We start from the raw sequence: 229,981 nt of genomic DNA on the forward strand, positions 1-229,981 counted from the left end.
AAAAAATGGTAAAGAATCTAAAAGCATCCATTCGATAAAAATTGGTTGATTATCTTCTGACCCTATGTTATAAACCAAACGCGTTGCGCCGAGCCTGTTAATATAACCGAAACTTCAGTGTATTGAGGTAGTTATGACCAAAGCTGACATTGTTGAAAAGATATATGAAAAAGTAGGATTTTCTAAAAAAGAATCGGCTGAACTGGTCGAGCTCGTGTTCGATATTCTGAAAGCGACCCTTGAACAGGGTGATAAGATTAAAATCGCTGGGTTTGGAAATTTTGTAGTAAAAGAGAAAGCCGACCGCCGGGGCAGGAATCCACAAACAGGCGAAGAGATAGTCATAACTGCCAGGAAAGTACTCACCTTCAAGCCAAGTCAGGTACTTAAAGCCTCTATTAACAGCTGAACAATCTTCATCTGAGGTTGCACAATGGCAATCGGTATTCCCGATAAGCTTTTTTTTAAAATCGGGGAGGTAGCCGAACTGGCTTCGTTGCGACCGTCGGTTCTTCGTTTCTGGGAATCCGAATTCCCAGCCTTGAAGCCGAACAAGAGCAGGACCGGGCAACGGCTTTACTCACGGAAGGATGTCGAAACTGTATTGGAAATCAAACGCCTTCTCTACGTGGAAAAGCTTACGATCGAAGGTGCCCGGAAGCATCTGATGTCAAAAAAGAAAGCAGAACCTCAGGACGCACATCGTGTGCATGCTATAATCAGTGAAGTCCGGCAAGATCTTCTGAGTTTTCGGGATCTGCTATAAACTATGAATAACGGGGCGTAGCGCAGCCTGGTAGCGCACTAGACTGGGGGTCTAGTGGTCGCTGGTTCGAATCCAGTCGCCCCGACCATCTTCAAAAAGGTTTACAGGTCCTCTGTAAACCTTTTTTTATAACTTCGCCCCTGTTTTCCTATCTGCTTGCATCTCCGATTCGACCATTATCCATTACTCCTCTATGCATATTACTATTATCCAGCGGGGGGATATGAAAATTCTGATTACCAACGATGACGGAATTCTTTCTCCTGGAATACAGACACTCGCCGCAGTTTTGCGTGAAATCGGTGACGTAGCGGTCGTTGCCCCTGACCGGGAGCGAAGTGCCGTAAGCCATGCACTCACACTGCATCAGCCATTGAGGGCGACACGTTTGGCCGAAAACACATTTGCCGTAGACGGGACTCCCACCGATTGTGTCAATCTCGGCATTCATCAGCTTCTCACTTTTCGCCCAGACATTATAGTTTCCGGCATAAATCGCGGCGCCAACTTGGGTGACGACATTTCCTATTCAGGTACAGTTTCAGCTGCCATGGAAGCGACTCTAATGGGAATTCCCGCCTTTGCCATTTCACTGGCCTCCATTGCCGAAGATGCAAATTATGATGCAGCTGCAGCAGTTGCATTGAAGCTTGTACATGTTATCCTTGATAAAGGCTTGCCTCCAGATACATTTCTCAATGTCAATGTCCCTGATCTGCCGGCTACTGCGCTTCTCCCTCCTGTCGTGACTACTCAGGGGAAGCGTCGCTACGAAGGGATGATCATCAATAAAGTTGACCCCAGGGGACGAAACTACTATTGGATAGGCAGTGTAGGGATGGACTTTCTCGACATCGACGGTAGCGATTACAGCGCCGTCTCCCGTGGCCACGTTTCCATTACGCCGCTTCATCTCGATTTGACAAATTACAAGGCCCTGAATGTGCTGAAGAAGTGGCAGTGGCTCTGAGACTGGACTTTTGTAGGCCTCTTTGTTATATTCCGGCGACTATTTTGTAAGGTCCCGGATACGACATGAATTACGATACTGCACGCAAGCGGATGATTGACTCTCAGATCATTGGCGGAGGCATCACTGATCAACGTGTGATCGAGGCGCTTGGCAAGGTACCCCGTCATCTTTTTGTAGAAGAGGCGATGGCTGCCAGGGCCTACGGTGATTCTTCCTTGCCGATAGGAGAAAAACAGACTATCTCGCAACCTTACATGGTTGCTTTAATGTCCCAGCTCCTCCTGCTCAAGGGGAAAGAGAAGGTGCTGGAATTAGGAACCGGCTCAGGATATCAGACAGCGGTTCTGGCAATGCTTTCAGCTCACGTTTACACCATAGAGCGGATACGTCCTCTGGCGCTGCGTGCTCGCAAGACGCTCGATCAACTCGGGCTGCTGAATGTTAACCTCAGAATAGGGGACGGTTCCATAGGATGGAATGACGAAGCCCCCTTTGATGCCATTCTCGTTACAGCGGGAGCCCCAGAAATTCCCACCACCCTGCTTGAGCAGCTTGACGTAGGAGGCAGGCTGGTAATTCCGATCGGTGAGCACCATTCCCAAATGCTTGTCAGAATCACCAAAGAGGGGGATGGCACGTTTCTGAGGGAAAACATCGGGGAGTGCAGGTTCGTGAAGCTGATCGGAAAACAGGGATGGAATGAAGAAGACCGAGGTACCCTCAATACTAACTGACTTCTCAAGGAGCCCTCATGGATACTGAGGAACTGATCGAAGTGTTTGAAGAAGAAGGAACTCACGGACAGGCTGAAGAATTTGTAGAGCCAGAGCCGGAAGCGCTCCAATGTGAAGAAGAAATAGAAGAGGAAGAAGTAAAGGTACCGGAAGAGCATTTTGACGATGCCATAAAACTCTATCTGCGGGAAATCCAGAAGACGAAACTGCTGACTGCGGAAGAAGAGAAGGAACTGGCACGCCGTATAGCCAAAGGAGATAAGGCGGCGCGGGACAAGATGGTTGAGTCAAACCTGCGACTCGTCGTCAAGATTGCCAAGCGTTACATAAACCGCGGTCTTCCCTTCCTCGACCTGATCGAAGAAGGGAATATGGGACTTATAAAGGCAGTAGAGCGGTTCAAGCTGTCAAAGGAATGCCGCTTCTCAACCTATGCAACCTGGTGGATCCGCCAGTCCATCGAACGCGCCCTTGTCAACCAGTCACGCACCATTCGCCTGCCTGTCCATGTCTCGGATGACATCAACAAGATGTTGCGCGTAACGAGAGAACTGATCCAGCGGATGAACAGGGAGCCTTCAGTTAAGGAAGTGGCTGCGGAAATGGATGCTACTCCCGTCTACGTGAGAAGGCTTATGGTTCTTTTAAAGAAGACCTACTCAATCGAGCGTCCCATGGGGGAGAACAACGATTACTTCCTGATAGACACCATCGAAGACACATCTACCGTATCGCCTGCTGTACTTCTCGAGGATGTAAACAAGCACGAAATGGTCACCAAATGGTTCGAGACCCTTTCCGACAGCGAAAAGAAGATTCTGACACTCCGGTTCGGCCTTGACGACAAGGAGCCTCAGACTCTCGATACAATAGGCCGCAGCTTCGGCGTAACAAGGGAGAGGATACGGCAGATCGAGGCGAAGTCGCTAGAAAAGCTTCGTAAACTTGTGGAAACAACGGATGCAGCAAATGTTATGAAATAGGAGGATCGATGGAAGAGCTGAAGAAAATAATAAGGGATATACCGGATTTTCCCAAGAAAGGAATCATATTTAAGGACATAACGACTCTGCTGTCTGACGCAAAGTCGTACCAGCGGATGGTGGACCTGATCGCACACCGCTACGTCGGCGACAAAATTGATAAAGTTGTCGGTGTCGAGGCAAGGGGCTTCATAATCGGAGCTGCGCTTGCCTATAAGCTCGGCGCAGGTATCGTCCTCGTGCGGAAACCGGGAAAACTTCCTGCCGAAACCTTCAAGAAGAGCTATGACCTTGAGTACGGCACTGACACGCTGGAAATCCATTGTGACTCCATAAAAAGAGGTGAGCGAGTCCTGATAGCGGACGATCTTTTGGCAACAGGGGGGACGATGTCGGCAGTAGTCGACATGGTGAAGAGCATGGGTGGAGAAGTCGTCGAGTGCTGCTTCATGGCAGAACTTGAATTCCTAGATGGCAGAAGCAGGCTCCCCGAGAAAAAGGTATTTTCGTTGCTGAAATTCTGAAATATGCTCTCGCAGGTGGAAACACTTGCAATGAATCACCAACTGGAGTATAAAAGCGATCTTGGTTTGTCCCCGTAGCTCAGCTGGATAGAGCACTTCCCTCCTAAGGAAGGGGTCGGACGTTCGAATCGTCTCGGGGACGCCATCAATAAATCCGGCAATGGGATAAGCGCTCGTAGCTCAGCTGGATAGAGTACCTGGCTTCGAACCAGGGTGTCGGGAGTTCGAATCTCTCCGAGCGCGCCAAGTCACGCATCTTCCGCGGGACATATCCATTGACAACCTTAGGGTAACATAGTATAAGAGTCACTCCGTGGGGCTGTAGTAGCACGGGTGCCTATACGGCGGCGTAGCCAAGTGGTAAGGCAGAGGTCTGCAAAACCTTTATTCAGCGGTTCAAATCCGCTCGCCGCCTCCACAAAATCAAGGGGTTAGCCAATCAAGGCTAACCCCTTTTGCTTTGCGCGTGGCCTCTCGCGTGGCCTCTTTTTCGTTGGGAATAAGTGCAACGAATAGAGACGAGGAGAGTTCCAGGGAGACCTACCCCCTACTCAGAACTTCTAAACCCATCCATGCGTATCCGCCGCAAGGGTTAGAAATTCTTGCTTCACGAAATGAGCGCGAGAAGAGTAGGAAATTCGAAAGACTGCGTTTTTTTCTGGGAGGTAAAATGGCGGCTGATATTAAGGAGCTCGTACAGCGATATAAGGAAGACCGTGAGTCGGTATACAACACGTGGTTTATCGACAACCAGACGAGGATTAAAGCCTTCCGCTCGATACGACGGGGGGTCATAGAAGTTATCGAGGCGATCAAGGCCGGCACATTTGGCAATGACTTCAAAGGGTCACCGCTGGAGTTCGTTCTTACCTGCATTACCGAGCAAAAACAGGTCTTCGAAGGTGCTGCACATCCCTTTTACTGGAAACCGAAGCTGCGCATTCCTGATATCTATGAAAATGATGAGAATAAAGCTGCCTTTGCGCGCTTCCTTGAGAGTTGTCTTTCCTGCTCAACGGCTGATCGAATTATACGGGAGATTCTCCTCCTGGATGACTGGCGCATAAAGGGGCTGGGCCCTGCTGTTGCCAACATTCTCTACTTTCTCCACCCGACCCACATGCCTCCCTTCAATACGGCGATGCTCAATGGCTTCAATACTGTCTTCGGCGACAACAAGAAACTCGGATCCTGGCCTGCATATTTGGAGATGCGCGAGACGATTATACGGACCAATGAAGAACTGCAACCGGCACTTTCGAAGGATCTGGGAGCCATGTCGGGGCTACTGTTCGATGTGGGTGTTGGAAAGATAGCGCTTCAGGGGAACTTCAAAATTGCACTGGAATTTGATAGGGCGAAGCTGGAGAAGGCACTCAATAAGCGTCACGATGAGGTGCGAAGGGAGCAGGAGGAAGAGAATTCCCACCTTGAGATGCAGTTCATGCTCACGAAAATGGGGCGCAATCTTGGCTATGATGTATGGGTTGCCGCCAATGACCGTACGAGAAGTCTGAGAGGAGTCAACCTTCAGTCCTTCACTCTTTCGGAACTTCCACCGCTGAAAATGCCTGCGGATGTCCTGAAGACGGTATCGCTGATCGACGTTATCTGGATCAACCGGGAGAACCGGCAGATCGAGTGCGCCTTTGAGATCGAGAAGAGCACATCGATTTACTCCGGTATGCTGCGGCTTTTGGATCTAGCTTCGTCGCTCGGAGACAAAAAATACAACTTCTTTCTTGTTGCACCTGACAACAGGGAGAAGGAGATCCTCGCACAGCTTCAGCGGCCAGCGTTCCGCAATATTGGCAACGTAGCCTTTAGATACTTGCTATTCTCGGACATTTCCTGCAACTGCGAAGCTCTCGTCAGATTTGGAGATGACTGGCGGGTGTTACTGAAGCTTTCAAAGGCCGCAAACTCTTCCCTCTGAAAGTAAAGTTAGGGGGGCGTAATTCCCCCCATCGGTTACTACTGACTAGCTGCCATGTGTCAGCACAAAGAGCAGATCTTCTGCCTTGCTACCTCCTTTCCTTTTGCAGCCTTGTAATTTCTCCTGAATCGTTTCCCCCTGCTGCGTTCGCTCCCGCACCCCTACATTCTTCGATGCCGGCTGTTCATTTGCGATCCCTGTTGACCGCATCGTCGCTGCTGATGTTTGCCTCGGATCACATCAATCTGCGAGAACCTCCGACGGACCTGGAGGACGCTTATTCGATCAAGTTCACAAACAGGGAGTTCCAGGGCGTCCTCCGTGACATCGAGGATGGGAAAGGAGCGAGCCGCTGGCTCTACCAGCCGATCTTCGAGTTGGGGTTGATCGGAAAAGGACCAGGTGTGCCAACAGGTAACCCCTCAACCCGGCAGGTCTCTCAGTTGCCCATCTGCGGGATTCAGAATAATCCTCTCCTTCTCGTCTGATTTGAATTTTTACTCGAATGGGTCAGACTTAATTTATGAGTCAAAAATCTTGAGGCAGTGAAATGAAAGGATCTGGTGTGCCGTGGAGAAGCCAAAAGAAAGTAAAGTGGGCAAGATCGATCCTGTCTGTGGCATGACAGTAACTCCGGAAGCATCCGCAGGTTTCTTCGAGTATTCCGGTGAGGTCCTTTACTTTTGCAGCAAGGGTTGCCTCGACAAGTTCGCTGCTACTCCGGAGAGCTTTCTTTGGAAAAATGAAGGCCCCCAGTCCCATCATGCCAGCGAGTTTACCTGCTCGATGCACCCGGAGGTGCGGAACCCTGGACCAAGTGCATGTCCGAAGTGCGGAATGGCGCTAGAACCTGCCCAACCCGTGGTTCAGCCGGGAGTGGAATACACGTGTCCTATGCATCCACAGGTTGTACAGGCACAGCCTGGTTCCTGCCCCATCTGTGGAATGGCCCTGGAGCCTAATACTGTTATGGCTGAGGAGCCTCCCAATCCGGAGCTGGAGGACATGACCCGGCGGTTCCGGGTTAGCCTGGTATTCGCTCTCCCAATCTTACTCATCACGATGGGAGAGATGGTTTTCGCTAGATCTCTGCATCCTGCAATAGATGGGCGCACAGCCGGTATCGTGCAGATGCTTCTGGCAACACCGGTGGTATTGTGGGGAGGCTGGCCTTTCTTCGCCCGCGGGTGGCAGTCCATTGTCAATCGCAGCCTCAACATGTTCACCTTGATAGCTATTGGTACCGGCACCGCTTACGTCTACAGTGTAATCGCCACTATAGTCCCTCAGGTGTTTCCATCTTCCTTCCGAGGCCACAATGGACAGATTGCGGTTTACTTTGAAGCCGCTGCGGTTATTACCGTTCTGGTGCTCCTGGGCCAGGTGCTCGAGCTGCGGGCGCGAAGCAGAACCGGTAGTGCCATCAGAGGCTTGTTGCAAATGGCTCCCCGGACGGCGAAGCGATTGGTCAACGGAAACGAAGAGGAGGTTCCCCTCGAAAGGATACTTCCGGGAGATGTCCTTAGGGTTCGTCCGGGAGAAAAGGTCCCGGTGGATGGTGTCGTGCAGGAAGGGTTCAGCTCGGTAGACGAATCGATGATTACAGGTGAACCGATGCCTGTTGAGAAACCTCCTGGGGCACGCATTACTGGAGGAACAGTAAACGGGAACGGCAGCTTCATCATGCAGGCCGACCGGGTCGGCAGCGAGACGCTGCTTGCACGTATAGTCAAAATGGTGTCCGAAGCGCAACGGAGCCGCGCCCCTATCCAGCGTCTGGCCGATGTCGTCGCTTCGTGGTTCGTTCCGGCAGTAATTGCCTGTGCCGTCATCACCTTCATTGTCTGGAGTATCGTTGGCCCCGAACCGGCGATGGCGTATGCACTGGTCAATGCAGTCGCTGTTCTGATTATAGCCTGTCCATGCGCCCTCGGCCTTGCAACCCCTATGTCCATCATGGTTGGTACGGGACGCGGGGCGCTTGCGGGAGTTCTGATCCGGGATGCGGAGGCGCTCGAAGTGCTGGAGAAGGTGGATACGCTTGTTGTGGACAAGACTGGCACGCTTACGGAGGGGAAACCGCGGCTAGTATCGGTGACGGTCGAGCCTGGGTTTAATGAAGCGGAAGTGCTGCGCCTGGCAGCAAGCCTTGAACGGGGGAGTGAACATCCATTGGCAACAGCAATCGTCAAAGGTGCTGGAGAGAGAAGACTCGCTCTCTCAGAGGCATCTGACTTCTCGACCATTCCTGGTAAAGGAGTCACTGGGATTGTAGATGGCCGTGACGTCGTCTTCGGCAATGCAGCCCTTCTCAGAGAGAAGGGAATCGGATTGGGATCAGTTTTCGGTCGAACAGAAGAGCTCAGACGTGATGGACAGACAGTGATGCTAGTCGCAATTGACGAAAGCGTTGCGGGAATAATCGGAGTCGCAGACCCGAACAAGGGATCGACACCCGAGGCTATTGCTCTTCTCCACCAGGAAGGTGTCCGGATTGTGATGCTCACCGGCGACAACAGAATCACAGCTCACGCCGTCGCCGCCGAACTAGGAATAGACGAAGTCGTCGCAGAGGTACTGCCCGACGAGAAGAGCAAGGAAGTGCAGCGCCTTCAGGAGACGGGACGAACGGTCGCAATGGCAGGAGACGGAATCAATGACGCACCGGCTCTGGCCAAGGCTCATGTCGGCATAGCAATGGGGACCGGCGCCGACGTCGCGATGGAAAGCGCCGGGATAACGCTCGTAAAGGGTGATCTCCGTGGCATAGCGCGAGCTCGTCGCTTAAGCATGGCCACGATGAGAAATATCCGCCAGAACCTTTTCTTTGCCTTCGTCTACAACGTGCTCGGAGTGCCGATCGCTGCCGGCGTGCTTTACCCTATCTTCGGTCTGCTGCTGAGCCCGATGATCGCGAGCGCTGCGATGACCTTCAGTTCGGTATCAGTCATTGGGAATGCTTTGCGGCTGAGAAGACTGAACCTTTGAAAGGAGTTACAATATTGGATCAAAGAGGATGATGAACGGGAGATCCTGGCGGCCGACTATAATGACAAGAAGTACTAGAGGCCGATAAAGGTGGTGGGTACGTTAGGACACTGTGGAATGTTGGGGGAGCAAGGTAATGCTTGCCTTCAGGAGCGAGAAGAGCGCTGATGACTTTGTGAAAGCTTTTGGCGGGAAGAGGTTCTCCTTCGACGAAGCCCTTAAAGCAAGCTACCTCGATATGGACATCAGGGAAAAGGCCGCCGGTAAAGCTGCCGGGCGCTGTGCAGCGCCTAAGCTATAGAATTGCGTGACCCTGCGGGTGAAGGCCACGCAATCTTCACATCACATCATCATTCCGGTGCTTCCAACCATGACAGTGGCCGTTGCTGATTTTGTCGGGTCGGAAGTGCTGGTCCCCTTGATTAGGTACATCCCTTGGCGAGCCGGAGCCGTATAGAGACCACCCTCTGAAATAGTTCCGCCGTTTGTGCTGACAACAGACCAGGTCACCGGAACGGTTGCGGTGAACTGCTGCGTGCCGCCTACCTGCACTTTCGCCGAGGCGGGGGTAATCGTTACACCGCTGGTTGCCGGAGCGCCTGGAGTCATGATGTTTCCGGACATCATGGTCCCGCCAGAGATGTTTACCATCGTACCTGAATAGACTTGGGTACCGTTGACATACATCATGGTTACGTTGCCATTCTGATCGATTCCCATTTTCACATCGTCAAACATCCTGTCCATCCCCTGGCCGATGGTGAACTGCCCTTTGACGGGATCGGCGCCGGCGACGCCGTAAGCGCTCATCAGGGGCTCCATCGTCTGGTGAAGCCGCGTCCTCGACGTGCTCATGTTGCCGAACATGGTGTTCATCCTGGTCCTGTCCGGGTTCCGGTAAAACGTGTTGAGGGAAGACATGTTGCTGAAGCCTCCCATGTCGGCCACGATGAGGTTCGTCAGCGGATTGATGTTGGCGGTGCCGGGACCTCCGCTCATGGAATAGAGGGAGCCTGCCCGGAGCAGGAACGGCGGGGTCTTCCCGCTGACGTCGAAGGAGAACACACCGTTCCGGGCATTTATGCTCGTGGTCATTTCCGGGCTGCCGGCTGCGTCCTTGAGAAATGCGGTGCCGCTCACGGGCGCACCGGTCGCCGCAACCCCGGAAACCGTGGGTCCAGAGCCGTCTCCCCCTCCGCAGCCGGTAAGTGAAATGCATAGAGCAATCGCGATACCTGCGTTCTTCAACCCTTGAAATCCCTTTCGCATAGCTGCCTCCCTTTGCTGAAGTTTCAAAGTACGACAAGTATACCCTTGAACTCTTCAGAACCAGATTCGGACCCCTGCCGCCAGGGAGAGCTCTTCCGGCTCTCCACCCTCCCGGCGGGTAATGTTCGCCGTTTCGCCCAAATCGCGGCGCCACGTGATGCCGATGTAGGGAGCGAACTCCCTCTCCATTTCGTAGCGCAGACGAAGGCCCATCTCGATGTTGCTCATTCCGCTCCCCACACCGAATTTCTCGACTTTCTGCACGGCAAGCTCCGTCTCCACCCGCGGCTGAAGGATCAGCCGCTGCGTCAGGAGCAGATCGTATTCGGCGGTGATCCGGGCGGAGATGTCCCCTTCCTCGCTTATGAACAGGGAGGGCTCGACCTCGAACCAGTAGGGGGCAACTCCCTGGAACCCAATGACGGCGAATGTCCGGGTCCGGTCGGGGCCGGGACCGTACTTCCACTCCTGTCTCGCGCCGACCTGAAAGTCCCAGAAGGGGGAGATGAGCCTGCCGTAGAGAACCTGCGCGTCTGTCTCTCCCGCCGGCCTGCCGCTAAGATCATGGGTCCCTTCGGTTTTGAGCCAGATGCGGTTATAGTCCCCGCCGACCCAGCCGAAGATGTCCCACCGGACCCTGTCCCCCCCATCGGAATCCCTCTGATACTCCAGGAGGTCGGTGAGAAGGTACCCGATGACGGGGCTGTCATGGACGGGGGAGGGCCACCCCTCACCGGCGCGGGCTTCTCCCCACGTCGTCGCTAGGACCAGGAGCGGCACCAGCCGAAGAAGCTGACGAAATGATTTCCGCCTCATTCCCCCACCCCCTGCGCCGGTTGCGATACCGAGACCACTCTGAACATTCCCGCTTCCATGTGGTAGAGGATATGGCAGTGGAAAGCCCAGTCACCGGGGGCGTCGGCTGTGACGAGGAAGGAGAGCCTCTCGGCTGCCTTTACGTTGATGGTGTGCTTGAGGGGGTTTAGCGGGCCGTTGCCGTTGTCCAGGATCATCCACATGCCGTGCAGATGCATGGGATGCTCCATCATCGTGTCGTTCACGAAGGTGACGCGCAGCCTCTCCCCGTACCGAAAGCGTATGGGGGTAGGGTCGTCGGAATACTTCTTCCCGTTGATCGACCAGATGAACCGCTCCATGTTCCCGGTAAGGTGGAGTTCGATTTCCCGTTCGGGCTCACGTGTGTCGTAGAATGGTTTGAGTGCCCGCAGGTCGCTGTACGTCAGGACCCGCCACTGCATGTTCTCCAGCCCCGTTCCCGGCTCGTCGAGGCGGCTTCTCGACATCATGGCGACCATGGCGTTGCCGGGACCGTGGCGATCAGGGCCGTGCATTACGGCGCCGGCCCTCCCCCCTTTGGGGGAAAAGCCGTGCGCGTCGTGAGCCGCGCCGTGGACGGCTTCTCCATCACCGGGCATCTTCATACCTCCACGGTCCATGCCGCCGTTGTGAACCATTCCCATGTCCGCCATCGTCAGAACCGGCCGTTTGCGGCGCTCCGGGATCGACACAGCCACCCCCTCCCGCGGCGCGAGAGTACCGCGGGCGTATCCGCTGCGGTCCATTGATTCGGCAAAGATGGTGTAGGCACGATCATCCTTCGGCTCGACGATCACGTCATAGGTTTCCGCAACCGCGATGCGGAACTCCTCCACCGTCACCGGCTCCACGTACTGGCCGTCCGCCAGCACGACCGTCAGGGGAAGGCCCGGTATGCGGATGTCCATGATGCTCGCTGCAGATGCGTTGATGAAGCGGAGCCGCACCTTTTCTCCCGGCCGGAATAACCCGGTCCAGTTGGCCCGTGAGGAAAGACCGTTTATCAGATACGTGTAGGTGGCGCCGGTCACATCCTGGAGGTCGGTGGGGTCCATCTGCATCTTTCCCCATTCGAGACGGTCCTTGACGGTATCCCAAAATCCGTTGCGGCCTGCGTCCCGGATGAAGTCTCCCATGGTCCTCTTCTGGTAGTTGTAGTAGCCGCCTTCCTTTTTGAGGTTCCTGTAGACCTCTTCCGGTTTTTCAAACGTCCAATCGGAGAGCATGACGACATATTCCCTGTCGAATTCGAACGGTTCCGGCTCGCGGGGATCGATGATCAAGGGCCCGTACTGCCCGGACTGTTCCTGGAAGGCGCTGTGGCTGTGGTACCAGTAGGTCCCGCTCTGCTTGAGGGTGAAGCGGTAAGTGAATGTTTCTCCCGGTGCGATGCCGGCGAAGCTGACGCCGGGAACGCCGTCCATTTCGTGGGGAAGGAGGATGCCGTGCCAGTGAACGGAGGTCGGCTGGTCAGGCATCATGTTGGTGACGCGGATCACCGCCTCCTCACCTTCGCGAAAGCGGAGAAGCGGCCCCGGAACCGATGCGTTCATCGCTACCGCGTTTCCCCATTCTCCGTCGACCCGGAGTTTGAACTGGTGAACCGAAATGTCGTATCGGCCGGGGCCGGACGCCGGTTTCGGAACCATGGAGGTGGTTGCGGCGAAGACAGGCGTCGGCGGCAACATCCTGCCGAAGGCCGTAACGGTCCCAATTGCAACGAACCCACGGAGAAATTTCCTTCTCGTAACATCCTGCACATTCTCGTTCACTGCTACACTCCTGTGTTGCCCGGCGAAATCTCCAGGTGCCGTCACAACCGGCCTCACGACATCCGTACTTATTTTAACCAGTTTTTCTCATTTTACTACGGACCCGAATTTCATTACTGACGATTCGGTGGTCATGGCGAAAGTGGCTGGACGCAACAAGACCTCGTGCGCAGCGTCTCACGAGGTCTTGTTTACCAGGGGCAGAACTGAATATGTAGCAGGGAGGAGTAGATGAGCAATAATAAAATTATGAGTGGCGAGGCGATATGCTTTTCGTCTTCTAATTAGTTATATTCATAGATTTCCATGTATATGAATCATGATCTACTTTCATTAAGGTGTCAGACTGGCTGCTCATCAAAGCTAGGGCCAGTACGCATTGAGAGAAATGTGCTCGTGATTAGGCAGGAAATGGAGAGAAGGGAAGGGCGACGAGAGGAGCCGTAAATGTGAAAAAGCTCCCAACGGTGCTGCGGGGAGCTTTAATGACAGGTTACCCTCCCTGTCCGTTTACGTTGCTGGTTGCGGAGTTGCTTATTTTCTTCAGTATGGAGTTCACTGTCTCTTCCAGCCTCTGCTCCTGCTGATATCTAAGATCAGCAGCGGCAAACTCGCGTTCGGCTCGTTTTTCAATGCTTGCAGTCGTCGCAACTTGGCCATAGGGCATTGTCTCGTAGTGGATGTGGGGGCCGGTCGACCTGCCGGAATTACCCGACAGGGCTATCACGGTGCCCGCTTCTACATGCTCTCCCAGCCGGACGTTGAAGGAAGAATTATGCCCGTAAAGGGTCCGGTTGCCGTTAGCATGTTCGAGAATGACGGTGGTTCCGTGGCCGCCGTGGGTGCCGGCGAAAACCACCCGCCCGCCCCTAGTGGCTCGGACGGGGGTTCCTGTCGGCACTGCGATGTCTATGCCGCGGTGGTAAACAGGTCTACCGCTGCCGAAGGGATCGATACGCCATCCTACCCTGGAGGTAACGACTCCTGTGGTAACCGGCAAATCGAGGTCGGCTCCGGCGGAGAGCGGCAGAGCCAAAAGCATCACGGCGATGAGGAAAATGAGCGTCCCTGACCGCAAGCGCTACAGCCCCTGAAAAAGAACCGTACTCAAATACCGCTCTCCCGTGTCGGGAAGGATAACCACGATCATCTTCCCGTGGTTCTCCCTCCTCACGGCTATTTCCATGGCTGCGAATGCTGCTGCGCCGGAGGATATGCCGACCAGCAACCCTTCCTCCCGCGCTAGTCTGCGGGCAGTGTCGATTGCTTCCTCGTTGGATACCTGAAAGATCTCGTCGATCACCTTACGGTTGAGGATCTCAGGCACGAAACCGGCACCTATGCCCTGGATTTTGTGGGCTCCCGGTTCACCACCGGAGAGAACCGGGGAATCCAGGGGTTCGACCGCAACAACCCTGACCGAGGGCTTCCTCTTTTTAAGAACCTCGCCTACGCCGGTTATGGTCCCGCCTGTTCCCACACCTGCCACGAGGATGTCCACTTTGCCGTCTGTGTCCTTCCAGATCTCTTCGGCTGTCGTAAACCGGTGGATATGGGGGTTTGCGGGGTTCTTGAACTGCTGTGGAATAAAAGACCCGGGCGTTTCCGCCGCCAGTTCTTCCGCTCTTCTTACGGCACCCTTCATCCCTTCTGTTCCAGGGGTCAGCACAAGTTCAGCACCGTAGGCTTTCAGTAGATTTCTCCGCTCCATGCTCATGGTCTCTGGCATGGTGAGGATAAGGCGGTATCCTTTGGCGGCGCATATATATGCGAGGGCAATTCCCGTGTTCCCGCTTGTCGGCTCGATGATTACCGTGTCCCGGTGGATGAGGCCACGTGCTTCCGCATCCTTGATCATGGAGAATCCGATGCGGTCCTTGACGCTGCCGCCCGGATTGAACGACTCCAACTTTCCGATAATGTCCGCTTCCAACCCCCGTGTTATCTCGGAAAGCTTCAACATCGGTGTCTTCCCGATGAGGTCAGTCATATTCTTGTAGATCTTCGACATTATTCGATCCTCGTATTCATTTAGTGCTGACTGACTGCACCTTAGCAATGCTTAAGGCACTCTTCAGAACTCATGATGATGGAGCAGATTTTTTCCGTTCCCTTATGGGCGGCAGATATTGTCGGCTTCCCCATCGTCAGGGTGAGCATTACTGCGGACAAGGCGAGAAATTTCCAAAACAGCATCTTCTGAAGGGAATTGATAATTCTTTCTTCCATGGCGCTACCTCCTGTTGTTCTCGTGCGTTAGTGTGAGTGTCCGCCGTTGCTGCCGGACCTGCCTTTGTACCCCGTGCTTGATCCGTTACCATAACGACGATACTCATCGTGTCTATCCGCTGGACCCGCGTATTTTCCGTCCAGAAAATCTAATACCACACAGCCCGACAGCAGGGAAACGATCCCTGCCAGTATGAGCATCCTGCAAACGTTTTTCATGGCCACTCCCTATTTGATAATAAGCCTTTGCATCAGCTCGTTACTTTATAAAAAACGGCGCACTCCAAGAAGGAGGGTAAAACAGAAGTGCGCCAAACTTCATGTTCCTAGAGCGGCGTAACGTGCAGGAGCAATCCGGAACTTCTCCAGGCATTCGTAACAGCAGAAGTAGTAGAAACTTCCACGGTATGAAAGGATCCCGTTCGCTTTCCGCCAGTCGATCAGTTCGCCGCAGACGGGGTCTCTGGCGATGTCCATCTCAGCCGTTCCTGTCGTGCTTTTTACAGAGCTATCAGCATCATCGGTATCATCATGAGGAGCATCAACCCTCCTCCCCACCAGCCCCATTTGCCGCCACCGAAATGATGGGAGAAGAAGCCGTGGCCCTCGTGTCCCGAGGGTTTTGCTTCTCCGACCGTAGCATTGACCTCGTAACGGATAGCTTCGGCATGCTGCTGTGGATCGGCGACGGTCGCTACAACCTTATAGTCACCGGTTTTTTCAAAGCTCCACGAATCGATGTATTCATCTTCCAGAACATCAACCTCTCGTTTCAGCACCGGTTCAGCTTTGTCCTTCTCGTACACTTCAAGGGTTACTTTTCTGTCGGTAACCGGCTGCCCGTCCTTTTCAAGCTTCAGTGCAAGGTTCACCTTGCTTTCTGCCGTCAGTTCGTCCGGCGATAGCTTGACCGTAGCTTTCAGATCGTTTTGCGTGAAGCTCTGTTCCATTGCCAGTGCCAAAGCAGGCATACCAAGAATAAGGCATAGAGTTGTGAGATAGAGAACCTTGTGTATCACTGTTACCTCCGGGATTGGTTTTGAATCAACTTGAGCAAACGTTGTGCCAGAATAAAACATAAGTAAAAACAGCTAGTTGTGTAGAATGTCGGATGCTGGTATGTGAAGAAAAAACTACATCAATAGCAGTATATTCTCCGCTACGATGAGCAAACACCGGCACCTTGCCGTTCAGGGGACGTTTCTGTGGCAGAGGCTTTTATACTCAGGCATCCTTGCGGGGGATTTAGAGAAATGCGTGAGTATTGAGGCGATAATCTGACACACCTGCTTAATATTCCTCAGGATATTAATCGCCGCTTCGATTGGCATCATGGCTATGCCTTGAATTTTAAAAGAGATCTGAAAAGTCCTGCTCTCGGCATGGAGATTGAAACGCTTGAGTAATGGAAGCTTCGAGCGGTGCAAAAATGACGAAAGCGAGGTCTAAGACATGGACTCATTCAACGCAATGGAAATTAGCGCTTCAGCTTTAACGGCAGAGAGAAGGAGAATGAACCTGATTTCCAACAACCTCGCCAATGCAAATTCAACTCGCACTGCCGAAGGAGGACCATATAAGCGCAAGGACGCGGTGTTTGCAGCCGTATCTGCGCCCGGTTCGTTCGCGGAAGCTATGGGGCGTGCAAGAGGAAGAGAGCCGCAGAAGGTTGAGGTAATGGAAATTGTCGAAGATCAAAACCCTCCGCGGATGCAGTACGATCCTACGCATCCCGATGCGGACCCGAAAGGGTATGTGGCATATCCCAATGTAAACGTTGTGGAGGAGATGGCTGACATGATGGCTGCAACGAGGGCTTACGAGGCAAACGTTACAGCCTCGAAGGCTGCGATGAGTATGGAAATGAAGGCGCTAGAGCTGCTGAAATAGCTCCAGCCGACAGTTGATGTACATTTTTCGGAGCGGCTCAACTTGTTCAGTAATAAAGCTCTTACACTATGAAAAAGCATGGCATGCGGTGCTGGTCGTTTGCTGCCTGGGGGCTCGGCAGATATTAAAAATGGCTGCCAGTTGCTGCTGGACTACTGACGGAGTAATCTCCAAATTCAGCAAATCCGCGGCAGTTGTTCACCTGCCAGCATCTCAACCGCCCGGATTCCTCCGATGGAGGTTTGCAGCTGTACTTTTCCGCCGCCGGTTCCGGTTACTTCACCGATAATCGCACTGTTCTTCCCGAGAGGGTGCTTACGCATGCGGGCCAGCACCCGGTCGACAGCATCCGGAGCTACAAAAAGTAAAAGCTTGCCTTCATTCGCCACGTAGAGCGGGTCCAGCCCCAGCAATGAACAGGCTCCCTTGACTGCTTTTCCCATCGGCAGAGCCGCTTCTTCAAGCATTACCGTTACCTCGGACTGAACGGCTATTTCCTTGATGGTTGTCGCAACTCCTCCTCGGGTCGGATCGCGTAACACATGGACAGCCTCCCCCCCTTCTTTCAGAAGCTCTTCAACCAGCCCGTTGAGAGGGGCGCAGTCACTGGTAATTTCCGTTTCCAGTTCCAGCCCCTCCCGTGAAGCCAGCACGGCAATCCCGTGGTCCCCGATGGTGCCGTTGATTATGATTCTGTCCCCCTGCTGGGCGCGGCTACCGTCGATCCGATAATCATAGTCGTAAACGCCTACGCCTGAAGTATTTATAAATATCTTATCCGCCTTGCCTCGGGGGACGACCTTGGTATCCCCGGTTACGATTGTTACCCCGGCTTGGTCTGCCGCTTGCCGCATTGCCTTCAGAATAATGGTTAGGTCGCCTCGGCTGAACCCCTCTTCGATTATCAGTCCCACGCTCAGGCATAGCGGGCGGGCGCCCACCATGGCCAGATCGTTGACAGTGCCATATACCGCCAGCTCGCCTATGTTGCCGCCCGGAAAGAAGATCGGGTCAACAACATAAGAGTCGGTGGTAAAGGCGAATCGCCTTCCTCCATGTGAGACAAGTGCGGCATCGTTCTGCTCGTCAGGTGACTTGCCCGATAGTACGGGAATGATCAGACCGGACAGCAACTGGTGGGAAAGTTTCCCGCCGCTGCCATGGCCAAGTAGGATGAGGTCTTTATCCAAGTGCAATCTCCTTGTTTATAGTAGATGTAATTGCGTGAGCGATGAAAGGTCGCTTCCGCTGCGTGCGTCTGTCTTTGCGGGCTTGACGGGTCGATCTCAGCGGCGGTTTACGCCGCAAGTGGGGGGACAGCCGTTCCGGCGACCGGCCCCGGTATCTCCGCTCCACCGAACCGCCATCTCTCATAAATTCAGGAAGAAAGCACAATAGGGGGTTCAGAGCAGAGAAACTCGATGTCAACAAAGCAGGCGGAATAGTCCGGGCTGTCAGCGTTGCCTCGCGTGGTTATAGTTCCGCCTAAAGCCCGTATTTGAAGACTGCCGCACAGGTCCCCTCCGAGGATACCATGCACGCTCCGACGGGAGATTCAGGTGTACACGCGGCACCAAAGAGCGGACACTGGGGAGGAGATGCCTTCCCTTTGAGAATTTCCCCGCATAAGCAGGCCAGCGGCTCCTGCGGCTCTTCGACCGTGACTGGTATAGAGACTTCCGCGTCAAAGGCTCTGTATCGTTCCGCAATTGCCAGCCCGCTTCCGGGAATGACGCCCAGCCCGCGCCATGCGGCGTCGCAGACGGTGAAAACCTGTGCCAGGACCTCCTGGGCTCTCCGGTTTCCTTCCCGCTTCACCACGCGGCTGTATTGGATTTCCACCTCGCAGCGCCCTTCCATTACTTGGCGCGCCAGCATTTCCACTCCCTGCATTATGTCCGTCGGCTCGAAACCGGTCACGACACACGGCACATGGTGTTCTTCCGCAAGGGCTCGGTACGCATCCGCACCGATAATGGCGCTGACATGGGCAGGGCATATATAACCGTCGATTCCAAGTTCCGGATCCGAAGTGAGAACTTCCATCGCATAGGGAATCGTCTTGTTGTTTGCGAGCACGAAGTAATTATCCAGCCCCAGCTGATCAGCTGCCAGAATGCTCCCCGCAATGGGAGATGCGGTTGTCTCGAAACCCACTCCGAGAAATACCACCCGGAGGTTTGGGTTGTGCTGCGCCAGCTTGACGGCATCGAGCGGAGAATAAACAATGCGGATGTCTGCACCACGGGCGCGCTCTTCTATCAGCGACGAACTGGAGCCGGGAACCCGAAGCATGTCGCCGAAGCTGGCTACTATGGTTCGCGGCAGACGGCTGTATGCAACAGCCTTGTCCACATACCCGATGGGAGTTACGCAGACGGGACAGCCCGGTCCGGAAATGAGGCGGACCTGGGCGGGGAGCAGGCTGCGAATCCCGTATTGATAGATGGACATGGTGTGGGTGCCGCAAACCTCCATGAAGGCCATCGGCTTCTCCCTTCCCGACACGGCCTCCCGGATCCTTGCCGCCAACCCAAGAACGGTGGCTTTGTCCCGAAACTGATCAAGATAGTTCATAGCATATCCTCCGGCCGGAAGAGCTCGCGCATCAGTTCCAGGGTCTGCAGGGCATCTTCTTCATCCAGGCGGGATATGGCAAACCCCGCATGGACGACTATAAAATCCCCCCCCCCGACCTCTTCATCCATGAGCATCAGGCTCGCTTCCCGTCTGACTCCATCTATTTCCGCCACTGCATTTGTGCCTTCAATGCCGATAATCCTCATGGGGACACCTACACACATTATCCTGTCTCCTTCTCGGGTTCGCTTAAACAGCCATGCGGCCGGCCACTACCGCTTGGCCGAGGGCAAGCCCTCCGTCATTGGGAGGAACAAGCCGGTGGACAAATACATCGTAGCCCCTTTGTTGAAGTGCATGGAACAAGCCTTCAGTAAGGAGCCTGTTCTGGAAGACACCTCCCGACAAGACAACTCGGTTTACCCCCGTATCCTCGCGGATCTTGCCGCACATATCGGCAGACGCGGCCACGATCGTATCGTGGAAAGAGCGGGCAAGCAAGGGGGGAGGTTGTCCCGCCAGCATGCCCTCGACAACGGCAGCCATGGTCGGTGTGCAGTCCGCTACCAGCATTTCATTTTTTCGCACGATCTGGAAGGGTAGGGCATCCTTTTTCTGACAGCGCTCCGCGAGCGCTTCCAGTTCCAAAGCGGCCTGCCCTTCATATGAGACCCTGTTCCTGAGGCCGATGATTGCCGCTACGGCATCGAACATTCTGCCGCAGCTGGACGTGGACGGTGAATTTATCCCGCTATCCATCATGCGAGCCAGTGTCTTCTTGTTACTCTGGCCGAGCGCCTCCAGGAAGGGCAGGGGCAGCTCAAAAGCTTTGTCACCGTAACAGGCACGGCAATAGGCGAGGGCCATGCGGTAAGGCTCCTTTACAGCGGCATCTCCACCGGGCATCGGGACTTGACTGAAGTGGCCGATGCGACGGTAGGAACGGCAGTCCCCGAGCAGGAATTCTCCCCCCCAGATGGTCCCGTCTGGCCCATAGCCGGTGCCGTCGAAAATGACGCCTATGGCTTGCTCCTCGACCCGGTTTTCCGCCAGACATGAAGCCAGATGGGCATGATGGTGCTGGACCCCCACGGTCGGAAGCCCCATCTGAGCTGCAAAGGTGGTTGAGTAATAATCAGGATGAAGATCATGTGCGACGATCTCCGGCTCCACATCCAGGACGTGCCGTAGGTGGGAAGCGGTTTCCTCTAGGAATCGTTGTACGGACACATTCTTCAAATCTCCGATATGCTGGCTCAGAAAGGCTGTATTGCCGCGGGTGATGCATGAAGTGGCCTTGAGTTCGGCACCTGTGGCTAAAACAGTTCGCTGAACTGCTGGGATTTGTATGCCGCGGGGAGCGAAGCCTCTGGAGCGCCGCAGGAAAAGCGGTCCTCCCTGAAATACCCGAATGACGGAATCGTCGGTAGCGGTATGGATCCGCCGGTCATTAGTCAGGAAAAAATCGGCGATTCCTGCCAAGCGAGCAACGGCATCTTCCTCGGCATAGGCAATCGGTTCATCGCTTACATTGCCGCTGGTCATGACGAGGGCTGTGAAGTTTTCCCGCAGAAGCAGGTGGTGTAGCGGTGTGGATGGCAGCATCACTCCGAAGTAATCGTTAGCCGGTGCAACCATTCGGGCGATAACGTTTGCTTCTCTTTTTTTCAGAAGAACGACAGGTCGTTCCGTTCCGGAAAGAAGCTGCTGCTCGATTTTTCCGCATACCGCGTAGCTGCTTACTTCCGCAAGGCCGGCTGACATCAGGGCGAAAGGTTTTTCATCACGTCTCTTTCGCCGCCGCAGCTCCAATACGGCTTCTTCGTTGCAGGCATCCACAGCCAGATGGTAGCCGCCAATCCCCTTGACCGCGACTATCTTCCCCTCACGTAGAAGACCTATAGTTGCCGTCACGGACGCATCACCACACCTTCCGGTTTCACGACCGGATGCGTCGAGCAGCCTCAACCGAGGTCCGCACGTCGGACACGCATTGGGTTGGGCATGAAATCTTCGATCAGCCGGATTGTAGTACTCGGCCAGGCAGTCATCGCACAAGTCGAAATCAGACATGGTGGTTAGTGCCCGGTCATAGGGCGTCCCGGTTATAATCGAGTAGCGCGGGCCGCAGTTGGTGCAGTTGATGAAGGGATAACGGTATCTGCGGTTCGCCGGATCGAACAATTCATGCAGGCAGTCGGGGCAGACATCGCAGTCCGGGCTGATGTGCGTGTTGCTCTCTCCTCCACCGCTGGAGAGAATAAGAAAGGAATCATCTCCATTCACAGGAAGCTCTGCTTTTTTAACGCGAGCTATGACTGCAAGGGGTGGAGCGTGCGGCTCCACCTCGAAGCAAAATTTATCGACGGCGGCACAGCTTCCTTCCGCTTCAAGTTCGACACCGCCTGGAGTGTTGCGGACCCAACCATTGATACCGTGGCGTGCGGCCAACTTGTAGATGAAAGGCCGAAACGACGCCTTGAACGATACCCTCTATTTCAATTCTTACCCGCTTCATGGAACGCCTGCGATTTATTTCCTGTTATCGTACATTTGACTTCCTGAACAATCTAACGGCTCAGCGGACTTTGCCGCCGCAACCCCTGCCGCGATCCACCGGTACCAGGCCTCGATCCCTGTGCCGGTTAGAGCCGAGACCTCGAAAATCAGTATCCGTGGATTTACACGCCACGCCATCTCACGGCATTTACGGATATCGAACATCACGTGTGGAGCCAGATCAACCTTGTTTATGAGCATCACGTCGGCGGCCCGGAACATATGAGGGTATTTGAGCGGCTTGTCCTCTCCCTCTGTTACGCTCAGAACCGCCACCTTGTGCTGCTCCCCCAGGTCGAATGAAGCAGGACAAACCAGATTTCCCACATTCTCGATAAAAAGCAGATCAAGACCGTCAATACTCAATTCATCTACTGCGTGGGAAACCATATGAGCGTCAAGGTGACAGCCGGCACCGGTGTTGATCTGTCGTACGGGCGCTCCAGTTGCTGCTATACGGACTGCATCGTGATCCGTCTGCTGATCCCCTTCGATGACAGCGGAGCGGAACCTCACGCGCAGGTCGTTTAGCGTTCTCTCCAGGAGAGTCGTCTTTCCCGATCCGGGCGAACTCACCAGATTCAGCACGAACATGCCGTGATCTGAGAACCTTCTGCGGTTTCTGCGGGCGAACAGGTCATTCTTCGCCAGAACATCGGTCTGGATCGAGAGGCGCTTCGTTTCATTCTTGCTGCCGTCATTGTGATGATGAAAATGGCTGTTGGGGCCATCATCATAATGATGATCACGGGAATGGTCATGATGGGAGTGATCGGCAGAACAGCCGCATGTGATGCACATTCAGGAAACCTCCAGTTCTTTCACCCTCAGCTCTTCGCCGACGGTCATCGTGACCAGATGACTGCCGCAAGCCGGGCACGGGTCGTAACAGGTATGCATAGAGAAGACAGTATTGCATTGGTAGCATGCCCCTGCGGCGGGAATCCGGTGAATCACTAGCTTAGCCCCTTCCAGCAGGGTTCCTTTAACGCAGGCATCAAAACAGAACTCAATCGCTTCCGGGATTACACCCGAAAGCTCGCCTATTTCCATTGTAACAGAGGTGACGGGGCACCCGCCGACGCTGTTTTCGCATATATCGACGACGCTCTGTACTATTGACAATTCATGCATGAGGATCTCGTGATGCTGGCTCTACTGTTTGTTAGTCTCGGCAGGATACCTACAGCATATTATTCTGGGGATGGTAGCATAAGCTGATGTAGACCTAAGTTTGTGTAACTGATCCGTTAGAAAAGATGCTCGATTCCGTCCGGTAAACCTACAGCAACTAAGGTGCCAAAGCTTCCAACCCCTGACTGGGGACGTGTGAGGTTTGTTGGGATCTGATTTGGCTGGAGAAAAAGCTACATCCTTTGCAGGATATTCGTCGCTGCTTTTACAGTCACGTGAGTGGTTTTAGTCTTTTCTTTGAAGGTGAATATTCTGCATAGGGTGGCTGTTATTCTTTAACTTTTTATTAATTGTCTCCTTCTGCGCAAGTAAAAACAGGTAATTCTGCCCTTAATTAGAACGGCATAAAAGATGTAGCATGTATACCTGACTTTGTCCCTTAGCCGCGAACTTGTTGGCTGTCGTTGATGTAGCTGCACCAAAATCAGGTAAAGGAGAGACTAATGATCATTTCCCGTCGCACATTCCTCAAACTGGCAACGGCAGCCGCTTCACTCGGCCTAACCGGCGTCGATCTTTTCAGGCTCCGGGAGGTGTTTGCAAGCGGCACCGCGCCTCCCGTTATCTGGCTCCAGGGGGCCGTTTGCACCGGGTGCAGTATTTCGCTGTTGAACTCGACGGCGCCGGCGATTGATGACATCCTCTTCAATACAATCAGTCTTGAATACCACCCCAATCTCATGACAGCAGCCGGTGAACCGGCCATTGCTACGCTGACCGGTGCAGCCGAAGCCCATGACGGGGAATTCATCCTATGCGTCGAGGGGGGCATTCCCACGAGCATCGATGGGCGTTATTCGATTATCGGCGAGAGGAACGGCGAGCCCTGGACGATGCTCGATGCCGTTATGGAGTTAGGGTGCAAGGCGAAATATGTGCTGGCGGTCGGTACCTGCGCATCATTCGGCGGAGTCGTGAAGCCGTCTGAATATACCGGAGTGCGGAGACTTGCAGAGGTGCTTCAGGGAAGCACAACCAGCCCGGTGATCAATCTGCCGGCCTGTCCCGTCAATCCGATCGTTCTTGTGGGAACGCTTGTCCGTCTGCTGACTTCCGGGATGCCGCCGCTGGACTCATGGGGACGACCTGCCGACTATTATGGAACCACGGTACACCATATCTGTCCGCGTCTTACCACTCCCATGGTTAGCCAGATCGGCGTCTTCGGCTGTTACGAGCATGTCGGCTGCAAAGGTCCCCACACCAGTTTCACCTGCCCCAATCTGAAGTGGAACAATGGCGTCAACTGGTGCATCGACAAGACCAACAGTCTCTGCATCGGCTGCTCGTCCCCGAATTTCCCCAGCACCCCTTTCTACGGCAAGCTTGAGGAAATCATGCCCTGCTGCGTTACCTGCGAGCAGTGCAGCACCTGCGTTGACTGCTCCAAGTGCGCCAATCTCGGGAGCTGTACCGACTGCGTGGATTGTTCCAACTGTTCCGTCTGCGCGGACTGCAGCAATGAGGAGAAGTGTCCGGACTGCGCAAACGCTGCGCTCTGTGCCGACTGCCCGTCAAACGAGCAGTGCGCCTGCTATGCAGGTGCCGGTGCCGCTGCCCCTCAAGTGATCAGTGAGCCGCCTGTTACGCCGGAACCTCAGCCTGAACACCAACACTAAAAATCTAAGGAGAATTCAATGGGCAGCATTATCACGATCGATCCCGTGACGAGGATAGAGGGCCATCTCAAGGTAAAGGTGGACCTCAACGACAACAAGAAAGTGCAAAAGTCGTACATGACGGGGAACCTGTATCGGGATTTCGAGAACATCCTTAAGGGAAGAAAGCCGTGGGACGCCGTACATATAACTCAGAGAATCTGCGGCGTCTGCCCCATTTCACACGCCATAACAGCCACCAAGGCAGCGGAGCGGATGGCAGGGTTCGTCCCAGACCATCAGGCACTCCTGATAAGGGCGATTATTCAAAGCGCATATTTCATCTCCGACCACATCCTGCACTTCTATCACCTGAACCTTCTCGACTACATTTGCCCCCCGGACATCGCTCCGCTGCGGCCTGCATACAATCGTGACATGCGATTCAGCGCGGACCAGACCGAAAAGCTCGTGAACAACTACGTCGAAGCGCTGAAAATACGTCGGCAAGCTCAGGAGGTAGTGGCAATCCTGGCCGGGCGGATGCCGCATGTCATGAGCATTGTTCCGGGAGGTGTGACTCAGGCGCCCTCACATGAGCAGATTCATGCTATCAAGGGATATCTTCCGGCCATTATGGACTTCGTCCTCAACAAGTATTATCCCGACGCACATCTCCTTTCCCAGGTCTATGCCGACTACTTCAGGATCGGAAAAGGAATCGGGAATCTTCTCTGCTTTTCCGCATTCGATCTGCCGCATGGAGAGGCGGTCTTCCGCCAGGGGTTGTTTACCGCCATGGAGAGGGAGTCGCTGAGCTTGCACGATATAAGGGAATTCGTGCGGTATGCATACTACTCAAGCCCTACCGGACTTCATCCCAGTCATGGTGAGACAACACCATCGTATGGAAGATCCCCCGGCTATACTTGGTTGAAGGCGCCGCGGCACCGCGGGAGGCCCTACGAAACGGGTCCCTTGGCCAGAATGACGGTCAATGGCTACTACCGGGGTGGCTGTTCCGCCATGGATCGGATCCTGGCAAGGGCGGAGGAGACGAAACTGCTTGCGGAACGCCTTCCGCTGTGGGTTCATGCTCTGGTTCCCGATGCGGTTTCCTACACGGATCTCGCGCTTCCTCCATCCGGAACCGGAGTCGGACTTACCGAGGCCCCACGGGGCGCATTGGGGCATTGGATGGAATGTTCTTCCGGAGGGATGATTTCCCGCTACCAGATAATTACTCCCACCTGCTGGAATGCGTCGCCCCGTGACGACAACGGTGTTCCGGGACCCATTGAGCAGGCACTGGTTGGCACCTATGTGGAAGATATGAACCAACCCATTGAGCTCTTGCGTATTATCCACTCTTTCGACCCATGTACAAGTTGCTCAGTCCACTAGCAATTTGGGTTGAACCAGCTTAACGCAAGGCCTCAAAGAGGCGCGTACATGGAAAATAAGACAGGGCTGAACGGAAAAACTTTCAGGATCGTTGGTCTGGGCATTTCGGTGGCTGTGATATCGGGGCTGCACTTCCTAGTTCCCACCGAACCGCACTGGAACCATCAGGTCCACATTGTCCTGCGCAAGCTGTATTTCCTCCCGCCTGTAATGGCTGGGGCTTGGTTCGGCCTGAGAGGAGCATTTGTCGTCACATCAGCGGTAAGCATTCTTTTCACTATCCATGCATTTCTCGACTGGCCGCAAAATTATATGGAGCAGGCGAACCAGCTAGGGGAACTTGCGAGTTTCTGGGTGGTAGGGCTTGTCCCGGGATACCTGTTCGAACGCCAGAAGAAACTTCTTGTTGGTATTGCACAAGCAAACGAAGAGACCCTCATGGCTCTCGTATCGGCTCTCGACCTGAGGGAGCGGAATACCAGGCTCCATTCTCAACGTGTCAAGGAATACACACTTCTTATGGCAGATCGATTCGGCGTTTCAGAAGCAGAAAAAAAAGTGATAGGGATCGGTGCACTTCTTCACGATGTGGGCAAGATCGCAGTTCCCGACCATATCCTGTTGAAGCCGTCCCAGCTTAGTAAAGAGGAGTGGAAAGAGATGCGCAGGCATCCGGAGGAAGGCTTCAAGCTGCTGCAGCGGATCGACTTTCTGCGACAGCCCGCAGAAATAGTATATACGCACCATGAACGTTTTGATGGCAGTGGCTATCCCAGAGGGCTCAAAGGTGAAGATATCCCATTGGGAGCAAGGCTATTCATGGTCGCCGATGTCTTTGACGCTCTGACCTCGGAACGGCCGTATCGTGTTCCTTTGCGGTATGGGGAGGCGGCAGCGGATATTGCCGCAAACAGCGGCAAACATTTTGACCCTGCGGTGGTCGATGTCTTCCAGCAGATAGATCCCGAAGAATGGGTGCGTCTTCGAGAGCGGCTTACAGATGCCGATGGTGAAATGCCGCCTGCGACGACTTCCACTCCGTAATGTTCCCTTTCTTTGAGAAGATGAAGAGGGGCGGCGAGACGCCCCTCCCGAGTTTACACGCGTCTTGAAACCGCTAGATGACTGTGTAATTGATCATCATCCCCTCATCTTCATGTTCCAGATTGTGGCAGTGGAAAACGTATTTCTGCTGTCCGGGGGCATTAGTGGAGAAATCGATGGCTATGCGAACGGTTTCGCCGGGCCAGATAAGGACAGTGTCCTTCCAGCCAATGTCGGTAGGAAGCCTCCCGTCGTCCACCGCCAGGCTTGCAGCCTGCTGTGGGCTGTTCAGCCTGTCAATGACCTGGAACTGGAAGCCGTGGATGTGCATCGGGTGCGGCATGCTCATCATCTCGTTCATGATCTCCCAGATCTCGACACTGTTGCGCTCAACGGAAAAAGAGATGTTGTTGAGGTCGAACATCTCGCCGTTGATGGCCCACTTCATTACGCCCATGCCCGCCTGAGCCAGCGTGATGGGTCGCATCATGGCGCCGGAGACATCGATGGGCTCCAGCACTGAGAGTTTCTTCGGGATCCGGCCCCCATGCCCTTGGTGCCAGCGTTTCACGTTCAATTTGAGGATGTAAAACTCTTCGCCGTTGGCGAGCCCGGTCATCGGCTCCGTTCCCATGCCGTCAGCCATTCCTTCGTTGTCCATCGGATCAAAGGAAAGGCTCTTCAGGAAAAGCGATTCGCCCGGGCTGAAATCGGATAGGTCGAGGAGCACGTCAGCCCGCTCCCCTGGAGCAAGGAAGAGCTCGTTGATTGCCTGAGGCCGGTCGAGGAGCCCCCCGTCGGTCCCTATCAGGTGGAACTCTTGTTTTCCTTCCATGGTGGTGAAGGCGAGGCGGTATATCCTCGAATTTGATCCGTTGAGCAACCGGAAACGGTATATACGGGAGGCTACGTCCAAGTACGGCTTTACCGTCAGGTTCGCGAGTATTGTGTCGCCGAGGAAGCCCATGAACCACTCGGACTCGCTGGGGTTGTAGACGATGTTCCCGTCAGCGTCGAAACGCTTGTCCTGGAGGACGAGCGGTATGTCCGTCACGCCGGGTTCCAGGTCGAGTGCGTGCCGCAGCCGCATCTCGTCCTTGTCCTCCACGATGAAGAAGCTTGCCATGCCGAGATACGCCTGGGCAGAGGTGAGCTGATAGGGATGCGGGTGGTACCAGTAGGTCCCGCCCCGGTTTTGGACGGTAAAGTCGTATTGGTAGCTCTCGCCCCCCTTGATCGCATCCGATGGGATACCGTCGTTCTTCGAGTCGACAATGAGTCCATGCCAGTGAATTATGGTATCTTCATTCAGATCATTCTTAAGAAGCGGAGCTATTCTGTCCCCTTTCCTGACTCTCAGGATCGGATTAACATAGTTGGTGCAGCCGTCGGTTACTCCATAAACGAGAAGATTGGAAGATTTTCCGGGGAGAACCGGCGCCTGTGCAGTCGTGGCGCGGATTGTGAATTTCTGGTGAGGCTGAAGGTACCCAAGGATGCCGCCCTGCTGCCCGGGAAGGCGCAACGGGTTTAAAAATCCTCCTGCAGTACGTGGATCGAGGTTTCCTCCGGTGGTGTCCCCCATGGCAAAAAGAGGCCGGGGAATCATCATGGAAGCTGCACCTAGTCCTGCCAATTTGATGAAGTCCCTTCGTTTCATCTGTTCCCTCCTGAGCTGAGTTAATTAATGACATAAGTAATAGCTTGTTAAATCTTCTTGTCAACGGGTTCAGTATAAAAAACTGAGTGAAGACAACCAGTTGCAGAATATTCTGCAAGTGGTCCTCTTGATGTACAGGCTAGCGAGACAAAATTCCAGGCACTGTTGCTGTCGTCGCAATGTGCAGTAAAATTCGGTTGCTGTACATTCGTGATGCATCTTTCAGTAAGAGACCTTCAGGGGCATGCAGTATGTGTGCTCGGCGCAATAAACCCGATACTGCATATCGGCATGAGGCAATACGGCCCGGGTAAGGAGGATGAATGAACGTGGTTAATGCAAGATCCATCTGCAGCATAATTGTCGCGGCCGCCTTGGGTCTGCCGGCGGCGAGTCTCCTCGTCATCTATTCCGGCTTCTACAATGTAGCCGCGACAAGCGAGCATTGGACAATCACAAAGGCAGTCATGCAGATTACTATGGAGCGTTCAGTAGTCTTTCATGCGAGAAACTTCAAAGCCCCCTCGTATCCACTCTCAAAAGCAGATGGATTTTCGGGTTACAATGAAATGTGCGCCGGATGCCACGGAGCGCCGGGTGTAGATCCCGGTGAAGTCGGAAAAGGGCTGAACCCAAGACCCCCTGATCTTGCAGTTGCCGCAAAAAAGTTAAAACCCTCGGAAATCTACTGGGTTGTCGAGAACGGGATAAGAATGACCGGTATGCCCGCGTTCGGTCCAACACATTCCGAAAAAGAGCTCTGGTCCGTCACAGCTTTCGTGAAGGGGCTTCCTGAGCTGTCTGCATCGGAATACAGAGGGCTGAAGCAATCGTTGAATGGGAGTCATCATCACATTCGTGGCGATATGAAGCACTGATCTGGCCCTGAATCGGGTTCGAAGATGATTGGCGGGAGATTGAGAATGAGTGACGAAAGCGGAAAGACAAAAGCTGCAATTCTCATCTTTTTGATATTCGTTATCACTTTTTTTCATTTCTCCATCCCCACCGAAGATCATACTTCCCACATGGTTCACATCATTCTGCGAAAGTTGTATTTTCTTCCGCCTGTGATGGCAGCGGCATGGTTTGGTCTGAAGGGAGCCACACTCGTCACATCGGTCATCAGTGTGGCGTTTCTGTCTCATGCCGTTCTGGATTGGCCCGGTGATTATATGGAGCAGGCAAATCAGTTCGGGGAATTGGCGACCTTCTGGGTAGTTGGACTTGTTCCGGGTGTTCTGTTTGACCGCCAGAAGGCTTTACTGCAAGACCTTGCAAAATCTCAGGAAGAGACGCTTCTGGCTCTGGTTTCAAGCCTCGACCTGAGGGGAAAAAATACTCCCCTCCATTCCCAGCGGGTAAGGGAATACACCGTGCTTTTAGCGGAACGAGCCGGCGTGTCTGAAAAGGAGAAGAAATCAATAAGCCTTGGTGCTCTCTTGCACGATGTAGGCAAGATTTCCGTTCCTGACACCCTATTTCTAAAGCATGCCGGCTATTCCCCGGAAGAGTTGAAAATATTTCGTGCACATCCGGAGAAGGGATACAGGCTATTGCAGAAGATCGGCTTTCTTCGCGATGCAGCGGAAATCGTCCTTACCCACCAGGAAAGATATGACGGCAGCGGATATCCCAGGGGCCTGAAAGGTGAAGAAATACCATGGGGAGCCAGGCTTTTCATGGTTGCGGAGATTTTTGATGAGTTGACCGGATATCATGCCGGCCTTGATTACGATCACGCCACCGAAATGATAAGAAAAAAAAGCGGTTCCTGGCTCGATCCCGCTGCCGTGGAGATTTTTATTAATATCACACCTGCTGAATGGGAAAGAGTTCGTAATCAATATCCTCCGACTTGACATGCCTTGTAGAATATCCCTCATGCGCTGCTCAATATTCCTCGTCTCAACCCTTGCCTAACAACTTTCTTTTTCAAAAGAAGGGCCAAGTAACAGACGCTTAGCGAGTTGGTACGGCTTTTGATAACTCTGGTTAGCGGAGGTAAGCCAGATGAAGCCGAATCTGAACAAAAAGACAATAATAAATTTCGTTCTTGTTGTGGCCGTTCTCGCGGTTCTTGGTGTGCTGGCTTTTCATGTTCGCATAAGGCCGGTAGCCGAATATGTTGCGGTTCTGCGAACTGTGGGCATGACATGCGGCAGTTGTGCGGGGAAAATAGAAAAAGCTCTCATGCGATTGCCTGGGACGGCTGGAGTTGAAGTGGATGTAAATGGCGGGTGGGTCCTTGTCGGCTATGACTCTAAAAGCGCCAAGCCGGAGACTTTTGCAGACGCGGTCAACAGAACCGGCTTCAGAAGCTGGCTTATGGAAAAGATGTATATCGAGGATTTTCGCAGGATCGCCGGTCGTGATTTCGGGATCAAGGTAGCCCAGAGCGGCTGCGGTGGCGGGTGCGGCGGCGGTAAGAATTAAAGGGGGGTAGCATCATGCATATTTCAAAGAAGGTGAGCTGGTTTGTGGTAACCGGGATGGCAGTACTTATGTTCTTTGCGGCCGTTTGTTTTGGGGCTGCACAGACGGCAGACACGGTAACGGTTCTGAAAGCCGAGAAACTCTCCTGCGGCAGCTGTGCAGCGAAAATCACAAAAGCCCTTGAGGCGCAGCAGGGCGTTGCATCTGTTGACGTCGACATTGAAGCGGGAAAGGTAACGGTATGGCATGCTTCAAAAGCAATCGATGCCGAACGATTGGCGTCGGTTGTCACTGACGCCGGTTATCCGAGTGGTGTTTATAAAACCGCCGATAAAGAAGCATTCGAGAAGGAAACGGGTAAGGCCGCAGCCGTGAAGCAGAGTTTCGGCAGCGGATGCGGCTGTTGCAATCAGGGCAGCAAGTAAAACAGCATAAAGGGGAGCATAATCATGGGAAAGGCAGCACGAAAAAGAAATCAGGTATGTGAAGAAACGACAGCAAAAAACAGCAAGCAACCCACTGCCAAGACTGGTCTGCGATGGAGTCTCTTGGCTGTGGCATTCCTCCTCGCCGGAGTAGCTACCGTCTTCGCCCTTAACATTCCGGGGTTATCGAAATCCCAGAAGGTAAAGCCGGTGAACGGATTGGTCACCGTTCCGGTTGCCAAAGTTTCTGACGGCAGCGCTCATTTTTACCGGATCAGTGACGGCGGCAAAGAAATTGGGTTCTTCATCGTGAAGGGGAGCGACGGACAGCTCCATACCGCCTTCGATTCCTGCGACGTCTGTTTCAGGGATAAGAAAGGGTATGTCCAAGATGGGGATTCGATGCTGTGCAAGAACTGCGGGAAGAAATTCCTGGTAAATCGGATCGGCCCGCATTCAGTCGGCGGCTGCAATCCTGCGTATCTTCCCGGCACCAATGATGGCCGCAATGTCACTTTTAAAATCGAAGACCTGAAGCAGGGTGCACGTTACTTCTAGAACCGCGGAGCCTAAGAGACATGAAACTTCACAATATTTCACTGAACAACCTGCGACGCAGAAAAGCCAAAATGGCGTTCCTCACTATCGGTCTCATGGTAGGCATTGCCACGATAGTTACCCTCATTACTCTGACCGAGTCGATGTCCCAGGACATAGGCCGAAAAATGGACGAATTCGGCGCCAATATCCTGATTACACCGAAAAGCGAAGATCTGGCGATGAGCTACGGCGGGATCAGTTTAGGCCAGGTCAGCTTCGATCAGCGGGAGATCAGGGAAGAGGATCTGGCAAAGATAAAGAGCATAAAGAACAGCCGGAACATTCTTTCTGTTTCACCAAAAGTGCTCGGCGCTGCGAAGCTAAAGGATAAAAACGTCCTTCTTGTCGGGGTCCGCTTCGAGGACGAGCTGAAGATGAAGCAGTGGTGGCAGATTTTCGGAGATGCTCCGAAAGCCGATGACGAGGTTCTTCTGGGCAGCACGACAGCCGATACGCTTCACCTCTCCTCGGGCGACACGATTGAGATTGGCGGCAACACGCTGAAGGTTGCAGGAATCCTGGAGCAGACGGGGTCCCAGGATGATTCACTGGTCTTCGCTCCCCTGGCGACGGCACAAAAGATCCTTGGCAAGCAAGGGAAGATTACACTTGTCGAAGTGGCCGCTCTGTGCGCCGGGTGCCCAATTGGCGATATGGTGGTGCAGATCGCTGAAAAGCTTCCCGATGCGAAAGTTAACGCGATCCAGCAGGTGGTGGAGTCACGACTAAAGACTCTCGATCAGTTCAAACGGTTTTCGTACGGAGTATCCGGTGTGGTGATATTCATCGGCTCGCTGATCGTGTTCGTGACCATGATGGGAAGTGTGAATGAGCGGACTACCGAAATAGGTGTCTTTCGAGCCATAGGTTTCCGCAAGAGCCACATCATGAGGATCATCCTATTGGAAGCTGCACTGGTAAGCCTCTTGGCCGGAATATTCGGGTACCTGTCTGGAATGGGGGCGGCTAAGCTGGCTCTGCCATTTATGGCCGAATCAAAGAATGCCGCACTGGTTTGGGATTCATTGGTGGCATCAGGCTCAATTAGTATTGCTGTAACTATTGGCTTGCTCGCAAGCCTGTATCCTGCGCTCCATGCAAGCCGCATGGATCCAACCGAAGCGCTTCGGGCGTTGTAAGAGAGGTTTCAATGGCACTGATAGAAATAAACAATCTAACAAAACAATATACCTGTGGTGGAGAGACAGTAGAAGCTTTGCGCGGGGTAGACATCGGCGTAGAGGATGGCGAGTTCATCACCATAATGGGGCAGTCGGGATCGGGTAAGAGCACACTGCTTTCAATTCTCGGCGGAATGAACCATCCAACCGCGGGAAGGGTCGAAGTGGGCGGTACTAATATTTACGCCCTTGGAGATGAACCACTGGCTGATTTTCGTGCCCGTAACTTCGGATTCGTCTTCCAGTCATTCCATTTGATCCCTTACCTTACAGCCCTGGAAAACGTAATGCTTCCCCTTACGGTAGCATCCCGGAAAACCAGCGAGAAACGGGAAACTTCGCGACGGGCCTTGGAACAGGTCGGGCTGGGCGGGAAGTGCGACCGGCTGCCGAATCAGCTTTCCGGCGGAGAGCAGGAGCGGGTAGCAATCGCAAGGGCCATCGTCAACCGTCCCCATATACTCTTTGCTGACGAGCCGACCGGGAACCTCGATTCCAAGAACAGCGAGGAAATCATGTCCCTATTCAGAGAGCTCAATAACGAGGGGCAGACGGTCATCATGGTTACCCACAACCCGGAAAACTGCGTATATGCCGACAGGACGATCCAGCTGAAGGATGGTCTTGTGGTGTAACCTATGCTTCACGTTGGACGGAAAGGGTCACGAGGAGGAGGTCTCATGGAAAACGCAACTGTTCTGGTTGTAGATGATGACCATGAAATCCTTCTGCTGCTGAAAAATGCCTTCGCCAGATATGGTGTGCCAGTGGACTGCCTATCCAGCGGAGAAGAGGCAATCGCGCTACTCGATACGGATGCAGGGTACTCTATTCTGCTTACGGACCTCAACATGGAGGAGATGGACGGTATTGAACTGGCCAGGCAAGCGAAAGCGATCGTCCCGGAAATACGCATCATGTTGATCACTGGTGCCCCGGTTGATGACAAAGCATCTCAAATTGCGGAGGCGGGCATTGAGCGGGTTTTTGAGAAGCCGGTTAGCGTGGAAGACCTTCTAGACGACTTGAACCTGCTTCCTCCAAAAGTGTGACGTCCTCCAATAAAGTGAGAGTGAGGCAATCAGTCAATCTCGACCGTGCAAGATATAGCAGGTCAGTGGTGACCACGGAACGGAGGCGGATGAACCTCATTTCGAGCAACATCGCCAACGCAAACACCAAAAGGCGGCCGAGATCCGCAAGGCTGTAGCATATCCAATGGCAACATTGAAAAAAATTGCAGTCATGATAGCTGCAAAAAGCTTACGAAGCCAACGCAATCAATGGAGGCAGGGATGGAAATGCAGATAAGACCCTGTTCGTCTCCAAGTGAAGCAGGACTGTGGATTTTCGAGAAAGAGATGACCGCAAGAAGCATTCGTCAAACCGGCATACGGTTACTGGTCCTTACCGCATTTATCGGCGGCATCAGTCTTTTCCATTACCTGACGCCGCTGAACAGGCCGATGCTGCACGACATATTCCAGAGACTATACCATCTGCCGATCATTCTTGCGGCTTTCTGGTTCGGGTTGCGCGGCGGCCTCGGCTGTGCTCTCTGCGTCAGTTTCCTGTACATCCCACACCTCATCTTTCAGTGGGGACCACATACCGCCATGGAGCTGGAACGTTATCTCGAAATTCTTCTCTATAACGTCGTTGGTGGAGTAACAGGGTTTTTGTCGGAGAGGGAAACAAATCAGCGGAAAATACTCGAGGAATCGAACCTTACGTTACAGTTCCAAGCCGAGACAATTGTACGTATCGAGGATGAGCTTCGCAGGGCCGAGAGACTTTCGACCCTTGGGGAATTGTCCGCAGTTCTTGCCCACGAAATCAGGAATCCTTTAGGGTCCATTCAGGGAACCGCTGAGATATTGAGGGATGACTACAGTCCTGGTGACAGGAAGTATGAGTTCATCCAGATACTTCTCAAGGAGTCTGAGCGGCTCAACCGGGTGGTCGAGGACTTCCTGAGGCTTGCCCGTCCACGGCCGGCAACCATGACTGCCTGTGACATAATTCAGGAATTGCGTGCCGTGGCAACGCTGGCAAGAATAGAGGCCCGGAAGCGCGGCATTGACCTGGAACTCAAGGATGTGCCACTCCCCCTGATCCAGGCTGACGGAGAGAAGCTGCGACAGGCATTCCTCAATATTCTGCTCAACGCCCTGCAAGCGACTCCATCCGGTGGAAAGGTGACGGTGACTGCCGCTCTCAGTGAACTGGATGGGGGGCGCTGGATTCTGCTCAGCTTCGATGATACCGGCGGCGGTATATCCGGTGATGTCATGGAGCAGATATTCGAACCGTTCTACACGACCAAGGAAAGCGGCACCGGTCTGGGCCTTGCGGTCACACGAAAGATCATCCAGGCGCACGGAGGCTCTGTCACCTTGCAGAGTGAGGTGGGGCGGGGCACATCGGTATGTGTGCGCCTGCCTTTGATGCGCAAGGAGCTGGAGGCGACATGAGTGCAAAAATCCTGATTATCGACGACGACGCGTCGTTCCGTAGAGTTCTCGAATACAACCTTCAGGAAGAAGGTTACGAAGTGCGTACTGCTGCCTCCGGCGAAGACGGCCTCGCGCTTTTTCACAAGATGAATCCGGAGCTTGTGATAACGGACGTTAAAATGCCAGGAATGGATGGTTACCAGGTGTTGAAGGCGGTCAAAAAGGCTTCTCCGCAAACGGAGGTGATCATTATCACGGCTTTCGGGGCAGTGGGGGCCGCGGTAGAGGCGATGAAGCACGGAGCTTTTGATTACATAGCGAAACCCTTTAATCGGGACGAGCTGAAGGTGACCGTGCGACGTGCGATTGAGGCGGGTTTACTGCAACAGGAAGGGGATCGTTTGTTTGCTCCCCTTACCCGGGGCATTATAGGTAACTCCCAGGTAATGTGGCATCTAATCGATATTATAAAACGCGTAGCAAATACCGAAGCGACTGTTCTCATCACCGGAGAGTCCGGAACCGGCAAAGAGCTTGTTGCCAGAGCACTCCACGAACAGAGTTCGCGCCGGAAAGGGAAGTTCCTTGCCATCAATTGTGCCGCCATTCCTCGAGAATTGATGGAAAGTGAACTGTTCGGACACGTCAAGGGGGCATTCACAGGCGCCGTTCGTGACAAGGAAGGTAAATTTCAACAGGCAAAGGGCGGCACTATCTTTCTAGATGAGATCGGAGAACTCCCGCTGGAACTTCAACCAAAGCTTCTGCGGGCTCTTCAGGAACGTGTAGTGGAACCTGTTGGAGGTGCAAAAGAGCAGCGCCTCGATGTTCGTGTCGTGGCAGCCACGAACCGTGATCTCGAAAAAGCAACTGTGGATGGCTCTTTTCGAGAGGATCTTTTCTACCGGTTGTCAGTCATTCCCATCTCTGTCCCTTCGCTAAGAGAGAGAAAGAAAGACATTCCCCTTCTCATAGACCACTTCCTGAAAAAGTCTGGCGGTGCCGGTGTTTCCCTTTCCGAGGACGCCATGGAAGCCATGCTCTTTTACTCATGGCCTGGCAACGTGCGGGAACTGGAGAACACCATCGAGCGGATGCTCATCATGCGGACGGGCAAGGTTATACCATTGTCCGATTTGCCAGAGAAAATCCGCACCGGACACGATAGCTCCGTCAAACTCGTTATTACCCTTCCCGATGAGGGCTACTCACTTGAGCAGCTTGAGCGGGAAGTGGTCGTCCAGGCCCTGGAGCGTAATAACTGGAATCAATCCGCTGCTGCTCGTTTCTTGAGAATCCCCCGGCATACACTTCTTTACCGGCTGGAGAAATACGGAATCGTGCCTCCAGAGCCAAAATAGTTGCAGACGATTAAACTACTATATCCTTGCTGCCGATAGATTTCATGTAACAATGGAAGAATATTATGAATTAGGTGCTGAATATTCTGCGATAATTTGCTTGCCGACCTGCTTAACCCACTGAAATTTCGACTGACACCCGTATGGCACGGCTTATGTAGTTAACAGGTCTGATCGAAAATACAGGAGCTGTAAGAATGAAACGTATAGTTCTCGCTTTGTTAGTCTGCGGTCTCTGGATTTCGCAAGGGGCGCGTGCCGAAGAGCCCGAAAATCTTCAACGGCTCGTGGAGACGGCTCTCTCCAACAACCCGGAGATCAAGGCTTCGTCGGCGCGATGGGAGATGTTCAGGAACCGGATCGCCCAGGCAAAATCGTTCGACGACCCGATGCTCATGCTCAAGATCCAGAATGGGCTCGTGAAGGACCCGCTGAGTTTCCGCCGCGATCCGATGACCCAGAAGGTGATTGGGATAAGCCAGCAACTCCCCTTCTGGGGGAAGCGGGCTCTCAGGTCGGAAGTGGCTGCGAAAGAGGCGGAATCGTACCAGTGGCAGATCGAGGAACGCAAGCTCGAACTTGCCCGGATGGTGAAGGAAAGCTGGTACCAACTGTGGTTCGTTGAGAAGGAACTCGACATCGTCGACAAGAACATCAAGATCCTCGATGATTTTATCGCACTTGCCGAAACCAAGTATTCCGTCGGCCAAGGTGTACAGCAGGACGTGCTGAAAGCCCAGGTGGAGCGGTCGAAGATGCTCGATATGAGGATAACCCTGGAGCAGCAGCGGAAATCGGTGCAGGCAGCCATGAATGCCCTGTTGTACCGCAGCGGAGAGAGCTCGTTCGGGAAAATCGAGGATTTCACCCCGCGCAAGGTGTCGTCCTCGGTCGATACTCTCAGGGCAACCGCAAAGGAAAACAGGCCGCTTTTGAAAAGCCTGAAAGCCGAGATCGACAAGGGATCTGCCGGGCACAAGCTCGCCGAGAAGGAATACTACCCCGATTTCAACATCTCGCTTGAATACATGCAGCGCGATCGAATCGATGAGATGGAAGTAGGAGACGACATGTACTCACTTGGAGTGACTTTCAATCTCCCGGTCCAGCGCGCACGGCGGCAGGCGATGATTGCGGAGTCTTCATCTGAAATCAGGATGGCGACGGAAGAGCTTAACAGCCAGAACAATACCATCAATCAAGGTATCACTGATCTTCTCGCCCAGCTCGAGCGGCGCGACAAGTTGATCGCTCTTTATCGTACTGGGATACTTCCGCAGGCGGAGCAGGCCCTTGAGTCGGCGGTGATCAGCTATCGCGTAGGGAAGGTCGACTTCCTCACGCTTCTCGACAGCCGGGTAACCCTCTTCAACTACGAAAGGGAATACTACGATTCCCTGGCGGATTACGAGATGAAGCGTGCGCAGCTTGAAGCGCTGGTGGGCAGGGAATTGCCGTAGTTTTCAATGATTTCGTTTTTTAATTTTCCGAGAGGTTATGATCATGCTCATGTCTAAGAAGATTATCATCCCCGTGCTCTTGATCGCCGTTGTTGCGGCAGGTGGCGGAGGCTACTACCTCTGGAATGCCAAAGCTCAGAAGGCCGGTGCACAGGGAACGACAAAAGCGGAAAACGCCAAGGAACTCTACACCTGTCCGATGCACCCCTTCATCATCAAAGACAAGCCGGGCTCCTGCCCCATCTGCGGGATGACGCTTGTCAAGAAGGTGGAGGGGGCACAGGCGGACGCAAAAACGATGGAGATGCTAGGCCACGTTTCCATGTCCCCGACCCAGATGGTCATCACTAACGTCGCTACGACGGCGGTGAAGGAAATCCCTCTCGATAAGGATATCAATGCAGTCGGTATAGTCCAGTACGATCAGCGCCGCCAAGCGAAGGTCACCGCCTGGGTTGCGGGCAGGATCGACCAGCTTCTTGTCAATGCCGTCGGTGATTACGTAAGCAAGAGCAAACCAGTCGCTCTGGTTTACTCGCCCGATCTGGTGGCGGCACAGCAGGAATACCTTCTCGCGTTGAGAAGCAGGGACCGGTTGAAGGATTCGCCCATAGCATCCATATCCCAGGGGGGCGCGGGACTCGTTTCCTCTGCTAAGCAGCGCCTGCTGCTTCTCGGAGTTAAAGAGCAGCAGCTTGCAGCTCTGGAAAAAGGGGGACAGCCCAACATCAGATTACCGATTTACACGCCCCTCTCCGGAATCGTGATCGAGAAAATGGCTCTGGAAGGGCAATATGTCAACATGGGAGAACCCCTCTTTGCTATAGCGGATCTCTCCACCGTGTGGGTCGAGGTAGAGGTTTATGAGAATGAATTTCCCTTTGTGAAGGTTGGACAGCGGGTGGAGGTGACTTCTCAGTCGTATCCGGAGAAGACGTTTTCTGGACGCGTCTCTTACATCTATCCGTTCCTTGATCCGAAGACGCGGACGGTAAAGGTGAGGGTCGAAATACCGAACCCCGGACTCAAGCTCAAGCCCGATATGTACGTGAACGCTAGGGTTAAGACGCCGCTGGGCCGTACCCTTGCTGTGCCGATTGCTGCTGTTATCGATACGGGCAAGCGGCAGGTGGCCTGGGTCGAAATGAAACCGGGAATGTTCGAGCCGCGTGAGGTTAAGGTAGGGGCGAGGACGGCCGATTACGTGCAGATCCTTGAAGGCCTGAAGCCGGGAGAGAAGGTCGCTTCCAGCGGCGGTTACCTGATCGACTCGGAGGCCCAGTTGAAAGGTGGGTCCGGAGGACACGCCGGCCACGGTGAGAAAAAGAAGGAAGATAAGGGAGCACAGGCTCCGGCGGGAGGGCATGAAGGTCACGGCGGCGCCGCTCCGGCTGAAAAGAAGAACGACATAAAGATGGATGATATGAAGATGTGATTACGCTGCGTGCCTGATGTCGGCCTAGCCGTAATACAATTGAACACTAGCACGTCGCGCTAACGAGGTTTTTCAATGATCGAAAGAGTTATCGAATATTCCGCGAAGAACCGGATCATCATCTTCATGATCTACGGGCTCATCATCGCTTGGGGAATCTGGGCTGTCTACAAGACTCCCGTCGATGCAATTCCCGACCTATCTGACAACCAGGTTATCGTCTTCACCGAGTATCCCGGGCGGTCTCCCCAGGTGGTGGAGGACCAGGTTACCTATCCGCTGGCGGTGAATCTCCAGGGGCTGCCGCAGGTGCGGGCGGTGCGTGCCTCCTCGGCTTTCGGCTTCTCGATGATTTATGTGATCTTCGAAGATAAGGCAGATATCTATTGGGCGAGAACACGGGTTCTGGAGCGGCTGAATTATGCAGCTTCGCTTCTGCCGCCTAACGTGCGGCCGACCCTCGGCCCCGACGGCACCGGCGTTGGGCATGTCTTCTGGTATACCCTTGAAGGAAAAGGGTACGACCTGGAACAACTGAGAACTCTTCAGGACTGGTTCGTCCGCTATCAGCTCAATACAGTCCAGGGGGTAGCGGAAGTCGCCTCCATTGGTGGCTTCGTAAGGGAATACCAGATCGACCTAGATCCCAACAGGCTCTTTTCATACAAAATAACCACTGGACAGGTGATGGAGGCGGTGCAGCGCTCCAATAAGGACGTCGGCGGTCGGCTCCTGGAGCAGTCGGATGCCGAGTATCTCATCCGTGGCAAAGGCTACGTCAAGTCCACCAAAGACCTTGAAGATATAGTCGTCGGCGCCGACATGCGCGGCACTCCCATCTACGTCAGGAACCTCGGTACTGTACAACTGGGAGGTGCCATTCGCCGCGGCCTGCTGGACATGAACGGCGAGGGGGAGGCAGTTGGCGGAATTGTCGTCATGCGCTACGGCGAGAATGCTCATGACGTCATCCATCGGGTGAAGGAAAAGATTGCTGCTCTGGAGAAGGGTCTTCCTCCAGGAGTCAAGATCATGGTCTCCTATGATCGCTCTGACCTTATCATGCGGGCAGTGGATACACTGAAGAAAGCTCTGTTGGAGGAGTCGGTCGTAGTTTCGCTCGTTATCCTCGTCTTCCTCTTGCACTTCACCAGTTCTCTCGTGGTGGTGATAACCCTCCCCATTGCAGTTCTCTTTTCATTCATAACGATGAAGTTGATGGGGGTCACTTCCAACATCATGTCTCTCGGCGGCATTGCAATCGCCATTGGCGTTCTGGTCGATGCCGGCGTAATCATGGTGGAAAACTGTTACCGGCATCTATCGGAGACGCCACCCGAAGAGCGGAAAGAGCGGCGGTTGGAAATTGTCATCTCCTCTGCCAAGCAGGTTGGAAGGGCTATTTTCTTCTCACTTGCCATAATAGTTCTTTCGTTCGTGCCTGTTTTCCTGCTTGAAGGCCAGGAAGGAAAACTTTTTCACCCTCTCGCGTTCACCAAGACTTTTTCCATGATGGGGTCGGCAATAATTGCCATCACCCTCGTGCCAGTACTGATGTATTACTTCATGCGCGGGAAGATGCCGAAGGAGGAGTCCAACCCGGTCTCGATGTTCTTCATCCGGCTCTACTCGCCTGTAATACGATGGTGCCTTAAGTTCAAAAAGAGCACTATAGCACTTAACATAGCCGCTCTTGCGCTCGCCATTCCCATGTTCATGTCGATCGGATCTGAATTCATGCCGCCACTCGATGAGGGCTCACTGCTCTACATGCCGGTGACGCTTCCCAATATCTCCATCAGCGAAGCTAAGCGTCTCATCCAGGTGCAGGACAAGATAATCAAAAGCGTACCGGAGGTGGAGCACGTGCTGGGCAAGGTGGGGCGCGCTGAGACTTCGACGGACCCAGCGCCTGTGTCCATGTTCGAGAGCATCATCATTCTGAAGGACAAGGACAAATGGCGGGCGGGAATGACAAAGGCGGACATCGTCGCCGAACTGGATGCGAAGCTTCAGCAGATCGGCGTCAGAAACGGCTGGACGCAACCAATCATCAACCGAATTAACATGCTCTCCACTGGGGTGCGGACAGACCTAGGAGTGAAGATTTTCGGTAACGACCTGAATGTTCTCAAGGATCTGGCAGTGCAGGCTGAGGGCATTCTGAAGACGGTTCCCGGGGCTGCGGATGTTGTAGCCGAACGCGTTACCGGTGGGAATTATCTCGACATCGACATCGACCGTGAAGCGGCAGCGCGTTACGGTATCAAGGTTGGGGATATCCAGGACGTGATCGAGACCGCGCTAGGCGGCGAGATGCTTACGACGTCAGTGGAAGGGCGCAATCGCTTTCCGATCAGGCTCCGCTACATGCGCGACTATCGGGACGACATCCCGTCCATTCAGCGGATCTTGGTCTCGGGAATGAGTGGTGAAACTCCGGTGCAGGTTCCTCTTTCCCAGGTGACGAAGCTTAACGTTTCTACGGGTGCTCCCGAGATCAACAGCGAAGGGGGACTGCTCCGCTCCATCGTCTTCCTCAATGTGCGCGGACGCGACATGGGAGGCTTTGTCGGTGAGGCCAAGCAGGTGCTGGAGAAGCAGCTGAAGCTGCCTGCCGGCTACTATGTCGCATGGTCGGGGCAGTGGGAGAATCAGATCAGGGCGAAGGAGCGCCTCCGCATCCTCGTTCCCGCCGGGATGCTGATCATATTCATCCTGCTTTACTTCACGTTCCACTCAGCCCTCGAAGCAAGCATGGTTATGCTGTCGGTGCCGTTTGCTCTGGTGGGAGGGGTCTATTTAGTCTGGCTCCTCGGCTATAATATGTCCGTAGCTGTATGGGTGGGCTTTATTGCGCTCTACGGGGTGGCGGTGGAGACGGGCGTGGTGATGGTCATCTACCTCCACGAGGCGTTAGACAAGAAGCTTATCAACGGTCCGTGTACAGAGCAGGACATTTATGACGCGACATTCGAAGGGGCGGTGCTGCGGCTTAGGCCGAAGCTGATGACGGTGGCGGTGGCACTGATCGGTCTCGTTCCTATCATGTGGTCGTCAGGTACCGGTGCGGACGTGATGAAGCCTATCGCCGCGCCGATGATCGGAGGGATGATCTCGTCAGCGATACATGTTCTCATCATGACGCCGGTCATCTTCGTGCTGATGAAAAAACATGACCTGAAGAAGGGGAGGCTGCACTATTCCGGGATGAAGCATTAGCAGGCTTCAATCTTCGCACTATCGGCGCCGGTTGCTAAGGTGGGAAATTACAAACAAAAGGAGAGAAGGAATGAAAAAACTCACAGCAGTCATCGCAGTAGCATCTCTGGCCCTGGGTGTTCCCGCAGTTCATGCAGCCATGGATCATGGCTCAATGAAGATGGATCACGGCAAGCATGGGGACGCAGCTCACGAGGAAGTGGTTGACGGAGTAAAGGTTACTTTCAAAGTAATGAGCATGGCGGAACACATGAAGGCCATGAAGATGGAGATGCCGAAGGGAATGAAGGAGACCCATCACGTCGCGGTGGAATTTAAGGACGCCAAAACCGGGAAGCCGATCACTGAGGGAGTCGTGACGGTAAAGGTGCAGGCTCCCGACAAGACCGAACAAACGAAAGACCTGATGGCGATGGAAGGTCACTTCGGAGCGGACTTCGTTATGGACAAGAAGGGGAAATATGGAGTCATGTCGAAATTCAAGGTCAAAGACGACAAGGTACGGAGTTCCAAGTTCTGGTACACCGTGAAATAAAGAAACGCTCTCTTGGCTGTTAACGGCGCACCGCAGATGTGACTGTTTGCGGTGCGCCGTACTCAAATAAGTGAATGATCTGTCACCCTGTGGACAAGTATGTCAATTTTCTTGACCAAATCCGTAAAGAATGGCGCGACGACGACCTGACAATATAACTTTAGAAGGATACACTCATAAACTTTACCCAAAACTGCCAATTAAGGGGCAAACATGCGAATGTTACCTGCGTTTCTGTTGGTACTGCTTTTCCAGGCCGGAACGGTTCAAGGCGATGAGCCAAAAAGAATAAATACTGACAATAACGCGCCCCCTCTTTCTTATTATGAAGATTTCAATCAGCAGCCTAACGTGTTCCTTATGGATATGGTTCGGGGAATGAAGCCTGGGAAGGCGCTTGATGTGGCCATGGGCACGGGGCGAAATGCCGTCTACTTGGGCACCCTTGGGTGGGATGTGACCGGGTTTGACATTTCCGAAATGGATATAAGGATAGCTGTTGAGAAAGCCAGAGAGGCCGGTACAAAGATAAATACCGTAGCCCAGGATGTTGCTACTTTTGATTTTGGAAAAAACCAATGGGATTTGGTCGTTCTTTCTTATGTGCCTTTCGCCCGTGTTATAGTTGATAAAGTCCATGAAAGCCTAAAACCCGGCGGTGTTGTCATGTTGGAGTTTTTTCACCGTGACAGCCTGAAAATGCGGTTATTAGCTCACGATTTAACCTTTGCAGATAACGAGTTGTTGCAGATATTTTCCAAATATCGAATTTTGCACTACGAAGATGTACTTGCGAAACAAGATTGGGGCCTTTCCCATGGCTCTAATAATCGTTTGGTCCGATTATGGGCGCAAAAAAAAGATCTACTATCACCCGCAGAATGTACCTTGGAAGACAGGCCGTATCCGGAGGAAGCGGAAGTATGCTGGCATGGAACGAAAGTCGTATGCTCCCGGGCGGGATGGGTTACAAAAGCCGGTAAATGTGGTTAATATAACTACAACACTTACTGGGAAGAAAAAGAGGAGAGTACGGTGTCCATTATGCATCGCCGATTTTTGTTTCCGATAATCATGCTTCTTGCTCTACAGACCGCTGCTTGCCGTAATCAGGATACTTCGCAGGGCGCAAGACCTGCCAAGATCTCAGCAACAAAAGCTTATGAAAAATATTTCGGCCCAACTCCCACTACTGACAAAGGGACCTGCTATGCCTTCGTCATTTATTTCCCTTCGGCCAAGGAGCCGGGGAAAATCGTGCCATTTCCGTTTTTCACCTTCGACGAGAAGACCATGAAGAAGGTGGCAGTGGAGCGGCTGTTGGGCGGAATGGACGAGGGAAGCTACAAGGGGGAGATCCTTCAGCCGCTCAACCCGGGCACCCACCTGCTGGACCTTATCGAAGAGAGGGGGACGGTTACCGTCAACTTCAGCAAGGAAATCCTTGATTCCCCAGGAGACAAGGCTGCGGAACGTGCGCTCCTGAATGCCCTGGCTCTGTCCGTTCTTCAATTTCCAGGTATCAAGGATATCCGGGTGCAGGTAGATGGAAAAGAGAAAGGAACCGTGGGTGGCAAAGATGTGGCACGTTTTCTCGGGAACGGCGGGCTGACGACGCAACCACTCGTTCCCGACGAAGATGCGGTGGCGCAACTTCCTCCACCAAGGCTCCTGAGCATTACCGCAGTCAAGGACAAGGGAGCGAAGGATGTGGAAGAGGTTAACGCCTATTTCGACCGGCCGGTGGACATCAAAGAGATAAAGATCGCCGGCAGGAACGACGTTCCCTTTGAAGGTGAAGTCTACCACTCGGTATTTGATATGGCTGCGGTTCTCAAGCCCAAGGATGCTACCCTGTTCAAGGCGGGGATGCCGGTGAAGGTACGGTGGAAGGCGGTGGACAAGCTCGGACGGAGCGGGGAAGGAGATCAGGAGTTTCTCCTGGAGGTGAAGGAGCATTGAGTTATGATGATCCGAGTGATTTATAACGACCAAAGTGCGGGGATGGTTGCAGATTACCAACTGGACGACCTCATAAATGCTGGCAAAATTGTAGCATTTCACCGGACCGACGGATGGGTTTCGGTTGAGCAGGGTCCCCTGCGGGGCAGGGGGGAGGCCCCGGGTTCTTACGAAGGACCTGAACGCAGAAGAAAGAACACAAAATCCTGTAAAGTAAAGATAGCGGAGAAGCAATGAATAGATTCCATATTTATGTTACTTGTCTGGTTGGAACATTGATGTTTATTCAGACTGGGGCATACGCTCATGAAGGCAGTGTTCATGAAATGAGTCATGCCAAAGATGCCGCAATGGAGAAACTGCACCGGATGATGCCGGTGTACATGCAGGCCCAGGCGCAGATCGATCAAGCGCTGACAAGCGGAGAATCTGCAACCGTTGTTGAGGAAATCGGAAAAATAGCAGCCACAATCCCCGATTTAAAGAATGCAAGACCCCACAAAAATCTAAAAAGAGTCAGCAACTTCAGAAAAATTGCCTCGGACTTTGAAGGAGATGTACAAAAAACTGCTATGCTGGTCAATAAAGGAGATCTGGCAGGGGCCAGAGACGCTTTTGAATCCGCGAAAATGCGTTGTAACCAGTGCCATGCAACGTTCAGGGACTGAAGCCCCTGCTAACCACACCCAGGAGGTGACGGTTATGGCTGAGACCCATCGGTTATCGAGCAGAATAGCCGACAGACTCGCGCGGCATCAACGCGATCTTTCGGAGCAGCAGAAACGGATCGACGGTTCAATGAAGGAACTGCTGGAGCAACGGGACCGGCTTTCAGCCGTTGCCCGTCGCATGATGGAGTCGGTGGTGCATCCCCGCATGGAAGAGCTGATCCGACACTTCGACAATGCCGCCATCATGGACTGTCATGGTGATGTTGACTTCCACTGCGTCTGCAAGTTCGCTCACACTCCCCGGTTCCCAGCGACTGTTTCGCTGGACCTGGCTCTACTTCCCGGTGAAAGGCATGCGGAACTGACTGCTCGCTACGAACTCGAGATACTCCCGGTTCTGATGGAATACAAGCGGGATGAAGAAGCGACCTTTCCGTTTGACGGCTCGGATGAGGCGGTCGGCTTGTGGGTGGAAGGCAAGATCGAGCAGTTCCTCGACGCCTATCTGCGTCTCGAGACTCATCCTCTCTACCAGAAGGACAACCTGGTGACCGACCCGGTATGTGGAATGCGAATATCTTCGATTGCGGCTACCAGTAAGGTTGAGTGGCCAGGACATACGATCTATTTCTGCTCCGACGTCTGCAGGGATGCATTTTTGAAGGAGCAAAAATGATTAGGTTTTCCCACACCAGGAACGTGGTCATGGCAAGAATCTTCACGGCCTTTCCGTCCCTTGCAGCACGATGGGGACAGCGGCTCCAGATGAATACATCCCTTGTCCCGTGGGCCGAACCTGGCAAACCGTTAAGAGAAGCGGTCGTGGCACTTGTCACTACTGGCGGTGTACACCTGAAGAGCCAGAAGCCGTTCGACATGAGCGACTCAAACGGCGACGCCTCTTTTCGAGAAATCCCTGTGTCCACCCCACGAGAAGCTCTCACCATAACCCACGATTACTACGACCACCGCGATGCGGACACAGACGTGAACCTCGTTCTGCCGGTCGAGAGGCTCCAGGAACTGGTTGAGAGAGGCGTGGTAGGAGCGTTGCATCCTGTGGCCTATGCGTTCATGGGACATATCGATGACCCACATCTCAATACCTTGGTCAGGATTTCAGGTCCTGAAGTAGCCGGTAAGCTCGCCGATGCCAAAGTTGACTACGTATTGCTGGTGCCGGCCTGAGGGAGCTGCAACCGGTCCGTGGGGCTGGTAGCTCGTGCAATCGAATCGGTAGGCATTTCTACAGTGTGCCTCTCAATCGTCAGGGAGGTTACAGAAAAGACGCCTCCTCCAAGGGCGCTTTATCTTCGCTTCCCGTTTGGCCATGCGCTTGGGGAGCCGGGCAACATCGAGCAGCAGCTCACAGTTCTCTCCTTAGCATTCCGTCTTATCTTTGAGGCTGAACGGCCTGGGGTGATTAGGAATGCCGGCCTGCACTGGAAGAGAGAGATGTATCCTCCTCCCGATTGGGAGGCGTTCGGGCAACTTGGCCCGGTAACAAAACGAGCTGGCTAGGGATCCAAGAGATCATAAAAAAGGGAGCAAGAAATGAGGACCCTCTCGTTAGTAGGACTGGTAGCGGTCATTTTATCACTTGCCGGGTGCATGTGCCTTCTGCCGAGAACCCATCCCAATCATTCCAGCAATGGGAAGCAGAAGCCGGTCGAAGAGGAAAAAGTTGAAAGTCACAATTCGCATTGAGGGTGCGGGAATAAGTGCCTCTCTACAGTGTGAAGAGTAAGCCTGAGACGGCAATGGGGTCCTTTTCCCGATTCAAGATTTTCGGCATATGGCTGGCCGTCTTTGCGGGGCTTATCCTCTCCATTCTGTCAGCCCTTAAGGTCTGCACCGGCCCGTGCAGTGAGGCCGCGGTTTATACGATATTCGGGGTGGATTTCGGCTGGTTCGGAATGGGCTTCTTCGCAATTCTTGTTTTTCTGCTAGTTGTCAGGCGCTATTTTGCTGCTGCCGGGACAATCGTGCTCTTCTTCACCCTGGCGGCGGTGGGGGCGGAACTTCACCTGATCTGGCTTCAGAAATTTGTCATTGGCCGCTGGTGCCCCGTATGCCTGTGGATTGCACTCGCCGTATTCGTGGCAGCAGTGTTGCTTGCGCGGGAAAAGAAGATTACCCGGTACTTCTATGGAGACATCATGAAAACGCGACTCACCCGTGTCTTTCTGGGACTTCTTGCGGTCACTTCAGGGTTTGCTGTAGCAGTGATGGGAGTCACAAAGGAGGCTGCCGGCGAAAGCCTGGACATCTATCTAGGCAACACCCGGAGCGATACCACCGTTTACTATATAAGCGACTGGTTCTGCCCTAGTTGCCGCAAGATAGAGCCGGAGATCAAGCGGATGTTTCCTGAAGTGGCCAAAAACGCCCGTGTTGCCTTCATCGATTTGCCGATTCACAAGGAAACGGTGAACTTCACCCCTTATCATCTTCAGTTTTTGCTCTACGAGAAACCGAAATACATTTCCCTGCGCCATGCGCTGGATGAACTCTCCCGCAAAACCAAAAGTCCGGAACCGGAGCAGGTTCAGGCTGCCGTAGCCCCGCTCGGCGTGACCGTGAGGCAGCTCAACTTCATGGAGTTCATGAACGGCGCAAAGCTTTTCGAGTCAATTTATAAGGGCTTCGGTGTCACTGCCACGCCTACTGTTGTGGTGGAGAATCAGAAGACGAAGAAGAGGAAGAAACTCGTCGGAGATCGTCAGATCTCGACGCAGGCAGTTCTTTCAACAATAAAAGAACTCGAAAAGTAGGGCAGGGATGAAAGTAGCCACCAGCAATTTAAGGAAAGGAGGTGAGAAAAGTTATCTGTATCAAAGGCAACTGATTTATCACTCAAAAAGGAGGAAAAGATGAGAATTATTATGTTGGCAGCAGGAATCGTGGCGCTTGGTATTTCCTTGGCCGCTCCCGTAAAGTCTGATGCGGCCGAAAAGAAGGTAAAGAGCGAAGTGGTTATGAAAATGGGCAGCAAGGTTCATCTGTTTCATAGCGGATCAGTAGAAGCCAGTAAGGAGATTTCCATCGGCGATGTACTCACCGTATCCCGTCAGGCAACACGGACCGGTCAGGCCAAGGAGATCGGACAAGTCAAGGTGCTGAGTTTCATCGGCGAGCATTATTTTGAGGCAGAGGTCGTAAAAGGCGACATTGAGGTTGGAGATATTGCAAAGGGCAGTGCCGGCGCATATCTTGTTCAACCCGCCAAATAGTTTCCCCCTTGCAGTAGGTCCGGGTCAATGGCGCTCCGGACTCTAATATTCAATTAAGTTCGCTTCCTGGAATAACCAATACGTAAGCAGCTCATGTGGTTTACTTGAGAATTTCTTCAAGTACACTCATACACTTACCTTGTGCCGGGCCTGAGGACAATTCAGTGCCACTCTTCGCAGGATGGCCGAAGGCGTCGGGTTTTTCATCAATGGCGCAGGCACAATTATGATTCGGCTTTCGGCATATCATCAGGTTGATCACCTGTGTCCCTTTTTCTGATTGCAGAAAAAATTTGAGAGCCTCGTTCGTAAACGCAGCTAACTTCCGGCTTTTGCGCAACTGCTCCAATACATCAATGGTGGCAGGATCATAGGGATTCAGTTTGATTATATACTGTGGCATCGAAGGTTCACTTCCCGCAGGCAAGAGACAGAAATCCTTTCGCATTTGCGAATTCAGGCTCAGGCAAAATAACTACCTCGATATTCTTCGCAGGAAACCCTTCTTTGAAGAAAGCTGCTCCACCACCAAATAATAGCACGCGCTCAAAATCCGCGTGCATGCCGACATGGGCTTGCAACTCCCCCTCGATGTCCCGGATAATATGCTCAACATACGCGATGCCCGCTTCTCTGATTTCCCTCGTGACATCATAACGTTCGAAGCCGTATTGCAGGTAGCCCTTTTCGATCAGGAAGGCAATCTCGACCGGCGTGAAGGTTCCTGATGGGGCAAGGCTCTTGATTCGGGGGAGAAGGAAACCTGTCGCCATCTGATAGACGCCGCGCTTGTTGAGGGTCTTGCCGTGAATGATCTGCTTTCGCTCGGGCGAGAACAGCGTGAAGATAATTGTATTGAACCCAATATCAATGCCGAGCACGTTCCCCGATGGACGCTCATTCAATGAATCCAGATACGCCCTGAGTCCACCAAGACCCTGAGGGAAAATGCAGACGTCCCTGACAGCATCGCAGGTCAACGATTTTGCCAGGGCTGGTACCGTTCCACCGGGTTTATGCTGCTCCTGCCAGTACGAGTACGGCAGCCCGACGGCAAGGTTTATATCTCCCTCGGCCGCAGCAGCTCTCCGGCAATGTTCGACAAACACCGGGTAAAACCTTACCAATTCCTCCATTGTTTTCAGGTAGGAGGACCCTGACGATAAAAGCGCCTGTTCGCCGATGATCAAATTCTCTCCATTGTAGCTGAAGGCGGAGATTATCCTCCCCTTGCGCTCTCCGTAGATCCACTTCGCCGAAGAAAAACCAAGATCACAAACCAGCACCCCCATTATTGCCTCCTCCGCATTTGGATGGGACATGACTCCCTCACTTATTACTCTATGAAGGGGGAAGGTGAATGGTTCCTGAAATGGTTACTATTAGGGTAACGGAGGGTTCAGGGGTCGTGAAGGCACCCTGTTTGGTACCAAAACGGTATCCATCGATGATACCGTGGAAAGCCGGTTACCATAAAAGGCACAGAATATGGCGCCGACACTGGTGGCCTATTCCGTAGCCTTCAACCGAATCGCCTTATTCAGCTTGGTAATCCTTTCGAAAAGACCGTACGCTGTCCTGATCCTTTCCACAGCGTGCTCCCAATCAACACCTATCTCCTCAACAGTCGGATGTTCCACGATCTTTGCCACATAGCCGTCCCGTGTCATGTCCCACGCTATCATTACCGTAGGCGGAGATGAAAATTCACCTGCCCTCGGTCTCCTTTTGGGAGACGGTCCCCCGAAGATCCTGAAGTGCACCTCCGGAAAATCCCGCCTTAATGCCTCGTGGGCAGCAGTTATCTCTCCATTTTTAGGCTGAGTTTTCAAATCCACCGCAGCGGAAGACGGATCCATTTTCCACCCCAGGCACCAGCGACCAAATGAGTACCCCATTTTGCGAAGAACTGAACTGAAACGAAAATCGATGTCGTAGGTCCTCCGATATTCACTTCTGGCCATTGGCTGGATATATCCGGTGTCCCGGAGCAAGCCATGAACGAATTCGACCCGGCTCCTTCCCAGTGCCCTGTTGATTTCGACGACACTCATGCCGCCCGAATATGCCGCTATGATGCGGCTGTTGAGTAACTCCTCGAGATCTTCGATTCGCATTTGTTCTCCTGTTCACTGCCGGCTTGCCGGGTTTTGCCGTAATACAAACTTTCTATATCTCCTTATTAAGAGAAAGTTTGTTACTTGGAAAATTTGACAGATGTTTTCCCTCCTTGTCCTCATAAGCTTCCTGCAGCATGGCAAACTGGAGAATGAGCTGTTTCCTTGCACTCCCTCGGGATTTGCGACGCAGGTTGTAGGCGATCTGACGGATTCGCTTGATCTCGTCCTCGGAATACTCCAAGTGGAAATATTTTCGGATTCGCTCGGCTACCTTCCGAACCGAAAGCTTCTCGTGAGGCTTCAGATTCAGGTATGAGCTGAGGACATAGCGATCGATCTTTCCGAACTCAGGGAAAGCCAGCATCACTGCTCTCTTGTCCAGCCGGAATGCCTTGTTCATCTGGGATACGTACCATTCACTTGTCCAGATGCGACAGAGAGCCGACATTAGGCACTGATCTGCCTCGGAGAGGGGAAATGCTATGAGGCCATCATAAGCCAGCCTCCTGAGCACCTTTCGTGAAATCGGCCGGTACGTCTGAAACGCTGATTCAAGGTTCATGGTGTTATCTGTTAGAAGCTTCTGGTTTACCGCAGCGATTTCGGATCTATCTTCCCTTCGTCGATGAGGCGCCTGATCCGTCTGAAGGCCCTGTCGAGGGTGTCGCGAACGTTCATGTCCGAGCATCCCAGGCGCCTGGCGATTTCCTTGTTGGAAAGAGTACCTTCGTCAGCTATTCCGAGTGACATGTAGAGGATTTCCCGTTCCCTCTTGGTGAGGAAATCGCAGATGGAGGCATAGATCACCTCGACGTCCGGCCTCCGCTTCCTGCCTCTTTTGGTCCTGACGGTGATGGTTTCGATATCTACTGAACAGCGATGCGAAGGGACAGAATTGGAACCATGAGTCTTGCTGTTGTTCGGTGTAACGACGCTTATCTGATTGCGGAAGGTGACCCAGAAGGCTGCTTCGAACCGTATATTCTTCGTTCGGCATTTTGTTGCGGCTATGATTGCCGCTTCGAAAGCCTCCTGCATGTAATCGCTCTCTTCGTATGGAGAGAATCTGCGGTATTTCGAAATCTTGTTTCTGATGATCGCTTCGTTGTTTCTGACCCACTCCGTTGCTTCAAGAAAATCCATCCGTACTCCAAAAAAAAAGCCGGTCAACGGAGGTGTTCTCCGATGACCGGCTTTGCCTGTGCTCAAAGTTTCTGAGCCTGGCCGTGCCAGGTTGTGTTATCTCCTACTGCAATTCATTTTGCTGAACCGGAAAATGGGGCAGCTACCGTCCTGGTTCAGTGCTTATGGAAGGGGCTATATCTCCTATTTTTCTGAATGCAGAGATTGTTGCTGTGATTAGGCTCACGTAACCTACTTTAATTTTATGCCCAGACATGCTGCGATACGTACAATATCTTGATTTGATGCCGATTTACGGAGATGGTCTTCAATCCTTCGGCGGACTCTTGTCCTGTCCAAGTCGAAGTCGATTCTTGTACCGCATACGTTAATAAATCCATTATCAGTCATGTAAATGCCTCCATTCAAGCAAGCTTCCCTAATTGTGTTGTGATTAGGACTCCCATCGATGAGCATGGTCGTGCCTCCAACGCATGCCACAGTCTTTCCTATGCGGCGTAAGTACGAAATCACCGCTTTCGTCATTTCATACGGTAAAGGGCAGTTCATCTTCCTGATAGTCTCCGTTCCTTCTTATTGGTTAAAAGAAGGTTAAATAGGGTTAGTGGGGTGTGGAAAAGTTCGTAATTTCATGAATCATTTGGCGAATCCGGCAGGTGCCGGTCGGTCATAGGTCAACAGTCCAGTCGGTCAAAAGTCAGTAATCGGGTCGGTCATAAGTCAGTACCGGTAAGTCAAAGGTCAATACCCGGTCGGTCATGGGTCAGTAGTCGGTCGGTCAAAGGTCAACACCTCCTCTTGACCACCACCAAGTCTTCCCTGAACTCCCATGTTTCCAGGAAACCTATTTGCACCAACAGGCCGAGAGACTTCTTCAACTCCACCTTGAAGTGCTTCTGCGACATCCCTGAACCGCAAAGCTGGAGCAGGGTGGCGATCTTTACCGGAAAGGGCTGGCGGTGACTTGCCCAGTAGCCGAAAAGCTTGGAGGTGATTCCGTCAGGCAGAGACCTCCTGACCTCCCAGTTCACCCTCGTCAGGAATTCCTCGTCGAACAAGAGCCTCATCTCCTCTCCGACCCACACCTCCCACCGTGGCAGCGTCTCGTCCCGGTCGTTCCTGGACCTGAACTTCTGAATCAGCGACACACTTATGAAGCAGCCGAGCCTCTTCGACTGGATCCTGATGGCGGTTGCCTGCATCCTGCTCAGGCAGGTGCGAAGCCGTTCGTAGTTCTGCCCCTTGATTCCCCATCCAAGTGCTTTGATGAAGGAATAGGGGGTAAAGTCGACGCAAGCGCCCAAGTGGACTTTCTTGGCGAGGTGCATGAGGTGGAGCCAGACCAGTTCGTCGTCCTGGCGCAACTCCTCCCCGCGGTACATGACCTGGCCGTCGCCGATCACGGCGATTTCCGCATCCTTCATGAACATTCTTGCCTGCTTTCGGTTGCGGCAGTTGAAGAGGGCGGAGCGAAGAATCTCGTTCGGCATTGCCCTCTGACCTTCGGGCCATTCGGGAAGGTATTTCGGCTTCGAAGCGAAGCTCGCCAGGATCTGCTCAAAGGAGTCCGATATGCTGGGAGTCTCTGTAGCGAAAAGAAGAGGTTGGGTATTCCGTCGGGTTTTGTCATGCAACAGAGGCCTCCCCGGAGGTCGTTTGCTTCTTCGCATCCAGCCACAAATTAATTTCTTCCCGGCGCCAGCGTTTGGCACCGTTCATAAGCATTACCGGCTTCGGGAAATCCGCTTTTTTCTGCATTCTCCAGAGGGTTGCCCTCGATATCTTCATGAATTCCATCAGATCCCGCTGATTCATAAGTGCTTCCATTGTCTTTCCTCCATTCCGGATGTTTCCTCCTGTTTTAAATCTCTATGAGGGGGGAAGGCGAAACGTCCTATGAGTCAGAGGAAGTGGATGTATCTCACCGAAAGAACAGAATATTATTTTTGATTAACGGCATGTTTGCGGCTCACAAAGCTCCACGTAAAACGAAAAATGCCGAGGGATCAATGTCCCCGGCATCCGCGTATCTCGCTGAATCAATTTCTTCGGTTAATCACTCTGCTTCGCTACCCCCCCCGCCGTCTACTTCATCAAATCCAAACCATTCAGCTGCCTCTACCTTCCCCCCTCATAGATTATCCATATGAGCACGATTTTCAGGAGGACACATGCCCGGGAAGCCAATCGCTGCCGTACTCATGCTTCTACTTCCGGCGACCGTCAATGCGGCTGAGATCAGGCAAAGACCCTTCGAGTATTCATTCGAAGTAGCAAAAGCGCAGACCGATGATGTTTTTGCCATTTGTTCCAACTGTCCTGACGATCACATTTCCGCACTGCCTGCGCCTCCTCAACTGGCACTCCGTTTCGGGCAGAAGGCAGAGCCAACGGAAACACCAATCAGAACCGCAGCAGTGCGTGAAGTCAGCAAACCCGGGGCTACACTGCTGGGAACCATACATTTTCAATTGGACAGCGCGGTGTTGCCGGGGACTGAACGCTCAAAGCTCGAGGAGGTTATCAGCAGTATTCCGGCAGGGACGGCAGTGAACATCGATGGCTACACATGCAACCTCGGCAGTGCTGCTCATAACCTGCGCTTGTCGTTCAGCAGGGCACGAAGGGTTGCCGGGTATCTGGAATCGAAGGGCGTTCGGGTTCGGAAAGTCAGAGGGTTGGGCAAGTGCTGCGCGGTGTCCGACGACAGGCGGCTCAACCGTCGGGTTGAGATAACCGCTCGTGAAAAGGAGGGTGAGTGAGGCGAGCGAAGTACAGGAATCTCGGAACGAAGGTCGGTGGCCTGGTCTTGATCGTAGTAACGACAGCAGGAATCTCCATAGCCAATGACAATTTCCAAACCGAAAGGGATGCCCTTCTGAAGACTTTCCCCAATCTGAGAGTGGACAGGGTGAGTGAATCGCCAGTCAAGGGGTTGTACGAGATTGTTGCGGGCAACCAGGTTTTCTATTTCAGCCCGGATGGCTATCTGATGTTCGGCGAGCTGTGGAGCAGGGAGGGAAAGAACCTCACTGCCGAGGTGCGAGAACAGGTCCTTGCAGAAAAGGTGAAGAGCATTCCTCTCGACAAGGCGCTGAGGATCGGCTCCGGACCTCACCGCGTCATCGAGTTCACCGATCCCGACTGCCGTTACTGCAGAAAGGTTGACGAGTTCCTTTCAAAGCGTACGGACGTTTCCCGGTACATCTTCTTTTTCCCGCTCAGGAAGCTTCACCCCGACTCGGAGAAAAAGTCGCGCTACATCCTGTCGCACAAGGAGAAGGAGCATGCATTTCGTGAGGTTTTCAGCGGTTCGCTGGATGGTAAGACGATTCCGCAGGGTGAAGGGGCAGGTGGGCAACTGGAGGAAATGGAGAGTATCGCCCGGAGTATCGGCGTGCAGGGAACGCCTGCCATCTGGATAGACGGTAACTCTGTCAACGGCGCGGACATCCCCCGTATCGCGGCACTTCTCGAAGGGAAGGGGGGGAAGGGGAAAGACGGACTTCACCAACAGGAGCAAAGGCAGGAAATCAAACAATAAAAGGAGCAGCAAAAAATGAAGAATCACAGGTTCAAGAAGCTTGTAGCAGCGTCCGTCGTCGCTTCAATTTCGACCTTCCTGGCGACTCAGGCCATGGCCATCACGGCTCCTGCAGCCGGTTCCTTCGGTTACGAGGCATACAACTTCCTTGTCACAACTATTCTGAAGGGCCCCTTTGGTGCTATCGCGGCCATTCTCCTTTTCCTGATAACCATCATGCTCCTCGTGAAGCAGCAGATGGTTCCGGGGCTCATTTGTCTTACCGCGGCGATAGTGCTGATCAACGTATCCAATATGGTGACCGCACTGGGCGCAATTTACTGATCCAAAGTATCCGAGAGACGTCATGAACGAAGTCAGGTTTCCCCAGTATCTCAATAAGCCGTTTCAGATTCTCATGTTCGAGTCGGACGAACTGGCTTTCATGGTCCTCGGCTATGTCCTTGCCCAAAGGTTCGGCGGGTTCTTCTGGATAATCATGTTCCTCCTGCCATGGGGGTACAGCCGCCTGAAGAAAAGCTATCCGAGGGGATTTCTGAGACACACCCTCTACTTCATCGGGATTACTCCGCTGAAAGGATACCCGCATTTCTTCCAGAACAAGTTTATCGATTGAAACGGAGGCACCAGGTGCAGTTACAGCTGTTCACCAGCAAAGCCGCAAACACATTTGCCGAGAACCGGATGCTCAAGTTCACCGTCCTGGTGCTTCTGGCGGCGGTTATCGTTCTCTCGCTCTGTGTAGTGACGGTAATGAACAAGGAGCGGGTGATCCTTGTCCCGCCGGTCATCAACTCCAAGATAATGATCAGCGGTGATAAGGCATCGGAAGATTACCTGCGGGAGTTTACCCGGTACATCATCAGCCTTGCTCTCACCTACAACCCTGCCAATGCCAGGAACCAGTTCAGCGAGCTGCTTGCAGTGTATGACCCGGCGGGGTTTCCGAACGCACGGAAGGAACTCTACGAGCTTGCCGACAGAGTCGAGAACACCAGGGCTTCCAGCGCCTTCCACATCCAGACCATGACATGCCATCCGGATAAGAACCTGATTGAGGTCGAGGGCTCGAAGATGACCTACATCGGGGAGATGAAGGCAGACATCATTCAGACCGTCTACCTCGTCGAGTACCGCTTCGATAACGGAAGGTTCATTCTGACCCGGCTCTACGAGAAGCCGACCGGCAACAACACAAGCACGAAGTAGAGGGATTGTGATGTACAGGATTCTGATAATTGCCGCTTTGATGCTGCCTGCGATTGCAGTTGCAGCGGATCATGTCGTGATGCCGTTCGAACCCGGCGCTACCGACCGCAAGGCCGCTTTGGATGTCAAGAGTGACGAGACGGGGGCCGAAGGTGAGTGGCCAATGGTGGTCTCTCCTGAAGTTACTACTAAAATCCGCCTTTCAAGCTCCGACGTGAACCGTATCTCCTGTTCCACAGTAATCCGGGATGCGCTTACCTCCACGGAAAAAGGGGTGGTCATAAAGATCACCGGAAGAGATGCATTCGTCAAATTCAAGGTCACGAAGCGCCCCGACAAGATGGTTTACTCCACCACCCCGACCGAACTCTACGTCGTCTGTGGTGACGAAACTTACTCCATGGTCGCCGTTCCGCAGCGGATTCCCTCCCAGACGATCAGGCTCTCCTCCGGCAAAATCAGAAAGATGAAGGACAATGCCGCGCTCTACGCCGGGCTTCCCTTCGAGAAGATGATGCTGAAGGCGATCCAGGATGTCTATACCGAGCAGATTCCCGACTCTTACACCGTCACCGGAAAGGATCAGCGCTTCGATTCTTACCGTGAGCTCCGCCTGGTCCTGAAGAGGGTTGTTGATGTGGAAGGGGAGGGGCTACGGATCAAGGAGTACCTGGTGTCACTGAAAGAAGGCACCAAGGAATTCAGGATGAACGAGAAGATGTTCATCAGGACGGAACTCGTGGAGAATCCGGTGGCCATTTCCATTGAGCGGCATGTGCTTCGTCCGGGCGATACGACAAGGGCCTTTGTCGTTGAGCAACGGGGTGAACGGCAGGGGCTTTCCCGGAAGCTCGAATCCGATCTCCCGGTAGTTGAGGACACGGGAAAGAGACAGAAGACGCCTGCAAAAGGGGGGGAGGAGGCAGCAGATAGGCGGGAGGCTGAGGATGAAGAATAGGATCAAAGTTTTCTGGAGCGGGCTTAGCTCTAAGAGGCGAAAGGAACTCGCCATAGCCGGGGTAGGCTGTGGACTCCTCTTTCTGAGTTTACTGGGGTACCTCGTAACCCGTGACAGAACGGCCTCTCCTGCTGAGGCTAAAAAGCCGTCAGTTCTCGCTCTTGAGCCTAAACTGCTTGAGAAGAGCCAGATGCTCGAGACCCAGAAAGAGCTCTCTCAAAAGGATGAGGAGCTGAAAAAGTACAAGGAACAGATAGAAGCCATAAAGGCAGGTGCAGCAATTCTTCCCGGACAGCCGCCTGTCCCGGCGCAGCCCGCAGTCGCACAGGGAGAAACAGCCCAGGTCAAACATGGAGATGCTTCTATGGGCAACAAAGGAATAAAGAACCATCCTGTCATTCCCCCACCGCCTCCGGCCCTTCCGAATACACCACTTCCTCCACCACCGCCACCGCCTGTGCCTGTGCACGGGGCCGATCACGCAGGGCTGAATGCGCCTCCTGCGGAGACGGAAATCGGCGACATTGCTTTTGTCTCCAGTGGCGTCTCACCGAAAACCGCTCAGTCTGAGGATAAAAAAAAAGAGCCGGCCGCCTTGTATTTACCCCCTTCTTTCATGGAGGCGATTCTCCTGAGTGGCTTGGACGCGCCTACCTCGTCGGAGGCCAAAGGTAACCCGGTGCCGGCACTCCTGAAGGTAAAGACGCCTGCCTTTCTCCCAAACTCGGTACGTGCCGACCTCAAAGGCTGTTACGTGATAGCTGATGGAAAAGGGAACCTCGCTACGGAGCGTGCGGAACTTCTGCTCGTTTCCCTGTCGTGCCTCGACAGGAAGGGGAGGGCGGTTATCGACCAGAAGGTGAAGGGATTCGTGGTGGACCAGGATTCCAAGATCGGCCTTCGCGGGCGCGTCGTCGCCAAGATGGGGAGCATGATCGCCAGGTCGATGATCGCCGGCTTTTTCGGGGGAGTGGGCGATGTTCTCAAATCCTCTGCAACCACAACTGCGATCAGTCCTCTGGGAACGACCCAGACAATCAGTCCCACTGATCTGGCTAAAGCCGGAGTAGGGAACGGTCTCGCCGCGGGTTTCAAGGACATCGAGAAGTTCTACATGGAGCTGGCCCATCAGACCATGCCGGTGATCGAGGTCTCCGCGGCCAAGCCGGTGACGCTCGTGATCAGTGAAGGTGTGAACCTGGAGATAAAGAAGATACGCAAGGGAGGCGTAAAGTGAAAAAGGCTCTCTTTCTGATCGTCATACCGGCGCTCCTCAGCGGCTGTGCCCTGTTCAACCCCTATGAAAGCGACTTCAACTGTCCGGATACCTTCAAAGGGAAATGCGCTTCGGTGCGCCAGGTATACATGGAGGATGCAGCCGGGCCGCAGCCCGCCAAGCCGGCGCCGAAAACGGACTGCACCACCGTTTACAGCGGGATAGAGGGAGAAGGTCCGGTTACTGCCTGCACCGATGCTGCCACCGCCGATACTGGCAAGACAGCGTCTGAAATTTCATCAACAGCTCCCGCCCCAGGAAATGCCGAAGAGACGAACTTCAACCAGTATCGTTCCGCTCTCTACGACAAGTTCAACGGACTTCTCAAGGAACCCCGGACGCCGATTGTCGCTCCACCCAAGGTCATGCGTGTGCTGCTTCTGCCGTACACGGGCCAGGACAACGAGTTCTACATGCTCCGCTACGTCTACTTCTTCGTGGACAAGCCGCGATGGATCCTGGGGGATTCTGTCACTGCCGAAGGGGAGGATGAATAGCCATGGGCCTGTTTGCACGAGCAGCCGGAGGCCCGGAGGTCGGCCCGGCAGTTGATGAAGTCGTTGGGCTATCTGAACGGGACAGGCTTGGCAGTTTCTTTCCGTGGATCGCCTACGATGAAAAGGAGAGCTTCTACTTCAACGCCGACGACACTGTCGGGATGTTGTGGGAGTGCTCGCCCATGTGCTTTGCGGGGGAGACGACAATCACGACCCTGCAGGCGCTCTTCCGGCTGAACGTTCCGGAAAGGACTGTCGTACAGTTCATCCTTTTCGCCGACCCTCACGTGGAGCCAATCCTTGAAGACTTCCGTGCAATGAAGACACGGAGTTCAACTCTCGTGCGGGAGGTGAGTGACAATCTCGCCCGTTTCTACGAAGGGGGCAAAGAAGGGCTCGCCAGTCTCAACGGCATTCCCGTCCGCAATTTCCGCTCCTTCCTGGCGGTAAAATTCCCCGTTTCAGAGATGGAGAAGCTCAATCTCGGCGAGATCCGCGGGACGATACACGAGACGCTGCAGGGTGCGGGTCTACATCCCGGGAATGTCGATCCTGCCATCCTGCTGGATTGGCTTCGCAGGCTTCTGAACGACGAGGTTTCACTCAACAATTTCAATTACGACGAGGGAAAGGAAATCCGCAGGCAGGTATTCTTTTCCACCCCCGTCGAGACGAAGTTCGCCCGCATCGACATCGGCAGGAAGCATTTCCGCTGCATCACTCCCCGTGTCTACCCCAAAAGGGGGAGCATCATCCAGACCAACAAGCTCTTTGGCGGGATCATGGGGCAGCTCACCGACGGAGATCAGATACGGACGCCGTTTCTCTTCAGCATCAACATCCTGATGAAGAACCAGAAAAGGAAGCTTCACACGAAATGTAACGTGATCCTGCAGCAGAAAGGTGTTGGCTCCTTCGCTCCCTCCCTTGCGAGGAAACAGGAAGAGCACATGTGGGCCGCCGACGAACTTGAACGCGGGACGCTTTTTCTGAAGGTAATTCCGACACTCTGGGTCTACGGCAGCGATGAACGGCTGGTGAACGAGTCCGTCAGCCGGGCAAAGCGGGTGTGGGAGGGGCAGAACTTCGTGATGCAGGAGGACAGGGGAATTCTCATGCCCCTTTTCCTTCTGTCGCTGCCGTTCGGCCTCTACGACGTGAAGGGGAATGTGGAGACCCTCGACCGGGACCATGTGATGCCGGTGGATTCCATTGCCGTGACCCTTCCCGTCCAGGGGGACTTCGCGGGACTGGGACGCCCGGCAATGCTGTTCACGGCCAGGAAAGGGCAGCTCTTCGGGCTCGACATCTTCCACAAGAAGGGGGTGAACAACCATAACGCCCTCATCTGCGGGACTTCCGGGGGCGGCAAGAGCTTCTTTCTCAACTATCTCCTCTTCAACTACTACGCCATGAACGCCAAGATCCGGGTGATCGACATCGGCGGAAGCTACAAGAAGATGACCACCCTCTGCGGCGCCCGCTACCTCGACTTCTCCGAGGAGTCACAGGTCTGTCTGAACCCGTTTTCCAACATCGTCGACGTCGAGCACGACATCCCCACCATCGCCCCGATCGTGGCGCAGATGATCTTCTCTTCCGGAAACAACAGCCCCAGCGAGACGGAGATGACCCTCATCACCCAGGCCGTGCGCTGGGCCTGGAACCAGGAGGGAACAGACGCCTGCATCGACACCGTGCATGCATACCTGTCCAACTTCGACAGGTATTCGGCTGCCGGCGGCGAGATCAGGGAGGCAGCGACCAGGCTGGCCTTCAACATGGACGACTTCAGGAGCTCCGGCGCCTTCGGCAGGTTCTTCAACGGCAGGAGCACCTTCGACATCTCCAATGACGACTTCGTGGTCCTGGAACTGGAGCATCTCCTGCCGAAGAAGTCCCTCTTCCGTGTAGTCACGCTCCAGGTGATCAACGCGGTCACCATGGACCTCTACCTCTCCGACCGCTCGGACCGGCGTCTGGTCTGCTTCGACGAGGCATGGCAGTTCCTTGGGGAGAGCTCGACCCTCAAGCAGGTGATCGAAGAGGGATACCGGCGAGCGAGGAAGTACCACGGCTCGTTCACCATCTGCCTCCAATCGATCCTCGATACGCTGCGGTTCGGGGCGGTGGGGAACGTCATCCGGGAGAACTCCGCCTTCAAGTTCTTCCTGGAGTCCCCGGCGTTCGAGGAGGCAAGAAACCAGGGTGTCCTGGACTATGACGAATTCACCATGCAGATCCTGAAATCAACGAAGAGTCTTCGGCCGAAATACTCCGAGATCTTCATGGACACCCCGCTGGGTATAGGCGTGGGCAGGCTTACCGTGGATCCATTTTCCTACTATGCCTTCACCTCGGACGGTGAAGAGATCGCTGAAATCGACAGAATGGTGCTCGCAGGGATGAGCTATGAGGATGCAATTGGCGAAATGGTCCGCAAATACCGTGGCATCTAGCCTCTGTCTCACGTTCATAACAGGGGCCGTCCTTGCCGGTGGCTATGAGGATGGAAAGTCGGGCGGAACTGCGTCGGCGCGGAATGTTCTGTCCCGATTTGGCAGCAAGGATACCTCCAACCTCAACATTTCCCAGCCGATGACGAGTCCGACGAAGCTGATGCAGACCATGGATGGTTCCCGGAGCTTCCAGGCAAACATCACTTCGCCGGCATCGGCGAAATTCCTGGAAGTGTTCATCCAGCCGGGAGGGACCGGAGATCTGCAGAGGATAGTGGTCAGCCAGGATCTCGATACGAATGGGGCGTTCGACAACGTCCACACCATTCCCCGTCCCGTGTCCGGGGTGTGCGGTAACGGTTACATCGCCTGTGATCCCGGAACCTGGAACCACTGCCGGTATTTCAAATGGGCGGCCGGTCCGGATGGAAAGCTGGCGGAGGCATCCGCCTCCATCACAGACCTCGGCGGCTGTTACTGCATCAATCAGAGCTGCGGCAGCAACCTCGTCTGGTCGAACAGCTCAGTCATCCTCCAGGATCTGGGAGGGGGGATCGTCAACGCCATCCATAATGGGAACACTGCCTTCACCATAACCAACGTGAGCTACGATCTCACGACCATCGATTACTTCGGGCGTGTGACCGGAAGCACGACCACGGCGGCCGGGTCTATCAGTTCACTCACCTCCTCCCCCACGATCGGCACGCTCACCGGGTATTACAGCAACTGGGGCGGACTCACATCGGCGCGGGACAATGCCGCAATGGCTCAGTCCACCGATCCTCAAAGCCTTTATTACCTCATATCCAACTCCGGCGCCGCTGCCCAGGCAAGCGGCAAGAGGAGTTCCTGCACCATAACCCGTAACAGCACGGTTGAGACAACCACCAGGACTATCAACGATTCCGGCACCGGACAGGCTTGTACGGACCATCTGATATTCATCCAGGTGCACAAGGTGAGCGACTACGATTACCAGCTCCAGTACATCGACTCCGGCCCCGGCGGGTTGGGTGCTGCACATCATAATTGTGGAGACAACCCTGGCGGCAACGGGTGGCATGTGCTCAAAGATGTTGTGCTTCCACCGCCGGATCCGAACCGGCTGGAAAAGCTGATGCAGGCGAACCTTACACTCTCCAGCATCACGGGCCCAGGCTGCAATTCCGGTTCAGGGTCGGTGGACGGGATAGTCAACGGCTTCGATAGTCCCGTCCAGACAAGCACGGCGTGCCCTGCTTCCGGAGCCCAGTCCCCCACCTTCAACTGGGGGTATTACTTCCAGTTGAAGACGGACCAGTACAACGAAGGGGTGGATGACCAGTGTGCGACCCTTGAAAGCGACTCTTCATGCCGCCTGCAGAGCGAGACTGTTGACGGAGTCCAGACGTTTACCAACTTCAATTCCACCGGTCTTTCGCCCCTTCCCAGTTGCAGGAACTTTACGGGAGAAGTCGCTACCAATACGATCTGCCGCGCCTGGTGGCAGAAAAAACGCACCTACGTCTGCGGGAGCCAGGCGTACGACTTCTCTGCAATCGGGACCAGGTTCGGCACTGTCATTCCATCCGTCACGGACAATATCACCAGTCTCAACTTCGACGACAACACGCTCACGACTACGGGATGGAGTGCGTCCAACGGCAGCATAACCCTCCCTGGCCGTGACCCGTCATTGACGTGCGAGCAGGCCTGCAAGACCAGGCTTCCGAAGACGGATACCCAAGTGACGGTCACAGGTGACGTGACGGATATGAGGAATCCGGCGACCTCCTACGATTTCTTTTACAGGGTATGCGACCAGGACAATCACTGCCCTGCAGGCCCCGGCGAGGAGATCGTCAAGGACTGCCAGTGCATCAACGAGTTTGCCGAGGCGGCGACGATCATCCAGACGCTCCGGGTTGCGGGAAAAGACACCATCTGCACCACCGGCAACAGGAAGCCCTTGTGAGGTCGGGGTAAGACAGATGATCTTCAGGCTTCTCCATTCCGTCATATATTCGGTTCTCGTGCTGACCCTGACGGGTATTCCGCAGGCGGCCCTGGCCGTCGTGAGCTGCCAGGACACGATCAACACGAACACGAGCATCCGCTACAGCGATGCCCTTGTCTCGTTCAAGTCATACAACGGGAAGACATACGCTATTGCCAGATCGGCGGCGACGGGAGGGACTTCCGCCGCAGAGACGTTCTTCGACTTTACTGCCAACATCACCCGCGCGTATGCGCTGACCGGCGACTCTACCGGCTCCCTCAAAAATCTCCTTTCACTTGGCCAGTACGGAGCCGCAACCCCCGTCAGGATAACCAGCACAGAGATCCAGCAGTTCATCCTTACCCAGTACGGCAAATATCTCGGAAGCTCAGCCACTGCCAAGAGCAGTTACATAGACGCCTGGAAAGAGTACGGCTCAGGCGGGTTCACCGCCATCGATGGATCGATCCTCCCCTATACGAACTGGCCCTCACCGGTTTACACGGGGCAGAACCCGCAGGCCGTCGTCATGGGAGCGGACGGCACATGGACAAGCGGGCTCGATGGGCTGAGAACAGCCCAGATAGTACAGTTCGACGGAGTCCTCGACTGTGCCACCGATTTTTCCCAACCACAGTCGGGTACCGGTACAACCACGACCCCGCCGCCGACCGGTTCAGGCGATCCCGACCTGGCGAAGCCCGTATGCGGCCAGGATGTGAATGGTAACGGCTATGCTGCCGACCCGGGAGAGATCGCAAACTGCCTCCAGACGGCACAGGGACTTCTCTGCCCGATCAGCGCCGTCAACTGCGTTGAAAGCTACTCCTCCCCTGTGTGTCCCGCCGGATCAGCGTTGGACACCTCACGTGACATGTGCCAGGCCCCGGCCGGAGTCACATGCGGAGCAGGCTATACCTATGATGCTTCCATCGACCGATGCGTCCAGCCAGTCACCTGCCCGGATGGCGGCACATTCAACGCGGTGACCGATCAGTGCGAAAAGCTGGTCCTGAACGAGTGTCCAACCGGCTACACCTATGACAGCACGTTGGACGCCTGCCGCATGAGCGCGAACTGTTCAGGGACTCTCAACCCGGCTAAGGACCGCTGTGAGACTCCACCCGCCTGGAAATGCCCGACCGGTTTTACCTACAACGCATCCAGCGCCAAATGCGAGGCAACGCCATACTGTCCGACCGGAACGGCATACGATGCCGGCAGAGATCGTTGCGAGGTTTCCATCGGCAGTTGCCCGACCGGATACACCTACAACCTCGTCTTCGACAAATGTACCGCACCGGTCAGCTGTTCGTCCGGGGGAAGCCTCAACGGCACTACCGATACATGCGAGACAACCAGTTCAATCTCATGCCCGGCAGGCACGACGTACAACGCTGCTAGTGGCAAATGCGAAGCCCAACCGACATGCTCCTCGCCTGGCAATTACAGTAAGACCTATGATCTCTGCCTCACTCCTTCAACAGGAACGGTCTGTCCGGCCGGGTACGCATACAGCTCGACTTATGGAACCTGTATCTCCAGCCCCTCCTGCGTTGGCGGGACATATAGCGCCGTCAATGACCGGTGCGAAACCCCCGTAAGCTACTCCTGCTCAAATGCTGGTTACTCCTACAACTCGGCAATGGGGCGCTGCGAGAAAACACCGGTCTGCTCCCAGGGTGCCTACAATGCGACCTACAATGTCTGCCTGCAGAGTCACACCCCCACCTGTTCCGCAGGTTATACTTACAACGCCGGGACAGGCCGGTGCGAACTCGTCCCGCAATGCGGCCAGGGAGCCTATAACCCTGTCACCAACAAATGTGAAAGCGGATCCAGCTATACTTATCCAGCTACTCCAGTCGTGACGGGCGGCGTAGTTTTCAATAAGCCTATCTATACTTCCAGCACCGGATTTCTTGACTATGTCTATAGCAGTTCCGGAAGCGGGCACACCATCATTTATGGATACACGGCAGCATCGTCATTCAGTGGCGGAATTCCTGTTTATGTCTATCCACCCTCGGGAAATCTCGCTTTCGTCTCGTCAGGATACCCTCTTCACAGCTACGTAAGCCCTGTGAATTACGGGGGTATGAAAAAAATCTATTATTCGAGCACCAGCGCCAGAATGCTGGTAATCAACTCGCAATATTTTTTCAATGGCTACGTCGCTCCTTCGCCAGGTACTTATGGTGGGACTACCACATATACCTGCCCGAGTGGCGGAACCCTCAGCGGTACAACCTGCATCGTCAACACCCTTGTCCAGACCAGTCCCACTTGCCCCGGCGGGAACTTCCAGGACAGCGGCGTCTCGGGGGATGTTTGCTGGACAAGCTATACTCCCTCCTGCCCGGGTGGTATGACGTATGACAGCTCCATAGGCTATTGCACCGTTGCCCCGACTTGCACGAACGGCGTCCTCGACGGCTCGCGCGACGTCTGTTATCAGTCTGCGAATGCCGGCTGCCTAAGCGGATATTCCGTTTCCGGCAACATTTGCATTGCTTCCACTTCGTGCGGAGGCGGCGGGTCTTTGAATGGCTCGATTGATTACTGCACGTACCCCGTCTCATACTCATGCCCCAGCGGATACAGTTACAGCGCCACCTACGGCCAATGCTATCAGACCGCCAACTGTGGCGTCGGCTCCCTGAGCGGTTCGCTCGATATCTGCCAGCAGTCATACTCGCTCACATGCCCATCCGGTTACACCCTGAACGGTTCCACCTGCCAGGCGTCACCCTCGTGTACCACCGGGGGGAGCTACAGCGCTTCCCTCGATCTCTGCGATGGCGGCTCGAACGTCTGCAGTTCCCCCCTCGTTCTCGATTCCGGCGTCGGCAAATGCTATCAGCCTGCCAGCTGTTCCGGTGGAACACTCAACGTCGGAACCGACAAGTGTGAAGCTGCCGCGACCGTGAATTGCGGATCGTGGACATGGGACGGCTCCGCTGAGGTATGTTTCTCTCCTCCTGTCTGCAACCTTGGTGTTTACGATGCCACTGCCAACGAGTGCCGTGCGACCATCACCAGGAATTGCGGCACCTACGGCTGGTCGTCGACACAAGAGAAATGCATCTACGAGATAGTCTGCCCGAAAGATGGTAGCTATTCACTCAGCAGCACGGTTGCCTACTCCCCAACCCTCGACAAATGCGTCTCCGACACGCAGCATAGCTGCCCGGCCGGCACAGCGTATAACGGGCTCCCCATCGGCAAATGCGAGGCGGTCCCCACCTGCACCGGCGACGGGATTTACAACCCGAGGTTTCATACCTGCTATCTGGGCATGAACACCTGTCCCCTTGGTATCCAGTACACCTGCATGAACAACAGCGGCACCATGCAGTGCTCGCCAAATCACTGCTTCACTGCCGGTACGAGTGGTACGGAAGAGACGACCACCATGGATGAGTCGATGATGCAGAATGACGGCCAGCGCGACCAGGACGGCAACTGTCTCGACCAGCTCTTCGTCTTCAACGGCAAGGCATCCCGCTGCCGCCCGCCTGGTCTAACGGTGGGGATGATCAACGACTGCTGCCAGAGCGACAGTGTCGGCTCCGACGACATGGGGAGCAATATCTCCATGGTGGCAAATGGGGTTCAGACAGCCTACGAGATCGGCCAGGTCGCCTATTACTCATACATGGTAGGAACCGGAGCGGCAACGGTCACACCGATTGTCGGGACGGCATCAGTTGGAATTGTTACTGCCACCGGAACCACTACGGTGAGCGGCGCCGTTGCCACCGGGGTCTCGGCAGCGGCTGCCGGCGGAAGCACCGGGGCCGCAGCGGTTGGTACCGCAATGCAGGCCTATGTCGGCGCTCTTCTGAATCCCGCCACCATCGCAGTTGCCGTGGTCGTCATGGTCGTGATGAAGGTCCTGATGGGGAACGGATGCGATCAGGGGGACATACAGACCGGGATGCAGGCGGCTGCGAAAGACTGCCACTACATCGGTGACTACTGTGAGAAGAAGTGGCCTCTCGTCGGCTGCGTCCAGAAGGCGAAGGGGTACTGCTGCTTCAACACGAAGATGGCCCGGATCATCCACGAACAGGGCAGGCCGCAACTGCAGGCGTTCGGCACCGATGGCGGCTGGGGAACTGCCGTTTCTCCGAACTGCCGCGGTTTCACGCCGGATGAGTTCCAGTCGCTCGACTTCTCCCGCATCGATCTCTCCGAGTATTTCGGTGACATTCAGAAGGATCTCGACACGAAGATCCAGGGAGCGCAGACGACGATTCGGAACAAGGTGCAGCAGCAATTCGGGAAAACGACGGGAGCCCACTGATGAAATTTCTGCTCGTGGTATTGGCCGTCTTAGCCGCTTCCGTTGTCCATGCAGGAAATCTGGGGACTGTCGGGGCGATGTACGAAATTGCCGAGAAAGATGCTCTTGCGGAGATCGAAGATCGAGCGAGGAACATCGACTGGAGCAAGGTCATCAAAAGGAAACAGATCGAGGATTACGACGGCCCGCGGGATCGTGTAACCCTGCCTCGTGCCGCAAGGGACAGAAGCTTTGCCGTGGACATGACTTGGACGCTGCAGATGGACGTGCCGGATGGCAAAGGAGGGATTCTCTATCCGAAGGGTTACCGATTCAACCCGCTCGAGTACGTGACATTCGCCAAGACTCTTGTCGTGATCAACGGCAATGACCCGGAGCAGGTGAAATGGTTTGCCGGATCGGAATACAAAGGACGGATGGATGTGACGGTTCTCCTCACGGAGGGGCAGTACGGAAAGCTCGGAAAGAAGCTCGATGTTCCTCTGTTTTACGCAAACAGCAACATCATTGAGCGGTTGCAGCTATCGGCCGTCCCCTCGGTCGTAAGGCAGGAAGGAAACGTTATGGTCGTCCATGAATTCCCTTTACCGTCTAAGCGGAGCCGGGACGTTTCAGGGAAGCGGAGAGGGTCACGATGATGAAGCTTCGAATCCACCTTGCTCTGTTTGCGGTGGCCTCGATGATGTGGCTGACGGTATACACTGCCCATGCTGCTTCAGTCTGCAAGGGTACTCCCATAAATCCGGTTACCGACATCTGCTGGCAGTGCATGTTCCCTGCGCAGATCGGCAGCGTTTCCTTCGGCATGGGACAGGAGGCCGCACCTGGAAATATCACTACGCCTACCTGTGTCTGTCCCGACAGCAAGCAGGGTGTCATCGCAGGCGTCTCGGTTGCATTCTGGGAGCACGCCCGGATGATCGAGACAGTGAAGGACCCGTACTGCTTCCCGATCCTGGGAACGGGGATGGAGAATCCGAAACCCGGGTTCTCCTCCGGCACGTCCAAGGGGCCCGGGCACAGCGACAATGAGTATTCCTTCCAGCAGGTGCACTACTACACGTTCCCGGCGTGGTCGATCCTGAAACTCTTCATGGACTTCCCCTGTGCAGAACAGGGTGGGTTCGACCTTGCCTACATGACGGAAGTAGATCCCATGTGGAACGACGACAGCCTCTCGTTCATCATCAATCCGGAGGCGCTCCTGTTCGCCAACCCCGTTTCGCAGGTTGCCTGCGTCGCGGACAGCGTGGCTGCTACGGTCACGACACCCATCGATCCTCTTTTCTGGTGCATGGGCTCGTGGGGATCGTTCTATCCGCTCACCGGGAGCGTGAACTCCAGCGATCCTCTGAGTGTGAATGCGGGCCTTGCGGCGAGGATGCTTTTCAAGCTGGGACGGGAATCGCTCATGTTCGATACCGGGATCAACCAGTGCTCTTCCGCCGGTGTCATCACACCTATCCTCGTGAAGAGCAACTATCGGCTCCAGATCGCCAGACCTGTCCGGGGCACCGCCTGCAACCCGATAGGCAGGCCAGCCATGATCTGGGGTTCCGGTAAGAACCCTGCATGGGGGGCCGGGGCGAATTCCCCTGACAATTTCTTGTGGTCGCTGACAAGGAGGAGGGTATGTTGCGTAGGTTATGGGCTCAATTGACTGCCTGTGCGGCGCTGTTGGCGCCCCTGTTTGGTGTTGCCTCAGGGGAGGAGGGGTCTATCTCCACACACGATCTCTCGGAAACCCTGAATAAGGCCGGCCAGGTGGCGGGGAGGCTCACGCTCCCGAAGAACCCCGCCGAGGATGCAATGAAGGAAGCAGCAGGAAAGCTCGATTCCTTCTATCGGTCCGAGGAATTCCAGGGACGGGTAAAGGGGGAGGCCGACAGGATAAAGGCCCAGGTTTTCGGGGAAAGCTTCGCCAGGTTCTACCCCGACAGTGCGGCAGGGGAAGGGAAGGGGAGGCTTGCCGACTCGGAGAGGGTTTATCTCTTTGTATCGTCCTCTATGCCGATCACGACGCTGCGAAATTATGCCTCATCGATAGCTGTGATGAAGGATGCACGGGTCATGATGGTGATGAGGGGATTCGTGGGAGGAATGAGCAAGATCCAGCCTACCCTCGACTTCGTAAGTAATGTCCTTCAGGAAGATGTTTCGTGCACGTTCTCTAACGGGGAATGCCGGATGCGGCAGGTGAATCTTGTTGTTGATCCACTTCTTTTTCGGAGGTACGCAATCGATCGAGTGCCGGCGGTAGTCTTTGCGCAAGGTGTCAAATCCGGGGATGCTGCGTTGAGCGAGGGGGACACTAATGTCTCAGCTGCTTACACTGTCTATGGTGATGCTTCACTTGAATATATTTTGGAAATGATCAGCCGCGAGGCAGGAGCTTCTTCACTCCATGCGGTAATCAAGCATGCGCAGCAATAAACAGGTACATATCGGCTTATGTCCGGGCAGTCAGCCGGAAGTCATATTCAAATGGAGATGTGTCGGCAATGGTTACGGAAGGAAATTCGGCATGAAGGGGATTGATCAGGTAATTCCATCCTTCGCCACGAACCACGGCAGAGGGGACTTTGAGGAGCAGGGAACTTTTCCCATGCGCCCAGCTCCTGCCTACCTCTATCAGCTGGGGGTTGGGATGGGGGAGGAGCCAGGTCGGGGGAAGCTCTGCAACGGTCACTGTCTCAATGCTTGCGGTGTCGGGTATTTCATAGATCACGCGGCAGTAATGCTTAGGGGTGGAGAGACGGACCAAGACTTCAAGTGCTGCCAGGGCTACGGATTCCGCAGCGTAGATCATCGGAATCCCCTTGGGGTTCCAGCGGCCACCATACAGTCTGGCGCCTTCACCCGACAGGTCTGCGGCGAACTGCTGTTCAGCGATCCGGTACAGGAACATCAGACAAAAATCCCGTGCTGAAGCCGACCGAGTTCATCAAGGACCTCCTGTGCACCGGTGAACGAGGAGAGATAGTCCAGGGGGCGCTTGAAGCGGAAGGTGTAGTTAGGGGTCTTAAGCCAATGGATAGCGTTTTCCTGGGACTCCAGGACTTCGGCAGCACGTTCGTAAACCTTGCCTACCATCAGGACGTGGTCGGAAAGATGGGAATCGAGAGAGCCGCCCCGGTACCGGGCAAGGGTACGGCGAGACACGGGAACTATGTGGCAGAAATCCTCAAGAGTCAGATCCAGAGCCTCAATAAGGCGCTCAACTGCATCATACGGGAGGCCTCGCTCGATAATCTCGACAGGAGTCCGGTTCTCTTCCTCGTATCCAAGTATTTCAGCAAGAGCGGGGTTACCCATATAACCTCCTTTGATCTTTGTGGGTAAATTGTCTCATATAAAGTGACATTTGGCAAGATAAACAAAATAAGAGGTGTCGTTTTGGAAAATACGGAAGAAGAACTTTCACCTGGTGCTTCGGCACATTGTCCATCAAGGCAGATTGCTAGGCAGAGCTTTCTGTCTGTGGTCGAAATATCTATTTTTGTGTCTCTTGCCATTTCCGCTGCCGCTCTATTGGCCTATGACCGGTGGGGGGCTCAGAAGGTGGCGGCGGTGGACATGAAGGGCTACATTACCCTGCAGCGCTACAAATACAAGGACGGAAAGATCAATGACGAGGATCTGCGCAAGGCCTTCGATAGGCTCGAACTGTTGATGAACAGTATCCCCAGGAACAGAGTGGTCATCATGGGGGACACGGCCATACGCAACGCCGAAGTCTTCAAGCTTGGCCACGAGGAAGAGCTGAAACAGTATGAAGAACTACTTCGCAGATCTTTGCAGGAAAATCCTGCAGCTCAGGAAGAATAGGTGGCTTTGCATCGCCGTAGTTGCGGCAGTTACTACCGAAACCATAATTCCACGCCATCTCGGCATTATCCTCACTCCGTCTCTCGATCATCGACTGTTCTGGGTGAACCGGGACCCTCAGCATGTGAAGCGGGGAGAGTACGTCTATTTCGTGGACGAGGAATTGGCAAGGAAGGTTGGGAAACCCGAAGTACCCAACGTCTTCAAGATCATCCGGTGTGACGAGGGGGATATCCTGAACGTGGACGCCGCGAAGTGCTTTTTCTGCAACGGTGAGTATATCGGCATGGCAAAGGATTATTCCCGGAAAGGGGAGAAGATGCCGCATTTTGAATTCAACGGCAGAATCCCGCCGGGCTTCATGTTCGTCATGGGCGAGCACAAGGACAGTTACGATTCACGGTACTTCGGCCTGGTGGAGAAGAGTCGGGTCGTCGCAAGACTCTACCCGATATTGTGAGGAGAAGGGCAATGCCTATCGAGAGATTCAATCCGCTTCACTACATGAACCCCTCCGAGTACACCGGATTCTGGCAGAAGCTCTTCGCCACCTTCCTTTACGGCTTCTGGGGCAGGTTCTTCTTCATTTCGCTCATCGCCCTCGCTTTCTGGGTCGGGGTACGACAGAGAAATCCGACCTTGGCGGCGCTATGCCTGTTTCTTGCGGCTCTCGTTGCCTACGGCGGCGGTGTCTTGAACCTGATCACGTCCCTGATCTGAGAGGAGAATAAAGATGTCACGCAGCAGCAATAACACTCAGGATATCATGCCTATCCCTCAGGGGAGCGAGATCCACCCCCGTGGACTTCTGGAGGCGATCTCGTACATCGACCAGAATTTCGCGAACGAACTGGGTGGGTGCATCATCCACGCACGCTTTCTGACGACCAAACAGCGGCTGGAGTTCATGGAAGTCGGTTTCCGGAGCGCCTTCGCCTCTGGATTGGTCTCGGCGCTCCTGACACCGGTGGCCATAGGAGTGATTGAGCGATACATCCCCATGTTCGGTAATGCCGATCCCTCCCTTTTCGACAAGTTCAGCGCATTCATGCTCGCCCTCGGGTTCTCCCTCGGCTACGCCATCTTCATGGCGAAAACGGCCACCTGCTACATCGGCAAGTACACCAGGGCGATGATAACGAACCTCCTAGGAGGAATGGCCTTCGGGGCTATCCTCAAGGCGGTGGTAGCCTTCATTGCCTTTCACTTCGTCTACTTCAAGGTCCTCTCCGACGGCAACGTGTCGTGGGCCGTCTCCAAGCTCTACCACGCAAGCCTTTCGGAGAAGACGGTAGCGGCAATCTTTAACTGGGTGCAGGGCTTCAAGAATGTCTTCCTGACATCGGCCTATTTCATCCTGGTCTCTACCGCGATCTTCATTCTGATTCCGCTAATCGCCATGATCTACGCCTATTTCCGGAACAGGAAACTGATTGCGGCCGGGTTAATAAACGTTGAAGCATACAAAGGGTAAGCAGTTTCCCGCATGAAACGAAGAACCATTATCTCAGCAACGATCCTCCTGATCGTCATTGTTCCCTCTGCCGCTCTGGCCGTCGATTTCGACTACTACGTCTATGGCGGGTTCGATGCGGTAGTCAATGCCTTCAACAAACTGGCCCTGGTATTCGGGGACAACGGGTACATGTCGTTTTATGCGTTCTCCATCGCTGCGGGAATATTCTTCGGTTGCGTCACCATTGCCGCCAGAATCCTCGGGGGTGGAAACGGCTCCCCAATGTCGTGGATTGTTCCCTCTCTGGTTGGGATAGGTGTGTACCTGTCTCTTGCCGTCCCGAAGGGAAACCTCCATATCTACGACCCGGTGTACAACAAGAACCAGACCATAGGAGGCATACCGAATGGTGTGGTGGCGATTGCCGGAGTACTTAATGCCGTGGAAAGAGGCTTGGTTGATATCGTCACGACCTCGGGCGATCCGTTGAGTTACGAGAACCAGGCAGGAGGCAAGGGGTTTCTTGGTCTCTACCAGATTTCGAGCCTCCCACTGTCGGCGGTCAACAGCAACATCGATACCTCGATGCGGAACTACATCAAGGACTGTGTCAGCTACGAGATCATGCGCCCCGGTACGACCCTTACCGTGGATGCCCTGCGTAAGACCTCAACCGACTTTGCGCCCCTCCTTGCACAGGCTCAAAATCCCTCAGTCTATACGGTCTACTACGACTCGACCACATCGAACGGCCAGTCCCTGACCTGTACCGATGCCTGGGCCAACATAAGCGGACAGCTTACGCCGGACAACCTGAAGAACAACATCACCGCTGTCTGCTCAGCTCTCGGTTACGACCCCAGTAACGCTGCATCCTTGACCCAATGCAAAACTGTCCTGAACAACGTCAACACGGGCGTCGGCCTGGGCGCGGCATCCGTTGATGATTTCGTGAAGCAGGCTTACATCTCCCAGCGCCTTGATGACATCTTCCGCAGCGGGAATTCCGCTGGTGCTACGAACTACCAGTTTCTTCTCAATGCTTCAGGCTCCATGAAGGCGGCAAACGAATGGCTGCCCGTTTTGCGGGCGATTCTCACAGCCATAGCGGTCGGGCTGGTGCCGTTCCTGGCCCTCTTTATCCCGACTCCGATTATCGGCAAGGCTGTCGGTGCCATCTTCGGATTCTTTGTCTGGCTCGCCGCATGGGGCGTCACCGATGCAATCATCCATCAGTTTGCCATCGATTATGCGAACCGGACATACCAGTTGGTGCGCCAGAACAATTTGGGGATGGATGCCTTTTACTTTTTCCCGGATCAGACAACCAAGATCCTCGGGATGTTCGGGACACTTCGGATGAGCGGCATGATGCTCGCGACAGCTCTGACCGGCATGCTCGTCAAATTCGGCGGGCACGCCATGGCGATGATGGCCGGTTCCCTCTCGAAGCAGATCCAGTCCGCAGGCAGCCGGGCAGCCCATGAGGTGGAGGACCCTGCCGGCAGGGCTTCATCGATTCAAAGAAATTCCTCCGCTGTGCCGACTCAGGCTTGGGGCAACGAGCACAGTTTCTGGGCCAGGGGGAACCAGTCCTACCTCGACATGACATCCAAAACCACGGCTTCTAGTGATCTCGTAGACAGTTTCGGGCTTGGCGGGGCGTCACGGATGATGGCCGATGGCGGAATCGGGAAAACTGTCGGCTTTGGCGGCAAGGGGGCTGCCATGCGGCAGGCGGGGCTGGACAACTCTTACGGCCTCAGCATCTTCGACGGAAAAGCCGGGTTGGCACAGTCTGGGGCACTACGTGACGTGATTGACAAGAATTATGGCGGCAATCTGGATTCCCATGCACAGATGAAAGTGGCGAATGATGCCGCTTTGGGAAAGGTCTTTGGGACTGCCGAAAATTACAAAGGCTTCCTGGAGAAGAACCTCGACAGGAACGTCGGCCAACTTGATGGTGAAGTGAAAGCCTACGAAGGAGCCCAGGCGCTGGGGTTCCAGGGGAACTGGCGACAGTTCAATGCATTCCGCTCCGAGATGCAGGGGCTTGGGGATTACACGAATGCCGCAGCGGTAAACCAGGTGGCCTCGAAATACGGGCTCACGTCAGGCCAGGCGCTACAGATGAAAGCACAGTTCCAGAATGCAAGGCATCTGTCTGAATCAGCTGAGATGTCGGCTAAGCTTGGTGGAGCGATCAATGCCGGCGCCGAAATGGGAAATGTTGTCGCTGCCGAAAGTGCAGGGAAGGTTCACGGTGTCTACATGTCCGGTGGCTATGAACACTTCCAGACAATGGCTTCACATGATGTAACTGGCAAAGGCGCACGGTATGACCTGGTGAGGGGTGCTGCGGACCAGATGGTTGATCGAATAGCGCCTCAGCTGAAGAGCGACCCGGAAATGTACCAGGGAGAGAAGCTGACCGACAAGGGCTTTGCGCAGATGCAGAAAGCGATGGAGGGGCAGAACATCAATTTCACCACCTCGGACGGCAGGCACACCATGAACGTCGGGATGGATGGTAATGTCGTGAACTCGAACAGCCAGGGAGTGGTAGCCTCGGGCGACAAGGCCGCTGCCGAGACCCTGAAGCAGGATCTTCGGAAGGCAGGTTTCGGGAAGAATGCAGTGTCCGAGGTGGATCGTATGATGAAGGCTGGGAAAGGCTTCGCCTATGACATTACCCGGGATCGTGCCGGCAACATCGAATCCTTCTCAATTAACAGGGGAGGGGAGGTCAACCGGAGAGATATGGCGACATTCCGGGTCGGGCGGGATGCCGAGAGCGTTGATAGGGATGTTCGGACCGTTGATAGGGGACTCCGTGAGACAGTAGGGAGTTTTATCAAGACGGGATATGAGCATACGGACCTGAATCTTTCTCGGAAAACCGGTGCATACAATGTTTCGGTCGGCGGAAAGGAAATGAAGGTCAACGGCGACTGGTATTACGGCCGGAATGAGAAAACAGGCAAGATGGAACTCGTCGGAGGATCTTTCTCGAGCGGTCTTGATAGTTCGGTGCTGATGTACAGCAAGGACAGGGATGGAGATCTTCATTTTGCGAAGGTTGAAGGAAAGATGGATGCGAGAGGAAACCTGGTTGCAGGGAAAACAACGGACATTACAGAACAGGAATTTGTGCAGTTTTCGCAGCATGGCGCTGCAGTTGTGAGTTCACGCGGTGGTGGCGGTGTGATAGCGAGCGTTCGTGCTGATGGGGGAGTAAAGGCTGACTTCTCGTCAAGGCAGGTAACTGGAACAAGAGTCACGTCAGATCAAAATCTTGCTGGTAGTGCTGCTACCAAAGATTTCACCGAAGGGCGAAGTATTGATGCCGGCACAGCTGCCACAATGATTGCGATCGGCAGGGATGGATTGCACGAAACTGCTGGGATGGTTGGAGATGTTACAAAGGTGATTGGTCCATATAAGGCAGCTGTAACACGGCAAGAAGAGACGGTGATGCAGCAAAGCCGAGAGGCAACGGCGGTAGCACGAGAGGCTGAAGCGCGAGTTCAGCGAGGGCTCCAAAAGACCGGAAAGATTCTGCAGCATCAGAGCAAAAACTCGCCCCTCCCAAAAAGTGGTGTGCCTGCTCCATCTCGGGGGCCTAAGAGGTAATCAAATTGATCGAAAAAATGATTTTTGTGTCAGATGGAGTAATCGCCCTTGTCGCTGAAGGGGAGGAAGTGCCGGTGCAAATTGACGAAGGCGACATCGTATTTGCTCTCAAGGAATACGGAGCAGAGATTTCCATAGGTGAGATCTCTTTGAAATTGCCAATTGCAGTTCTGAGCCATTTAGAAAAAGCGGAGGATACATTTCTGTACTTCTACAGTTCTGATCCGTTTAGCATAATTGCTGATTATAAAGGGAGTATCGTTCTTCAACGGGACGATATTTTGAAACTCAAAGGAGCTTGGGAATACTCAAAGCCGCCATAATTTTCACCAATGGTGGAAGGTTGAGGGATCTTTTTTTCTACGGCGATCACGGAAAATGCGCAGGGGAACACCGAATACAACCCAATTCATATACCATTCATACTCTGCGGCCGACATTGCCGGCCTTAGCACAGGCTTCGCATACCCGTATTTCAACATGTGCCACATTCCTGATCGATCAAGGCACCCGCGGTACAGCCGCAGGTGGACTCTGTCCAGTAGACACCATATGAAAGCGAGTGAGGCAATACCGATTGCCCAGTACCAGAAAGACTTGATGAAGAAGAGCCCAACCACACCTCCTGCAAGAAAGCAGGGGAGAACGGTCCAAAAAGCAGATGTGATGAAGGCATAAATTTTTCTGGTCATGGCGTCACCCGCCCTTTCAATAATGATGGATTTACTTTGGGGCATCTTCAGGATTTTTGTCAATGAAAAACCGGCGGGAACAACAGGTGAAACTTCTTTATTTCAAATGGTTGGGTCCTCTGTCCTGCTGAAACAGAGTGAGTCAATTTCCAGGGACTGCTTTCAACATGGTAGCAAACGGAAGGAAAAGTTGGAGTTGACTGTCGGGAATGGGGACAAAGCCGAATTTCTTGTAGAAATCAGATGCATTCTGATCTTTGGCATCGACAAACAGACCGATGAGACCCGTCTGCTCGGCGACCAGCACTGTACGATGAACAGCCTCGGCAAGCAAGAGCCCACCGTAACCCTTCCCTTTATACTGCTGTGAAACGGCAAGCCGAGCGAGCCGAAGGGCGGGGAGAGGATGTTTCGGATATTTTCGGACAAAACGAGCCGGGAGTTTATCTGCCGTGACTTCACAGAGAGTGATGGTGAAGAAGCCCATAATTGTTGAGGGGGTGTCCTGATCAATGAGGACAAAAGTGCGAGAAATCCCCTTTTGGATGTGCTGCCGAGCCGTGGTTTTAAGGAATGCATTCAGTTCAGGAACGCCGCAATCGAAACTGGACCGATCATGGTCGTTAGAGAGAGGTACTATTTCCGGCACAGGATTTCCTCTCTGTGTTGCATTGCCTTTTTCAGCCGTTCGTTCGGTTCCGGCGGATTCTCGATGAGGTCTAAAACGGTCTTGGCGGCTTTGGCGGACAGGGTTATAACGCGTTCCCTTTCGACAATATGGTGCGCCTTCTCAACGGCAGATTGTACGAGGAACTGGTTGATTGTAGCCCCGATTGAGCTGGCAGCTTCTGAGAGCAGCTCATAGACGTCGTGGGGGACTCTTGCGCAGATCCGGTCCTCGGTTTTTGCATGTGCCATGTGACACCTCCAGGTTTTTCTTTATCATATTGACGCCATTTTGGCAACACTATTCAGCATGGTACGACGTCCAGCTGTACCGGAGGATCAAGTAAATAATGCGGTGGAAGAGCCATAAACTCACTACCGGAGCTGTGGTATACGCAGTAACGGGAAGCTGCCTGCCAACGTTAATGGCAATCCTTGGTTCACTCGTTCCTGATCTCCTGGAAATGGGCATTGTCCGGCACCGGACTTTCACGCACTGGCCGCCACCATGGATTGGGTTCGTTGTTGTTTCTTACGGAGCATGCTGGCTTTCCCCCAAGATCTGGCTTTACCTTTGTTTCTATATCTGCATCGGGGCGCTTCTGCACCTGGGGGAAGACTACCTCAGTATTACCGGAATCCCTTTCAGATCGCCAGGCGGTCCGCCGCGGGGGGCGAAGCTGTATAGCACAGGAACAACGACTGAGACCATTCTTGTTCTGTCCATAACGGCGCCATTGATGGGTTTCATATGGATGCGCGGGTTCTTGAGCCTCCGGCATCTCACGGAGGAAATGAAGAAGATGTATTCCCTGATAGCTCTTTTTTGGAGGTAGCTCTATATGCATATGATCGCAGAAAACGCGCTGAATATCGCGTTGGAACACAACTCGCTGGTTCTCGTTCAGAAGTGCCTTTATGCACGAAATCTCGATCTGTATCGGCATTCGGTGCTGACGGCCGAGATAGCATGGGAAATTGTAGTGGGCACAAAAAAAGACTTCGGCTTGTCCGCTACACAGGCGTACCTGGCGGGAATGCTTCACGATGTCGGCAAGCTCTTCATCCAGGACCGGATACTGGACAAGCGGCATTCGTTGACGGAGAGGGAATGGGAAGTAATGGAGAAACACCCCGTTTGGGGACATGAATATGTTCAGGGGACGATCTTCCAGTCTCTCGGCGACATTATTCTCCACCATCACAGGCTTCCTGACGGTTCCGGATATCCAATAGGCTTGCCACCCGAGGCGTTGGATGACCGGGTTCGTCTCATCGGCTCTGCCGATAAAATAGCCGCGTTTCTGGAGGACCGTCCTTATCGCAGACGCATTTCCAACTTCGATCTTATTTCGCAGGAGGTGAAGGCGGTGGTAGAGATGTATTTCCAGGGGGAGAAGGCTGAAGCAGTTATTGCTGCCGTTCTGGAAGCGGTTTCCAGGGAACATTCCACGATCGTTAACACTGAAAAGCTGGATCGGATGGTTGGAGGATGCCGGTGAAGGTTACAGAGCGAACACTGGTGGAGTTGTGTCGCAGGGTCAATGGCGATCAGCTCAAATGTTGGAATTCAGGCCTGAAGGTGGAGCGCTGCGGTAACGAATACATCCTGATTCGCCTTATCCGAAAGCCAAAGGAGGGACAACCGCGTTACCTCGACATTTATTCCGGATCGCCACGGGAGGTAAAAGCTTTCATCGACGGCTATGTCCATGCTGCTGAATTGACGAATCGTGGTGATTGAGATTTTGATGTAATAACCTGATAGTAAGGTTTTTGTTGGTTTAGGCGCGGATATCTGGTAAAAGCCGGGAATTAAATAATAATAATGCACCATCCGGGAGGGTCACAAATGTCAACGCTGCTCGAATTAGCATCATCCATTGTCTCGTCACATGCTGCAACCACCCCGATGTCTACCGAAGAACTCCTCCAGGAGATCCAGAAAGTCCATGCGGCACTTCAGACGCTCGAGACAGGCAAAGATGTGGCTGCTCCCGAGGAGGCTAAGCCTGCTCTTACGGTGAAGCAGGCCTTCAAGGCCAATGAGGTGATCTGCATGGTGTGCGGCAAGGGTAAGATGAAGACCCTGACCCGCCACCTGAAGAAGGCCCATAACATGAAGCCCGGGGAATACCGGAAGCAGTTCGGGATTCCCAGGGATCAGTCCCTGTCGGCCAAGAGCCTCACGGAATCGAGGCGGAAGACGGCACAGGAGCGGGGATTGGCTGCCAATCTGGCAAAGGCGCGGGAAGTAAGAGCGGCCAAACTGAAGGTCCAGAAAGCTCCCGTCAAAGAAGCCGCGGCTGCAAAACCGGCGAAGACGGCGGCAGCGCCGAAGGTGAAGAAAGCTGCACCGGCAAAACCGGCAAAAACAAAAGCAGCTCCGAAGGCAGCACCAAAGCCCAAAAAATAATCGGCCCCTTTCAATAAAGAACCAGCCGCTCAGAGATGGGCGGCTAAATTTCCCCCCACCCGTTCAAGTCTCTCCTTCTGCACCTCATTTTTTTGCATAGTAAGTCCATTCACACTGGACATACTATGCTGAAAAATGTGATTTTCTTGCCGTGCCCCGGGTTATTAACCATGTGACTGCCAGGACATTGGAGAAAATCGTTGCGTTTTTCCGTGCTTGGCGGATTTCATTGACTTTGGAGGCGAAATAGTGTATTAAACCGGCGTAATTTCATGTATTTATGGAGGATAGGGAGATGGCTGCATCCCCCACTATATCGCTGGGACCTTAAGCCGCCTTTGTCAGCAAGTATTGACGGGCGGCTTTTCTTATTAAGATCTCTCCTCGAGTCCAACTTATCGAAGAGGTGTCTTTCGCGCATGTATAAAGAACACTGGAAATGACCGGGTGGTAGATGAACCACGCACCTGCTTGGTGCCCCAATCTAGTCTTGATATCGCCTCATCGGGATTCCCGCTTTTCGCTTTTACAGAAGTCGTCAGGTTCGGGGCGTGCTCGACGTTCTAATATCGTGGGAGAAAACAATGAGTGACCTTCGTACCTGCTTTAAGCGGGTGGATTATGATCTTGCTGGGCTGTTGCATTATATCGATATCGGCGATATCGGTCTGCCTGATATTCAGCGGCCATTTGTTTGGTCCGCCACCAAGGTCCGTGATCTGTTTGACTCCATGTACCGGGGCTTCCCGGTCGGTTATCTGCTTTTCTGGGCGAATGCTAATGTTGGTGGGGCCAAGGCGATTGGTGTCAGCGAGAAGCCTCATAAGGTGCCCAATCTGCTGATAGTCGATGGCCAGCAACGGCTGACCTCCCTCTATGCTGTCTTTCGCGGCAGAAAAGTGCTGAACGAGGATTACGCAGAAGCCAGGATCGAAATTGCTTTCCGGCCTAGGGACGGCAAATTCGAGGTGGCCGACGCCGCTATTAGGAAGGACCCTGAATTTATAGCCAACATCTCCGACATCTGGTCTTCTGGCAAATCTAGCTACACTCTGGTCAAAGATTTTCTTAAGGGATTGCGGGAGAAACGGGGCGAGCTGAATGACGAAGAGGAAGAGATGATCAGCCATAACCTGGATCGTCTCTTCGACCTGCAGAAGTATCCCTTTACTGCCCTGGAGATTGCCCCCACCGTTGGCGAAGAGCAGGTAGCCGATATTTTTGTCCGGATTAACAGCGAAGGGGTCAAGCTCAACCAGGCAGATTTTATCCTGACCCTCATGTCTGTCTTCTGGGACGAAGGGCGCATGGAACTTGAGTCGTTCTGCCGTGCGGCCAAATTACCCACAATTGGCGCCCCATCACCCTTCAACCACTTTATCACTCCCAAACCGGATCAACTGTTGCGTGTCGCGGTCGGATTGGCGTTCCGCCGTGCCCGGCTGCAGTATGTCTATTCCATACTGCGGGGCAAAGACCTGACCACAGAGCAGTTCAGCCCAGAGCGTCGAGATGCCCAGTTTGAAATCCTCAAGCAAGCACAGGCCCGGGTGCTCAACCTGCAGAACTGGCAGGATTTTCTGAAGGTACTTATGCAGGCTGGCTATCGCAGTAGTGCGATGATCAGTTCCGGCACCAACCTGCTCTACACCTATGTCTTCTATCTGCTAGGCCGGCTCGAATACGGCGTGGATGAGTACAAGCTGCGACGGGTGATTGCCCAGTGGTACTATATGGTGAACCTGACCGGTCGCTACACCAATTCATCCGAATCGCGGATGGAGACCGATCTGGGCAGTTTGCGCACAGTTAAGACGGCGGACGAGTTTGTCGCTACATTGCGCCGTAGTTGTGATTCCCTACTAACTGGTGATTTCTGGGCCATCACCCTACCCAACGAACTGGCCACCTCGGTGGCACGCAGCCCCTCGCTCTATGCCTATTTCGCCGCGCAAAACCTGCTCGATGCCAAGGTGCTCTTTTCCCAGCATAAGGTCTCTGAACTGCTAGATCCCTACACCAATGCCAACCGCTCTTCTCTAGAGCGGCACCATTTGTTCCCCAAGGCGTATCTAAAGCATCATGGGATAACCGACAGCCGCGACACGAACCAGGTTGCAAATTTCACCATGGTTGAGTGGGGCGATAACGCCAAGATCTCGGATAAGCCGCCCGTCGAATACGTGCCGGAATTGAGCCAGCGCTTTTCTGTCCACGAGATGGAGAAGATGCGTTACTGGCACGCCCTGCCTGATAGATGGGAGACCATGGAGTACTGGGACTTCCTTAAGCAGCGGCGGGAATTGATGGCCAAAGTTATTGCCGACGCCTATCAGCAACTGGCCAAGGATGAACCGGCGAAAGACGAGAGTGCCAACGCAGCTGCCGATTTGGTGGTGCACGAGGAGAGTATCCCCGTCGAGTTCAAGGGGACCCCGTACTAATCTGCATACCGTTGAGAAAGACCCTCGCAGGGAAACGGCAGTGTTGAAGACAATTGCTGACTTTCTGACACCTATGGCGGCTCACTAATTGTCGGTGTGACGTTTTTTCTGCGAGCTGAGGCTTCAACCATCGAGTTTACTGGTAGCCATACACATCAGTAAATAAAAATGGTTTGCGTGAATTTATTGCTACCAGTCAGTTCTTGAAAATATGAGGATAATACATGCCTTTTCTCGATTGGGTTAACAAAACCCAGGCCGTGGGTACGTCGGTCGAAACTCCCTATCATTTACTGCAATTTCAGGCCGCCTTTGGAGATGCAGCTGCTGACAATTTGCTGATTCAAGGCGACAACCTCAAGGCGCTGAAAGCTCTGCTGCCGTTTTACCGCTCGCAGGTAAAGTGTATCTACATCGACCCCCCATACAACACCCAGTCGGCTTTCACCCACTACGACGACAAGCTGGAACATTCACAGTGGCTGTCTATGATGTATCCCCGGCTTGTGCTACTCCGGGATCTTCTGGCAGAAGACGGAAGCATCTGGGTTTCTATTGATGACCGCGAAGCCCATTATCTGAAGGTTATGATGGATGAGATTTTTGGGCGTGGGGCTTTCATCGCTTCGAATGTCTGGCAAAAGCGATATTCTCGCGAAAACAGAGAATCTATCGGTGATGTCCACGAATATATAATGGTCTATGCAAAATCACCAGATAGGTTCAAGTCAGCTCGGAATCGAGTCCCGTTAGATGAGGCACAAGCTAAGATTTATCGCAATCCTGATAACCCTAAAGAGACTGATCCAACAAAAAGGTGGCGTGGTCTCCCAATGACAGCGCAAGGATATCGGCCAAATCAAATGTACACAATTACTGCCCCCAACGGGAAAACCCACGTTCCTCCTGAAGGGCGTTGTTGGTCGACCATTGAATCTGAATTCTTGAAACTTAAAGACGCAGGCCGAATTTATTGGGGTAAAGACGGTAACGCTCAACCTAGCGTCATAAGATATTTATCGGAAGTTGAAGGTTTGGTTCCTTGGACGTGGTGGCCTCATGATGATGTCGGGCACACTGACGAGTCAAAAAAAGAATGTAATCTTCTTTTTGGAGCTGACGTTAGTTTCGGTACTCCTAAGCCAGAAAGACTTCTTCAAAGAATTCTCCATATTGCACCGAACCCCGGCGACCTCGTCCTCGATTCATTCCTCGGTTCCGGCACTACGGCAGCGGTTGCCCATAAAATGGGGCGACGCTGGATTGGTGTCGAAATGGGGGAACATGCGGTATCCCACTGTATGCCCCGGCTGGAAAAAGTGATTGCCGGCGAGCAGGGAGGAATCTCCAAGGCCATCGATTGGCAAGGGGGCGGTGGCTTCGGCTTCCACACGTTGGGAGAACCGGTTTTTGATGCCGATGGCGGCATTCATCCGAATGTCCGTTTTGGGCCTTTGGCAGCTTATCTCTGGCATTTTGAAACAGGAGACGCCGCCAGGCAGGAGTTCACCACACCTTTTCTCGGTGTCCATAACAATACTGCCTATTACCTGCTGTACAACGGCATTCTCGGTGACCGCCGCCCGCAGGGAGGCAATGTGCTGACCTCTACTGTGCTGGCATACCTTAACGAGACCTTTCCCCATGATGGCCCCCGGGTGATCTATGGCGAGACTACCCGCCTGGGAGAGGCCCGGCTGCGAGAAGCCAACATTGTTTTCAAACAAATTCCCTATGACATAAAGGTCCGGTGAGTATGTTCAAACTGAAAGATTATCAGGAACAATCGCTGGCAGCCCTCGACAACTTTTTCCGGCAACTGCGCATAGGCGGGCTGAATGCTGCGTGGCAAAAATGCGCTCCGTTGCAAGAGAAGCAGGGGCAATCCTGGCAGGTGCCGTACAATTCCGAGGCGCTTGGTGATGTACCGGCAGTCTGTGTGCGGATACCGACCGGCGGCGGTAAAACCTTTCTGGCTGCCCATGCGGTGGCGCATACCGGCAAGACCCTGCTCGACACCGATGCCCCGGTTGCATTATGGCTGGTTCCATCCGACGCCATTCGTTCCCAGACCTTGGCGGCCCTGTCAGTCCCGCGCCATCCCTGCCGCATGGCGCTGGCGGAATATTTCGGCGAGCGGATTCGGGTCTGCGCTCTGGATGATCTGGTAACCGTCGGGCCGCAGGATGTGGGCCAATCGGCTATCGTCGTCGTGGCGACAATCCAGTCGTTCAACGTGAAGGAGAAAACCCAGCGCAACGTCTATTCATTTGATGAAAACTTTGCCCGTCATTTCCAGGGGCTCACCCCGCAACAGGAAGAACGGTTGGACAAGGTGACTGAAGCTGATCTTGCCGCGCAACCGTACCTGACCGCGTCCGATCTGGGGCGGGTCAAATCATCCCTTGCCAACTGGCTGACCCTGCACAAACCAATAGTGGTTGTCGATGAAGCTCACAATAACCGGACCGATCAGGCGTTCCGCACCTTGAAAAGCCTGCATCCTGCTTGTGTGATCGAGCTAACGGCAACTCCTGCGGACAATAGCAATGTCCTGTACCACGTCGGCGCCGGAGCCTTGCAGCGTGAGGACATGATCAAGCTGCCGATTGTCTTGATGGAGCACCCGACCGGCTGGAAGGATGCGGTTCGAGACGCAATCCTCACCAGAGACCGTCTGGAAATCCTTGCTGCAAAGGAGTCGGATTACATCCGACCGGTGTTGCTGTTTCAGGCTGAACCGAAGAATGGCGAAGTCAACGTTGAGAAGCTTTTGGAGCATCTTGTCAGTCCGGATGGGGAGAAACTGGAGAGAAAGCAGATTGCAGTTGCGACCGGAGACCAGAAGGAACTGGATGGTATTGTGCTTGCCGATCCTCTCTGCCCGATCCGCTATGTCATCACGGTGGAGGCGTTGAAAGAAGGGTGGGATTGCCCTTTTGCCTACGTGCTCTGCGGTCTGCAGGATATGAAGAGTTCGAAAGACGTTGAACAGATTCTGGGGCGGGTATTGAGGATGCCGTATGCCCGGCCTCGCCGGCAGATTGAACTGTCAAAAGCCTATGCCCACATGGTTTCAAGCGTTACGGCGCGGGTTGCCGATCAGTTGGCCGACCGTCTGGTGAACAACATGGGATTCGAGCCCTATGAAGCTGCCCAGGCTATTGCTCCCGCTCAAACAGCATTGCCGCTGCCGCAGGGTGGCGAACAGGCTCGCCCCAAGCCTGCCGAAGCTGTTATTACACTTCCGGCAGCACCGACTCAGTCCGTTCCTGAAGACCTGAAACAGACAATTGAGATTCGGCCAACTACCGGCGGGGCCACGGCAATCGTTCGCGGAGAGCTTACCGAGCAGGTTGAAGAGTTCCTGCTGACTGCTTGCAATGCCAAGCATCAGCAGACTATTAAGGATTCCATCGAGCGTGAACGGACCCGTCAGGCAGCACTACTGGCTCCGTCGGCAAGAGGCGTTCGTTTTGCGCCACTGCCGCAACTCTGCCTTGATTGGGATGGAGAACTGCAGCCGGTCGAAAAGCGTATTCTCTCCGAACTGGGAGAGTTCGATCTTTTCAGTTCGCCCATTGCCCTGGCCGGATTTACGATCAGGGAGCGTGGCACCGCATTCGAAATCGATCTCGATGGTGGCAAGGTTGTTTACGAGCTGGCAAGCGCAGAACAATTGCATCTGAATGAAATTGCCACCCATGCCACTGAAAATGATCTTATCCGTTGGCTTGATCGGGAATGCCGCCAGAAGGATGTTGGCCAGGCGGAGTTGCTCAAGTGGTTATTGGCAGTTGTTCGTCACTTGCAAGCCGATCGTGGATTCAGCCTGACGGCCCTGGTTCGCGCCAAGTATCCGCTTGCTGAAGCGATCCGCCGCGAGATTGACCGCCGCAGAGATAATGCTGTTGCTTCGGGCTTTCAGAAGTCCTTGCCAGGATTCCTGGCAGCTCCCCAATTGGAAGACAGTTTCAGCTATGCATTCAGCTTTCACCCTACCCATTACCCAGCCCGGCCGCCGTACTATTCCGGACGCTACCGCTTCAAAAAGCACTATTACCCGGTAATCCATGATCTTCGTGAAAAGCGGGCCGATGGTACTCCGGCAGAAGAGTTTGTGTGTGCCCGGGCGCTGGACATGCATCCGGCTGTCAAGCATTGGGTGCGCAACGTGGAGAAGGAAGACCGATTCTCCTTCTGGCTACCGACCTCCACGGATTACTTCTATCCCGATTTTGTCTGTGAACTGACTGACGGGCGTGTTCTGGTTGTCGAATACAAGGGGGAGCCCTACAAGACCAATGACGATTCACGGGAGAAATCCCAGGTTGGACATCAATGGGAAAGTTCCAGCAACGGGAAATGCGTATTCCTGTTTGCTGTTCAGCAGGATGAGCAAGGCCGAAATGTCGAGCAGCAGATAGAATGTGCAATTCGGAAGCGGTAATTTAAGGAGATAACTTATGATAGCTCATGATCCTCTTCGTGTTGCACTTGAGATTCGAGAGCAATTAGCTTCCGAAAAAAGGAAATTTGCTTTCTTTTTTGGAGCAGGAACATCTATGTCAATTGGTGTTCCTGGTATTACTGCTTTAACACAACAAATATCAAATGAACTAGATGAACCTTATAAAACTCTGTTCAACTCAATTAAAGAAGAACTAGGTAACAACGCAACTGTAGAATTGGTTCTTGATAGGATTAGAGCAATCAGAGAACTAATGAATAATTCTGAAACAAAAGCATATGACGGTTTAGTTGGTGCAACAGCAGCTATAAATTTAGATATTTCTGTTTGTCAGCTTATATCGAAAAAAGTGCGAAGTATTGATTACTCAAAAATTCAACCACAATATAAACTTTCTCAATGGATTCATTCATTACATACCAGTAGGTATTGGCCAGTCGAGATATTTACTACTAACTACGATTTACTTTTTGAAGAGGCTATGGAGCAGGCTAGTGTCCCATTTTTTGATGGATTTATCGGATCAGTTAATCCTTTCTTCTCACCTGAGTCGGTGGAGGCAGACGATTTAAAATCTGAGTGTTATGCATACCCACCAAAATCTTGGACGAGAATCTGGAAGATACACGGCTCAATTAATTGGATAATGACAACTAATCCACTAGATAAAAAGAAACGGATTAGCCGACTTTCTTCTTGTGAGCCAAATCCTGGTGATGAGTTGATGATTTTCCCTTCGAGAGACAAATATACCGAGTCTAGAAAATTGCCATTTCTTACATATCAGGACCGGCTCAGAAGATTTGTATCAACGGGAGAAGCCTTGCTGGTCGTATCTGGATATAGTTTTTTCGATGAACACCTCAATGAAATATTATTCCAAGGCCTAAGGTCTAACCCTAGGCTTTCAATAATAGCATTAATGTTTGGTGATCCTGTCGAAGTAGAAGGTGAAACGAAACTGAAATTGTCGGAAACTCTTTGTGGTTTCGGTAAATTATACAAAAACTTATCTGTACTGGGGCCTGATAAAGCATGTATAGGGGGGATTGTTGCGCCATGGGGCGAACCATCCAGAAAAAAGAAAGACACAGAGCTGTGGCCATTCTGGGATAGTGAGAATACATATTTCACTCTCGGGAATTTCTCTTCTTTTGCTGATTACTTGGAATTGTTCATAGGATTTAGAGTTAAGCACGGGTTTGAACCTTCTGTTCAATTACTATCAGAAGCAGAATCACAAGGACAATCCAATGCAAACTGATGTCACTTTTCTTGGTGTAGTGCGAAGAGTAGTCGGGGCAAAGGTTTTTGTTGAAATTTCTCAAAATATTCCTTCTGCCAATCCTATAATACACGGAAGAGTTTATCGAATAGGTCAGATTGGCTCATTTGTTAGAATTCCTCTGGGTTTTTTAAATCTCTTTGGTGTTGTCTCAATGGTAGGTGCTTCGGAATTATCCCACCCTGAAGAAAATGATGTGCCAGTGCCTATAGGTCAGCGGTGGATAGAAGTACAGCTTGTCGGCGAGTCCTACGGACATGAAGGGTTTCAGCGAGGGGTCAGTGTATTCCCTACACTTGATGATGAAGTTCATATTGTTGCAGAAGATGATTTGTCAATAATATACGGGAATACAGGCCCTTCTATGATTGAAATTGGCACTCTAGCAGCTTCAGAGAGCCTGCCTGCATTTGTAGATTTAAATAAAATTGTTACAAGGCACGCAGCAATAGTAGGCTCAACTGGCAGTGGAAAATCAAACACAGTTGCTGCACTACTAAGGGCATTAACTTCAAGTTCCTATCCAAGTGCACGTATTGTTGTAATTGATCCGCATGGTGAATATGCATCTGCCTTAGAGGGTAAATCTAAGGTGTATTCAATAGGAAATGAGACTAACCCACTGTTTATACCTTATTGGGCTATGTCATTTGATGAACTTGGATGGTTTTTAATTGATAGAAAATCAGCTAGTGAATCTGTCCAAGATTCAGCCCTACGTGATGTTGTTTTCGATATGAAAAAAGCATTCTGTGCAATAACAGGCCAAGTTGACGCTGATGAAATTACAGTGGATTCACCAGTGCCGTTTTCTATCAAAAAGCTATGGTATCACTTTGATCGCAAGGATAAAGTTACTTATCTTGATATGGCAAGAACTCAAGAGGCTCTTATACAAGAAGGTGATCCTGAAACGTTAACCTCAGCATCTTTTCAAGCTCCTGGGGCTGGTAGCAGTGCGCCTTTTAAGCCAACAATGAGCTTGGGGATGGGGAGTTATCTCAATAAGATTTTAGGTCGCTTAAAGGATAGAAGATTTGACTTTTTACTCTCGCCAGGTGACTTTGATGGATATACCCATGATCTTGATGTCTTGGTAAAGGAATGGGTTGATCATGAGCATGCGATTACTGTTCTTGATCTTGGTGGGGTGCCATTCGAAATAATGGATCTAGTTGTTGGGTTGCTGACGCGCATCCTGTACGAAAATATGTTCTGGGGAAGAGACTTGCCGGGAGTAGGTCGAGACCGGCCATTATTGATGTTTTACGAAGAAGCTCACGCCTATTTGCCTAAAGGTGGCACTGCGCAGTTCGTTGCTGGTTATGCAAGTAGAGCTGTCAGAAGGATATTTAAAGAGGGAAGAAAATACGGGATTGGTGCAATTGTAGTAAGTCAAAGACCATCAGAATTGGATGAAACTGCTCTTTCACAATGTGGGACATTTATTGCTTTGCGCCTATCCAATAGTGATGATCAAGGCAGAATCAAATCTATTGTCCCTGATTCACTTGGTGGACTTGTTGATTTGCTGCCGGCACTAAGGACCGGAGAGGCACTTGTTCTTGGTGAATCTGTCAAAATCCCTAGTCGAGTTCGTTTGCCGCTTATTGAACCACGTCCTAAGAGCGACGATCCTGATGTTTCGGAGTGCTGGGCAAAAGCACGGGATGCTATGCCGCATTATAAACTAACAATTAATGGCTGGCGACGGCAAAAGATGCCGAAATTAGATCAAGGAGGAAGTGACAATGATTAGAGAACCTGTTCAATCATCAAATTTGGCGAGTGTGGGCTACGAGATTGAAACATCTACGTTGGAAATTGAGTTTCTTAACGGAGGTATTTATCAGTACTTCCAGGTACCACAAGAAATTTTTGAGAGTTTAATGACTGCTGGTTCAAAAGGCACATTTTTCCATCAGTTTATCCGAAGTGCCGGATACCCCTACTCGAAAGCAGGGTAAGCCGTTGATAGATTTGCGCTTCATCCACACTGCCGACATTCACCTTGGCAAAACCTACCGCACCTCAGTCGGTGAAGCCGCACGCTACGAAGACTTTTTTCGTATGCTCGGCAGTATTGTGTCTGATGCCATTGCCGAGAAAGTAGATTTTGTCCTCATCGCTGGCGATCTATTCCACACCGGCCAGATTCTCCCCCGCACCTTTGCTCGTACAATCGAATCTCTCCAACCTCTGAAGGATGGCGGTATCCCATGCATCGCCGTGGAAGGAAACCACGACTGGATTCACCGTCGTGACAGCATTTCATGGATGGAGGCGCTGTCACAGATGGGCTATATCCATCTCCTCCGTCCTACTCGAACTGAGAACGGTGGCTACCGTTTCGATCCGTTCGATCCCGAAACCGGGATGGGCGGACATATCGAGATCAAAGGACTGAACATCTATGGACTCGGCTACATCGGTGCCCAAGCAGGCGTGCATGTGCCGCGCATCTGTGAAGCGGTGGAGTCGAAAAACAACATTCTCCTTTTCCATGTCGGGATTTGGACATACTCGCCCGTTGAGATTGGTAACATGCAGCCGACAGAGGCTCTGCCGCTCGCCGATGTCTTTGACTACGTGGCCCTGGGCCATGGCCACAAACCATATGTCATCGAGACTCCGGAAGGTCGTCCCTACGCTTTCAACCCTGGCTCACCGGAACGGGTGAATTTCGGCGAAGAAGGGTACGACAAAGGGTACTGGCTTGTCACTGTTGATGACGGTAACTATGCAACGGAATTCCGGCAGACTGACCCTCGTCCGATGAAGTCTATCTCAATGAGTCTGGACGGAGCAGAAAGTGTTGATCAGGCCTTGAACCATTTGAGGGATCAACTGGCAGAAAAGCTGAACGGGGTGGGTGAGCGGCCACTGCTCGAGATGAAAGTCACCGGCCGCGTCCGGTTCCATCCTTTCGAGCTGGGGCGCGAACGGCTTCGGTCTCTTGTCGAAGAGCTGGCCGATCCACTACACGTCGAGATCAAGAACCACCTGTCCCTGGTGACAGGACGAGGGCTGGAAGAAACTGAACGACGGAACCTGGAAGAGATTGAGCGTGATGTATTGCATGAACTGATCGGTGCCAACAGTGCGTGGAAAGGGAAAGAGGATGAACTCGTATCGCTGGCAACTGCCATCCGCGACCAGGTGCTGAAAGGCGACACTGAGGGAGAAGAGCTCTTTGCTCTCTTGAAATGATGCAGATACTTTCGATCCATCTTAAGAATATCAAGTCCCATCGTGACACTGAACTCGTATTCTCTCGTGGTATCAATGTTCTCTCCGGGCCGAACGGTGTTGGGAAGAGCACCGTTTTCGAGGCCATCGGGTATGCCCTCTTTGGTGTCGATGCGCGGGATTTCGTTTCCAATGTTGATCGCTTTCTCACAATTGGCGCCAAACGGGGAGAAATATCCGTCACCTTCGCCGCCAGTGATGGCGACAGTTACCGCGTAACACGGACTGTGGGGACACCGGCGACATGGCGGCTGGCAAAGGACATGGGCGGCATTTTCGAGGTCGAGGACCATGCCGGGGGCGAGGAGACTGAAGAACGGATTCGGGAGCTTCTCGGGCTCTCCAAGGGAAGATCCCTGGCCGAGCAGTTCAAGCTGGTGATCGGGCCTTTCCAGAGCGAATTCCTCGGGCCATTTGTCAAGAAACAGACCACGAAGCGAAAGGAAGATTTTGACGAGATCCTCGGGATCGACTCCTGGCGCAAGACTTTTGACGGCACGAAGCGTAAGCTTCCCTGTCAAGTAGACAGTTGGAAAGTAGAGTTTCCGGTGTAGTTTTCCATGTATTCGGCTGGCGTCATGTCACCGAGCGAGTCGTGAGGACGCAGCTCGTTGTAATCGTTCATCCACCAGTACGTGATCTCCCGGACCTCCTTGAGGTTGCGGAAGAGATATAGCGATAGGACCTCCTCGCGGTAGGTGCGGTTGAAGCGTTCGATGTAAGCGTTCTGGTTCGGTTCGCCCGGCTGAATGTACTGGATAATTATTCCTGCTGAGTCGGCCCACGCAACGAACTCGCCAGATAAGAATTCAGGGCCGTTGTCGGTTCGCAGCACTTCTGGTAAGCCGCGCTCAACGCGCAGCCGCTCGAACACGCGTATCAGGCGTTTGCCGGTAATTGAAGTGTCGATCTCGACGGCAAGACACTCCCGGTTGAAGTCATCAATGACGTTGAACGTTCTGAAGCGGTTACCGGCATACAGCGTATCGCTCATAAAATCTGCCGACCATACTTGGTTCGGCTGCTGTGGCACCAGTAGAGGCTGTTTCACCCTTTTTGGCAGCCTTCTCTTCGCCCGACGCTTCTGGTTCAGCCGAAGGTTGCAGTAGATCCGGTAGACACGCTTGTGGTTCCAGAGGTGACCCATACGGCGCAATGCCCGGAAACATTTCCAGAACCCCCACCTGGGGTGGCGATCAATCAGGGTGTTGAGCGCCGAAATCACTTCCTGGTCGGCTTCTGAGGCACAGACTGTGGGTCGGTAGTAGGCCGCACGAGCAAGGCCGACACAGCGGCAACTGCGCTGGATCGAGAGCCTGTGCTGAGCGATGAGATAAAAGACGGCTTCTCTTTTCTCGGACGGCCTCAGAGCTTTTTTTCGATCAGGTCTTTCAGCGCACGGTTCTCAAGCGCAAGATCGGCGTACATCCGCTTGAGACGGCTCATTTCCGCTTCCATCTCCTTCATGCGCTTGAGATCGGAGGCATCCATGCCGCCGTACTTCGATTTCCAGTTGTAGTAGGTGGTGTCGCTGATCCCGTGCTTGCGGCAGACGTCCTTTACCAGCATTCCGGACTCAGCTTCCTTGAGAATCGTGATGATCTGGGTTTCAGTGAAACGGGCTTTCTTCATTCGAACCTCCTGGCGCTTTAGAATGCCAGAAAGCTCTACTTTTTTCATGTCTCATTATTGGGGAAGCTTACGGAAGGAGCTGGGAAACATTATCAAGGCGAAGCTCACAAACCTGGAGACAGATATTGCCGGCAAAGAGGATCGTATCGCCTGTCTCCCGCAGCGACAGGAAGAACTCAAAACCCTGGTGCTGGATGAGGAAAAGAAGGGAAGCGAGCTGAAAGGGGTTACCGCGGATCTCGTCGTCGTAGTCGAACTGCTTCAAACCCTTGAGGAAAAGAAAAATGGAGTCGAGCGACTTCGCAGCGAAATTGTCCAGGTGAAACAAAGTATCGTTTCTGGGAGCGAGCACATAACCTCTCAAAAGGCGTTGGTCGAACAGGCTGAGACGGCTGCCCGAACCGCTGAACAGGCCCGGCCCGGCAAAGAACGCTACGAGTCCGTCGAAAAGAGGCTTCAGGAGCTCCGTGAGCGTGAGAAGACGAAACAGGCACTGGATAAGGAAATCAATGATCTAAACCTTCAGGCAACTTCGGCACGTCAGTCCGCCGACCACGAAGAAAGCGAAGCCGCTCTCCAGGAGGAGAAGCTCCAGGAGGATCGAAAAACGGCCTTAGCCGAAGAGAACGATCTGCGGCAGAACCTGACCAAACTGATTGAGGAAGAAACGCGCTGTCAGTCCGCAGTCGATCAGGTGAAGAGAATCGAAGAGCAGTTCCGGAATCTTCCGCTGGTGAAGATCGATACCCACATGCCATACCTCCGGGTAACTCTCGGGAGACTGGTGGAACTCGATAGTGGTATTCATGAAAAGGAAAGCCAACTCCTGGCCGAGCCGGAATGGAAGGCTGCCGCCGCGACACTGGAGCCTCTTCGCAAAGAACGTGAGATCCTGCTCGCAGAGAAAGCCCGGTTCTTGGGGAGAGTGGCCGGCTTGACAGAGGGGGAAGAGAAACTGCTTGAAGGCAGTTGTCCGTTCTTCGGTGAACAATGTCGGAACATGGATGGCAAACAGTCTCTGGAGGTCTTTCCGGAGCGAAGACTGCAGATCAAAAGTGAGATCGCGACTATCGAGGCAGCCATTTCCGCAATGGAAATCAAGATTGCTGTAGCAGAGGCTGCAGGAAAAGAGATGGAAAAATTCCGGTTGCTTCGTGCCGAGATTGCCAGTCTGGAAAAGGAGCGGAACGCGAAAGATAAAGAGCGGGAAGAATACCTCCGACAACTAGACCCTGCCGGCATCGCCGCAACCTTTAGTGTCTGGGTTGAAGAGCACCAACTTGACGATTGTCGGAAGACGGGTGAAACGCTTAAGGCCGGCGTCTTCTCGGGAGAACCATCCGCACAGCTTGTCACCCTCGAAGGATGGGAAACCTGCTGTCATGATGTGGCGTCTGCGGTAACGACTATCATCGGCAACATGATGACCACTGCGGAGACGCCACTTGCAGCTGTCAGGACAGACAGGGCGAAGGCTGATGCCAGAATCCATGAGCTTGAGCGTCGCTTACAGGAGTTCTCTGAAGCGGGTAAGCGTAACGAGCAAAGAAAGAATGCCGCTAAACTCCAACGCGAGACGGCCGAGAAGACGGAACGCGAGAAACAGCAGAAAGTGGAATTGCTGGCTGCGTATCAAGACGTTGAGACCGGTATTCGCGAAGCCGAGGAGGAACGTCGTCTTTCACAGCCCGACCACGAACGTTACCTTCAGGCCGAGCCGATAGCGAAAGACCTGCCGAAGCGGCAGGAAACGCTGGAGAAGTACAAGAAGCGTCTTGCAGATCTGGAGCGGGATCAGGCTGCAAAAGAGAGTAGTTTGCAAGAAGTAGAGAAGGATTACTCACCCGAGAGCCATGCCGAACAGCAACAGAAGAAGGAGACGCTGCAGGCATCCGAAGCGACTCTGAAGGAGAGCCTGAAAAACCTTAACCAGTACCGGCAACGTCTGGCGGCAGGAATTGCTGAACTGGAGAAGGTTCAGGAGGAGATTCGCAAGAAGCAAGAAGAGGCGCGGGATCTCCGAAAAAAGGAAGAGCTGGTCAAGTTCCTCCGCAACAAGGTCTTCAAGAACGTTTCGGCTCAGCTTTCCGAGCGATTCCGGGAAGAGATCACCCTCCGTGCCGACCGCATCTACCGAACAATTTCAGAAGCAGACGAGGAACTGATCTGGGGTGACGACTACAGGATCATCCTTCGTGACATGGTTAACGGCGAAGTGCGTGAGCGCTCAGATGACCAGCTTTCCGGTGGGCAGACCATGAGCGCCGTGGTTGCACTACGCTTGGCCCTGTTGCAAACCATCGGCGCCCGGGTAGCTTTTTTCGATGAGCCTACCTCCAATCTCGACGTATCACGGCGCGAGAACCTCGCCCAAGCTTTCCGTGCCATAGATCATGGGAAGGAGGAGGTGACCGATCACTGGTACGACCAGCTCTTCCTCATCAGCCATGATGTGGCCTTCACCGAGATTACCGATCAGATGATACAGTTGGGGGAGCAGTAAGGCTGGGTAAACTTTTGCACTGGAGTGGTTATGGGGGAAAATCAAAAACTGGTGCAGTATCAATGGTTTGACCAGCAGGTGAAGGCAGGTAGATACCCAAATGCAACAACGCTAGCCCAACAATTTGAAGTAGTGACGAAGACAGCTCAACGAGCGATAGATTATATGCGCGATCAGTTAAACGCGCCCCTCCAATACAATTCGACTCGAAAAGGCTATTTCTACACCGACAATACATTTGTTTTGCCAGCATCTGAACCAACCCAAGAGGAGATGCTAGCAATCCTTCTTGCCCAAAACATCTTAGCCAACAGTGCCCAAGGCGTCATCAGCCAACAGATAAAGTCATTCGGCCGTAAACTCTTCGGGAAGAATGGACTCTTCGGCGTTACAGAAAAGAGATTTCGTGAGGCTTTTTCCTCTTCATGGAATGAATATGCTCCTGCGCAAGGCCAAGTATTCAAGACCGTCATGAAAGCACTCATCGAAAATCGACTTCTCACCTTTATTTATACCTCACCTCGCGACCAACAACCTAAAGAACGGACTGTGGAACCGCACCATTTGCAGCATTACATGGGAAGCTGGGGCGTCATTGCATTCTGTCATCTTAGGGGTGAATGGCGATCGTTCATGTTGTCACGAATGCGAGATGTTGAAATGAAATCCGATACCTTCGTCCCAAAACCGAGGTCGCAGTGGAAAAATCAGATGGAAGGGGGATTTGGGATATTTCAAGGAGGACAGCTGATCCTCGTCAGATTGCACTTCAACCCATTTCGGGCACCGTGGATCCGGGAGCAAATATGGCATAAGGATCAGCAGATCGAAGAGTTAAATGACGGAAGCCTCATTCTTTCATTTCCAGTTTGCCAGTTTCATGAGGTGAAGATGCGAATCTTGCAGTACGGAGGGGATGTTGTAGTTCTTGAACCGGAGAAGCTGAAACAGGAGGTTCTGGAAGGAGCAAGGGTAATATGCCGGAATTATGATGAAAATATTTTTTAACGTAGGACACTTTTAGGGGGAGGTCGTCATTTATTATGGCACCTGAGAATATTTCAACACAAAGGGGCTATGAACATGGCGGACATCCACCAGATCAAGTGCATTAACAAGAGTGATCGCATGAATGCGCATGAACGCATTCGTTCCGTCGGCGGTACCAACGCAGATGGTACTCGTTGGAAGCTGTCCCAACAAGATGCGATTGTCGGCATCGAGAGCGGAAAATGGAAGTTCTATGTCAGCGTCGGAGGGAAATCAGTTTGGGTCATTGTCGCTAGCAGAAATGGCAACAAGTATCTGAAAACTGAAAACGATGGAGAACATCCCAATAACCTGCTTAGCCTACCAGAATGCCCGTAATTTCCTTTCTCAATAATAAGGGAGGCTCAGATGCCAAGATTCAAGGTAGCACATATCCGGGAACAAGGTGTAGACCTTGTCATTATCCCTCTGGATAAGTCATTCGGATATAAAACTGAAGATGAAAAAGACTCGATAGTTTCAGAACTACAAATCAGGGCTTCATCTGCGGGATTAGCTGGCACAGTAGTGCCGGTTTGGGATAATGGTGGTGGACGTATGGCATTTATTGCTCCTCATAATTGGCACCTGTTTTTCAAGAGCTTAAGTCTTCCATTCATTGCCGCAAATATTAACCGTGAATTGTACTGGTAGTGCGGAGAGCTCTATCAGTACAACTACAGGATAACAAAAGCTCAGTTGTGGATGAAGGAGGAGTTTATGGATCTCGAAGCAGATATTAACTGTCCTGGGTGCAAGCGTAAGATAAAAATCAAAATTAAAGAAATGGTTCCTGGCCGCAAGAAAACGTGCTCGTATTGCAGAGCAGAAATTCAATTCAGCGGTGATGACGGTCGGAAAGCACAGAAGGCAATGGATGAGCTTGAGAAATCCCTAAAAAGCCTCTTCAAATAGAGGGTTGCATCACAAAAAGTGACACCCTAATCTTGTCTCTAAATAAGAGAACCTCTTGTTTTTAAAGGAGAGGAATATGCTGATACCATTTTTCGGCTTGCCCCGTTGTTTATGCAAATTCATTCTTTTGGTAGCGGTAGTGGCTCCTTTAACATCTGGATGTGTAAGTATCCCGACTCGAAATTTTGATGCTTACAGGAGCAGCTTTGCAGCGGCAAAGACAGCGACAGAAGATATAGTACTTCGTGGGAAAATTGCGGCAAAAGCTCTTGCTGAAGACCCTGCGAACCCACAACCTGCAGCAGAACGCCTGGCCAAGTTAAAGGAAAGGGACCAGGCAGCAAATGAACGACTTCTGGCGTTGGAAACAATCGACCGTTACAACACGGTACTTGTTCAACTCGCTGAGGGCAAAAACCCTAAAAACGTCAAATCTAGCCTAGAGTCGTTCAGCAACAGTCTCCTGCAGATTGGGTCAAGTAGAATTACGGAAGCAGTCCAGAAGGCTGTCCCTTATGCCGGCATTGCAGCCGAAATTATTGCGATGGCTGACGAGGCTACAAATAGGAGGGAATTCCTGAACCTTGTTACGAAGGGAGGGGAACCAGTCCGCGAGATCATCGGAATATTGATTGCCGATGCAGATGACATCGACAAAATCGTTTCTGAGCAAATGGCAGTACCTCGGGACTTATCCGATAATCGGCTTTCAGGCCTTCGATTTCAATTCCTTAATGTTGCGGACGAACTACAGGTCGCAACAGAGATCACCGGTGTTATTAAACAAATGAATGATGCAAGGGCTACACTTGTTCACCAGAAACTGCCTGAGGTTAAACCTCGTGTTGGAGTTCGGACTCCCGGGCATACAGACCTGGCGATGCTAAAGATGCTGGTGGATTCAACAAAGAACGAAATTGCAATCGCAAATGCGATAACCAGCAGGATCAAATCTCAGCACGAAGTGATTGTCGAATACAAGAAGCTTCTTAATCAAACCAGAATGTCATTACTACAGTTAGAAAAAACGATAAAATACAATCGGCCAGTTGCCACTGCTGATTTTATAAATAGGGCTTTGGGGTTAAGGGAAGCAACTTTGAAATTACGGGAGGGAGTCTGAAATGGCGAGTACAACAGAAATATATGAAGCTACAATCGCTAAATTGCAGAACTACGTGAATGACGAGCCTGACCAAGAGAAGAGGGATGTAGCGACAAAACAAATACGACAGCTTCGAATTGCCATACAAGAGGCGCGTTTCGATGATTTTTGTCAGCGGACTTCACGTCTCACAGAATTAAAGGAGGCACTTGAAATTATTGTAAATTATGGGAGTGACGGCTCGGGAGCATCTGGGGCTATTGCGGAACTTGATGAATACGTGAAGGCCATTATACCTTAGCTCGATCCACGCTGGAAGAAGGGGCCGGTGTGCGGAGCTTTACTTTCCATTGACGCGGGATCTCAATATCGTGCTCGGCTTGAAGGTCAACACACTCCGCGATGAGATGGTAATAGCTTCTCCGGTCTGAGGGTTCCTTCCGGTCCGATCCGCCTTCTTCCGAACCACAAAGTTCCCAAAGCCGCTGATCTTCACATGCCCTTCCTTGACTATCGCCTCTTTGAGCGCTTCCAAGGCAAGTTCCACTAGTTCAATTGAATCGTTCTTCGTGCATGACAGCCTTTCTTGAATTCTTTCCGCTATATCAGCTTTCGTCATCCCAGGACCTCTTCGTTTAATATGAGTGCTGTAAATATCACAAATGATTAATAACATCCATCAGATTTGAAGAGACCGGAACACATTGGGGAGTGCAGGCGGTAATCCCGTACATCCTGGCAAGAGATTCAAGTTTTCAAGGTCAGTAAGTGCTGCGACACCAGAAGTTCCTTGTCTGCCCGATTCATGGCCTTGATCTGTGATTCCCTTTTGGCTGCAGAAGAGCGGTTGTGGGCATTTTCGGAATACACAACCTGTAATGGATGTCGTCCCCGGAAATATTTGGCGCCACTTCCATTTGCGTGCTGCCGGAGGCGCCTATCAATATCCGTGATCATCCCAGTATAGAGTTGTCGGAATAGAGAATTATGTAGACGAGCCAGTTTATTGCCTAAACCTTCATCGATCTGGCGACGAATTCCGCAAAAGGCTTTATTTCTCCCCGCGAACTCGCCGATTCAAGGCATGCCATATAATCAGATCGTTGTTCAATCCGGATTACCGTCCACGGGTAACCGCCGGACGCCAGCATGGCATTCATCAGGAACCGGCCCAATCTGCCATTGCCATCAAAATACGGATGGATGTACACAAACAGAAAATGTCCCAGAACAGCGCGAACGGCTGCGCTCTGTTCAGCCTCCAACAGGTCGCACAGTTCCGGCATCATGTCACGGACTGCATCCTGAGAAGGGGGAACGTGCGTTGCACCCCTGATAAAAACCTTGTCAGTCCGGTATCCGGCCAGGTCCGCCGGCTTGAGGAAACCGGCATCGACATTTGGTGAGAAAAGGTTGCGATACCATGAAGCGTGGTCATGGCGGAAAGCGGCGCCGGGATTTGCTCCGGTCAGAATGCTTCTGATCGTGGTCTTGACCTCGTTATGAGCGAGCCAGTAACCGTGTGCCGCCATGGCATTTTTCATTTCCGCGTCAGAGCCATTACTTTCCGGATTCCAGTCCCCGGTGGCGACCTTTTGAATAAGATCCGGAGTGACACGATACCCTTCAATGGAGAGGGAATGATAGGCATCGGTTTTATAGTTTTCTTCAACTGCATCCATGAACTTCTCTATGTCGCACGGGATGCCTGGTTCAGCGGGGAAAGAGCTCAAGACGATCTCTCGCATGGTTTGCCACATGAGACGCATTCGCAGGACATAGGGCGATTGCGCTCTGGTGAATGCCAGGGCCGGCGGTGCGATGCTGAAAGGATTCGACTCGTTGACCACAAATCCAGCTGCTCTCATGGTCGCCAATACATCAGCCGCCAATTCTTCTCGCCCCGATGCCCGTAGCGCGCCGGCGAGACGCCCGGCTACACTGCTATGGCCCCCTTCCAGGAGTTCCCGGTTGAGATCCGACGCATCCCGCAACTGATGAAGAGCGATATGGGCATCCTGGACATAGGTAGTGAAAAATGCCTCCGGCACCCGGATGAGTGCCACCGGCAGTGTTAGAACGCGGATTCGTTCCACCACCTGGATTTTCCCGGCAGGAATAAAATCCTTTACCTTGTAGTCCAGGATCGAGCAATTGTCAGGCAGCTTCAGCAGACCGTTCTGGCCAAGCGGCGAATGGATCACAACCTGCTGCGGTGTAATAGTCTTTCCCGTATGCAGAAACAATGAGTATTCTGCTGATACGTGCCATTGATCACCAAACCGCTCGGTGCAATAGCCTTGGATGAAGTCACGCATCGCCGCATACCAGGGCGTGCTGTCGCCGGTCTCTTCGCCCGGCCGGCAGGGCATATACCACCCCTTGACAATAGGTCGCAGGAAGCCGTTCTTAACAAGACTCTCCCGCTGCATTCGAGTCAGGTCACCCGACTTTATGGCGGTTTTACCGTCATCCTGCAATATCTTCAGGGCACTTAGAGCATCGGCAAGCCTGCGTTGTACCGGAGTTGTTGCCATTGCAATCCCTTTCCCACTTCTAGACTATTGTGCATTACAATAACTAGTTTATTCTGTATTGTCAACGCTAGATTATTGTGCATGGCGGTAGCAAGATTATTCTGTCGAAGCGCCTGCCGGTTTGAAGGTTGGAGCAACCTTCGCTCATCTAGTATCCTCCGTTAATTATCTAGAATCGGCTATATTCATTCTTTCATGGCGTTGTGGTGAATAACATCAATGATCATGTATATAATGGTGGCCTTGTGGCATTAATGCTGATATATATACGAGCGTATATGTGGGGTCATGGAGGTAACATGAAGATTGCCAGTGCGGAAGACATCGGGCGCATCATCAAACAGAAGCGGAAAAACGATCGCCTCACGTTGGAAGAGGCTGCTGCTGTTTGCGGAGTGAGCTATGCCTTTATGTCTGCCCTGGAGAACGGCAAGGAAACGGTTCGACTGAACAAGGTGCTCCAGGTAATCAAGTGCCTGGGTATCGAGTTGGAAGCGAAACCACGGACGTGGGCGACTCCGGGGGCCGAATCATGACTGCAGCTCTCTCGGTGAGAATTGATGATGCAGTAGTCGGGCGGCTCTGGTTGGACGAGAAGAAGCGGTTCTGCTTCCAGTACGACCAGGACTGGCTGGAGCGTTCGAAAATCCCCCTGTCGCTCTCGCTGCCGCTCAGGACCGACCCCTATCTTGACGACGAGTCGCATCCCTTCTTCGCGAACCTCCTTCCTGAAGACAAAATCAGGGCAGTGATCGTCCGCAATCTCGGAATCTCGCTGAATAATGATTTCGGCCTGCTGGAGCGGATCGGTGGCGACTGCGCCGGTGCTGTTTCTTTTTATCCCGAGACCGGAGAACTGAAACACGAACCTGGTCGATATCGCCAGCTCTCGGCGGATGAGCTCGCCGCCATCATCAGAGAACTGCCGCGTCGACCGCTTCTTGCCGGCGAGAAGGGGGTACGGCTCTGCCTTGCCGGCGCGCAGAAGAAGCTGCCCGTCTTCTACGATGACGACCACTTCCATCTCGGATATGGCGCATTCACTTCCAACTACATTATCAAACCGGCAATCGAGGACCTTGACGGCTCGGTAGAGAACGAAGCATTCTGCATGGCGCTAGCGGGCGAGATCGGCCTGGATGTGCCGCGCTCGTTCATCCATCAGCATGAGGATACAAGGGTCTTTGTCGTCAAACGGTATGATCGCATTACAACCGTGGATGGCACAAAGAGGCTGCACCAGGAGGATTTCTGCCAGGCGCTCGGGGTTCCACCAGAGTTCAAATACGAATCCGAAGGGGGCCCATCACTGGCGGCATGCTTCGATCTGGTACGGAAGACAAGCGTCAGATCGGGAAAGGATGTGCTGTCACTGCTGAACTGGGTAATCTTCAACTACCTGATCGGCAACTCCGACGCCCACGGTAAGAACATTTCCCTGCTATTACTGCCTGAAGGGCCAATGCTGGCCCCTTTCTACGATCTCCTTTCCACCCGGATCTACGCCCAGTATGGCCTGGCAGAAGGGCTGGCCATGAAGATCGGCGGAGAGAACGATCCTGGCGACATCCAGAAGAAGCATTGGGAGCTGTTTGCCGAGGAGGTCGGCATCAAGCCGCGGCTGGTGCTGACCCGTGTCGCCGATCTCGCGCAGAAGATCGAGGTTGCCCGTCTGCAGCTCTTCAAGGGCGCCTTCGCACCCTACAAGTGTGATGCCCTCTACCGCTTGATGGATTTCATGGGGGAGCAGGCAGAGAAAACCATGCATAAGCTTGCATAGGTATCCTGCTAGTTTCGCATCTCCTATCCCCTCTCACCGGCACCCAGTTGCCGCAAACTTGTAATATCCCGCAAAGGTGGGGCTCCAAACATGCGGTTGTACTCGCGGCTGAACTGCGAAGGACTTTCATATCCAACCTGAAATGCTGCGTTTGCAGCATCCATCCGCTCCGCCAGCATGAGACGCCTGGCCTCCTGCAAACGTAGCTGTTTCTGGTACTGTAACGGGCTCAATGCCGTCATTGACCGGAAGTGTTGATGAAAGGTCGAGGTACTCATGCGCGCCTGCTCTGCGAGTTCTTCGATGCGCAACGGCCGCATGAAATTCACCTTCAGCCATTCGATTGTCCGAGCTATCTGATGACTCTGGCTACCCGCCGATGCAATCTGGCGCAGTCGCGCCCCCTGATCCCCTACCAGCAGCCTGTAGATAATCTCCCGCTGGATAATCGGCGCCAGGATCGGAATATCCTGTGGCTCGCCAAGCAGATCGATCAGCCGATGAAAGGCAGTAAGCAACGGAAGGTTGACCTCCCCAGTCGCCATACCACGGCCCGATTGCTGCGTACGCGGTGCAGGAAGGCTGCTGTCGGCCATGAGTTGTGAAATCTCGCGCTGATCGAGCTTCAGCCTGAGCCCCAGGTAAGGCTTTCCCGGACTCGCTTCGATTATCTGCACGACAGTGGGTAGATGTACGGACGTGATCAGGTAGTGGTGCGCGTCATATACGTAGGTATCTTCCCCCAGGATTACGCGTTTCGCCCCCTGTGCTATGAGACAGATGCTCGGTTCGTACATGCCGCTAACCGGCTCCGTTGGTTGCTCACGTCGGAAAAGGGCCAAGCCGCGAATAGCCGTTTCGTTTGGCTCTATCTGTTCGGTCCATCGGGCAACTCGCTTTCCCAAAGATTCTATCGCTGTTTCCATTTGTTCCACCCGCAGGTTCCTGCATGACAATTAGGTTTTTTCCCGCACTCTACATATAGAGCGTACCTTATCATCTCTTCGGCTTTCAACGAAAATTTACCGTTCCGTAGGATTAGGCAAAAAACACGGAGGATCAATCTACCGCTTTTGCCACTTAATCGGTACGATACAATTAATAATTGATCAGCTGCTACGGATCAGTTGGGCCGTAAGTGATGAAAGGAGAAAACAATGCAAAAGCGATTATTGGGGAAAAGTGGTCTTGAGGTATCAGCACTCGGTTTCGGCTGTATGGGTATGAGTTTCGGATACGGACCCCCAAAGGATAAGCTAGAAATGATCGCCATACTCAGGGCCGCTGTCGAGCGTGGAATTACCTTTTTCGATACGGCAGAAGTCTACGGCCCTTTCACCAACGAAGAGCTTGTCGGAGAAGCGCTTGCGCCATTCCGCAACCGGTTGACTATAGCCACCAAGTTCGGTTTTGACACCAGTGTTGATCCCCGTTCGACTAAGGGAGGTGGGCCGGTACTGAACAGCCGACCGGAGCACATCAAGGAAGTGGCCGAAGCCTCGCTAAAGCGACTCAGGACAGATGTCATCGATCTCTTTTACCAGCACCGGGTCGATCCGGACGTGCCGATCGAAGAGGTGGCAGGAGCAGTAAAGGATTTAATCCGGGAGGGGAAGGTCAAGCACTTCGGCCTCTCGGAAGCAGGAATACAGACTGTTCGGCGTGCCCATGCTGTCCAGCCGGTGGCAGCGGTTCAGAATGAGTACTCGCTCTGGTTCAGACGCCCTGAAGAAGGACTGTTGCAGACCCTTGAAGAACTGGGGATCGGCCTCGTCCCCTACAGCCCTCTTGGCAAGGGATTCCTCACCGGCAAAATCGACCAGGCGACAACGTTCGACAGCACCGACTTCCGTAGCACCCTACCGCGCTTCGCACCGGAGGCATTAAAAGCGAACCAGGCTCTGGTCGATTTGCTCGACCGCATCGCAACACAGAAGAATGCAACAACTGCCCAGATTGCGCTGGCATGGCTCTTGGCCCAGAAGCCATGGATCGTGCCGATTCCGGGAACCACAAAGCTGAATCGCCTGGATGAAAACATCGGCGCTGCTTCAATAGAACTCACGGCTGACGATCTTGCCACTATCGAACAGGCCGCCGCAAAAATCACTGTACACGGAAACCGCTACCCCGAAAAAATTGAAGAGTTGACGGGACGATGAGCAAACGAAGGTACTCAGAAAGAAGATACCAAGTATGCAGAAACTAACTTTAATAATGGCGTGGAGATGCCCGTTCTCGGATTCGGCGTCTTCCAGGTCAGCGACCTCAACGAATGTGAACGCAGCGTCAGTGATGCCTTGCAAACGGGCTATCGACTGATTGATACGGCTGCCTCTTACATGAATGAAAGAGCCGTCGGCGACGCGATAAGGAGTAGTGGCGTGGCCAGGCATGAGCTGTTCGTGACCACTCACTCAGTATGCTGGTGTAGATGCTAATCGGTTAGGCTTGCTAGGCATTTGTGGGGGTGGTGGCTATTCACTGAAAGCGGCCCAAACCGACAAGCGATTCAAAGCCGTTTCCACTCTGAGCATGTTTAATTCCGGATTAGTTCGGCGCAATGGCTATATGGATTCGCAAGTAGCCACAATCCAGGAACGGTTGCAGCAGGCTTCTGACGCCCGGGCGCAAGAAGCGGCCGGAGGCAAGATTATCTATGCAGGTGATACCAAACTGACTGATGAACAAATTGCCAAATTGCCGTTTGAATTGTATCGCCAGGGGTTTGAATACTACGGCAAGACTCACGCCCACCCAAACTCCACTTCCAAATACACCATGAGTAGCCTCATCGATTTGATGAGTTTCGATGCCGCCAGCAATATGGATCTGATCAATCAACCGTTGCTGATGATAGCGGGCAGCAAGGCCGACTCACTGTATATGACCCAAAGTGCCTTTGCAGGTGCGACTGGCACGAGAAACAAAGAGCTGTTCCTGATTGATGGCGCAACCCATATCGAAACATATTGGAAACCGGAATATGTGAATCAGGCCATGGCTAAATTGACCTCGTTCTTCGGCACGACACTGAGATAAGAAGCCGCTATGCAGGCAATATTGTATGAGCTACGGAGTGTATACCATGAAAAACAGTGACAGTTCTAGTGGAGGGACAAACCTCACCCGCCGGGAATTCATCAAAGGGGTTGGGCTGGGTGGTGGGGCTGTGGTCCTACTTGGTCAGTTCGGGGTCCAGGGTTTGGCCTGGGCTCTCTCTGGTGACCCTGAATTGAAGATGGTGCTGGTTGATTATACCAAGTGCACCGGTTGTCGGACCTGCGAAACTGCCTGTTCGGCGCAAAACTGGCCGGTGTCAATCGCCGGGCGGAAACTGCCGGGACTGGGAAATCCACGGTTCGCCAATATCCGGGTGCACAGTTTTAACCCCGACGTGGATGTGCCGAGTGTCTGCGCCATGTGCAATGATACTCCCTGCGTGAAGGCGTGTCCGGTTGCCCCTGATGCGAAGACTGGGAGGCGAGCCCTTTATCGGGATCAGGTGACGCGCACCATACACAATGATCCCGAGAGGTGTATTGGCTGCCAAAGTTGCGCCAAAGCCTGCGCGACGCAAAGAACCGGGGTCATAACCCCCAACTCCCTAACCGGCAAGCCTGAACGAATGTGCACCCTTTGTGGCGGTGAACCGCAGTGCGTCAAGCGGTGCCCCTTTGGGGCGATCTCCTATGTCGAGGTTCGGAGTGACCGGAAGTTTTACGGCCTCGGCCCGGAAAAAATTGCCGCTGAACTGGCTAAAGGCTGGTATGGGACGGCTGAGTTTGGAGGGATGAAATGAGTAGGAAACCTGGGTACCATGGCGTAATTCTGCACATAGACCTTTCCACTGGCAAAAGTGAAAAAGTGGCCATCCCTGCCGAAGACCTGGACAAGTTCGTCGGTGGCCAGGGGCTCGGTATGAAGATTCTCTGGGATCGGCTGAAAAAACCGGGCATCGACCCACTTTCGCCCGAAAACCCGCTCATCTTCATGCCGGGTCCGTTTTCCGGGTTGCCGGTTCCCTCATCGTCCCGGACCTGCGTGGTGACGAAATCCCCCATTACCTCGCCGCTGAAGTCCGAGTATGACCATGCCTCGACTGTTTCCTACTCGAATATGGGTGGTTTTTTCGGTCCGGAGATCAGGTTTGCTGGCTATGACGGTCTCGTCATTACCGGCAAAGCGCCTGAACTCAGCTATGTCGTTATTGATGACGACAAGGTGGAGATTCGCGAGGGGAAGAGATTCAAGGGTATGCGCACGGATGCCTTCGACAAGGTATTCCTGGATGCGCTTGGCGACCGGCGATTCAAGACTGTCTATATCGGTCCGGCTGGGGAGAATCTCGTTCAGTATGCCAGCATCCTGCATACGGCGGGGCGGGCAGCTGGCCGGGGGGGCATGGGCTGCGTCATGGGTTCCAAGAACCTAAAGGCCATCGCGGTGAAGGGTTCGGGGCAACCGGGCGTTGCCGATCATCAGCGGTTCCTGGCCGCTCTGGAAAAGGCGCGATCGGCCTTGTACGGTACCGCTTATGCCAAGTCCTGGGCGGAGCAGGGAACGGCCCGGGCCATCGTTGGCAACAGTAATGCGGGGACTGAGGCGGTTCGGAACTATCGCGAAGGAACCTTTCCGGATGCCGACAAAATCGGCGGCGACGCTGCCAGGCGCGATGTCTGGGTGAAAGACATCGCCTGTTATTGCTGCCCGCTTGCCTGCAAGAAGAGTGGCATAACGAAAGGCAAATACGGCGGCATTGTTCACGACGGCCCCGAGTACGAAACCGGTGTCATGCTTGGCTCGAACCTTCTGATCTCGGACATGCCCGGGCTGTTGAAGGCAATCACCACCCTCGACGACCTGGGCCTGGATCAAATCTCCACAGGCAATGTCATCGGCTTTCTCATGGAGGCCTACGAGAAGGGTTTGATCAATAGGACTTTTCTGGACGGCATCGATCTCAAATGGGGGAGCGTCGATGCGACGCTGGCGATGATCGAGAAAATCGCTGCGAAGGAAGGCGTGGGAGCTCTGGCCGCCGAAGGGGTGAGGGCGCTTTCCTGGCATATCGGCAAGGGGAGTGAGAAGTTTGCCATACAGGTAAAGGGACTGGAACTGGCCGCGCACAACATCCAGGCAAACCAGCCTCGGGGGCTTTCCTACGTCACCGCCTCCCGTGGGGCCTGTCACATGAGCGGCGACAATATCGCCATGCAGAACCGGCGGGCCATGCTCGACTCGACCGGCATGTGCTTTTTTCCCACCTTCGAGCCGGCGCTGGAAGAACCAATGCTCGCTATGCTCAGCGCCATCACCGGACATGAATACGACAAAGCCGAGTTCGAGAAGGCTGGTGAACGGATCTTCAACCTGGAGAAGTTGTTTAATTACCGCGAGGGGTTCCGCCGGGCAGATGACCGACTCCCCGACCGCTTTTTCGAGGATGCTTTCACTATCGGCTCCAAGAAAGGGTCAGTACTTGACCGGGGTCAGTTCGAGGCCATGCTCACCCAGTACTACAAGGATCGAGGTTGGGATCCAGAGAGCACCAAACCCGGGAAGGCAAAGTTACAAGAGCTCGGACTTGATGCTGCTTAAACCAACTTCGTAACCGCTATATGAAATACACGGTATTGAACACAAGAAAGTAGGAGGCTCGGACATGGATAATACACAAAACGACCACACCCAAAAAACTGGCGCTGCCATGCTGGATCGCCGCAAGTTTCTCATCGCAGGAGCAGGAGTGGTCGCAGCCTCGTTGCTGCCACATGTTTCCGCCGCTGCACAAGTTCAGGAAGGACAGAAATCCCACCGGGGAGCAGGTCACCAGTCCTCAAGCCTGGGAAATCGCAGACTCGGCACACTGGAGGTATCGAGCATTGGCCTCGGCGTGCAGAACATGAGCCGCAAGTATGATACTACTGTGCCATACCGTCCGGAAATGATTAACGTCATCCGCGACGCCTTCGATCGTGGCGTCACCTTTTTCGATGCGGCGGAGGCATACGGGCCGTTTGAAGTAGAACGCATTCTCGGAGAAGGGGTGGCTCCTTTCCGCAATAAGGTCGTGATAGCAACTAAATTTGGCTGGAACATCGATCAGGAAACCGGCAAGCGGCTTCCGGGACTCAACAGTAAACCTGAGCATATTAAGCGGGTAGTTGAGGCTATGCTTAAACGTCTTCGAACCGATCGAATTGATCTCCTCTATCAGCACCGCGTTGACCCCGAGGTTCCGATTGAGGATGTAGCAGGAGCGGTTAAAGCCCTGATGGATCAAGGTAAGATTTTGCACTGGGGGCTCTCGGAGATGGGACTTAAGACGCTGCGACGTGCTCATGCAGAATTACCCATCACTGCTGTCCAGAGCGAATACTCGATGTTATGGCGCGGACCCGAGAAAGAAGTAATTCCTACTTGTGAGAAGCTTGGAATTGGTTTTGTTCCATGGAGCCCACTCGGCGTACAGTTCCTGACGGGCTGGATCGACGCCAATACCCGCTTTGCTCCCGGTGACTTTAGAAGTACGGAGTCCCGATTCTCGCCGGAGAACCTGCCGCATAATCTGGCGCTTGTCGACTTGGTAAAGAAGTGGGCGGAACGAAAATCTGCCACGCCTGCGCAAATAGCCCTGGCGTGGCTGATGGCACAGAAACCCTGGATCGTGCCAATCCCCGGGACAACCCATAAAGAGCATATGCTCCAGAATATCGGCGCGAGCGATGTTCGCCTGACAGCATCCGAACTATCCGAGCTGAATGCGTCCGTCGCAGCGATCAAGATCAGGGGACAGCGCCTCCCGGATGCAGTACAGGCTTTCTCAGATGCAGAGGCAACACCAAAAAGATGATTCAGATGATCATCACAGTTGACACTACCCAAGATTCCGTTAACAAAGTATCAAATTCGAGGTATATCTTTACGTGATATTTCCCTCAGCAGATAAAATCAGTGGCGTGCTGCCGCAGGCAATTAAATCAGTTCCTTGCTCCAGAACGACATAGTGTGATCACGTTTTGCACCGTCGGTCTCCAGCCACGTGAAGTGTACCGTTGCTCCTGGAACTCGGGCAAAACCTGTGTGGGCAAGGAATCGTGTAATGGGGACGTAGTCACGAGGTCGTGAGGGGTGATCTTCAGGTCGCTCAACCGTGGCGCAGGTAATCATGTGGTAGCTGCAGAGAGACCGGATGTGGTTTTCCAACTGGGCAAGCAGTTTCCGACCGAAACCGCAATTGCGGTATGCCGGGCGAAAGAGCAATTCTCCGACGTAATACACCTCGTTGAGTGGTAACGCTGTCCCGGCGAAAGCGCCACGCAGTTTGGCATCTTCGTGGATAAGCGGCATGCCTGTAGCAGCCCCAATCACTGTAGATCCGTCATAGGCGAGAATGACGCAAGCATCAGGTGCCTCGGCATAGGTGCCCAGGTATGTGAGCTCGTCTTCTCGCAGCCCCCGATACAGATAGGGATACTCCTGGAAAATTTCGAGACGGAGCGTCGCCAGATCATCCAGAGCATCTGCTATTGCAGCACCGGTCAGCAATTGCTCGGTTATTTCCTTAACGCTTTTCATACCGGTCTGTTTGATCCTCTCAGTTATCCTTTAGCAGTCATCATACGAAGCTTCGTAATGTCCCGTAACGGCGGCGCACCGAACATGCGGCTGTATTCCCGGCTGAACTGTGAAGGGCTTTCGTAACCGACCTGGAACGCGGCATTTGCAGCATCCAGTGACTCCGACAGCATTAAACGCCTGGCTTCGTACATGCGAAGGTGCTTTTGGTATTGCAGTGGACTGAGCGCGGTCATGGACCGAAAATGGTTATGAAATGATGAAGTGCTCATGCGGGCCTGGGCAGCCAGATCATCAATACGCAGCGGCTGTGAGAAGTTGTTTTTTAGCCATTCGATCGCACGTGCTATCTGTTGACTCTGACTTCCCGCCGACGCAATCTGGCGCAAACGCGCCCCCTGTTCACCCACAAGTAAACGGTAAATGATCTCCTTCCGGATGATCGGTGCCAGGATCGGTATCTCCTGCTCTTCATCAAGCAGGTCGATCAGGCGCTGAAAGGCAGTGAGCAGTGGCAGTGTTACTTCACTCGTCGCCATACCATGACCGGATTGTTGCGAACGGTGATGGGGGAAATTACTGTCAACCAGCAACTGAGAAACTTCTTGTATGTCAAACGTCAATTTGAGCCCCAGTAACGGCCTTTCTTTGCTTGCTTCGAGGGCATGGACGAACGTGGGCAGGTTCACGGATGTAATCAGATAATGATTCTCGTCATACACATATGGTTCAGTCCCCAGCAGCACGCGCTTGGAACCCTGCACGACCATACAGATACTTGGTTCATAGACGACGCTCATCGGTTCGGTCATTTCGTCCTGTCTGAAAAAAAATAACCCCTGAATTGCGCTTGCATACAGATCACTGTTATTCGTCCATCGGGCAATACTCTCCCGCAAAGCTTCTCGCGACGATTTTATTTTGTCGTCCATAAAATATCCTAATTTATTGTTTATGCAGTGTTTTGTCGAAGCAATCCTGATTGAATCATAGCAAGACGTTTTTTCTATTACAATGTTTTTGGAGCACTTTGTAGGATCAGGCAATAAATGTGTAGGATCGTTCTACCGACTTATACCGTTAAGCGCTACGATCAAATCATCAGGATTAAGAATTTCAACCAAAAGACTTATTTCAGGGAGAATCACATGGAATTCGAGTACTACAACCCAACCCGCCTGATCTTTGCTGCCGGAGCACTCTCACGTCTGGGGGAGGTTGCCAGCCAGCATGGCAAACGCGCTCTGTTGGTTACCGGCGGCGGCAGTGTCAAGCGCAGTGGTGTTTATGATCGCGCAGTCGCCAGCCTGAAGCGTGCCGGCGTCTCAACGGTGGAATGCTCCGGCGTCGAGCCCAACCCGAGAATCACCACCGTCAGACGAGGTGCCAAGATCGCTCGGGACGAAGGCTGCGATGTGATCATCGCCCTGGGCGGCGGCAGCACCATGGATGCAGCGAAGGTGATGGCAGCCGCGTTTTACTATGACGGTGATCCTTGGGATATGATCTTCCACGGTCAGACCGTGCCGTATGTCCCGACCCGTGCGCTTCCTGTCATAACCGTGCCGACCCTGGCGGCTACCGGTTCCGAGATGAACATGGGTGCGGTTATATCCAACGAAGAGACGAAGGAAAAGTCATTTGTCCAGGCCCAATGTCTGTATCCCGTTGTCGCCTTGGTGGACCCCGAACTCACGATGAGTGTGCCGCAGGATCAGACCGCGTACGGCATCTGTGACATAATAACCCATGTGACCGAAGGATGTTTTAACGGCGTTGCTGGCACCCCCATTCAGGACCGCTTTGCAGAAAGTGTCATCATCACCGCCATGGAATACGGTCTGAAAGCGCTTGAAGATGGAAACAACCTGGAAGCTCGCGCCCAGGTGCAGTGGGCTTCGATCGTTGCCCTCAACGGCTGGGTTAATGCAGGCACCAACGGGGGGTTCCCCGTGCACATGATCGAGCATACCTTGTCCGCCTATCACGACATCACCCACGGGGCAGGTCTGGCTGTGGTCAATCCGGCCTGGATGCGCTTTGCCGCCAGCCACAGACAGGAAAAGTTCGTACAGTTTGCCGAACGCATTTTCGGTCTCGATGCAAAGAACAGCAGCGATCTGGACTGTGCCCTTGAAGGCATTGACCGCTTTGAAGCATTCCTCAAATCCATCGGTTGCCCCACCCGCCTGTCTGAACTCGGCATCGGTGACACGTTGCTGACAGAGTATGCCAAGGAAACGGTCCGTATCATCCATGATGACAAGGGGCTTTTGCCAGGTCAGCCGCCGATGAGCGAGGCGGATATTGTCTCTGTGCTGCGGTCGGCGCTGTGATCTACTGATATACATTCATTGCGAAAGAGATAGGTTTTACATGAGTTTTACTTGTGATGATACAGTTGGAATTATTACTGATACAGGTTTTGCAGCGGTGCTAACAGGCACTTATGAGAATGCTGCACACGTTGTTTTAGATGAATTGATGCCAGACGGCTATCAGGATGCTGAATCCGCGTCAAAAACGACACAGGCAGCTTTTACCGGGTGGCAGCTCTGGAGCGCGGTCGGTTCAATGACACTGTGTGTGGCGATGCTGATCGCTTCGGAATTCATGCCGGTCAGCCTGTTGACACCGATAGCAGAAGACTTGCGGGCGACCAGCGGCATGGCAGGCCAGGCGATCTCTATTTCCGGTCTCTTTGCGGTGGTAACCAGTCTGTTCATAGCAACCATCGCCGGGCGCATCGACCGCCGCCATGTGCTGATGGGGCTGACTGGGCTGATGCTGTCCTCGCTGATCCTGATTGCCGAGGCATCCAACTTTGCCATGTTAATGTTTGCCCGGGCGCTTCTGGGGGTAACGATAGGTGGATTTTGGGCTCTGGCCACGGCGACGATCATGCGCCTGGTTCCGGAGGAATCCGTTCCAAAGGCGCTGGGGGTCATGTACACCGGCAACGCTTTAGCTACAACCTTTGCCGCGCCCATCGGCAGCTATCTTGGGGCGATAATCGGCTGGCGTGGTGTTTTCTGGGCACTTACCCCCATCGTCGTAGTCAATCTGATCTGGCAATGGATCAGTCTGCCGGCCATGCCCCCACAGGCCGCTCAACCTGTCGCCAAGGTTTTTGGCCTGCTGAAACGACGTAATGTTGCCTTCGCCATGCTGGGTGTGATGCTCACTTTTGCCGGCGCCTTTGCCACCTTCACCTATCTGCGTCCTTTCCTTGAAACCTACGCCCTAGTGAGTGTGCCCCAGCTGTCCATGCTCCTGCTTGGGCTGGGAGGGGCTGGATTTGCCGGCACATACGGAGCCGGTATGCTGCTTGGTCGCCACATGTATTCTCTGCTCAGGTGGCTGCCAATGGCATTAAGTGTGGTGACACTTGGACTTTTGGCGGCTGGTCATATCCTCTGGGGAGTGGCAGTTGTGATGATTGCCTGGGGTGCTTTGAACTCGGCTATTCCGGTTTGCTGGTCCACCTGGCTGAGCAAAGGCATCAGCGATGAACCTGAAAGCGGTGGCGGGCTGATTGTAGCGGCAATCCAGCTTTCTATCATGCTGGGGGCCGCATTCGGTGGTTTACTCCTGGATCATGTTTCTATCGCCGCAACATTCATCGGTGGTGCGATTCTTCTGGCACTTGCATCCTTGATGATCGGCAATGGCGATCGCATCAAACCGCGCGGATGACGGGCGTTAGGCGCATTCACACTGAGAGGAAATATTGAAAGGAAGAAAAACCATGAAGAAAAAACTCCAGATAATTTTGGCTTGTTTCTTTATTTCAATACTCAGTGTTGCAACCATTGCGGGAGCGCAGACCATGAAAAATGAGAGTGTAAAAAAGTCAGACAGTATAAAAATACGCTTGAGAGTCAATGACAAGATCATCACGGCCACGATGATCGACAGCAAAACTACCCGGGATTTCATTTCCCTGCTGCCGCTAACACTGGCCATGAACGATCTGTTCCGCAGGGAAAAATACGGCCATCTGCCCAAAGCAATCTCGACTGACGGGGGGCGAGCGTACAGGTACGAAGTCGGGGAAATTGTTTACTGGTCTCCTGGTCCTGACGTAGCCATCTACTATCGCCAGGACGGTGAGAGGATACCCACCCCTGGCATCATCGTCATCGGTAAAATTGATTCCGGTGTGGAGTCTCTAAATGTAGCTGGCTCAGTAAAGGTGACAATTGAGCTCGTCAAGTAAAGACATGGTAACTAAACAAAAACGATCACAACAACCTGGCAGGCTAACCTGCTAATTGAAAGGAGTTCGAAATGAACAAAACAGGCTTTATCACTCGTTGTTTCCGCGTCCTCACCATGATGATACTGGGTATGACAGGCGTTGGCGCTGCATTTGCGGCAGACAAGTCCAATGGAGCAGACAATTTTTACAAGAGCGACAAGGTAACCATGCAAAAGGTTGAGTTTAAAAATCAATACAACATGAAGGTTGCAGGGAATCTGTTTATTCCCAAAGGCTTGAAGCAGAACAGCAAAAATCCCGCGATCATTGTCGGGCATCCAATGGGCGCCGTGAAGGAGCAGAGCTCGAATCTGTATGCCACGAAAATCGCTGAACAGGGGTTCGTAACGTTGTCTCTGGATTTGTCTTTCTGGGGGGAGAGTGAGGGGCAGCCTCGCAACGCTGTCTCGCCGGATATCTATGCCGAGGATTTCAGTGCTGCGGTGGACTTCCTGGGCACCCGGCCGTATGTTGACAGGGATCGGATTGGCGCTATCGGGATTTGTGGCAGCGGGAGCTTTGTCATCAGTGCGGCCAAGATCGACCCGCGCATGAAAGCCATTGCGACCGTCAGCATGTACGATATGGGCACTGCCGTCCGTAGCGGACTTGGGCACTCGCAGACTGTCGAGCAGCGGAAGCAAATCATTTCGGCAGCAGCCGAGCAGCGCTATGTCGAATTCACGGGCGGTGAAACCAAATACGTCGGCGGGACGGCACATCAACTAACTGCGGACACCGACCCAATTCAGCGTGAGTTTTACGATTTCTACCGCACTCCAAGGGGCGAATTCACTCCCAAGAGCTCGTCGCCCATGCTGACGACTCACCCGACATTGACCAGCAGCGTCAGATTCATGAACTTCTACCCGTTCAATGACATCGAGACGATCTCTCCGCGACCGATGCTGTTCATCACCGGTGAGAACGCTCATTCCAGAGAGTTTAGCGAAGATGCCTACAAACTGGCTGCCGAACCGAAGGAACTCTACATTATACCGGGCGCAGGGCATGTGGATCTGTACGACCGGGTGAATCTTATTCCCTTTGACAAGCTCACATCCTTTTTCACAAAAAATCTGAAATAAAGCGATGCCCAAGAGAATCTGGAACCACTGATCTGCGTTGAGGAGAAACAATGAAAATTACATCGATCCTGTTATCGCTATCCCTGCTTGTTTCAATGGGTGCTTTTGCCAGTCAGGCGCTTGCCGCCGAAGAAATCAAACTATCGCAAACCATAACCCGGGCCGGCACTCAGGCTTCCTACAAGGTGCCTGCCGAATACTTTACCGGCACTGTTTGGGTCGATCCCCTGTTTGCTGCCAACGACGCGGCACAATACTCCGGTGCTTATGTCACCTTTGAACCGGGCGCCAGATCTGCCTGGCACATTCACCCGACCGGACAACGCCTGCTCGTTACCGCCGGTGTCGGTCGAACCGGGGAATGGGGTGGCCCGGTCGAAGAGATCAAGGCTGGTGACGTGATCTGGTGCCCGCCGAAGATAAAGCATTGGCATGGTGCCTCACCCACCACCGCCATGACACATATCGCCCTCACCGGGACCATCAACGGTAAGAATGTGGAGTGGCTGGAAAAGGTCAGCGACGAGCAGTACAACGGTAAACCGGGTGGCAAGCATGAATAGACTGGTAACCGAGTTCCTGGCAATCATTTTTGCCATGATGTTTATCCTTGCAGCCATAGCGGAGGCGCGACCCATGGAGAAAAAATTGGTACTAAGTTCAAAACAGCAAGGCATTATCCCCATTGCCGCATTTACCGCCACGGGTGATCTGGAAAAGCTGAAAGTCTCCCTGAATGAAGGGCTGGATGCCGGTCTGACCGTCAACGAGGTCAAGGAAATCCTGGTGCAACTGTATGCATATACCGGTTTTCCGCGCAGTCTAAATGGTATCGGTACCTTCATGGGTGTCATGGAAGAGCGACAGAAGAAGGGAATCAAGGATGAGGTTGGCAGAGAGGCAAGCCCCTTGCCTGCCAATAAAAGCAGCGTCGAACTTGGCACGAACGTTCAGACGAAACTTGTAGGCAAGCCGGTCAGCGGGCCGATATATACCTTCACTCCCGCCATCGAACAGTTTTTGAAAGGCCACCTGTTCGGCGACATCTTCGGGCGTGACAATCTTGACTTCCAGAGCAGGGAGATTGCCACCATATCGGCGTTGGCTAGCATGGATGGCGTTAATCCCCAACTGCAGGGCCATTTCAACGTCGGACTCAATACCGGTCTGACGGAGGCGCAGCTGAAGACCCTGATTTCTGTTCTCAGTGCCAAAGTTGGCAAGAAAGAAGCAGATAATGCCAGTGAAGTATTCGGCAAAGTTTTGAGCGGTAGAAAATCTCAGTGAGATACATTGAAAGGATATTTTTATGTCAAAGAAGATAGTGGTATTGTCCGGAAGCCCCAGGAAAGGCGGCAATTCTGAACTGTTATGTGACCAGTTCATTCGTGGTGCAACAGAATCAGGAAATCAGGTAGAAAAGATCTTCGTATGCGACAAGACAATCAATTATTGTACCGCCTGTGACGCCTGTCAGGGTAATGGCGGCAAATGCGTCCAGAAAGACGATATGGCCGAGATACTCGATAAGATGATCAGCGCTGATGTGATCGTTATGGCCACTCCAGTCTATTTCTATACCATGAACGCCCAGATGAAGACATTGATCGACCGAACTTATGCTCGGTACACCGAGATCAGCAATAAAGAGATGTATTTCATCATGACAGCCGCGGTAGGTAACAAAGACCTGCTAGAAAGGACTCTTGAATCATTCAGGGGGTTCACTGCCTGTCTGACTGGAGCCAGGGAGAAGGGTGTCATTTGCGGGACCGGGGCCTGGAACAAAGGGGACATCAAGAAAAGCCCCGCAATGAATCATGCGTATGAAATGGGGAAGAATGCCTGATGGCACTTACCTGGTATTCATCGCTGTAGGTGAATCTGTGCGCATAATTAACGCAAAAAAGAAAAGGCGGCCACAAGGGCCGCCTCTATCCAGGCCGGACGGGGCTTCATCCAACCTGAAGACTGTAGCAGGGTCTTCCTCCCGAGAGAATGTAGATCACCTCGATCTCGCCGTCTGAAAAATTGTTCCTCAGTACAGCCTTCTCGAATTCCTCCCACGAAAGCGAAAACTCCCTGCCGTTTATTCGTGCTCGTACTGTCATGGCTCTATCCCCCTGTGCTGTTGTGATTGGCGCCCAAAAGGGCTCCCCGCAACCACCGTGATTACGGAAGCTCCGGGGAACCCTCCTGGGCGAGGGGAGAGAGCAGGGGAGGGCGCACTAAGCGCCGCTCCCCGCATGAAAAGAGCCAGGCTAACCCGCTCTTTTTACCGTTACTTCGTCTCGGTCTGTGGTGGACCCGGCTGCGACTTTTCCGGTGACGACTCCTTTTTCCGTTCCTCTTCCCGTTGCTGCACTTTATCCCGCAACTCGTCCTGAGGATCGGTCAGGGCCCTGCCGGCGCTGGCGGTCATATGAACCACCGTGGCTACAGGGTTCAACCAGGAAGCTCCCTGCGTCGCAAGTTCCACCTTTGCCCATTGGCTGTGACTGCAGCCGGCTACAAAAAGCGTCGCAGCCACCATCGAACCCATCTTTATAACGTTCATCTTGATGCTCCCCTCTATCGTGTTCATGGTGGAACCTCCATCGTATTTGCTTCCGCGAAATCCTCATCCTCGATCAGACTGTTGATGTCTTTCCCAGTCGCCAAGTGATTCATCACCAGTCGCATGGCTGACGCCACCTCATGGAGGCAGGTCTTCGGCCCATGATGACAGGAAATCCCGTACAGTGCCTTCACCGCATCCTTTGCCTCCAGTCCGGACCGAAGTCCGTAGGAGACGAGCCGTGCAATGCCGTCGGCCATGGCGGAGCCGCAGCCCCCGGCCTTGCCGAAGCGGATGAAGACCTCGAAAGGTTTTCCGTCCATGGTGGTCACAGTCACAAAGAGCTTGCCGCAATGTGACCGCCGTTGAATGGTAAATCCCGGTGCGGCGACGGGACGTGGGTTTTTGGGGCTCATAGTTTCCTCCGCTCATTCTTGCCTACCATCCTCTCTGATCCAGCTGATCCATGACAGCGGCAAGCCCGATCCCGGCAGACTCGAAACCCGCATAATGGCCGGTGGCTGTCGAACCTTGGTGTCCGTCGAGGCACTTTCGGACATCGGGCATGAACTCGGAGAGGAAGTTGACCGCTTCACAGCCGTTGATTTCCTCGCCGTAGAATCCGCTGTCCGGATCGGCCTGCGGGAAAGTCTCTATCAGTTCCTGCAAAAGTTTAATTGCCATGTTCTTTCTCCTCTCCCGCGTAATGGGAATACTCCCTTTCGTTTTCGTAATTGTTCCGGGCGACGCGGAGATTGTCCTCGAAGTCGATCTCCATCCGCTCACAGAAGTGCATCAGGTCGGTGAGCAGATCCTTGACGTCATCTTCGTCGCCATCGAAATCGCATCCTTCAAGGGTGAGGCAGTACGCCTGCATCACCGTATCAATTCGTCCGGCGCGTTCCTCGTTGGTGGGCTCACCGGACATTGCTCTAAACGTGCTCATTTCACACCCCCATCGCAATCTGCTCATCGTCCGGATACTCCTCACGCTGGTCGTAATCGCCGACGTCATCAAGAGTGGTAAGGAGGACCGTGTCGGTAGACCACCGAACCTCGGTGTTCTTGTAAAGGCCGGACCAGTAGAAGCCGGTATCGGTGACGTTGAGAAGGTTGCATTCCGCCGGTTTCGGGTATTCCTTCAGAGGTACCTTCCCGCATTCCCATTGCTCATAGTCAGCGTTCCTGAAATCACAGGCATAGTTGAACTCGGAAATCCTGTAGACGTCCAAGTTGCGGACGGCTTCGGCGAGCTTCCTGATCCGCTCGATCATACCGGCGGAAAGTTCAACTATTGCGTAATCTGCTCCCTCAAAGAAATCGTTGTTGTCGAATACGGGCAGGATGAGTTTTTTCGTGAAAGGCTTGATGTCTTCATGTTCCTTTTTCATGTTGGTCCTCTCTGTTGTGGTCGGACAGGGCTTTAGATAAGGCCCTGTTCCGCGAAGCTTGTATAGCTGTCCCCGATGATGATGTGATCCAGCACCTTGATTCCAAGGAGTTCGCCCGCTTCAGTGAGACGGCGGGTGATCTCCATGTCCTCGCGTGATGGTGTCGGGTCGCCGGAAGGGTGGTTGTGGATGAGGAGGATCGCGGCGGCATTGGAAAGACAGGCGGTCTTGAAGACCTCCCGTGGGTGAACGACGCATTGGTTCAAGGAACCTATCGACACCCTGTCGAGGCAGGCGATTCTGTTCTTGCCGTCCAGATGCAGGGCGATGAAGTGCTCCTTGGCCTCGTGACGGAGATTCATGAACATCTCGAAGACCTGTCTTGCAGACGTGAACCGCATCGAGAGCCAATCCGGGGCGTCTTCGCGCACCACCTCTTTCCTGAACCTGGCTTCGATTGCGCGGATAGTTATTTTCTTTGTCTCCGGGAGGACTTCCTCTCCGAAGAGATTTTTGGGGTAGCGGGACATTCGATTGCTCCTTTCCGGAAGGCACGAATGCCCCCGAGGGGACTGTGCCCCCCGAAGGGTAATGGATGGTAGTGGATGACGATCTTTCAGAACACTCTGACCGACCTGAATGGAGCGCCTGTTACGGCCGGTCCACCCGATGATCTCCTGGTGTCTATCTCCAGATGACACGGAATCCACCCGGTCGATCTGCCGACCCAGAAGCGCCTCTTCCCGCCGTAGCAGTCCACCACTTCGACCCTCTTTCCTTCAAGGCCGATGAGCTGGGGCGTGAGTTCAGCCTTCGAGCGGTAGCCGGTCTGCTGATGTTTCAAGATCCGACAGCAGCCGGTATTTCTCGTAAGCTGCCATCGTCCCCCGTTCTTTCGGCAGCGGAGTCAGGTCCCAGCGGTCAAGCTCTGCGGCAAGCAGGTTGCCCAGTTCCATCACCCGATCGAAACCGAGGGTGCTGCATCCTTCCTCGAAATGGATGACGTACAGACCGTTGCCGGGTCCGAAGTAGTCGGTATTTATGGTTACTTTGTTCTTTTTCACTCTGAACCTCCTTGAAGACACTCCTCCCCATACGGGAGTGTCGGTTGGGACTCCCGGTATGGGCGGGGTGAAGAGGTGTCAGACTGACTTGCGTTTAGTGATGAGTGCCTCTTTGAGCAGACCGATCAGTGCGGCAGGCAGCTCTTCTATCTGCTTGATGACCGATGATTCTTTGAGCCAGCCCGTGATCGAGCCGTCGAGGATGCCGATTCCGTACACCTCGATGCCGCACGACACGAGCCTTTTCACCGCTCTTTTTGTGTTGTCGATGCTGTCGGGTTGGCCGTCGGTCATGGCGATGACGATCTTCCGGCGTTCCGGACGATGGGTGAGAAGCATTCCTGCCCATAGAAGGGCCTCCGCCATCGGTGTTCCTCCGCTGGAGCCGATGCTGAAGCATCCGGCCTTCGGCTTTGAGCCAAAGTCCTTCAGCATCAGCACGTTTCTCCCCCAGGGGAAGGCACCGGCGGCGCAGGTTACTCCCGGCAGAAGTTCAAGCGCCTCCGCAGTAACGAAGGTTGCCTGCAGCGCCACACTCATCTTCTCAGGATTCATGGAGCCGGAACGGTCGGTGAGCAGCACAATGGCCGTGTTGTCGTCCTGCCTCTCCCGGCGGGCCTGAAATACCCGAGTGTCGGGAGTCCGGCAGGCGACGCGATGTACCGACCGGCTGTCGATGCGGTAGCCTCCTCTTTTTGCGTTGTACTGTTGCAGTCGGACGGCCTGAAGGAGTCCGGCTAGCTGGCTTCGCATTCTGCTTGTCTTGCGGCGGGCATAGTCGAAACCCATCTCACCCTCGATCCTTTGCCTGTCTCCGGGACCGCTGCCCCCCTTGTCCCCCGCTGGGGAGGTGTCGGGGACTTCTTCCAGCGTCCCGAAACAGGCTGCCTTCTGGTGTTCCTTGCCGAGCATGTCGGCCACCATCTGGCCCAAGTTCACTTTCTGCGTTGCCTTGCCGGCGTCTGCATCCTTGAGTTTCTCGATGCCGTGTTTTCTGTTTCTGATCAGGGCTTCGATCTCTTTGCCGAGATCGACACAGTCGGAAAGGGAATCGCAGGAGCCGATTCTTGCGAGGCATCCTGCGAACTGATCGCAGAAGGGATCGCCGAAGCTTTCCCTGCTCCATTTCTCCATTTCCTTTGCTATGTCCGCGAGCGGCTGTCCGAGGACATCCGCGCGGCCCCGGCAAATGAGCCAGCTGGTGAGAAGCGACATGGGCTGGCTTTTGGTGCCCCTGAAGTTGTCGTTCTGGTTTCTCAGGATGGCGACCAGTTCACGGAGATTCACCGCACACCCGGGAAACTCTTCGCACTGCTTCTTCTCGATGTAGACTTCCTCGATGAGTTCCCCCCACGTTCCCATGTCTCTTCCGAAGTCGGAATGGCGAACGTGAGCAGCCTCGTGGTCGACGTAACCGCGGGCAAGTGTTGCGGCCCTGAGATCGTCGGGAGGAAGTGTTGGAATGATGATTTCCTGTCCGTTGGTGTAGGCCTGATCTCCCTCGATACGCAGGGTAACGCCCATTCTTGATCCGAGGGCCTGCAAAGCGATCCGTAGTCCTCCGATGACGGTGGATAGTTTTGATGGCATAGTCTTTCCCTCAGAACCATTCCGTAGGCGCCTCTTCAAACTGGGGCACATAGGGAAGGTCAGGTATTATCTCGATCTCTGTAGACTCCTCCGAGGTTTCCAGTTCTTCCGCCGGCACTTCCTCAGGTGCTTCCTCGACGGGGAGATGTTCCGCAATATCGCGGGCCTCCGGGATGTTGCCGAGGAGATGGATTGCCCCGCATAATGCGGCGAAATCCGCCCCTTTTATTGGTCCGGCCTTCGGAAGGGTGGCGAGGGTTGACCTGATGCCGGTGACCAGCTCGTTCAGGCCGGGCTCGAGAAAGACCAGACCTTCGATCTTGTCGAGCATCGCCCTGACCGGCCGCACCGTTTTCTGGCCGACCTCCAGTTTCCCACGGAAGGAGTCGTCCCAGGTCCTTTGGGCCTGCTGCCGGACCTCGTGACGGAGCTGATCGGCCAGGCCGTTTATCTCAGTCTCAAGACCGGTTTCATGACCTTCGACCGGGTTGATGTTGAAAGTCTGAACCTTGAAGGCAAGCTGCCCACCGACGTACTCAGCGGGTTCCACCGCCCGGGCGATCACTTCTTCCCAGCCGGGGTTCTGTTCTTTCCAATCCTGAACCGTCTTGTCGTACTCAGACAGGAATTCAGTCTTGGCTGCTTCGTATTCCTTCTTGATCAGATCCAGTTCCGCCATGAGGCCGTCGAGCTTCTCCACGGGTACCGCGTACCCGCTGAGAAACCGGGTGCCTACGGACAGAACAGCCCGTTCCGCCCGCCTCTTGAATGTCGCAAAAGGCGCAAGCGCTGCCGGGTCCATGACCCGTTTGCTTCCGAGTGAAGCGAGTTTCTGGGGTGGGAGTTCGCTGCCGTCAGCCAGTTTCAGATCCTCCTGACGGAGCTTCTTGCGCCCCGTCCAGAGCGAAACCGACAGTACGAGGATGGATATGTTGTCGAGTATGTTCATTTCGTCTCCTTGAAGTAGAAGAGGGAGACGCACCACCCCAGGGGGATGTTTTGTCTCCCCCGTTGATGGGTGTTAGAACCATTGATCGCTGTTCCGGTCGGACAGCCACTCCGTTATTACCTGTCGGCTCAAAGGGGGAGTGGTGTCTGACGGACGAGTGTTCGGTGGTGGATCAGGCGGCGGTGCATTGCGAATCAGATGTGACCAGCCGGTGCCGGGGAACCATTCCCCGAGCACCCTATAGCCCTTTGCCTTCTTTTCCTCGATTTTTTGATCGAGAAACGTTCGGGAGGGTGCCGGTCCGATAACCTTGCTCTGGTTCACCTGACCGGTCTTTCCCCACTGACTGATGACTTCTCTGTCGGTGAGGAATCCGAGCCAGTCCTTGCCGCCGCTGGAGGAGGGAGCCCTCATCCAGATGCCGTAGTGTGCGTTGCCGGGAACGAACATGACCGCCTCCTATGCGATGATGCGCTGCACCAGCTCGTGTAGAGCCTGGCGGGACTGAGGTTCGGCCCGAAAGCCGAGCGCCCGGTCGAGAGCATAGACGATGGGGTTTACTCCCGGTTTGGCTTTGAAAAATGTGGCCAGCTGCGCCCACCTTATGAGGGTCCGGGTGCAGAAGGTGACCTCGATCTCGCCGCTTACGAAGAGGTCGCGGACCTTGTTGGCCACTTCCACCATTTTCTGCCGGATAGGGGAGGGGACTTCCGGGACCGCTTTTTCAAGGGCGAGGTTCTCCTCCGCAGGATCGGCATAACCGACCTCCAGCATCATGAACCTTCCCATTGAGGCGAGGTTCTGGCGTTTCGTCGATTGATAGAGCCCGGTCGCATCGCCGTGGCCGGCGGTGTTACCGGCAAAGATTATTCTCGCGCCGTAGCGCAAGGGATCGATGCTTTCCCCAGTTTCCGGGACCATGATTGTTCGGCCTTCGTTGACGGCGTTGAGCCCGACGAAGGTGCCGGGATCGAGAGTGTCCGCCTCGTCCAGCAGTATCCACGCTCCGGCCGGGTCCTTGAGGCCTTGGATGAAGGGGCCGTCTACCCACTCCATGGTGCCGCTGCGGACGACGAAGCGTCCGAACAGTTCCGGCATCTCCATCCTTTCGTGGCACGAGACCACATAGAGGGGGATGTTGAGCCGGGCGGCGATCTGGGTGATGATCGACGATTTTCCTGATCCGGTTGGACCGACGACGTAGAGAGGATCTGTGCCCGCAGCTCCCCGTATCCACGCCAGGATGTCCGAAAGAATGTCCCTTCGGAATACGTAGTCCTGGTTTGTCCGGGGGATCATCGGGTGTTTTCCGTTGTCGCGGATATCGACGGTTATCGTGGCGGGTGCCTGGATGTCGAATATTTCGGTTATGGGTTTCTTCATTGTGGCCTGTCTCCTTTTTAGAGGCGGACCACTCCCCCGGGGGAGAAGGTCCGCCCCCTGAGAGCTGTTGATCTCCTGGTATGGTTTTCTGTCAGTGCTATGGCTTTTTCTGTTTCTCGTTGAGAAACAGGGTGTTCATGCCATACCATTCGTGCGCCTGCCTTGCGATATTTTCAAGCAGGGTGCGTATGCCTTCGAGCGCCTCCAGATCCAGGGAACTGTTCTTCCCTTCGCTCACAAGAAGCAGGGTCAGCAGTGTCCGCTGGTTTTTCAGTGCTACCGGGTCGATGCGCAGCACAAATACCTTCTCGTCGCTTGCATTGATACGGTAATGCTTGAGGAGTGCCGCCATAACATCCTTAATTATCTGAGATGACACCATTCCATGCCTCCTCGCTCATTACCGGTGCCACGAACTTCGGCGCCGTCAGGATCTCGGCCATGACCAAGCCGAAAGCAATGATTATCACCAGGGCAACCGCAGCTGCGATGGTAGCAATCAGTTCTCCAGTGTCGTCCGTGGCCTTTACTGTTGAAGCAACAGGTGCTCTTTGATCTCTGAGTTGTTCGGTTTGCTGTCTCATAGTATTGTCCTTTCCGGGAGCGGATATACGTCTCCCGTGAAAGGAGCAGTCCCCTTGTCGGGAGCGTATACGCCCCCTGTGGGGTGAGTTTTCAGGCCGCTTTGGCAAGCGGCGCCGGTGGCAGTTTTTTCACTTCCAGTTTCGTGTAGGCAGCTTTTGTTTTCTTGCAGGCCTCGAACACGTCCGGATAATCTTTCTTCACTTTCTTCGAGTCGGCATATTCGGATGCGGCTACCGTGGTGGTCGCCACCGCGATGCCGTCATCCGTGATCCCATGGAAGGACCTGCCGAAGAATGCAATCAGCTCGTTCTTCATCGGGTCCATCCGCTTTTCGAGGTCCTTTTTCTGGCGGTCGAGGTTTTCATACTCGACAACCCGTTCAGTGATCTCCACCGGGACCTGCTCGTCCTTGTGGGATGAGCAACCGCCACGATAGGGACAATAGCCGCAAAGAATCCCCGGCATGGTTGCAGCCGGTATCCTCCCCGCCTTTGCCTCGACCAGCTCCAGCCCCTTCTCGACATAGAATTCGAAAAGGGTCATGTCCGGAGAAAAGGAGTTGAACTCCTGTTCCTCGCCGACGCTGAGGTCCGCGGCCAGAATGCTACCCCTGATTTCGACACCAGGGAATCCGACCGCCATGAGTCCAAGCTGGATATGGAGCTGGCCGATCCAGTTGCCGTATGGTTCAACGGGTATCCCGTCGGTCGTCTTGCATTCGACGATATGGAGAGAGCCGTCTTTGTGCTTGATTGCAAAGTCGAGATGCGCGCCTATCGGGTGATCAGGATGCTCAAGAACAAGCTGGCGCGTGAAACAGGGCCCCGCGGCGGTCGGGAATTCCTCCGGAGATACTTCCCGGAATCCCATTACTGAAAACCGCTCGGCCTGATCGATCTCGAATATGTGGCCCCTGCGTTTCTGGCGAAGCTCCCTGGCTGTCGGCCTTGTGGGTGTCGTCATCCTCAACGTCACCTTGCGGAAACAGCTGCAAATCTCAGAGGCGGTGGCCATCTGGTTGCGGGGGCGGGAAAAGTCGTCAAGGCTCCTGGTGTTGCTCTCTTCGAGCAGCAGAAGAGCCTGGGTGTTGAATGCTACGAGTTTACTCATGGTCGTCTCCTTGTGGAATGTCCCGAAGGAGACAAACGCCCCCTGGAGGGAGAGTTCGTCTCCTTGTCGGGGAATGGGTGATGGTTGTCTATATGCAGGCGTAAGCGATGAATGCAGAGGCCAGAAGGGATGTCCCAACCATGATCCCGGCGATGATGTTCTTGCACGAGATCTCGATGGATGCCTTCTCAGCTTTCACATAGGTTCTTTTGTTGGCGTATCTGATAGGAACGGTTGCTGTTCTCATGGTGTGTCTCCTTTTAGGTTACCCTGAGAGGAGACACGTACCCCCTGGAAGGGAGACGTAATCTCCCCGTTGGGGTCGTTGAGTGTGGATAAGGTTAAGCCCGCCTGCGCCTGTTGGGCCTCCCGGTAACGACGTAGGTGCCGAAAAGGGTTACTTCCAGCATCCCTTCGGTCAGGTACTCGTGGTACATGTCAGCCGGGATATGCCTTTCGACTTCGCGGCCATTTTCCAACATGATGACCTGAAAGGTTTCGGGAGCAGGGGAGGGTGATGGTTCGGGCTGCGGAAAAGGTATGACCTTGGCCGATGCCGGTGCGGGTGAAACAGCCTTGTTCTCGTCTCTCACTCTGGCGTTGTCGGAGCGGGTCATCTTCTTGAGCAGAGCGCTCGGGTCCTGGTAGTCGATGTTCCCTTCCTTGAGCGCCTTGGTGATGAGCGCGGAAAAAGACTGATTGCCGCTGGTGCATTCTGCGGGATCGATATCCGGTGTTTCCCCTTCCGCGAGCTTGGCGATCATTCTCTTTTCCAGGGTATAGGCCAACTGCGCCTCCTGGATTGGCGAAGAGGTGAGATACCAGTAACGGCAGGGACGGACTTCCCCATAGATCATTCTGTGTATGTCGGCGGTGTTGACGCGCCGGATTCTTCCTTCTCCCTGTTCGGCCATCCTGGTGTTGTCGGAATAGTCGTACCAGCATAGGTTGTTGAACTGGGAAAGGTTGAGTCCGGTCGCCACCCGGTGATATGAGGCGATGACGATCTGGGCGGTGGTCTTTTCGAACCACGCGACCAGGCGGTTTGGTGCAACCGAATCGGGGAGAACGTCGATGGATACGCCGGGGATGCTGGTGGCAATGATTCTTTCCAGCGGCCCGCGCATATCTATCTTCTGCGTATTGCCGGTATATACCAGCAACCGCTCTCCCCAGTTCTCGACCATCCGGACGATATTGACCAGCTCGAGTTCCTTCTCGAGCAGTTCATCGACCGGCCGTCTCGATAGCGTGCCGAGTAGTTCCCCACGCAGGCGGAGTTCGTCGTCAGCATGCCTGAAGGTGTCGGACACCCGCAGGAAAGCCGCCGTTCTGACGCTTGCGGAAGGCATCTTGTCCTCGATCGGCAGATCAGCGTCGTCGATTATCTTGTCTATTGTCCTCATGCAATCTTCGACTTCCGCATGAGGCGTGCATTTGATCATTTCCCGCTCGACCGGAGGGAGATCGTCGAAATCCTCCGAATCGACATTGATGAAGTTCGGCAAGGTATAGACCAGGGCGGCCGGTGAGATCCCCGCCGTGTCGTAGGTGGCAACCTTCTCCGACTCACGGTGGCGGTTTCTCTCATCGGTTTTCCTGACCTCCTTGAACGCGCCGTACTTTGCCTGGAAGTCGGTGGCGGATTTCATGTCCCATCCCGCTTCCCTCATCTGCACCGGGTTGATCCCCCAGAGCAGATTGTAGAGGCTCTTCGCCATGCCGTTTGTGACGGTTGCGGTAAGACAGAGCACCTTTCTGGCGGAAGCCGCCAGGCGGATGAACGCGGCCCCCTGGTTACTCATCAGGTTGGCCGCGTTATGAGCCTCATCGAATATGGCGAGGTCGAAGGGTATCCGCTTGAGAAAGCGGATGTACGGGAGCTGCTTGTTGTGTGATTTCACCTCAAGTGACGTGCCGTTCCGTTCGATGTCGGCGATCCAGCGTTTGTAGCGCATGTAGGGCCGCTTGTTCTCCGGAATATAGGTGTAGAGGACATCTCCGCAGACGGGGCAGTGCTCCTTGCTTCCTCTGGAGATCCTCTTCACCTCGGCTGAGCAGTTGAGGCAGGCTTCTGTATATTTGATACCTTCCTTTGTTTTCACCCGGGTGGTGTGAGTTACGGGCACGAAGTCCGGGTGCATGCGCAGTCGGGTGTAGGCGATCAGGTAGAGCCCTTTCGGGCGGGTACGGGCAAGCTCCCGCAGCCGTTCCCAAGAGTCGATAACAAAGACATCGAAGCCCTCGTTCTCGTACTCCTTGACCATCTGGGAAACCAGGTGCGGTTCGGTCACCATGATCGACCTTTTCGCGCCGGTGATGTATTTCACCGCCTTCGCGATCCAGGTCTTGCCGGTGCCGGTGTTCGCCCGTATGCCTATTCCTTTCCTCCCGGAAGCATAGGCCTTCATGACGGCCTTCACCGCCTCCCGCTGGGGGGCCTTCAGGCCGATTTCCATCAGTTGGTCCGCCAGGTACTCTTCATCCCGGCCGATCTCGTGAAGGGGGTTGTAAAGGGTGGTGAGCTTCCTGAGGAGGATGGTGGACAGCTGTGAGTTGAGCTCGACATAGTCAAAACCCAGTTCACGTGCCGGCTTCACTTCGCCCGTCCTGTCCATGAGGAACGTTTCTACGGTCGGTTTGTGAATGACGGTGGTCGTCTTCGTGCCGTCGCTGTAATCTTCGAAGGTCTCAGGCTTTTCGACGAGCATGTATTTGGCCAGGTAGAAGACGCCGTTTATGGTGACGCTTTCGATCTGGGAGTTCATGGCGGCCAACTGGACCGCATGGGCCGTGCGGAGGGTGGAGGCAGGCTGAATGCTGGTGTCGTAGCTGGCAGGATATTCCTTGTCCAGCATCACTGTTATCGCCTTGTCCAGCCGCTCTTCGCATTCTCCATAGAAGCCGGAGAGGTCCCTGCTCTGGAGCATCGGCCTGGTCTTCGGCCTGCCGGCTTCGACCTCAATGTTTACGGTCGGGTTCTCGGCGTAGGTCAGGATCAGGTCCTTGTCTTTGTTGTCCAGGTTGTCGTAGTTGCGAAAGTAGGGGGAGCGGTAAGAAGTGGCTTCATTGCTGTCGCTCTTCCGCAGGAAGATAACTACCTGCCTGAATGCCGTGTACTCCTCCGATTTGTAGGCATACCGGTAGGTGAAGCTTCCGCGCAGGAATTCGATCATCTTCCCCTTGAGCTCGTATTCCGGAATGATCAGAACCATGACCCCACGTTTGGAAACCATGGGGGCGGCCTTTTCGACCCAGGAGACGAGTTCTTTGCCGCTTCGGTTGTAAGGCGGATTGAGGAGAAGGATGTCGAAGGAACCGGTGTTGGTGGTGTCGAAAAATGATGAGTATATTTTGTGGTCGGTGCCACGGATCTTTTTGAAGCGATCCGCGTCCAGTTCCACGGCGAATGAGGCAACGGTTGTGTTCTTGGCGTTTGAGCTGCGGGCGGCCTGCTTTGCATGGCGGACCATGCCGGACAGGAATGCCCCTTCGCCGGCGCATGGATCGAAGAGTGTTACCATCTTCTCGTGAACGCTTTTCTGGTCCCAGCCGAAGCTGATCTTTACGACCTTCTTGACCAGATCCACGTCACGCGGGAAGGTGGGATAGAACCCCTTCGCCAGTTCGTTGCCTTTCACGCGGGAATGGTTGTTGACCCTGTCAATGAATTCCATGTCTGCTCCTCGTGAAAGGGAGCAGGCGGAGAGAGGACTCCCCGGCCGGGGAGGTGGTGTGTTCCGCCTGCCCCGTGGGGTGGATGGTGATGCTTTGGTTATCGCTGTTCCTGTTTTACCTCGACCGTAAGACTGGCTGTCGGCTTAGGGAAGGCGAACCCGCCGTGCTTGATGCGGTTTCTTACCTCCTCGGGAACATTGGCGATATACCGGTAGCACTTCTTGTTGCCGATCGCCGGGGAAAGTTCTTCTGCCATTTCAAACAGAGGCAGGTACCAGTCCCGGTGAACGAACTGTTGCTGGTCCAGGATCCGGGAGTAAATCCCGAGGCATTCCTCCCGGCTGTTCCCGACTATGAGGCGACGCTTGCGGTCCGGAAGGATATACAGACCCGTGTAGCCGTTATCCATCTTGCCGATAAGGCTCACGTTGCCTCCTGCCGCTACGCGTTTACTCTTTTTGTCGGGGAGTGTCAGAAGAGGAGCCTCCCTGTCGTAGAGGATCTGGGCGAACGCCCGTACCTCCTGGGAGGGTCCGAATGCCGACAACAGAACGATGAGCCTGTCGTCATCCAGGATGAGGTTATTGCAGAAGATGGTTGCCGAGGCGCGCAGCCCCAGCAGGGAGATGGTTGGTTGCATCGTGGAATCCTCCTTCGGATGGGTCTGAACGAACTGCTCAGGCAGCCTGTTTGAAGACCCACGCCTTGTCGGAGGGATTCCACTTGAAGCCTTTCGCCTTCAGGAACTCCTTGGAAGAAGAATCCTGGTACGAAGGCTTGGCATGTACCTCGCCGGCTTCCTCGTTCAACTGGAAAGGAATGCGACGGGCAGCCAGTGCGGTGGTGATGTCGGTGACGTTAGATGATGTGCCCTCTTTTTTGGTTTTCGCTTCGAGGGCCTTTACTGCAGCGGCCATCCGTTCGGTGGGAATCTCTTCAAGTCTTTTGACTCCCATGAAACCGAGGAATTTCTTCCGGTCGGCTCCCACCTCGCTGATCTTCGCTTCCAGTTCCAGCACCTGATCGGGGCTGATGAACTGCAGTCCGGCAGGCTGGCCTTGTTCGGGTTTCGGGGCAGGTTGCTGCACGGGTTCTCCCGAGTCCAGCCATTCCCGGATCGATCTTCCGTGCTCCTCGGAGAGTTTTCCGAAGAAGCCGTCGAAGATCTCAGTCCGGTCCTTGCTGGAGGTGGCGATGTGCCGTTCCTGGTCGACATCGAACACGAGCGAAAACTCGTAGTCCATGCCTTCCCTTTGAACCGGCGCCATGCCTACTTTTTTCGGGACCTTCTTCCCTTTTTCATCCTCGACGAGGATGTACTCAGTCTTGCTGCGCATCGTGGCGATGATATGCATCGGTGACTGCAGCATGGCATCGACCAGGGAGTTGTGCTTCGGAGTCGCCTCGCGCCATCCGGCAAACTTGTTTCCTTTGCCTTCGGCCTTGGCGTCCACGAACTCCAGGATTCCACCGGTCCCTGCCCACGCATGGGAGAGGGAGTCGATGATGAGGAGGTCGTAGCCGAGTCTTTCCGCCTCCCTGATGCCGCCTATGTACTTCTCCACGGTGAAGGGGGGCTTGATTACGTCAACATCATAGTCGCCCAGGTGAGCATACAGCGAGGCGCTTTCGTTTTCCGTATCTAGTAATGCGATTCGTCCGCCCGGTCCGACGATCCCGAATGCCAGCTTGAGGGCTGACATCGTTTTGCCGGAACCTGCGGGGCCGCAGATGCCGATACGTGCTTTTGCTCTCTGTCTGACTGCTTTCTTGAATGCCATGGTCTATCTCCTTTCTGTCGGTGCTGCCCGGACAGAGGAGACGGACCACCCCGCAGGGGTTGGTGTCTCCCCTGTCGGGCACATTGTCTTTTGCGGTTACGAATGGTCAGGGCTCAGAAGGGTATGTCGTCTCCCCCTGGCGAATGATAGAAGCTGTCCGGTTCTGGGTCGCCTTCGCGCCCTGAATCCTTCTTCGACAGCATCTGCATCTTTTCCCCGATGATCTCGGTGGTGAGACGGTCCTTTCCGTCCCTGTCCTGCCATTTTCTGGTCTGGAGCCTTCCTTCGAGGTACACCGTCCTTCCCTTTGCCAGGTATTCGCCGGCGATTTCCGCCAAGCGTCCCCAGAGGGTGACGTTGTGCCACTCGGTCCGCTCTTCCCAGTCTCCTCCTTTGTTCTTGAAGCGTTCCGATGTCGCCAGAGAAAAACTTGCGACCGCGGTTCCTGATGCCGTGTAACGGATCTCCGGGTCTTTTCCGAGGTTCCCTATGAGGAGAACCTTGTTCAGGCTGGCCATAACTGCCTCCTTGTGTTGTTTTCCCGATACGGAAGACAGTTCACCGTCCCGTTAGGGAAGATGTCGTCTCCCTGATCGGGATGCGATGAGTTGTCCGCCGCTTATAAGGCTTGTCGCGGGTTGAGTACAAAAAAACCCGTTCCGGCAGATGCCGAAACAGGTTCTATAATGTTCCGAGAATAAAAAAGGCGCAGTCCCGATTCAGGACGCACCTCTGGTGGTGTATTTTATGTCGCCTCTGCCCGAGGTTACGACAACTGTTGCTCGACCATATGCTGCGTCGAGCGATCGAGAGGATGTGCCATCTCGATGGTCACCGGGAAAGAGGCGAAAAGCGCGCCTGTCTCTCCCTGAATTTTCATCCCTGCCGGGGCGTTAAGATCAGGGGCTATCCCTGAAATGCGCTCCGTGAGCAACGAGGCTCAAGCGGAGTCTCTTTCGGTGAAAGAGTGTAAATATTGGCAATTTTTAGCATCTTCTCTGAACTATGTCAAGATGTAAACTAACTTAACAAGGCGAAATTGCAGATGTTTCCTGTTGTTTCACTTCGATTCCGGAACGTGTGTCTGCAAATGTAGCTTGAACTGCTCAACAAAAAATCTTGACAAAAAAATTTTTCCACTTTACAAATGAAATACATTTTCAAATTCGTTTTCGATATATGAACAGGAGGGTGTGGTTCTACCTCAACTATCTCCTGCCTACTTAGCCTCCAATTAGTCTTCGAGGAACATACTGGCAATCGCTGCCAGCAATAAACGGATGGTGCCAATGCATTCAAAGCCGGCGGGACTAAAAGCTCCTCCTCCGGCAAAGGCCGGAGTGGCAGGACATCTCGCCACTCTTCCCTGATGAGCAGGACTGTCTGCTCTCATTCCTCGTACTGGAGGCTGCGGAGGTTCTGGAAGGCGCGAAGCCTGCAAACCTGGTGAATGTTGTAAGCAGGCGGCGTCCGTGTGGACGAAATCTTTACGAGCTATGGAAGAAACATGGCAGCAATATTTTACAGCAAAGCGGCTTGGAGGTCGGGGAACTGGTAGATCGCGGAGACTCTGTCCTCCTTTTCCTCTATCGCTCAGATGCATTAAGGTCGTTGCTTGCCCTGAAAAGTGTCGGCACAATCCTGCTGAAAGCCGGGTATGCATCCTACTAACTTGGAGAAAACACTTTCAGATCTCAAATCTCACCTTACAGGGAAGAGCTTTCCTCACGAGATCGGGATTTTCCTGGGTTATTCGCTTAAGGATGTGATTGGGTTCATGGGGTGGGCACCTCTGCCATTCACCTGCCAGGGTCCTTGGAAGATATTCGGTGACCCTTATCAGGTCTCAGGCTAGCAGAGATCCACCGGCGGTGTCGATGCAGGATTTCGCTGCAACTGGCTTTGGGCGACAACCCTCGTGAATGTCTCCTGGAAAATTTGCGAGGAAGTGTACCTGCAATACCGCAGCACCTTTTTCACCGTTGAATGAAAAAGAAAATCAATATCCGGGTGCTGCGCATTTTGCCTGAAGTAATTCGATTAGAGCTTGGCGGAAGATTGCCGCCACTTTATGCCACATCCCATTTAAAGAAACAACTGACTTGCGGTGAGGAGGAATCCATGGCGCCTTTGAGTGTCCTGCCGGGAAGGGTACGATTCGAAACAAAATGCCTGATAGGGTGCAGAATGAAATGTCTCCACCTTGAAGAGGTTATGGGCTCCAAACAAGGGGTTATCGCGGTTTCGGCCAGTCATAGGACCGGTAGTGTCTTGGTGAAGTATGACGAAAGCCTCGTCTCTCGCAGTAATATCGAAGTATACGTTGGAGAGGCATTGGTAACAGTGTCTGCCGAGGGTAATACGGAGATGGTTCATCTTCCTGCCCTACGGAAACCTTCATTCGGAAGAGATTCAACCATTAATGCCGGACACATTGTTATGGAGTTTGCTCTCCACACTCTTCTCCCTGCTCCGCTGGACTTCCTGCTTCCCGCTGCAGCAAGCGTTCTGCGGAGATAACAGCCTGGAAATCCTGAACTTGCGCATTCCATGCTGTTTGTTACAGTTTCATTGAAAGTTACATTGACCAAAGGAGGGGACGATGGGACATGAAGAATCGCACGAGCATCATGGGCGTGAAAAGAAGGGGGACGGCAGCATTGGAGGGATTCATATCGGCCAGAGGGATCTCTGGTTGTTGGCCGGTGGAGCTCTGGGGGCTCTGGCGGCGCTGGGCCTCGGAAAGGCGTCGAAGAAGGTTCGCCCGGCGGCGGTAAGCGCAGTTCGTGAAGGGTATGCCTTCAAGGAATGGGTTGCAGGAAAGGCGGAAAAGTTGAAGGAAGACGTTGAGGATATCGTTGCCGAAGGGGTGCACCAGTACCAGGAAGGCTTGACCGCAACTGCCGACACGGTGAAGCGCGAGAAAGAGATCCTCGAGAAGATCGAGAAGGTGGTCGAGGAAAAACTTGCCAAGATGAAGTCCGGGCAGGGGGAGGGGTAGCCATGGAAAGAGAAAGGATGCGCAAGGGAATGAGTTATTTCAGCAACGCCCTGAAAGTCACTCTTGGCGCCGGGGCTGCCCTCGGTGGTGCGTATATCTTCTCCAGAATCGGAGAGAGGCAGGACACTGAGGCGAGTCTTTCCCGACTCGAACAGATGCTCGCGGAGCTGACCGAATCCGAGGGAAAAGGAAAGAGCCAGGGCAACAGCAAATAAACAGGACTGCTTGGAGGAAGTCATGGTTATCGCAAGCCATTTCGGCGGAAGGGTCCGGATCAGGGACGATAGCCTGAAGCGGGAGCCGATGATCGCCAGGGCTAGTGAAGCGCTCATGAATATGCCGGGAGTCACCGGCGTGGAAGGAAATCCGCGGGTCGGAAGCCTTCTGGTGCTGTACTCGGCGGCTGTGACAGGGGTAGATAGGATAATCGAGGCCGCGGCCGACCTCTTGAGTTCTGGTGAGGTCGAAGGGGAGAGCACTGAGGCCGGCAGAGTTTCCTCCTGTGCCCTGTTTCGCATCCCCGCCAGGGTGAAGAGAAATATTGCGAATTTGGGGATGCTAGCCTCGCTTGTTCTCAGTGTTGCCGCTGCAATATTCGACCTGAAGAAGCTTCACATCCTCGCAGGAATTATTTTCCTAGCCCTCTTCGGGGTCCATGTTTTCGAGAGAAAAGAGTATGTATACGTATAGGGCTAGTAAGGGGTAGGGGTGGATTTCCATATCGTGCAAGATATCCCGGGAAGGCTGAGGATCGCTCTCACTTTCCCCCGTTTTCCGGTTGTAGACTTTTGCGGGGTAGAGGCGCACTTCCGGGATGTCGCCGGGGTGGAGAAGGTCTCCTTTTCCGCGAGGACGGGAACTTGAAAGCGCGGCTGCGGCGGCGATCCCTCCGGTGCGCAGGCGCCGCCCCGAGACTGATCTGGAGCGTAAAAAGAAAACGGCGGTGCGGTCCGGTACGCTGTTGCTTGCCCGTCCCCTTATTCCTCCTCCGATCCGCCCCCTGGTGGCGATATATGGAGCGTTCCCCGTATTCAGGAAAGGGATAGCATCCCTGCGAAGGCGGGAACTTAACGTGGACACGCTGGATGCATCGGCGATCGCTGCCGCGATGGCGACTCGCGATTTTCTCACCGCTTCCGTCATCACCTTTCTTCTGAAACTCGGCGAATACCTGGAGGAGTGGACGCGGGGATATTCCCGCCGTCTATTGGCCGGGATGTTCCACACCGGGGAGGAGTGGGCCTGGGTTGAACGTGAAGGGGAAGAACTCCGGCTCCCGCTGGAGGAGGTGGTGGTCGGGGATGCGGTGATCGTGCGCACCGGGAGCCTTATCCCGGTGGACGGCGTGGTGCTCGACGGAGAAGCGCTCGTCAACCAGTCGAGCCTTAACGGAGAGAGCCTGCCGGTCTTGAAGGGGAAAGGGAGGACAGTCTATGCAGGAACTGCGGTGGAGGAGGGGCTCCTTCGGGTTCGGGCCAAGCTGGTTGGTGACGAGACCAAGGCCGCCCGTGTGGTGCGGGTTATAGAGGAGGCGGAAGCCCTCAAGGCTGAGAGCCAGAGCCATAGCGAGGCGATGGCGGAGCGGATTGTTCCGTATTCCTTTCTCGCCAGTGCCCTTACTTTCGCCGTGACCCGCAGCCCGGCGCGTGCCGCGTCCGTCCTGCTGGTGGACTTCTCGTGCGCCATCAAGCTCTCCACCCCACTTGCGATCCTCTCCTCACTTGCACGGGCTGCCCGGCACCGGGTACTCATCAAGGGAGGAAAGTACCTGGAGCGGCTGGCTGTTGCCGACACGTTTGTCCTCGACAAGACAGGGACCCTGACCGAAGCGACGCCAAAGGTTTCCGAGGTGGTCGCCTTCAACGGCATCAGCCGCGATTACGTACTGCGGCAGACAGCCTGTGTGGAGGAGCACTTCCCGCACCCGGTTGCCTCTGCCGTTGTTCGACAGGCTGCGAGCGAGGGGCTTCGCCATGCAGAGGAGCACTCCGAAGTGGAGTACGTCGTGGCCCACGGAATTGCTTCCCGGATTCATGGAGACCGAATCGTGGTTGGCAGCCGTCACTTCGTTCATGAGGACGAGGGAGTCGATGTGGGACGGGGTGAGAAGTACGTCGACGCCTTTGCACGAAGAGGGGATTCGGTTCTCTACATGGCAGTCGGTGGCAAACTCGCAGGCCTGATTGCGATCCATGATCCCGTGCGTGCTGAGGCGCGTGCCTTTGTCGAGGCGTTGAAGCAAAGCGGTATCAGGCGGATCGTCATGCTGACCGGAGACAACCGGGCGACCGCCGCGACCATTGCAGCGCAGCTCGGAATCGATGAATTCCACGCTCAAGTCCTCCCTGACCAGAAAGTGGAACTGATCAAGGCGCTCCAGCGGGAGGGATGCACGGTTGCTATGGTAGGGGATGGGATAAACGATTCTCCGGCCTTGGCCTGTGCCGACGTGGGGATATCAATGCGGCACGGCGCCGATATAGCCAGGGAGGCGTGCGACATCCTCCTTATGGAGGGGACCCTGGCGGATATCCTTACGGCAAGGGAGGTTAGCAGGGAAGCGATGGAACTGATTCACCACAACTTCCGAACCATCGTTGCGGTCAATTCCGCTGCGCTCCTTCTTTCAGTCACCGGCGCCATGCCCCCCGTATTTTCCGCAACGCTGCACAACCTGAGCACCATCCTCGTGGGGCTGCGGGCATTGCAGCCGCTCAGACGATCAGGCTGACGATCTAACAATGCCGCAAACCTTAAATAAACATTAAGTATCTAAAATGCAATTAGTGTTGACAAGAGTCTTTGTTTGCATTAAAACGAAAACAACTTTCAAAATCAGCAGGTCCAAATGAAATCTATTGTACGTACGCATTTTCATAACAGGAGGGACTCGTTGAACCGATCCACCAAGAGAACCTTCCACGGTTATATTTCCTTCAAGGGACTCAAATCAACCCGCCAGCGTGACATCATTCTGGATGCTTTTCTATCTGCTGAACAGCACATAAGCAACGAAGAGCTTTATCAGAAGCTGCGTGCAAAGCATCCGAATATCGGCTACTCGACCGTTTATCGAGCTTTGAGACTGTTCGTCGAATCGGGTATTGCTCGTGAAATCTGGTTTGGCGACGGTCAGACCCGGTATGAGCACGTGGTCGACGGGGCACATCATGACCATTTGGTCTGCACCCGTTGCCGAGCCGTAACGGATTTCGAAAGCGAGGCGATTGAAACGCTTCAGAGCCAGATCGCTTCCTGCTACGGCTTTTTTGTCGAAACTCACAAGTTGGAGTTGTACGGGTTATGTTCCGGATGCCGTCAATAATTCTTCAATCGCCTTAAATCAACATTGTAAATTTTTTGCTCATTCGATGAAAGTGAATGTCATTATATGTGGGATACTATGTGTGTTGCACTGATCGGAAAATTGGATGGTAACGAATGGAGCTGCCGAGAGGCTGCATGTCGTGCCGGTTTCGAAGTGTGGTTGCTTAGCGGGCAGGAAATCAACATCGCATCCAAGATAAGGGGCCTTGATGCCATGGTTATTTTCACGGATAAGATCTCGCCCGAGGAATTAGATGAGGCCGTGAATATAGCCAAGGAGAAGAATATTCCGGCAATCTGCACAGGTTGTGAAGGAGGCCCTCTTTTTGGAATCACAAAGGATTCTTCACGGCTGACGAGTGATAGTGATACCCATAATTAACGGGAAGGCGGCAACGCGGCACCACCGCCGGGGTCCCGCGCGCAGAAGATGCCTTGTTAAGGCACCAAACGAGGAGGAAACAGGCGATGATACCTTTAGGATTGTTAAATTCAGAAAAAGGGGGAAGGGGTACGGAGATGAAGGAGAGCATGGCCGGTTGTTCGTGTGCCGGACGTTGTTGCGGAGCGTCGCACCCAGGGTGCGGATGCCGGACTGGTGGAACGATGGCCGGGAATGCACGCAGCAGAAAACCCTCATCGGTCCCTCCCATGACGAGAAGTGGTCATCCGTCACCCGACGGGCAAAACGTGTCCAGACACGATCACCATACGAATTTTATCGGGGGGTAGGCATGCAAACGGAACAGCAGATGCGAAATCTCCTGCCTTCAGATGAGAAAGCCACCTGCCGCATGGTTACCAGTCGGCAGCTCATGGAGTGCTGCCGTGAACTCATTATCGTCCATGCCGGTGAACAGTACCGTCTGCGCATTACCGCAAATAACAAGCTGATTCTTACTAAATAAACCCACAATATCTTATATTTCATCCAAGCCAGCCACGCGTACCCCTCACCACCACTGACGCCGCCAGCCAGGATATTCACAAAAAGGAGAAACCTGGCTATGAGGCGTACTATCAGATTACCCCGAACTCTCTGGAAAGCAGCAACAACCCTGGCACTTATGGCCCTGACCGCTGGCACCGCCCTGGCTGCTCCGGCCGTGTACAGCCAGAATTCCGCGCTGGGAGATCCCTCGAATGTAACCGGCAGCGACGGGGGAATTGTTCCCGATAGTGTTACCAAGGATCACTGGGCCTGCAAGGACGTTGCAGAACTTGGAGAGAAATACGGGGCTGGAACGAAGCTTAACGAGGAACAGCCCGTTCCGAAGAATAAACTTGTGGATAATTTCATCGCTGCGCTGACCAAAATCGCTGAAACCTATGACAGGGAAGGTGGACAGGCGATTTCGCGGGATGACATGGAGGCCGCCCGTAGACTGATCGTGGCGCTGGAGGATGAACTCTTCGGCCAGTCGGCCTACCGAAACATTCGGGCTACCATCGAGCAACTCCTGACCCTGGTCGAGCCACCGGTTCCCTTCTTCAAATACAGAGTGGGCGTGAACGGCTTTCTGCGCGGTGAAGGAGCCGGAAACTTCCGGCTGGCCGACCTGAGCTATGCGCCGGAAAAGGACGCGGGGCGCCTGCTCTACAGGGCCAAGCCCTTCGCCTACTGGCACCCGAACAACTACCTGGATGTGCATGTTGAAGGCCAGGGCTACGGGTTTACCGGCCCAGGATCCAAAGACGCCACTGAGTTCAACCTCTATCAGGGGTTCATTGAGGCCAAGCTCCCTTCTAGCGATGCCCCCGGTAAAAATCTGCTGGCCCTCAAGGCCGGACGGCAGGAATTCAGTTACGGCAGCACCTTTATTCTCGGTTCTGACACCTTCTTCAATGGTCTGACCTTTGACGCGGTCAGACTCAGGGTGCAGCCCTCCTCGAACTGGTTCAACAATCTGACTGTGGACCTGCTGGGGGGTAGCTACGCCAAGCCCTTCTCGGACGGCCTGAAGGGGGACTTGCTGGGGGCCTATGCCAGCTACCAGCCAGCCGACGACAGTTCCATCGACGCCTACGCCTTCCGCGACACCGGCTACGAAAACAGGGGGTCGGGCGAGCACCGGAATACCTTCGGCTACCGCAGCACCAGCTCGGCGGGCATATTCAGTCTGGAACACGAATTCGCCTATCAGACCGGCAAGATTTTCAACGAAGGAAACGGCATCAACGACAACATCGCAGCATATGGCGCCCATGTAGACCTGACCGGCGAGATTCCGATTAGATTAGACGGTAATATCTACAACAGTGCTGTATTTCTCAGTTTTGCCCTGGGATCGGGCGATCGCGATTTGGCCAACGGCAACGGCTCCGGCGCCAGGGAGTTCCGCAACGGCAACAACGATACCCCTCTCGTGGGCGATATGAGCGTGATCGGCGACCTGTCCGGCTTCGACGTCGGCGATCAGCACGCCAGCGGCATCCAGGCCTACACCATCGGCTGGGGCATCGATCTCTCCAGGAAGCTGAACATCTCCGCCACCGGCCGCAAGTTCATGGCCGACAAGGTTGCCGACGGCATCAGCAGGGATATCGGGATCGAAACCGACTTCACCATCACCTATATCCACAACAAGGACTACACGCTGCTTGTCGGCTACGACCATTTCTTCCCCGGCAAGTTCTTCCGCGACGCCGGAGCCGGGGACAAGGATATCAACTACGCCTATGCCATGCTCCAGTTCAATTACGACTGGACCAAGCGCAGGCGGTAACCGGGCCTACATGGCCACAATCCATCTATTCGGAGAAAAGCGTTTATGAAGAGGACCGATCAATTTATTAAAGCGCTGTGCATTGCGGTTGTTGCGGCGGTAATGGTCCTTGGTGCCATTTCTGATGTGCATGCCAGGCCCGACTACAAGGGCATGGTCGAGGAAATCGGTACTTTTCTGAACGAAGCGCTCGTTCAGTACAAAAAGGGCAATGTTCAGGAGGCAAAGCAAAAGGCCCAGGGAGCATATTTCCAGGTTTACGAAAACCTGGAGGGGCCGATCCGGATCAACATTTCCGCCAAGTTGAACACCGAGATGGAGGGGGAATTCATAGATATACGGAAGATGATCGTGGCCAAGGAACCGGCTGCCGCCATTGAGAAGAGGATCAATGACTTCATGGCGAAACTCAGGGCGCTGGTACCCCAGCTTGAAGGCGGAGTAGTGATAGTCGCCGAATCCGGCGATGCCACCACGCAGAACCCGCCGGCAGAGGTGATGGAAGGTGGGGCAAATGTCGAACCGGTCTGGCTCCAGGCGGTCGACAACATCCAGTCGGGCCTGAAAAGCGCCCTGGAGACCCAAAAAAAGGGGGATGCCAAGGGTGCCGCAGAACAGGTGCAGCAGACCCAGTTCGATCATTATAAGAACAGCCTGCTAGAGACTGCGGTCCGGCGGTTCGTCTCCCAGAAGAAGGATTTTGAAAACAATTTCGGCTTTACCGAAATCATTGACATGATTAAGGGAGGAGCTGCGCCGGACAAGGTAGAGACGCGGACAACCACTTTGCTGGCCAGCCTGAAAAAGGACCTGCCCGGCCTGCCCCTTATTGAGGGGGCTGTTTCAAAAAGGGAGGCGGGGAAACTCGCCGAGGGGGGCGCGCCGGCTAAGGATTGGAGCAAAGTCACCGCCGAGCTGTTCGACGGCATCGACAGGGCGCTGGTGATCTATGAAAACGGTGATGTCAAGAGCGCGATCGTGGCCGTTCAGGATTCTTATTTCGATTTTTTCGAAGGGAGCGGGATGGAGTCCAAGCTGGGGGCGCGGGATGTGAATTTCAAGGCCCGCCTGGAGGGACACTTCAGCATGATCGTCGGCAAAATGAAAAGCGGCGCTGCCGGCGATGATATCCGAGCCACACTGGTGCCCATGCGGGCCGACTTCGACAAAGCGGCGGCCATGCTGGGCAAGGGGAAGGAGTCGGCCGCCACGCTGTTCTTCTATTCCCTGATGATAATCCTGCGCGAGGGGATCGAGGCGATCCTGATCATCTCCGCCATCATTGCCTATCTCGCCAAGACCGGCAACCGGGACAAGCTCAAGGTGATCTACAACGGCTGCATTTCGGCCCTTGCCCTGAGCGCGATAACAGCGGTCCTAGTGAAATGGGTTTTCAAAACCTCCGCAGCCAGCCAGGAAATTCTTGAAGGGGCAACCATGCTGCTGGCGGCGGCGGTGCTGTTCAGCGTCAGCTACTGGCTGGTCTCCAAGGCCAATGCGCAGAAATGGAGCGCCTATATCAAGGAGAAGGTCGGTAGTTCCATCTCGGCCAACTCGTTGCGGGCGCTCTGGGTGGCGGCCTTTCTGGCCGTATACCGCGAAGGAGCAGAAACTGTGCTGTTCTATCAGGCCCTAGCAGCAGATTCATCAAGCTCGTCCAGCCTGACCGCCATCACCGGCGGCTTCCTGGTTGGCTCCATCCTGCTGGTTGCCGTGTATTTGGCCATGAGCCGCGGCGCCATGCAGCTTCCGATCAAGCCGTTTTTCCTTTTCACCGGGGCGCTGCTCTACTACATGGCGTTTGTTTTCACCGGCAAAGGTATGGCCGAGCTGATATCCGGCAAGGTGTTCGAGCCGGTCCTGATCCCCTGGATGCCAACAGTTGAACTCGTCGGGGTTTACCCCTATCTGCAGACCCTGGTCCCGCAGTTAGCCATCGTTCTGGCCGCCGCTGCCGGCATGTTGGTCATGGGTAAAAGAAAATGCGTCACAAGGGCGGAAACAACAAAAGTATAAAGACGGAAACAAACCGGCATTGCCGGAACCTGAACCAAAAACGCAAACGGAGGAAGTCAGAATGAAGAAGCTGATCGTATTTTGCGCAATTCTGGGCCTTTTGATGGCCAACGGGGCCATGGCTTATGAGGAAAAAATCAAAGAGTATCCGATAGATGTTGAAAAGATCGTCAACCGGATGAAGATCGCCGCCGTCTACCTGAAACCGATAGACATGGAACCAAGGGGTTCGGACCTGGCCGCATCCCAGGCCGATATCCATCTGGAGGCGGATATCCATGCCGCGCCTGGCAACCTGAACGGGTTCGGCGCCGGTGAGTGGATCCCCTACCTGACGGTCAGCTATAAGGTGGAAAACCTGGACACCGGCGCCAAGAAGGAAGGCAAGTTCATGACGATGGTGGCCAAGGACGGCCCCCATTACGGCAGCAACATCAAGATGATGGGGCCCGGGAACTACAAAGTTTCCTATACAATTGAACCACCAATCAAGCAGGGCTTTGGTCGCCATACCGATACCGCCACCGGCGTCGGCAAGTGGTTCCAGCCCTTTACCGTGGACTTCAAATTCAAGTATGTACCACTCAAGTAGTGCGTAAGGAAATCCCTCTCGATCCCCCTTTCCATAAGGGGGACTTTATGCCGTTTTAACGGAGAAAAAGATGCTTGCGTACCTTGTGAATTTCACCCACAACTTTATCCCGTTGTCGCTGATAACAGGGATGCTGATCGTCCTTGTCACCCCTGAAGGCGGAAAAAGGGCTTATCGCTCCTTTTTTATCGCCATTACCTGCGGACTTCTGGCCGGTTTCATCTGCCAGCCGATCGCCCTACGTTATGAGATGGCTACGGCAGTCCACACCGCCCTCCACGGCGTCGCGCTCATCGCAGCCTTACTCAGCGCGTCGCTGGTCGTGCTTTCTGGGGGGCGACCGCGGAAATGGCAAGGTTTGACACTAGGAGCAGCGCTGTTCTTCACCGCATCGCTGGCCGCCACGTCGGCTTGGGCCTTTTCAGTCTTCGTCACCGAACAATCTTTCACCAGCAGTTCAGTTCTGAACACGGAAGTCATCCTGAACGTGGGTGGGATTCTGGCCGGATTGAGCTTCATTTCGTTCCTGGCCCCCCTGACGGTCTACATGTGCGCCCGGAACCGGAGCCGGACTGTAATCGCAGTCCTGCTGTTCGTGACCGCGCTTTTCGTTTCGCGCTGGTCCTCTGACCTTCTGCTGGGAATGATGCGCCTGGAGATGATCGAGCTGACCAGCACCAGAGTGTCGATCGTCGCCAAGAGTGGCAAGTATTCCGCCCTTTTCTCCTACATTCACCTGCTCTTGATCGCGCTTATGTCCCTGGCTTGTTTTTTGAAGCGGTCGCGGATCTCCGCTGCCGAACTATCGGAAATGGAGCCGGCCGTGCGGAGGAAGAAGTGCAGCGTGGTGATGCTGGAGATGCGCTGGTTTCGGGGGGCTTTTGCCTCGCTTCTGCTTTTTCCGACCCTGCTTTTGTATCAAGACCTCTACGCATCGCGTCCACCCAAGATAACCAAGCCGCTCCATCTGCAGCCAGACGCCCAGGGACTAATCAAGGTAAAGCTCGAAGAGCTTTCCGACGGCAACCTGCATCGCTATGCCTACGTAACCGACGACGGCCATGTTGTGCGCTTCTTTATGATCAACCACTCCGGCGGAAAAAAAATCGGCGTTGTCTACGATGCCTGCATGCTCTGTGGAGATATGGGCTATCTCCAAGACAAGAATGAGGTCATCTGCATCGCATGCAACGTGCGGATCTTCATCCCCTCCATTGGCAAGGCCGGCGGATGCAACCCGATTCCTCTCACCCACGTGATCGAAGGGGGACAAGTATCGGTGAGCATGGCTGAACTGGACAAGGGGGCTAGGTACTTCTCCGAGGTTGTAAGCGTTAAGGTCAAGGACCCGGTGACCGGCAAGGAGATGATCAGCCGCGATGCACCCCAGCGGGACGACTACAAGGGGCGGACTTATTTCTTTGAGTCGACGGAGTCGCTTGAGAAATTCAGGGCCAACCCGGAGAAGTACATCGGCGCCAAGGAATCGCGCTACAACAGAACACAAGGCTTCCAGGGGGCATAAGACCATGTTTTTTCGCATGTTGAGACAATCATTTTTCCGTGGCTGGCGGAGAAAAGCACTGGCAACCGCCACTATAGTCCTCTCGGCCAGCCTGATCACCGCACTGATGAACATCTCCATCGATGTGGGAGACAAGATGTCACGGGAGATGAAGTCCTACGGGGCCAACATAAACGTTGTACCCAAAAGCGAGGCCATTCCACTGGAAATCGGCGGAGTGGATTACAACCCGCTCAAGGACCGGGTCTTCATCAACGAGGCGGACCTGCCGAAAATCAAGGAGATCTTCTGGCACAACAATATAGTAGGCTTCGCCCCCTTCCTGAAGACAGGAGTGATGATCGTCGGGCAGGAAAAAAAGCGGGTCAACATGATCGGCACCTGGTTCGACCGCCAGGTCCCCATCAACGGGGATAATGAGTACCGGACCGGCATAAAGCTGGTTTCCCCTTATTGGCAGGTACAGGGGGAATGGCCGGATGAACAGAGGGCACAAGAGAATCAAGTTCTGGTCGGCGCGCTCCTGGCCCGAGACCTGAACCTGAAGGTCGGCGACCGGATGACTGCCAGGACCAGCGACACCTCTGGAGAAGAGAAATTCACCGTCACAGGAATACTTACTACCGGCGGAGCCGAAGAGAACGCTCTGGTAGCGCCCCTGGCGACGGTTCAGCGCCTGGCCGGACTGGCCGGTAAGGTGCAGTCCGTAAGCGTCAGCGCACTGACCGTCCCCGAGGACCGGCTGTCGCGCAAGGCCCGGTACAGTTCCGACAGCCTGGATTCTGCGGAATACGACATCTGGTACTGCACCGCCTATGTCAGCTCTATATCCCTGCAGATCGAGGAGGCGATCCCGAACGTCACCTCCCGCCCGATATGGCAGGTGGCAGCCGGTGAAGGAGCGGTGGTCAACAAGATCCAGCTGTTGATGATCGTGGTGACGATCGCCGCCTTCATCGCCTCCGGCCTGGGGATCTCGTCCCTGATGGTTACTACCATAATGGAACGGGCACGGGAAATCGGCCTGATGAAGGCGCTCGGGGCGGCAAACTGGGAAGTGTACCTGCTGTTTTTAAGCGAATCGGCGGTGGTCGGCGTCGTGGGGGGGCTGCTGGGATGCATTGCCGGGGCCGGTTTGTCACAGCTCATTGGTCTGTCCATATTCAGCTCCACCGTGGCCTTCAGCCCGATCGTCGTCCCGGTTAACATCGTCATTTCTGTACTGATCGCTCTTTCCGGCTCGCTCATGCCCTCCCGGCTGATAACGAAACTCTATCCAGCGGAGGTGCTCCATGGCAGGAGATAAACGACCCGATACTACCCAGACCACTATGTTCCTGCGTATCCTGTTCAAGTCTCTCAAGGTCCGCAAGAACCGGGTGTTCATAACCTTTTTTTCGATCATGATCGGCGCGTCGATCATTACCGCCTTGGCCAGCGTCTACTTCGACATTTCCGCAAAGATGAGCCGGGAACTGCGGGCCTATGGGGCGAACTTCTTCGTTGGACCCTCCGCCGCCAGTGGGGAGCGGAGCGTTGAAAGCGCGGTCATCGACAAGGCTATTGCCATGGTGCCAACCGATAAGCTGACCGGCGCTACCCCTTACAGCTACGGGGTGGTGCGGCTGGACCTGGGCAATGCAGTGCTGGCCGGGGTGGATTTCGTTGGCCTGAAAAGGCTCTCCCCATACTGGCAGGTGGAGGGAAAATGGATAACGGTTGATTTCGACGAGGACTCCTGCATGATCGGCAAAACCCTGGCCAAGAAAATGGAGCTGAAGGTCGACGACTCGGTTAACGTGATCAGGAACGAGACCGGCTTCCAGAAGTCCCTCACTGTCAAGGGGATTGCCGAGACAGGGCAGGCCGAGGACGAGCAGATATTCGTCAACCTGTCCCTGGCCGACAGGATTCTGGGAAGCAACGGGCGGGTCAACCACGCCATGCTGAGCATCGTCACCGAGGGTACTGACATCGACGGCCTTGCATCACGGATGCAGCAGGACCTGCCGGGGCTGGACGCCAAGCCGATCCGCAAGCTTTCCTATTCAGAGGGCCGGATCCTTGACAAGATCAAGGGACTGATGGCGATCATCGCGGTGATAATCCTCACTGTCACCACTCTGTGTGTCATGACGACTTTAATTACCGTGGTCTCGGAGCGGACCCGGGAGATAGGCCTGATGAAAGCCATCGGCGCCGAGGACCGGGAAATTGTTACCCAGTTCCTGGCAGAAACACTGATCATCGGTCTGGCAGGAGTGGCAGCGGGTCTTGTTGCCGGGTTCGCACTCGCCCAGGTGTTGGGACACGCAGTCTTCGGGTCGGCAATTGCATTCCGCATGATCGTGCTACCGATGACGCTGGTCCCCTCGATCCTGGCTTCCTTGCTGGCGGCGGCCCTGCCGGTAAGGATGGCGGTGGGGATCGTGCCTGCCAAGGTGCTGAAGGAAGAATAATTAAGCTTGAGTTTATCAATAGGCTAAGGAGAAGAATAATGTCAAAGATAGTTCTAGAAACAAAAGGGCTGACCAAACGCTACGGCAGCGTCATCCCATTGGACAGCATCGACATGCAGGTACGCGAGGGGGAGTGGGTGTCAATCATGGGGCCGTCCGGTTCGGGAAAGACAACGATGCTGAACCTCCTTTCCTGTCTGGATGCCCCCAGCGAAGGGGAGTACATCCTGGATGGGGTCGCAACCGCCACGCTGTCCGAGAAGCAGCGCGTGGCGGTGCGGCGCGAAAAGATTGGCCTGATCTTCCAGCAGTTTCACCTGGTCCCGTACCTGACGGCGCTGGAAAACGTCATGCTGGCCCAGTACTACCACAGCATGATCGACAGCAAGGATGCGGAACAGGCCCTGGTCCACGTGGGTCTCGGCCACCGGATCGGGCATCTCCCCTCCCAGCTTTCCGGCGGCGAGCAGCAACGGGTCTGCATCGCCAGGGCGTTGATCAATCAGCCCGCCATCATCCTGGCAGACGAACCCACCGGCAACCTGGACGAGGCGAATGAGGGGGTTGTTCTCGAACTCTTCAAGGAGCTTCACCGGGAAGGTAGGACGATCATCATGGTGACCCATAACCCGGAGCTTGCCGAGTTCGCGGATCGGGTGGTGCTGCTCCACCACGGGAGGCTCGCGTGAGACGGCCGGTCCCGGCAATTTTTGCACTCCTCCTCTGCGGGGCGCTCTTTTCCGGCTGCGCAAAGGAAGAGTCGTGGAAGATCGGTGCAAAGGCCCCCGAAATGAGCGTCCTCGACCTGAACGACAGGACGGTTAAACTTTCAGATTACCGGGGAAAGCCGGTGGTCGTAAGGTTCTGGGCTACCGGCTGCCAGGCGTGCGTTGCCGCCATGCCGAAGCTGGACGAGCTCAGTAAAAAGTACCGGGACAAGGGCGCTGCGGTGCTCGCAGTCAACATGGGAAATCCGAAGGCGCTCGTGGAGGTCTTTGCGAAGGGGCTTAAGCTATCTTATCCTGTCTTTCTCGATCCTGCCTTGATAGCTGCGAATAAATACCGCGTAAAGTCTGTGCCGACTACCTTTTTTATCGACAGGAAGGGGATTGCAATAAAGGTTGTCGTAGGTGACGTTTCGAAGGAGGTGTTCGAGCAAACGGTGTCAGAACTGCTATAGCGATACCAGGTGAGATGACTGTTAGATCAAAACAACCCTATAGGAGGTTCAAGTGAAAAAGTTATATGCAATATTGGGTATTACAATGTTGATGTCAGTTGCTGCAAATGCGCAGGAAACAACTTGGAGCGGCAACATCAGGGATATCGTAGAGAGAAAGTGCAATTCCTGCCACGGTGCTGAGTCTGCGCCCGAGTACCAGTTGTTCAAGAGGGAGAAGGACACGTGGCTGGCCAAAGGACAGGGAATGCGCATGGACAGCTATAGCCACCTGGTGTCCTTTGTCGGCTGGCCGAATACCGGAGCGCTTATGAGGAGACTCGACGACGGGAAGAGCTCAAAGGAGGGTAAAGCCGGCAATATGCACCAGTACCTCGGGGCGACAGAAGAGGAGCGACAAAAGAACCTGACCATCTTCAAGGCGTGGGTCGGCAATTGGTCGCTCAAGCGCTGGCCCGATTCGACGAAGGAAGAGCTCAACGGCATCAAGGTCAAGTACTGAAATGTTCCATCTGTACCTAGCTCCCTGCAGAAGAAAATCCATCTTCTGTCGTCCTCAATAAACCGTAGTGAAACTGCTTGCTGCCTGGCCTGCTACACCTCAGGCCAACATGCTTGGGACTACGAATGGCTTGTATAACAACCTGAGTTTTCCCGTGTGGAGCTGTCATGTTGAAATCTGCAATTTCTGTTGTTGGCTTTGTAGTGCTGGCTGTTGCCGTCACATGTGCTTTTGGCCTGGCGACTCCCAGGGACCTGAAGATTCATCCCCAGTGCCTGCATTGCGGCATGAGCCGCAAAGAGTGTGCTCACACCCGTATTTCGGTTGAATACAGGGACGGGACAAAAGGGGGGGAGTGCAGCCTGCGCTGCCTTGTCGCTACTTTCATGGAGCAGCCTGGGAGGGAGCCGAAAAAAATTCTGGCCTCCGATTATAATGATAAAACCCTTGCTCAGGCGGAAAAGAGCTGGTGGGTCCGCTACGACAATGCCGTTGAATGCCGGGGAAGCAAGGTGATGCTCGCCTTCCGGTCCGAGGAGGGAGCAGATAAGTTCATCGCTTCCTTTGGCGGAAGGAAGCTTAGTTTTGATGAGGCGCTTAAAATAACCTACTTCGAGATTGAAGAAGGGCGGCTTTCCGGTAAGGAATGATGCCCGGCACTCCCTCTTGGCTTTTGGCAGTCGACCGGCAGACGGCATTAGGACAGACCATTGGATAGAGACAAATAAATTCAAGTCTTTTTTCAAATTGTCGAAACCAGTTTTATTATCTCTATTTCGGGGGCAAAATGTTTTTTTTTCGATTATTGCCTGTCTTTCTGGCCATGTTCTTCATATGGAAACCGGTGCTTGCTGAGGAGACGAAGAAGATCCAGGACAACTCTTTCCTGCTGGAAGAGGCGTATAACCAGGAGGACGGAGTAATACAGCACATTCAGGCTTTTCAGTACATGAAGGGGGCTAAATGGGCATATACCTTCACTCAGGAATGGCCGGTCCCCAAGCAGACGCACCAGCTTTCCTATACTATCCCGATCTCGCGGATGGAAGCGCCTGACCGTAAATCAGGGCTGGGTGATATCCTCATCAACTACCGCTATCAAGCTGTCATGAAAGGTAATATCGCCGCAAGTCCCCGGTTCTCCATTGTTCTTCCGACTGGCAATTACAAAAAGGGACTCGGTACCGGCACCGTTGGTTATCAGGTCAATGTGCCGGTAAGCGTAGAATTGAGTGACAAGTTCGTGACTCACTGGAACCTGGGATGGACGTTTACGCCTCAGGCAAAAAACGAGGCAGGAGAAAAAGCCGACACCCTCGCCACCAACTACGGCGCAAGCCTGATCTACCTTGCGACGGAGAACGTCAACCTGATGCTTGAGGCGGCGGGCAGCGCCGGCCAAGCCGTAGCGGGGCAGGGAGTCACGGAACCGGAAAACAGCTTTTTTATCAATCCCGGAATGAGGTTTGCCATCAATTGCGCCTCAGGCCTGCAAATTGTACCTGGGGTTTCCTTTCCGATCGGTATTGGACCATCGAAAGGTGAATACGGGGTGCTCACGTACCTCTCTTTTGAACATCCGTTTTTTTGATGGTTGCAGGCTGTTCTCGTGGCCTATGTAAATCAGGTGCACGGGCTGCCTGGTAACAAGACAACTGCTTGACTTTTTCCTAGCCTTCCTGATAGAGTTGTTGCAACTATCCTGTTAATGAAATTGGGCATGAGACAAACATTTTTCTGTAAATTCATATCTTTTGTCATGGCGGTCGTGCTCTTCGCGATTTCCGTGACCGGTTTTTGCCGAAGTGCCGACTCTTTTGAATTATCCGCCGACTCCCACAACGCCCAGACCGGCAGTTATCTCAGTGCTATCGAGAAATCCTGCCCCTGCAGTTCTACTGACGAAAATGCCGTGCCTGATCATTGCGATTCCTCCTGCAACTGCCCCTGCCATGCTCCACTGTCTGGGCAGCCTGTCCAACTGATTAGCTCACAACTTGTTGCCCCACTTGAGTTCCACGAGAATTTCCAGTACCTACCCGAAGTCTTTCTTTCCAGATTCATTCCCCCGCAAAATCACGCCTGAATTGCATCGACGGGAGTAGTCTGTCCACACCTATGGACAACTTTATTTTCTCCTCGTCGTGTTGCGTCCAGAACAGTTTCAATCTCGAATCAAACAACTGAATATAGGAGGTAATCCCTTTGGCAACAACTGCATTTGCACGAGGAGCCTTGCTCCTTGTGCCGGGAATCGTATGTATTTTAACGTCAGCCCCCGTGCGGGCAGAGGAGCAAACGCTGCCACTGCCCCAGGTGATTGAGTATTCGCTGCAGAATAACGGCGATCTCAAGGCCTTTCGTGATGAAAAAGGCATCCGTGATGCCGGTAAGGTGAGAGCGGGACTTCTGCCGAATCCAACTCTTGATTTTGAAGCTGCTACGGGTGCCTTGACAGGCAGCAGCTCCGAGAGCGCCCTGTCCCTCGGGATATCTCAGGAATTCCTGCTGGCCGGGAAACGAGACAAGCGATTGGCCATCGCAGAACGTGAACTGGAGATCTACAGATGGCAGTTGGCGGACAGGGAGCGGGTGATTCGTGAAGAGGTGAAGAGCGCATTCTACGATGTACTTCTGGCCGAACAGCGGATAGCTTTGACAGACCGTTCCATCGCACTCAGCCGACAGCTCCTCGATATCACGAGGGAGCGGCTGGCGGCAGGGGACATTCCGGAGCTGGAGATGAATCTGGCAAAAGTCGAACTGGCACGGAGTGAGGGCGCCAGAATTGAAAATGCGAAGGCTCTTAACCAGAATCAGTCCAAGCTCCTGAACCTAATGAGCCTTCCGACCGAAAAGCAGTTCGCCATCTCGGGAAACCTCGACTCTGCGACCAATTTGACGAAAACTCTGGCAGACCTGAAACAGCTTGCGCATGGTGAGCGCCCCGACGTGAAGGCGCTGGAGGCCGAGAAACGTAGGGGGGAAGCCGATAGCATCCTGGCTGAGGCCGAGGGGGTACCCAACCTGACGGCCGGGCTGGCAGTCAACCGCGAGGCGACCTCCATTGAAGTCGGTGGAATAGAGGCCAAGGATAAGGATTACATTATAGGCTTAAGGCTTTCAATGCCCATTCCTGTGTTCGACAGAAACCAGGCAGGCGTCCAGGAGGCCCGGGCTAAACGAAGCAGCGCCGAAAGCCGCTTGCTGGCTACCCGCAGGAATGTTAACCGGGAAGTCGAAACGGCCTACGCCAGCTACCTGAACAGTGAAAAAATCCTGTCCATGTACAAGGCAGATATAATCCCCCAGCTTGAAGAAAATCTGAAACTTACCCAGGATGCCTACAGCCTTGGAGAGGTCGGCATTCTGGCAGTCATTCAGGAACAGAAGAAATTCTTCGAGGTCAGCGACGGCTACCTGACGGCGCTCCATGCCCGGCAGCTGGCACTCGTAAAACTCGAATCAGCAGTGGCGACAGAACTTACCGGAGGTGCGCAGTGAACAAGAAAGCAATCATCATCGGACTCATCCTGGCCCTGGCTCTCGGGGGCGGCGTTGCCTACCGGCTGACCCACTCCACCACCGGGGGCGGAGAAAAAGCCGAACATAACGAAGCCGGACATAAGGACGAAAAAGAGGGTCACGACGAGGGCAAGGAAAAGAAGGAAGGGCATGAAGGGCATGACGAGCACGGCGAGGAGAAACTCGTCAAGATGTCTGCCGAAGTTCAGAAGCAGAGCGGCGTGGTTGTTGCCCCGGCCAAAAAGCAGCGCCTTGCCGGCGTCATCAGCGCCACCGGCAAAGTGGAGGCAAATGCCGACCGAATCGCGCATGTTTCGCCCCGGATTTCCGGCAAGATCGTCAGCGTCAAGGCTTCCCTCGGCGACGCCGTCTCCGCCGGACAGCAGCTGGCGACCCTCGACAGCGTCGAACTCGGCGAGGCTCTGAGCCGCTACCACCAGTCGAAGACGAAGCTGGCCCTGGCCCAGTCCAACATGGACAGGATCAAGACCCTTGTGGAGAAGAAGATCGCGCCGCGCAAGGAGATCCTCCAGGCCGAGACCGATTACAAGACCGCACAGACGGAACTGCATACAGACGAAGAGCGTTTATTGTTGTATGGGGTTTCTGCCTCTGACCTTAAAGCAGACAGAAAACCACTCCTGCCCGTGCGCTCCCCCATCGGTGGTATCATCACCGAGAAACACGCCATTGTCGGTGAACTCTCAGATCCTTCCAAGAGCCTCTACACTGTGGCCGATCTCTCGTCGGTCTGGGTGCTGGTGGACATTCACGAAAAGGACCTGGCAAAAGTCCGGCGGGGCCAGCCTGCTACGGTTGTCGTTGGCGCATTTCCCGATCAGAAATTCCGTGGCCGGATTACCTATCTAGCCGATCTGGTTGACGAGGCTACCCGAACGGTCAAAGCACGGGTAGAGGTTGCCAATCCTGGACGCAAGCTGAAACCCGAGATGTTTGCCACCGTCGAGCTTGCAATAGCGTCAGATTCGCCGCCCGTCCTGGCAGTACCCGAAGATGCCGTGCAGGAACTGGACGGCAAGAAGCTGATCTTTGTCGCCGAGAAGGAGACCGAGTTCGAGCCGAGGGCCGTAGAGCTGGGGCGTGCTTCGGGCGGCATGGTGGAAGTGGTTTCCGGACTCAAGGAAGGTGAACGCTTCGCCGTCAAGGGCGCGTTCACACTGAAGTCGGAACTGAAGAAGGGTGAACTTGAGGGGCACGAACACTGAGGAGATAACCACCCATGCTAGAAAAACTCATTGCATACACATTGAAGCAGAAAGGGATGGTCATCTTCTTCGCGCTGGTGATCGTTGTTTTCGGCTTTTACTCTTACATCAAGCTGCCAATTGACGCCTTCCCGGATGTGACAAACATCCAGGTGGAGGTGGTCAGCCATGCCGACGGCCTGTCGGCGGTGGAAATCGAACGGAACGTCACGTACCCCATAGAAATGGCAATGCGCGGCCTGCCGGATATCGAGCAACTCCGGTCGGTGACCAAGTTCGGTCTCTCTATCGTCACCGTAGTCTTCAAGGACAACGTGGACATCTACTTCGCCCGCCAGCTGGTTTTCGAACGCCTGGCCGAGGCACGGGAAAAGGTGCCGAATGGTGTTCAGGTTTCGATGGGCCCCATTGGCACTGCTATGGGGGAAATCTACCAGTACACCCTGGAAGGGAAAGTCCCCCAGGACCCGGAGCAGAAACGCGCCTACCTGACCAACCTGCGCACCATGCAGGAATGGATCATCACCCCCCAGCTGAAGAGCGTCGCCGGGGTGAACGAAATCAACTCCTTCGGTGGCTATTTTAAGCAGTACCAGGTTCTGGTGTCACCGGAGAAACTGGTGAAATTCGGTGTTACCGTGGATGACGTCTATAATGCCATTGGTAGCAACAACAGTAACGTCGGCGGCAATGTGCTGGAACGGGGGACGGACCAATACATTGTGCGTAGCGTCGGCCTGATCCAGTCGATCAGCGATATCGAATCAATTGTCCTCAAGTCTCAGGGGGGTACTCCGACCTACCTGCGGGATGTAGCCCAGGTTAAGGTAGGCGAGGCGGTGCGTATGGGGGCTGCCACCAAGAACTCGGAAGAGGCGGTCGGCGGCATCGTCATGATGCTGCGGGGCGAAAACAGCCGCGAGGTGGTAAAGCGGGTCGCTGCGAAGGTCAAGGAGATCAACGAGAGCAATATGCTGCCGGATGGGGTCAAGATGGTCCCCTATTACGATCGGAGCGATATAGTCAAGGCCAGCGTCGGCACAGTCAACAAGGCGCTCATCGAAGGCTCGATACTGGTGCTGATCGTATTGTACCTGCTCCTGAACAGCATCCGCGGGAGTATTGTGGTGCTCCTGGCGCTGCCTCTGTCGCTGCTGACAACCTTCATCGTCATGAAGCTGACCGGCATCACCGCCAACCTTATGTCTCTCGGCGGCCTTGCCATCTCCATCGGCATGATCATTGACACCACCATAATCCAGGTGGAGAACGTCCAGCGCCACCTGAGCGAAGAGGGGCATCTGCACCCCAAGCTCACCACGGTGCTCAGGGCGGTCATGGAGGTGCGCAAGCCGAGCATCTTCGGCGAGTTGATCATTGCCCTCACCTTTATCCCGATCCTGACCCTGGAGGGGATCGAAGGAAAAATGTTCGGCCCGCTGGCGATTACGGTGGCCATCGCGCTGCTCTCCTCTCTGCTCCTTTCCATCTTCATAATTCCGGTTCTTTGCAGTCTGTTTCTCAAGCCGGAGCAGGAAAAAGACAGCAGAATCATGGCATATGCGAAAAGCCAGTATTTGCCGATGCTGGAGTACGCGCTGAATAGAAAAAAAGCGGTTCTCGGCGTTGCCGGGGGATTGCTGGTCGTCTCGCTGTTCCTGGTGACGAGGCTGGGGTCGGAGTTTATCCCGATCATGGATGAAGGGTCGTTCGACATGGATATCGCCATGCTCCCCGGCGTCTCCCTGGCCAAGGCCATGGAAGTCAACCAGCAGGCTGCCGCGAAGCTGAAGAAGTTCGACGAACTGGATGTTGTCGTCGGCCGCACCGGACAGACCGGTGTCGCGCTTGATACCCGCGGCGTGGACAAAACCGGCTATGTGGGAGTCTTTAAACCGAAGGACGAATGGAAACGGGATATCTCCAAGGAAGAGCTGACAAACGAAATGCGCGAGGCGCTGGAGACCATCCCTGGGATCAGCTTCGGCTTCAGCCAGCCGATCCAGTGCCGCATCGACGAGTTGGTGGCGGGAACCCGGGCGCAGTTGATCGTCAAGCTGTTCGGCGATGATCTGGATGTTTTGCGTGATAAGTCAGCGGAAATTGCCAAGGTTCTCTCCACAGTCAGGGGTGGGACAGATTTGAATACGGAAAAAGTTTCGGGGCAACCCTATCTTACTGTCACCATCGACCGGGCAAAAATCGCACGCTATGGTCTGAATATCAGTGACGTGCAGAATGTCATCGAAGTAGCGGTGGCCGGCAAGGCGGCCTCTACCTTCTATGAAGTCAACCGTGGCTTCGATATTACTGTCCGGCTGCCGGAGGAAAAAAGAAACTCTCTCGAAACCATTAGGAACCTGCTGATTACCACAAAATCGGGGATGAACATCCCGCTCGAACAATTGGCCGAGGTGAAGATGGTGGAAGGCCCGGTGCAAATCAGCCGTCAGGACGGCGTGAGAAGGATCGGCATTGAGATGAACGTAACTGGCCGGGACATGGGAAGTTTTGTGGCGGAAGCAAAACAGAAGATCAAGGAGCAGGTCCAACTGCCAGCGGGGTATTATCTCACCTGGGGCGGCCAATTCGAAAACCAGCAGCGGGCCATGAACAAACTGATGATCATCGGCCCGATAGCCATCGGCATGATCCTGCTGCTGCTCTACGTGACCTTCCGGTCGATCCGGCTGGCCCTGCTGGTCATATCCAACCTGCCGTTCGCCCTGATTGGAGGTATTTTCTCCCTTTTTCTCTCTGGGCAGTATCTCTCTGTCCCGGCGTCGGTCGGCTTTATCGTTCTGTTCGGTGTAGCGGTCCTCAACGGCCTGGTGCTGGTCTCCCGCATCTCCCAGCTGCGGGATGAGGGGCTTGAACTCGGGGAGGCAATCCGGAAGGGGGCCGTCGACCGGTTGCGGCCGGTGCTGATGACTGCGTCTATCGCCATCTTCAGCCTGATGCCGATGCTTCTTGCCTCAGGCACAGGTTCTGAGATCCAGAAGCCGCTGGCAACGGTCGTTGTGGGCGGTTTGATTACCTCGACACTGCTTACCCTGCTGCTGATTCCGGCGGTGTACGGCTGGTTTGAGAAGAGGAAGGTTGAAGCGGAAATGTAGGTGCCTGTCAGACTAAATAAAGGAGAAAATATATGAAAGAAATAAAGGCGATAATAAGACCATTTAAGTTGTTGGAAGTGACGGAGGAGCTTCAACGAATTGCAGGATTGCCCGGCGTGACCATATCAGAAATTAAGGGATTCGGCAAAGGCAGGGCAAAGAACGCCGAGGATAAGGTAACTTATGAGATGGTTGAATTCATCCCGCGGATTCAACTCGAAGTCGTTGTCGATGACGAGATGGTAGCTGAAGTCGTCAACGTAATTCAGAAATATGCTCATACCGGGAATACCGGTGACGGAAAGATCTTCGTGTCGACTATTGATGACGTAATAAAGATCAGAACCAATGAAAGAGGAAGCACTGCGATTTAGCGTTTCAATAATTGGCTAGCTGTCCGACAGCGGAATCGAGAATTTTGGGCGAAACGACAGTATGAATTAAGGAGAAAATCAATGAAGTTAATAAACAACCTGTTGTTGATTATTGTAGCTGTCTCACTGACAATAAGCGGCTGCGCAGAAAGTTCGGCATTGATCAGGAAATCGAGTGCCAGCATTCGTAACGATATCTTTCAGGAATTGGCAAACGGGGGACAGGTTCCGGCAGGTTATGCTGATTTGCGCATCACCTCTTCTCTTAAAACCCATAAGCCCGGAATCTATTCCGCAAACGATATCCACGGGACGCCTGACTACAAGTTGCTGCTGAACATCGGCGGGCAGGCAATTCAGTTGCAGGGCAAACTGCGTGAGGAAAACAGCGAATCCCAGGGGCTTCGTGATCCCGAGGCTGGCGACGGGGTCAGATACGAATTCACGTCCAATCTGCGCCTGAAGGCTGGAACCTATAAAGTTGTCATTGCCGTTCCTGCCGATGACATTGCTATGGAGCAAGAAATTACTTTACGTGAAGGGAGCAACAATCTTGTGCTTGAACCGGTTTACAGGGCAACCTTAGGAAAGCGGCGGCTGGGCTTCTACGGATCGACAAGCTTTACTGAAGGCATTAAATGGTTCCGCGCGGTTCTGAACGGACAACCCTTGTAACGACCATTGAGATAAGGTCCTGAGTATGACGTTAAAAGGCTCAAACAGCAGATGATTTGCACTAAGGAACGATGATAATGTCAAGAGATGCCCGAGTTGTGAAAAGAGGCGGTGGGGAGATAGGATTGGCAACAAAATCGCTTATAAGGAAGCGGCCTGCAGATAGTAACTTTAGGCTGGGACGTCCTGCGCCGAGTTTTCTAACCTAACAAAGCTATGAATTCAGCAGTTATCAAATATGTAATACTATTGATGATGGTGAGCTATTGTCTGCTAATCTCCATGCAAGCCTTTGCCCAAGTGCGTTTGCATGGTAATTCATCAGAAAATAGTCAAATACATTGTAAAACGGTAGAAAGCGAAGGAGAGGATTGTCCCTGTAACAATGATCAACACGAGGAATGTGATGCTGTTTGTACATGCTGTCACATTTCTACATCACTGCCGGAAAATGTAAATTTCAATTCCTCGCGAATCGCGGCCATTTTTTTGCCTGTTGAGCCGTTGTTTGTGATGCCCCAAGTCTATATCCCGATCTTTGTCCCTCCTCAGAACCGCTCCTGAACGTAAACGTCATGCTTGTAGTCTGTTGTCTCACTGTGACAGTATTTACAGCCAAGGAGCGTTATCATGACAATAAATGAAAAAACAGTGTCCCGAGCACTATGGGACTTCTTCTGTTCACTTAAACTGACAATGTTTCTCCTTATTACGCTGGCAGGCATCTCCATAATAGGGACAGTAATTCCTCAAGGAGCGCCGCCCCCGGAATATCTGCAGACAATCAGTCAGAATAAACTGAAGCTCTACGAGGCTCTTGGCTTTTTCGACATGTACCACTCATGGTGGTTCATTCTGCTTCTTTGCATGCTATCGGTCAATCTGACCGCGTGCTCTGTAAAACGGCTCCCTCATATCTGGAAGACGATTACCGAGCCAGTTTTGGTCATGGACGAAAAGTTCGAAAAAACTTTGTCTAACGTCACGGCCATCCCAATAAATGGTGATGCAAGAAAGCTCATGGAGGGTCTTGGTGCGGTTCTGAAGAATGAATTCGCTCAGCCTGTAATTACCGAAGTGGGTGAAACTTTCCATCTCTTTGCCGAAAAGGCCCCCTGGTCAAGGCTCGCCGTCTATGTCGTTCACCTGAGCGTGCTTGTCACATTCGTTGGTGCCATCATAGGCTCTCTGTTCGGCTATAAAGGATTTGTCAACATCCCTGAGGGGGAGAGTGCTGGCAAAGTCATGTCCCGCGCCGACAAAGAGATCGACCTCGGCTTTGCCGTCCGCTGCGAGAAGTTCAGTGTTGCACATTATCCCAACGGTGCTCCGAAAGAGTTCAAGAGTATCCTGACTGTACTGGAGAACGGCCAGCCTGTTCCAGGATTTGACCGTGTGCCGGTTATCGTTAACGATCCTCTGACGTACAAGGGGATAACTTTCTACCAGTCCAGCTATGGCAAACTGGGAGAGCACTTTTTCACCATCAGCGAGCCCGACGGCAGCAAAACTCAGACACTGACGATAAAAAGTGGGGGCTCGGCAAAACTTCCTGGTGGCAATATCATCTGCCTGCAGGAGGCAACTGAGGATATCTCCCAATTTATGCCTGCGTTAACGGGGCCTGCAGCCCAAGTGGAAGTCCATCTACCAAATGGTGAGACTCAATCGTTCATCGTTTTTGGCAACAATCCTGCCATGAACAGGATGAACCTGTCCTATACCGGCGGCAAGCTCCTGCAGTACAGAGGAGGAGAGGAGTTCATGTACACCGGCTTGCAGGTGGCGAAAGATCCTGGCGTCTGGGTGGTCTGGCTCGGATGTACCCTGATGATTGCGGGGGTCTATTCTGCTTTCTTCATGTCGCACCGGAGGATCTGGGTGCGAATCGAGAATGGAATAGTCACCGTCGGTGGCAATGCCAGTAAAAATCAGGGAGGTTTTCAGATTTTCATGGAGCGGCTGGTGACAAAGATCAAGAAACAACTTACCTCGGAGGATGGCAAATGACCAGCTCCCTTCTGTTTAACATAACCACCCTCGCTTATCTCGTTTCAATGCTCTGTTTCTTTGCCTTTGCCGCCAGCAGCCGTACGAAGATGCTCGGTGCAGCCGGCAGCTGCATTGCTTTCAGCGGCCTGGTACTGCAAACTATCGCGATCGGCCTGCGCTGGAAGGAATCTTATGCGCTCGGTATCGGCCATGCCCCGCTCTCAAATCTCTACGAGTCGGTCGTCTTCTTCTCCTGGACGATCGTTCTCATCTATGGACTGCTTGACCTGAAGTACAGGTACAAGATCATCGGCGCATTTGTCATGCCTTTTGCTCTACTGGGGATGGCTTGGGCTCAGCTCGGTCTTGACAGTGGCATCCAGCCTCTGGTGCCCGCCTTGCAGAGCAACTGGCTCCTCTACCATGTCATCACCTGCTTCCTGGGATATGCTGCATTTGCCATTGCGTGTGGCATCTCGATCATGTTTCTGATCCGCGAGATCCATGAACGCTCCATCCCTATCAACGAACAGAGCATTGTTGCCACATTCCCAAGCGGCAGAGTCCTTGATGACCTGAACTACAAGTCGATTATGATCGGCTTTCCCCTGTTAACCCTGGGGATCGTCACTGGCGCTGCCTGGGCCAACTATGCCTGGGGAACTTACTGGAGCTGGGACCCGAAGGAGACGTGGTCGCTGATTGTCTGGTTCATCTACGCGGCCTTTCTTCACGCCCGGATTACCCGTGGCTGGGCAGGGCGCCGGGCAGCATGGCTTTCCATTGTCGGCTTTGCGGCTACCATATTTTGCTACCTGGGAGTTAATCTGCTTCTGTCTGGACTTCACAGTTACGGCGGATAAAATTAACTGGTGGCATGTGGAAGTATCTCTAGCCTTTGTCCTGAGCACGACGAGATAAAAGGCTCGGTCTATCCTAGAAGAGGAAACACCTCGGGGAGATTGTGCAATAACATGGGTTCTTGCATTGATGCCAGCAATAAGGAGTTCTTTATATGTGGATGCATGATCACTACATGTGGGGGTTCTGGTGGATATTTCCATTATTTGTGATAACGTTTTTTGTGGTGCTTATTATCCTGCTGGTAAAGGTTTTCAGCGGCGGTGCTATTTCCGGTTCCCGGAACGAGGTAGAAGAGTTGCGGAAAGAGATACGGAACTTGAAAGAAGAAATCGAAACGCTGAAGAAACAGAGGAACTGAGAAAGGACCGCCAATGGAACTGAAAACAGCATATGCTTTCGGGAAAACAGTGGACATGCCATTTGCCCAAGCACAGCAGCGGGCACGTGAGGAACTGGCAAAGGAAGGATTTGGGGTGTTGACCGAAATCGACGTCAGGAAGAAGTTCGTCGAAAAGCTTCAGAAGGAGTTCCGTGATTACATCATCCTTGGCGCCTGCAATCCACAGCTAGCCTATGAAGCACTGAACCGGGAAATAAACCTTGGGACGCTTCTTCCCTGCAATGTCGTGGTCTATACGAGAGATGACGGCAAAACGGCCGTCATGGTGATGGACCCAGTTGCGGCGCTGTCCATGATCGGCAACCCGGAGATCACGGAAATTGCGAAGCAGGTCGCTGAGAAGATGTGGCGTGTACTGGCGGCATTGTAAAAATAATATGAAAAATTGTAAAACAATGGTTGACAATTGTTCTGACTATTTATATTGTGGACGCATGCGATCAAGAACCCTTCGCACAATTTCTTTAGTAGTCCTCTTTGCAATGATTTCGATGGTTACTGGCCTCGGAAGCACTTATGCGGCAAGTGTCTCACAGTCTGAACAATGTTCCTGTGACTCTGCCGGACAGAAGGACGACGGGAAGCAGTGTCCTGATGAAGAAGGCCAATGCCCCACTCCCTGCAACAGTTCTTTCTGTCCCCTTTTCACCTGCATGGTCGCCGTTATCCCATCATCGCTAGCTGTAGCTTCTCCCTTCCACGCAGTCTCTTTTTCTTCATTCACTCCTTCGTATGTCCCTGACCCCCCTGCAGGATCCATTTTTCACCCACCCTCACTCGTCTGAAGCACCACAAATCCCCTTAATATTGTCGCGTAGCATCTGGGATTGACATCATGGCTGCTGTTTGGGAGCTGGTGTCGTTTTCCTCCTGAGCGTGTCGTTTTCATCCTCGAATGAACAAATGACCAGAGCATAGGTTTGCTTGCGGTAGTGTATCTAAACCAAAAAGGAGACAATTCCATGAATTTTAAAACCATAACTGTTGCAGTAGCCGTATCACTGAGTGTCAGTAGCGTAGTCTATGCCGGTGGTACACATGTTGATCCATGTGTTGCAGCCAGCGCGGAAACAGTGAAGCAGTTCAGGCAAAACACCTCTGAATTAAGGGGGCAGCTTTCCGTAAAAGAGCTGGAGTTGCGCCAGGAGTACGGTTACGAAGGCATAGATATGAGACGCGTTGAAGCTATTGAAGGTGAAATACGCGAAATCAAGGAGAAGATCAAGACAGTAGCAAAAAAATTAAACCTCGAGCCTGGGTCATGTTACCAGCTGTAGTTCCTCTGTATCAAATAGGAAAAGTAAGTACTTTGTATTAACACACTTTCACAGGCAGGAGAGGAGCTATGTGCTCCTCTCCTGTGATTCAGAATCTGAACTTACTTTCATTGCTGCTGGAGGAATCGTCATGGGTAACTGGAGGTTAGCAGTTTTTTTGCCGTTTCTTTTTCTGCTCTCTGCCTGTGCAGGCGGCAAGACCGGTACTATTTCGCCGACAGATTACGTTGAGATAGATAATCCCGCTTTCACCATGTCAAAGGATGCCCCTGCCACAATCCTGGTTCCGAAAAGATATGTTGAAACCGGGGTACCCCGTGGGGGGGAGTTACTGAAGAAGGGATATGAAGTCGTAAAACAGGAAACTGCCGGCAGTGAATCTGCTCATGCTGTTACAGTCGGGGTTCCAGCAGATGCAACTACCTTCACTGTCAAAAACACAATCATCGCGCTTGAAGTCGGACGTAACGGACTTCTGCCATTGTTTCAGCAAAAACTTAAAAACCTGTCCACTGGGATTCTTCTGGATTTCAACTTGGAGAGCTTTGCCCGCTACGGTTCAGCTTCCAGCCAGGTGGAAAGGCTTGCACTGTCCAAACGTCTATACCAGGACATCGGCAGCAACCTTGTCCTGTTTATCATAGCCGCTGAACAGTCTTCTCCTGCGGAAAGGATAATGGTCGAAATATACGACGGGATGGGGGGAGGGCTGCTCCGCCAATTTGCTGCAACGATTCCGGCTTACGATGTTGCAGACCCGTCTGCTCGTAACAAGGCGATTGCATCCGTTCTCGGCAGTGTAGCTGGAATGGTCAAGGAGGTTTCTACCCTTGTTCCGTGGTACGGCAGGATCATATCTGTTGATGGAGAGAAGGTTTATATCAACGCTGGCAAAGAAGCTGGCGTGAGACTCGGGCAGCAAATGAAAATTTACCGGGAGGGCAAGTTTGTCGCATCGCTTGGGTTCGCTCCTGGAGAAGCTGCCGGCAGACTTGAGATAAAGGGCTTTGTAGGTCCCAACGGCGCCTATGGCACCGTTACCGACGGTCTAGAAGTTCGTCTAACAGATGTTGTAGGCATCGAATGAAGTAGCGGCATGTATCCATAGGATACAAACAGCAGCAGCAAAGGCACAAAAAGCTTTGTGCCTCCTTCATATGGGGGGCTTTGATCCCCCAATTTTTCCAACAACAGACCTGCTCTGTAGGTCTTTTGATGTAAAGCAAGGATATGGTGGATGAAAGGAGGGTGAACCGAACAAAGGAAGAGAGACTGGTTTTGGGGTTTGTGTGTGTTTGTAGCTGAATTATCCATCAAGGAGGAACGCATGAAAAAAACGGCCTTAGGATTAATTGCTGTAAGTCTGACAATGGGAATCCCTGCTGCTATGGCTCAGGAGGTACCACAAGCTACTGCGCCGGCCTATAACTGTGACTTCGAGCCGTCCTGTGAGGTCGCTCCCGGCATCTATGGCAAGCTGGCGTCTCCTGTTACGAGCAAGTTCAATCTATCCATTGGTGGGTTCGTCAAGCTCGACTACGCCTACAACTCGGTCGACTTTGGTCCCAGCGGAGGACTTGCACCCGCAAGCGGAGCAATCCCCAAATCCTCATCAGCTGAAGGCCAGCGGGACCAGTCGATTCTGACCGCGCGCCAGTCACGCTTCTGGCTTAAGGTCGCCGGTCCGCCCCTGCTCGGAGCAAAGACAAATGGCCTTATTGAAGTTGATTTCTATGGCGATCCGGCAGCTGCAAGCGAAAGTCCGCAACTGCGTATGCGCCAGGCTTGGGGCTCAATGGACTGGGCAAACACCCAGGTTCTTTTCGGCCAGGCTTATGACATCTTCGGGCCGATGATTGCCTCCACGGTTGACTTCCGGTCGGGCGCTCCGTTCGGCACTCCCAACAACCCGCGTGTTCCCCAGATCAGGCTTACCCAGAAGGTGAACCTGAACGCGGATAACTCCCTGAAATTGGTATTTGGGGTCCAGGACCCGAATCAGAACGGCAACAACAATAACGCCTCAGGTGCCACCTTCGGCAACATGGTGAACACGGCAGGACAGGCAATGTTCGTCAGCAAGGCCCTTGGCGTCGCTCCCGGTTACTTCGGAATGTCGATGAACTCTCTGACCGCCGGTTTCTTTGGCTTGTACGGTTATGAGAAAGTCAGGACCAGTGGCCGGACGGTCGACTCTTACGGCTATGGCTTTTATACTTTTGTTCCGATCCTCAAATCCAAAGACGGTAAGAATCGAGCAATGACTCTTTCCTTCGAAGGACAGGCTTACCAAGCGGCGAACATGGCATTCAATGCCGCAACCGCGGGCACCACGGTTGGGACGGCTGGGAATGAAACAGCTGCCAAGGGATACGGTCTGGCAGGACAGGCGATCTATTATCCGACTCAGAACCTTGGGATAACAGCCGGCTACGGCAGGCGAAATGCCTATAACTACGCTAGCTACAGCGGTATAAGCAATTTTCAGAAATCCAGTTCCGAGCTTTACGCAAACGTAGCATATGATTTGAACGCTGCTATCAGGGTGGCGGTTGAGTACCAGAACCTTAACACCAAGTATGGAAATGTAACGAGTGCGACGACAGCTGGCCTGGGCGGCACAGCCGGCACCGGCTCAGCAAATGTTGCACGTCTGGCAGCTTTCTACTTTTTCTAGAACTGTCTCACTTAGCAGGCCAATGGCGGCGCACCTCCGAATTCCGGGGGTGCGCCATCTTGTAGGCATTCAACGGGCCAGAAAGATTTACACATCTTTTTCTCAAATGTGACCCTGATGCAATATTGCATGTCTACCTTGTGGTGGAAACATCGATTGCACCCGGAGCCAACATCACCACAAGGAGGAGGAACAAGTTGAAAATCCAATTGGCAGCAGCAGTTGCTCTGGCCGCCACACTTGCCGGACACAATGCGTTTGCGAAGACTCTTGAGGACATTCTGAGGGAAAAAGGAGTTATCACCGAGGAAGACTACAGGTCTGTGACGAAGAGCAGGCCGCTCGATTACAAGCTCGGCAAAGGGTTTACCTTTACCGCTCCAGACGAGAAGTTCCAGCTATCTCTTGGAGCCCGTCTCCAGAGCAGGTATACCTTTACCGACAACGAAACCGGTCAGGACGCCTCGGAATTCCGTGTGCGTAGGATGAAACTCTTTCTGAGCGGCTATGCCTACACGAAAGACCTGACGTACAAGCTCCAGGTGAATTTTGCCGATTCCTCAAGGACCTTTGAGGATGCATGGCTGAACTACCGGCTGAGGGACGAGGCCCAAGTCCTGTTCGGGCAGGAGAAGGTCCAGTTCGCCAGGCAGGAGATTACCTCCTCCGGCGCACTGCAGTTCGTAGACCGAGCTAACGCAACTGATACCTTCAAGGTGGGACGCGATACAGGCCTGATGCTCCATGGCAAGGTTGCCAAAGGTCTGCTGAACTACAACATGGGAGTTTACGGCGGTGTTGGGCAGAATACGCTGCGCAGCACCAATAACAACGCTCTTGGCGCCAGGGTCGCTTTCAATCCCTTGGGTGAGATGCCTTATTCCGAGGCGGATCTGGAGCACAGCGAGAAGCCGCTTGTTTCCATCGGCGCCAACTATTTCATGGATACCCTGAGGAAAACGAGCGCCACGACATTCGAGACCAATAACCTGACCTTCGCCGGCTCCAACGGGTGGCTCGGAAGAGGGCTGTCCAGTTTCGGCGCAACGGAAAAAGTGGACATAGATACATTCGGCTTTGACGCCGCTTTTAAATGGAGGGGGTTTTCAGCCCAAGGCGAGTATTTCGCAGGTCAGGCTGATGGACAAACATCCAATAATACACTGCGTGCCCACGGCTTCTATGCCCAGGCGGGCTATTTCGTCATTCCGAAGCAGTTGGAGGTCGCTACCCGCTATTCCTATGTCGATCCCAACCGTGACAGCGCCAATGACCTTCGGACGGAGACTTCAGGGGCTGTTTCCTATTACTTCAACAAACACAACCTGAAGCTCCAAGCTGACGCGACAAACATCCATCGGCAGCCTGCCCGTTCGGACGACATGCAGTATCGCGTGCAGGCTCAGATCATCTTCTGATTATGTCGGGGCAAAGATGCTACACCTGCGTTTCATTTGCGCCCTGCTGTTTCTTCAGCAGGGCGCAGTTTTCACATGATGAGAATTCTCTTTGAAAATAGTTTATCCTGAAAAGGTTGCAGTTCACTTGATTGGACGAGTCAATTGAGGGGTCAAATTATGAATGAAAGAGATCTCCAATTTGAACGAGTTGAGGTTAGCGTCACTGGTCTGGACTGCGCCGATTGTGCACGGCATGTCAAGGATGCAATCGAAGCGATCCCCGGTGTATTGGAGGTGGAGATTCTCTTTTCTGCCCAGAAGGCCGCTGTCATCCTTGATCCCGCGAAAGCTGGACTGGAGGATATACGGAGGGCCGTGAAAGATGCGGGTTATTCCATTAGGAAGCCCGAAGAAGGGATTGCAGCAAAAGCAACCTTTGGCGGTAAATTCACCCGGCAAATCCTGACCCTCTTTGGAATGGTGTTTGGCGTCGTCCTCTTTGCTGCCATGGTCGGAGAATGGCTCGGCCTTTTCGAGGTTGCCACGAAACTGGTGCCGTGGCCTGCCTGGCTTGCCGTCATCCTTGCAGGCGGCTGGCCGGTATTCTGGAATGTCGTCAGGGCGACCGCCAAGGGAAGGATCACCTCCCATACCCTTATGACCATAGGAATGCTTGCCGCAGTTGCCGTCGGCGAATGGGCCGCCGCCATACTGGTCGTCTTCTTCATGCGGATTGGGGACTACGTGGAGACTTTCACCGCCGAGCGTGCCCGCCGAGCTTTGAAAGACCTCACCGCCATGGCTCCCCAAACCGCACGTGTGGAGCGTGATGGCGCGGAGGTCGAGGTTTCTGTCACAGAGGTGATGGTGGGTGAAACGGTGATCGTCCGTCCGGGAGAAAAAATACCGGTGGACGGCGAGGTTGTCGCAGGGCAAGCCACTGTAGACCAGGCAACGATCACCGGCGAGTCCATGCCGGTCGAGGCGGGAACAGGAGCTAAAGTTTTTGCGGCGACAATCGCACGTTTTGGCAGCATCCGCATCCGTACGCTCAAGGTCGGGGCGGACACCACTTTCGGAAAAGTAATAAAACTTGTAGAGCAAGCCGAAGCAAGCCAGGGGGAAGTGCAGCGTCTGGCTGACAAATTCTCGGGTTATTACCTCCCCGTTGTCGCCGTCATTGCCATACTCACCTTTCTCATAGGACGAAATCCGCTCGCCACAGCGGCTGTTCTCGTCGTCGTCTGCTCCTGCTCATTCGCCCTTGCCACCCCGCTTGCCATGATAGCCTCCATAGGCGCCGGAGCAAAAAGGGGGCTCCTCATCAAGGGAGGAAAATACCTGGAAGCGCTCAACCGCGCCGATATCCTCCTTCTTGACAAGACTGGCACTCTTACACTTGGTCAACCGAAGATTACCGATATAGTCGTCTATGGATCCTTTTCAGAAACTGAGGTGATAGCACTGGCGGCCTCGGTGGAACGTTACTCTGAACACCCATTGGCAGAAGCGGTGCGTTCCAGAGCCAAAGAGGACAATATACCTCTCCTGGACCCGGAGGAGTTCAAGGCTATTCCGGGTCAGGGGGTAAGGGCTGTCGTGAATGGCCGTGTGATAGCAGTCGGGAGCCGCAGGATGCTTTCCGACACTAATTTCGTACAATCAGCTGATCAGCTTGAGGCTCAAGGCAAATCCATCCTTTATGTTGTCTGTGACGGAAAAGTCGCCGGCGTTCTCGCGGCAGCCGATACCTTGCGGCCGGAGGTGCCGTCTGCCCTTGCGGAGATAAGAAATCTCGGTATACAAACCATTGAACTCCTCACTGGGGATAACGAACGCGTTGCCGCTCCTCTCGCGAAAAAACTTGACCTGCAATACCGCGCCGATCTTCTGCCGGAAGACAAGATCGCCATAGTCAGAGATTACCAGTCAAAGGGGAATGTGGTTGTCATGGTGGGGGATGGTGTTAACGACGCGCCGGCCCTTGCCCAGGCGGACGTCGGCATCGCCATGGGGGCGGCTGGCAGCGACATCGCCATCGAAGCGGCGCATGTTGCGCTGATGCGGGAGGACTGGGCTCTTGTTCCAGAGATTTTTCAAATTGCCCGGCGCACCATGGGAGTGGTGAAACTGAATCTTGTTTTTACGGCGCTCTACAATGTTGCCGGGATGTCGCTGGCCGCTCTGGGCCTATTGCCCCTGACTCTGGCCGCAGCACTTCAGTCATTACCTGACATTGGAATTCTTGCCAATTCGTCCCGATTGCTGCGGCGGAAAATTTAAATCGGCTTGCCCACTTATGTTGTATTTTATTTAGCTTACGTTGATTGAAAAGAACCTCCTGTATTTAGGATAGTTACAGGAAATTTTTTCTAGGCCAGCTTTCTGCGGAGAGATAACAGGAAGGGCGCAAGTCTGACAGAACGGAGCAATGTGTGAAAAATATCCTGGTTGTAGACGATAATGAAGATTGCCTGTCTCTCGTAAAGATTTTGCTGGAAAGTGAAGGAATGACTGCTGAGTGTGCTGAGAGTGGTGAAGACGCTCTCCGTGAATTAAGTGCAAAGGCCTTTCACCTCATGGTAACCGACCTCAATTTGCCAGGTATTGACGGATTTGCCATCGTCCAGCAGGCCATGGAAATTGCGCCAGGTATGCCTATTATCATGATGACAGGTGAAACATCTCCGGACATCACACGACTGGCAGTGGAATTGGGAATCGTTAAGGTGATTTTCAAGCCCTTCACCTCGCATGAAATGGTGACTACAATCCGGGATGTGCTGAAAACCTGGACAAAATTGTGAGCACAATGGCAAAGTAGCTCTATCATTGAAGATGTCGAACGGTTATTGAAACGGTGCAGGAAAAATGCACCTGCCCACGAAGGCAGGTGATCTCCCGCTACAACCAACTTCTGAAACCCAAAAATCCATTTGAACAACGCTCTCTACATACATAAGCGGGAACAGAAACGGCCAAGGACCGGGGGGGGCGAGCTCCTGTCCCTGATTGATTGCCTCAAACTGTCGAAATCGCAGTTTCCGGTTTTTCTGCTTTGGTTGCCTTGCCTTCAGTGTTGCTCTTTTTGTCCTTTCCCTCCGCTTCCCCCAACGGATTGGAGAAACCTCTGGGCGGATTGTAATCCCACCCCATCAACAGGCACATCTCTGCGTTCAGTAGATTAATCTCCTCTTTAATGCTCTGACTCCGCTCGATAAATTCCTGTGCCTTTTCAAAGTTGATGTTTTTGCTGCGTCCCATGTTCATCCTAAGCTGATACAGGGCGTTGTCGAGGGTGTTTAGCATACCGATGAAATCACCTTGATCCATTGTGCGTCGGGAGATAACATCGTAGTCATCCCGATTGACCTTCTCAAGCTTCCGTTCCTGCCACGTTTTTCCAGAACGCTTCTTGCTTCCCTGCTCTTCGCTGTCTTTCTTAGTTTTGTCTGCCATATTCGCTCCTTTTCTGGTCAACTTCTTCCGGTGACCCTGCGTGCCAGGCCTGTACCGAATCGTCCCGACAGTTCTGAAAAAACAGTGTCGTCAAATCTTTTCATGGTGAGGACAAGCATCTCGATTGCATTCATCTCATTTACCACATTGGCGTAACCCTGCTGTGCCGTAGTCAGGAGCGCCCGTGTCCTGTTGGCCAACTGCTCTACGTTCTTCATTCCATCGAACAGCAGCGCGAGCTGGCAGCTGTTCGGGCTTGCCCCGGCCTTGTTGTCCTTGTTCTGCGACTGGATCTGGGCCGATAGATTCTGCAACTGAGTCGCTTCCTGCAATAGATCAAGTAGCATGTAGTAGGCGAAAGCCCTTGCGGTCACGGCGGAAAGCTTGCCGATTACCTCTTCCTCGGTGTTGGTGGCAATGGCCGTTTTGAGCACGAGACTGATGGAGAGGGGGGTGGAATTGAGGAACGGCACGTCGCTTGTCGTGTTGAGTGCCTGTTTCGCTTTCATCTTTGCCGAAACCGCCTGCATGCGGGTCGACACATACTGCATAAGATTGGCGTTTGCGTCGGTAATGGCGCTGCAGGCTCCGGCGGAATTCTTGCCTTGTGCTGTCCCGTCGAGGAATGCATCGAAATCGGTATTCTTGTCGCAGGGAGGAATGTAGCTGGCAACATAGGTGCTGTTTGTCGTGGTGGGGGATTGGACAACTACATCGCCGATGAATCCTCTGATCAGCTTCACGTACTCGGCGTTCATCGATTTTTTCGCGGCCAGATTATCGAGGACCGACCCGCCGCCGAAGATATCGGTGATGTCGCTGGGACAGCCTGCTGTGCCACCCTGCGATGCCTGAGCGACAACATTGCCGGCCGGTGGCGTGTTTCCCATGGTCGAGTTCATCACTGCAGTAAGATTGGTTTTTGAGGTCTGATACATGTCATTGATGCCGCTGGACACCATAAAGTCGTTCATGGAGTTGCTCATTTCATTCTTTACGCTGTTGCTCATGATTGGCGAGAAGGGCTCTGACGCCACGGCCACCAAGGCCTTTGCAGCCTTGCAGTCATTGAGTTGGATGTTGTTCAGCCTGTCTGCAATGGCCTCCAGCGATTTGACAGTGTCGGCAACCTGCGGTGCGAGCGTCTTCATGGCGATGTCGAAGGCCGCTGCCGGCGCCGATGAAAGGATGCGCTGCAGCTTCTGGACAAGGTAGTCCACGTTCATGAAGCTGAAGCCCCCGAGAAACGCGTCGATTCCGCCGCAGCCTGACTTTATCGAGGGGAGGGTAACGGTAACGGGGTAGTCCGTGCCGTTGGGCCACCGGGCGGAAAATGTACCGCCGCTATAGTAGCCGCGCTTGGCTCCTTCGTAGTAGCTGGGGGATGTCGAGGTCTTCTGGGTCATCCAGTCATCGACCCAGCCGCTCCACGAAAGAGCCGGCATTGCGGCAACCGCGACGGCAAGTGTTGCTGCGGTCATCTGTTTTGCAGAATTTCGTGCCACAGCTCGTTCACCTCCTTTCATCGTCGTTACTGGTCCCTTCAATCCTATCGAGGTCCGAGGGCCTCTTCCTGACATCGAATCCGCCTCCACGCTGGAAGTCATACAGGCTGAATTCCTCCGGTGTGATCTCACCTTTCAGGAGGCGCACCGCCCGGTACGTCTTGTCTTCAATTTCCTCAGCCGTTATCAGTCCGCTTGAGACAGGGAAGAAGTCTTTGTTACCTTTCTGGATCAGGATCATTGCCGGTGTTTGGTCGATACCGAACCTTCCTCCCATGCCGGGATTGTCCTCGATATTGATCGTTTTCACCTGCCATCCCGTGGACCTGGTGAACCAGTCGATGATGGGCTGCTGTTGTTGACAGTACCCGCAGTCAGTCTTGTAGAAATAGACGAGCGCAAACTCCTCCTTGGTGTCCCGGAGCTTCCTGTTCTTTTCCTCCTGGATCTGACTTACGCGACTGAGATTGCCGGGGGTGGCGATTGGATAATCCCTTGCGGTAGTGAGGTCCGGGTATTTCTGCCAGACGTACTGGGCGACGTTCGTGAATGCCAGGGCCTTTTTCCGGGCAATCTCCTGGACCTCATAGTAGTCTTTGACGTTTTCTTCGGACGGGTTCTGGACCGCCTTCTTCTTCAGGCTCTCGGCGAACTTCTCGAAGTCATCCGGATGCATGTTCCAGATCCCTTCATAGGAGTAATCCTGGAGAGAAGGAAGCTTCCTGATATTTGTCTTCTTCGGCTCCTTCTCTTTTACCTCCGGCTCCTTCTGGTACCACCACCATCCCTTCGCCGAGTCGGAGTAATAATCGGCACCGGCCGCAGTGGCAGCAGAGGAAGCGAGCACAAAGGCAGCAATCAGATGACGCACTTCTCGGTCTCCTTCAGTTTCGGCCGGATATCCTTGACCATCTTTTTCAGCAGTGGAGGTTTCAATTCCTCAAGCGCCGATACCGTTTCAGCAAAGGTTTCCGCCCTGAATGGAATGAGAAAGGCCGTGTAGCCTTTGCCGCTCCCGGTCAGAACAGTGACCTGGGTGGTGTAGTATTGCGGGGTGATGAGTTCCTTTGCGATGGCATCCCGCGTTCTGCTCAATTCCCATATTACGGTGAAGAGCAGATTTCTTTTGGCTTCTTCATTGGCGTCGGATGCAAGGATAGCCGGGTCGTTGCCGCTTATCTCGCGGATTGCAGCCCAGACTCCTTCAGGTTGCGCATAGACAATCCCACTGCCGGTGGATACTGCGTCCCATCGTTGCCCCTCTGCTGTCGTGTCCAGGCGGTTGATCCTTTTCTTAAGTGCACCCAGAATTGCATCCGCATCAAACCAAACCGGCAGTGCCTGGGTGACAGGATGGAAGTTCTCCTTCGCTACAGTCTCTCCAACGGGATGCTCGCGTTCTTCTCCCGGTGGAACCTTCTGAAGCTTCGGCATCACGGTGACGGTGTTTGCACCTGCCGGATTCTGGATGCCTGCCTGCAGGTATTCCGGTTTCTGCTGACGATTCCGCTCCTTCGCCTCGACAAGTAATGTCGCCAACTCCTGCTGGCGGGCATCATGGTCGCACTGCTTTAGCATGTCCGTCAGGGCACTGTCAGTCTTCAAAAGGTGGTGCCCCTTGATGATCTTGTCGAGATCGGTTCGACTGGGCAAGGAGGCGTATTCAGTGATTCCATTGACGATGAGCGCAGAAAGGAGAGGGTGATCGCCCGAGGTATACATCTTGTTCTGGTGAGACGGTATCTTTCCCAGGTCATGAGCAAGTGATACGATCATAAAATCCGCCAGCATGAAATCCTGGCCGATTTTTGCCGCACATCTCCTGGCAACGTTGAGCGTGTGTTGGTAAAGCGGGATCGTGGCCAGCATGGCAAAAGTATCATCCGTCAGCTTTGCTTCTGCTTCCAGTGGGTTCATCCTTACGACTGACGGGCAGTCCCCCTCCTCATCGAGCATTTGGAGAAGCTGCACGATCACGCTCCTGCGCGCTCCCTCAATGGCGACTTCGTTCTCCACCATCTCTGCGTAAAACCGGTCTATCTCCTGGTGCTTGAACGCAGGGCGGGGGAGGGGAGGGCATTTTCGTGCCTTGGCTTTACGCCACAGTTCCGACAGATTCTGAATATGGAACACTTCGCCGGCCCACATTTCGCTGACATCGGACAGCTTCACTTCCTCCGGTTCTCCCTGTGGAATGTCCTGAGCTGACGGCAGATTGCCGGTTCGATTGAGCATGTTCGCGACTGAATAGATCAGGAGCCCTCCCCCGGCAAGGGCTATCGTCAGAAATACTTCCTTCATGGATCTGGCTTCTCCTCGGGAGGAGCACTGGCAACGAGGGATGAGACGACGGAAGGGGCATCCGGAAAAATTATCTTTACGCCGGGCTTTCGGGCTTCCAGAGTAGCGCCCTTGAATCTTCCCGAATACGTGAGCATGTAGAACTCCCGTGGCTGAAGCCCTAGAACATCCTGCACTTTCAGAATATCCTGCTCGACTTCCCGGGTCGTGACCTGATTCGACCCGTAGATGCCGGTGAGAACGTTGCGGACGCCGAAGTGTTTCGTGACGTATTCGCTTGTCTCAGCATCGGAGCAGCGCATGAAGATCTTCGTGTTGGTGTTGTCGAGGATGCTCTTGCCGAATTCCTCTCCCAGGACCGCATACACCTGGTTCACCGACTGCGCGAAGGCAGTCACCATCACATCTGCGGACCCCGCCTTGGCAAAAAGCTCCTCTACCCCTTGGTACAAAATGCTCTGCGCCTCATCGATAAATACGGACAACGGAGGATCGAGTCTCTGCTTGTTGGACAGGTAGATCCGGCCGATGAATGACTGGATCATTGAAAGGATGACTTTGCCAAGAGTGGCGGCTGCCTCGCGGGTGATCATTGAGCCGGTGTGGATTACCAGAATGACCCGTTTCCCTTCTTCGAGATCGCTTATGAAGCGGTTCGATCCGGCCTGGCCGATAATTTTCCCGATGTTGCCGGAGGAGAGCTCCATCAGTGCCGTGCGGAGCGTGGAAGAAACCTTGGCGTAATACTCCATTGGCGACTTCAGGATGTCTTCCAGCATACCGGCAGTAAGTTCCGCTTCCCGGTTGCCGATACCGCGCAGGGCGAGCATTGTCTTCTCCAGGGCTTCGCGGCGGATGCTTTGCCGTATTTTGTCGATGTTCATGATCGGCAGGCGGTTCTCGTGGTTGGCAAGAAGGATATTGGCAGTGATGACGGCAGTGGTGATTTCCTTTGCGATATTGCGATAGAAAGGCTCTCGTCCTCCCTGGATGCCGGATATGATGTGGCCGACCAGTTCGTCCACCATGAAGTAGTGTGCCATAGGGTCCACCACGGCAGAGTACTCGGGAAAGATGGGGGTGATCAGCATCAGCTCTTCGTGACGGTTTGCCTTCCGCGCCACATCGAAAACCTTGGCGAAGATCTCCTGATCCCCTTTGGGATCGAAATAGACGACGGAATACCCTTTGAGGATGTCCTGCTCGATCATGTTTTCGCACAGCCTGGTCTTTCCGACTCCTGTCGTGCCAAACACGAATGTGTGACGCTTCCGGTAAGAATCGGGTATGGAGAGGGGGACGATCTTCGTAGGGCGCTGCATGTTGACCCCTGTTCCCAGGTGTGTAACCGGCTCATGGTTAAACAGCTTGTTCCACAAAGACATTCAGGTGCTCTCCCAGTTCTTTTCCGACAGCTACGATTGCTTCCTTCGGGATACGAGCAGTGCTTACTATGTCGCTGAAGGCTCCCGCGATGCGGCGCCTGCATGAAATTCCGTTGATCCCGGTTCGTTCCCGCAGGAGTCTTGCCGGCAGATCCCTGGCTGTCCGGCTGAGACGGATATGCACCCTGGCAGACCAATGCCCGGCAGCGATCGCGACAACCTTTGTGACGTAAAACTCCAGCACTTGCCCGATCCGGTAGAGTCCTCTCTCCCGGGGAGGCTGAAAAGGTACCTGACACTCCCCCGAGAGAATGAGGCAGCGGAAGAGGTCCGCAATCTCCAATGTCACCACCAGAGTTCCATCGATGAGAATTCGGGAGATTTGCCCTGTTACATTTACCCCTCGGAGTTGCTTAAGTTGCTCGGCTTCGAACAATGCCTGCCGCTTCTGAAGTTCCAGTTCAACCTGATAACGGACATGGCGAAACAACTTCTTGTTAATCGCTTCCGCGGGGATGACAGCCGGTTTGCCATGGGTGTGAAAGGCTGTGATTTCCAATTTTCCATCGTATTTGACGCTGAAGCTGATTTGCATCTCTCGGGTCAGAGTACGGGCGATGGCAACCTCGATGGCTGACCGGGCTTGTTCCTCAGGCAGGCTATATTTGCTCAGGAGTTCAGCGGTGATCATTACCAAAGACTGTTTTCCATGGCGTTTCCGGAAGGGGCTCATTGGCGGCAACTTCCAGTTGTTTCTGTGCAGCAGCCTGCACTGTCGTCGTCTGCTGTTGCATTATCCGGGCAATTCTCGTCGCATATATATTCCGCTTAGACGGTGTCCGGGAGTTGTAGCATCCGACAGCGGCCCATCCGTACCCATAGTCGCGGATGCATTGCGCAAGCACCCAGGCTCCCACTTTGACATTGGTGCACGGATCTGCCAATGCATCCCACTGGATGCCGATCTTCCGCAGAGCTGGCGCCCATACCGAGTTAACCTGCATCACGCCGAAGTCGTAACTGCCGTTGGTGTTGTAGTTGATTGCAACAGGGTTGAAGTTGCTCTCCTGTTTGGCGATGCTCCAGAGGATTCTTGGAGAGACCCGGTAAATTGTCCCTGCCTCCTCGAAGCAGAAAGAATGGGCGACCCCATTGGGACAGGCTGCAACGCCGAGCAATAGGGTAAGGATGTACCTCCGCATTAACCCTCCATACCATAATCTATAAGGGGGGAAGGTTGTTGAGGCGGAATTGAGAGGCGGGCTTTGGCAGGTGTCTCTAAGAGGAGTACGCTTTGATAATTTGAACGCCAAAGTAGGGTAGTCTAGAAAAGTAAAATAAGAGCAAAAGCGAAGGGGCAGGGAAAGAAGGCAACAATCTAAACATTGTGTTTTTGTTCCTGTGTAGTCATCTCCTTTTTTAGTTTTTCCAGATGATTAGACCATTTGGTCAGAGCCGCTTTTTTTTCCTTGTCATAATGGTGGCGGTCGTAGATTTTCTTTACCCCCTCCAGACTGTGATTCAATACTGCTTCCGCATGGCGCTCAGGAACCTTTAACGCCGCCATTCCGGTCCGTGCCGTCCGTCTCAGATCATGGGGGGTCCAGCGGGGGAGACCAAAATAATTGGGATTATAGTGCTGGATATGATGCGCCAGGGTATTGGTTCTTACTGGGCCCTCGGCACTTCGGCTGGCCGGGTAGATGAAATCTTTCGAAGGTAGAATAAGAGATTTTGCAAATGGAGTCAGAAACACCCGGTGATCGCGTGGATTTTTCTTTCCCTTCCGGCATTCCGTTTTTATTCGCTGCCAAGGAATGGTCCACCAATCGCCGTCGATTTCGCTAACATGCATGCCCGCCACTTCTCCAGGACGCTGAGCAGTAACCAGAATGAACATCAAGGCGTTTTTCACAATGGTGTTCCCGCCAGGAGAGAGGAGATAGGGGAGAACAACCTTTTTTAGCTCATCATCACTTAATGTCCGTTCCCTGTCATTTGGAGTTGCTGCCGGAACAGCAAGTCCCACTTCCGAAAAAGGATTGTATTCCACCATCTCCCGGCGAAGGGCGTACGTGAACATGGCTCTGGCTGCCAAAAGGACATTTCGCGCTGCTCCCGGCTTTTTCGCTGCTATTGTTTCGATCAGATCTATCGCGTCCCGCCTGCGGATACCCGATACTGCCCGCTCACCCCAAACCGGTATCAAATGTTTTTCAAGGCGTTCATCCTGGTGCTTTACCGATCTCTCGACCAGATGAGTTTTGATATGGGCAACATATTTCGACTTCAGCTTCTCCACCGACAATTTTTCAGGCTCCGGGGGAGTTGGTTCCGGTTCTGGGGCTGGAGCTTGTGGATCGACACCTGATTTGACCAGTGCATATGCCTCAGCATATTTCTGCCGGGCATCAGCCAGTGGTGTGTCGGGAAGAGGACCGTACACCCCCAAGTTGAGGAAACGTCGCTTGTCGTCGAAGCGATACATGTAAAAAAAGGTAATTATCCCCGTCTTGCGGACGCGGATTCCAAAACCATGACCTTCTCGAAGATCATATTCTTTCGGAGGTGGGTTTTTGGTTGCCTGAGACTTTAATGCCTTAAGGTAAACATCAGTGAATTTGCCTTTGAACTCTGGCATAATTTAGGTGACTCCCGCGTGGCCTCGCGTGGCTTCCGCGTGGCCTCTTTTTGATTGGCAAACAGAAAAACAGCCCTAAACAGCGTGAGACACAACATAGGTTAAAAAGACATAAACGTCAATAAGAATAAATGGTTAGGTGTGCATGAAGAGACACACTGAAACATCGGGAAAAAGCCTCAGAAGGGTCTGCAAAACCTTTATTCAGCGGTTCAAATCCGCTCGCCGCCTCCACAAACAATCAAAGGAACTGGTCAAACTGACCAGTTCCTTTTTTTATTCTGAGCCCCCAACATCCTTCCAGAAGTCGGCTACGTCAGCCAGAATCTTCTCTGAAACAAGCTCGGTAACCTTTGAATCGTACCAGTCTGCCGGCATCGATCCGGCATAAGTCGCTTCCGTAAATCTGCGGTCCATTAGGATGATGAGCCCACGATCAGTTTCGGAACGGATGATCCTTCCCGCAGCCTGAACCGCTTTTGCCATTGCGGGAATCGTGTACGCGTAGTCAAACCCCGCTCCATATGTACGCTCGTAATATTCCCTCATCTGTTCCCGTTCCAGATCGTAGTTCGGAAGCGGCGGTCCGACTACGAAGGCTCCAATTGCCATTTCCCCCGGATAATCGATTCCTTCGGAAAAGGAGCCTCCCTGCACCGCAAATACGATTGTCGGAATCTCCCCCTTTAGCTGTTCCAGGATCGTCTGAATTTCCTGCGGTTTCATGCTCCGCCCCTGTCTTGCGACGGTGAATCCTGTGGCCGGTTTGAAAAGAGCAGCCACCCTTTCCAGGAAGTCGAAACTAGGAAGGAAAACAAGGTAGTTGCCGCGGCGCAAAGCCGTTATCCGCTGCACTGCCTGAGCAATTTTGGCGTAATTCCGCTCCCGAAGCGAGTACTTGGTGGATACCTGCGGTATGATGAGGAGCTTGCGCCGATCCTTCGGGAAGGGGCTCAGGAACTCGGCGGTGTTAGTTGTCTCCGTGTCCAGTCCCGACAGCCTCATGTAGTATTCAAAGGGCTTGAGCGTCGCAGAAAAGGCAACCACTTGACGATAATCCCTGTAACGTTCCCTGAGCATTTGTGATGGATCGCAGCAAGTGATCTTTACAGTTCCGCCGGGACCGTGAGGATAAAATGTGGTGAAGAATTCTTTTCTTTCCGTGTCGGCAGCATAGTCAAGGGCTTCCGTGAACTCGGACCAGTAGAGTGCGAGCTGCAGGACAGGGTCCTGCCGCCCTATTTCGGTGTCAGACTCCAGGTAGCGGGAAAGGAGCATCCGGAGACGTGCGTCCTGCTCGGTGAAGAGTCTGACTGGTGGATCGATAACCGTCGGTGCGGCACCTCGGCCTTCGCCACAAGACCTTATCGTCTCGATGCAGCCGTCTAAAACAGATTCGGTCTCATGCCTAAGGCGGGGCGGAAGCCTCCCGAGTTCGCTCCGCATCTTCTCAAGGACAACCGAAGAGAGCGCCGGCGAATAGCTCTCCATGGCCCTGGAGGGCAGGTTATGAGCTTCATCTATTATGAGGTTCGGCTTCCCTGTGTTGTCAATGCGGATTTCCGCCCCGCGCCACAGTGCCGAGCGGGAACCGAAGACATAGTTGTAGTCGCAGATGACGACATCCGCTTCTCGCACCACTTCAATCTGCAGTTCGAATGGGCATACCTCGTACCGCTCGCCTATCTGTCGAAAGATGCGTGCTTTCAGGCGCCGTTTCTTTGAGAGGAGAGCGGCGATTCCTTGCTCGTGGAACTTCGTGTAGTAGTCCCGGGCATACTCGCAGTACTCGGGGTTGCAAAGCGGCTCGTTCTTGAAGCATATCTTACCTTTAGCGGTAATGGTAAGGGCTTTCACCCTGGAGCCGGTTTGGTGGAAACGGCTTATTGCGTCCTCGGCGACGGAGTGCTGGCTGTTCTTCGGGGTGACATAGATGACGTTATGGCCCCGGCTCAATGCCTCTCTCAGTACGGGATGAAGTACGCCGACTGTCTTTCCGAGACCCGTCGGGGCTTGAATGAGCATCGGTTTTGCTTTCATCATCCCCATCTCGATCTCTTGCATGAGTTCGATCTGCCCAGGTCTCGCATGGCCGAAGGGGAATTCGAGACCCGCTGCTGTTTTCCGGCGACGTGCAGCACGTTTTTCGGCCTGCTGTGTCTCAGCGAGCAGCTCGTCGAGGCGACGGTCGAGCCAGCTTTCATAGTGAGAAATATCGAGCGACAGTTCGAGGTCGTACGACTCCGCGCTCCTCGACGAAACGAGATGGAAAGAGAGGGTGGGTAGCACCTTATTTTCCCGCCAGTGGAAGTAGCCGTATGAAAGTAGCTGAAGGCCGTAGGGGTGAGACATCGGGTCGTCTTCGAGCCTGCGCCGAAGTTCCCGGATGTTGAAGCTGCTTTTGATCTCTTCTATTTTAGGCGGGTCGTGCCGGAATATTCCATCCATACGACCTTCGATGCGGAACGAGTAGCCGCGGCGCTCAAAGGAGGCGGTCACGGCGACTTCGGCCTGGTAAAGACAATCAAGCCTCTTGCGTTCCCTCTGGATGCGGGCGTGTATCTCCTGCCCTTCAGCGGCAGATCGTCCGTACCCGGAGTGCGGCTCTATGCTACCCCGGCGGGGGGAGGGGACGGCGAAGGTGCGAAGCGGCAGAACGACTTCTATGAAAGCCACATGAACCCCGGGATGATATGCGCATTACCTGCCGCATGAGGGAAGGTGAACATCGAATCTTTGCAGTACAGCTGAGTTATAAATGGAAAGTTTGAATATGGAGGAGACGAATGTATCAGCATTGCCTGGACAAGTCCAGGGTCGTAGGAATGACCCGGAGAGTGGGCGCGGCGGGGTCCCGCTTTGTGTTTTATGACGGTGGTGGACGGTATTCGCCTCTGCCTAGAAGTCTTCCGGAATTGTCCTGACGTCTTTCGCAGTCAGGTAAAGGTCCAGTTCCGCCTCATAGCTTCCCTCGAAGGCATGGTTGATCCTCTTCCGCTGCCACTCTTCGACGAAATAATCGTGCCCCGAAGAGCAGACAAGAGGCTCGTCGCTTCGCAATTTCGAATCAAGGCAGTGTTTCTGTTCTCCGCACTGTGGGCACTGATAATGAACACAAACCATCGTCTGCATTAGTACCTCCTGAAGGACGAGGAGAGCTACTGGTCTGGAAAATGGATAACGTCGTAATTATATCATCCCGGCGACACGCTTGCGGTAGTTCTCCCTTTACTGTCTCATGCTGAACTGTTTTTCCTGGACAACTGTGGCGAAAGCGGGTATACCGCAAACTTCCTTCCCGGTTGAATTCTCCTCCGCCGCTACGGAGATGCACCTCATGCTGACAAGACTCTTTATTGTATTTGCCGTAGTTCCGGTAGTGGAACTCTATGTGCTGATAAAAATCGGAAAAGTTATCGGCGCCTGGGAGACTGTTGCCATCCTTCTGGCGGTGAGCTTCGTGGGAGCGTGGCTCGTGAAACACCAGGGTTTTGCAATTATCTCCCGGATTCAAGCAGAACTGGCCTTCGGTCGGCTTCCTGCCGCCGAATTGCTGGAGGGTTTCCTGATTCTGGTCGGTGGCATCCTTCTCCTCACCCCCGGCTTCCTTACCGATTTACTCGGTATCTTCTGCATCCTTCCTGCCGGAAGGCATATCCTAAAGCGAAACCTGAGGCGTTGGCTTGAGCAACGGCTTGACCGGGGCGCACTTGTAATCCGCCGTTATTGATCTTATATACCTGACGCGTAACAGGTACCAAGAGGCTGAATCAGTCATGGTGTCCTACGGAGCGATCGCAGCATGACTGGAGTCTGGAGAAAAAAGGTTGACAAAACCCCATACGGATGTATCATTCAAAAAAATTTAAGAGATAGACGATAATACTCAACCATCCGCGAGGATGGGGCGGAAAGCCTATAGGGTCTCTCAGAGACAGCCGGGTTGCCGAAATATCGCAAGGATATTCGGCCCCGGCTTTTTTGTTATCTTGATTTTTTAAATTGGAGGGCCTTAAAGCAGGGGGTAGTCCCCGTATCCTGCCAGACGGGTGAGCCTGAAGGGCATCCCAAACAATTGGTGTTACACGATAATACTTAACCATTCGCGAGGATGGGGCGGAAAGCCTATAGGGTCTCCCTGAGACAGCCGGGTTGCCGAATGTCACCTTGTCAGTCGGTCCCGGCTTTTTTGCGTCAGGAGAAGTCAACATTCTTAAGAAATGCAGCTAAAAGTCGCCCTCGTTAGTATCAGTCAATCAACAAGAAAGGCTCTGTATTGCCCATGCGCAGAACCGTTGAACTGTCTTCCCTTAATCGGGTCTATCTTCAAGTTTTGATTATGTTATTCCTATTCCTTAATGGATGCGCCGTTACAAGCAGTGTCAAAGAGCAGATATCATTTGTCCCAACCTACCCTGAAAGCGCTATAGAACGAAACCGCTTTTCAGTTGAAAAAGGTGACGACCTGATCGGCAGGTTAGCGATCATGAGGGTAGAAAAGGGAGATACTCTGCCGGATATAGCAAGGCACTTCAGCCTCGGGATAAACGCTATCAGTGCTGCCAATCCGGGGGTGGACGTATGGGTGCCCGAGGCAGGAGAACGCATCATCCTGCCCCTGAGCTTCATCCTGCCGAATGCCCCTCGTAAAGGTATTGTCGTGAACCTCGCCAGCATGAGGCTCTTTCAATATAAAGGGAACGGTGCAGTTTCCACTTACCCGGCCGGTGTCGGGACCAGGGAACGACCCACACCTACCGGTCAGATGCATGTGAAGCGCAAGGTATCCCGGCCTACCTGGTACGTGCCGGCTTCAATTGCCGAAGATTACCGAAAGAAGGGAGATCCCCTGCCGGCGGAAGTCCCGCCGGGACCTATGAACCCGTTGGGAGAATGCGCTCTCTATCTGAGTAAGTCGAGTTATCTGATCCACGGTACCAACAAGCCTGCAAGCATCGGGCTTAAAGCTACCAACGGCTGCCTGAGGCTCTATCCGGAAAACGTGAAGACACTTTACGATGAGACTCCTCTGAATACGCCTGTAGTCATTGTGAATCAGCCATACCTCATAGGTCAGCGCGGTGGAGTCCTGTATATGGAGGCCCATGCACCCCTGGAAGATTCGGGAGCTTCCGAACTGGACAAAATATTTTCAAAGCTGAGAGAGCTTGAGAAGAAAACGGGACAGACGCTGGACTGGAAAAAGGTTAACGAAGTGAAAGCGGAGGCCCGAGGGATTCCAGTTCCGATCCTGAATTTAAACGGAGCAAGTGAAACAGAGGCTGAGACTATAGAAATCAAGCACCCGGAGAAGTTGTACGGCAGCCCTGAAATCCCTGAACTGAAGCTGGAGGGTTGGTATGTTCTCGCTGCCGATGTGCGGGACGAGATCGAGGCTCGGAGAACTGCCGCCATAATCAACCACCAGGGACCGCCTATCCCGGCAAGGGTGTTGTCGAAGAGCAACGGCTACCGCGTGCTTGCCGGTCCTTTCAATGACATGAATGGAGCCAAGGACGCTATGAAACGTTTGAAGATCGATCTGGGAATAGAGGGTATTCTTGTTGAACCGGTAAGTAGCTTATAAGCAGGTTTGCAGGGCAATACGAGCGGAAGGGGGTGATTGAAGAGGGAGAAGTGCTTGTGGTGAACTAAAGACAGAAATTTACAAAAGGAGGAATGAGAGATGAAGAAATGTCTGCTGGTGATTTCTATGCTGCTTGTTTTGGCTGCCATGACGGGTTGTGCAACTTCTCGTGAACTTGAAAGGGTACAGGCGCAGGAGCAACTGATCGATGCGAAAGCTGAGCGGGCGTTGCAGGATGCACAGGCGGCCAAGGCGGCAGCTGATGCGGCGAAGTTGCAGGCAGATGCTGCCGTTGCCCGTGCCGACGATGTTGTGAAGTTGGCGGAGGAAAGGGAAAGAATTGCAGCTGAAAAGGAAAGAGTCGCGGCGGAAAAGGAAAGAGTTGCAGAGGAAAAGGCGGCCAAAGCTGAAGCTGCTTTCCGGAAATCGATGCAGAAGTAGGCCCTTTGGTGCTGATGATGTGGCAGGGTCGCGAGCCCTGCCATATCATCATCCACCAGTCGTATGTCCGGGCATTGTGAATTGCTGCGTTTCTCTAGGTCAGGCGGATCGTACAACAATATGATCCTTCTCAAGGAATTAGTAGATGAGGAAACCAACAGTATCTCAAGATGCTTTATGCTGCAGAGTCAGGACATCTTGGGCATGTAGGGGAAAAATAGGGAAAAGGCTAAGCCGACATCTTTTCATGTTCTTTACCTGGGGCCTGATGGCACTTGTCTTTCTGTCGGGGTGCAGCCGGCTGCAGACCAAACCGCTCTTTCAGGAAGCGAACGACCTCTTCAGTAAGGGAAGCTATCAGGCTTCCCTCGACAAATACGGGGAAATCAGCCGGAAAGATCCCGCTGCGGGTGACAGAGTTCTGTTCGAGATGGGCATGATTCACGCGCATCCGAAGAACGAGCGGAAAGACTACCAGAGAGCCTTCGAGTGCTTCGAAAAAATAGTGATGGATTACCCTGAGAGCGGGTACAGAAAAGATAGCGAAATGATGATGTTTTACATCAACACTGTCACTGTCAGGGACAAGACCATTGCGGAGCAGGAAAAATTTATTGCTTCACAACAGGCGAGAATTGAGGCCCTTCAGCAGGAGTTAAAGCGCAAGAAGATTGAAGCGGAGAATGAAATACAGAAGCTGCGGGAGGATATCAAAGCGCTAGAGCAGAAGCGGCTTGCATTCATACTTGCGAACGGGTCAGCTGACAGAATCCAGATTGAAAAAAAGGAACGGCGATTGACCTTGTACTCAAAGGGTGAGGTCATCAAAGCTTACAGGATAGCTTTGGGGGGGAATCCGAATGGTCCGAAAGAAAGGCAAGGTGATAACAAAACCCCGGAGGGGACTTACTACATCGCATCGAGAAACAGGGACAGCCAATATCACCTGTCGCTTCATATTTCCTATCCAAACGAGACGGACAAAAAGCGTGCAAAAGAACTGGGTGTTTCACCCGGGGGGAACATCATGATCCACGGGATCAAGAAAGGTTTCTCCTGGGTCGGAGATATGCATACAGGGCTTGATTGGACCAAGGGCTGCATTGCCGTAACGGACGAGGAGATAGAGGAAATCGCCAAGCTGGCGTCGAACGGGACGGTGGTCGAGATAAAGCCTTAGAGGTGAGCATTACTCCCGAACTGCATCCCTCCTCATCTTGCGAATTGGATTTATGCCACTGAGTCCAGATCTGGGGGGTGAAGATGAATCAAGGTGAAGGTCGTTTTTTATGCCAGGTGGCGTTGTAGGGCTCTCCTCAGGTCAGACAGGTTGTACGGCTTCTGAATAAAGGTCGTAAGTTCTTCATCGACTATCTGCTGCATTACTTCCTGTCCGTCATACCCGCTGGTCATTATCACTTTCTGGGTTGGATTCAGTTTTCGCAACTCGCGCAGGCACTCCTCGCCGTCCATGTTTGGCATTGTGAGATCGAGAAGAACGATGCTGATCTCATCTGGAGAATAGAGTTTAAGCGCCTGCTCTCCGTCTTCGGCGACTACCACATGAAACCCCAGCTCGACAAGCATTTCCGTTGCTACACTTCTCACAGTCACCTCGTCTTCCACCAAAAGGATTGTTCCCTCTCCTTTCCAGTGCAGAGGGCTTTCGTTCAGTCTGCTTTCTTTCCCTGAATGACCGGATTGCGGCAGGATTACCCTGAAGGTGCTTCCCTTACCCATCTCGCTGTCGACCAAGATTGCTCCTTTGTGGCTTCGTACGATACCCAGGACAGCCGCCATACCCAATCCGCGGCCTGTAAACTTGGTCGTGAAGAACGGGTCGAACAGTTTGGCAACAACTTCTTCACTCATACCGCAGCCGGTGTCCGAAACCTCTATGAACACGCACTCCCCCTCCGGAAGCTGCTCCCCCGGCACCTGATTTTTATGAGAAGCCTCGGAACAATTCATGGTTCCGGTTCTAATGGCGATGAATCCGCCTTCTTCGCCTATTGCCTCAGACGCATTGATCACGAGGTTCATGATTACCTGCCTGATCTGTGTAGCGTCCACCGTGACCTGGGGAAGGGGCTGGTGCAGCTTGCAGCGCAGTTTTGTCTTCTTGGTTATGGAGACTTCGAGGATGTTCATCATTTCCTCGACTATACTGTTAATGTCCACATCTTCGATTACGAACCGCCCTTTACCCGAGTAGGCAAGCATCTGGCGGCAGAGGTCGGCTGCTCTGGCAGCAGCCTTCTGAGTTCTTTGCAGGCATTCGTTAGCGGGCGAGTCAGAGGGGAGTCGTTTCTGAGCCAGCTCGGCATTCGCAATGATCGCCGTCAAAATATTGTTGAAGTCGTGTGCAATTCCTCCCGCCAGGACGCCGAGACTTTCAAGCTTCTGGGCATGAAGGATCTGCATCTCAAGTTTCAGCCGCTCTTCCTCCGACTTTTTCCGGTGAGTGATGTCGGTTGCCGACCAGACGACCGTGGTGGGAGACAGGGGAGACACGTTTGCAGCATGCCAGACCTCCCTTCCCTCAAAAGGCAGCGGGTAGTCGACCGATACAAGACCGCCGGACGAAAGGCAATTCCTGATTGTGGACAGAAACAGTTCCGCTTTTTCCGGAGGCAGCACCTCAGCAAGCATCTTTCCGGACATTTCCTTTACGGAGGATGATAGTTCAGAGCTCGTAGGCGCAACTTCGAGGATGCACCCATTCTCATCGAGGATCAGAAGTATGTCGGTCAGGGATGAGAAGATAGACCGAAGCTTATTTTCAGATGCTTTGAGCGCCTCCTCTGCAATGACTCGTTCCGTTATTTCAGACTGGAGCCTCTCGTTCGCCTCCGTAAGCTCGATTGTCCTGTCGTCCACCATCTTCTGGAGAACTATCGGCTGCCGTACTAGCCACCACACCGCGAGGGCAGCAAATGTACTCAGAAGAAGCACGGCGAGAGCTTCCACCAAAATGAGGTGAAGCGAGAACCATCCACCTGCGGGTTCGACCGATAAAATCCACTGGCCATTTGGAACCTGGATTACCTGGCTGACTGGGTTCTTCAGGGTTCCGCCAGTTGAAGAGAAAACATCCTTTTCTCCCGTGTCAGGATGTATGCGGTATAGCTCGTAGCTGCATCCTTTTTCGGAGAGCCGCTGTATCCTGGCTTCTCTCAAAAAGTCCTCGGCTTTCATCAGGACGGCACTGAATCCCCAGAAGTATTCCGACCCGCTGTGGTCCCTTAGGAATATGGGTAAGCGTCCGACGGCGCCTTTCCCCCCCTGCACGAGCTCGAACGGACCCGCGAGGGTGAGTGCCCGTGTGTGCAGCGCAAGCAGGGCTTCTTTGTTGCGTCGTGTGTCTTCTAGGACATTATGCCCTATGGCCTTTTCGTTTCCGTTCAGGGGAACGATGTCGGAAATTATGCCGTTTGGAGCGATCTGGAGGCTGCTGATGCTGCGGTATACCGCAAGGATGTCTCTCCCAAGCTGCTTAAAGTTGGGGATCTTGCCGTTGCTCTGGCGGATTACCGCGGCGAGGGTATAGGTGGTGGAAAGAGAATGGTAAAGGTAGTCTCGAATGTCGCCGGAAACCTGATTCGTCATATCCGCGACAGCCGCACGTCGTTTGTCCCTGCGGTTGGATTCGAGAACCCAGACCGATGTCCCCAGGACGAGCATCACAATGACAAAAGACCCGACAATTGGTGCTGTCGACTTGATCAGCCTGAATTTAGACATACGTTAAAATCCGGAGCTCTTGGTGCATGCTATACAGCTTCCTACCTCTTGAGTACACTATCCTATATTTTTCTCCAAAGCCAACCTGAAGTTTATTAAAATATACCCCCTGAGATGATCAGTTTTCCTGTCGGATGGGACTGTTTGTCGAATAAAAGAGGCAGCTGAACCGATTTTCACTGTAGAGCAGTCGGCAGGTCCTTCTTCTGTGTAAATAGCAAGGCAGATAAGGTGTTCTCAGGAATTGTGGGAGGCCCGTAGGTACAGAAACGGAGAAGGGGACAGGCAAATGCTGTCCCCTTCTTAGTTAAAACCCATCCAATCAGGTTTTCGAGCTGTCAGTCTTCTCCTTCATCTCCCGCCATCATGTCCACCGGATGCATGCCTCGATGACCGGTGTATCCCATGAATCCGAATCCCAGACCCAAGAGAGACATAAGGCTGAACAGTACGATGAATGTTGTCATGACCAATCCCTCCTTTCATACTGCGTCCTGCTTTAATTAAATTATAGCACTTCTGCAGGAAATGGGGAGAGTGAATCATGCCAAACTCACCTTGACACCCCTTGCTTTTCTCACTATCGTGATGCCCTTAGAAAAAACCCATAAGGGAGGAACCAGAATGAGGAAATTTGTCGTGACGGGGACCGTGATTGCGCTGCTTGCAGGAGGTACTGCCTACGCCGAGTTTGAGGGATTGAAGGCGCTTGGAAAGGAAGCGGGCAAATCGGTGGTTTCGGGGGCCAAGGAAAATGTGCTGAACCAGGTTACCAAAAAACTGAAAAAAGTGCAGAACGAAAAAGGGCCGATCAAGTTCAAGACCGGAAAGGCCGAAGTGGACCCGGCCTGTGATAAAACCATGACGTCCATCGCTGCGATAATGGCAGATTATCCTGGTTTCCATGTACAGGTGGACGGCCACACCGACAATGTCGGGAGGCCGGAGGCAAACCTCAAGCTGTCCCAGGAACGTGCCGAGGCGGTGGTATCATACCTTGTGGAGAAAAAAGGTGTAGAGGCAAAGCGGCTTTCGGCAAAAGGATTCGGAGACACCCAACCCATTGCCGATAACAAGACGAAAAAGGGGCAGGCAAAAAACCGCAGGGTCGATTTTACCGTAACCAAGCTGTAGCCCACCACCATCCAAACTTCCATCCGAAAAAGACGGGCCGGGTTACTCCTGGTCCGTTTTTTTTTGGTGGCCGTGCGGGGATTTAACACTAAGACTCTGACCACTAATCTCTCTAACGCACGCTATCTTGCACATATCTCCGATATTTTTACTTGTAACTACAGTAGATTCAAAAATCACCGATGGAATCCGTATCCAGTATTCACTGCCTTGAGAAGAAGGTATATGAACTGCGGGGAGTTTAAGAGGTGCGGGCGCGAAAAGGGTGGAAAGAGGGTACCTAAGGGAGCAGGCACAGTGACCGATTTAATCGCTCAGGCGAAAAACATCATAGCCAAAATGGGACCCCGTGAAATTTTCACCCTCTTCGGGCTCCTTTTCATGCTACTACTCTTTATCGGTTCCCGTTCCTCAGGATGGCACAAACTTGCAAAACAATACCCCAATCGGACCGGGTCCCACGCTGAGTGGATATCTATGCCCGATTTCTTCGACCGCCCAGGGAAGGGTGGAATGGTTGTCGATTTCAGCAACTGTGAGACTAACGCCATAAACCTCGGAGTGGATTATGAAGGAATGTACCTTTCCATGTCCATTCCGTTCCGCTTCTTTCACCCGCCGATATTCGTTCCCTGGAGCGATATCAGAGGCGTTGCCCAAGGAGCCCCGTGGTCAAAGAAAAAACACGAGATCCGTTTTACTTTCGCCATGAGTCCGAACGTTCCCCTTGATGTCGACATGTCCGTCGCCCGGGAAATCGAGAAGCGCGCACTTGGACGATGGACAATCCCTGAAGATGATTATGTCACATCTCCTTTCTCACCTTGAAACCTTACCCTGCACATTGTTGCCGATTTGGTGGTTGCGCCAGCCGTGTTCTAAACTAGACTTTTATCAGCTAAGATTTTTCGCGCTAGCAAGGGCTCCTGTCGTAGATTTGTCCACTGAACATACGGTACAGATCAAACAGGAAGTCTTGAGCCGGAAGCAAAGGCTGAAGCTCGGGTACAGGAAAGAGTGCCGGTTACAAGGAGGTGTACATGGCGAAATACGGGAAGAAAGCACAGGAGATGGTTGAGGAAACGATGGAGGAGTTCAAGAAGGGGGAATTGAAGAGCGGCAAGTCAGGGAGAAAGGTGACAGACAGGAAGCAGGCTGTGGCCATAGGTCTTTCGAAAGCCAGAAAAAAAGGAGCTAAGGTTCCGGAACCCCAGAAGCATGCGTGACATCGGGACCTCGGGGGGGAAGAGCATCACCAACGCAACGATAAGTCTCACAGAGTTTGGATGAGTTCATGCTTTGGTAAAGAATAATAAAAACAAGGTTTTACTTTCCAGGGTGGCCGTTTGAGCGACCCTGTTTTTGTTTTACAAGGTGGGGTCTTTTTGTTAGGATGGCGCAGCCAGAAAAGGACCCTTCTCATGTCTGAACAAACGCCGATGATGCGGCAATACCTGGAAATCAAGGCCGAGTACCCGGACGCAATCCTCTTCTTCCGCCTCGGAGATTTTTATGAAATGTTTCTCGACGATGCGGTCAAGGCTTCCCGCATCCTCGATATAACCCTCACGTCCCGCAACAAAAATGCTCATGGGAATGAGGTCCCTCTCTGCGGCATCCCGTATCATTCCTGTACCCCCTACATTTCGAAACTGATTGAAGCCGGCGAGAAAGTCGCCATCTGCGAGCAGGTTGAGGACCCCAAAGTCGCAAAAGGGATCGTCCGCCGTGAAGTCGTCAAGGTAATCACACCCGGTCTCGTGATCGATGGGGAGAGTCTTTCTCCCAAAGAAAACAATTTCCTCATGTGTCTCGTCTTCGGCGATCAATGGGGGATATCATCCCTGGATCTGTCAACAGGAGAGTTCAAAGTCACGCGGCTAGCAAGTCTTGCAGGGGTGAGTGCGGAAGTTGCATGCATCAATCCGAAGGAAATCCTGCTGCCACGGGCCTTGCGCGATGACAGCATCCTTACCGAGCTGACTCCGGTTATTGCGGAAAGAATGCTTACCTTTCAGGATGACTGGGCCTTTGATGAAGACTACTGCACAAGGCTTATACTCGGGCATTTTAAAATTGCTTCTTTGGCGGAATTAGGGTGCGGTGACATCCGGGAAGGGATTTCCGCAGCAGGTGCAATCCTCCATTATCTCCAGCAGACCCAGATGAAAAGCGTGGGGCACATCCGAAGTATAGTGCCGTATACCACCAGCGAACATCTGCTCATGGATGAGGCAACAAGAAGAAATCTGGAGCTTACCTCTACCTTGGGTGAAGGGAAACGCAAGGGTTCCCTGCTCGGACTCATGGATCGAACCGCAACTGCTATGGGAGGCCGTAAGCTGCGCAACTGGATCAGCTATCCTCTTATGAGAGCGAAGCGCATAAACGAACGTCTGGATGCCGTTGAAGAACTTGTTAACGAGCAGACCCTTCGAAGGGAAATCGTCGCGCAGCTTCAGGGTATTTATGACCTGGAGCGCCTCAATGGCAGGATCAGCATGGCAAGTGCGAGTGCGAAGGATCTGGTGGCTCTCAAGGACTCGCTGCTGAAGCTTCCAGGAATCATGGCGCTGCTTTCGCGTTGCTCTACCCGCTTACTGCAGCATCTCATTCAGGATATCGACCTGTTGGAGGACGTGGTAAGCGTAATAGGTACCGGCATTGTCGATAATCCTCCCTTCATACTTCGAGAGGGGGGTATCATAGCTACGGGGTATAATGCCGAACTGGACGAATTACGCACTATCAGTCGGACGGGAAAAGACTTCATCGCGGGTCTGGAGGCCCGTGAAAAGGCGAGAACGGGGATCAGCTCCCTCAAGATCAGGTACAACAAGGTCTTCGGCTACTACATTGAAATCACCAAGTCGAATCTTGCAAATATCCCTGATGATTATCAGCGTCGGCAGACGCTGGCAAATGCAGAACGGTTCATCACGCCGGAGCTGAAGGAGTATGAGGAAAAAGTCCTCGGTGCGGAAGAGCGGATCGTGGAGATGGAGTACTCACTGTTCCAGGAGATACGTCAGCAGGTCGCTTCCCAGGGAGAGCGTGTGAGCAGGACGGCGGATGCCCTGGCGACCCTCGATGTTCTTCTTTCCCTGGCAGATCTCGCCGACGACCGGAACTACTGCAGACCATCAATAGATGAGGGAGACATTCTTGAGATTGTCGAAGGACGTCATCCTGTCATCGAGGCTCTGAATCTTGGAGAGCGGTTCGTCCCCAATGACGTTCTTCTCGACGGCAGCGAAAACCAGCTCCTCATCATAACCGGGCCGAACATGGCGGGTAAATCGACTTTTATGCGTCAGACGGCACTTGTAACGCTCATGGCGCAGATGGGAAGCTTCGTTCCCGCCCGGGAAGCGACCATAGGCGTTGTGGACAGGATATTCACCCGTGTCGGTGCGTCGGACAACCTCAGCAGGGGGCAGTCCACCTTCATGGTTGAAATGACCGAAACAGCCAACATTCTGCGGAACGCCACACCGAAGAGTCTCGTTATTCTCGACGAGATAGGCCGTGGCACCTCGACTTTCGATGGTGTTTCCATAGCCTGGGCGGTTGCCGAATATCTTCACGACAGACCCGAACTCTCACCCAGGACCTTGTTCGCGACCCATTACCATGAGCTGACTGAACTCGCGGTCACACGGAACAGGATCAAGAACTTCAATATCGCTGTCCGCGAGTGGAATGATCAGATCATTTTTTTAAGGAAGATAGTCGCAGGAGGAGCTTCCCACTCATACGGCATCCAGGTCGCACGATTGGCCGGAATTCCTGGTGATGTAATAGAGCGGGCCCGCGAGATTCTTCTAAACCTTGAGAAAGGGGAGTACGTCGAAGGAGGGGCACCGCGCATAGCGAGGAAGAAGGGGACTTCTTCACCGCAATCTCCTCAGCTGTCGCTTTTCGCGGAACAGAATGATCCTGTCCGCACGCGCCTGAAGGAGATAGATACGAGGGTGATGACGCCGCTTGAAGCATTGAATGTTCTCGATGAACTGACAAGGATGGTCTGAAGCATGCGACGCTTAGCGATGCTGGTCTCTTTTCTCTTCATGATGATCCTGCCGCTTGAGGGGATTTCTGCTGAAGAGAAAAAAGGGACAGGGAAGAAAGAGGCCAAATCAGCCGAAGCCAGAACCAAAAAAAAATCGACGCCCCGTAACAATGTCTCAAAGAGCGAACTCCAGAAACGGAAGGGGAAGGGGAAGGTTGAACCGAAGGAGTCGCGGGAAAAGCTTGCACCTCCGGTTCCTGAAGCTGATCCAGTTCCTGCCGTTCCACAGCAGGCAGTGGTCAAAGAGCTTCGTCATTGGTCGAACCCCGACTACACACGCATTGCTATAACCCTCGATAAAGAAGCCAAATTCGAATCTCACCGGCTTCCTGCTGGCAAAGATAAGGCGATGCGTCTTTATTTCGATATAAAGGGTGCTCATGTAGCTCCTGGCGTAAAGGATCTCTCCATTGGCGACGGACTTCTCAATACGGCTCGAATAGCGCAATTCAGGGCGGATACCGTAAGGGTGGTGCTCGATATCGGCAGCATCAAAGACTACAAAATTTTCACCTTTTCGGATCCGTTCCGCATTATCGTGGACGTCAAGGGAGATCACAGGGAGGAAATCGGGAAGCCTAAAGAAGAGGCTGTCATCAAGCAATCGCCCGTTCAACCCAAAGCTGTAGCCGCTGAAGAAAAACCGAAGGCTGTTACAAAAACTGGTCTCAGCAAGATCAGGCGCATAGTCGTGGATCCCGGGCATGGCGGCCATGACCCTGGTGCTGTCGGTCCCCATGGAGTCCGCGAGAAGGACGTCGTCCTGCAGATCAGTTTGAAACTGGCAAAAAAGCTTCGCGAGGAACTGGGACTAGATGTGGTTATGACACGCTCCACCGATGTTTTTCTCGAACTTCAGGAGAGGACGGCCATCGCCAATCAGGTTGGAGCCGATCTCTTCGTTTCAGTTCATGCTAATGCCGCCTTTAATCGTACATCATCCGGGATTGAGACTTACTACCTCAACCTTGCCAAGACCGAAAAGGCTGCCCAGCTTGCTGCAAAAGAGAACGGCACAAGTCTGGAAAAGGTGAGCCTTTTGCAGGCCGTCCTGTTCGACCTGATGGCAAACTACAAGATCAACGACTCGGCACATCTGGCTGAAGAGGTTCAGAAGGCGCTGCATCGTAAGGTTAATGCGCAGTATACGGTTAAGAATCTCGGGGTAAAACAGGGCCCTTTTTATGTTCTAGTCGGCGCCACCATGCCGAGCATCCTCGTTGAGACAGCCTTCCTCAGCAATGAAAAAGAGGAAGAGCGGCTTACCGATGACGGGTATCAGGAGAGAACTGCGGAGGGAATCCTTGAAGGTATCAAGGGGTATATCTCTACCGTAAAGGTGGAGACGGCGAACAGGTGATCCGGAGTTCCATGGAATTCGATATTAACCGATACTTCCCCGACAGGACTCAATCACTGGGGGACGCGGGGAGGGCCTCCTTCGGAGAGAAGAGGCCGCTGTACCTTGCCGGCAGCAAGCACTTCCTTACCCACTACAGGGAACAGATAAAGAACATGCACCGCGGGGGGGCGCCGGGCTGGGAGGTGGTAGAGGCGCTCACGGCGATGACGGATACTCTTGTCAGAAAGCTGTTCAGATGCATCATCGACGACCTGGGTGAAGCAAAAAAATCCCGAGATCAATTAACACTCGTAGCTATCGGCGGCTATGGACGCGGCGAGCTCAATCCATTCTCAGACATCGACCTGATGTTTCTCCATAGGGGCAAGGACCCGCAGCTCATCGAAGACATCGCCCAGAAGCTCCTCTATTTTCTCTGGGATATGCGTCTCGATGTCGGGTATTCAGTCCGTACGGTCGGTGACTGTATCGAGATGTCAGCTGCCGATACGACCGTTAAGACGGCTCTACTCGACAGCCGCTACATAGCCGGGAGCCGAGTCTTTTTCAAGGAGTTCCAAAAGTCGCTGGTAACCCAGATCGTGGGTAAGGGGTCCGACCCCTTCATCGCCCAGAAGCTGGAAGAGATGAAAAAGCGCCGTGAAAAATACGGTTCCTCGGTCTACATACTTGAACCGAACATCAAGGAGAGTGAAGGAGGTCTGCGAGATCTCCATTCAGCGCTCTGGGTTGCTAAGATCAAATACAAGGTGACCAACCAGCGGGAACTCATCATAAAAGGTGTCCTGTCAGAGGCTGAGTTGAACGCTTACAACGAGGCTCTCTCCTACCTGTGGCGCCTGCGGAATGAAGTGCATTATCTGGCGGGGAGAAAGAATGATCAGATTTCGTTCGAGGCCCAAGCGAAGCTGGCAGAATTCTTCGGATATCAGGACCGCGGCAAGACCCTGGCTGTGGAAGATTTCATGCGGGATTACTATCTGCATGCCACGAAGGTGGAGCATCTGTCCTCACTCCTCGTTTCCAGGTGCGTACGCCGCGATGAGGGCCCGCGAAAAATTCTCGGGTATTTTATCAGGCGTCCCATTGGTGAAGGTTTTTACGTTATAAGAGGCGAGCTGGTGCTGCCGGATGAGTCGATCATAGAGAAAGATCCATCCAAGCTGATGAAGATCTTCGAGTATGCCCAGAATCAGGGAGTTTCGCTTCATATCAACGTCAAAAGCCTCATTCGAAAGAGCCTGCACCTCGTAAACGACCGTTTTCGCCGCAGCAAAGAAGTAAACCATTCCTTCTTCAACATTCTTCGAGCTGAAAAAGGGGTGGCGGAAACCATCAAGTTGATGCACCACCTGGAGCTTCTCAACAAGTTCATACCTGAATTCGAGCACCTCTATTGCAAGGTTCAGCACGACCTCTATCACATCTACACGATCGACATGCATTCCCTGCTGGCTGTGGAAGAACTTGTAAACCTGTGGAAAGGGGAGCACGAAGAGTTGCGCCTTCTTACCCAGCTTGCGCGGGAAGTGGACAAGAGGGAACTGCTCCTGCTTGCAGTGCTGTTTCATGATATAGGAAAGGGAGAAGGGGGAGGGCACGCCGACAAGGGTGCAGACATGATGCCGACAATAGCCAGGCGCATGGGACTCAGCAAGGAAGACAGTGCACGTCTCGAGTTTCTTGTCCGCACCCACCTTCTCATGGCTCACATAGCCCAGCGCCGGGACCTGCACGACGAAAAAATGATAATCGAGTTCGCGAAGCAGATGCAGAACAGCGAGAATCTCAAAATGCTTTACCTGCTGACGTACGCAGACATAAAGGCGGTGGGCCCGGATGTCTGGACGGATTGGAAAGCTTTGCTGCTTCAGGAGCTTTACGAGAAGGCCTTCCAGGTGCTCGAACGTGGCGATTTCAAGCTGGAGGCTCGCAGCGAAAGAGTGAAGGCTGTAAAGCGGAGGGTACAGGAGCTTCTTGAGGACGAATATCAAGGTGCACTGGTGAGGGAGGAGTTGCGAGCGCTTACGACCCGGCACCTTCTGTCCAATCAGCCGGCCATCCTGGCAGAACATGTGAGAATTCTTCTCGCTCTCCAGTCTCAGCCCCTAGTGATGCGGGTTGTACATCAGATGGACCTGGGGTACTCTACGTTCACGATCAGCACCTTCGACATTCCAGGTTTGTTCTCTATGATAACCGGGGTCATGGCTGCCAACGGCATGAACATTCTAGGTGCACAGGTGCATACGAGCAGCAACGGGAAAGCTCTTGATCTCCTGCAGGTAAATTCTCCTCAGGGATTTCTGGTTCTCGATGAAAGCAGATGGAAGAAGCTTGAAGAAGATATGCGCCTCGTTCTGGAGGGGAAAATTCAGGTGCGGGACTTGGTCGAAAAGCGACAGCGGCCGACTCTGTTGCCTGAGAAGCCAAAACGGCGTCCCCCTTCCAGGGTCGAAATTGACAACGACGTTTCCGACGACTATACGGTAATCGACATATATACAAACGACAAGGTGGGCCTGCTCTATCGTATCACGAGCACTCTTACAGACCTCGGTCTCTACATTGGGGTTTCCAAGATATCTACAAAGGTAGATCAGGTGGCGGACGTCTTCTACGTAAAGGACATCTTCGGCCAGAAAATCACGAGGGAGGAGAAACTGGAGGAAATCAAGACGAGGCTTCTTGCTGCCTGTGAGGACTGGAAATGAAACGAGCAATGGGATGCATCAGTTTCTTGATCTTTTTCTGAATTACTTGATAGTAGAAAAGGGGCTTTCAGAGAATACCATCGAAGCCTACAGTCGTGATGTCGGTTCCTACCTTGATCATCTTGACCGGTGCGGGTGCTCGTCGATCAAGGACGTACGGCCTCCGGATGTCGCCGGGCATCTTGCGTCACTGCATGAAGCGGGGCTCTCTCCTCGAAGCCATGCAAGGGCCCTTTCGGCGGTACGCATGTTCCACCGTTTTCTGATGATCGAGAACTATTCAACTGAGAATCCGACTGCGATAATCGAAGCTCCGAAAGCGGTGGGAAAGCTGCCTTCTGTCCTGAATTGCCGGGAGGTTGAACGGCTGCTGTCTGCCCCTTTTGGCGGAGATTTCACTGCGGCCCGTGATCGGGCGATGCTGGAGCTGTTATATGCTACCGGTTTGCGCGTCTCGGAGCTGGTATCGTTGCGCTATCAGGATGTGAACCTGGATGCTGGATATCTGCTTGCGTTCGGGAAGGGGAGCAAGGAGCGCCTTGTTCCTATGGGAGAGACCGCACGAAGTGCAGTAGTTGAATACCGGATGCTGGCCAGGGAGAAATTTCCGGATGGGGGGGAGGGGCACCTCTTTTTAACCAGGCTCGGAAGAAAAATGACCCGGCAGGCATTTTGGAATATGATCAAAAAACGGTCGAAGCAAGCAGGTCTCACTAAAACCATTTCTCCGCATACTTTGCGGCACTCGTTTGCAACTCACCTCCTGGAGAATGGCGCCGACTTGAGAAGTGTTCAGATCCTGCTAGGTCATGCAGATCTTTCGACCACACAGATATATACCCATATAACGAAGGAACGCCTGAAAAAGCTGCACGAGGATCTTCACCCTCGCGGCTGAATCTGGAGGAACTTTTTAGTGACGGAAAGGATATGCAGATGAAATATGTAGTTCTTCTTGGTGACGGCATGTCGGATGTCAAACTCGACCAGCTTGGCGGCAAGACACCTCTTCAGGCCGCCAGAACTCCTCATATGGACTACATGGCTCAAAGAGGCAAAATGGGACTGGCCCGAACTGTGCCGGAAGGACTGCCACCAGGGAGCGATGTGGCCAACCTGTCGGTCTTCGGTTATGACCCGCGTTGCTGTTATACCGGCAGATCTCCTCTGGAAGCCGCGAGCATGGGAGTGGACCTTGGGGCCGATGATGTAGCCTTCAGGGTGAATCTTGTGACCCTGCTACCCCAGAGAGGACAGCTCCTTATGCAGGACTATTCCGCTGGCCACATATCTACCGATGAGGGCAGGGTTCTGATCGAGGATATGCAGAAACACTTCGGCAACGCAGAGTTCCAGTTTTTCCCCGGAGTGGGGTATCGTCATCTTATGGTCTGGAGGTCGGGAAGGGAGAAGCTCTCAGCAAGCCCACCTCACGATATTACGGGAAAGAACATTATCGAATTCTTACCGAAAGGTGAAGGAGCCGAGCGATTAATAGATTTGATGAATTCATCGCAGATGCTCTTCAACAGGCACCCCGTAAACAAGAGCAGGGAAGAAGCAGGAAAGTTGCAAGCGAACTCCATCTGGTTGTGGGGGCACGGCAGATCTCCGAAAATCGATACTTTTTCGCAGCGATTCGGATTGACGGGGGCGGTCATTTCTGCCGTGGATCTGATAAAAGGAATCGGGATTTGCGCTGGGCTTGATATTATCAACGTTCCGGGGGCGACGGGGTACATCGACACGAATTACCGCGGGAAAGCCGAAGCGGCTCTTAAAGCGCTCGAAGCCAGAGATTTTGTGTATCTCCACGTTGAGGCTCCTGATGAGGCTTCTCACTCCGGTAACTTGGAACATAAACTCAAGGCAATAGAGGATTTCGATGAACTCGTGGTGGGGCCTGTACTGGAGGGGATCAGAAGGTTCGGCTCTTTCCGGATTCTTTGCACCCCGGACCACCCCACGCCTATTCCTCTGATGACGCACACTGGGGAGCCGGTACCCTTCGTTATCTATAGCGGGGAGGAAACTGTTCATGGTGACGCATCCGGTTACGATGAGGCCGCTGCGCTTGCCACCGGACTGTATCTGCAGGAGGGGCACCGGATGATGGAGCTCATGCTGCGCGGCTAGTCCCTCCTAAGCACCGGACCGACAGGCCGCGCCCGATAACGATCGTCCGGGTAGCCCCAGTAGTAAGGGTTTTGCCGCTCCGACAGCAGGCGCTCGTCTTCGATGACATCGGGCCAGAGGGAAACTTCTTTTATGCTTAATACGGGCAAAATATGATCCGCATCCCCGAGTTTCACCTTCTTCTTTCCTTTTATTTCACCGATAACGGTCACCTGTCGACCTGGAACAAGCGGCTCAAGGTCGAGTCCAGGTGCGGCTGTAGTTGCAAGAAACCGGCCTCCTGACTGCTCTAGGACAAAAGGTACGCCATCCGGTGCGAGCTCGAATTGCGTTATTTCGAGAATCGTAAGCTCGGACTCACGGGTAACATTGACTACAATACCGCCAGCCATCACTGTTTTGCCGATGTGCCGGTCGGGATTCCTGAACAGTTCAGAAAAGGCAATGGATCGTTCTGCAGACTGCATTGTGCAATTGCTGAACCCATGGGTGCACCCTGATGCAAGGAGGAGCAGGAAAGAAAGGTATGCGATCAATGCTTTCAAGGGTAACCTCACTGAAATGGTGGCATAGTAGAAAATGGCCGAGGCAAAAGGAATGTCGATACAATAAAGGCCCGCGGAGATTCCGCAGGCCTTTAGTTTAGTGGTGCCGGAGGCCGGGGTCGAACCGGCATGGGGTTGCCCCCGCTGGATTTTGAGTCCAGTGCGTCTACCAATTTCACCACTCCGGCAATGCGTGTGGATTATAGAGCACGCGGTAAAAAGCGTCAAGGTCGATTTTCCTCTAAAAAAGCGGTTGACACCCCTAAGGGCATTTGGTATAAACCTAGGACTCGAAGGGGCTGTAGCTCAGCTGGGAGAGCGCTTGAATGGCATTCAAGAGGTCGTCAGTTCGATCCTGATCAGCTCCACCAAACGTTAAAGGCCAGCGATTTTCGCTGGCCTTTTTTGTATCCCTTTGACAGACTATGATTTCTTCTTTTTCGATGATGCACGTCCTGCCTTAGCCGGTTTTTCAGGCTGCGATTTACGCGACTTCAGCTTGGAGGCCCTTATTTCGCGAGCTTTAGCAAGATTTTCCGCAAGTCCTCGATCCTGGGCCATCTGTCTTCGCGCTTCTGAAAAGTTTTTTGCCGTCAGGGCTTGGCTCCGGGGGATCCCGAACTGTTTCCTGTATTCACCCGGCTTCATGTTGTGCACCCTGCCGAGGTGTCTGGTAAGGGTCTTCATGCCTCCCTTGCCGCAAATCATGCAGAAGACCTGATCCGACTGAAACGCCTTCTTAAAGGATACTGAAGGCCCCTTGGCTTCAGGAGGTTCAATCTGTTCCGGCATTGTGCCTTCCAGTTTTTGCAGAGAGGAGTATACCTTCTGAATTTCCTGCAAGAGCTCTTCACTGGACATCTCTGACATTGATGCATGTGAAGATACTATACTCGCTGTCAATTCCAGCAGTGTCGGGGCCATATCAATTCCTCCTTTGAATCATCTTAATAAATTTTGGTTATATTAAACGGCATTATTCTCCAAAATCAAGGATAAATAAGAATAAACATAAAATTTTGTCACAGGCACATCCAGAAGAGTTTGAAATAATCTTCAAAATAGGTGTGTTCACGACAGTACCGGGAAGGGATACATGGCAAAAGTAGTGATCGAGGAACTTCGTTGCAAAGGATGCGGGTTATGTACATTGGCTTGCAATCGTGAACTCATTGCCTTGAGCGACAGGTTCAACCTGCAGGGATATACTCCTGCTCTCGTCTCTGACATGACCAAATGCACCGGTTGCGCTCTTTGCGCAGAGATTTGCCCTGACGTCGCCATCACTGTTTTTAAATGATTTGTGATCATTGGATTTACAAATTTATATCCTTATCCACTACTCCAGTCTCATTCAGGAGGATAGCGTATTGAAACGTCTGTTTGTCAAAGGCAACGAAGCTGTGGCAATAGCAGCGCTAGAAGCAGGATGCAGATACTATTTCGGTTATCCAATCACGCCGCAAAGTGATATTCCTGAATACCTCTCGCGTGAGTTGCCCCTTCTAGATGGTGAGTTTATTCAGGCGGAAAGCGAGATTGCGGCTATCAACATGCTTCTGGGAGCTTCAGCAACTGGTGTTCGTGCGATGACCTCTTCTTCAGGGCCTGGGATATCCCTCAAACAGGAGGGTATCTCTTATATGGCTGGTTCGGAGTTGCCGGGAGTGATAGTCAACATTTCCCGTTCAGGTCCTGGGCTCGGGGGAATAGACGCGTCACAGGCCGATTATTTCCAATCCGTTAAAGGCGGTGGGCACGGCGGTTATCGCATCGGCGTGCTGGCGCCTGCATCGGTCCAGGAAATGTATGACCTGACGCTGCTGGCATTCGATCTGGCCGATCTGTACAGAATGCCGATCATGGTTCTTGCCGATTCCGTTATCGGACAGATGAAAGAAGCATTGATCCCATACAGCAGATCCAATATAGAACTTCCCGTAAAGGACTGGGTTGTACGAGGTAAAGGCGATGCCGAGCAGCGCGTGGTGAAATCCCTTTACTTGGGTGATGGAGAGTTGGAAAACCACAACTGGAAACTGCACGCCAAATACCAATTGCTCAAAGAGCGGGAAACAAGATGGGAAGAATTTGAGACGGAAGATGCGGAACTTTTAGTCGTAGCGTTCGGATCGGTGGCTAGGATCGTGGAGACTGCTGTAATGGCGGCAAGGCAATCGGGGTTGCGGGTTGGGCTCTTTCGCCCCATCTCACTCTTTCCGTTCCCTGCAAAGCCGCTACATGCACTGTCTGAACGGTGCGGAAAGATGCTGGTGATCGAGTTAAACACCGGACAGATGATTGAAGATGTGAAGCTGTCTGTGAGCAGAGATGCCGAGATACGGTTCTACGGAAGACCCCCCGGCACCGGGTCACTCCCTACTCCTGAAGAGCTCCTTGATCGTATCCAGACATCATTGTCAGAGGAGTGGATTACTCCCTAATCAGCTAACGGAGACTTTAATGAAGCAGGTATTTCATAGGCCTGAAAGTTTGAAAGATGTACAGACACATTTCTGCCCGGGGTGCCACCATGGGACAATCCATAGGCTGGTGGCTGAAGCCATAGATGAGTTTCAGGTTCAGAGCAGGACTATCGGAGTAGCATCAGTCGGATGTTCCGTCTTTCTTTACGGCTACTTTGATGTAGATGTGGTGGAATCTCCCCATGGGCGTGCAGCTGCAGTCGCCACTGGTGTCAAGCGGGCCAGGCCTGATTCCTTTGTTTTCACCTATCAGGGAGATGGAGATCTCGCAGCGATAGGTACCTCTGAAATCATTCACGCGGCGAATCGCGGCGAAGGCATCACAGTCTTTTTTGTGAACAACGCCATCTATGGTATGACCGGTGGCCAAATGGCGCCGACGACGCTTGTGGGGCAAACTACTTCAACTTCTCCCTATGGACGAAAGCAGGAAAAGGATGGCGCTCCCCTCAGAATGGCGGAACTGCTTGCTCAACTGGAAGGAGTAGCGTTTTCCGCTCGCGTAGCCGTCAATACTCCAAAGAATCTGATGGACGCAAAGAAGCAGATCAAGAAGGCCTTCCGGTACCAGGTGGAGAACCGCGGATTCTCCTTTATCGAGGCGCTTTCTGCATGTCCCACGAATTGGGGAATGTCACCTCTTGCGGCAAACGAGAGGGTAGGATCTGAGATGAGCGGATATTTTCCTTTGGGGACCTTTAAAAACTCTGCCGATTTCTAATTCTGTCTCAGGAGATTACATGCGTAGTGATCTGTTCATTTCCGGTTTCGGTGGTCAGGGGGTGCTGCTCGTAGGCAATCTCATTGCCTATGCTGCGATTCACGAGGGTAAAAATGTTTCTTTCTTCCCTTCGTATGGGGTCGAAAAAAGAGGCGGCGCTGCCATGTGCACAGTCGTAGTCGCGGAGGGGAAAGTTGGCTCTCCGGTTATCGGCGCTCCCTCCGCCACAATCGTCCTCAATCAGGCATCGATGGAGAAATATGCAGAGCGTGTGCGTCAGGGGGGGCTACTCATCGTCAACTCGTCTCTCATAAATTATGAACCATTTACTCGAAACGACATTCGTGTGATTGCAGCTCCAATGAACGAGATCGCGATGGGGTTGGGGGATTCGCGCCTTGTGAATATGGTGGCCGCCGGCATCTACGCCTCCCGTACCAGCACAGTCGGTATCTCTTCATTGATTACAGCACTGTCGCAGGTTCTGCCTGAACGGAACCACAGATACATTCCGCTCAATGTGAAGGCTATCGAAGCCGGCGCGGCGTTTGACGGCGATTTAAAAGCGGCTACAATCTACAAGGATAATGCTTGACTGTGACTGAGTGTCTCTGCTATAAACCTTCACTGCTGATGGGGTGTCGCCAAGCGGTAAGGCAACGGACTCTGACTCCGTCATCCTAGGTTCGAATCCTAGCACCCCAGCCAATACTCTTATTAACAAATTCATGCCTTATATTAATTTTATGGTCCCATCGTCTAGCGGTTAGGACACCGGCCTTTCACGTCGGTAACAGGGGTTCAAGTCCCCTTGGGATCACCATCTTTTCTGAAACAGTGATTCTTTTTATGAGAGTTGCTGTTTTTTTTTAAGCTTAGAATTCTCTCAACTTTAAAGGCTGTTAAATGAAAAACTTTTTTCGTTGCGCCGTTGTTTGCCTGCTTTTCTGTATGTCCCTTTCTTCTGCAGCCGCAGAACAAGCGATCGGCTATGACGACCGTGCCGGTGACATGCGGCAGGGGGGACTTTTCGACGAGGCAGCAGGCCAGTTTCCACAGTTGGGGCAGCAAGAGGAAAGCATTTTCAATAGCGGGTCGAAGCCGTTCGCACCACAAAGGGGCGCCAATCCCGCTTTTCCTTCAGCCGGCCAAGGGGCGTCCCCTTTCGGTATTAGATCACAGGAAGAGGTGATACGGCAGTCCCAGGATCAGAAGCCTGCCTCACCAAAACCCAAAATCTTTCTCAAGGCTGAGGCTGGCGACGGACTCGCCTCTTTGGCGTGGACCACGTCGGGTATACATCAGAAGCCGGGGATGGTCCAGCCGAAGTTTACCATTTATTACGGCATAGAAAGCGGCATATACAAAAAGAAGATAGAAGTTGGTTCCCTAACTGAGTTCAAGCTTCGCGGATTGAAGAACAGAGAGCTTTATTTCATCAAGGTTCAGGTGTCTATCAAGGGGGAGGATGCAGGCGATACTGGCGGTATGTCTGCCGATTTGGCGCTGTCTTCCAATGAAGTCAAAGTGATGCCCCTCCCGGAAGAAGATCTTGGGTCGATGCTCGAGCGCTCATTCAGGGACAAGGGCGTCACACTGCAGGATAAGGCAGAGACGGAGGAATTCAAGCGTGACCTCAGGCAATTCGGCTACGAGTTTTTCAGGAACAGACTCAGTGGGGCTGTTTCCTCCGACGCTATTCCTGTTGGAGCCGACTATGTGATAGGACCCGGGGATACTTTGAAAGTCGAGCTCTGGGGGACGATTCAGGGCCGTCATGAATTGAGCGTTGATCGAAATGGTGAAATTTTTGTGCCGAGGGTTGGCAATGTGAAGGTCTGGGGGCTTAACTATGCCCAGGCGAAAGATACAATAGACAAGGCTATTTCGCGCTATTTCAAGGGATATGAGCTGAATGTGACCCTTGGGCGCCTGCGCTCTATACAGGTATTTGTGGTCGGTGAAGTGGAAATGCCTGGGACCTATGCAATTACCTCTCTTGGTACAGTAGTGAATGCCCTGTCCTTGGCAGGAGGACCTTCCAAAAACGGCAGCCTTCGCGGGATAACGGTCTCCCGCAGCGGGAAGGTCATTCAAGAGATCGACCTGTACGACATGTTCCTTGCCGGTGACCGCAGTAAGGACATTCGTCTCGAAAATGGCGATACGATTTTCGTGCCTGTCATCGGTCCAGTGGCAGCAGTTGCAGGCGAAGTCAGACGCCCCGGCATTTACGAGCTGAAGGGTAAGACAACGCTCCCCAACCTTCTCTCAATGGCAGGAGGTATCTCAGCAGCCGGTGACCAGGGAAGAGTCCAGGTGGAGCGGATTGAAGGAAACAGCTCCAGGATCATTCTCGATTACGAGCCGAAGGGTCAGCGGTTCGAAGACTCCATGGCCGGAGTCGAAATGCAGGACCGGGATATGGTGAAGGTGTTTCCCGTACAAAAAGTTTTTCGCCGTGTCGTCAGTCTAGCCGGAAACGTCGTGCGTCCTGGGGAATACCAGTTGAGGGAAGGAATGCGCATAAGTGACGTGCTTCCCTCATACGAGGCGCTTCTCCCCGACTCGTACCTCCATGCTGCCGAGATAGTCCGTTTGGTCCAGCCCGATTTTCACAAGGAAGCGGTTACTTTCAATCTCCAGAAGGCACTCGAGGGAGACCCGCAAGAAAACCTGCTCCTGCACGAACAGGATACGATCCGCATCTTCTCTCGAAACGAGATGGAAGAAGCTCCGGCCGTTGCGATCAATGGTCTCGTAGGGAAACCAGGCATCTATGATTTCTATCCCAAAATGACGGTACGTGATCTCGTAACTGCAGCCGGCAATATAAAGAGGAACGCTTTCCTCGAAAGCGCCGAATTGACGAGGGTATCCATCGTCGGGGGAGGGGCGCGTACGATACGTACCAACTTCAACCTCGAAAAAGCCCTTAAAGGAGATCCTGAGCACAATCTCGCTCTGCAGCCTGACGATACGGTTATCGTGCGAGGGGTAGTCGAATGGGCTGAGTCGGTGGATCGTTTTGTGACCTTGGCGGGGGAGGTTAAGTTTCCTGGCGTCTATTCCATAACCAAAGGCGAGAAGCTCAGCTCGGTTCTCAAGAGAGCGGGAGGGTACACCGACAAAGCGTATCTGAAAGGTGCCAAGTTCACCCGGAAATCCGTACAGGAGATCCAGCAGAAGCGAATGAACGAGGTCATAGCCCGAACGGAGAACGAAATTCTGCAGAAGCAGGGTGAACTGTCCTCCCTTGCTTCATCCAAGGAAGAGCTGGAAGCAACAAAGGCCGCACTTGAAGGATTGATGAAGAGTCTTGAAAAGCTTAAGGGGATAAAGGCGGAGGGAAGGGTGGTTATGCGCCTAAGCTCCCTGGAAGAGCTGCCTAAAGGGCCATACGATCTGGAACTGACGGGGGGAGATGTCCTCGAGATTCCCCAGCGATCCAACGTCGTGAATGTAATGGGACAGGTATATAACCCGACTTCCTTCGTGTACGTTGCGAACCGAAACGTTTCTTCCTACCTGAAAAGTGCCGGCGGCCCGACACGTGACGCCGAAAAAGACGATATGTATGTCATAGAGGCTGACGGTTCCGTGTCCAGCCGCCAGAACTCGTCGTTCGGCATTGCTTGGGATGATCACTCCCGCAGTTGGACCTTCGGCGGCTTTATGTCCCGCCCTCTGGAGCCGGGAGATACCCTTGTCGTGCCGCAGAAACTCGAAAGGATTGCCTGGATGAGAGAAATAAAGGACATTACAACCATTCTATCCCAGATAGCGCTTACCGCTGGCGTTATCCTAGCGGCCGGTTTATAGCCATGGGATCTGACAATAATATACAGAACAGAACAATGGCGGAAGAGGAAGAGATAAACCTTCTTGATCTTCTCAAGGTAGTGGTCAAACGGAAAATGCTGATTCTGAAGGCATGTGCCGTCGCTATTGCTGTTTCGGTGGTGTACAGCCTGACACTTCCGAACATATATTCGGCTTCTGCCAAGGTCCTTCCTCCTCAAAAGGACTCTGGTGGTGGCTTGTCTGCTCTTCTCGGCCAAATGGGGGGGCTTGCTAGCTTGGCCGGCGGTATGGGCGGCTTGACGGGAAGCGGCGAACTTTTTTTGGGAATTCTCAAAAGCCGTTCGGTGGCGGATGCCGTCGTGAAACGTCTTGATCTGATTACGATGTTCGAAGCTGAAACCGCTGACGATGCGCGCAGGACTCTTGCCGGAGCGGTACAGTCCAAGATAGGGAAGGACGGCATAATTACTGTCACTGCTGAACATACTGATCCGAAGGTTGCAGCGCAACTTGCCAATGCCATGGTAGAAGAGCTGGGAAAAAGAAGCGTGCAGCTCAACCTGACTAAAGCAGGAACCGAAAGGGTATTCCTCGAGAAACGGATTGATCTGGTCAAACAGGATCTAAAGCAGGCTGAGGATGCTTTAAGGTCATTTGCTGAACGAAACAAAACCATAAAGGTCGAGTCTCAGGCTTCGGCAACCATTTCGGGAGTCGCCAAGCTAAAAGCTGAGATTGCAGCTTTCGAAGTGCAACTGGCTGCGCTGCGAAGTTATCAAACAGAAGAAAGCCCCGAGGTTAAGCTACTTAAGACCTCTGTCGCCAAGCTTAAAGGCCAGTTATCCACAGAAGAAGGGAGCGGTAGCGGCGGCTCGATACCGGGAGTCGGAAGAATACCGACCCTTGGACTCGACTATGCACGCCTTTTTCGTGAAGTGAAAATTCAGGAAGCAATATTCGAACAGCTCACGAAGCAGTATGAAGCTGCGAAACTGATGGAGGCAAAGGACGCTTCCTCGCTCCAAGTGCTGGATGAAGCCGTAGTCCCAACAATAAAGAGTAAACCTAAACGATCCATTATAGTAATACTTACCACCGTGACGGCCTTTGTCCTCGCCGTTTTTTTGGCTTTTCTCCTGGAGTACTTTGAAAAAATGCATCCGGATGATCGTGCTCGGTGGCAGGAAATAAAGAGCAGTATCGGCATCATGCGCAGAAAATCACTCCCTTATGATCAGTAACGGTACGTCAGGAAGATACTTCCAGCTTCCGGCCTGGACTTTCCTGATATGCTGGATTGTCGGGTTAACGCTCTTATCACTCGTTCCATCTCCTCCGACACCGAATGTGGGGTTCCTCTCCTGGGACAAGTTTCAGCATGCCGCTGCATTCGCCGTGTTGACGCTGCTTATTGCATTTTCCCTCGGTGAATGTGTCGCCGGCAGAACCCGCCGCTGGGCTTACGCGGCACTATTTGCAATCGGATACGGCGCCGGCATCGAGATCGCCCAAGAGCTGTTTACTGTCACCAGGACGGCGGAATGGGGGGATCTTGTTGCTGATTTTGTGGGAGCAGGTTCGGTGGCCGTATCTGTAATGATTACAACAGCTCGGCCGAAGCGCAACCACCCCGCATGCATCGTTGGTCTTTCGGTGCTGCTTCTGACGGCAACGACGGTGCATGCCGAGGTTCCAAAGTTTTTCAACCTCTCCACAGTAAAGCGGGAGGCTGTCCGTATTAGGTCGGAAGCGGGTGAACTGGTCTCCTATCCGCTTGATACCGAAGACGGAGGGGGATGGTGGATGCTTGCCGCCGCCGGCGCCACCGGACTTACATATCTTCTCGACTACGACATCAGGGACCGGGTTCGTGAACGCAAAAGCTCTTCACTGGACAAGGCTGCAAAGGTGGGGAGTGCTATCGGTAACCCGTTCGCTCATCTCGGGGTCGCCGCCGCTTTCTATGTCGGAGGGGCAGTGGCCGACTCTCCCAAATACCGGGAGATGGGAGAAATGCTCGGGGAGGCGGCGCTCTTGGCCGACGCCTCCACCCTTTTCCTTAAACAGATTATCGGCAGGGGACGACCTCTCGTAACGGAAGACAAGGGAAGTTTCAGGCCGCTCCACTTCAGGTCCGATTACGATTCCCTCCCCTCCATGCATACGTCCAGCTCGTTTGCCATGGCTTCGATTCTTGCGGCTGCCAGCGAAAGCTGGCTCACCAAGCTTCTCTACTACGGTTCAGCCACCTTCGTAGGGTTTTCCCGGGTCTATCAGGACAAGCACTGGGCAAGTGATATCGTCCTTGGTGCAGCAATCGGGGAGTTGTGCGGGAGGGTCGTGATGGAGACGCATGTGAGGAAGGAAAAAGCTTTTTTTCTCTCCCCCGCTGTTTCGGGGGATGTCGTCACGCTGACGTTCGTCAGCCGATGGTAGCTCGGAAAGGGGCATAGTCTATGCTTGCGGCGGTCATTTTCGATTTTGACGGGATCATTGTGGACACCGAGCCAATACACTACAGGGCGTTCCAGGAGGTGCTCGTTCCTCTTGGTCTGGGTTACCCCTGGACGGATTATCTCGACCGGTATATCGGCTTCGATGACCGTGACGCCTTTCGTGAAGCTTTTCGTGCACGTGGGGAATCTTTATCCGAGGATCATCTATACCAGCTCATCGGCGAGAAGGCGCGTGCTTTCAACCGGGTAATATCCTCCGGAGTCGAACCATATCCGGGTGTTGTGGAACTGATACTTTCACTTGTTGAAACGGTCCCGGTGGCGCTGTGCAGCGGAGCATTGCGCTCCGACATCGCCCCGATTCTGCAGCAGCTCAAACTTACGAATGCTTTCGGTGTAATCGTTACTGCCGATGATGTCCCGACCAGTAAACCAGATCCGGCAAGTTACCGCCTCGCTTTGCAAAGGCTCATATCGCGGTTTCCGGATAGTAGTATATCTGCTGAGTCAAGCATCGCCATCGAGGATACTCCTGCAGGAATCGCCTCCGCTCGGGGTGCGGGTCTTCAGGTGCTGGGGGTGACGAACAGTTATCCCGCCGATAAGCTCAGTGGAGCGTGCAAAGTAGTTGAGACCTTGGCGGGCATAGATTATCCGGAGCTGAACAGCCTCCTTTCCCGCCCTTGATGCAGACCCTTCCCATTCAGCAAATCCTCCCCGAAATCAGCGCTGCGCTTTCTTCACACCCGGTCGTCATAGTTCATGCTCCCCCCGGCGCAGGAAAGACTACCTGCGTCCCGCTGGCGTTGCTTAACGCACCATTCCTGTCTTCACGCAAAAGAATCGTGATGCTCGAACCGCGCCGCCTTGCAGCTACCAATGCCGCACGCTGGATGGCCTCGCGACTCGGAGAGGAAGTCGGGAATACCGTAGGCTACACCATACGTTTCGACAGAAAGATATCCTCCTCTAGCCGTATCGAGGTTGTCACCGAGGGGATACTTACGCGTCGCCTCCAGGATGATCCGTTTCTCGATAACGTAGGCATCGTTATATTCGATGAATTTCACGAGCGCAGTATTCATACTGATGCTTCTCTCGCTCTCTGCCGCGACGTACAGCAAGGTCTTCGAGAAGACCTGAAAATAGTCATTATGTCAGCGACCCTCGATTGTGAACCCCTTGCGAGCCTACTTGGTGGCGCTCCAATCCTTTCGAGCCCTGGACGAACCTTTCCGGTTGAGATCCGTTACCTGGAAGACAAGGCGACGACTGGCATAGCTGAGGCAACTGCCGCGGGGGTGCGCCTCGCCTTGCGGGAGACGGAAGGTGATGTACTGGTCTTTCTACCCGGAATGGCTGAGATCACAAAGTGTCAGCAGTTGATCAATGCTGAGGATTTCAGGGAACCGCTCCTCACTCTTCCCCTCTACGGCGACCTCCCATTTGCAGCCCAGGAGCGGGCGATTCTGCCCGGGAACGTACGCAAGGTGGTCCTGGCCACCAACATCGCTGAAACAAGCCTCACGATCGAGGGGGTGAGTGTGGTGGTCGATAGCGGATGGTACAGGCAACTCCGCTTCGATCCAGTTACCGGCCTCAACAGGCTTCAGACAGTACGGATTTCCTCAGCCTCTGCTGAACAACGCTGCGGCAGGGCCGGCCGACTCGGCCCTGGCATCTGTTACAGGTTATGGGACGAGCATACTCAGCGAACACTCCTGCCTTTTTCTCCTCCCGAGATCAGGACTGCCGACCTTGCTCCACTTGCCCTTGAGCTTGCAAAATGGGGTGTAAACGATCCGGACAGCCTTACCTGGCTCGATCCTCCGCCGGTATCTGCTCTTGCCGAAGGGAGGAAGCTCCTAATGGCGCTGGGTGCGCTTGACGCGAATGGAGGAATGACTTCCAGAGGCAAGGAAATGGCAGCGCTCCCTGTTCATCCCCGGCTGGCTCATCTGTTGCTGGAGGGCAAGGATCGAGGAATGCCTGGAGTGGCGTCTGATCTTGCTGCAATTCTTTCCGAACGGGATATCTTTCGCGGGGGCTCCACCAAGACGATTACGACAAGCGAGAGTGACTTGACTGACCGTCTCGATGCTTTGATCTGCTGGCGGGAAAAACGCTCTTCCATCGGCCTTGACGAACAGGCGTGCAGGATAGTGGACAGGGTTGCGACGTCATTTCGCCGATTACTGAAGGATCGGGAGGAGGTGGCTGCTGCCTCTTCTGAAATCGTGGGAATACTGGCAGCATCAGCTTTCCCCGACAGAATAGGTTTGCTGCGTTCTGCAGGTGGTGACCGGTACCTGCTCGCGAACGGCAGGGGTGCCAGGTTGTCCGGGCGGAGTGCGGTGAGAGGGGCGAAGTATTTGGTAGCCGTGGCAGTGGACGCGGGAGAGGGGGGTGAGGGTTTGATTCACTTGGCTACCATTCTGGAAGAGGCGAGCTTTCGCAGAGAGTTTTCCCCATTAATTGTTCGACAGAGGGTGGTGCGCTGGGATAGTGAAGAGGGAAGGGTGGTGGCCCGGGAGGAGGAGAGATATCTTTCCCTGACTCTCGGTTATTCCCCTGTGGTCCCTTCCGCCGATGAGGCACTTGTCGCAGTGATCGAAGGAATACGCCGTGAGGGGCTATCGATCCTTGCCTGGAATCAGCGGGCGTCACTTTTCCGGGATCGGATGAAATTTCTCTCCGCTTTCTTCCCCGATGACGGTTGGCCTGATTTTTCGGAGGAACATCTTCTGCGGACCGTCGAGGAATGGCTTGGACCGTGGCTTTCGGGGGTGAGATCCCGTAGCGACCTTTCAAGATTAGACCTGCTCTCCCCCCTGCAGGGGCTTCTCGACTGGGAGCAGTTGAAGATGCTGGATGAGGGGGCACCCCCCCATATACAAGTGCCAAGCGGAGCGAAGATTCCTCTGCAATACGGTGCCGATGGACCCCCTGTTCTGGCCGTGAAGCTCCAGGAGATGTTCGGACTGGGGGAGACGCCGACCGTTGGGTGGGGAAGAGTGCCGGTGATTCTGCACTTGCTGTCGCCAGCTCGCCGTCCACTTCAGGTGACTCAGGATCTCAAAAATTTCTGGAATACGACATATCAGGACGTTAAGAAAGAGATGAAGGGCCGATATCCGAAGCATCCATGGCCTGACGATCCCTGGCGGGCGTTGCCGACACGTCATGTGTCTAAACTTCGTAAATAAGGTTCCGACTCATCGCGAATTCGTGAGGATGACAGACCCGTCTTCCACAGCAAGTGTACCGGCTATGGTATCTCCGAGTCTTCCTCCGGGTTGGGAAATCCATTCCCGGAGCAACGACGATGTGACGTTCACTCCCTTTTTCCAAGCCTCAAAATGTAGGTGAGGTCCCGTTGAACGCCCCGTTGATCCCGATAACGCAATAGGGGTATCCTGGCGGACGTAATCTCCTTCCGCCGCTAAATTCACAGAGTTGTGACCGTAAAGAGTAGTTGTTCCATCTTCATGCTCGATAGCGACAACATTTCCGTATCCTGAGTGGTTACCGCTGAACGCCACTACTCCTCGTGCTGCAGCCCTGACCGGAGTGCCAGTAGGTACTGCAATGTCGACACCTTGGTGCAGACGCATCTTTCCATCCAGAGGGTCATGGCGATAACCAAAAACCGATGTCACGGTGCCTTCTACGGGAGCTATGAGTTTTTCTTCTGCGTAAGCTTCTCCATGGACCCGGAAAATGCTTCTTTTTTTAGCAGATCGGATTCCGGACCGGAGACCACCAATTACATCAGCCTGATGATCCCTTTTCGAGGGAAGCTTGTCGCTGAGTATTCTAACTGCTGGACGGGTAGGGGCGTCGGTGAAACAGATGCTACCGTTGTCGTCTACATAGCGGTAGATATCTGCAGAAGCATATGCTGCAAGCATGCTGATGCAAGTTACCATAACTGCTGTTTCGATGGCTCGTTTCATGGTCAGTTGCTCGCTACCGTGATTCGTCAGTCTCTAAATATCGGCAGAATGGCTTAGAGTTTGAGTTTTTCAACTAATGCCGTATTCTTGTGCACATGTTATGGGGTTTGCCTAAAAAAGCAGCCATGGGAAGGTGGCCGGGAGAGATTCAAGCCTTGGCTACTCCTTTTAATCCCTGTTGTTTAGAGGACTTCGCTTAGCTTGGAAACCTTGGGCAGGCAATTTGCTTATTGCTTTTCGTTCGAAGGGACGGAGGATTGCTTTTTCAATCTCTCATGCCTATAATCCCAAGCTTCAAATGCAGGAACATAAAACAGGGGGTGATTCCTTGAGAAAAGTCGAAGCCATCATCAAGCCATTCAAGCTCGATGAAGTTAAAGAAGCATTGAACGAGATCGGCATTCAGGGGATAACGGTAAGTGAAGTAAAAGGTTTTGGCCGACAGAAGGGGCATACTGAGCTGTACCGGGGAGCAGAATACGTTGTGGATTTCATCCCCAAAATTAAGATGGAAATAATTGTCGGCGACGATATCGTCACGCGTGTGGTTGAAACGATAGAGCAGGCCGCGAAAACCGGGAGAATCGGAGATGGAAAAATATTCGTGACTCCGGTAGAGGAAGTTGTCCGCATCAGAACTGGCGAACGGGGCGAAGACGCACTGTAACCGCCTCTGAAGATACCCGAAAGGAGAAAAGTAGATGACACCAAAACAGGTAGTGGAGTTCGCCAAAGAAAATGGCGCTCTGATGGTTGATTACAAATTCATGGATTTCGTGGGTATATGGCAGCATTTTACCACCCCCGTTTCCGAGTTCAGCGAGGACACCTTTGACGACGGACTTGGCTTCGATGGCTCTTCAATTCGCGGCTGGCAGCCTATCCACGCGTCTGACATGATCATTCTTCCCGATCCTGCAACGGCAAAAATGGATCCGTTCACCGCGATCCCGACCCTGTCCCTGATTTGCAACATCTTCGACCCGATCACCAAGGAAGATTACTCCCGCGATCCACGCAACATTGCACGTAAAGCTGAAGCTTATGTCAAATCAACCGGCTTGGGCGACACTGCTTACTTCGGGCCGGAAGCTGAATTTTTCATATTCGACGACGTCCGTTATGATCTGAGTGCAAACCAGTCTTTCTACGTGGTCGATTCCAGCGAAGGGATCTGGAATTCAGGTCGTGAAGAGTTCCCGAACCTCGGATACAAGCCGCGCCACAAGGAAGGTTATTTCCCGTGTTCCCCTACTGACTCACTGAACGATCTTCGGAACGAGATGGTGATGGAGATGCAGAAGGTCGGTATAAGGGTGGAAGCGCAGCACCACGAGGTTGCTACCGGAGGACAGTGCGAGATCGACATGCGCTTCGATTCTCTCGTCGCCATGGCCGACAAGCTCCAGTGGTTCAAATACATCATCAAAAATGTGGCCTATCGCAACGGCAAAACCGTAACTTTCATGCCGAAGCCGCTATACGGTGACAACGGCTCCGGGATGCACTGCCACATGTCGATTTGGAAAGAGGGGACGAACCTCTTTGCAGGAGACAAGTACGGCGGTCTTTCGCAGATGGCCCTCTACTATATCGGCGGCATAATCAAGCATGCCCGAGCTCTGTGCGCCTTCACCAACCCCACCACCAACAGCTATAAACGTCTTGTGCCGGGATTTGAAGCTCCGGTGAACATGGCATACTCCAGCCGTAACCGTTCCGCCTCTATCCGTATTCCGATGATGAGCACCAACCCGAAGGCGAAGCGCATTGAATACCGTACTCCCGACCCTTCCGCCAACGGCTACCTCGCTTTTGCTGCGATGCTCATGGCTGGACTCGATGGAATCGAAAACAAGATCGATCCAGGGCAACCGCTTGACAAGGACATCTACGGCCTGTCCCCGGAAGAACTCGTTAATATCCCTTCGGCTCCAGGATCCCTTGAAGAAGCGCTCCTCGCTCTCAAGGATGATCATGAGTTCCTACTCAAGGGCGATGTGTTTACTCCCGATGTCATAGAAAAATGGATTGAATATAAAATGGAAGCGGAAGTGAACCCGGTTCGCATGCGCCCGGTTCCGCTCGAATTTGCTCTTTACTTTGACATCTGAGCCGTCTCCTCTACGTCTGGTCTGGAAAGGCGGGATCATTCCCGCCTTTTTCTTTGCAGTCTGCTTTCGGATGCCCCTTGACGTCCTGAGGGAATAATGATAATTGATTGACCAAGGGCATAAGCCCTTTTTTTGTTCGCATACATCTGAAAGTAAAGAACCATGTTTAAAAAGTTTGCTGTTATCCCTGTCTTCATCCTTTTCGCGGTAATTGTTATTCACAACCCTGAGGCAACGTCAGAGCCCGCTGCAAATCCTCTTGATCCTGCCCGAGAGGATCTTGCCCGTGTCGAGTACCCGAGTCAGGAAAGTATTCCGTGGTATCCACATTTCATCAGACCGAATGAGACTCTAGAATCTCTTTTTGGGGATGACTGGGTCCTGGTTGCCAGATTCAATCGCATTGACAGACGCCACACTTATCCCGGCATGACACTGAAGGTGCCCCGGTACATGGAGGATATTCGCCACTACACTCCAGTCCCGCGATTTTATGAACCGGCCAAACGTTACGAGAAATATATTCTGGTCGATCTGACTGAGCAGTGGATCGGGGCTTATGAATATGGGAAGCTGAAACTTTCGATGCCGGCAGCGACTGGCAGCAGGGGGCATGAGACCCCGACTGGCCTTTTTCGTGTTGATGCGCGGCATCGATGGCATACATCATCACTGTACAAGACAGAGGATGAAACGGGGCAGTATCCTATGGACAACGCGTTCCGTTTCCACATCGGGGAAGATGATGTCTCGTACTGGATTCATGCTCGTGATCTCCCTGGTCGTCCTGCTTCCCATGGCTGCATTGGGGTCTACGACGAAGAGATGCAGAACCGTGTTTACGGCATTCCGCATAAACCAGTATTGAAAGATTCTCACCAACTCTATGATTGGGCAGTGGGTGAGAATGACTATGAAGATGATACGGGGGAACTTGAGGAGCTTGAAGATGGCCCCGTTGTAGAAATCAAGGGTAGTAATCCCCGATACCTTCCTGCTATGACCGCTTCTGCGCGATAAGGCTGCTTAGATTTTAACCGGCTTGAATAAGGGTTGATTCCAGCAAATGGAGGTGGACATGAAGAATCGGTTTTTGCTAACAAATTTGGTGCTTACAGGGGTGCTGGTCTTCGGACAGGTGGCGAACGCTGCTTCCGATCCCGCAAAGCCCGAAGCTGCCCTGCGCAAAGCCTTTCCGCAGCTAGCCTTCGACAGCATTCAGCCTAGTGAGATTCCTGGTCTTTACGAGGTGGTATCGGGGCAGAATATTCTCTATTTTTATCCTGACAAGGAATACATTCTAGCTGGCGAGATATACACGAAAGACCGGCTAAGTCTTACAGCTGAGAAAAGAAAACAGCTGAGTGAAAGACTGATAAAGGATCTTCCGCTCGAAAAAGCAGTGAAGATGGGTAGTGGAAAAAATGTCGTAATAGAGTTTACCGATCCGGATTGCCCTTACTGCAGAAAGGCTTCTGAATTCCTAAAGATGCAAACCGGTGTTACCCGCTACGTCTTCTTTGCCCCGTTTGCCCATCCTGCTGCCATAGAAAAAGTACACTACATTCTTAATGCGGCTGACAAGGCGCAAGCCTACTCCGAGATGATGGAAAAAGGACTGCCGCTTCCTGCTCCTGTCCAGAATGAAGCCATCAAAGCTCTTGCCCAGGAACACATCGCACTTGCAAGGAAATTGGGTGTTCAGGGGACCCCAACCTTTTTTATAAATGGAAAAATGGTAGTAGGTGCCGATACTAAACAGATTGAGCAGCTTTTAAAGGAGGGGGCGAAGTAGCCACCGTGATAAAAGGTTGTAGAGAAAAGAGAGGAGGAGCCGGGTGGCTCCTCCTTTTTTGCTACCTAATGGTGATATATAGTTCGGAATGTTCTCCATCGGTATAGCAGACGGGAAAGCTTAATCCAGTTTCCCCGGGCTCGATCTTGACCATCTCGGGAGCTGCTACTATTTCCGGAGGATTTATTTCCATCCTTTTCCCGAACTGTGCTGCCCTCGCCGCTATGTTTCCACATACGACATTTATGAACTCCATGACAGTGTCATCAAGAATCTCCTGAGGTTCTTCCCCCACATCTGCCTGATTCAGCATTGCCGCTGCAAGCTTCTTCTGGGCGAACCTGGAAATGGTGAACAGATACCTTGCCTGTATGTCTCCTGAGAAGGTGATAACTGCGCCTATATCATTCGGTGCTGGATTAGGGGATAGAAGGCATTGCTCAGGGCGAAACGTGAGACGTGCAACCCTCGTGAGCATTTTATATGTCAGGTCAGCGATAATTTCGCACATTTCAGGATGAGGAGTCCCGCTGGGAATCTTCACTCGTTCTGTCATGTACGGTGCCTGGTCCTCCTTAAAATCTTCAAGGTGCCGGGGAAGATCGGCTTCGCTAAGTGCACCGACGCGGACGAGCGCTTCGCCTATGTAGAGATGTGTGCTCTTTTGTTGTACAAGCACCTGCTGGAGCCTGTCTTCCGTGAGCACACCTAGTTTGACGGCCAGATCTCCGAACCGTTCGTCTTGACTCCGTTGGGCTTGATTGACACGAACCACATCCTGCTGAGACATGTATCCCATGGCAATGGCTAGATCGCCAAAACTGAGGTTTACGGATTCCTGCAGCCGAATCGCCTCCAGCAATGACTCTCTTGAAACTATCCTCTTCTCCACCAGAAACTGACCAAAGAACTTAACAGCCATGACTGTTCCTTTCACGCATAAAAATTGCGGAACTACAGTGTACGCAGAATACTCAGGACATTCTCCGCTTCAAAGGGTTTAGAGATAACGCTCCTTGCTCCCAGTTTCATGCATTCGGTAAATTTGTCGCCGACCCCCCCCAAGGATGTAATCATGACCACTTTGACCTCCCGGTCCAGAGCCACCAGGCTACGTAGAGCAGTGATACCATCCATTTGCGGCATGTTCATGTCCATGCAGATGATGTCAGGGTGTAACGTCTGGTGAAGTTTGATGGCTTCCAGTCCGTTTTTCCCGTGACCAGCCACTTCGAATTCGCCGCTGTCACAGATGATCTTTTCCAATTGACGTGCTACTGAAATGCTGTCGTCAACAATAAGAACCTTTTTCATACTCCATCCTCCTGTCGATGCCTTCCCCGTAACTGGTTAATGTTGTTTATATCGGGTTATTACAGTAAATCTTAAGAAGGATAGCAATATGGAGGTACTGCTATAAGAGCATGACACCCAGTATGAGGAGAGCTTGAGCTATCCCCATCACAAATTTCAGAAGAGGGTTCCTTTTTTCTTGTTGCTCGACGGGAACGACAGCGAAATCATCAGGAGGATTTTTAAGTTCTCTGTCATCATAGGGGGGTAAGGGTTCGGCAGGGGAAGAAGGGTCGAGGGGGGGAGTTGCCTTTGCAACCACCTTTTCCTGGGTGGAATCGTGCACTGTTTCTACCAACTCATTTCCCAGCAGGAGATCTTCTGCAGCGAATCTTTTAGGGGAAGGGGTAACAGTCAATCGTACAGAGCGTGGAATCTCACTGTTGCCCGATCTGTCCAGGCTCCAATAAGTAAGCACATAGTCCCCCTTTGAAACGACACTGAATGGTACGCCGTCGGTTTCGACGCTATGTCCCGACAATTGATAATGAATCGCGCGCACGCCCGAAAGATTATCTGTCGCCGTAGGGGTAATAACCGTCTCTGTTTCGATATGCATTACCCCGTCGAGTTCACGCTTCGGTGTCCCGATACCCATCTCAGAGAGAGGAGGTGTTTTGTCCACGACTACGGAAACGGTTTGTACCGGCTCTTCATTTCCGCCTTTATCTTTAGAGCGGAAATGTAGAAGGAATTTACCTTCTTCCGAGAAGGTCAAGGGTTTGCTGTACTCCATCCAGCTCCCGTCTCCCAACCGGTACTCCGTCTTCGACACCTCCCAGGGCGTTCCTATCCCCTGTAGGGATAAAGATTCCCGGTCCTGCAGGAACACATTTCCTTTGACCGGTGCCGGTTCACTGGTCCGACGTAACAAAGTGGAAGGAGGAGTATCATTGACCGTCACCAGAACCGAATACGGATGTTCCTGATTGCCTACGTTGTCAGTGCTGCGAAAATCCAGAAGATGTTTTCCAGGGGGGGTGACTGTAAATGGGGCGTATGGCTTCCATTCCCCGCCGTCCAGGCGGTATTCGGTAGATGAGATGCCTGACTCCGGGTCTGTAGCATGAAGTGTAAAGCGAGTGCTGGTCGTAACATGGAGCATCTCGTCTTTCTTCATTTTCGGAGATCCGACCTCCAGCTTTGTGGCGGGAGGGGTCTTGTCCAGAGCAATAGTTATTTTTTTCGGTTCTTCGCTATTTCCTACGTTATCTATGCTTCGATAGAAGATGTCCTGTCGGTCGCCCTGCGTGATCCGGAAAGGCTCGAAGGACCGCCATTGTCCGCTTCCTATTCGATATTCAACCAGCCGCACGCCTGATAAAGCGTCTGTCGCAGTGAGGCTGATGCTGGTGTCACCTTTGCGGTAAATTGTTGCTCCCGGTTCGGCTTTTTTGCCATCCAAAAGTGCAGTGGTAACCGGGGGGGTAGCATCGACCGTTACATGCTGGCTTTTCGATACTTCAGCGTTACCGATGGCGTCGATGGTGCGGTACTCGATAACATGTTTTCCTTCCGGTTCGATTGTAAAAGGCTTGTACTCGGTCCATCTTCTGTTGTCAATGCGGTACTCGGTTCTTCCGACTCCGGCAACTGGGTTGCTGGAGCTTAACGTAAAGCTGGTGAGAGGAGATGCATAGAGCATCCTGTTATTCGCGGCTTCAAACTTGGGATTTCCGACTGATATCGAAGTTGCCGGTGGTTTCGCGTCGATCAGCACTCGCAGGGTCTTGGGTGTCTCCTTGTTCCCAAGCTTGTCGGTGCTTCTGAAGCGAACAACATGCGTACCTTCGCTGCCGATGCTGAAACGAGTTGCCTGCTCCCATGGCCCTTCGTCGATCTGGTATTCTGTCAAGGCTATACCGGATGCAGAGCCTGAGGCAAAAAGGGTGAAAATGGTTGATGGCGATGCGATAAATATTTCATCAGATCCGACCCGGTACGGAGAAGAAAGGGTGAGGGCAGTGACGGGCGCTGAGTTCTGAACAATAAAAGAAAACTTTTGCTCACTCTCCCGATTGCCTGCACGGTCGGTCGAGAAGCAATAAACCGTATGCATGCCATCGCTGAGACCGGAAAGACTTATGGGTGCGCGATATTGAAGCCAATCACCGGTGCCGTCGAGGCGGCACTCGATTCCGGAAATATCCGATGCTGCCATACCGGTGTCTTCTGCTGTAGCCGTTACAAGGGCATCTCCTTTAACATACACAGTACCTTCATTGTCCGAATAATGGGGGGCTGCATTCATCGATGTTGCAGGTGGCGTGGTGTCGATTAAGAAATCAATGTGAAGCTGGGTTGCATTTCCAGCGGTATCTTCCGCTGAAATATCCAACAAGTAGCGACCTTCACCGGAGATGGCGGTATCGGGTGCTAAATCATGCCCATTGAGCAGCATTGTCTTCTTCTTGAGGTTTCTGTCCCTGATTGTAATACGAGGAGTTATGTCGCGGCTATAGAACCTATTGTGTTCGACGTTATGAACTGTAACGACAGGAGGGGAAGAATCGATCGTGAAGCGGATAGTCTGTTCAACCTCTTTACCGTTATCTCCAACGGCTACTGCCCGCAAAACATAATCACCTTCATCGTGTATAGGTGACGAGTCATACGGTTTGTCATTGAGAACGATGCTGGTAATTCTTCCTTGGCTGACCGAGATTGTGGGCCGAACGGAGTCTTTGTAATGGGAGCTCTCCGCAATCCCGTCAAATAATATGATGGGGGAAGGAGGTTTCGCCGGAGGCTCATCGGTTGTTGAGAAGGCGGTGAGGGGCGCTGCTAGGCAATGGGTAGCGGAAAATATGCAGAGAGCAAGAAAAAGTGCGTTTGATATGACACGGACTCGATTACCCACGAACCTATCCACGTGTTAGCATCTGCTTGATGAGGTACTTCGGAAATATACGTTCTCGCAGGGGTATAAGGCAAGCTTTTTCGCGGGTAGATCTCATCATCATACAGATTAACAGGAGGGGGATGAGTCTGAAAAATTCATCCTAAGGTGGGATAGATACTGCTGAGCTTAAACAAAAGAGGCTCCCGTTTTAACCGGGAGCCTCTTCTTTATTTGGTGCGGTAGAATGGACTCGAACCATCACGCCCTTGCGAGCGCCAGCCCCTCAAGCTGGTGCGTCTACCAATTCCGCCACTACCGCATTGCTGCTGCGTTTCAAGAAGTAACTTTTTACCATCACCTCTTGTTTGTGTCAACCGTTTATTGCCGGTTGGTTAATTTTTAGGTGCCGTCGGTGCGGCCGGCGCTTGCGGTGTCGGCTGCTGTTCGGCTTTGGGCGCTGCCTGTGGGGTGGCAGGCGGTGTCGACTGGCTCGGTGCAGCCTTCTCTGCCGGTTTGACCCCCCGCATAATCGAAGAGCTTCCGGACTGTCCCGAAAGGTAGGCCAGCGTCAAGGAGGTGAGCATGAAGATGATTGCGGCACCAGTGGTCACCCGGCTCATGAAGGTGTTTCCACCTCCGGCTCCGAATACCGATTGGCTGCCGCTTGCCCCGAAGGAAGCTCCCATCTCGGCCCCTTTCCCGGATTGAAGAAGGACGACAGCTATCAGGGCTATGCATACCACAATGTGAAGAATTACAAGTAAGACGGTCATGCTGCGCATTCCTCCGACTGAACATGGCTGTGTGCAAAGCGGTACTTCTACCACATCAGCAAAAAAAAGACAATAGCTCATCAGCCTCCATAGTTAACAATGGAGGCAAAGGATTCAGCTTTAAGGCTTGCACCTCCCACAAGAGCGCCATCAATATCGGTCTGTGACATGAGCCCCCTGATGTTTTCAGGCTTGACGCTGCCGCCATAAAGAATCCGAGTAGACTCGGCGATGGTCCGGCTCCTCGTTTCGCAGAGTACGCTTCTGATAAAGGCATGTACCTCTTGTGCCTGTTGGTTGCTCGCAGTCTTCCCGGTGCCGATCGCCCATACAGGTTCATATGCTATTACGATGCGGGAGACGAGGTCATCGTGAATTCCAGCCAGACCTTTCTTCAACTGACGTCCTATCACTTCAAAGGTCTTGTCCGCTTCCCGTTCCTCAAGCGTTTCACCTACGCAGAATAGGGGGATCAGATCTGCGGCGAGTGCGGCCTTGAGTTTCTTATTGACCGTATCGTCGGTATCACCGAAGTATTGACGCCGCTCAGAGTGGCCGATGATGACATGGCTGCAGCCGGCATCAACAAGCATTTTGGGAGAGACTTCCCCTGTGAAAGCTCCCTCCTCTTCCCAGAAACAATCTTGTGCTGCAAGACGGATGTTCGTTCCCTGCACAAGATCACGAACGGTGGCGAGGACGGTAAAGACCGGCGCAACCACCACATCGACGGTATCTGTACGGTTTACAAGCGGGAGGAGCGAACCTACAAGCTCACGGGCCTCAACGCTTGATTTGAATAGTTTCCAGTTTCCGGCAATCACTGGCCTTCTCATGATGATCTCCTTTACTTCGTTCCCTTCTCTTCCAATACCTTTATGCCTGGGAGCTTTTTCCCCTCGAGAAGTTCAAGAAACGCTCCTCCGCCAGTAGAGATGTAGCTGATCTTGCTTGCCTGCCCGCCACGTTGAACTGCCACGTCGGTGTCACCACCTCCGACAATGGTGATTGCACTTGAATCAGCCACGGCAGAAACCATGTCGAACGTTCCCTTGGCAAATGCATCCATCTCGAATACCCCCATCGGGCCGTTCCAGACGATAGTCTCCGCGTCCTTTAACTCATCGCTGAAGAGCTTTACCGATGCAGGTCCTATGTCGAGGGCCATCCAATCCTGGGGTATCTCCTGGACGGTGGTTATTTTTGTCTCTGCGTCGGCGCTGAATCGGTCTGCGACGACACAATCGACAGGGAGAAGAAACTTGATCCCTCTCTCACGCGACATATTGAGCACCCTCATCGCCGTGTCGATAAGTTCCTCTTCGACCAGGGATTTTCCTACATTGTTACCAAGCGCTTTGAGAAAGGTGAAGGCCATACCCCCGCCGATGATAATCTTGTCTACCTTTGTGCAAAGGCTTTCCAGAACTTCCAGTTTGCCGGACACCTTGGCCCCACCCAGAATGGCTACGAGAGGACGGACAGGGTTCGTCATGACCTTCTCGAAGTAGGTCATTTCATTTTTCATGAGAAAGCCCGCTGTCACGACTGGAAAGAACCGTGTGATTGCCTCTACGGACGCATGTGCCCTGTGGGAAACGGCGAAGGCGTCGTTCACGTAGATCTCACAACCGTCGGCGAGAGCTCGTGCAAATTCTTCGTCATTCTTTTCTTCGCCGGGATAGAAGCGAACATTCTCCAGCATGATTATGTCGCCCGGTTGCATGGCATCTGTCAGCCTTGCAACCTCATCTCCGATGCAGTCCGGTGCCAGGGTAACCTTCTTGCCCAACAATTGGGATAGCCTTTCTGCTGCTGGAGCCATCGAATATTTGGATTTTCGCTCACCCTTTGGCCTGCCGAGATGGGAAGCCAGGACCACCTTGGCTTTTCGGTCGAGAGCATAGGTTATGGTAGGGAGGACCGCACGGATGCGTGTGTCTTCGGTAATGTTCTGGTTATCGTCGAGGGGAACGTTAAAGTCCACCCTCATGAATATCTTCTTGCCGTTGAGGTTTTCGATCTGATCGATGTACTGAATTGCCATGGTAATCCTCCGAAAGGGTTTTGCAGTGCAGAGCTTCGGATGAGCTGAAATGAGAAAGGGGGGATTCAATCCCCCCTTTCGGAGCTACGATCAGGCGCCGATCAGCTTGATGAGATCTACCACCCGGTAGGAGAACCCGGTTTCGTTGTCGTACCAGGAAAGGACCTTGACCATGTTGCCGTCGAGAACCTTCGTGCAGGCGGCGTCAACGATGGAGGAGAGAGGATTGCCATTGAAGTCTATTGACACAAGCGGTTGCTCTTCGAATCCGAGAATGCCTTTGAGCGGGCCGTTGGCTGCGGCCTTGAGAGCCGCATTAACCTTCTCAACGTCTGTAGGCTGCTTTAACGTTGCTACAAGGTCCACCACCGAGACGTTGGGAGTGGGGACGCGGATGGCCATACCGTCGAGCTTGCCCTTCAATTCGGGAAGGACGAGGGATACGGCTTTCGCGGCACCGGTGGAAGTCGGTATCATTGACTGAGCGGCAGCCCTTGCCCGGCGCAGGTCCTTGTGAGGAAGATCGAGGATTCGCTGATCATTCGTGTACGAGTGGACAGTAGTTACCAGACCTTTTTCAATTCCGAAGTTCTCATGGAGGACTTTTGCGACGGGAGCGAGGCAGTTGGTCGTGCAGGAGGCGTTGGAGATTACATGGTGCTTGGCCGGATCGTAGAGGTTGTGATTGACCCCCATGACTATGGTAATGTCTTCGCCGGTTGCAGGGGCTGATATGATTACTTTCTTTGCTCCCGCCTTGATATGGAGGTCGGCCTTTTCCCTGGAAGTGAATAGGCCGGTCGATTCAAGCACCACGTCGACTTTCAGCTCTTTCCAGGGGAGTTCTTCCGGATTTTTTACAGCAAGAACTTTGATCGGTTTTCCATCAACAACCAGTTCGTTTCCCTTCGTCTCGACCGTTCCCGGATAAATTCCGTGAATGGAATCGTATTTAAGCAGGTGCGCCAGGGTTTGCGCATCCGTCAAATCATTAATAGCTACGAATTCAAGGTCATTCGCCTTGGCAGCAGCTCGGATAACGCTGCGGCCGATCCTGCCGAAACCGTTGATGCCTACTCGCAATGCCATGTTCTCCTCCTCACTTTTTTAGTTAATAAATTCTATAGCAAAACTTTCTGCTGTCCAGCACGGCTGGACATATAAACAAAATATTAATGGGACGTCAACAAGTTTCCGAAAAGTAGGTAATCGTCCCAAAGCCTCAGGGGCAGCAGGGCGCACCAACATTTTTATAGCCTACCAGGAGCTGTGTGTCTATAATGACCTGTCGCCCCTTCAGTAGGGGCAGCTCTTCAACAGCTACTGGAGAGAATCCTTCCCTGACATGAAAAACACACTCGAAAAAAGAATAATTCTCTTCGCATTCCTCATCCTCTTCCTGACAATTCTGGCGAACACCGGAATGGATATCGCCGCCTACCGCAGAGACTACCTGCATGCTCTCATTTTCAGCTCACAAAGTCTCGGAGCAGCACTAAAAGGGAATGTGGAAAAGGTCACCCGGCTCGGCATCGATGTCCGGGATATTCCTGAAATCAACGATAAATGCCGCGAGGTGGTTGAAAGCAATCCACCTCTGGGCGACTACTGCATTATTACGGATGCTGAGGGAAGGGTGCTCTACCTGAACGATCCGGATTTCAGGGATCTGCGATTTGAAAATGTCGTCAAATCTGTCAGGTCAGATTCAGCTAAACAGGTCAGGGTTATAAGGCGCGGAAGCGACCGCTTCTTCGATACCGTTACTCCTATCAGGACTGCTGAGGGTAAAGTAGTTGCAGTTGCTCATATCGGTTTTCCCGAAAGCGAGGTGACGTCGCGGGTCCAGACCATCGTTCTCCGTTCGCTACTTATACTGGCTTTTTCGTTCCTCGTTGCCTTCACGCTAGTCATCATATTCGTCAAGAGGAGTATCATCCAGCCGATATCGTCGCTTTTACATGGGGTGAAGAAGATCTCGGAAGGATCTTTCGATACGAGAATCGAAGAGGTGAAGGTTTACGAATTCAGTGAATTAGCAAAGAACATAAACTTCATGTCGGAATCTCTGAAATATCGTGAGGAGGAGATTCAGAAGAATTACAAGGAGCTTGAAGGGACCCACCAGAAACTTAGGACCTCTTATCAGCAGCTCGAAAAGCTGAGCCTTGAGCTTGAACGATCGGAAGATCTTTACAAGTCGCTCATGGAGGATTCCAGCGACGCCATCCTAGTCGTAGGTGGCGACGAGCAGGTCAAAATGGTCAACAAAATGGCGGAGGATTTCTTCGGGTACACCGCACAAGAAGTCGTAGGCCTGCCCCTGACCAAGCTTCTCCTTCTGTTGAACATCGAGAATGTTCCTCGGATCCACAAGATATTTCGTGAGGGTCTGAATGGGAGGCATCTTGCCGACGAAATGCAGTTTGTTAAAAAAGGGGGGGAAGCAGTCCTTGGGCGAGTCAACATCAGTAGCATCCGGAGCGAGAGCCAGGCACTGGTGCAGGCAATTTTCCGTGACATCACCAAGGAACGAGAGATCCTCAACAACCTCGGGAAAAGTGCCGCCGATCTGGCAAGGCTCAACAAGATGAAGGATTCCTTTCTCGGCTTGGCATCGCACGAGCTGAAGACACCGCTCACAGTGATCATGGGATATGCGGAGCTTATTCTCACCGACATGGCGGACAAGATGGAGCCGACCGTGGTCGAAATGGTGGAAAATATAGCTAACGCAGCTTCACGTCTCGATAACATTGTCAAGGATATGGTAGATGTCTCAATGATTGACGAGAAGAAGCTGCAGTTGAAGCTCGATGATGTAAACATGAACAGCATCATCGAAGCCGCAGCCGGCGAGCTGCGGTTCTTCTTTATGATGCGAAACCAGCATCTGAATCTGCAGCTCGATGATTCGATACCGGTTGTACGGGGTGATAGGCTCCGCCTGACACAGCTGATTTCAAACCTTCTAGGGAACGCCATTAAGTTCACTCCTGATGGAGGCACAATTACCGTCACGTCCAGTGCAAAATACCTGTTGCGGACCCGGCAGCAGGAATCCGAGGCGGTGCCGAAGGTTGTCAATATCGGCAAGGAGCATCATCTCTATGTGGAGATAGTGGTCAGGGACACCGGCATCGGAATAGATCTTGAGGACCAGCTTCGGATCTTCGAAAAGTTTTACGAGGTCGGCAAAATAGAGGAGCACAGCTCCGGCAAGGTAGCCTTCAAGGCGAAAGGGGCAGGGCTGGGACTCGCTATCGCGAAGGGCATTGTAGAGATGCACGGAGGGGAAGTATGGGTTGAATCCCCCGGGTACAACCCCGTGAAATACCCCGGCTCCTCCTTCCATATCCTACTTCCATTGAACCCACTTCTGGGTGATGCGACGCTTGATTACATGAACCTCTTACGATAATTCCAGGTCCAGTTTTGCCTTGAATCTCCCCCCCGAATCCTGTATAAATTTCCGATGTCCCAACCTGCTATGTTCTCCTAGGCAGGGGCAGGTTGCCCCTAGCGTATCTTGATTTCTCTGGAAGTCGCATCAATCTCATGTAATCGAAAAAGAGTACGCTGCACCCGGGTGACCGGATACTGCAGCCGTGGATCAGGAGGAAACGTGCGAGTGTGTCTGCTCGCCAGCGGCAGCAAGGGGAACGCCATCTTTGTGGA

The 229,981-nt window shown here is 53.3% G+C and carries 227 protein-coding genes, 9 tRNA genes, 3 pseudogenes and 2 riboswitches (2 of these 241 only partly in view); of the genes and pseudogenes, 161 read left to right on the forward strand and 78 right to left on the reverse strand.

What is annotated here, in order from left to right:
* The 15 genes from pheT to CFB04_RS17795 form a co-directional block, all read left to right on the forward strand.
* A protein-coding gene (gene pheT / locus CFB04_RS03725) for a phenylalanine--tRNA ligase subunit beta (RefSeq protein ID WP_088534032.1) crosses the window boundary here: on the forward strand, positions 1-38 show its 3' end. The gene continues 2,368 nt to the left of window position 1, outside the view; only the last 38 of its 2,406 coding nucleotides appear in the window; the start codon falls outside the window, past its left edge; the stop codon is at positions 36-38.
* 95 nt (positions 39-133) lie between these two features.
* Positions 134-409, forward strand: coding sequence for an integration host factor subunit alpha (locus tag CFB04_RS03730; protein WP_088534033.1), 276 nt, complete (start codon positions 134-136; stop codon positions 407-409).
* Between the two features lie 24 nt (positions 410-433).
* Positions 434-766, forward strand: coding sequence for a MerR family transcriptional regulator (locus CFB04_RS03735; protein WP_088534034.1), 333 nt, complete (start codon positions 434-436; stop codon positions 764-766).
* A gap of 11 nt (positions 767-777) precedes the next feature.
* Positions 778-854: transfer RNA gene (locus tag CFB04_RS03740), tRNA-Pro, on the forward strand.
* A 135-nt stretch (positions 855-989) separates the two neighbouring features.
* Positions 990-1,736 carry a 5'/3'-nucleotidase SurE gene (surE, locus tag CFB04_RS03745; RefSeq protein WP_088534035.1) on the forward strand — a complete coding sequence of 249 codons (747 nt, stop codon included), beginning with the start codon at positions 990-992 and terminating at the stop codon, positions 1,734-1,736.
* A 65-nt stretch (positions 1,737-1,801) separates the two neighbouring features.
* Positions 1,802-2,473 carry a protein-L-isoaspartate(D-aspartate) O-methyltransferase gene (locus CFB04_RS03750; protein WP_088534036.1) on the forward strand — a complete coding sequence of 224 codons (672 nt, stop codon included), beginning with the start codon at positions 1,802-1,804 and terminating at the stop codon, positions 2,471-2,473.
* A 17-nt stretch (positions 2,474-2,490) separates the two neighbouring features.
* Complete coding sequence (locus CFB04_RS03755) at positions 2,491-3,456, forward strand: RNA polymerase sigma factor RpoD/SigA (protein WP_088534037.1); 966 nt, start codon at positions 2,491-2,493, stop codon at positions 3,454-3,456.
* A gap of 8 nt (positions 3,457-3,464) precedes the next feature.
* Positions 3,465-3,980 carry an adenine phosphoribosyltransferase gene (locus CFB04_RS03760; protein ID WP_088534038.1) on the forward strand — a complete coding sequence of 172 codons (516 nt, stop codon included), beginning with the start codon at positions 3,465-3,467 and terminating at the stop codon, positions 3,978-3,980.
* A 68-nt stretch (positions 3,981-4,048) separates the two neighbouring features.
* A tRNA-Arg gene (locus CFB04_RS03765) sits at positions 4,049-4,125 on the forward strand.
* A 24-nt stretch (positions 4,126-4,149) separates the two neighbouring features.
* Positions 4,150-4,226, forward strand: a tRNA-Arg gene (locus tag CFB04_RS03770).
* A 97-nt stretch (positions 4,227-4,323) separates the two neighbouring features.
* Positions 4,324-4,398 (forward strand) — tRNA-Cys (locus CFB04_RS03775).
* A gap of 252 nt (positions 4,399-4,650) precedes the next feature.
* Positions 4,651-5,916 (forward strand): hypothetical protein, encoded by a 1,266-nt coding sequence (locus tag CFB04_RS03780; RefSeq protein WP_088534039.1) that lies wholly within the window; start codon positions 4,651-4,653, stop codon positions 5,914-5,916.
* A 200-nt stretch (positions 5,917-6,116) separates the two neighbouring features.
* The gene (locus tag CFB04_RS03785) at positions 6,117-6,404 is read left to right on the forward strand and encodes a hypothetical protein (RefSeq protein WP_157698706.1); all 288 of its coding nucleotides are present in this window, start codon (positions 6,117-6,119) and stop codon (positions 6,402-6,404) included.
* 82 nt (positions 6,405-6,486) lie between these two features.
* On the forward strand, positions 6,487-8,904 hold the full coding sequence (locus tag CFB04_RS03790) for a heavy metal translocating P-type ATPase (RefSeq protein WP_197692559.1): 2,418 nt from the start codon (positions 6,487-6,489) through the stop codon (positions 8,902-8,904).
* A gap of 136 nt (positions 8,905-9,040) precedes the next feature.
* Positions 9,041-9,205, forward strand: coding sequence for a hypothetical protein (locus CFB04_RS17795; RefSeq protein ID WP_157698707.1), 165 nt, complete (start codon positions 9,041-9,043; stop codon positions 9,203-9,205).
* 41 nt (positions 9,206-9,246) lie between these two features.
* On the opposite strand, the gene CFB04_RS03795 is transcribed toward CFB04_RS17795, so the two are convergent.
* The 8 genes from CFB04_RS03795 to CFB04_RS03825 form a co-directional block, all read right to left on the reverse strand.
* Positions 9,247-10,173, reverse strand: a complete 927-nt coding sequence (locus CFB04_RS03795; RefSeq protein ID WP_088534041.1) for a hypothetical protein — start codon at positions 10,171-10,173, stop codon at positions 9,247-9,249.
* A 54-nt stretch (positions 10,174-10,227) separates the two neighbouring features.
* The gene (locus tag CFB04_RS03800) at positions 10,228-10,989 is read right to left on the reverse strand and encodes a copper resistance protein B (protein ID WP_088534042.1); all 762 of its coding nucleotides are present in this window, start codon (positions 10,987-10,989) and stop codon (positions 10,228-10,230) included.
* The gene (locus CFB04_RS03805; protein ID WP_197692561.1) at positions 10,986-12,782 is read right to left on the reverse strand and encodes a copper resistance system multicopper oxidase; all 1,797 of its coding nucleotides are present in this window, start codon (positions 12,780-12,782) and stop codon (positions 10,986-10,988) included. Before CFB04_RS03805 ends, CFB04_RS03800 begins: the two co-directional genes overlap by 4 nt.
* 493 nt (positions 12,783-13,275) lie before the next feature.
* A complete protein-coding gene (locus CFB04_RS03810; RefSeq protein WP_369833212.1) occupies positions 13,276-13,860 on the reverse strand; it encodes a M23 family metallopeptidase in 585 nt (194 codons plus the stop codon).
* A 3-nt stretch (positions 13,861-13,863) separates the two neighbouring features.
* A complete protein-coding gene (gene cysK / locus CFB04_RS03815; RefSeq protein ID WP_088534043.1) occupies positions 13,864-14,793 on the reverse strand; it encodes a cysteine synthase A in 930 nt (309 codons plus the stop codon).
* Between the two features lie 41 nt (positions 14,794-14,834).
* Complete coding sequence (locus CFB04_RS17800) at positions 14,835-15,011, reverse strand: hypothetical protein (RefSeq protein WP_157698708.1); 177 nt, start codon at positions 15,009-15,011, stop codon at positions 14,835-14,837.
* A gap of 318 nt (positions 15,012-15,329) precedes the next feature.
* Positions 15,330-15,488: a YHS domain-containing protein gene (locus CFB04_RS17805; RefSeq protein WP_157698709.1), complete on the reverse strand. Its 159-nt coding sequence runs from the start codon at positions 15,486-15,488 to the stop codon at positions 15,330-15,332.
* 23 nt (positions 15,489-15,511) lie between these two features.
* Positions 15,512-16,030, reverse strand: coding sequence for a hypothetical protein (locus CFB04_RS03825; protein WP_231934360.1), 519 nt, complete (start codon positions 16,028-16,030; stop codon positions 15,512-15,514).
* Between the two features lie 433 nt (positions 16,031-16,463).
* Here CFB04_RS03825 and flgC point away from each other — a divergent pair, with 433 nt between their 5' ends.
* Positions 16,464-16,901: a flagellar basal body rod protein FlgC gene (gene flgC, locus CFB04_RS03830; protein WP_088534045.1), complete on the forward strand. Its 438-nt coding sequence runs from the start codon at positions 16,464-16,466 to the stop codon at positions 16,899-16,901.
* 176 nt (positions 16,902-17,077) lie between these two features.
* Here the strand turns inward: flgC and hypE are convergent, their stop codons facing one another.
* The 6 genes from hypE to hypA form a co-directional block, all read right to left on the reverse strand.
* Complete coding sequence (gene hypE / locus CFB04_RS03835) at positions 17,078-18,091, reverse strand: hydrogenase expression/formation protein HypE (protein ID WP_088534046.1); 1,014 nt, start codon at positions 18,089-18,091, stop codon at positions 17,078-17,080.
* Positions 18,092-18,386: 295 nt separating this feature from the next.
* Positions 18,387-19,478, reverse strand: a complete 1,092-nt coding sequence (gene hypD, locus CFB04_RS03840; RefSeq protein ID WP_088534047.1) for a hydrogenase formation protein HypD — start codon at positions 19,476-19,478, stop codon at positions 18,387-18,389.
* Positions 19,475-19,705 (reverse strand): HypC/HybG/HupF family hydrogenase formation chaperone, encoded by a 231-nt coding sequence (locus CFB04_RS03845; protein ID WP_088534048.1) that lies wholly within the window; start codon positions 19,703-19,705, stop codon positions 19,475-19,477. Before CFB04_RS03845 ends, hypD begins: the two co-directional genes overlap by 4 nt.
* 25 nt (positions 19,706-19,730) lie before the next feature.
* Positions 19,731-21,932 (reverse strand): carbamoyltransferase HypF, encoded by a 2,202-nt coding sequence (hypF, locus tag CFB04_RS03850; protein ID WP_369833214.1) that lies wholly within the window; start codon positions 21,930-21,932, stop codon positions 19,731-19,733.
* Positions 21,933-22,013: 81 nt separating this feature from the next.
* Positions 22,014-22,841, reverse strand: a complete 828-nt coding sequence (gene hypB / locus CFB04_RS03855; protein ID WP_088534049.1) for a hydrogenase nickel incorporation protein HypB — start codon at positions 22,839-22,841, stop codon at positions 22,014-22,016.
* Entirely contained in the window at positions 22,842-23,174 is a 333-nt protein-coding gene (gene hypA / locus CFB04_RS03860; protein WP_088534050.1) for a hydrogenase maturation nickel metallochaperone HypA, read from the reverse strand.
* Positions 23,175-23,677: 503 nt separating this feature from the next.
* Between hypA and CFB04_RS03865 the strand changes: the two genes are divergently transcribed.
* Genes CFB04_RS03865 through CFB04_RS03875 form a run of 3 tightly spaced genes read left to right on the forward strand, consistent with a single transcriptional unit; the run spans position 23,678 to position 27,280 of the window.
* Positions 23,678-24,853: a hydrogenase small subunit gene (locus CFB04_RS03865; protein WP_088534051.1), complete on the forward strand. Its 1,176-nt coding sequence runs from the start codon at positions 23,678-23,680 to the stop codon at positions 24,851-24,853.
* Between the two features lie 18 nt (positions 24,854-24,871).
* Entirely contained in the window at positions 24,872-26,236 is a 1,365-nt protein-coding gene (locus CFB04_RS03870) for a nickel-dependent hydrogenase large subunit (RefSeq protein WP_088534052.1), read from the forward strand.
* Positions 26,237-26,284: 48 nt separating this feature from the next.
* Positions 26,285-27,280: an HD-GYP domain-containing protein gene (locus tag CFB04_RS03875; protein ID WP_088534053.1), complete on the forward strand. Its 996-nt coding sequence runs from the start codon at positions 26,285-26,287 to the stop codon at positions 27,278-27,280.
* Between the two features lie 73 nt (positions 27,281-27,353).
* Here the strand turns inward: CFB04_RS03875 and CFB04_RS03880 are convergent, their stop codons facing one another.
* The gene (locus CFB04_RS03880) at positions 27,354-28,940 is read right to left on the reverse strand and encodes a multicopper oxidase family protein (protein ID WP_088534054.1); all 1,587 of its coding nucleotides are present in this window, start codon (positions 28,938-28,940) and stop codon (positions 27,354-27,356) included.
* Positions 28,941-29,263: 323 nt separating this feature from the next.
* Between CFB04_RS03880 and CFB04_RS03885 the strand changes: the two genes are divergently transcribed.
* The 23 genes from CFB04_RS03885 to CFB04_RS04000 all read left to right on the forward strand — a co-directional run bounded on the left by CFB04_RS03885 (position 29,264) and on the right by CFB04_RS04000 (position 49,917).
* Positions 29,264-29,818: a cytochrome c gene (locus CFB04_RS03885; protein WP_088534055.1), complete on the forward strand. Its 555-nt coding sequence runs from the start codon at positions 29,264-29,266 to the stop codon at positions 29,816-29,818.
* Positions 29,819-29,863: 45 nt separating this feature from the next.
* Complete coding sequence (locus tag CFB04_RS03890; protein ID WP_088534056.1) at positions 29,864-30,802, forward strand: HD-GYP domain-containing protein; 939 nt, start codon at positions 29,864-29,866, stop codon at positions 30,800-30,802.
* 151 nt (positions 30,803-30,953) lie between these two features.
* Positions 30,954-31,376: a heavy-metal-associated domain-containing protein gene (locus CFB04_RS03895; protein ID WP_172825434.1), complete on the forward strand. Its 423-nt coding sequence runs from the start codon at positions 30,954-30,956 to the stop codon at positions 31,374-31,376.
* 14 nt (positions 31,377-31,390) lie between these two features.
* Positions 31,391-31,801, forward strand: a complete 411-nt coding sequence (locus CFB04_RS03900) for a heavy-metal-associated domain-containing protein (protein ID WP_088534057.1) — start codon at positions 31,391-31,393, stop codon at positions 31,799-31,801.
* Between the two features lie 24 nt (positions 31,802-31,825).
* Positions 31,826-32,359, forward strand: coding sequence for a DUF2318 domain-containing protein (locus CFB04_RS03905; protein WP_088534058.1), 534 nt, complete (start codon positions 31,826-31,828; stop codon positions 32,357-32,359).
* Between the two features lie 20 nt (positions 32,360-32,379).
* A complete protein-coding gene (locus CFB04_RS03910; RefSeq protein ID WP_088534059.1) occupies positions 32,380-33,540 on the forward strand; it encodes an FtsX-like permease family protein in 1,161 nt (386 codons plus the stop codon).
* Between the two features lie 11 nt (positions 33,541-33,551).
* Positions 33,552-34,217, forward strand: a complete 666-nt coding sequence (locus tag CFB04_RS03915; RefSeq protein WP_088534060.1) for an ABC transporter ATP-binding protein — start codon at positions 33,552-33,554, stop codon at positions 34,215-34,217.
* 45 nt (positions 34,218-34,262) lie between these two features.
* On the forward strand, positions 34,263-34,634 hold the full coding sequence (locus CFB04_RS03920; protein ID WP_157698710.1) for a response regulator: 372 nt from the start codon (positions 34,263-34,265) through the stop codon (positions 34,632-34,634).
* Positions 34,635-34,702: 68 nt separating this feature from the next.
* On the forward strand, positions 34,703-34,792 hold the full coding sequence (locus CFB04_RS18490) for a flagellar basal body protein (RefSeq protein WP_088534062.1): 90 nt from the start codon (positions 34,703-34,705) through the stop codon (positions 34,790-34,792).
* A gap of 151 nt (positions 34,793-34,943) precedes the next feature.
* Positions 34,944-36,056 carry a nitrogen regulation protein NR(II) gene (locus tag CFB04_RS03930; protein WP_088536691.1) on the forward strand — a complete coding sequence of 371 codons (1,113 nt, stop codon included), beginning with the start codon at positions 34,944-34,946 and terminating at the stop codon, positions 36,054-36,056.
* Positions 36,053-37,399: a sigma-54 dependent transcriptional regulator gene (locus CFB04_RS03935; protein WP_088534063.1), complete on the forward strand. Its 1,347-nt coding sequence runs from the start codon at positions 36,053-36,055 to the stop codon at positions 37,397-37,399. The genes CFB04_RS03930 and CFB04_RS03935 overlap by 4 nt, the downstream gene beginning before the upstream one ends.
* Before the next feature lie 197 nt (positions 37,400-37,596).
* Positions 37,597-38,859: a TolC family protein gene (locus CFB04_RS03940; RefSeq protein WP_088534064.1), complete on the forward strand. Its 1,263-nt coding sequence runs from the start codon at positions 37,597-37,599 to the stop codon at positions 38,857-38,859.
* Positions 38,860-38,902: 43 nt separating this feature from the next.
* Positions 38,903-40,294, forward strand: coding sequence for an efflux RND transporter periplasmic adaptor subunit (locus CFB04_RS03945; protein WP_088536692.1), 1,392 nt, complete (start codon positions 38,903-38,905; stop codon positions 40,292-40,294).
* A 75-nt stretch (positions 40,295-40,369) separates the two neighbouring features.
* Positions 40,370-43,516 (forward strand): efflux RND transporter permease subunit, encoded by a 3,147-nt coding sequence (locus CFB04_RS03950; RefSeq protein ID WP_088534065.1) that lies wholly within the window; start codon positions 40,370-40,372, stop codon positions 43,514-43,516.
* Positions 43,517-43,586: 70 nt separating this feature from the next.
* A complete protein-coding gene (locus CFB04_RS03955) occupies positions 43,587-44,051 on the forward strand; it encodes a hypothetical protein (RefSeq protein WP_088534066.1) in 465 nt (154 codons plus the stop codon).
* A gap of 213 nt (positions 44,052-44,264) precedes the next feature.
* Positions 44,265-45,044 carry a bifunctional 2-polyprenyl-6-hydroxyphenol methylase/3-demethylubiquinol 3-O-methyltransferase UbiG gene (locus CFB04_RS03960; protein ID WP_088534067.1) on the forward strand — a complete coding sequence of 260 codons (780 nt, stop codon included), beginning with the start codon at positions 44,265-44,267 and terminating at the stop codon, positions 45,042-45,044.
* 81 nt (positions 45,045-45,125) lie between these two features.
* On the forward strand, positions 45,126-46,013 hold the full coding sequence (locus tag CFB04_RS03965; RefSeq protein ID WP_255396965.1) for a GerMN domain-containing protein: 888 nt from the start codon (positions 45,126-45,128) through the stop codon (positions 46,011-46,013).
* A gap of 3 nt (positions 46,014-46,016) precedes the next feature.
* Positions 46,017-46,250: a GSU3473 family protein gene (locus tag CFB04_RS18020; protein WP_088534068.1), complete on the forward strand. Its 234-nt coding sequence runs from the start codon at positions 46,017-46,019 to the stop codon at positions 46,248-46,250.
* The gene (locus tag CFB04_RS03975; protein ID WP_088534069.1) at positions 46,247-46,681 is read left to right on the forward strand and encodes a cytochrome c; all 435 of its coding nucleotides are present in this window, start codon (positions 46,247-46,249) and stop codon (positions 46,679-46,681) included. Before CFB04_RS18020 ends, CFB04_RS03975 begins: the two co-directional genes overlap by 4 nt.
* 34 nt (positions 46,682-46,715) lie before the next feature.
* Positions 46,716-47,360 carry a YHS domain-containing protein gene (locus CFB04_RS03980; RefSeq protein ID WP_088534070.1) on the forward strand — a complete coding sequence of 215 codons (645 nt, stop codon included), beginning with the start codon at positions 46,716-46,718 and terminating at the stop codon, positions 47,358-47,360.
* Positions 47,360-48,205, forward strand: a complete 846-nt coding sequence (locus CFB04_RS18495; protein ID WP_369833272.1) for a glycine/sarcosine/betaine reductase selenoprotein B family protein — start codon at positions 47,360-47,362, stop codon at positions 48,203-48,205. Before CFB04_RS03980 ends, CFB04_RS18495 begins: the two co-directional genes overlap by 1 nt.
* A gap of 239 nt (positions 48,206-48,444) precedes the next feature.
* Positions 48,445-49,458: a thioredoxin domain-containing protein gene (locus CFB04_RS03995; RefSeq protein WP_088534072.1), complete on the forward strand. Its 1,014-nt coding sequence runs from the start codon at positions 48,445-48,447 to the stop codon at positions 49,456-49,458.
* A 99-nt stretch (positions 49,459-49,557) separates the two neighbouring features.
* Positions 49,558-49,917 (forward strand): hypothetical protein, encoded by a 360-nt coding sequence (locus CFB04_RS04000; RefSeq protein ID WP_088534073.1) that lies wholly within the window; start codon positions 49,558-49,560, stop codon positions 49,915-49,917.
* 100 nt (positions 49,918-50,017) lie between these two features.
* Here the strand turns inward: CFB04_RS04000 and CFB04_RS04005 are convergent, their stop codons facing one another.
* From CFB04_RS04005 to CFB04_RS04040, 7 genes are all read right to left on the reverse strand, one after another.
* Positions 50,018-50,320 (reverse strand): hypothetical protein, encoded by a 303-nt coding sequence (locus CFB04_RS04005; RefSeq protein WP_088534074.1) that lies wholly within the window; start codon positions 50,318-50,320, stop codon positions 50,018-50,020.
* A 7-nt stretch (positions 50,321-50,327) separates the two neighbouring features.
* Entirely contained in the window at positions 50,328-51,107 is a 780-nt protein-coding gene (locus tag CFB04_RS04010) for a ParM/StbA family protein (RefSeq protein WP_231934363.1), read from the reverse strand.
* Between the two features lie 318 nt (positions 51,108-51,425).
* Positions 51,426-52,034 carry a hypothetical protein gene (locus CFB04_RS04015; protein WP_088534076.1) on the reverse strand — a complete coding sequence of 203 codons (609 nt, stop codon included), beginning with the start codon at positions 52,032-52,034 and terminating at the stop codon, positions 51,426-51,428.
* A gap of 52 nt (positions 52,035-52,086) precedes the next feature.
* On the reverse strand, positions 52,087-52,599 hold the full coding sequence (locus CFB04_RS04020; RefSeq protein ID WP_197692562.1) for a hypothetical protein: 513 nt from the start codon (positions 52,597-52,599) through the stop codon (positions 52,087-52,089).
* A 26-nt stretch (positions 52,600-52,625) separates the two neighbouring features.
* Complete coding sequence (locus CFB04_RS04025; RefSeq protein WP_088534077.1) at positions 52,626-53,180, reverse strand: sigma factor-like helix-turn-helix DNA-binding protein; 555 nt, start codon at positions 53,178-53,180, stop codon at positions 52,626-52,628.
* A 785-nt stretch (positions 53,181-53,965) separates the two neighbouring features.
* A complete protein-coding gene (gene trfA, locus CFB04_RS04035) occupies positions 53,966-54,814 on the reverse strand; it encodes a plasmid replication initiator TrfA (RefSeq protein ID WP_231934364.1) in 849 nt (282 codons plus the stop codon).
* Positions 54,807-55,007 (reverse strand): AlpA family transcriptional regulator, encoded by a 201-nt coding sequence (locus tag CFB04_RS04040; protein ID WP_088534080.1) that lies wholly within the window; start codon positions 55,005-55,007, stop codon positions 54,807-54,809. Before CFB04_RS04040 ends, trfA begins: the two co-directional genes overlap by 8 nt.
* A gap of 344 nt (positions 55,008-55,351) precedes the next feature.
* On the opposite strand from CFB04_RS04040, the gene CFB04_RS04045 reads away from it, so the two are divergent.
* From CFB04_RS04045 to CFB04_RS04110, 14 genes are read left to right on the forward strand one after another with little or no spacing between them, the layout of a single operon-like run.
* Positions 55,352-55,942 (forward strand): OmpA family protein, encoded by a 591-nt coding sequence (locus tag CFB04_RS04045; protein WP_088534081.1) that lies wholly within the window; start codon positions 55,352-55,354, stop codon positions 55,940-55,942.
* Complete coding sequence (locus tag CFB04_RS04050) at positions 55,939-56,724, forward strand: DsbC family protein (RefSeq protein ID WP_088534082.1); 786 nt, start codon at positions 55,939-55,941, stop codon at positions 56,722-56,724. The genes CFB04_RS04045 and CFB04_RS04050 overlap by 4 nt, the downstream gene beginning before the upstream one ends.
* A 15-nt stretch (positions 56,725-56,739) precedes the next feature.
* Positions 56,740-57,048, forward strand: coding sequence for a hypothetical protein (locus tag CFB04_RS04055; RefSeq protein ID WP_088534083.1), 309 nt, complete (start codon positions 56,740-56,742; stop codon positions 57,046-57,048).
* A gap of 22 nt (positions 57,049-57,070) precedes the next feature.
* Positions 57,071-57,340: a type IV conjugative transfer system protein TraL gene (gene traL / locus CFB04_RS04060; RefSeq protein WP_088534084.1), complete on the forward strand. Its 270-nt coding sequence runs from the start codon at positions 57,071-57,073 to the stop codon at positions 57,338-57,340.
* Between the two features lie 14 nt (positions 57,341-57,354).
* Positions 57,355-57,933, forward strand: coding sequence for a type IV conjugative transfer system protein TraE (locus tag CFB04_RS04065; RefSeq protein ID WP_088534085.1), 579 nt, complete (start codon positions 57,355-57,357; stop codon positions 57,931-57,933).
* A gap of 10 nt (positions 57,934-57,943) precedes the next feature.
* On the forward strand, positions 57,944-58,891 hold the full coding sequence (locus CFB04_RS04070) for a type-F conjugative transfer system secretin TraK (RefSeq protein ID WP_088534086.1): 948 nt from the start codon (positions 57,944-57,946) through the stop codon (positions 58,889-58,891).
* A complete protein-coding gene (locus CFB04_RS04075; RefSeq protein ID WP_088534087.1) occupies positions 58,881-60,128 on the forward strand; it encodes a TraB/VirB10 family protein in 1,248 nt (415 codons plus the stop codon). Before CFB04_RS04070 ends, CFB04_RS04075 begins: the two co-directional genes overlap by 11 nt.
* Entirely contained in the window at positions 60,125-60,664 is a 540-nt protein-coding gene (gene traV / locus CFB04_RS04080; RefSeq protein ID WP_088534088.1) for a type IV conjugative transfer system lipoprotein TraV, read from the forward strand. Before CFB04_RS04075 ends, traV begins: the two co-directional genes overlap by 4 nt.
* Positions 60,665-60,666: 2 nt before the next feature.
* Positions 60,667-63,123, forward strand: coding sequence for a TraC family protein (locus tag CFB04_RS04085; protein ID WP_088534089.1), 2,457 nt, complete (start codon positions 60,667-60,669; stop codon positions 63,121-63,123).
* Positions 63,083-65,080, forward strand: coding sequence for a hypothetical protein (locus CFB04_RS04090; RefSeq protein WP_231934457.1), 1,998 nt, complete (start codon positions 63,083-63,085; stop codon positions 65,078-65,080). The genes CFB04_RS04085 and CFB04_RS04090 overlap by 41 nt, the downstream gene beginning before the upstream one ends.
* Before the next feature lie 16 nt (positions 65,081-65,096).
* Positions 65,097-69,413 carry a conjugal transfer protein TraN gene (traN, locus tag CFB04_RS04095; protein ID WP_088534091.1) on the forward strand — a complete coding sequence of 1,439 codons (4,317 nt, stop codon included), beginning with the start codon at positions 65,097-65,099 and terminating at the stop codon, positions 69,411-69,413.
* Entirely contained in the window at positions 69,413-70,051 is a 639-nt protein-coding gene (locus tag CFB04_RS04100) for a hypothetical protein (protein WP_088534092.1), read from the forward strand. Before traN ends, CFB04_RS04100 begins: the two co-directional genes overlap by 1 nt.
* Entirely contained in the window at positions 70,048-71,073 is a 1,026-nt protein-coding gene (locus CFB04_RS04105) for a TraU family protein (protein WP_231934365.1), read from the forward strand. The genes CFB04_RS04100 and CFB04_RS04105 overlap by 4 nt, the downstream gene beginning before the upstream one ends.
* Complete coding sequence (locus CFB04_RS04110) at positions 71,046-71,846, forward strand: type-F conjugative transfer system pilin assembly protein TrbC (RefSeq protein ID WP_088534093.1); 801 nt, start codon at positions 71,046-71,048, stop codon at positions 71,844-71,846. Before CFB04_RS04105 ends, CFB04_RS04110 begins: the two co-directional genes overlap by 28 nt.
* A gap of 16 nt (positions 71,847-71,862) precedes the next feature.
* On the opposite strand, the gene CFB04_RS04115 is transcribed toward CFB04_RS04110, so the two are convergent.
* Together CFB04_RS04115 and CFB04_RS04120 are read right to left on the reverse strand one after the other, a co-directional pair.
* Positions 71,863-72,321, reverse strand: coding sequence for an RES family NAD+ phosphorylase (locus tag CFB04_RS04115; protein ID WP_088534094.1), 459 nt, complete (start codon positions 72,319-72,321; stop codon positions 71,863-71,865).
* The gene (locus CFB04_RS04120) at positions 72,321-72,728 is read right to left on the reverse strand and encodes an antitoxin Xre/MbcA/ParS toxin-binding domain-containing protein (RefSeq protein WP_088534095.1); all 408 of its coding nucleotides are present in this window, start codon (positions 72,726-72,728) and stop codon (positions 72,321-72,323) included. The genes CFB04_RS04115 and CFB04_RS04120 overlap by 1 nt, the downstream gene beginning before the upstream one ends.
* Before the next feature lie 165 nt (positions 72,729-72,893).
* On the opposite strand from CFB04_RS04120, the gene CFB04_RS04125 reads away from it, so the two are divergent.
* The 6 genes from CFB04_RS04125 to CFB04_RS04150 are packed head-to-tail and all read left to right on the forward strand — an operon-like array spanning position 72,894 to position 78,656.
* Positions 72,894-73,241 carry a hypothetical protein gene (locus tag CFB04_RS04125; protein ID WP_197692565.1) on the forward strand — a complete coding sequence of 116 codons (348 nt, stop codon included), beginning with the start codon at positions 72,894-72,896 and terminating at the stop codon, positions 73,239-73,241.
* Entirely contained in the window at positions 73,186-73,701 is a 516-nt protein-coding gene (locus CFB04_RS04130; RefSeq protein WP_088534097.1) for a S26 family signal peptidase, read from the forward strand. The genes CFB04_RS04125 and CFB04_RS04130 overlap by 56 nt, the downstream gene beginning before the upstream one ends.
* A gap of 11 nt (positions 73,702-73,712) precedes the next feature.
* Entirely contained in the window at positions 73,713-73,961 is a 249-nt protein-coding gene (locus tag CFB04_RS04135; RefSeq protein WP_088534098.1) for a hypothetical protein, read from the forward strand.
* 13 nt (positions 73,962-73,974) lie between these two features.
* Positions 73,975-74,715, forward strand: a complete 741-nt coding sequence (locus tag CFB04_RS04140; protein WP_088534099.1) for a hypothetical protein — start codon at positions 73,975-73,977, stop codon at positions 74,713-74,715.
* Positions 74,716-74,727: 12 nt separating this feature from the next.
* Positions 74,728-78,333, forward strand: coding sequence for a conjugal transfer protein TraG N-terminal domain-containing protein (locus tag CFB04_RS04145; protein ID WP_088534100.1), 3,606 nt, complete (start codon positions 74,728-74,730; stop codon positions 78,331-78,333).
* A gap of 5 nt (positions 78,334-78,338) precedes the next feature.
* Positions 78,339-78,656, forward strand: coding sequence for a hypothetical protein (locus CFB04_RS04150; protein ID WP_088534101.1), 318 nt, complete (start codon positions 78,339-78,341; stop codon positions 78,654-78,656).
* Between the two features lie 511 nt (positions 78,657-79,167).
* On the opposite strand, the gene CFB04_RS04160 is transcribed toward CFB04_RS04150, so the two are convergent.
* Positions 79,168-79,512 (reverse strand): GNAT family N-acetyltransferase, encoded by a 345-nt coding sequence (locus CFB04_RS04160; protein WP_231934366.1) that lies wholly within the window; start codon positions 79,510-79,512, stop codon positions 79,168-79,170.
* Between the two features lie 149 nt (positions 79,513-79,661).
* Entirely contained in the window at positions 79,662-79,943 is a 282-nt protein-coding gene (locus CFB04_RS04165) for a DUF1778 domain-containing protein (protein ID WP_088534104.1), read from the reverse strand.
* A gap of 590 nt (positions 79,944-80,533) precedes the next feature.
* Here CFB04_RS04165 and CFB04_RS04175 point away from each other — a divergent pair.
* From CFB04_RS04175 to CFB04_RS04225, 11 genes and pseudogenes are all read left to right on the forward strand, one after another.
* Positions 80,534-81,193, forward strand: coding sequence for an HD-GYP domain-containing protein (locus tag CFB04_RS04175; protein WP_088534106.1), 660 nt, complete (start codon positions 80,534-80,536; stop codon positions 81,191-81,193).
* Positions 81,190-81,435: a hypothetical protein gene (locus CFB04_RS04180; RefSeq protein WP_157698711.1), complete on the forward strand. Its 246-nt coding sequence runs from the start codon at positions 81,190-81,192 to the stop codon at positions 81,433-81,435. The genes CFB04_RS04175 and CFB04_RS04180 overlap by 4 nt, the downstream gene beginning before the upstream one ends.
* A gap of 108 nt (positions 81,436-81,543) precedes the next feature.
* A complete protein-coding gene (locus tag CFB04_RS04185) occupies positions 81,544-82,107 on the forward strand; it encodes a MucR family transcriptional regulator (protein WP_088534108.1) in 564 nt (187 codons plus the stop codon).
* A 584-nt stretch (positions 82,108-82,691) separates the two neighbouring features.
* Positions 82,692-84,551, forward strand: a complete 1,860-nt coding sequence (locus CFB04_RS04190; protein ID WP_088534109.1) for a DUF262 domain-containing protein — start codon at positions 82,692-82,694, stop codon at positions 84,549-84,551.
* Between the two features lie 224 nt (positions 84,552-84,775).
* Positions 84,776-86,305 carry a site-specific DNA-methyltransferase gene (locus CFB04_RS04195; RefSeq protein WP_088534110.1) on the forward strand — a complete coding sequence of 510 codons (1,530 nt, stop codon included), beginning with the start codon at positions 84,776-84,778 and terminating at the stop codon, positions 86,303-86,305.
* Positions 86,306-86,307: 2 nt separating this feature from the next.
* Entirely contained in the window at positions 86,308-89,001 is a 2,694-nt protein-coding gene (locus tag CFB04_RS04200; protein ID WP_088534111.1) for a DEAD/DEAH box helicase, read from the forward strand.
* 16 nt (positions 89,002-89,017) lie between these two features.
* Positions 89,018-90,286: an SIR2 family protein gene (locus CFB04_RS04205; protein WP_088534112.1), complete on the forward strand. Its 1,269-nt coding sequence runs from the start codon at positions 89,018-89,020 to the stop codon at positions 90,284-90,286.
* Positions 90,276-92,066: an ATP-binding protein gene (locus CFB04_RS04210; protein WP_088534113.1), complete on the forward strand. Its 1,791-nt coding sequence runs from the start codon at positions 90,276-90,278 to the stop codon at positions 92,064-92,066. Before CFB04_RS04205 ends, CFB04_RS04210 begins: the two co-directional genes overlap by 11 nt.
* Positions 92,059-92,274, forward strand: coding sequence for a KTSC domain-containing protein (locus tag CFB04_RS04215; protein ID WP_088534114.1), 216 nt, complete (start codon positions 92,059-92,061; stop codon positions 92,272-92,274). Before CFB04_RS04210 ends, CFB04_RS04215 begins: the two co-directional genes overlap by 8 nt.
* 7 nt (positions 92,275-92,281) lie before the next feature.
* Positions 92,282-93,517: an exonuclease SbcCD subunit D gene (locus CFB04_RS04220; protein WP_172825542.1), complete on the forward strand. Its 1,236-nt coding sequence runs from the start codon at positions 92,282-92,284 to the stop codon at positions 93,515-93,517.
* Positions 93,517-94,059, forward strand: a pseudogene (locus CFB04_RS04225) (AAA family ATPase); the annotation flags it as partial. The gene CFB04_RS04220 and the pseudogene CFB04_RS04225, both read left to right, overlap by 1 nt.
* Before the next feature lie 14 nt (positions 94,060-94,073).
* On the opposite strand, the gene CFB04_RS04230 reads toward CFB04_RS04225, so the two are convergent.
* Positions 94,074-95,188 (reverse strand): IS3 family transposase gene (locus CFB04_RS04230; protein WP_088534117.1). Its coding sequence is split into 2 segments (ribosomal slippage): positions 94,074-94,927 and positions 94,927-95,188, totalling 1,116 coding nucleotides; the frame shifts between segments, so codons are not numbered across the junction.
* Between the two features lie 46 nt (positions 95,189-95,234).
* Here CFB04_RS04230 and CFB04_RS04235 point away from each other — a divergent pair.
* From CFB04_RS04235 to CFB04_RS04265, 7 genes are all read left to right on the forward strand, one after another.
* Complete coding sequence (locus CFB04_RS04235) at positions 95,235-97,691, forward strand: AAA family ATPase (protein WP_157698712.1); 2,457 nt, start codon at positions 95,235-95,237, stop codon at positions 97,689-97,691.
* A 30-nt stretch (positions 97,692-97,721) separates the two neighbouring features.
* Positions 97,722-98,699 (forward strand): YafY family protein, encoded by a 978-nt coding sequence (locus CFB04_RS04240; protein ID WP_088534119.1) that lies wholly within the window; start codon positions 97,722-97,724, stop codon positions 98,697-98,699.
* Positions 98,700-98,774: 75 nt separating this feature from the next.
* Positions 98,775-99,059: a DUF3892 domain-containing protein gene (locus CFB04_RS04245; protein ID WP_088534120.1), complete on the forward strand. Its 285-nt coding sequence runs from the start codon at positions 98,775-98,777 to the stop codon at positions 99,057-99,059.
* Between the two features lie 30 nt (positions 99,060-99,089).
* Positions 99,090-99,374: a hypothetical protein gene (locus CFB04_RS04250; protein WP_088534121.1), complete on the forward strand. Its 285-nt coding sequence runs from the start codon at positions 99,090-99,092 to the stop codon at positions 99,372-99,374.
* A gap of 66 nt (positions 99,375-99,440) precedes the next feature.
* Positions 99,441-99,635, forward strand: coding sequence for a hypothetical protein (locus CFB04_RS04255; RefSeq protein ID WP_088534122.1), 195 nt, complete (start codon positions 99,441-99,443; stop codon positions 99,633-99,635).
* Between the two features lie 76 nt (positions 99,636-99,711).
* Positions 99,712-100,758 (forward strand): hypothetical protein, encoded by a 1,047-nt coding sequence (locus tag CFB04_RS04260; protein WP_088534123.1) that lies wholly within the window; start codon positions 99,712-99,714, stop codon positions 100,756-100,758.
* A gap of 1 nt (position 100,759) precedes the next feature.
* On the forward strand, positions 100,760-101,041 hold the full coding sequence (locus CFB04_RS04265; RefSeq protein WP_088534124.1) for a hypothetical protein: 282 nt from the start codon (positions 100,760-100,762) through the stop codon (positions 101,039-101,041).
* A 39-nt stretch (positions 101,042-101,080) separates the two neighbouring features.
* Here the strand turns inward: CFB04_RS04265 and CFB04_RS04270 are convergent, their stop codons facing one another.
* The 3 genes from CFB04_RS04270 to CFB04_RS04280 all read right to left on the reverse strand — a co-directional run bounded on the left by CFB04_RS04270 (position 101,081) and on the right by CFB04_RS04280 (position 103,277).
* Positions 101,081-101,359: an integration host factor subunit alpha gene (locus CFB04_RS04270; protein WP_088534125.1), complete on the reverse strand. Its 279-nt coding sequence runs from the start codon at positions 101,357-101,359 to the stop codon at positions 101,081-101,083.
* 128 nt (positions 101,360-101,487) lie between these two features.
* A complete protein-coding gene (locus CFB04_RS04275) occupies positions 101,488-101,697 on the reverse strand; it encodes a GIY-YIG nuclease family protein (protein WP_304441158.1) in 210 nt (69 codons plus the stop codon).
* Positions 101,698-101,750: 53 nt separating this feature from the next.
* Positions 101,751-103,277, reverse strand: coding sequence for a Fic family protein (locus tag CFB04_RS04280; RefSeq protein ID WP_088534126.1), 1,527 nt, complete (start codon positions 103,275-103,277; stop codon positions 101,751-101,753).
* A 299-nt stretch (positions 103,278-103,576) separates the two neighbouring features.
* Between CFB04_RS04280 and CFB04_RS04285 the strand changes: the two genes are divergently transcribed.
* Complete coding sequence (locus CFB04_RS04285; RefSeq protein ID WP_088534127.1) at positions 103,577-103,813, forward strand: helix-turn-helix domain-containing protein; 237 nt, start codon at positions 103,577-103,579, stop codon at positions 103,811-103,813.
* Positions 103,810-105,057, forward strand: coding sequence for a type II toxin-antitoxin system HipA family toxin (locus tag CFB04_RS04290; RefSeq protein WP_088534128.1), 1,248 nt, complete (start codon positions 103,810-103,812; stop codon positions 105,055-105,057). The genes CFB04_RS04285 and CFB04_RS04290 overlap by 4 nt, the downstream gene beginning before the upstream one ends.
* Before the next feature lie 23 nt (positions 105,058-105,080).
* Here CFB04_RS04290 and CFB04_RS04295 read toward each other — a convergent pair whose 3' ends face one another.
* Positions 105,081-105,983 carry an AraC family transcriptional regulator gene (locus CFB04_RS04295; protein WP_088536696.1) on the reverse strand — a complete coding sequence of 301 codons (903 nt, stop codon included), beginning with the start codon at positions 105,981-105,983 and terminating at the stop codon, positions 105,081-105,083.
* 231 nt (positions 105,984-106,214) lie between these two features.
* On the opposite strand from CFB04_RS04295, the gene CFB04_RS04300 reads away from it, so the two are divergent.
* The 6 genes and pseudogenes from CFB04_RS04300 (at position 106,215) to CFB04_RS04325 (ending at position 111,913) form a co-directional block, all read left to right on the forward strand.
* On the forward strand, positions 106,215-107,219 hold the full coding sequence (locus tag CFB04_RS04300; RefSeq protein WP_088534129.1) for an aldo/keto reductase: 1,005 nt from the start codon (positions 106,215-106,217) through the stop codon (positions 107,217-107,219).
* 66 nt (positions 107,220-107,285) lie between these two features.
* Positions 107,286-107,471: pseudogene (locus tag CFB04_RS04305) on the forward strand (aldo/keto reductase); the annotation flags it as partial.
* A pseudogene (locus CFB04_RS04310) lies at positions 107,470-108,099 on the forward strand (alpha/beta hydrolase); the annotation flags it as partial. The pseudogenes CFB04_RS04305 and CFB04_RS04310, both read left to right, overlap by 2 nt.
* Positions 108,100-108,145: 46 nt before the next feature.
* On the forward strand, positions 108,146-108,859 hold the full coding sequence (locus tag CFB04_RS04315) for a 4Fe-4S dicluster domain-containing protein (protein ID WP_088534130.1): 714 nt from the start codon (positions 108,146-108,148) through the stop codon (positions 108,857-108,859).
* Positions 108,856-110,658 (forward strand): aldehyde ferredoxin oxidoreductase family protein, encoded by a 1,803-nt coding sequence (locus tag CFB04_RS04320; protein ID WP_088534131.1) that lies wholly within the window; start codon positions 108,856-108,858, stop codon positions 110,656-110,658. Before CFB04_RS04315 ends, CFB04_RS04320 begins: the two co-directional genes overlap by 4 nt.
* A 64-nt stretch (positions 110,659-110,722) precedes the next feature.
* Positions 110,723-111,913, forward strand: coding sequence for an aldo/keto reductase (locus CFB04_RS04325; protein WP_197692569.1), 1,191 nt, complete (start codon positions 110,723-110,725; stop codon positions 111,911-111,913).
* A 122-nt stretch (positions 111,914-112,035) separates the two neighbouring features.
* Here the strand turns inward: CFB04_RS04325 and CFB04_RS04330 are convergent, their stop codons facing one another.
* Positions 112,036-112,638, reverse strand: coding sequence for a GNAT family N-acetyltransferase (locus tag CFB04_RS04330; protein ID WP_088534132.1), 603 nt, complete (start codon positions 112,636-112,638; stop codon positions 112,036-112,038).
* 23 nt (positions 112,639-112,661) lie between these two features.
* Positions 112,662-113,570 (reverse strand): AraC family transcriptional regulator, encoded by a 909-nt coding sequence (locus tag CFB04_RS04335; protein ID WP_088534133.1) that lies wholly within the window; start codon positions 113,568-113,570, stop codon positions 112,662-112,664.
* Between the two features lie 216 nt (positions 113,571-113,786).
* Between CFB04_RS04335 and CFB04_RS04340 the strand changes: the two genes are divergently transcribed.
* From CFB04_RS04340 to CFB04_RS04370, 7 genes are all read left to right on the forward strand, one after another.
* Entirely contained in the window at positions 113,787-114,974 is a 1,188-nt protein-coding gene (locus tag CFB04_RS04340) for an iron-containing alcohol dehydrogenase (RefSeq protein ID WP_088534134.1), read from the forward strand.
* A 148-nt stretch (positions 114,975-115,122) separates the two neighbouring features.
* Complete coding sequence (locus tag CFB04_RS04345; RefSeq protein WP_369833273.1) at positions 115,123-116,334, forward strand: MFS transporter; 1,212 nt, start codon at positions 115,123-115,125, stop codon at positions 116,332-116,334.
* Between the two features lie 52 nt (positions 116,335-116,386).
* Entirely contained in the window at positions 116,387-116,857 is a 471-nt protein-coding gene (locus tag CFB04_RS04350) for a cyclophilin-like fold protein (protein WP_088534136.1), read from the forward strand.
* 116 nt (positions 116,858-116,973) lie between these two features.
* Positions 116,974-117,987, forward strand: coding sequence for an alpha/beta hydrolase (locus tag CFB04_RS04355; protein WP_369833274.1), 1,014 nt, complete (start codon positions 116,974-116,976; stop codon positions 117,985-117,987).
* A 50-nt stretch (positions 117,988-118,037) separates the two neighbouring features.
* Complete coding sequence (locus CFB04_RS04360; protein ID WP_088534138.1) at positions 118,038-118,550, forward strand: cupin domain-containing protein; 513 nt, start codon at positions 118,038-118,040, stop codon at positions 118,548-118,550.
* On the forward strand, positions 118,543-119,274 hold the full coding sequence (locus CFB04_RS04365; protein WP_088534139.1) for a carboxymuconolactone decarboxylase family protein: 732 nt from the start codon (positions 118,543-118,545) through the stop codon (positions 119,272-119,274). Before CFB04_RS04360 ends, CFB04_RS04365 begins: the two co-directional genes overlap by 8 nt.
* Positions 119,275-119,296: 22 nt before the next feature.
* Positions 119,297-119,836: a flavodoxin family protein gene (locus tag CFB04_RS04370; RefSeq protein ID WP_088534140.1), complete on the forward strand. Its 540-nt coding sequence runs from the start codon at positions 119,297-119,299 to the stop codon at positions 119,834-119,836.
* Between the two features lie 106 nt (positions 119,837-119,942).
* Here the strand turns inward: CFB04_RS04370 and CFB04_RS17810 are convergent, their stop codons facing one another.
* From CFB04_RS17810 to CFB04_RS04460, 21 genes are all read right to left on the reverse strand, one after another.
* On the reverse strand, positions 119,943-120,098 hold the full coding sequence (locus CFB04_RS17810) for a hypothetical protein (RefSeq protein ID WP_157698713.1): 156 nt from the start codon (positions 120,096-120,098) through the stop codon (positions 119,943-119,945).
* Between the two features lie 170 nt (positions 120,099-120,268).
* Positions 120,269-120,571, reverse strand: coding sequence for a hypothetical protein (locus tag CFB04_RS04375; RefSeq protein ID WP_088534141.1), 303 nt, complete (start codon positions 120,569-120,571; stop codon positions 120,269-120,271).
* The gene (locus CFB04_RS04380; RefSeq protein WP_088534142.1) at positions 120,568-120,960 is read right to left on the reverse strand and encodes a TSCPD domain-containing protein; all 393 of its coding nucleotides are present in this window, start codon (positions 120,958-120,960) and stop codon (positions 120,568-120,570) included. Before CFB04_RS04380 ends, CFB04_RS04375 begins: the two co-directional genes overlap by 4 nt.
* 22 nt (positions 120,961-120,982) lie before the next feature.
* Positions 120,983-121,228, reverse strand: a complete 246-nt coding sequence (locus CFB04_RS04385) for a hypothetical protein (RefSeq protein ID WP_088534143.1) — start codon at positions 121,226-121,228, stop codon at positions 120,983-120,985.
* A complete protein-coding gene (locus CFB04_RS04390) occupies positions 121,218-121,490 on the reverse strand; it encodes a hypothetical protein (protein WP_231934368.1) in 273 nt (90 codons plus the stop codon). Before CFB04_RS04390 ends, CFB04_RS04385 begins: the two co-directional genes overlap by 11 nt.
* Before the next feature lies 1 nt (position 121,491).
* Complete coding sequence (locus tag CFB04_RS04395) at positions 121,492-121,935, reverse strand: hypothetical protein (protein WP_088534144.1); 444 nt, start codon at positions 121,933-121,935, stop codon at positions 121,492-121,494.
* Between the two features lie 32 nt (positions 121,936-121,967).
* Positions 121,968-122,465 (reverse strand): DNA repair protein RadC, encoded by a 498-nt coding sequence (gene radC, locus CFB04_RS04400; protein ID WP_088534145.1) that lies wholly within the window; start codon positions 122,463-122,465, stop codon positions 121,968-121,970.
* Between the two features lie 86 nt (positions 122,466-122,551).
* Complete coding sequence (locus CFB04_RS17815; protein ID WP_157698714.1) at positions 122,552-122,779, reverse strand: hypothetical protein; 228 nt, start codon at positions 122,777-122,779, stop codon at positions 122,552-122,554.
* Positions 122,742-122,999 carry a hypothetical protein gene (locus CFB04_RS04405; protein ID WP_088534146.1) on the reverse strand — a complete coding sequence of 86 codons (258 nt, stop codon included), beginning with the start codon at positions 122,997-122,999 and terminating at the stop codon, positions 122,742-122,744. The genes CFB04_RS17815 and CFB04_RS04405 overlap by 38 nt, the downstream gene beginning before the upstream one ends.
* Before the next feature lie 78 nt (positions 123,000-123,077).
* On the reverse strand, positions 123,078-124,589 hold the full coding sequence (locus CFB04_RS04410; protein ID WP_088534147.1) for a hypothetical protein: 1,512 nt from the start codon (positions 124,587-124,589) through the stop codon (positions 123,078-123,080).
* Between the two features lie 10 nt (positions 124,590-124,599).
* Positions 124,600-125,538, reverse strand: a complete 939-nt coding sequence (locus CFB04_RS04415; protein ID WP_088534148.1) for a DUF3150 domain-containing protein — start codon at positions 125,536-125,538, stop codon at positions 124,600-124,602.
* A gap of 72 nt (positions 125,539-125,610) precedes the next feature.
* Positions 125,611-125,988 carry a hypothetical protein gene (locus CFB04_RS04420; protein ID WP_088534149.1) on the reverse strand — a complete coding sequence of 126 codons (378 nt, stop codon included), beginning with the start codon at positions 125,986-125,988 and terminating at the stop codon, positions 125,611-125,613.
* A 9-nt stretch (positions 125,989-125,997) separates the two neighbouring features.
* Complete coding sequence (locus tag CFB04_RS04425) at positions 125,998-126,921, reverse strand: AAA family ATPase (protein WP_088534150.1); 924 nt, start codon at positions 126,919-126,921, stop codon at positions 125,998-126,000.
* 97 nt (positions 126,922-127,018) lie between these two features.
* Complete coding sequence (locus tag CFB04_RS04430) at positions 127,019-127,303, reverse strand: hypothetical protein (RefSeq protein WP_157698715.1); 285 nt, start codon at positions 127,301-127,303, stop codon at positions 127,019-127,021.
* Positions 127,281-127,505 (reverse strand): hypothetical protein, encoded by a 225-nt coding sequence (locus CFB04_RS04435; RefSeq protein WP_088534152.1) that lies wholly within the window; start codon positions 127,503-127,505, stop codon positions 127,281-127,283. The genes CFB04_RS04430 and CFB04_RS04435 overlap by 23 nt, the downstream gene beginning before the upstream one ends.
* 91 nt (positions 127,506-127,596) lie before the next feature.
* Positions 127,597-128,616: a hypothetical protein gene (locus CFB04_RS04440; protein ID WP_088534153.1), complete on the reverse strand. Its 1,020-nt coding sequence runs from the start codon at positions 128,614-128,616 to the stop codon at positions 127,597-127,599.
* An 88-nt stretch (positions 128,617-128,704) separates the two neighbouring features.
* Positions 128,705-128,863: a hypothetical protein gene (locus CFB04_RS17820; protein ID WP_157698716.1), complete on the reverse strand. Its 159-nt coding sequence runs from the start codon at positions 128,861-128,863 to the stop codon at positions 128,705-128,707.
* Positions 128,864-128,957: 94 nt separating this feature from the next.
* On the reverse strand, positions 128,958-132,293 hold the full coding sequence (locus CFB04_RS04445) for a DEAD/DEAH box helicase family protein (protein WP_088534154.1): 3,336 nt from the start codon (positions 132,291-132,293) through the stop codon (positions 128,958-128,960).
* Between the two features lie 98 nt (positions 132,294-132,391).
* Positions 132,392-132,934 carry a hypothetical protein gene (locus tag CFB04_RS04450; RefSeq protein WP_088534155.1) on the reverse strand — a complete coding sequence of 181 codons (543 nt, stop codon included), beginning with the start codon at positions 132,932-132,934 and terminating at the stop codon, positions 132,392-132,394.
* 37 nt (positions 132,935-132,971) lie between these two features.
* Positions 132,972-134,075 (reverse strand): ATP-binding protein, encoded by a 1,104-nt coding sequence (locus CFB04_RS04455; protein ID WP_088534156.1) that lies wholly within the window; start codon positions 134,073-134,075, stop codon positions 132,972-132,974.
* Between the two features lie 113 nt (positions 134,076-134,188).
* Positions 134,189-134,593 carry a single-stranded DNA-binding protein gene (locus tag CFB04_RS04460; protein ID WP_088534157.1) on the reverse strand — a complete coding sequence of 135 codons (405 nt, stop codon included), beginning with the start codon at positions 134,591-134,593 and terminating at the stop codon, positions 134,189-134,191.
* An 883-nt stretch (positions 134,594-135,476) separates the two neighbouring features.
* Here CFB04_RS04460 and CFB04_RS18385 point away from each other — a divergent pair.
* The 36 genes from CFB04_RS18385 to CFB04_RS04635 all read left to right on the forward strand — a co-directional run bounded on the left by CFB04_RS18385 (position 135,477) and on the right by CFB04_RS04635 (position 171,736).
* Positions 135,477-135,746, forward strand: a complete 270-nt coding sequence (locus CFB04_RS18385) for a DUF3793 family protein (RefSeq protein ID WP_255396966.1) — start codon at positions 135,477-135,479, stop codon at positions 135,744-135,746.
* Complete coding sequence (locus CFB04_RS18390) at positions 135,733-135,930, forward strand: DUF3793 family protein (RefSeq protein ID WP_255396957.1); 198 nt, start codon at positions 135,733-135,735, stop codon at positions 135,928-135,930. The genes CFB04_RS18385 and CFB04_RS18390 overlap by 14 nt, the downstream gene beginning before the upstream one ends.
* Before the next feature lie 266 nt (positions 135,931-136,196).
* The gene (locus tag CFB04_RS18500) at positions 136,197-136,595 is read left to right on the forward strand and encodes an HMA2 domain-containing protein (protein ID WP_088534158.1); all 399 of its coding nucleotides are present in this window, start codon (positions 136,197-136,199) and stop codon (positions 136,593-136,595) included.
* An 82-nt stretch (positions 136,596-136,677) separates the two neighbouring features.
* On the forward strand, positions 136,678-137,076 hold the full coding sequence (locus tag CFB04_RS04475; RefSeq protein WP_088534159.1) for a hypothetical protein: 399 nt from the start codon (positions 136,678-136,680) through the stop codon (positions 137,074-137,076).
* Between the two features lie 2 nt (positions 137,077-137,078).
* Positions 137,079-137,291 (forward strand): hypothetical protein, encoded by a 213-nt coding sequence (locus CFB04_RS04480; RefSeq protein WP_088534160.1) that lies wholly within the window; start codon positions 137,079-137,081, stop codon positions 137,289-137,291.
* Between the two features lie 22 nt (positions 137,292-137,313).
* Positions 137,314-137,766, forward strand: coding sequence for a hypothetical protein (locus CFB04_RS04485; RefSeq protein ID WP_088534161.1), 453 nt, complete (start codon positions 137,314-137,316; stop codon positions 137,764-137,766).
* A gap of 124 nt (positions 137,767-137,890) precedes the next feature.
* The gene (locus CFB04_RS04490) at positions 137,891-139,807 is read left to right on the forward strand and encodes a heavy metal translocating P-type ATPase (RefSeq protein ID WP_231934369.1); all 1,917 of its coding nucleotides are present in this window, start codon (positions 137,891-137,893) and stop codon (positions 139,805-139,807) included.
* A gap of 162 nt (positions 139,808-139,969) precedes the next feature.
* Complete coding sequence (locus CFB04_RS04495) at positions 139,970-140,401, forward strand: Fur family transcriptional regulator (protein ID WP_088534162.1); 432 nt, start codon at positions 139,970-139,972, stop codon at positions 140,399-140,401.
* 78 nt (positions 140,402-140,479) lie between these two features.
* A complete protein-coding gene (locus tag CFB04_RS04500; RefSeq protein WP_088534163.1) occupies positions 140,480-140,785 on the forward strand; it encodes a DUF2325 domain-containing protein in 306 nt (101 codons plus the stop codon).
* A gap of 163 nt (positions 140,786-140,948) precedes the next feature.
* On the forward strand, positions 140,949-141,311 hold the full coding sequence (hemP, locus tag CFB04_RS18295; RefSeq protein ID WP_231934458.1) for a hemin uptake protein HemP: 363 nt from the start codon (positions 140,949-140,951) through the stop codon (positions 141,309-141,311).
* Between the two features lie 99 nt (positions 141,312-141,410).
* Entirely contained in the window at positions 141,411-143,129 is a 1,719-nt protein-coding gene (locus tag CFB04_RS04510; protein ID WP_231934370.1) for an alginate export family protein, read from the forward strand.
* Positions 143,130-143,174: 45 nt separating this feature from the next.
* Positions 143,175-145,145 (forward strand): FTR1 family protein, encoded by a 1,971-nt coding sequence (locus tag CFB04_RS04515; protein WP_088534164.1) that lies wholly within the window; start codon positions 143,175-143,177, stop codon positions 145,143-145,145.
* Between the two features lie 61 nt (positions 145,146-145,206).
* A complete protein-coding gene (locus CFB04_RS04520; protein ID WP_088534165.1) occupies positions 145,207-145,737 on the forward strand; it encodes an iron transporter in 531 nt (176 codons plus the stop codon).
* A gap of 70 nt (positions 145,738-145,807) precedes the next feature.
* Positions 145,808-147,262, forward strand: a complete 1,455-nt coding sequence (locus tag CFB04_RS04525; protein WP_088534166.1) for a Fe-S-containing protein — start codon at positions 145,808-145,810, stop codon at positions 147,260-147,262.
* A gap of 4 nt (positions 147,263-147,266) precedes the next feature.
* Complete coding sequence (locus CFB04_RS04530) at positions 147,267-148,568, forward strand: ABC transporter permease (protein ID WP_088534167.1); 1,302 nt, start codon at positions 147,267-147,269, stop codon at positions 148,566-148,568.
* The gene (locus CFB04_RS04535; RefSeq protein ID WP_197692571.1) at positions 148,555-149,721 is read left to right on the forward strand and encodes an ABC transporter permease; all 1,167 of its coding nucleotides are present in this window, start codon (positions 148,555-148,557) and stop codon (positions 149,719-149,721) included. Before CFB04_RS04530 ends, CFB04_RS04535 begins: the two co-directional genes overlap by 14 nt.
* 38 nt (positions 149,722-149,759) lie before the next feature.
* Positions 149,760-150,410: an ABC transporter ATP-binding protein gene (locus CFB04_RS04540; RefSeq protein ID WP_088534169.1), complete on the forward strand. Its 651-nt coding sequence runs from the start codon at positions 149,760-149,762 to the stop codon at positions 150,408-150,410.
* The gene (locus tag CFB04_RS04545) at positions 150,407-150,901 is read left to right on the forward strand and encodes a TlpA disulfide reductase family protein (RefSeq protein ID WP_088534170.1); all 495 of its coding nucleotides are present in this window, start codon (positions 150,407-150,409) and stop codon (positions 150,899-150,901) included. Before CFB04_RS04540 ends, CFB04_RS04545 begins: the two co-directional genes overlap by 4 nt.
* A gap of 52 nt (positions 150,902-150,953) precedes the next feature.
* On the forward strand, positions 150,954-151,403 hold the full coding sequence (locus tag CFB04_RS04550; protein ID WP_231934371.1) for a cytochrome C: 450 nt from the start codon (positions 150,954-150,956) through the stop codon (positions 151,401-151,403).
* 167 nt (positions 151,404-151,570) lie between these two features.
* The gene (locus CFB04_RS04555) at positions 151,571-152,053 is read left to right on the forward strand and encodes a nitrous oxide reductase accessory protein NosL (protein ID WP_088534171.1); all 483 of its coding nucleotides are present in this window, start codon (positions 151,571-151,573) and stop codon (positions 152,051-152,053) included.
* 137 nt (positions 152,054-152,190) lie between these two features.
* Positions 152,191-152,994, forward strand: a complete 804-nt coding sequence (locus CFB04_RS04560; RefSeq protein WP_231934372.1) for a transporter — start codon at positions 152,191-152,193, stop codon at positions 152,992-152,994.
* Positions 152,995-153,608: 614 nt separating this feature from the next.
* On the forward strand, positions 153,609-154,907 hold the full coding sequence (locus tag CFB04_RS04565; RefSeq protein ID WP_088534172.1) for a TolC family protein: 1,299 nt from the start codon (positions 153,609-153,611) through the stop codon (positions 154,905-154,907).
* A complete protein-coding gene (locus tag CFB04_RS04570; RefSeq protein ID WP_088534173.1) occupies positions 154,904-156,154 on the forward strand; it encodes an efflux RND transporter periplasmic adaptor subunit in 1,251 nt (416 codons plus the stop codon). The genes CFB04_RS04565 and CFB04_RS04570 overlap by 4 nt, the downstream gene beginning before the upstream one ends.
* A gap of 14 nt (positions 156,155-156,168) precedes the next feature.
* Entirely contained in the window at positions 156,169-159,270 is a 3,102-nt protein-coding gene (locus CFB04_RS04575; protein ID WP_088534174.1) for an efflux RND transporter permease subunit, read from the forward strand.
* A gap of 32 nt (positions 159,271-159,302) precedes the next feature.
* Positions 159,303-159,644, forward strand: coding sequence for a P-II family nitrogen regulator (locus CFB04_RS04580; RefSeq protein ID WP_088534175.1), 342 nt, complete (start codon positions 159,303-159,305; stop codon positions 159,642-159,644).
* A gap of 81 nt (positions 159,645-159,725) precedes the next feature.
* Positions 159,726-160,319, forward strand: coding sequence for a hypothetical protein (locus CFB04_RS04585; RefSeq protein ID WP_231934373.1), 594 nt, complete (start codon positions 159,726-159,728; stop codon positions 160,317-160,319).
* A 630-nt stretch (positions 160,320-160,949) separates the two neighbouring features.
* Complete coding sequence (locus CFB04_RS04590) at positions 160,950-162,329, forward strand: cytochrome c biogenesis protein ResB (protein WP_088534176.1); 1,380 nt, start codon at positions 160,950-160,952, stop codon at positions 162,327-162,329.
* A complete protein-coding gene (ccsB, locus tag CFB04_RS04595) occupies positions 162,326-163,174 on the forward strand; it encodes a c-type cytochrome biogenesis protein CcsB (protein WP_088534177.1) in 849 nt (282 codons plus the stop codon). The genes CFB04_RS04590 and ccsB overlap by 4 nt, the downstream gene beginning before the upstream one ends.
* Before the next feature lie 152 nt (positions 163,175-163,326).
* Positions 163,327-163,533 (forward strand): hypothetical protein, encoded by a 207-nt coding sequence (locus tag CFB04_RS04600; RefSeq protein ID WP_088534178.1) that lies wholly within the window; start codon positions 163,327-163,329, stop codon positions 163,531-163,533.
* Between the two features lie 13 nt (positions 163,534-163,546).
* Positions 163,547-163,945: a DUF302 domain-containing protein gene (locus CFB04_RS04605; protein ID WP_088534179.1), complete on the forward strand. Its 399-nt coding sequence runs from the start codon at positions 163,547-163,549 to the stop codon at positions 163,943-163,945.
* A gap of 592 nt (positions 163,946-164,537) precedes the next feature.
* A complete protein-coding gene (locus tag CFB04_RS04610) occupies positions 164,538-164,852 on the forward strand; it encodes a hypothetical protein (protein WP_088534180.1) in 315 nt (104 codons plus the stop codon).
* Between the two features lie 70 nt (positions 164,853-164,922).
* A complete protein-coding gene (locus tag CFB04_RS04615; protein ID WP_088534181.1) occupies positions 164,923-165,939 on the forward strand; it encodes a hypothetical protein in 1,017 nt (338 codons plus the stop codon).
* A gap of 240 nt (positions 165,940-166,179) precedes the next feature.
* Complete coding sequence (locus tag CFB04_RS04620; RefSeq protein ID WP_088534182.1) at positions 166,180-167,529, forward strand: hypothetical protein; 1,350 nt, start codon at positions 166,180-166,182, stop codon at positions 167,527-167,529.
* A gap of 197 nt (positions 167,530-167,726) precedes the next feature.
* The gene (locus CFB04_RS04625) at positions 167,727-168,947 is read left to right on the forward strand and encodes a porin (RefSeq protein ID WP_088534183.1); all 1,221 of its coding nucleotides are present in this window, start codon (positions 167,727-167,729) and stop codon (positions 168,945-168,947) included.
* A gap of 159 nt (positions 168,948-169,106) precedes the next feature.
* Complete coding sequence (locus CFB04_RS04630; RefSeq protein ID WP_088534184.1) at positions 169,107-171,212, forward strand: cation-translocating P-type ATPase; 2,106 nt, start codon at positions 169,107-169,109, stop codon at positions 171,210-171,212.
* 152 nt (positions 171,213-171,364) lie between these two features.
* Positions 171,365-171,736 (forward strand): response regulator, encoded by a 372-nt coding sequence (locus CFB04_RS04635; protein ID WP_088534185.1) that lies wholly within the window; start codon positions 171,365-171,367, stop codon positions 171,734-171,736.
* 214 nt (positions 171,737-171,950) lie between these two features.
* Here CFB04_RS04635 and CFB04_RS04640 read toward each other — a convergent pair whose 3' ends face one another.
* From CFB04_RS04640 to CFB04_RS04685, 10 genes are all read right to left on the reverse strand, one after another.
* Positions 171,951-172,388, reverse strand: a complete 438-nt coding sequence (locus CFB04_RS04640) for a hypothetical protein (RefSeq protein ID WP_197692573.1) — start codon at positions 172,386-172,388, stop codon at positions 171,951-171,953.
* A 17-nt stretch (positions 172,389-172,405) separates the two neighbouring features.
* Positions 172,406-173,893, reverse strand: coding sequence for a conjugal transfer protein TraH (locus tag CFB04_RS04645; RefSeq protein ID WP_231934374.1), 1,488 nt, complete (start codon positions 173,891-173,893; stop codon positions 172,406-172,408).
* Positions 173,894-173,900: 7 nt separating this feature from the next.
* Entirely contained in the window at positions 173,901-174,764 is an 864-nt protein-coding gene (locus CFB04_RS04650; protein ID WP_088534187.1) for a conjugal transfer protein TraF, read from the reverse strand.
* Positions 174,752-176,194 carry a phosphohydrolase gene (locus tag CFB04_RS04655; protein ID WP_088534188.1) on the reverse strand — a complete coding sequence of 481 codons (1,443 nt, stop codon included), beginning with the start codon at positions 176,192-176,194 and terminating at the stop codon, positions 174,752-174,754. Before CFB04_RS04655 ends, CFB04_RS04650 begins: the two co-directional genes overlap by 13 nt.
* Positions 176,191-177,579, reverse strand: a complete 1,389-nt coding sequence (locus tag CFB04_RS04660) for a type IV secretory system conjugative DNA transfer family protein (RefSeq protein ID WP_088534189.1) — start codon at positions 177,577-177,579, stop codon at positions 176,191-176,193. The genes CFB04_RS04655 and CFB04_RS04660 overlap by 4 nt, the downstream gene beginning before the upstream one ends.
* Positions 177,554-178,270 (reverse strand): hypothetical protein, encoded by a 717-nt coding sequence (locus CFB04_RS04665; protein ID WP_088534190.1) that lies wholly within the window; start codon positions 178,268-178,270, stop codon positions 177,554-177,556. Before CFB04_RS04665 ends, CFB04_RS04660 begins: the two co-directional genes overlap by 26 nt.
* Complete coding sequence (locus CFB04_RS04670; protein ID WP_088534191.1) at positions 178,257-178,781, reverse strand: lytic transglycosylase domain-containing protein; 525 nt, start codon at positions 178,779-178,781, stop codon at positions 178,257-178,259. The genes CFB04_RS04665 and CFB04_RS04670 overlap by 14 nt, the downstream gene beginning before the upstream one ends.
* Before the next feature lie 176 nt (positions 178,782-178,957).
* Positions 178,958-180,220, reverse strand: coding sequence for a site-specific integrase (locus CFB04_RS04675; protein ID WP_088534192.1), 1,263 nt, complete (start codon positions 180,218-180,220; stop codon positions 178,958-178,960).
* A 276-nt stretch (positions 180,221-180,496) separates the two neighbouring features.
* Entirely contained in the window at positions 180,497-182,896 is a 2,400-nt protein-coding gene (locus CFB04_RS04680; protein ID WP_088534193.1) for an ATP-dependent DNA helicase, read from the reverse strand.
* Between the two features lie 222 nt (positions 182,897-183,118).
* On the reverse strand, positions 183,119-183,352 hold the full coding sequence (locus CFB04_RS04685; protein ID WP_088534194.1) for a hypothetical protein: 234 nt from the start codon (positions 183,350-183,352) through the stop codon (positions 183,119-183,121).
* Positions 183,353-183,557: 205 nt separating this feature from the next.
* On the opposite strand from CFB04_RS04685, the gene CFB04_RS04690 reads away from it, so the two are divergent.
* The 4 genes from CFB04_RS04690 to CFB04_RS04705 all read left to right on the forward strand — a co-directional run bounded on the left by CFB04_RS04690 (position 183,558) and on the right by CFB04_RS04705 (position 187,428).
* Positions 183,558-183,950 (forward strand): FxsA family protein, encoded by a 393-nt coding sequence (locus tag CFB04_RS04690; RefSeq protein WP_088534195.1) that lies wholly within the window; start codon positions 183,558-183,560, stop codon positions 183,948-183,950.
* A gap of 144 nt (positions 183,951-184,094) precedes the next feature.
* Positions 184,095-184,171, forward strand: a riboswitch (cyclic di-GMP riboswitch).
* A gap of 132 nt (positions 184,172-184,303) precedes the next feature.
* Positions 184,304-184,380: riboswitch (cyclic di-GMP riboswitch) on the forward strand.
* 122 nt (positions 184,381-184,502) lie between these two features.
* Entirely contained in the window at positions 184,503-185,807 is a 1,305-nt protein-coding gene (locus CFB04_RS04695) for a L,D-transpeptidase family protein (protein ID WP_088534196.1), read from the forward strand.
* Between the two features lie 99 nt (positions 185,808-185,906).
* Positions 185,907-186,248, forward strand: a complete 342-nt coding sequence (locus CFB04_RS04700) for an Lpp/OprI family alanine-zipper lipoprotein (RefSeq protein ID WP_088534197.1) — start codon at positions 185,907-185,909, stop codon at positions 186,246-186,248.
* A 268-nt stretch (positions 186,249-186,516) separates the two neighbouring features.
* Complete coding sequence (locus CFB04_RS04705) at positions 186,517-187,428, forward strand: L,D-transpeptidase family protein (RefSeq protein WP_304441160.1); 912 nt, start codon at positions 186,517-186,519, stop codon at positions 187,426-187,428.
* A gap of 107 nt (positions 187,429-187,535) precedes the next feature.
* Here the strand turns inward: CFB04_RS04705 and CFB04_RS04710 are convergent, their stop codons facing one another.
* Positions 187,536-189,992 (reverse strand): response regulator, encoded by a 2,457-nt coding sequence (locus CFB04_RS04710; protein WP_088534199.1) that lies wholly within the window; start codon positions 189,990-189,992, stop codon positions 187,536-187,538.
* 338 nt (positions 189,993-190,330) lie between these two features.
* On the reverse strand, positions 190,331-190,459 hold the full coding sequence (locus CFB04_RS18395) for a hypothetical protein (RefSeq protein ID WP_255396958.1): 129 nt from the start codon (positions 190,457-190,459) through the stop codon (positions 190,331-190,333).
* A 157-nt stretch (positions 190,460-190,616) separates the two neighbouring features.
* Between CFB04_RS18395 and CFB04_RS04715 the strand changes: the two genes are divergently transcribed.
* The 8 genes from CFB04_RS04715 to CFB04_RS04750 all read left to right on the forward strand — a co-directional run bounded on the left by CFB04_RS04715 (position 190,617) and on the right by CFB04_RS04750 (position 201,411).
* Positions 190,617-191,126, forward strand: coding sequence for an OmpA family protein (locus tag CFB04_RS04715; protein WP_088534200.1), 510 nt, complete (start codon positions 190,617-190,619; stop codon positions 191,124-191,126).
* A 297-nt stretch (positions 191,127-191,423) separates the two neighbouring features.
* A complete protein-coding gene (locus CFB04_RS04720; RefSeq protein ID WP_157698717.1) occupies positions 191,424-191,954 on the forward strand; it encodes a hypothetical protein in 531 nt (176 codons plus the stop codon).
* A gap of 212 nt (positions 191,955-192,166) precedes the next feature.
* Positions 192,167-192,352, forward strand: a complete 186-nt coding sequence (locus CFB04_RS04725) for a DUF6496 domain-containing protein (RefSeq protein ID WP_088534202.1) — start codon at positions 192,167-192,169, stop codon at positions 192,350-192,352.
* A 195-nt stretch (positions 192,353-192,547) separates the two neighbouring features.
* The gene (gene mutS, locus CFB04_RS04730; protein WP_088534203.1) at positions 192,548-195,157 is read left to right on the forward strand and encodes a DNA mismatch repair protein MutS; all 2,610 of its coding nucleotides are present in this window, start codon (positions 192,548-192,550) and stop codon (positions 195,155-195,157) included.
* 3 nt (positions 195,158-195,160) lie between these two features.
* Positions 195,161-196,558: an N-acetylmuramoyl-L-alanine amidase gene (locus tag CFB04_RS04735; RefSeq protein WP_231934375.1), complete on the forward strand. Its 1,398-nt coding sequence runs from the start codon at positions 195,161-195,163 to the stop codon at positions 196,556-196,558.
* 11 nt (positions 196,559-196,569) lie between these two features.
* Positions 196,570-199,275 (forward strand): [protein-PII] uridylyltransferase, encoded by a 2,706-nt coding sequence (glnD, locus tag CFB04_RS04740; RefSeq protein WP_088534204.1) that lies wholly within the window; start codon positions 196,570-196,572, stop codon positions 199,273-199,275.
* Positions 199,276-199,288: 13 nt separating this feature from the next.
* Positions 199,289-200,173: a site-specific tyrosine recombinase XerD gene (gene xerD / locus CFB04_RS04745; RefSeq protein WP_088534205.1), complete on the forward strand. Its 885-nt coding sequence runs from the start codon at positions 199,289-199,291 to the stop codon at positions 200,171-200,173.
* Between the two features lie 38 nt (positions 200,174-200,211).
* Positions 200,212-201,411 (forward strand): cofactor-independent phosphoglycerate mutase, encoded by a 1,200-nt coding sequence (locus CFB04_RS04750; protein ID WP_088536704.1) that lies wholly within the window; start codon positions 200,212-200,214, stop codon positions 201,409-201,411.
* Here the strand turns inward: CFB04_RS04750 and CFB04_RS04755 are convergent.
* Both CFB04_RS04755 and CFB04_RS04760 read right to left on the reverse strand, forming a co-directional pair.
* Positions 201,408-201,956, reverse strand: coding sequence for a Slp family lipoprotein (locus tag CFB04_RS04755; protein WP_088534206.1), 549 nt, complete (start codon positions 201,954-201,956; stop codon positions 201,408-201,410). The genes CFB04_RS04750 and CFB04_RS04755 overlap by 4 nt on opposite strands.
* Before the next feature lie 101 nt (positions 201,957-202,057).
* Positions 202,058-202,144, reverse strand: a tRNA-Leu gene (locus tag CFB04_RS04760).
* 107 nt (positions 202,145-202,251) lie between these two features.
* Here CFB04_RS04760 and CFB04_RS04765 point away from each other — a divergent pair.
* Positions 202,252-202,327: transfer RNA gene (locus CFB04_RS04765), tRNA-Ala, on the forward strand.
* A gap of 52 nt (positions 202,328-202,379) precedes the next feature.
* Here the strand turns inward: CFB04_RS04765 and CFB04_RS04770 are convergent.
* Positions 202,380-202,880 carry a MucR family transcriptional regulator gene (locus CFB04_RS04770; RefSeq protein WP_088534207.1) on the reverse strand — a complete coding sequence of 167 codons (501 nt, stop codon included), beginning with the start codon at positions 202,878-202,880 and terminating at the stop codon, positions 202,380-202,382.
* Between the two features lie 172 nt (positions 202,881-203,052).
* On the opposite strand from CFB04_RS04770, the gene CFB04_RS04775 reads away from it, so the two are divergent.
* The 11 genes from CFB04_RS04775 to hrpB all read left to right on the forward strand — a co-directional run bounded on the left by CFB04_RS04775 (position 203,053) and on the right by hrpB (position 214,629).
* Positions 203,053-203,256 carry a 4Fe-4S dicluster domain-containing protein gene (locus CFB04_RS04775; RefSeq protein WP_088534208.1) on the forward strand — a complete coding sequence of 68 codons (204 nt, stop codon included), beginning with the start codon at positions 203,053-203,055 and terminating at the stop codon, positions 203,254-203,256.
* Positions 203,257-203,326: 70 nt separating this feature from the next.
* Positions 203,327-204,400 carry a 3-methyl-2-oxobutanoate dehydrogenase subunit VorB gene (locus CFB04_RS04780; protein ID WP_231934376.1) on the forward strand — a complete coding sequence of 358 codons (1,074 nt, stop codon included), beginning with the start codon at positions 203,327-203,329 and terminating at the stop codon, positions 204,398-204,400.
* Positions 204,401-204,419: 19 nt separating this feature from the next.
* The gene (locus CFB04_RS04785) at positions 204,420-205,163 is read left to right on the forward strand and encodes a thiamine pyrophosphate-dependent enzyme (RefSeq protein ID WP_088534209.1); all 744 of its coding nucleotides are present in this window, start codon (positions 204,420-204,422) and stop codon (positions 205,161-205,163) included.
* Between the two features lie 19 nt (positions 205,164-205,182).
* Positions 205,183-205,758: a 2-oxoacid:acceptor oxidoreductase family protein gene (locus CFB04_RS04790; protein ID WP_088534210.1), complete on the forward strand. Its 576-nt coding sequence runs from the start codon at positions 205,183-205,185 to the stop codon at positions 205,756-205,758.
* A 39-nt stretch (positions 205,759-205,797) separates the two neighbouring features.
* Positions 205,798-205,871: transfer RNA gene (locus tag CFB04_RS04795), tRNA-Gln, on the forward strand.
* Between the two features lie 40 nt (positions 205,872-205,911).
* Positions 205,912-205,986: transfer RNA gene (locus CFB04_RS04800), tRNA-Glu, on the forward strand.
* Positions 205,987-206,069: 83 nt separating this feature from the next.
* Complete coding sequence (locus CFB04_RS04805) at positions 206,070-208,985, forward strand: SLBB domain-containing protein (protein WP_231934377.1); 2,916 nt, start codon at positions 206,070-206,072, stop codon at positions 208,983-208,985.
* A gap of 35 nt (positions 208,986-209,020) precedes the next feature.
* On the forward strand, positions 209,021-210,208 hold the full coding sequence (locus tag CFB04_RS04810; protein WP_088534211.1) for a Wzz/FepE/Etk N-terminal domain-containing protein: 1,188 nt from the start codon (positions 209,021-209,023) through the stop codon (positions 210,206-210,208).
* Positions 210,198-211,403: a VanZ family protein gene (locus CFB04_RS04815; protein ID WP_197692578.1), complete on the forward strand. Its 1,206-nt coding sequence runs from the start codon at positions 210,198-210,200 to the stop codon at positions 211,401-211,403. Before CFB04_RS04810 ends, CFB04_RS04815 begins: the two co-directional genes overlap by 11 nt.
* A gap of 20 nt (positions 211,404-211,423) precedes the next feature.
* The gene (locus tag CFB04_RS04820; RefSeq protein ID WP_088534212.1) at positions 211,424-212,110 is read left to right on the forward strand and encodes an HAD family phosphatase; all 687 of its coding nucleotides are present in this window, start codon (positions 211,424-211,426) and stop codon (positions 212,108-212,110) included.
* Entirely contained in the window at positions 212,110-214,629 is a 2,520-nt protein-coding gene (gene hrpB, locus CFB04_RS04825; RefSeq protein ID WP_088534213.1) for an ATP-dependent helicase HrpB, read from the forward strand. The genes CFB04_RS04820 and hrpB overlap by 1 nt, the downstream gene beginning before the upstream one ends.
* A gap of 9 nt (positions 214,630-214,638) precedes the next feature.
* Here the strand turns inward: hrpB and CFB04_RS04830 are convergent, their stop codons facing one another.
* Entirely contained in the window at positions 214,639-215,379 is a 741-nt protein-coding gene (locus CFB04_RS04830) for a M23 family metallopeptidase (protein WP_088534214.1), read from the reverse strand.
* 328 nt (positions 215,380-215,707) lie between these two features.
* On the opposite strand from CFB04_RS04830, the gene CFB04_RS04835 reads away from it, so the two are divergent.
* The 4 genes from CFB04_RS04835 (at position 215,708) to CFB04_RS04850 (ending at position 219,288) form a co-directional block, all read left to right on the forward strand.
* Positions 215,708-216,046, forward strand: a complete 339-nt coding sequence (locus CFB04_RS04835) for a P-II family nitrogen regulator (RefSeq protein WP_088534215.1) — start codon at positions 215,708-215,710, stop codon at positions 216,044-216,046.
* Positions 216,047-216,080: 34 nt separating this feature from the next.
* Complete coding sequence (glnA, locus tag CFB04_RS04840) at positions 216,081-217,493, forward strand: type I glutamate--ammonia ligase (RefSeq protein WP_088534216.1); 1,413 nt, start codon at positions 216,081-216,083, stop codon at positions 217,491-217,493.
* A gap of 162 nt (positions 217,494-217,655) precedes the next feature.
* Complete coding sequence (locus CFB04_RS04845) at positions 217,656-218,513, forward strand: L,D-transpeptidase (protein WP_088534217.1); 858 nt, start codon at positions 217,656-217,658, stop codon at positions 218,511-218,513.
* Positions 218,514-218,571: 58 nt separating this feature from the next.
* The gene (locus CFB04_RS04850; RefSeq protein ID WP_088534218.1) at positions 218,572-219,288 is read left to right on the forward strand and encodes a DsbC family protein; all 717 of its coding nucleotides are present in this window, start codon (positions 218,572-218,574) and stop codon (positions 219,286-219,288) included.
* Between the two features lie 61 nt (positions 219,289-219,349).
* On the opposite strand, the gene CFB04_RS04855 is transcribed toward CFB04_RS04850, so the two are convergent.
* From CFB04_RS04855 to gap, 8 genes are all read right to left on the reverse strand, one after another.
* Entirely contained in the window at positions 219,350-220,210 is an 861-nt protein-coding gene (locus tag CFB04_RS04855; RefSeq protein ID WP_088534219.1) for a chemotaxis protein CheX, read from the reverse strand.
* Between the two features lie 32 nt (positions 220,211-220,242).
* Positions 220,243-220,602 carry a response regulator gene (locus CFB04_RS04860; RefSeq protein ID WP_088534220.1) on the reverse strand — a complete coding sequence of 120 codons (360 nt, stop codon included), beginning with the start codon at positions 220,600-220,602 and terminating at the stop codon, positions 220,243-220,245.
* Between the two features lie 100 nt (positions 220,603-220,702).
* Complete coding sequence (locus tag CFB04_RS04865; RefSeq protein ID WP_157698718.1) at positions 220,703-223,042, reverse strand: Ig-like domain-containing protein; 2,340 nt, start codon at positions 223,040-223,042, stop codon at positions 220,703-220,705.
* 673 nt (positions 223,043-223,715) lie between these two features.
* Positions 223,716-223,802, reverse strand: a tRNA-Leu gene (locus CFB04_RS04870).
* Positions 223,803-223,875: 73 nt separating this feature from the next.
* Complete coding sequence (gene secG / locus CFB04_RS04875) at positions 223,876-224,256, reverse strand: preprotein translocase subunit SecG (protein WP_088536708.1); 381 nt, start codon at positions 224,254-224,256, stop codon at positions 223,876-223,878.
* An 80-nt stretch (positions 224,257-224,336) separates the two neighbouring features.
* A complete protein-coding gene (gene tpiA / locus CFB04_RS04880; protein ID WP_088534222.1) occupies positions 224,337-225,092 on the reverse strand; it encodes a triose-phosphate isomerase in 756 nt (251 codons plus the stop codon).
* 11 nt (positions 225,093-225,103) lie between these two features.
* Positions 225,104-226,303, reverse strand: a complete 1,200-nt coding sequence (pgk, locus tag CFB04_RS04885; protein ID WP_088536709.1) for a phosphoglycerate kinase — start codon at positions 226,301-226,303, stop codon at positions 225,104-225,106.
* Between the two features lie 90 nt (positions 226,304-226,393).
* The gene (gene gap / locus CFB04_RS04890; RefSeq protein ID WP_088534223.1) at positions 226,394-227,392 is read right to left on the reverse strand and encodes a type I glyceraldehyde-3-phosphate dehydrogenase; all 999 of its coding nucleotides are present in this window, start codon (positions 227,390-227,392) and stop codon (positions 226,394-226,396) included.
* 256 nt (positions 227,393-227,648) lie between these two features.
* Here gap and CFB04_RS04895 point away from each other — a divergent pair, with 256 nt between their 5' ends.
* Positions 227,649-229,724, forward strand: a complete 2,076-nt coding sequence (locus CFB04_RS04895) for an ATP-binding protein (RefSeq protein ID WP_088534224.1) — start codon at positions 227,649-227,651, stop codon at positions 229,722-229,724.
* Between the two features lie 204 nt (positions 229,725-229,928).
* On the forward strand, positions 229,929-229,981 hold the beginning of the coding sequence (locus tag CFB04_RS04900) for an MBL fold metallo-hydrolase (RefSeq protein WP_088534225.1). 721 nt of this gene lie beyond the right edge of the window; 53 of the gene's 774 nt are visible here — the first part of the coding sequence; it begins with the start codon at positions 229,929-229,931; its stop codon lies beyond the right edge, outside the window.

The organism is Geobacter sp. DSM 9736 (genome assembly GCF_900187405.1).
Taxonomy (GTDB): Bacteria; Desulfobacterota; Desulfuromonadia; order Geobacterales; family Geobacteraceae; genus DSM-9736.

What these genes read in the sequence shown, in the direction of transcription:
- tpiA (WP_088534222.1), bottom strand. Translation starts at nt 225,092, where the DNA reads ATGAGAAGGCCAGTGATTGCCGGAAACTGGAAACTATTCAAATCAAGC.
- CFB04_RS04020 (WP_197692562.1), bottom strand. Translation starts at nt 52,599, where the DNA reads ATGAACCTTGAATCAGCGTTTCAGACGTACCGGCCGATTTCACGAAAG.
- CFB04_RS04575 (WP_088534174.1), top strand. Translation starts at nt 156,169, where the DNA reads ATGCTAGAAAAACTCATTGCATACACATTGAAGCAGAAAGGGATGGTC.
- CFB04_RS03890 (WP_088534056.1), top strand. Translation starts at nt 29,864, where the DNA reads ATGAGTGACGAAAGCGGAAAGACAAAAGCTGCAATTCTCATCTTTTTG.
- CFB04_RS03865 (WP_088534051.1), top strand. Translation starts at nt 23,678, where the DNA reads ATGATCATTTCCCGTCGCACATTCCTCAAACTGGCAACGGCAGCCGCT.
- CFB04_RS04210 (WP_088534113.1), top strand. Translation starts at nt 90,276, where the DNA reads ATGCAAACTGATGTCACTTTTCTTGGTGTAGTGCGAAGAGTAGTCGGG.
- CFB04_RS03875 (WP_088534053.1), top strand. Translation starts at nt 26,285, where the DNA reads ATGGAAAATAAGACAGGGCTGAACGGAAAAACTTTCAGGATCGTTGGT.
- CFB04_RS04710 (WP_088534199.1), bottom strand. Translation starts at nt 189,992, where the DNA reads ATGTCTAAATTCAGGCTGATCAAGTCGACAGCACCAATTGTCGGGTCT.
- traL (WP_088534084.1), top strand. Translation starts at nt 57,071, where the DNA reads ATGAACGAAGTCAGGTTTCCCCAGTATCTCAATAAGCCGTTTCAGATT.
- CFB04_RS04355 (WP_369833274.1), top strand. Translation starts at nt 116,974, where the DNA reads ATGATGATACTGGGTATGACAGGCGTTGGCGCTGCATTTGCGGCAGAC.
- CFB04_RS03960 (WP_088534067.1), top strand. Translation starts at nt 44,265, where the DNA reads ATGCGAATGTTACCTGCGTTTCTGTTGGTACTGCTTTTCCAGGCCGGA.
- CFB04_RS18395 (WP_255396958.1), bottom strand. Translation starts at nt 190,459, where the DNA reads ATGACAACATTCATCGTACTGTTCAGCCTTATGTCTCTCTTGGGTCTG.
- CFB04_RS04860 (WP_088534220.1), bottom strand. Translation starts at nt 220,602, where the DNA reads ATGAAAAAGGTTCTTATTGTTGACGACAGCATTTCAGTAGCACGTCAA.
- CFB04_RS04605 (WP_088534179.1), top strand. Translation starts at nt 163,547, where the DNA reads ATGGAACTGAAAACAGCATATGCTTTCGGGAAAACAGTGGACATGCCA.
- glnD (WP_088534204.1), top strand. Translation starts at nt 196,570, where the DNA reads ATGGAATTCGATATTAACCGATACTTCCCCGACAGGACTCAATCACTG.
- CFB04_RS04270 (WP_088534125.1), bottom strand. Translation starts at nt 101,359, where the DNA reads ATGACGAAAGCTGATATAGCGGAAAGAATTCAAGAAAGGCTGTCATGC.
- CFB04_RS04520 (WP_088534165.1), top strand. Translation starts at nt 145,207, where the DNA reads ATGAAGAAGCTGATCGTATTTTGCGCAATTCTGGGCCTTTTGATGGCC.
- hrpB (WP_088534213.1), top strand. Translation starts at nt 212,110, where the DNA reads ATGCAGACCCTTCCCATTCAGCAAATCCTCCCCGAAATCAGCGCTGCG.
- CFB04_RS04235 (WP_157698712.1), top strand. Translation starts at nt 95,235, where the DNA reads ATGTCTCATTATTGGGGAAGCTTACGGAAGGAGCTGGGAAACATTATC.
- CFB04_RS04045 (WP_088534081.1), top strand. Translation starts at nt 55,352, where the DNA reads ATGCCCGGGAAGCCAATCGCTGCCGTACTCATGCTTCTACTTCCGGCG.
- CFB04_RS04845 (WP_088534217.1), top strand. Translation starts at nt 217,656, where the DNA reads ATGTTTAAAAAGTTTGCTGTTATCCCTGTCTTCATCCTTTTCGCGGTA.
- CFB04_RS03760 (WP_088534038.1), top strand. Translation starts at nt 3,465, where the DNA reads ATGGAAGAGCTGAAGAAAATAATAAGGGATATACCGGATTTTCCCAAG.
- CFB04_RS04820 (WP_088534212.1), top strand. Translation starts at nt 211,424, where the DNA reads ATGCTTGCGGCGGTCATTTTCGATTTTGACGGGATCATTGTGGACACC.
- CFB04_RS04120 (WP_088534095.1), bottom strand. Translation starts at nt 72,728, where the DNA reads ATGGGTAACCCCGCTCTTGCTGAAATACTTGGATACGAGGAAGAGAAC.
- CFB04_RS04530 (WP_088534167.1), top strand. Translation starts at nt 147,267, where the DNA reads ATGTTTTTTCGCATGTTGAGACAATCATTTTTCCGTGGCTGGCGGAGA.
- CFB04_RS04140 (WP_088534099.1), top strand. Translation starts at nt 73,975, where the DNA reads ATGTCACGCAGCAGCAATAACACTCAGGATATCATGCCTATCCCTCAG.
- CFB04_RS04075 (WP_088534087.1), top strand. Translation starts at nt 58,881, where the DNA reads ATGAAGAATAGGATCAAAGTTTTCTGGAGCGGGCTTAGCTCTAAGAGG.
- CFB04_RS04735 (WP_231934375.1), top strand. Translation starts at nt 195,161, where the DNA reads ATGCGACGCTTAGCGATGCTGGTCTCTTTTCTCTTCATGATGATCCTG.
- CFB04_RS04090 (WP_231934457.1), top strand. Translation starts at nt 63,083, where the DNA reads ATGCAATTGGCGAAATGGTCCGCAAATACCGTGGCATCTAGCCTCTGT.
- CFB04_RS04460 (WP_088534157.1), bottom strand. Translation starts at nt 134,593, where the DNA reads ATGGCCAGCCTGAACAAGGTTCTCCTCATAGGGAACCTCGGAAAAGAC.
- CFB04_RS03895 (WP_172825434.1), top strand. Translation starts at nt 30,954, where the DNA reads ATGAAGCCGAATCTGAACAAAAAGACAATAATAAATTTCGTTCTTGTT.
- CFB04_RS03735 (WP_088534034.1), top strand. Translation starts at nt 434, where the DNA reads ATGGCAATCGGTATTCCCGATAAGCTTTTTTTTAAAATCGGGGAGGTA.
- CFB04_RS04105 (WP_231934365.1), top strand. Translation starts at nt 70,048, where the DNA reads ATGATGAAGCTTCGAATCCACCTTGCTCTGTTTGCGGTGGCCTCGATG.
- CFB04_RS03845 (WP_088534048.1), bottom strand. Translation starts at nt 19,705, where the DNA reads ATGTGTGTAGGTGTCCCCATGAGGATTATCGGCATTGAAGGCACAAAT.
- CFB04_RS03795 (WP_088534041.1), bottom strand. Translation starts at nt 10,173, where the DNA reads ATGCGAAAGGGATTTCAAGGGTTGAAGAACGCAGGTATCGCGATTGCT.
- CFB04_RS04260 (WP_088534123.1), top strand. Translation starts at nt 99,712, where the DNA reads ATGCTGATACCATTTTTCGGCTTGCCCCGTTGTTTATGCAAATTCATT.
- CFB04_RS04375 (WP_088534141.1), bottom strand. Translation starts at nt 120,571, where the DNA reads ATGAACACGATAGAGGGGAGCATCAAGATGAACGTTATAAAGATGGGT.
- CFB04_RS04265 (WP_088534124.1), top strand. Translation starts at nt 100,760, where the DNA reads ATGGCGAGTACAACAGAAATATATGAAGCTACAATCGCTAAATTGCAG.
- CFB04_RS04770 (WP_088534207.1), bottom strand. Translation starts at nt 202,880, where the DNA reads ATGGCCCCGACACTGCTGGAATTGACAGCGAGTATAGTATCTTCACAT.
- CFB04_RS04560 (WP_231934372.1), top strand. Translation starts at nt 152,191, where the DNA reads ATGTTTTTTTTTCGATTATTGCCTGTCTTTCTGGCCATGTTCTTCATA.
- CFB04_RS04300 (WP_088534129.1), top strand. Translation starts at nt 106,215, where the DNA reads ATGCAAAAGCGATTATTGGGGAAAAGTGGTCTTGAGGTATCAGCACTC.
- CFB04_RS04000 (WP_088534073.1), top strand. Translation starts at nt 49,558, where the DNA reads ATGAGAATTATTATGTTGGCAGCAGGAATCGTGGCGCTTGGTATTTCC.
- CFB04_RS04290 (WP_088534128.1), top strand. Translation starts at nt 103,810, where the DNA reads ATGACTGCAGCTCTCTCGGTGAGAATTGATGATGCAGTAGTCGGGCGG.
- CFB04_RS04610 (WP_088534180.1), top strand. Translation starts at nt 164,538, where the DNA reads ATGAATTTTAAAACCATAACTGTTGCAGTAGCCGTATCACTGAGTGTC.
- CFB04_RS04040 (WP_088534080.1), bottom strand. Translation starts at nt 55,007, where the DNA reads ATGGAAGCACTTATGAATCAGCGGGATCTGATGGAATTCATGAAGATA.
- CFB04_RS04435 (WP_088534152.1), bottom strand. Translation starts at nt 127,505, where the DNA reads ATGAGACAGCAAACCGAACAACTCAGAGATCAAAGAGCACCTGTTGCT.
- CFB04_RS04580 (WP_088534175.1), top strand. Translation starts at nt 159,303, where the DNA reads ATGAAAGAAATAAAGGCGATAATAAGACCATTTAAGTTGTTGGAAGTG.
- CFB04_RS04255 (WP_088534122.1), top strand. Translation starts at nt 99,441, where the DNA reads ATGGATCTCGAAGCAGATATTAACTGTCCTGGGTGCAAGCGTAAGATA.
- CFB04_RS04490 (WP_231934369.1), top strand. Translation starts at nt 137,891, where the DNA reads ATGTCGCCGGGGTGGAGAAGGTCTCCTTTTCCGCGAGGACGGGAACTT.
- CFB04_RS04695 (WP_088534196.1), top strand. Translation starts at nt 184,503, where the DNA reads ATGCGCAGAACCGTTGAACTGTCTTCCCTTAATCGGGTCTATCTTCAA.
- CFB04_RS04830 (WP_088534214.1), bottom strand. Translation starts at nt 215,379, where the DNA reads ATGAAACGAGCCATCGAAACAGCAGTTATGGTAACTTGCATCAGCATG.
- CFB04_RS04345 (WP_369833273.1), top strand. Translation starts at nt 115,123, where the DNA reads ATGCCAGACGGCTATCAGGATGCTGAATCCGCGTCAAAAACGACACAG.
- CFB04_RS04005 (WP_088534074.1), bottom strand. Translation starts at nt 50,320, where the DNA reads ATGCCACAGTATATAATCAAACTGAATCCCTATGATCCTGCCACCATT.
- CFB04_RS04655 (WP_088534188.1), bottom strand. Translation starts at nt 176,194, where the DNA reads ATGAAGGAAGTATTTCTGACGATAGCCCTTGCCGGGGGAGGGCTCCTG.
- xerD (WP_088534205.1), top strand. Translation starts at nt 199,289, where the DNA reads ATGCATCAGTTTCTTGATCTTTTTCTGAATTACTTGATAGTAGAAAAG.
- CFB04_RS04590 (WP_088534176.1), top strand. Translation starts at nt 160,950, where the DNA reads ATGACAATAAATGAAAAAACAGTGTCCCGAGCACTATGGGACTTCTTC.
- CFB04_RS04315 (WP_088534130.1), top strand. Translation starts at nt 108,146, where the DNA reads ATGAAAAACAGTGACAGTTCTAGTGGAGGGACAAACCTCACCCGCCGG.
- CFB04_RS04705 (WP_304441160.1), top strand. Translation starts at nt 186,517, where the DNA reads ATGGCACTTGTCTTTCTGTCGGGGTGCAGCCGGCTGCAGACCAAACCG.
- CFB04_RS03780 (WP_088534039.1), top strand. Translation starts at nt 4,651, where the DNA reads ATGGCGGCTGATATTAAGGAGCTCGTACAGCGATATAAGGAAGACCGT.
- CFB04_RS03950 (WP_088534065.1), top strand. Translation starts at nt 40,370, where the DNA reads ATGATCGAAAGAGTTATCGAATATTCCGCGAAGAACCGGATCATCATC.
- CFB04_RS04070 (WP_088534086.1), top strand. Translation starts at nt 57,944, where the DNA reads ATGTACAGGATTCTGATAATTGCCGCTTTGATGCTGCCTGCGATTGCA.
- CFB04_RS04015 (WP_088534076.1), bottom strand. Translation starts at nt 52,034, where the DNA reads ATGCGAATCGAAGATCTCGAGGAGTTACTCAACAGCCGCATCATAGCG.
- CFB04_RS17805 (WP_157698709.1), bottom strand. Translation starts at nt 15,488, where the DNA reads ATGGACATCGCCAGAGACCCCGTCTGCGGCGAACTGATCGACTGGCGG.
- traN (WP_088534091.1), top strand. Translation starts at nt 65,097, where the DNA reads ATGATCTTCAGGCTTCTCCATTCCGTCATATATTCGGTTCTCGTGCTG.
- CFB04_RS03900 (WP_088534057.1), top strand. Translation starts at nt 31,391, where the DNA reads ATGCATATTTCAAAGAAGGTGAGCTGGTTTGTGGTAACCGGGATGGCA.
- CFB04_RS04700 (WP_088534197.1), top strand. Translation starts at nt 185,907, where the DNA reads ATGAAGAAATGTCTGCTGGTGATTTCTATGCTGCTTGTTTTGGCTGCC.
- gap (WP_088534223.1), bottom strand. Translation starts at nt 227,392, where the DNA reads ATGGCATTGCGAGTAGGCATCAACGGTTTCGGCAGGATCGGCCGCAGC.
- CFB04_RS04440 (WP_088534153.1), bottom strand. Translation starts at nt 128,616, where the DNA reads ATGAGTAAACTCGTAGCATTCAACACCCAGGCTCTTCTGCTGCTCGAA.
- ccsB (WP_088534177.1), top strand. Translation starts at nt 162,326, where the DNA reads ATGACCAGCTCCCTTCTGTTTAACATAACCACCCTCGCTTATCTCGTT.
- CFB04_RS04630 (WP_088534184.1), top strand. Translation starts at nt 169,107, where the DNA reads ATGAATGAAAGAGATCTCCAATTTGAACGAGTTGAGGTTAGCGTCACT.
- CFB04_RS04275 (WP_304441158.1), bottom strand. Translation starts at nt 101,697, where the DNA reads ATGATCACGGATATTGATAGGCGCCTCCGGCAGCACGCAAATGGAAGT.
- CFB04_RS04145 (WP_088534100.1), top strand. Translation starts at nt 74,728, where the DNA reads ATGAAACGAAGAACCATTATCTCAGCAACGATCCTCCTGATCGTCATT.
- CFB04_RS03905 (WP_088534058.1), top strand. Translation starts at nt 31,826, where the DNA reads ATGGGAAAGGCAGCACGAAAAAGAAATCAGGTATGTGAAGAAACGACA.
- CFB04_RS04135 (WP_088534098.1), top strand. Translation starts at nt 73,713, where the DNA reads ATGCCTATCGAGAGATTCAATCCGCTTCACTACATGAACCCCTCCGAG.
- CFB04_RS04295 (WP_088536696.1), bottom strand. Translation starts at nt 105,983, where the DNA reads ATGGAAACAGCGATAGAATCTTTGGGAAAGCGAGTTGCCCGATGGACC.
- CFB04_RS04665 (WP_088534190.1), bottom strand. Translation starts at nt 178,270, where the DNA reads ATGATCACCGCTGAACTCCTGAGCAAATATAGCCTGCCTGAGGAACAA.
- CFB04_RS03870 (WP_088534052.1), top strand. Translation starts at nt 24,872, where the DNA reads ATGGGCAGCATTATCACGATCGATCCCGTGACGAGGATAGAGGGCCAT.
- CFB04_RS03980 (WP_088534070.1), top strand. Translation starts at nt 46,716, where the DNA reads ATGGCTGAGACCCATCGGTTATCGAGCAGAATAGCCGACAGACTCGCG.
- hypB (WP_088534049.1), bottom strand. Translation starts at nt 22,841, where the DNA reads ATGTGCATCACATGCGGCTGTTCTGCCGATCACTCCCATCATGACCAT.
- CFB04_RS04500 (WP_088534163.1), top strand. Translation starts at nt 140,480, where the DNA reads ATGTGTGTTGCACTGATCGGAAAATTGGATGGTAACGAATGGAGCTGC.
- CFB04_RS04750 (WP_088536704.1), top strand. Translation starts at nt 200,212, where the DNA reads ATGAAATATGTAGTTCTTCTTGGTGACGGCATGTCGGATGTCAAACTC.
- CFB04_RS04725 (WP_088534202.1), top strand. Translation starts at nt 192,167, where the DNA reads ATGGCGAAATACGGGAAGAAAGCACAGGAGATGGTTGAGGAAACGATG.
- CFB04_RS04775 (WP_088534208.1), top strand. Translation starts at nt 203,053, where the DNA reads ATGGCAAAAGTAGTGATCGAGGAACTTCGTTGCAAAGGATGCGGGTTA.
- CFB04_RS04425 (WP_088534150.1), bottom strand. Translation starts at nt 126,921, where the DNA reads ATGAAGAAACCCATAACCGAAATATTCGACATCCAGGCACCCGCCACG.
- hypD (WP_088534047.1), bottom strand. Translation starts at nt 19,478, where the DNA reads ATGAACTATCTTGATCAGTTTCGGGACAAAGCCACCGTTCTTGGGTTG.
- CFB04_RS04325 (WP_197692569.1), top strand. Translation starts at nt 110,723, where the DNA reads ATGGATAATACACAAAACGACCACACCCAAAAAACTGGCGCTGCCATG.
- CFB04_RS03995 (WP_088534072.1), top strand. Translation starts at nt 48,445, where the DNA reads ATGGGGTCCTTTTCCCGATTCAAGATTTTCGGCATATGGCTGGCCGTC.
- CFB04_RS03730 (WP_088534033.1), top strand. Translation starts at nt 134, where the DNA reads ATGACCAAAGCTGACATTGTTGAAAAGATATATGAAAAAGTAGGATTT.
- CFB04_RS04350 (WP_088534136.1), top strand. Translation starts at nt 116,387, where the DNA reads ATGAAGAAAAAACTCCAGATAATTTTGGCTTGTTTCTTTATTTCAATA.
- surE (WP_088534035.1), top strand. Translation starts at nt 990, where the DNA reads ATGAAAATTCTGATTACCAACGATGACGGAATTCTTTCTCCTGGAATA.
- CFB04_RS18500 (WP_088534158.1), top strand. Translation starts at nt 136,197, where the DNA reads ATGGCGCCTTTGAGTGTCCTGCCGGGAAGGGTACGATTCGAAACAAAA.
- CFB04_RS04025 (WP_088534077.1), bottom strand. Translation starts at nt 53,180, where the DNA reads ATGGATTTTCTTGAAGCAACGGAGTGGGTCAGAAACAACGAAGCGATC.
- CFB04_RS04360 (WP_088534138.1), top strand. Translation starts at nt 118,038, where the DNA reads ATGAAAATTACATCGATCCTGTTATCGCTATCCCTGCTTGTTTCAATG.
- CFB04_RS04410 (WP_088534147.1), bottom strand. Translation starts at nt 124,589, where the DNA reads ATGCCATCAAAACTATCCACCGTCATCGGAGGACTACGGATCGCTTTG.
- CFB04_RS04395 (WP_088534144.1), bottom strand. Translation starts at nt 121,935, where the DNA reads ATGAAAAAGGAACATGAAGACATCAAGCCTTTCACGAAAAAACTCATC.
- CFB04_RS04115 (WP_088534094.1), bottom strand. Translation starts at nt 72,321, where the DNA reads ATGTTCCTGTACCGGATCGCTGAACAGCAGTTCGCCGCAGACCTGTCG.
- CFB04_RS04790 (WP_088534210.1), top strand. Translation starts at nt 205,183, where the DNA reads ATGCGTAGTGATCTGTTCATTTCCGGTTTCGGTGGTCAGGGGGTGCTG.
- glnA (WP_088534216.1), top strand. Translation starts at nt 216,081, where the DNA reads ATGACACCAAAACAGGTAGTGGAGTTCGCCAAAGAAAATGGCGCTCTG.
- CFB04_RS04525 (WP_088534166.1), top strand. Translation starts at nt 145,808, where the DNA reads ATGCTTGCGTACCTTGTGAATTTCACCCACAACTTTATCCCGTTGTCG.
- CFB04_RS17800 (WP_157698708.1), bottom strand. Translation starts at nt 15,011, where the DNA reads ATGGAAGAAAGAATTATCAATTCCCTTCAGAAGATGCTGTTTTGGAAA.
- CFB04_RS04365 (WP_088534139.1), top strand. Translation starts at nt 118,543, where the DNA reads ATGAATAGACTGGTAACCGAGTTCCTGGCAATCATTTTTGCCATGATG.
- CFB04_RS04320 (WP_088534131.1), top strand. Translation starts at nt 108,856, where the DNA reads ATGAGTAGGAAACCTGGGTACCATGGCGTAATTCTGCACATAGACCTT.
- CFB04_RS03800 (WP_088534042.1), bottom strand. Translation starts at nt 10,989, where the DNA reads ATGAGGCGGAAATCATTTCGTCAGCTTCTTCGGCTGGTGCCGCTCCTG.
- CFB04_RS04195 (WP_088534110.1), top strand. Translation starts at nt 84,776, where the DNA reads ATGCCTTTTCTCGATTGGGTTAACAAAACCCAGGCCGTGGGTACGTCG.
- CFB04_RS18390 (WP_255396957.1), top strand. Translation starts at nt 135,733, where the DNA reads ATGCATCCTACTAACTTGGAGAAAACACTTTCAGATCTCAAATCTCAC.
- CFB04_RS04675 (WP_088534192.1), bottom strand. Translation starts at nt 180,220, where the DNA reads ATGCCAGAGTTCAAAGGCAAATTCACTGATGTTTACCTTAAGGCATTA.
- CFB04_RS03935 (WP_088534063.1), top strand. Translation starts at nt 36,053, where the DNA reads ATGAGTGCAAAAATCCTGATTATCGACGACGACGCGTCGTTCCGTAGA.
- CFB04_RS04895 (WP_088534224.1), top strand. Translation starts at nt 227,649, where the DNA reads ATGAAAAACACACTCGAAAAAAGAATAATTCTCTTCGCATTCCTCATC.
- CFB04_RS03940 (WP_088534064.1), top strand. Translation starts at nt 37,597, where the DNA reads ATGAAACGTATAGTTCTCGCTTTGTTAGTCTGCGGTCTCTGGATTTCG.
- CFB04_RS04485 (WP_088534161.1), top strand. Translation starts at nt 137,314, where the DNA reads ATGGTTATCGCAAGCCATTTCGGCGGAAGGGTCCGGATCAGGGACGAT.
- flgC (WP_088534045.1), top strand. Translation starts at nt 16,464, where the DNA reads ATGGACTCATTCAACGCAATGGAAATTAGCGCTTCAGCTTTAACGGCA.
- CFB04_RS04215 (WP_088534114.1), top strand. Translation starts at nt 92,059, where the DNA reads ATGATTAGAGAACCTGTTCAATCATCAAATTTGGCGAGTGTGGGCTAC.
- CFB04_RS04385 (WP_088534143.1), bottom strand. Translation starts at nt 121,228, where the DNA reads ATGGCAATTAAACTTTTGCAGGAACTGATAGAGACTTTCCCGCAGGCC.
- CFB04_RS04415 (WP_088534148.1), bottom strand. Translation starts at nt 125,538, where the DNA reads ATGAACATACTCGACAACATATCCATCCTCGTACTGTCGGTTTCGCTC.
- CFB04_RS17810 (WP_157698713.1), bottom strand. Translation starts at nt 120,098, where the DNA reads ATGACAGTACGAGCACGAATAAACGGCAGGGAGTTTTCGCTTTCGTGG.
- CFB04_RS04335 (WP_088534133.1), bottom strand. Translation starts at nt 113,570, where the DNA reads ATGGACGACAAAATAAAATCGTCGCGAGAAGCTTTGCGGGAGAGTATT.
- secG (WP_088536708.1), bottom strand. Translation starts at nt 224,256, where the DNA reads ATGACCGTCTTACTTGTAATTCTTCACATTGTGGTATGCATAGCCCTG.
- CFB04_RS04455 (WP_088534156.1), bottom strand. Translation starts at nt 134,075, where the DNA reads ATGGCATTCAAGAAAGCAGTCAGACAGAGAGCAAAAGCACGTATCGGC.
- mutS (WP_088534203.1), top strand. Translation starts at nt 192,548, where the DNA reads ATGTCTGAACAAACGCCGATGATGCGGCAATACCTGGAAATCAAGGCC.
- CFB04_RS04205 (WP_088534112.1), top strand. Translation starts at nt 89,018, where the DNA reads ATGATAGCTCATGATCCTCTTCGTGTTGCACTTGAGATTCGAGAGCAA.
- CFB04_RS04475 (WP_088534159.1), top strand. Translation starts at nt 136,678, where the DNA reads ATGGGACATGAAGAATCGCACGAGCATCATGGGCGTGAAAAGAAGGGG.
- CFB04_RS03920 (WP_157698710.1), top strand. Translation starts at nt 34,263, where the DNA reads ATGGAAAACGCAACTGTTCTGGTTGTAGATGATGACCATGAAATCCTT.
- CFB04_RS04280 (WP_088534126.1), bottom strand. Translation starts at nt 103,277, where the DNA reads ATGGCAACAACTCCGGTACAACGCAGGCTTGCCGATGCTCTAAGTGCC.
- CFB04_RS18020 (WP_088534068.1), top strand. Translation starts at nt 46,017, where the DNA reads ATGATGATCCGAGTGATTTATAACGACCAAAGTGCGGGGATGGTTGCA.
- CFB04_RS04100 (WP_088534092.1), top strand. Translation starts at nt 69,413, where the DNA reads ATGAAATTTCTGCTCGTGGTATTGGCCGTCTTAGCCGCTTCCGTTGTC.
- CFB04_RS04865 (WP_157698718.1), bottom strand. Translation starts at nt 223,042, where the DNA reads ATGCTGCTCAATGGGCATGATTTAGCACCCGATACCGCCATCTCCGGT.
- CFB04_RS04715 (WP_088534200.1), top strand. Translation starts at nt 190,617, where the DNA reads ATGAGGAAATTTGTCGTGACGGGGACCGTGATTGCGCTGCTTGCAGGA.
- CFB04_RS04420 (WP_088534149.1), bottom strand. Translation starts at nt 125,988, where the DNA reads ATGTTCGTTCCCGGCAACGCACACTACGGCATCTGGATGAGGGCTCCC.
- CFB04_RS04620 (WP_088534182.1), top strand. Translation starts at nt 166,180, where the DNA reads ATGAAAAAAACGGCCTTAGGATTAATTGCTGTAAGTCTGACAATGGGA.
- CFB04_RS04850 (WP_088534218.1), top strand. Translation starts at nt 218,572, where the DNA reads ATGAAGAATCGGTTTTTGCTAACAAATTTGGTGCTTACAGGGGTGCTG.
- CFB04_RS17795 (WP_157698707.1), top strand. Translation starts at nt 9,041, where the DNA reads ATGCTTGCCTTCAGGAGCGAGAAGAGCGCTGATGACTTTGTGAAAGCT.
- CFB04_RS03880 (WP_088534054.1), bottom strand. Translation starts at nt 28,940, where the DNA reads ATGAAACGAAGGGACTTCATCAAATTGGCAGGACTAGGTGCAGCTTCC.
- pgk (WP_088536709.1), bottom strand. Translation starts at nt 226,303, where the DNA reads ATGGCAATTCAGTACATCGATCAGATCGAAAACCTCAACGGCAAGAAG.
- radC (WP_088534145.1), bottom strand. Translation starts at nt 122,465, where the DNA reads ATGTCCCGCTACCCCAAAAATCTCTTCGGAGAGGAAGTCCTCCCGGAG.
- CFB04_RS04430 (WP_157698715.1), bottom strand. Translation starts at nt 127,303, where the DNA reads ATGGTGTCATCTCAGATAATTAAGGATGTTATGGCGGCACTCCTCAAG.
- CFB04_RS04200 (WP_088534111.1), top strand. Translation starts at nt 86,308, where the DNA reads ATGTTCAAACTGAAAGATTATCAGGAACAATCGCTGGCAGCCCTCGAC.
- CFB04_RS04240 (WP_088534119.1), top strand. Translation starts at nt 97,722, where the DNA reads ATGGGGGAAAATCAAAAACTGGTGCAGTATCAATGGTTTGACCAGCAG.
- CFB04_RS04685 (WP_088534194.1), bottom strand. Translation starts at nt 183,352, where the DNA reads ATGCAGACGATGGTTTGTGTTCATTATCAGTGCCCACAGTGCGGAGAA.
- CFB04_RS17820 (WP_157698716.1), bottom strand. Translation starts at nt 128,863, where the DNA reads ATGAGAACAGCAACCGTTCCTATCAGATACGCCAACAAAAGAACCTAT.
- CFB04_RS04370 (WP_088534140.1), top strand. Translation starts at nt 119,297, where the DNA reads ATGTCAAAGAAGATAGTGGTATTGTCCGGAAGCCCCAGGAAAGGCGGC.
- CFB04_RS04285 (WP_088534127.1), top strand. Translation starts at nt 103,577, where the DNA reads ATGAAGATTGCCAGTGCGGAAGACATCGGGCGCATCATCAAACAGAAG.
- CFB04_RS04445 (WP_088534154.1), bottom strand. Translation starts at nt 132,293, where the DNA reads ATGGAATTCATTGACAGGGTCAACAACCATTCCCGCGTGAAAGGCAAC.
- CFB04_RS04110 (WP_088534093.1), top strand. Translation starts at nt 71,046, where the DNA reads ATGTTGCGTAGGTTATGGGCTCAATTGACTGCCTGTGCGGCGCTGTTG.
- CFB04_RS03755 (WP_088534037.1), top strand. Translation starts at nt 2,491, where the DNA reads ATGGATACTGAGGAACTGATCGAAGTGTTTGAAGAAGAAGGAACTCAC.
- CFB04_RS04480 (WP_088534160.1), top strand. Translation starts at nt 137,079, where the DNA reads ATGGAAAGAGAAAGGATGCGCAAGGGAATGAGTTATTTCAGCAACGCC.
- CFB04_RS03930 (WP_088536691.1), top strand. Translation starts at nt 34,944, where the DNA reads ATGACCGCAAGAAGCATTCGTCAAACCGGCATACGGTTACTGGTCCTT.
- cysK (WP_088534043.1), bottom strand. Translation starts at nt 14,793, where the DNA reads ATGTCGAAGATCTACAAGAATATGACTGACCTCATCGGGAAGACACCG.
- CFB04_RS04190 (WP_088534109.1), top strand. Translation starts at nt 82,692, where the DNA reads ATGAGTGACCTTCGTACCTGCTTTAAGCGGGTGGATTATGATCTTGCT.
- CFB04_RS04250 (WP_088534121.1), top strand. Translation starts at nt 99,090, where the DNA reads ATGCCAAGATTCAAGGTAGCACATATCCGGGAACAAGGTGTAGACCTT.
- CFB04_RS03975 (WP_088534069.1), top strand. Translation starts at nt 46,247, where the DNA reads ATGAATAGATTCCATATTTATGTTACTTGTCTGGTTGGAACATTGATG.
- CFB04_RS03955 (WP_088534066.1), top strand. Translation starts at nt 43,587, where the DNA reads ATGAAAAAACTCACAGCAGTCATCGCAGTAGCATCTCTGGCCCTGGGT.
- CFB04_RS03965 (WP_255396965.1), top strand. Translation starts at nt 45,126, where the DNA reads ATGCTTCTTGCTCTACAGACCGCTGCTTGCCGTAATCAGGATACTTCG.
- CFB04_RS04450 (WP_088534155.1), bottom strand. Translation starts at nt 132,934, where the DNA reads ATGCAACCAACCATCTCCCTGCTGGGGCTGCGCGCCTCGGCAACCATC.
- CFB04_RS04540 (WP_088534169.1), top strand. Translation starts at nt 149,760, where the DNA reads ATGTCAAAGATAGTTCTAGAAACAAAAGGGCTGACCAAACGCTACGGC.
- CFB04_RS04130 (WP_088534097.1), top strand. Translation starts at nt 73,186, where the DNA reads ATGAAGAACTACTTCGCAGATCTTTGCAGGAAAATCCTGCAGCTCAGG.
- CFB04_RS04810 (WP_088534211.1), top strand. Translation starts at nt 209,021, where the DNA reads ATGGCGGAAGAGGAAGAGATAAACCTTCTTGATCTTCTCAAGGTAGTG.
- CFB04_RS04160 (WP_231934366.1), bottom strand. Translation starts at nt 79,512, where the DNA reads ATGGGCTTCTTCACCATCACTCTCTGTGAAGTCACGGCAGATAAACTC.
- CFB04_RS03885 (WP_088534055.1), top strand. Translation starts at nt 29,264, where the DNA reads ATGAACGTGGTTAATGCAAGATCCATCTGCAGCATAATTGTCGCGGCC.
- CFB04_RS04690 (WP_088534195.1), top strand. Translation starts at nt 183,558, where the DNA reads ATGCTGACAAGACTCTTTATTGTATTTGCCGTAGTTCCGGTAGTGGAA.
- hypA (WP_088534050.1), bottom strand. Translation starts at nt 23,174, where the DNA reads ATGCATGAATTGTCAATAGTACAGAGCGTCGTCGATATATGCGAAAAC.
- CFB04_RS04600 (WP_088534178.1), top strand. Translation starts at nt 163,327, where the DNA reads ATGTGGATGCATGATCACTACATGTGGGGGTTCTGGTGGATATTTCCA.
- CFB04_RS04555 (WP_088534171.1), top strand. Translation starts at nt 151,571, where the DNA reads ATGTTGAAATCTGCAATTTCTGTTGTTGGCTTTGTAGTGCTGGCTGTT.
- CFB04_RS04510 (WP_231934370.1), top strand. Translation starts at nt 141,411, where the DNA reads ATGAGGCGTACTATCAGATTACCCCGAACTCTCTGGAAAGCAGCAACA.
- CFB04_RS04380 (WP_088534142.1), bottom strand. Translation starts at nt 120,960, where the DNA reads ATGAGCCCCAAAAACCCACGTCCCGTCGCCGCACCGGGATTTACCATT.
- CFB04_RS03945 (WP_088536692.1), top strand. Translation starts at nt 38,903, where the DNA reads ATGCTCATGTCTAAGAAGATTATCATCCCCGTGCTCTTGATCGCCGTT.
- CFB04_RS04535 (WP_197692571.1), top strand. Translation starts at nt 148,555, where the DNA reads ATGGCAGGAGATAAACGACCCGATACTACCCAGACCACTATGTTCCTG.
- CFB04_RS04330 (WP_088534132.1), bottom strand. Translation starts at nt 112,638, where the DNA reads ATGAAAAGCGTTAAGGAAATAACCGAGCAATTGCTGACCGGTGCTGCA.
- CFB04_RS04815 (WP_197692578.1), top strand. Translation starts at nt 210,198, where the DNA reads ATGATCAGTAACGGTACGTCAGGAAGATACTTCCAGCTTCCGGCCTGG.
- CFB04_RS04515 (WP_088534164.1), top strand. Translation starts at nt 143,175, where the DNA reads ATGAAGAGGACCGATCAATTTATTAAAGCGCTGTGCATTGCGGTTGTT.
- CFB04_RS03915 (WP_088534060.1), top strand. Translation starts at nt 33,552, where the DNA reads ATGGCACTGATAGAAATAAACAATCTAACAAAACAATATACCTGTGGT.
- CFB04_RS04855 (WP_088534219.1), bottom strand. Translation starts at nt 220,210, where the DNA reads ATGGCTGTTAAGTTCTTTGGTCAGTTTCTGGTGGAGAAGAGGATAGTT.
- CFB04_RS04055 (WP_088534083.1), top strand. Translation starts at nt 56,740, where the DNA reads ATGAAGAATCACAGGTTCAAGAAGCTTGTAGCAGCGTCCGTCGTCGCT.
- CFB04_RS04245 (WP_088534120.1), top strand. Translation starts at nt 98,775, where the DNA reads ATGGCGGACATCCACCAGATCAAGTGCATTAACAAGAGTGATCGCATG.
- CFB04_RS04785 (WP_088534209.1), top strand. Translation starts at nt 204,420, where the DNA reads ATGAAGCAGGTATTTCATAGGCCTGAAAGTTTGAAAGATGTACAGACA.
- CFB04_RS04670 (WP_088534191.1), bottom strand. Translation starts at nt 178,781, where the DNA reads ATGCGGAGGTACATCCTTACCCTATTGCTCGGCGTTGCAGCCTGTCCC.
- CFB04_RS04660 (WP_088534189.1), bottom strand. Translation starts at nt 177,579, where the DNA reads ATGTCTTTGTGGAACAAGCTGTTTAACCATGAGCCGGTTACACACCTG.
- CFB04_RS04165 (WP_088534104.1), bottom strand. Translation starts at nt 79,943, where the DNA reads ATGGCACATGCAAAAACCGAGGACCGGATCTGCGCAAGAGTCCCCCAC.
- CFB04_RS04340 (WP_088534134.1), top strand. Translation starts at nt 113,787, where the DNA reads ATGGAATTCGAGTACTACAACCCAACCCGCCTGATCTTTGCTGCCGGA.
- CFB04_RS04390 (WP_231934368.1), bottom strand. Translation starts at nt 121,490, where the DNA reads ATGAGCACGTTTAGAGCAATGTCCGGTGAGCCCACCAACGAGGAACGC.
- CFB04_RS04805 (WP_231934377.1), top strand. Translation starts at nt 206,070, where the DNA reads ATGAAAAACTTTTTTCGTTGCGCCGTTGTTTGCCTGCTTTTCTGTATG.
- CFB04_RS04185 (WP_088534108.1), top strand. Translation starts at nt 81,544, where the DNA reads ATGTCAACGCTGCTCGAATTAGCATCATCCATTGTCTCGTCACATGCT.
- CFB04_RS04175 (WP_088534106.1), top strand. Translation starts at nt 80,534, where the DNA reads ATGCATATGATCGCAGAAAACGCGCTGAATATCGCGTTGGAACACAAC.
- CFB04_RS04585 (WP_231934373.1), top strand. Translation starts at nt 159,726, where the DNA reads ATGAAGTTAATAAACAACCTGTTGTTGATTATTGTAGCTGTCTCACTG.
- CFB04_RS03750 (WP_088534036.1), top strand. Translation starts at nt 1,802, where the DNA reads ATGAATTACGATACTGCACGCAAGCGGATGATTGACTCTCAGATCATT.
- CFB04_RS04085 (WP_088534089.1), top strand. Translation starts at nt 60,667, where the DNA reads ATGGGCCTGTTTGCACGAGCAGCCGGAGGCCCGGAGGTCGGCCCGGCA.
- CFB04_RS03910 (WP_088534059.1), top strand. Translation starts at nt 32,380, where the DNA reads ATGAAACTTCACAATATTTCACTGAACAACCTGCGACGCAGAAAAGCC.
- CFB04_RS04640 (WP_197692573.1), bottom strand. Translation starts at nt 172,388, where the DNA reads ATGGCAGACAAAACTAAGAAAGACAGCGAAGAGCAGGGAAGCAAGAAG.